The sequence below is a fragment of the Streptomyces sp. NPDC088097 genome (assembly GCF_044741845.1).
Lineage (GTDB): Bacteria > Actinomycetota > Actinomycetes > Streptomycetales > Streptomycetaceae > Streptomyces.
Genome location: NZ_JBIUTJ010000001.1, coordinates 230,129 through 456,649, shown reverse-complemented (window position 1 = coordinate 456,649; position 226,521 = coordinate 230,129). Strand labels below are relative to the sequence as shown.

The 226,521-nt window shown below is 72.6% G+C and carries 203 protein-coding genes, 2 tRNA genes, 2 pseudogenes and 1 riboswitch (2 of these 208 only partly in view); of the genes and pseudogenes, 128 read left to right on the top strand and 79 right to left on the bottom strand.

All coding sequences use genetic code 11. The features are described 5' to 3' along the window. The 20 genes from typA to ACIOD1_RS01940 all read left to right on the top strand — a co-directional run. Positions 1-178: the final stretch of a translational GTPase TypA gene (gene typA, locus ACIOD1_RS02035; RefSeq protein WP_365617760.1), read on the top strand. It extends 1,727 nt beyond the left edge of the window; the window shows 178 of its 1,905 coding nt (coding positions 1,728-1,905); its start codon lies off the left edge, out of view; its stop codon occupies positions 176-178. Positions 179-614: 436 nt separating this feature from the next. After that, positions 615-2,237, top strand: coding sequence for an ABC transporter substrate-binding protein (locus ACIOD1_RS02030; RefSeq protein WP_365617758.1), 1,623 nt, complete (start codon positions 615-617; stop codon positions 2,235-2,237). A gap of 93 nt (positions 2,238-2,330) precedes the next feature. Next, positions 2,331-3,275, top strand: coding sequence for an ABC transporter permease (locus tag ACIOD1_RS02025; protein ID WP_365617756.1), 945 nt, complete (start codon positions 2,331-2,333; stop codon positions 3,273-3,275). Then, entirely contained in the window at positions 3,268-4,230 is a 963-nt protein-coding gene (locus ACIOD1_RS02020; protein WP_365617754.1) for an ABC transporter permease, read from the top strand. Before ACIOD1_RS02025 ends, ACIOD1_RS02020 begins: the two co-directional genes overlap by 8 nt. A 13-nt stretch (positions 4,231-4,243) precedes the next feature. Continuing rightward, positions 4,244-5,299, top strand: coding sequence for an ABC transporter ATP-binding protein (locus tag ACIOD1_RS02015; protein WP_365617752.1), 1,056 nt, complete (start codon positions 4,244-4,246; stop codon positions 5,297-5,299). Next, entirely contained in the window at positions 5,292-6,338 is a 1,047-nt protein-coding gene (locus ACIOD1_RS02010; protein ID WP_365617750.1) for a dipeptide ABC transporter ATP-binding protein, read from the top strand. The genes ACIOD1_RS02015 and ACIOD1_RS02010 overlap by 8 nt, the downstream gene beginning before the upstream one ends. 151 nt (positions 6,339-6,489) lie before the next feature. Next, complete coding sequence (locus tag ACIOD1_RS02005) at positions 6,490-7,470, top strand: GNAT family N-acetyltransferase (RefSeq protein ID WP_401899615.1); 981 nt, start codon at positions 6,490-6,492, stop codon at positions 7,468-7,470. A 175-nt stretch (positions 7,471-7,645) separates the two neighbouring features. Further along, positions 7,646-9,274: an ABC transporter substrate-binding protein gene (locus tag ACIOD1_RS02000; protein ID WP_401899613.1), complete on the top strand. Its 1,629-nt coding sequence runs from the start codon at positions 7,646-7,648 to the stop codon at positions 9,272-9,274. A gap of 118 nt (positions 9,275-9,392) precedes the next feature. Further along, positions 9,393-10,316, top strand: coding sequence for an ABC transporter permease (locus tag ACIOD1_RS01995; protein ID WP_365617745.1), 924 nt, complete (start codon positions 9,393-9,395; stop codon positions 10,314-10,316). 124 nt (positions 10,317-10,440) lie between these two features. Further along, positions 10,441-11,370: an ABC transporter permease gene (locus ACIOD1_RS01990; protein WP_365618046.1), complete on the top strand. Its 930-nt coding sequence runs from the start codon at positions 10,441-10,443 to the stop codon at positions 11,368-11,370. Positions 11,371-11,385: 15 nt separating this feature from the next. After that, entirely contained in the window at positions 11,386-12,360 is a 975-nt protein-coding gene (locus ACIOD1_RS01985) for an ABC transporter ATP-binding protein (RefSeq protein ID WP_401899610.1), read from the top strand. Beyond that, positions 12,353-13,435, top strand: a complete 1,083-nt coding sequence (locus ACIOD1_RS01980; RefSeq protein ID WP_401899608.1) for an ABC transporter ATP-binding protein — start codon at positions 12,353-12,355, stop codon at positions 13,433-13,435. Before ACIOD1_RS01985 ends, ACIOD1_RS01980 begins: the two co-directional genes overlap by 8 nt. A gap of 342 nt (positions 13,436-13,777) precedes the next feature. Further along, positions 13,778-13,972, top strand: coding sequence for a hypothetical protein (locus tag ACIOD1_RS01975; RefSeq protein ID WP_365617739.1), 195 nt, complete (start codon positions 13,778-13,780; stop codon positions 13,970-13,972). Between the two features lie 22 nt (positions 13,973-13,994). Further along, entirely contained in the window at positions 13,995-14,948 is a 954-nt protein-coding gene (gene mshB, locus ACIOD1_RS01970) for an N-acetyl-1-D-myo-inositol-2-amino-2-deoxy-alpha-D-glucopyranoside deacetylase (RefSeq protein ID WP_401899605.1), read from the top strand. Continuing rightward, entirely contained in the window at positions 14,945-15,328 is a 384-nt protein-coding gene (locus ACIOD1_RS01965; protein WP_401899603.1) for a DUF6113 family protein, read from the top strand. The genes mshB and ACIOD1_RS01965 overlap by 4 nt, the downstream gene beginning before the upstream one ends. Before the next feature lie 358 nt (positions 15,329-15,686). Further along, positions 15,687-17,540 carry a hypothetical protein gene (locus ACIOD1_RS01960; RefSeq protein ID WP_401899601.1) on the top strand — a complete coding sequence of 618 codons (1,854 nt, stop codon included), beginning with the start codon at positions 15,687-15,689 and terminating at the stop codon, positions 17,538-17,540. Between the two features lie 209 nt (positions 17,541-17,749). Further along, entirely contained in the window at positions 17,750-18,697 is a 948-nt protein-coding gene (locus tag ACIOD1_RS01955; RefSeq protein WP_365617731.1) for an ABC transporter ATP-binding protein, read from the top strand. Continuing rightward, entirely contained in the window at positions 18,694-19,521 is an 828-nt protein-coding gene (locus tag ACIOD1_RS01950; RefSeq protein WP_365617729.1) for an ABC transporter permease, read from the top strand. The genes ACIOD1_RS01955 and ACIOD1_RS01950 overlap by 4 nt, the downstream gene beginning before the upstream one ends. 59 nt (positions 19,522-19,580) lie before the next feature. Further along, positions 19,581-20,717, top strand: coding sequence for a sensor histidine kinase (locus ACIOD1_RS01945; RefSeq protein ID WP_401900429.1), 1,137 nt, complete (start codon positions 19,581-19,583; stop codon positions 20,715-20,717). Further along, complete coding sequence (locus tag ACIOD1_RS01940) at positions 20,714-21,334, top strand: response regulator transcription factor (protein WP_365617728.1); 621 nt, start codon at positions 20,714-20,716, stop codon at positions 21,332-21,334. Before ACIOD1_RS01945 ends, ACIOD1_RS01940 begins: the two co-directional genes overlap by 4 nt. 155 nt (positions 21,335-21,489) lie before the next feature. Here ACIOD1_RS01940 and ACIOD1_RS01935 read toward each other — a convergent pair whose 3' ends face one another. Together ACIOD1_RS01935 and ACIOD1_RS01930 are read right to left on the bottom strand one after the other, a co-directional pair. Further along, positions 21,490-22,284 carry a transglutaminase-like domain-containing protein gene (locus ACIOD1_RS01935; RefSeq protein WP_365617727.1) on the bottom strand — a complete coding sequence of 265 codons (795 nt, stop codon included), beginning with the start codon at positions 22,282-22,284 and terminating at the stop codon, positions 21,490-21,492. Beyond that, entirely contained in the window at positions 22,281-23,267 is a 987-nt protein-coding gene (locus tag ACIOD1_RS01930) for a GNAT family N-acetyltransferase (protein WP_365617726.1), read from the bottom strand. Before ACIOD1_RS01930 ends, ACIOD1_RS01935 begins: the two co-directional genes overlap by 4 nt. A 116-nt stretch (positions 23,268-23,383) precedes the next feature. Between ACIOD1_RS01930 and fdxA the strand changes: the two genes are divergently transcribed. Together fdxA and dapC are read left to right on the top strand one after the other, a co-directional pair. After that, a complete protein-coding gene (fdxA, locus tag ACIOD1_RS01925; RefSeq protein ID WP_031146270.1) occupies positions 23,384-23,716 on the top strand; it encodes a ferredoxin in 333 nt (110 codons plus the stop codon). A 92-nt stretch (positions 23,717-23,808) separates the two neighbouring features. Continuing rightward, positions 23,809-24,903 carry a succinyldiaminopimelate transaminase gene (gene dapC / locus ACIOD1_RS01920; RefSeq protein WP_365617724.1) on the top strand — a complete coding sequence of 365 codons (1,095 nt, stop codon included), beginning with the start codon at positions 23,809-23,811 and terminating at the stop codon, positions 24,901-24,903. 114 nt (positions 24,904-25,017) lie between these two features. On the opposite strand, the gene ACIOD1_RS01915 is transcribed toward dapC, so the two are convergent. Beyond that, positions 25,018-25,404, bottom strand: coding sequence for an ATP-binding protein (locus ACIOD1_RS01915; RefSeq protein ID WP_365617722.1), 387 nt, complete (start codon positions 25,402-25,404; stop codon positions 25,018-25,020). 272 nt (positions 25,405-25,676) lie between these two features. Further along, complete coding sequence (locus ACIOD1_RS01910) at positions 25,677-26,663, bottom strand: hypothetical protein (protein WP_401900427.1); 987 nt, start codon at positions 26,661-26,663, stop codon at positions 25,677-25,679. A 76-nt stretch (positions 26,664-26,739) separates the two neighbouring features. Between ACIOD1_RS01910 and dapE the strand changes: the two genes are divergently transcribed. Beyond that, positions 26,740-27,819, top strand: coding sequence for a succinyl-diaminopimelate desuccinylase (gene dapE, locus ACIOD1_RS01905; protein WP_401899596.1), 1,080 nt, complete (start codon positions 26,740-26,742; stop codon positions 27,817-27,819). A gap of 64 nt (positions 27,820-27,883) precedes the next feature. After that, entirely contained in the window at positions 27,884-28,651 is a 768-nt protein-coding gene (locus tag ACIOD1_RS01900; protein WP_365617718.1) for a TIGR00730 family Rossman fold protein, read from the top strand. Positions 28,652-28,702: 51 nt separating this feature from the next. Here ACIOD1_RS01900 and folP read toward each other — a convergent pair whose 3' ends face one another. Continuing rightward, positions 28,703-29,563, bottom strand: a complete 861-nt coding sequence (gene folP / locus ACIOD1_RS01895) for a dihydropteroate synthase (protein WP_401899594.1) — start codon at positions 29,561-29,563, stop codon at positions 28,703-28,705. A 76-nt stretch (positions 29,564-29,639) separates the two neighbouring features. On the opposite strand from folP, the gene ACIOD1_RS01890 reads away from it, so the two are divergent. Beyond that, positions 29,640-29,993: a DivIVA domain-containing protein gene (locus ACIOD1_RS01890; RefSeq protein WP_365617714.1), complete on the top strand. Its 354-nt coding sequence runs from the start codon at positions 29,640-29,642 to the stop codon at positions 29,991-29,993. Then, positions 29,990-30,571 carry a DNA-3-methyladenine glycosylase I gene (locus ACIOD1_RS01885; RefSeq protein WP_365617712.1) on the top strand — a complete coding sequence of 194 codons (582 nt, stop codon included), beginning with the start codon at positions 29,990-29,992 and terminating at the stop codon, positions 30,569-30,571. Before ACIOD1_RS01890 ends, ACIOD1_RS01885 begins: the two co-directional genes overlap by 4 nt. Positions 30,572-30,594: 23 nt before the next feature. Here the strand turns inward: ACIOD1_RS01885 and ACIOD1_RS01880 are convergent, their stop codons facing one another. After that, a complete protein-coding gene (locus ACIOD1_RS01880) occupies positions 30,595-31,398 on the bottom strand; it encodes an enoyl-CoA hydratase-related protein (protein WP_365617711.1) in 804 nt (267 codons plus the stop codon). A 332-nt stretch (positions 31,399-31,730) separates the two neighbouring features. On the opposite strand from ACIOD1_RS01880, the gene ACIOD1_RS01875 reads away from it, so the two are divergent. Continuing rightward, positions 31,731-31,898: a DUF3117 domain-containing protein gene (locus tag ACIOD1_RS01875; protein WP_003966491.1), complete on the top strand. Its 168-nt coding sequence runs from the start codon at positions 31,731-31,733 to the stop codon at positions 31,896-31,898. Between the two features lie 137 nt (positions 31,899-32,035). On the opposite strand, the gene ACIOD1_RS01870 is transcribed toward ACIOD1_RS01875, so the two are convergent. Next, positions 32,036-32,698 (bottom strand): class I SAM-dependent methyltransferase, encoded by a 663-nt coding sequence (locus tag ACIOD1_RS01870; protein ID WP_365617709.1) that lies wholly within the window; start codon positions 32,696-32,698, stop codon positions 32,036-32,038. A 167-nt stretch (positions 32,699-32,865) separates the two neighbouring features. On the opposite strand from ACIOD1_RS01870, the gene sigE reads away from it, so the two are divergent. From sigE to ACIOD1_RS01845, 5 genes are all read left to right on the top strand, one after another. Then, positions 32,866-33,645: an RNA polymerase sigma factor SigE gene (gene sigE / locus ACIOD1_RS01865; protein WP_365617708.1), complete on the top strand. Its 780-nt coding sequence runs from the start codon at positions 32,866-32,868 to the stop codon at positions 33,643-33,645. Beyond that, on the top strand, positions 33,642-34,298 hold the full coding sequence (locus tag ACIOD1_RS01860; RefSeq protein WP_401899591.1) for a zf-HC2 domain-containing protein: 657 nt from the start codon (positions 33,642-33,644) through the stop codon (positions 34,296-34,298). The genes sigE and ACIOD1_RS01860 overlap by 4 nt, the downstream gene beginning before the upstream one ends. A gap of 112 nt (positions 34,299-34,410) precedes the next feature. Next, positions 34,411-35,784 (top strand): S1C family serine protease, encoded by a 1,374-nt coding sequence (locus ACIOD1_RS01855; RefSeq protein ID WP_401899590.1) that lies wholly within the window; start codon positions 34,411-34,413, stop codon positions 35,782-35,784. A 121-nt stretch (positions 35,785-35,905) separates the two neighbouring features. After that, positions 35,906-36,367: a sec-independent translocase gene (locus ACIOD1_RS01850; protein WP_365617705.1), complete on the top strand. Its 462-nt coding sequence runs from the start codon at positions 35,906-35,908 to the stop codon at positions 36,365-36,367. Positions 36,368-36,508: 141 nt separating this feature from the next. After that, on the top strand, positions 36,509-37,222 hold the full coding sequence (locus ACIOD1_RS01845; RefSeq protein WP_365617703.1) for a hypothetical protein: 714 nt from the start codon (positions 36,509-36,511) through the stop codon (positions 37,220-37,222). A 115-nt stretch (positions 37,223-37,337) separates the two neighbouring features. On the opposite strand, the gene ACIOD1_RS01840 is transcribed toward ACIOD1_RS01845, so the two are convergent. From ACIOD1_RS01840 to ACIOD1_RS01830, 3 genes are all read right to left on the bottom strand, one after another. Continuing rightward, complete coding sequence (locus ACIOD1_RS01840; RefSeq protein ID WP_365617701.1) at positions 37,338-38,507, bottom strand: Mrp/NBP35 family ATP-binding protein; 1,170 nt, start codon at positions 38,505-38,507, stop codon at positions 37,338-37,340. A 42-nt stretch (positions 38,508-38,549) separates the two neighbouring features. Beyond that, complete coding sequence (locus tag ACIOD1_RS01835; protein ID WP_365618042.1) at positions 38,550-39,125, bottom strand: DUF1003 domain-containing protein; 576 nt, start codon at positions 39,123-39,125, stop codon at positions 38,550-38,552. Between the two features lie 97 nt (positions 39,126-39,222). Next, positions 39,223-40,494 carry a magnesium transporter MgtE N-terminal domain-containing protein gene (locus ACIOD1_RS01830; protein ID WP_365617699.1) on the bottom strand — a complete coding sequence of 424 codons (1,272 nt, stop codon included), beginning with the start codon at positions 40,492-40,494 and terminating at the stop codon, positions 39,223-39,225. 189 nt (positions 40,495-40,683) lie between these two features. Between ACIOD1_RS01830 and ACIOD1_RS01825 the strand changes: the two are divergent. Next, a pseudogene (locus ACIOD1_RS01825) lies at positions 40,684-41,412 on the top strand (hypothetical protein); the annotation flags it as partial. Positions 41,413-41,623: 211 nt separating this feature from the next. On the opposite strand, the gene ACIOD1_RS01820 reads toward ACIOD1_RS01825, so the two are convergent. Together ACIOD1_RS01820 and ACIOD1_RS01815 are read right to left on the bottom strand one after the other, a co-directional pair. Further along, a complete protein-coding gene (locus tag ACIOD1_RS01820; protein ID WP_365617698.1) occupies positions 41,624-42,136 on the bottom strand; it encodes a hypothetical protein in 513 nt (170 codons plus the stop codon). Positions 42,137-42,221: 85 nt separating this feature from the next. Continuing rightward, positions 42,222-43,337 carry a magnesium and cobalt transport protein CorA gene (locus ACIOD1_RS01815; protein WP_365617696.1) on the bottom strand — a complete coding sequence of 372 codons (1,116 nt, stop codon included), beginning with the start codon at positions 43,335-43,337 and terminating at the stop codon, positions 42,222-42,224. A gap of 377 nt (positions 43,338-43,714) precedes the next feature. On the opposite strand from ACIOD1_RS01815, the gene ACIOD1_RS01810 reads away from it, so the two are divergent. The 4 genes from ACIOD1_RS01810 (at position 43,715) to ACIOD1_RS01795 (ending at position 46,670) form a co-directional block, all read left to right on the top strand. Beyond that, positions 43,715-44,299 (top strand): suppressor of fused domain protein, encoded by a 585-nt coding sequence (locus ACIOD1_RS01810; RefSeq protein WP_365617694.1) that lies wholly within the window; start codon positions 43,715-43,717, stop codon positions 44,297-44,299. A gap of 83 nt (positions 44,300-44,382) precedes the next feature. Next, positions 44,383-45,024: a DUF6758 family protein gene (locus ACIOD1_RS01805; RefSeq protein ID WP_365617692.1), complete on the top strand. Its 642-nt coding sequence runs from the start codon at positions 44,383-44,385 to the stop codon at positions 45,022-45,024. A gap of 118 nt (positions 45,025-45,142) precedes the next feature. After that, positions 45,143-46,009: a PHP domain-containing protein gene (locus tag ACIOD1_RS01800; protein ID WP_365618040.1), complete on the top strand. Its 867-nt coding sequence runs from the start codon at positions 45,143-45,145 to the stop codon at positions 46,007-46,009. A 55-nt stretch (positions 46,010-46,064) separates the two neighbouring features. After that, complete coding sequence (locus ACIOD1_RS01795) at positions 46,065-46,670, top strand: MarC family protein (protein WP_365617691.1); 606 nt, start codon at positions 46,065-46,067, stop codon at positions 46,668-46,670. 80 nt (positions 46,671-46,750) lie between these two features. On the opposite strand, the gene ACIOD1_RS01790 is transcribed toward ACIOD1_RS01795, so the two are convergent. The 3 genes from ACIOD1_RS01790 to ACIOD1_RS01780 all read right to left on the bottom strand — a co-directional run bounded on the left by ACIOD1_RS01790 (position 46,751) and on the right by ACIOD1_RS01780 (position 50,002). Next, positions 46,751-46,903, bottom strand: coding sequence for a hypothetical protein (locus ACIOD1_RS01790; RefSeq protein ID WP_365617689.1), 153 nt, complete (start codon positions 46,901-46,903; stop codon positions 46,751-46,753). Positions 46,904-46,999: 96 nt separating this feature from the next. Further along, positions 47,000-47,863 (bottom strand): alpha/beta fold hydrolase, encoded by an 864-nt coding sequence (locus tag ACIOD1_RS01785; protein ID WP_401899585.1) that lies wholly within the window; start codon positions 47,861-47,863, stop codon positions 47,000-47,002. A 123-nt stretch (positions 47,864-47,986) separates the two neighbouring features. Further along, positions 47,987-50,002, bottom strand: a complete 2,016-nt coding sequence (locus ACIOD1_RS01780) for a DEAD/DEAH box helicase (protein ID WP_401899584.1) — start codon at positions 50,000-50,002, stop codon at positions 47,987-47,989. A gap of 442 nt (positions 50,003-50,444) precedes the next feature. Between ACIOD1_RS01780 and ACIOD1_RS01775 the strand changes: the two genes are divergently transcribed. After that, positions 50,445-51,203: a ferritin-like fold-containing protein gene (locus tag ACIOD1_RS01775; protein WP_365617683.1), complete on the top strand. Its 759-nt coding sequence runs from the start codon at positions 50,445-50,447 to the stop codon at positions 51,201-51,203. Between the two features lie 47 nt (positions 51,204-51,250). Here ACIOD1_RS01775 and ACIOD1_RS01770 read toward each other — a convergent pair whose 3' ends face one another. The 4 genes from ACIOD1_RS01770 to ACIOD1_RS01755 form a co-directional block, all read right to left on the bottom strand. Next, positions 51,251-51,550, bottom strand: a complete 300-nt coding sequence (locus tag ACIOD1_RS01770; RefSeq protein WP_365618038.1) for a hypothetical protein — start codon at positions 51,548-51,550, stop codon at positions 51,251-51,253. 123 nt (positions 51,551-51,673) lie between these two features. Then, positions 51,674-51,901, bottom strand: coding sequence for a DUF3107 domain-containing protein (locus ACIOD1_RS01765; protein WP_365617681.1), 228 nt, complete (start codon positions 51,899-51,901; stop codon positions 51,674-51,676). A gap of 140 nt (positions 51,902-52,041) precedes the next feature. Then, on the bottom strand, positions 52,042-52,680 hold the full coding sequence (locus tag ACIOD1_RS01760) for a TetR/AcrR family transcriptional regulator (RefSeq protein WP_365617679.1): 639 nt from the start codon (positions 52,678-52,680) through the stop codon (positions 52,042-52,044). 126 nt (positions 52,681-52,806) lie between these two features. Continuing rightward, positions 52,807-53,022: a hypothetical protein gene (locus tag ACIOD1_RS01755; protein ID WP_365617677.1), complete on the bottom strand. Its 216-nt coding sequence runs from the start codon at positions 53,020-53,022 to the stop codon at positions 52,807-52,809. A 149-nt stretch (positions 53,023-53,171) separates the two neighbouring features. On the opposite strand from ACIOD1_RS01755, the gene ACIOD1_RS01750 reads away from it, so the two are divergent. From ACIOD1_RS01750 to moeZ, 12 genes are all read left to right on the top strand, one after another. Further along, on the top strand, positions 53,172-54,182 hold the full coding sequence (locus tag ACIOD1_RS01750; protein WP_365617675.1) for an alpha/beta hydrolase: 1,011 nt from the start codon (positions 53,172-53,174) through the stop codon (positions 54,180-54,182). A gap of 5 nt (positions 54,183-54,187) precedes the next feature. Next, complete coding sequence (locus tag ACIOD1_RS01745) at positions 54,188-55,606, top strand: DUF3152 domain-containing protein (RefSeq protein ID WP_365617673.1); 1,419 nt, start codon at positions 54,188-54,190, stop codon at positions 55,604-55,606. A gap of 68 nt (positions 55,607-55,674) precedes the next feature. Continuing rightward, positions 55,675-55,770: an Ms4533A family Cys-rich leader peptide gene (locus tag ACIOD1_RS01740; protein WP_365617671.1), complete on the top strand. Its 96-nt coding sequence runs from the start codon at positions 55,675-55,677 to the stop codon at positions 55,768-55,770. Between the two features lie 181 nt (positions 55,771-55,951). Continuing rightward, a complete protein-coding gene (locus ACIOD1_RS01735; RefSeq protein ID WP_365617669.1) occupies positions 55,952-57,706 on the top strand; it encodes an ABC transporter substrate-binding protein in 1,755 nt (584 codons plus the stop codon). Next, positions 57,703-58,686, top strand: coding sequence for an ABC transporter permease (locus tag ACIOD1_RS01730; protein ID WP_401899580.1), 984 nt, complete (start codon positions 57,703-57,705; stop codon positions 58,684-58,686). The genes ACIOD1_RS01735 and ACIOD1_RS01730 overlap by 4 nt, the downstream gene beginning before the upstream one ends. Then, the gene (locus ACIOD1_RS01725; protein ID WP_365617668.1) at positions 58,683-59,675 is read left to right on the top strand and encodes an ABC transporter permease; all 993 of its coding nucleotides are present in this window, start codon (positions 58,683-58,685) and stop codon (positions 59,673-59,675) included. Before ACIOD1_RS01730 ends, ACIOD1_RS01725 begins: the two co-directional genes overlap by 4 nt. Then, positions 59,672-61,333 carry a dipeptide ABC transporter ATP-binding protein gene (locus tag ACIOD1_RS01720; protein ID WP_401899578.1) on the top strand — a complete coding sequence of 554 codons (1,662 nt, stop codon included), beginning with the start codon at positions 59,672-59,674 and terminating at the stop codon, positions 61,331-61,333. The genes ACIOD1_RS01725 and ACIOD1_RS01720 overlap by 4 nt, the downstream gene beginning before the upstream one ends. Positions 61,334-61,566: 233 nt before the next feature. Beyond that, positions 61,567-63,195: a DUF3492 domain-containing protein gene (locus ACIOD1_RS01715; protein WP_365617664.1), complete on the top strand. Its 1,629-nt coding sequence runs from the start codon at positions 61,567-61,569 to the stop codon at positions 63,193-63,195. Further along, positions 63,192-64,253 (top strand): hypothetical protein, encoded by a 1,062-nt coding sequence (locus ACIOD1_RS01710; RefSeq protein ID WP_401899575.1) that lies wholly within the window; start codon positions 63,192-63,194, stop codon positions 64,251-64,253. The genes ACIOD1_RS01715 and ACIOD1_RS01710 overlap by 4 nt, the downstream gene beginning before the upstream one ends. Positions 64,254-64,341: 88 nt before the next feature. After that, on the top strand, positions 64,342-65,355 hold the full coding sequence (locus tag ACIOD1_RS01705) for an NAD-dependent epimerase/dehydratase (protein WP_365617660.1): 1,014 nt from the start codon (positions 64,342-64,344) through the stop codon (positions 65,353-65,355). After that, on the top strand, positions 65,343-66,098 hold the full coding sequence (locus tag ACIOD1_RS01700) for a spherulation-specific family 4 protein (RefSeq protein ID WP_365617659.1): 756 nt from the start codon (positions 65,343-65,345) through the stop codon (positions 66,096-66,098). The genes ACIOD1_RS01705 and ACIOD1_RS01700 overlap by 13 nt, the downstream gene beginning before the upstream one ends. A 78-nt stretch (positions 66,099-66,176) precedes the next feature. Further along, the gene (gene moeZ, locus ACIOD1_RS01695) at positions 66,177-67,355 is read left to right on the top strand and encodes an adenylyltransferase/sulfurtransferase MoeZ (RefSeq protein ID WP_365617657.1); all 1,179 of its coding nucleotides are present in this window, start codon (positions 66,177-66,179) and stop codon (positions 67,353-67,355) included. Between the two features lie 98 nt (positions 67,356-67,453). On the opposite strand, the gene ACIOD1_RS01690 is transcribed toward moeZ, so the two are convergent. From ACIOD1_RS01690 to ACIOD1_RS01660, 7 genes are all read right to left on the bottom strand, one after another. Continuing rightward, a complete protein-coding gene (locus ACIOD1_RS01690; protein WP_365617655.1) occupies positions 67,454-69,040 on the bottom strand; it encodes an alpha/beta hydrolase in 1,587 nt (528 codons plus the stop codon). 81 nt (positions 69,041-69,121) lie between these two features. Beyond that, the gene (gene hemG, locus ACIOD1_RS01685; protein ID WP_401899571.1) at positions 69,122-70,507 is read right to left on the bottom strand and encodes a protoporphyrinogen oxidase; all 1,386 of its coding nucleotides are present in this window, start codon (positions 70,505-70,507) and stop codon (positions 69,122-69,124) included. A gap of 75 nt (positions 70,508-70,582) precedes the next feature. After that, positions 70,583-71,821, bottom strand: a complete 1,239-nt coding sequence (locus ACIOD1_RS01680) for a TIGR04053 family radical SAM/SPASM domain-containing protein (protein ID WP_401899568.1) — start codon at positions 71,819-71,821, stop codon at positions 70,583-70,585. Continuing rightward, positions 71,818-72,543 carry a respiratory nitrate reductase subunit gamma gene (gene narI / locus ACIOD1_RS01675; protein WP_401899565.1) on the bottom strand — a complete coding sequence of 242 codons (726 nt, stop codon included), beginning with the start codon at positions 72,541-72,543 and terminating at the stop codon, positions 71,818-71,820. The genes ACIOD1_RS01680 and narI overlap by 4 nt, the downstream gene beginning before the upstream one ends. Then, positions 72,543-73,259: a nitrate reductase molybdenum cofactor assembly chaperone gene (gene narJ / locus ACIOD1_RS01670; protein WP_365617648.1), complete on the bottom strand. Its 717-nt coding sequence runs from the start codon at positions 73,257-73,259 to the stop codon at positions 72,543-72,545. The genes narI and narJ overlap by 1 nt, the downstream gene beginning before the upstream one ends. After that, positions 73,256-74,803, bottom strand: a complete 1,548-nt coding sequence (gene narH, locus ACIOD1_RS01665; protein ID WP_365617646.1) for a nitrate reductase subunit beta — start codon at positions 74,801-74,803, stop codon at positions 73,256-73,258. Before narH ends, narJ begins: the two co-directional genes overlap by 4 nt. A gap of 4 nt (positions 74,804-74,807) precedes the next feature. Further along, positions 74,808-78,479 carry a nitrate reductase subunit alpha gene (locus ACIOD1_RS01660; RefSeq protein WP_365617644.1) on the bottom strand — a complete coding sequence of 1,224 codons (3,672 nt, stop codon included), beginning with the start codon at positions 78,477-78,479 and terminating at the stop codon, positions 74,808-74,810. 252 nt (positions 78,480-78,731) lie between these two features. On the opposite strand from ACIOD1_RS01660, the gene ACIOD1_RS01655 reads away from it, so the two are divergent. Next, positions 78,732-79,469, top strand: coding sequence for a YwiC-like family protein (locus tag ACIOD1_RS01655; protein WP_365617642.1), 738 nt, complete (start codon positions 78,732-78,734; stop codon positions 79,467-79,469). 292 nt (positions 79,470-79,761) lie between these two features. Here ACIOD1_RS01655 and ACIOD1_RS01650 read toward each other — a convergent pair whose 3' ends face one another. Beyond that, entirely contained in the window at positions 79,762-82,608 is a 2,847-nt protein-coding gene (locus tag ACIOD1_RS01650) for a YbhN family protein (RefSeq protein ID WP_401899562.1), read from the bottom strand. A 119-nt stretch (positions 82,609-82,727) separates the two neighbouring features. Between ACIOD1_RS01650 and ACIOD1_RS01645 the strand changes: the two genes are divergently transcribed. The 5 genes from ACIOD1_RS01645 (at position 82,728) to nudC (ending at position 93,446) form a co-directional block, all read left to right on the top strand. Next, positions 82,728-83,075 carry an MGMT family protein gene (locus ACIOD1_RS01645; RefSeq protein ID WP_401899559.1) on the top strand — a complete coding sequence of 116 codons (348 nt, stop codon included), beginning with the start codon at positions 82,728-82,730 and terminating at the stop codon, positions 83,073-83,075. A gap of 390 nt (positions 83,076-83,465) precedes the next feature. Then, a complete protein-coding gene (locus tag ACIOD1_RS01640; protein ID WP_401900423.1) occupies positions 83,466-87,062 on the top strand; it encodes a UvrD-helicase domain-containing protein in 3,597 nt (1,198 codons plus the stop codon). 102 nt (positions 87,063-87,164) lie between these two features. Beyond that, positions 87,165-90,956 carry an ATP-dependent DNA helicase gene (locus ACIOD1_RS01635; protein WP_401899558.1) on the top strand — a complete coding sequence of 1,264 codons (3,792 nt, stop codon included), beginning with the start codon at positions 87,165-87,167 and terminating at the stop codon, positions 90,954-90,956. Positions 90,957-90,966: 10 nt separating this feature from the next. After that, positions 90,967-92,391, top strand: a complete 1,425-nt coding sequence (locus ACIOD1_RS01630; protein WP_365617635.1) for a dipeptidase — start codon at positions 90,967-90,969, stop codon at positions 92,389-92,391. Positions 92,392-92,510: 119 nt separating this feature from the next. Further along, positions 92,511-93,446: an NAD(+) diphosphatase gene (gene nudC, locus ACIOD1_RS01625; protein WP_365617633.1), complete on the top strand. Its 936-nt coding sequence runs from the start codon at positions 92,511-92,513 to the stop codon at positions 93,444-93,446. A gap of 91 nt (positions 93,447-93,537) precedes the next feature. Here nudC and ACIOD1_RS01620 read toward each other — a convergent pair whose 3' ends face one another. Next, positions 93,538-93,798 (bottom strand): mycoredoxin, encoded by a 261-nt coding sequence (locus ACIOD1_RS01620; protein ID WP_365617631.1) that lies wholly within the window; start codon positions 93,796-93,798, stop codon positions 93,538-93,540. 162 nt (positions 93,799-93,960) lie between these two features. Between ACIOD1_RS01620 and ACIOD1_RS01615 the strand changes: the two genes are divergently transcribed. From ACIOD1_RS01615 to ACIOD1_RS01595, 5 genes are all read left to right on the top strand, one after another. Continuing rightward, positions 93,961-96,138: an ATP-dependent DNA helicase UvrD2 gene (locus ACIOD1_RS01615; protein ID WP_401899554.1), complete on the top strand. Its 2,178-nt coding sequence runs from the start codon at positions 93,961-93,963 to the stop codon at positions 96,136-96,138. A gap of 167 nt (positions 96,139-96,305) precedes the next feature. Next, on the top strand, positions 96,306-96,635 hold the full coding sequence (locus ACIOD1_RS01610) for a hypothetical protein (RefSeq protein WP_401899552.1): 330 nt from the start codon (positions 96,306-96,308) through the stop codon (positions 96,633-96,635). 182 nt (positions 96,636-96,817) lie between these two features. Next, positions 96,818-97,189 carry a WhiB family transcriptional regulator gene (locus ACIOD1_RS01605; RefSeq protein ID WP_365617627.1) on the top strand — a complete coding sequence of 124 codons (372 nt, stop codon included), beginning with the start codon at positions 96,818-96,820 and terminating at the stop codon, positions 97,187-97,189. Beyond that, entirely contained in the window at positions 97,186-97,518 is a 333-nt protein-coding gene (locus ACIOD1_RS01600) for a hypothetical protein (RefSeq protein ID WP_365617625.1), read from the top strand. The genes ACIOD1_RS01605 and ACIOD1_RS01600 overlap by 4 nt, the downstream gene beginning before the upstream one ends. A gap of 119 nt (positions 97,519-97,637) precedes the next feature. Beyond that, a complete protein-coding gene (locus ACIOD1_RS01595) occupies positions 97,638-97,844 on the top strand; it encodes a hypothetical protein (protein WP_365617623.1) in 207 nt (68 codons plus the stop codon). A gap of 52 nt (positions 97,845-97,896) precedes the next feature. Here ACIOD1_RS01595 and ACIOD1_RS01590 read toward each other — a convergent pair whose 3' ends face one another. Together ACIOD1_RS01590 and ACIOD1_RS01585 are read right to left on the bottom strand one after the other, a co-directional pair. Next, positions 97,897-99,225: an ABC1 kinase family protein gene (locus tag ACIOD1_RS01590; RefSeq protein ID WP_401899549.1), complete on the bottom strand. Its 1,329-nt coding sequence runs from the start codon at positions 99,223-99,225 to the stop codon at positions 97,897-97,899. A 166-nt stretch (positions 99,226-99,391) separates the two neighbouring features. Then, complete coding sequence (locus tag ACIOD1_RS01585) at positions 99,392-100,501, bottom strand: ThiF family adenylyltransferase (protein WP_401899546.1); 1,110 nt, start codon at positions 100,499-100,501, stop codon at positions 99,392-99,394. A 240-nt stretch (positions 100,502-100,741) separates the two neighbouring features. Between ACIOD1_RS01585 and ACIOD1_RS01580 the strand changes: the two genes are divergently transcribed. The 4 genes from ACIOD1_RS01580 (at position 100,742) to ACIOD1_RS01565 (ending at position 104,772) form a co-directional block, all read left to right on the top strand. After that, a complete protein-coding gene (locus ACIOD1_RS01580; protein ID WP_401899543.1) occupies positions 100,742-101,341 on the top strand; it encodes a M48 family metallopeptidase in 600 nt (199 codons plus the stop codon). A gap of 244 nt (positions 101,342-101,585) precedes the next feature. Beyond that, positions 101,586-103,298: a TerD family protein gene (locus ACIOD1_RS01575; protein ID WP_401899541.1), complete on the top strand. Its 1,713-nt coding sequence runs from the start codon at positions 101,586-101,588 to the stop codon at positions 103,296-103,298. Between the two features lie 20 nt (positions 103,299-103,318). Continuing rightward, positions 103,319-103,999, top strand: a complete 681-nt coding sequence (locus ACIOD1_RS01570) for an AIM24 family protein (RefSeq protein ID WP_365618030.1) — start codon at positions 103,319-103,321, stop codon at positions 103,997-103,999. 17 nt (positions 104,000-104,016) lie between these two features. Continuing rightward, positions 104,017-104,772, top strand: coding sequence for an AIM24 family protein (locus tag ACIOD1_RS01565; RefSeq protein ID WP_365617616.1), 756 nt, complete (start codon positions 104,017-104,019; stop codon positions 104,770-104,772). A gap of 87 nt (positions 104,773-104,859) precedes the next feature. On the opposite strand, the gene ACIOD1_RS01560 is transcribed toward ACIOD1_RS01565, so the two are convergent. After that, entirely contained in the window at positions 104,860-105,402 is a 543-nt protein-coding gene (locus tag ACIOD1_RS01560) for an NUDIX hydrolase (protein ID WP_401899539.1), read from the bottom strand. Continuing rightward, entirely contained in the window at positions 105,399-106,850 is a 1,452-nt protein-coding gene (locus ACIOD1_RS01555) for a zinc-dependent metalloprotease (protein WP_365617612.1), read from the bottom strand. Before ACIOD1_RS01555 ends, ACIOD1_RS01560 begins: the two co-directional genes overlap by 4 nt. 192 nt (positions 106,851-107,042) lie before the next feature. Here ACIOD1_RS01555 and ACIOD1_RS01550 point away from each other — a divergent pair, with 192 nt between their 5' ends. The 4 genes from ACIOD1_RS01550 (at position 107,043) to ACIOD1_RS01535 (ending at position 110,570) form a co-directional block, all read left to right on the top strand. Next, on the top strand, positions 107,043-108,209 hold the full coding sequence (locus tag ACIOD1_RS01550) for an SDR family oxidoreductase (RefSeq protein WP_365617610.1): 1,167 nt from the start codon (positions 107,043-107,045) through the stop codon (positions 108,207-108,209). Positions 108,210-108,471: 262 nt separating this feature from the next. Then, entirely contained in the window at positions 108,472-108,933 is a 462-nt protein-coding gene (locus ACIOD1_RS01545; RefSeq protein WP_365617608.1) for a molybdenum cofactor biosynthesis protein MoaE, read from the top strand. A 215-nt stretch (positions 108,934-109,148) separates the two neighbouring features. Beyond that, on the top strand, positions 109,149-109,346 hold the full coding sequence (locus ACIOD1_RS01540; RefSeq protein WP_365617606.1) for a hypothetical protein: 198 nt from the start codon (positions 109,149-109,151) through the stop codon (positions 109,344-109,346). Between the two features lie 135 nt (positions 109,347-109,481). After that, the gene (locus ACIOD1_RS01535; RefSeq protein WP_401899536.1) at positions 109,482-110,570 is read left to right on the top strand and encodes a PDZ domain-containing protein; all 1,089 of its coding nucleotides are present in this window, start codon (positions 109,482-109,484) and stop codon (positions 110,568-110,570) included. Positions 110,571-110,600: 30 nt separating this feature from the next. On the opposite strand, the gene ACIOD1_RS01530 is transcribed toward ACIOD1_RS01535, so the two are convergent. Continuing rightward, on the bottom strand, positions 110,601-111,173 hold the full coding sequence (locus tag ACIOD1_RS01530) for a PPA1309 family protein (protein ID WP_365617604.1): 573 nt from the start codon (positions 111,171-111,173) through the stop codon (positions 110,601-110,603). A 136-nt stretch (positions 111,174-111,309) separates the two neighbouring features. Here ACIOD1_RS01530 and ACIOD1_RS01525 point away from each other — a divergent pair, with 136 nt between their 5' ends. The 4 genes from ACIOD1_RS01525 to ACIOD1_RS01510 all read left to right on the top strand — a co-directional run bounded on the left by ACIOD1_RS01525 (position 111,310) and on the right by ACIOD1_RS01510 (position 116,581). Next, entirely contained in the window at positions 111,310-114,219 is a 2,910-nt protein-coding gene (locus tag ACIOD1_RS01525; RefSeq protein ID WP_401899534.1) for a UPF0182 family protein, read from the top strand. A gap of 61 nt (positions 114,220-114,280) precedes the next feature. After that, a tRNA-Met gene (locus ACIOD1_RS01520) sits at positions 114,281-114,354 on the top strand. A 204-nt stretch (positions 114,355-114,558) separates the two neighbouring features. Further along, positions 114,559-116,415, top strand: a complete 1,857-nt coding sequence (locus tag ACIOD1_RS01515; protein ID WP_365617602.1) for a tetratricopeptide repeat protein — start codon at positions 114,559-114,561, stop codon at positions 116,413-116,415. Between the two features lie 92 nt (positions 116,416-116,507). Next, positions 116,508-116,581, top strand: a tRNA-Met gene (locus tag ACIOD1_RS01510). A gap of 140 nt (positions 116,582-116,721) precedes the next feature. On the opposite strand, the gene ACIOD1_RS01505 is transcribed toward ACIOD1_RS01510, so the two are convergent. Then, positions 116,722-117,138, bottom strand: a complete 417-nt coding sequence (locus tag ACIOD1_RS01505) for a Fur family transcriptional regulator (RefSeq protein WP_365617601.1) — start codon at positions 117,136-117,138, stop codon at positions 116,722-116,724. A 128-nt stretch (positions 117,139-117,266) separates the two neighbouring features. Between ACIOD1_RS01505 and ACIOD1_RS01500 the strand changes: the two genes are divergently transcribed. Next, complete coding sequence (locus tag ACIOD1_RS01500) at positions 117,267-118,739, top strand: catalase (protein WP_365617599.1); 1,473 nt, start codon at positions 117,267-117,269, stop codon at positions 118,737-118,739. 97 nt (positions 118,740-118,836) lie between these two features. On the opposite strand, the gene ACIOD1_RS01495 is transcribed toward ACIOD1_RS01500, so the two are convergent. Beyond that, positions 118,837-119,229 carry a CBS domain-containing protein gene (locus tag ACIOD1_RS01495; protein WP_365617597.1) on the bottom strand — a complete coding sequence of 131 codons (393 nt, stop codon included), beginning with the start codon at positions 119,227-119,229 and terminating at the stop codon, positions 118,837-118,839. Between the two features lie 169 nt (positions 119,230-119,398). Beyond that, a complete protein-coding gene (gene hisN, locus ACIOD1_RS01490; protein ID WP_365617595.1) occupies positions 119,399-120,202 on the bottom strand; it encodes a histidinol-phosphatase in 804 nt (267 codons plus the stop codon). A 122-nt stretch (positions 120,203-120,324) separates the two neighbouring features. On the opposite strand from hisN, the gene ACIOD1_RS01485 reads away from it, so the two are divergent. Then, entirely contained in the window at positions 120,325-120,969 is a 645-nt protein-coding gene (locus ACIOD1_RS01485) for a TetR/AcrR family transcriptional regulator (protein WP_365617593.1), read from the top strand. On the opposite strand, the gene ACIOD1_RS01480 is transcribed toward ACIOD1_RS01485, so the two are convergent. From ACIOD1_RS01480 to ACIOD1_RS01465, 4 genes are all read right to left on the bottom strand, one after another. Further along, positions 120,935-121,258, bottom strand: a complete 324-nt coding sequence (locus tag ACIOD1_RS01480; RefSeq protein ID WP_365617591.1) for a multidrug efflux SMR transporter — start codon at positions 121,256-121,258, stop codon at positions 120,935-120,937. The two genes, ACIOD1_RS01485 and ACIOD1_RS01480, sit on opposite strands and share 35 nt — an antisense overlap. A gap of 91 nt (positions 121,259-121,349) precedes the next feature. Next, entirely contained in the window at positions 121,350-122,363 is a 1,014-nt protein-coding gene (gene rsgA / locus ACIOD1_RS01475) for a ribosome small subunit-dependent GTPase A (RefSeq protein WP_365617589.1), read from the bottom strand. Between the two features lie 8 nt (positions 122,364-122,371). Then, positions 122,372-123,721, bottom strand: a complete 1,350-nt coding sequence (gene aroA, locus ACIOD1_RS01470; protein ID WP_401899529.1) for a 3-phosphoshikimate 1-carboxyvinyltransferase — start codon at positions 123,719-123,721, stop codon at positions 122,372-122,374. 51 nt (positions 123,722-123,772) lie between these two features. Then, complete coding sequence (locus ACIOD1_RS01465; RefSeq protein WP_365617586.1) at positions 123,773-124,486, bottom strand: M50 family metallopeptidase; 714 nt, start codon at positions 124,484-124,486, stop codon at positions 123,773-123,775. Positions 124,487-124,539: 53 nt separating this feature from the next. Between ACIOD1_RS01465 and ACIOD1_RS01460 the strand changes: the two genes are divergently transcribed. From ACIOD1_RS01460 to def, 8 genes are all read left to right on the top strand, one after another. Further along, on the top strand, positions 124,540-125,355 hold the full coding sequence (locus ACIOD1_RS01460) for an SOS response-associated peptidase (RefSeq protein ID WP_365617584.1): 816 nt from the start codon (positions 124,540-124,542) through the stop codon (positions 125,353-125,355). A 31-nt stretch (positions 125,356-125,386) separates the two neighbouring features. Next, positions 125,387-126,067, top strand: coding sequence for an alpha/beta family hydrolase (locus ACIOD1_RS01455; RefSeq protein ID WP_401899527.1), 681 nt, complete (start codon positions 125,387-125,389; stop codon positions 126,065-126,067). Positions 126,068-126,403: 336 nt separating this feature from the next. Continuing rightward, complete coding sequence (locus ACIOD1_RS01450; protein ID WP_266576354.1) at positions 126,404-127,048, top strand: sigma-70 family RNA polymerase sigma factor; 645 nt, start codon at positions 126,404-126,406, stop codon at positions 127,046-127,048. After that, positions 127,045-127,347 carry a mycothiol system anti-sigma-R factor gene (gene rsrA / locus ACIOD1_RS01445; protein ID WP_365617581.1) on the top strand — a complete coding sequence of 101 codons (303 nt, stop codon included), beginning with the start codon at positions 127,045-127,047 and terminating at the stop codon, positions 127,345-127,347. Before ACIOD1_RS01450 ends, rsrA begins: the two co-directional genes overlap by 4 nt. 233 nt (positions 127,348-127,580) lie before the next feature. Further along, a complete protein-coding gene (locus ACIOD1_RS01440; protein ID WP_401899525.1) occupies positions 127,581-129,050 on the top strand; it encodes an HD-GYP domain-containing protein in 1,470 nt (489 codons plus the stop codon). Between the two features lie 20 nt (positions 129,051-129,070). Further along, the gene (locus ACIOD1_RS01435; protein WP_401900420.1) at positions 129,071-130,324 is read left to right on the top strand and encodes an HD-GYP domain-containing protein; all 1,254 of its coding nucleotides are present in this window, start codon (positions 129,071-129,073) and stop codon (positions 130,322-130,324) included. A gap of 104 nt (positions 130,325-130,428) precedes the next feature. Then, positions 130,429-131,421 (top strand): hypothetical protein, encoded by a 993-nt coding sequence (locus tag ACIOD1_RS01430; protein ID WP_365617575.1) that lies wholly within the window; start codon positions 130,429-130,431, stop codon positions 131,419-131,421. A 58-nt stretch (positions 131,422-131,479) separates the two neighbouring features. Continuing rightward, positions 131,480-132,115 carry a peptide deformylase gene (def, locus tag ACIOD1_RS01425; protein ID WP_365617573.1) on the top strand — a complete coding sequence of 212 codons (636 nt, stop codon included), beginning with the start codon at positions 131,480-131,482 and terminating at the stop codon, positions 132,113-132,115. A 66-nt stretch (positions 132,116-132,181) separates the two neighbouring features. On the opposite strand, the gene ACIOD1_RS01420 is transcribed toward def, so the two are convergent. Then, a complete protein-coding gene (locus ACIOD1_RS01420; RefSeq protein ID WP_365617571.1) occupies positions 132,182-133,150 on the bottom strand; it encodes a helix-turn-helix domain-containing protein in 969 nt (322 codons plus the stop codon). A gap of 81 nt (positions 133,151-133,231) precedes the next feature. On the opposite strand from ACIOD1_RS01420, the gene ACIOD1_RS01415 reads away from it, so the two are divergent. Next, positions 133,232-133,456: a hypothetical protein gene (locus ACIOD1_RS01415; RefSeq protein ID WP_365617569.1), complete on the top strand. Its 225-nt coding sequence runs from the start codon at positions 133,232-133,234 to the stop codon at positions 133,454-133,456. Here the strand turns inward: ACIOD1_RS01415 and ACIOD1_RS01410 are convergent. The 6 genes from ACIOD1_RS01410 to ACIOD1_RS01385 all read right to left on the bottom strand — a co-directional run bounded on the left by ACIOD1_RS01410 (position 133,453) and on the right by ACIOD1_RS01385 (position 141,191). Then, a complete protein-coding gene (locus ACIOD1_RS01410) occupies positions 133,453-134,469 on the bottom strand; it encodes a ribonucleotide-diphosphate reductase subunit beta (protein ID WP_365617567.1) in 1,017 nt (338 codons plus the stop codon). The two genes, ACIOD1_RS01415 and ACIOD1_RS01410, sit on opposite strands and share 4 nt — an antisense overlap. Continuing rightward, on the bottom strand, positions 134,469-136,853 hold the full coding sequence (locus tag ACIOD1_RS01405; protein WP_365617565.1) for a ribonucleoside-diphosphate reductase subunit alpha: 2,385 nt from the start codon (positions 136,851-136,853) through the stop codon (positions 134,469-134,471). Before ACIOD1_RS01405 ends, ACIOD1_RS01410 begins: the two co-directional genes overlap by 1 nt. A gap of 145 nt (positions 136,854-136,998) precedes the next feature. Next, positions 136,999-137,133, bottom strand: a riboswitch (cobalamin riboswitch). A 54-nt stretch (positions 137,134-137,187) separates the two neighbouring features. Next, positions 137,188-137,715 (bottom strand): GNAT family N-acetyltransferase, encoded by a 528-nt coding sequence (locus ACIOD1_RS01400; protein ID WP_365617563.1) that lies wholly within the window; start codon positions 137,713-137,715, stop codon positions 137,188-137,190. Positions 137,716-137,818: 103 nt separating this feature from the next. Next, positions 137,819-138,019, bottom strand: coding sequence for a YbdD/YjiX family protein (locus tag ACIOD1_RS01395; protein WP_365618027.1), 201 nt, complete (start codon positions 138,017-138,019; stop codon positions 137,819-137,821). Between the two features lie 41 nt (positions 138,020-138,060). Further along, positions 138,061-140,298 (bottom strand): carbon starvation CstA family protein, encoded by a 2,238-nt coding sequence (locus tag ACIOD1_RS01390; protein ID WP_401900416.1) that lies wholly within the window; start codon positions 140,296-140,298, stop codon positions 138,061-138,063. 128 nt (positions 140,299-140,426) lie between these two features. Continuing rightward, positions 140,427-141,191 (bottom strand): GntR family transcriptional regulator, encoded by a 765-nt coding sequence (locus tag ACIOD1_RS01385; protein WP_365618023.1) that lies wholly within the window; start codon positions 141,189-141,191, stop codon positions 140,427-140,429. Between the two features lie 289 nt (positions 141,192-141,480). Between ACIOD1_RS01385 and ACIOD1_RS01380 the strand changes: the two genes are divergently transcribed. The 4 genes from ACIOD1_RS01380 (at position 141,481) to ACIOD1_RS01365 (ending at position 146,324) form a co-directional block, all read left to right on the top strand. Then, the gene (locus ACIOD1_RS01380; protein WP_365617561.1) at positions 141,481-142,770 is read left to right on the top strand and encodes an extracellular solute-binding protein; all 1,290 of its coding nucleotides are present in this window, start codon (positions 141,481-141,483) and stop codon (positions 142,768-142,770) included. 147 nt (positions 142,771-142,917) lie between these two features. After that, positions 142,918-143,940, top strand: coding sequence for a sugar ABC transporter permease (locus ACIOD1_RS01375; protein ID WP_365617559.1), 1,023 nt, complete (start codon positions 142,918-142,920; stop codon positions 143,938-143,940). 59 nt (positions 143,941-143,999) lie between these two features. Continuing rightward, entirely contained in the window at positions 144,000-144,836 is an 837-nt protein-coding gene (locus ACIOD1_RS01370; protein ID WP_365618022.1) for a carbohydrate ABC transporter permease, read from the top strand. A 6-nt stretch (positions 144,837-144,842) separates the two neighbouring features. Beyond that, positions 144,843-146,324, top strand: a complete 1,482-nt coding sequence (locus ACIOD1_RS01365) for a glycoside hydrolase family 3 protein (RefSeq protein ID WP_401899522.1) — start codon at positions 144,843-144,845, stop codon at positions 146,322-146,324. 101 nt (positions 146,325-146,425) lie between these two features. Here ACIOD1_RS01365 and ACIOD1_RS01360 read toward each other — a convergent pair whose 3' ends face one another. Continuing rightward, positions 146,426-148,174, bottom strand: coding sequence for a serine/threonine-protein kinase (locus tag ACIOD1_RS01360; RefSeq protein ID WP_401899519.1), 1,749 nt, complete (start codon positions 148,172-148,174; stop codon positions 146,426-146,428). Between the two features lie 125 nt (positions 148,175-148,299). Between ACIOD1_RS01360 and ACIOD1_RS01355 the strand changes: the two genes are divergently transcribed. Next, entirely contained in the window at positions 148,300-149,481 is a 1,182-nt protein-coding gene (locus ACIOD1_RS01355; protein WP_365618585.1) for an FHA domain-containing protein, read from the top strand. Positions 149,482-149,509: 28 nt separating this feature from the next. On the opposite strand, the gene nagB is transcribed toward ACIOD1_RS01355, so the two are convergent. Then, the gene (gene nagB / locus ACIOD1_RS01350) at positions 149,510-150,295 is read right to left on the bottom strand and encodes a glucosamine-6-phosphate deaminase (RefSeq protein ID WP_365618582.1); all 786 of its coding nucleotides are present in this window, start codon (positions 150,293-150,295) and stop codon (positions 149,510-149,512) included. A 149-nt stretch (positions 150,296-150,444) separates the two neighbouring features. Then, positions 150,445-151,203 (bottom strand): SDR family oxidoreductase, encoded by a 759-nt coding sequence (locus ACIOD1_RS01345; RefSeq protein ID WP_401899515.1) that lies wholly within the window; start codon positions 151,201-151,203, stop codon positions 150,445-150,447. Positions 151,204-151,288: 85 nt separating this feature from the next. On the opposite strand from ACIOD1_RS01345, the gene ACIOD1_RS01340 reads away from it, so the two are divergent. Further along, positions 151,289-151,882, top strand: a complete 594-nt coding sequence (locus tag ACIOD1_RS01340) for a TetR/AcrR family transcriptional regulator (RefSeq protein WP_365618576.1) — start codon at positions 151,289-151,291, stop codon at positions 151,880-151,882. A gap of 432 nt (positions 151,883-152,314) precedes the next feature. After that, on the top strand, positions 152,315-153,784 hold the full coding sequence (locus ACIOD1_RS01335; RefSeq protein WP_365618654.1) for a PAS domain-containing sensor histidine kinase: 1,470 nt from the start codon (positions 152,315-152,317) through the stop codon (positions 153,782-153,784). A gap of 146 nt (positions 153,785-153,930) precedes the next feature. Here ACIOD1_RS01335 and ACIOD1_RS01330 read toward each other — a convergent pair whose 3' ends face one another. Next, complete coding sequence (locus ACIOD1_RS01330) at positions 153,931-154,188, bottom strand: WhiB family transcriptional regulator (protein ID WP_004937597.1); 258 nt, start codon at positions 154,186-154,188, stop codon at positions 153,931-153,933. A gap of 320 nt (positions 154,189-154,508) precedes the next feature. Continuing rightward, a complete protein-coding gene (locus ACIOD1_RS01325; RefSeq protein ID WP_365618573.1) occupies positions 154,509-155,474 on the bottom strand; it encodes a diacylglycerol kinase family protein in 966 nt (321 codons plus the stop codon). Between the two features lie 84 nt (positions 155,475-155,558). Between ACIOD1_RS01325 and ACIOD1_RS01320 the strand changes: the two genes are divergently transcribed. Beyond that, on the top strand, positions 155,559-155,984 hold the full coding sequence (locus ACIOD1_RS01320) for a hypothetical protein (protein WP_365618570.1): 426 nt from the start codon (positions 155,559-155,561) through the stop codon (positions 155,982-155,984). 12 nt (positions 155,985-155,996) lie between these two features. Here the strand turns inward: ACIOD1_RS01320 and ACIOD1_RS01315 are convergent, their stop codons facing one another. The 3 genes from ACIOD1_RS01315 to ACIOD1_RS01305 form a co-directional block, all read right to left on the bottom strand. Continuing rightward, positions 155,997-157,061 carry an RNA polymerase sigma factor SigF gene (locus ACIOD1_RS01315; protein WP_401899512.1) on the bottom strand — a complete coding sequence of 355 codons (1,065 nt, stop codon included), beginning with the start codon at positions 157,059-157,061 and terminating at the stop codon, positions 155,997-155,999. Next, entirely contained in the window at positions 157,058-157,471 is a 414-nt protein-coding gene (locus ACIOD1_RS01310; protein WP_008741530.1) for an anti-sigma regulatory factor, read from the bottom strand. The genes ACIOD1_RS01315 and ACIOD1_RS01310 overlap by 4 nt, the downstream gene beginning before the upstream one ends. Positions 157,472-157,686: 215 nt before the next feature. After that, positions 157,687-157,947, bottom strand: coding sequence for a UBP-type zinc finger domain-containing protein (locus ACIOD1_RS01305; protein WP_365618566.1), 261 nt, complete (start codon positions 157,945-157,947; stop codon positions 157,687-157,689). 42 nt (positions 157,948-157,989) lie between these two features. On the opposite strand from ACIOD1_RS01305, the gene ACIOD1_RS01300 reads away from it, so the two are divergent. Beyond that, entirely contained in the window at positions 157,990-159,570 is a 1,581-nt protein-coding gene (locus ACIOD1_RS01300) for a Na+/H+ antiporter (RefSeq protein WP_401899509.1), read from the top strand. Positions 159,571-159,580: 10 nt separating this feature from the next. Here ACIOD1_RS01300 and ACIOD1_RS01295 read toward each other — a convergent pair whose 3' ends face one another. From ACIOD1_RS01295 to ACIOD1_RS01275, 5 genes are all read right to left on the bottom strand, one after another. Beyond that, on the bottom strand, positions 159,581-160,474 hold the full coding sequence (locus ACIOD1_RS01295; protein WP_401899506.1) for a 1-aminocyclopropane-1-carboxylate deaminase/D-cysteine desulfhydrase: 894 nt from the start codon (positions 160,472-160,474) through the stop codon (positions 159,581-159,583). Between the two features lie 89 nt (positions 160,475-160,563). Beyond that, positions 160,564-161,028, bottom strand: a complete 465-nt coding sequence (locus ACIOD1_RS01290) for a GNAT family N-acetyltransferase (protein WP_401899504.1) — start codon at positions 161,026-161,028, stop codon at positions 160,564-160,566. An 82-nt stretch (positions 161,029-161,110) separates the two neighbouring features. Beyond that, positions 161,111-161,701, bottom strand: a complete 591-nt coding sequence (locus tag ACIOD1_RS01285; RefSeq protein ID WP_401899502.1) for an N-acetylmuramoyl-L-alanine amidase — start codon at positions 161,699-161,701, stop codon at positions 161,111-161,113. 148 nt (positions 161,702-161,849) lie between these two features. Continuing rightward, complete coding sequence (locus tag ACIOD1_RS01280) at positions 161,850-163,046, bottom strand: globin domain-containing protein (RefSeq protein WP_401899500.1); 1,197 nt, start codon at positions 163,044-163,046, stop codon at positions 161,850-161,852. Between the two features lie 124 nt (positions 163,047-163,170). Then, the gene (locus ACIOD1_RS01275) at positions 163,171-163,674 is read right to left on the bottom strand and encodes an RrF2 family transcriptional regulator (RefSeq protein WP_401899498.1); all 504 of its coding nucleotides are present in this window, start codon (positions 163,672-163,674) and stop codon (positions 163,171-163,173) included. A 248-nt stretch (positions 163,675-163,922) separates the two neighbouring features. Here ACIOD1_RS01275 and ACIOD1_RS01270 point away from each other — a divergent pair, with 248 nt between their 5' ends. The 4 genes from ACIOD1_RS01270 (at position 163,923) to ACIOD1_RS01255 (ending at position 167,419) form a co-directional block, all read left to right on the top strand. Then, positions 163,923-165,329, top strand: a complete 1,407-nt coding sequence (locus ACIOD1_RS01270) for a family 2B encapsulin nanocompartment shell protein (protein ID WP_365618545.1) — start codon at positions 163,923-163,925, stop codon at positions 165,327-165,329. Next, a complete protein-coding gene (locus tag ACIOD1_RS01265; RefSeq protein WP_365618542.1) occupies positions 165,329-166,375 on the top strand; it encodes a family 2 encapsulin nanocompartment cargo protein polyprenyl transferase in 1,047 nt (348 codons plus the stop codon). Before ACIOD1_RS01270 ends, ACIOD1_RS01265 begins: the two co-directional genes overlap by 1 nt. A 128-nt stretch (positions 166,376-166,503) precedes the next feature. Next, positions 166,504-167,106, top strand: a complete 603-nt coding sequence (locus ACIOD1_RS01260; protein ID WP_401899494.1) for a GNAT family N-acetyltransferase — start codon at positions 166,504-166,506, stop codon at positions 167,104-167,106. A 79-nt stretch (positions 167,107-167,185) separates the two neighbouring features. Beyond that, complete coding sequence (locus ACIOD1_RS01255) at positions 167,186-167,419, top strand: hypothetical protein (RefSeq protein WP_401899492.1); 234 nt, start codon at positions 167,186-167,188, stop codon at positions 167,417-167,419. A gap of 18 nt (positions 167,420-167,437) precedes the next feature. Here ACIOD1_RS01255 and snpA read toward each other — a convergent pair whose 3' ends face one another. Beyond that, a complete protein-coding gene (gene snpA, locus ACIOD1_RS01250) occupies positions 167,438-168,094 on the bottom strand; it encodes a snapalysin (RefSeq protein WP_365618535.1) in 657 nt (218 codons plus the stop codon). A gap of 222 nt (positions 168,095-168,316) precedes the next feature. On the opposite strand from snpA, the gene ACIOD1_RS01245 reads away from it, so the two are divergent. The 3 genes from ACIOD1_RS01245 to ACIOD1_RS01235 all read left to right on the top strand — a co-directional run bounded on the left by ACIOD1_RS01245 (position 168,317) and on the right by ACIOD1_RS01235 (position 171,366). Beyond that, on the top strand, positions 168,317-169,249 hold the full coding sequence (locus ACIOD1_RS01245) for a LysR family transcriptional regulator (RefSeq protein WP_365618532.1): 933 nt from the start codon (positions 168,317-168,319) through the stop codon (positions 169,247-169,249). A gap of 280 nt (positions 169,250-169,529) precedes the next feature. After that, a complete protein-coding gene (locus tag ACIOD1_RS01240) occupies positions 169,530-170,456 on the top strand; it encodes a DUF4097 family beta strand repeat-containing protein (RefSeq protein ID WP_365618529.1) in 927 nt (308 codons plus the stop codon). Between the two features lies 1 nt (position 170,457). Then, the gene (locus ACIOD1_RS01235) at positions 170,458-171,366 is read left to right on the top strand and encodes a helix-turn-helix transcriptional regulator (RefSeq protein WP_401899489.1); all 909 of its coding nucleotides are present in this window, start codon (positions 170,458-170,460) and stop codon (positions 171,364-171,366) included. A gap of 21 nt (positions 171,367-171,387) precedes the next feature. Here ACIOD1_RS01235 and ACIOD1_RS01230 read toward each other — a convergent pair whose 3' ends face one another. From ACIOD1_RS01230 to ACIOD1_RS01215, 4 genes are all read right to left on the bottom strand, one after another. After that, a complete protein-coding gene (locus tag ACIOD1_RS01230; RefSeq protein WP_365618523.1) occupies positions 171,388-171,948 on the bottom strand; it encodes a Clp protease N-terminal domain-containing protein in 561 nt (186 codons plus the stop codon). Further along, entirely contained in the window at positions 171,948-172,157 is a 210-nt protein-coding gene (locus tag ACIOD1_RS01225; RefSeq protein WP_365618520.1) for a helix-turn-helix domain-containing protein, read from the bottom strand. Before ACIOD1_RS01225 ends, ACIOD1_RS01230 begins: the two co-directional genes overlap by 1 nt. Before the next feature lie 120 nt (positions 172,158-172,277). Then, the gene (locus tag ACIOD1_RS01220; RefSeq protein ID WP_365618517.1) at positions 172,278-173,240 is read right to left on the bottom strand and encodes a zinc-binding dehydrogenase; all 963 of its coding nucleotides are present in this window, start codon (positions 173,238-173,240) and stop codon (positions 172,278-172,280) included. A 350-nt stretch (positions 173,241-173,590) separates the two neighbouring features. Next, positions 173,591-174,793 carry an NADP-dependent malic enzyme gene (locus tag ACIOD1_RS01215; protein ID WP_401899485.1) on the bottom strand — a complete coding sequence of 401 codons (1,203 nt, stop codon included), beginning with the start codon at positions 174,791-174,793 and terminating at the stop codon, positions 173,591-173,593. A gap of 527 nt (positions 174,794-175,320) precedes the next feature. On the opposite strand from ACIOD1_RS01215, the gene ACIOD1_RS01210 reads away from it, so the two are divergent. Genes ACIOD1_RS01210 through ACIOD1_RS01200 form a run of 3 tightly spaced genes read left to right on the top strand, consistent with a single transcriptional unit; the run spans position 175,321 to position 178,028 of the window. Next, positions 175,321-176,280, top strand: a complete 960-nt coding sequence (locus ACIOD1_RS01210) for an ABC transporter substrate-binding protein (protein ID WP_365618515.1) — start codon at positions 175,321-175,323, stop codon at positions 176,278-176,280. A 39-nt stretch (positions 176,281-176,319) separates the two neighbouring features. Then, positions 176,320-177,261, top strand: coding sequence for an amino acid ABC transporter permease (locus tag ACIOD1_RS01205; protein ID WP_401899482.1), 942 nt, complete (start codon positions 176,320-176,322; stop codon positions 177,259-177,261). Then, the gene (locus ACIOD1_RS01200; RefSeq protein ID WP_365618512.1) at positions 177,261-178,028 is read left to right on the top strand and encodes an amino acid ABC transporter ATP-binding protein; all 768 of its coding nucleotides are present in this window, start codon (positions 177,261-177,263) and stop codon (positions 178,026-178,028) included. Before ACIOD1_RS01205 ends, ACIOD1_RS01200 begins: the two co-directional genes overlap by 1 nt. A 100-nt stretch (positions 178,029-178,128) precedes the next feature. Here the strand turns inward: ACIOD1_RS01200 and ACIOD1_RS01195 are convergent. Then, a pseudogene (locus ACIOD1_RS01195) lies at positions 178,129-178,606 on the bottom strand (SAM-dependent methyltransferase); the annotation flags it as partial. Between the two features lie 54 nt (positions 178,607-178,660). On the opposite strand from ACIOD1_RS01195, the gene ACIOD1_RS01190 reads away from it, so the two are divergent. After that, complete coding sequence (locus ACIOD1_RS01190; RefSeq protein WP_365618509.1) at positions 178,661-179,311, top strand: CGNR zinc finger domain-containing protein; 651 nt, start codon at positions 178,661-178,663, stop codon at positions 179,309-179,311. On the opposite strand, the gene sodX is transcribed toward ACIOD1_RS01190, so the two are convergent. Continuing rightward, complete coding sequence (sodX, locus tag ACIOD1_RS01185) at positions 179,194-179,637, bottom strand: nickel-type superoxide dismutase maturation protease (RefSeq protein ID WP_365618506.1); 444 nt, start codon at positions 179,635-179,637, stop codon at positions 179,194-179,196. The genes ACIOD1_RS01190 and sodX overlap by 118 nt on opposite strands. A 174-nt stretch (positions 179,638-179,811) precedes the next feature. Here sodX and sodN point away from each other — a divergent pair, with 174 nt between their 5' ends. Beyond that, complete coding sequence (gene sodN / locus ACIOD1_RS01180; protein WP_267012273.1) at positions 179,812-180,207, top strand: superoxide dismutase, Ni; 396 nt, start codon at positions 179,812-179,814, stop codon at positions 180,205-180,207. Between the two features lie 105 nt (positions 180,208-180,312). Here sodN and ACIOD1_RS01175 read toward each other — a convergent pair whose 3' ends face one another. After that, the gene (locus ACIOD1_RS01175; RefSeq protein ID WP_365618503.1) at positions 180,313-180,498 is read right to left on the bottom strand and encodes a DUF6104 family protein; all 186 of its coding nucleotides are present in this window, start codon (positions 180,496-180,498) and stop codon (positions 180,313-180,315) included. Between the two features lie 136 nt (positions 180,499-180,634). Here ACIOD1_RS01175 and ACIOD1_RS01170 point away from each other — a divergent pair, with 136 nt between their 5' ends. The 7 genes from ACIOD1_RS01170 (at position 180,635) to fxsT (ending at position 193,647) form a co-directional block, all read left to right on the top strand. After that, complete coding sequence (locus tag ACIOD1_RS01170; protein ID WP_401899478.1) at positions 180,635-182,713, top strand: trypsin-like peptidase domain-containing protein; 2,079 nt, start codon at positions 180,635-180,637, stop codon at positions 182,711-182,713. A gap of 169 nt (positions 182,714-182,882) precedes the next feature. Beyond that, entirely contained in the window at positions 182,883-183,899 is a 1,017-nt protein-coding gene (locus ACIOD1_RS01165) for a MoxR family ATPase (protein WP_365618498.1), read from the top strand. Between the two features lie 6 nt (positions 183,900-183,905). Continuing rightward, positions 183,906-187,268 carry an SAV_2336 N-terminal domain-related protein gene (locus ACIOD1_RS01160; protein ID WP_401899476.1) on the top strand — a complete coding sequence of 1,121 codons (3,363 nt, stop codon included), beginning with the start codon at positions 183,906-183,908 and terminating at the stop codon, positions 187,266-187,268. 106 nt (positions 187,269-187,374) lie between these two features. After that, positions 187,375-187,623 (top strand): FxSxx-COOH cyclophane-containing RiPP peptide, encoded by a 249-nt coding sequence (gene fxsA, locus ACIOD1_RS01155; protein ID WP_365618492.1) that lies wholly within the window; start codon positions 187,375-187,377, stop codon positions 187,621-187,623. A gap of 117 nt (positions 187,624-187,740) precedes the next feature. Then, entirely contained in the window at positions 187,741-189,024 is a 1,284-nt protein-coding gene (locus ACIOD1_RS01150) for an FxsB family cyclophane-forming radical SAM/SPASM peptide maturase (protein ID WP_365618489.1), read from the top strand. Next, positions 189,021-190,502: an aKG-HExxH-type peptide beta-hydroxylase gene (locus ACIOD1_RS01145; protein WP_401899473.1), complete on the top strand. Its 1,482-nt coding sequence runs from the start codon at positions 189,021-189,023 to the stop codon at positions 190,500-190,502. The genes ACIOD1_RS01150 and ACIOD1_RS01145 overlap by 4 nt, the downstream gene beginning before the upstream one ends. Positions 190,503-190,644: 142 nt before the next feature. Beyond that, on the top strand, positions 190,645-193,647 hold the full coding sequence (gene fxsT, locus ACIOD1_RS01140) for an FxSxx-COOH system tetratricopeptide repeat protein (protein ID WP_401899471.1): 3,003 nt from the start codon (positions 190,645-190,647) through the stop codon (positions 193,645-193,647). A gap of 78 nt (positions 193,648-193,725) precedes the next feature. Here the strand turns inward: fxsT and ACIOD1_RS01135 are convergent, their stop codons facing one another. The 4 genes from ACIOD1_RS01135 to ACIOD1_RS01120 all read right to left on the bottom strand — a co-directional run bounded on the left by ACIOD1_RS01135 (position 193,726) and on the right by ACIOD1_RS01120 (position 201,587). Continuing rightward, a complete protein-coding gene (locus tag ACIOD1_RS01135; protein WP_401899469.1) occupies positions 193,726-197,604 on the bottom strand; it encodes a multifunctional oxoglutarate decarboxylase/oxoglutarate dehydrogenase thiamine pyrophosphate-binding subunit/dihydrolipoyllysine-residue succinyltransferase subunit in 3,879 nt (1,292 codons plus the stop codon). Positions 197,605-197,862: 258 nt separating this feature from the next. Continuing rightward, entirely contained in the window at positions 197,863-198,951 is a 1,089-nt protein-coding gene (locus ACIOD1_RS01130) for a HAMP domain-containing sensor histidine kinase (RefSeq protein ID WP_365618478.1), read from the bottom strand. Further along, complete coding sequence (locus tag ACIOD1_RS01125; protein WP_365618475.1) at positions 198,948-199,688, bottom strand: response regulator transcription factor; 741 nt, start codon at positions 199,686-199,688, stop codon at positions 198,948-198,950. The genes ACIOD1_RS01130 and ACIOD1_RS01125 overlap by 4 nt, the downstream gene beginning before the upstream one ends. A 213-nt stretch (positions 199,689-199,901) precedes the next feature. Continuing rightward, the gene (locus ACIOD1_RS01120; RefSeq protein ID WP_401900413.1) at positions 199,902-201,587 is read right to left on the bottom strand and encodes a glycoside hydrolase family 3 protein; all 1,686 of its coding nucleotides are present in this window, start codon (positions 201,585-201,587) and stop codon (positions 199,902-199,904) included. Positions 201,588-201,952: 365 nt separating this feature from the next. On the opposite strand from ACIOD1_RS01120, the gene ACIOD1_RS01115 reads away from it, so the two are divergent. Beyond that, positions 201,953-202,615 carry a TetR/AcrR family transcriptional regulator gene (locus tag ACIOD1_RS01115; RefSeq protein ID WP_365618469.1) on the top strand — a complete coding sequence of 221 codons (663 nt, stop codon included), beginning with the start codon at positions 201,953-201,955 and terminating at the stop codon, positions 202,613-202,615. 103 nt (positions 202,616-202,718) lie between these two features. Here ACIOD1_RS01115 and ACIOD1_RS01110 read toward each other — a convergent pair whose 3' ends face one another. Next, positions 202,719-203,393, bottom strand: coding sequence for a hypothetical protein (locus ACIOD1_RS01110; RefSeq protein ID WP_401899464.1), 675 nt, complete (start codon positions 203,391-203,393; stop codon positions 202,719-202,721). A gap of 255 nt (positions 203,394-203,648) precedes the next feature. On the opposite strand from ACIOD1_RS01110, the gene ACIOD1_RS01105 reads away from it, so the two are divergent. The 5 genes from ACIOD1_RS01105 (at position 203,649) to ACIOD1_RS01085 (ending at position 209,960) form a co-directional block, all read left to right on the top strand. Then, positions 203,649-204,950 (top strand): hypothetical protein, encoded by a 1,302-nt coding sequence (locus ACIOD1_RS01105; protein WP_401899462.1) that lies wholly within the window; start codon positions 203,649-203,651, stop codon positions 204,948-204,950. A gap of 118 nt (positions 204,951-205,068) precedes the next feature. Further along, positions 205,069-205,935 (top strand): sulfurtransferase, encoded by an 867-nt coding sequence (locus ACIOD1_RS01100; RefSeq protein WP_401899459.1) that lies wholly within the window; start codon positions 205,069-205,071, stop codon positions 205,933-205,935. Positions 205,936-205,999: 64 nt separating this feature from the next. After that, positions 206,000-206,761: a DUF4097 family beta strand repeat-containing protein gene (locus ACIOD1_RS01095; protein ID WP_401899457.1), complete on the top strand. Its 762-nt coding sequence runs from the start codon at positions 206,000-206,002 to the stop codon at positions 206,759-206,761. Between the two features lie 173 nt (positions 206,762-206,934). After that, complete coding sequence (gene lon, locus ACIOD1_RS01090; protein WP_401899454.1) at positions 206,935-209,340, top strand: endopeptidase La; 2,406 nt, start codon at positions 206,935-206,937, stop codon at positions 209,338-209,340. A gap of 179 nt (positions 209,341-209,519) precedes the next feature. Continuing rightward, the gene (locus tag ACIOD1_RS01085) at positions 209,520-209,960 is read left to right on the top strand and encodes a MarR family transcriptional regulator (protein ID WP_365618451.1); all 441 of its coding nucleotides are present in this window, start codon (positions 209,520-209,522) and stop codon (positions 209,958-209,960) included. Positions 209,961-210,074: 114 nt separating this feature from the next. Here the strand turns inward: ACIOD1_RS01085 and ACIOD1_RS01080 are convergent, their stop codons facing one another. Next, positions 210,075-210,848 (bottom strand): hypothetical protein, encoded by a 774-nt coding sequence (locus ACIOD1_RS01080; protein WP_365618449.1) that lies wholly within the window; start codon positions 210,846-210,848, stop codon positions 210,075-210,077. 387 nt (positions 210,849-211,235) lie between these two features. Between ACIOD1_RS01080 and ACIOD1_RS01075 the strand changes: the two genes are divergently transcribed. From ACIOD1_RS01075 to ACIOD1_RS01055, 5 genes are read left to right on the top strand one after another with little or no spacing between them, the layout of a single operon-like run. Beyond that, a complete protein-coding gene (locus ACIOD1_RS01075; protein WP_401899451.1) occupies positions 211,236-214,316 on the top strand; it encodes a nitrate- and nitrite sensing domain-containing protein in 3,081 nt (1,026 codons plus the stop codon). Further along, entirely contained in the window at positions 214,313-214,786 is a 474-nt protein-coding gene (locus tag ACIOD1_RS01070; protein WP_365618443.1) for a roadblock/LC7 domain-containing protein, read from the top strand. The genes ACIOD1_RS01075 and ACIOD1_RS01070 overlap by 4 nt, the downstream gene beginning before the upstream one ends. Further along, a complete protein-coding gene (locus ACIOD1_RS01065) occupies positions 214,783-215,178 on the top strand; it encodes a DUF742 domain-containing protein (RefSeq protein WP_365618441.1) in 396 nt (131 codons plus the stop codon). The genes ACIOD1_RS01070 and ACIOD1_RS01065 overlap by 4 nt, the downstream gene beginning before the upstream one ends. Further along, positions 215,159-215,797 carry an ATP/GTP-binding protein gene (locus ACIOD1_RS01060; protein ID WP_365618439.1) on the top strand — a complete coding sequence of 213 codons (639 nt, stop codon included), beginning with the start codon at positions 215,159-215,161 and terminating at the stop codon, positions 215,795-215,797. The genes ACIOD1_RS01065 and ACIOD1_RS01060 overlap by 20 nt, the downstream gene beginning before the upstream one ends. Positions 215,798-215,833: 36 nt before the next feature. After that, positions 215,834-217,075 (top strand): styrene monooxygenase/indole monooxygenase family protein, encoded by a 1,242-nt coding sequence (locus ACIOD1_RS01055; protein WP_401899447.1) that lies wholly within the window; start codon positions 215,834-215,836, stop codon positions 217,073-217,075. On the opposite strand, the gene ACIOD1_RS01050 is transcribed toward ACIOD1_RS01055, so the two are convergent. The 3 genes from ACIOD1_RS01050 to ACIOD1_RS01040 form a co-directional block, all read right to left on the bottom strand. After that, positions 217,045-218,160 carry a C40 family peptidase gene (locus ACIOD1_RS01050; RefSeq protein ID WP_401899445.1) on the bottom strand — a complete coding sequence of 372 codons (1,116 nt, stop codon included), beginning with the start codon at positions 218,158-218,160 and terminating at the stop codon, positions 217,045-217,047. The genes ACIOD1_RS01055 and ACIOD1_RS01050 overlap by 31 nt on opposite strands. A 436-nt stretch (positions 218,161-218,596) precedes the next feature. Then, positions 218,597-218,992, bottom strand: a complete 396-nt coding sequence (locus tag ACIOD1_RS01045) for an SHOCT domain-containing protein (RefSeq protein ID WP_401899441.1) — start codon at positions 218,990-218,992, stop codon at positions 218,597-218,599. Next, positions 218,992-219,381, bottom strand: coding sequence for a DUF6325 family protein (locus ACIOD1_RS01040; protein ID WP_365618431.1), 390 nt, complete (start codon positions 219,379-219,381; stop codon positions 218,992-218,994). The genes ACIOD1_RS01045 and ACIOD1_RS01040 overlap by 1 nt, the downstream gene beginning before the upstream one ends. Before the next feature lie 96 nt (positions 219,382-219,477). On the opposite strand from ACIOD1_RS01040, the gene ACIOD1_RS01035 reads away from it, so the two are divergent. Then, on the top strand, positions 219,478-220,860 hold the full coding sequence (locus ACIOD1_RS01035) for an FtsW/RodA/SpoVE family cell cycle protein (RefSeq protein WP_401899439.1): 1,383 nt from the start codon (positions 219,478-219,480) through the stop codon (positions 220,858-220,860). After that, positions 220,857-222,317, top strand: coding sequence for a penicillin-binding transpeptidase domain-containing protein (locus ACIOD1_RS01030; protein WP_365618427.1), 1,461 nt, complete (start codon positions 220,857-220,859; stop codon positions 222,315-222,317). The genes ACIOD1_RS01035 and ACIOD1_RS01030 overlap by 4 nt, the downstream gene beginning before the upstream one ends. Positions 222,318-222,362: 45 nt before the next feature. Here ACIOD1_RS01030 and ACIOD1_RS01025 read toward each other — a convergent pair whose 3' ends face one another. Continuing rightward, positions 222,363-223,469: a ferritin-like domain-containing protein gene (locus tag ACIOD1_RS01025; protein WP_365618425.1), complete on the bottom strand. Its 1,107-nt coding sequence runs from the start codon at positions 223,467-223,469 to the stop codon at positions 222,363-222,365. A gap of 176 nt (positions 223,470-223,645) precedes the next feature. Here ACIOD1_RS01025 and ACIOD1_RS01020 point away from each other — a divergent pair, with 176 nt between their 5' ends. From ACIOD1_RS01020 to ACIOD1_RS01010, 3 genes are read left to right on the top strand one after another with little or no spacing between them, the layout of a single operon-like run. Beyond that, positions 223,646-224,575 carry a diiron oxygenase gene (locus tag ACIOD1_RS01020; RefSeq protein ID WP_365618423.1) on the top strand — a complete coding sequence of 310 codons (930 nt, stop codon included), beginning with the start codon at positions 223,646-223,648 and terminating at the stop codon, positions 224,573-224,575. Between the two features lie 23 nt (positions 224,576-224,598). After that, complete coding sequence (locus ACIOD1_RS01015; protein WP_365618421.1) at positions 224,599-225,312, top strand: helix-turn-helix domain-containing protein; 714 nt, start codon at positions 224,599-224,601, stop codon at positions 225,310-225,312. Positions 225,313-225,322: 10 nt separating this feature from the next. Continuing rightward, positions 225,323-225,589: a hypothetical protein gene (locus tag ACIOD1_RS01010; protein WP_365618420.1), complete on the top strand. Its 267-nt coding sequence runs from the start codon at positions 225,323-225,325 to the stop codon at positions 225,587-225,589. 57 nt (positions 225,590-225,646) lie between these two features. Here the strand turns inward: ACIOD1_RS01010 and ACIOD1_RS01005 are convergent, their stop codons facing one another. Next, positions 225,647-226,521, bottom strand: the 3' portion of a protein-coding gene (locus ACIOD1_RS01005; RefSeq protein ID WP_401899437.1) for an ATP-binding protein. The gene runs 352 nt beyond the window's last position; the window shows 875 of its 1,227 coding nt (coding positions 353-1,227); its start codon lies beyond the right edge, outside the window; its stop codon occupies positions 225,647-225,649.

The following is a 226,521-nucleotide window of genomic DNA, read 5'->3' as shown; positions in this document are numbered from 1 at the left end:
GGCGGACAACACCGAGAACGTGGTGCCCCCGCGCAAGCTCTCCCTGGAGCAGTCCCTGGAGTTCTGCCGCGACGACGAGTGCGTCGAGGTGACCCCGGAGGCCGTCCGCATCCGCAAGGTCGTCCTGGACCAGAAGGACCGCTCGCGCACCGCTTCGCGCGCCAAGTCCGGCAAGTAGGGCCCCTGTACCACCGCTTGACGACTGTCTGAGAGTCGTACGGCCGAAAACAGCCCCTCCCCACACCGCGCCGGTGTGGGGAGGGGCTGTTCTCGTTTGTCAAACGGATTGTGACGTTCTGATGTCCGCATAACGACCGTGACACTCCGGAAGGTGAGCTAACCGTCCGTTTCGCACGTGTCTGTCTCCTATCTGTTTGTCCGGATATCGGGTTTTCGCTATGCGGTGATGTTGTGAAAACGAGACCACTTAAGTGTGGTTTACGGTCTGGGCGTCCCCGAGGATTGGCTCCATTGAGCTCGGGTCAATGGGTCACACGCTGTGGGGAGCGTCGACTCACGAGCACACACGATGGGACCGGATCTCGCTGTCAGGGGTGTCAGCACGAACCGGGTCCTTCACGAATCGACAGTGACTCCTGAGGAGGCAAATACCCATGCGCGGAGCAACGAGCGCCAAGTGGGTCGTGGGTGCCGTCATCGTGGCGATGGCTGCCACGGCATGCAGCACCAGCAAGGACGACAACGCCGGCGCCGCCGGCGGCAACATCACCGTTGGGCTCGGTGAGCCGCAGCACGGACTGGTGGGTCAGAACACCGCCGAGTCCGAGGGTGCGCAGGTCCTCAACGCGATCTTCGTCGGTCTGGTCAAGTACGACCCGAAGACCAGCGAGCCCAAGCTCGCGGTCGCCGAGTCCATCGAGACCACGGACTCGAAGACCTGGACCATCAAGATCAAGGACGGCTACACCTTCCACAACGGCGAGAAGGTGGACGCCGCGTCGTTCGTCCGCGCCTGGAACTGGGGTGCCAACCAGGACAACGCCGCGGAGGGCCTGCCCTTCTACGCGAAGATCGAGGGCTCCGACGAGCTGGCTCCGGGTAAGGGCAAGAAGCCCACCACCAAGGAGCTCAAGGGCCTGAAGGTCGTTGACGACAAGACCTTCACCGTCACGCTGAAGGACCCGTTCTCCCAGTTCAAGACGATGCTGGGCTACAACGCCTTCTACCCGCTGCCGAAGGCGTTCGACGCCGACCCGAAGAAGTTCGGCGAGAACCCGATCGGCAACGGCCCCTTCCAGATGGACGGCGCCTGGGAGCACAACAAGCAGATCAAGATCAAGCGCTACGACAAGTTCCCGGCCGACGGCCGTGCGAAGCTCGCGGGCGTCAACTTCAAGATCTACGACAACCTCGACACGCAGTACAACGACCTGCGCGCCGACACGCTCCAGATCGTCAACAAGCTCCCCGTCTCGGCGATGGCCACCGTCTCCCAGGAGTTCGGCGACCGCTACATCTACAAGCCCGAGTCGGGCGTGGGCTACATCGGTCTGCCGATCTCCACCAACCCGGAGGCCTTCGGCAAGCCGGAGATCCGCAAGGCGATCTCCATGGCGATCGACCGGGACGCCATCGGCAAGACCATCTTCAACGGCACGCGCAAGCCGGCCGACGACTTCATCAGCCCGATCGTCCCCGGTTACCGCAAGGGCGCCCTGGGCGAGGCCGGCACGTACAACGCGGCCAAGGCCAAGGAGATCTTCACCCAGGCCGGTGGCATCCCCGGTAACAAGATCGAACTCGGCTACAACGCCGACGGCGGCCACAAGGAATGGATCGAGGCCGTCGCGAACCAGCTGAAGGCGAACCTCGGTCTCGAGGTCACCACCAAGCCGTTCGCCAAGTTCGGCGAGATGCTGGACGACCTCCAGGCGAAGAAGTACAAGGGCGCCTTCCGCATGGCGTGGCAGATGGACTACCCGGCCGCGGAGAACTACCTCCGTCCGATCTTCTCGAAGGTCGCGATCGAGAACGGCTCCAACTACGGCGGTTACGTCAACGAGGACTTCGAGAAGCTGATGGACCAGGCCGACAGGGCCCCTGACGCCGCCGCGGGTCTCAAGCTGTACCAGCAGGCCGACGACATCCTCCTCAAGGAGCTGCCGTACATCCCGGTCTACACGTACATGTCTTCTTCGGCCTACTCCAAGACCGTGAAGAACGTCGAGGTCGACGCCCAGGGTCGTATCGACCTGCCGAACGTCGAGCTCAACTAACACCCCTCTTCACTAAGGGGACATCTGGGGCGGCAGGCGGAATCAGGTTTCCGCCTGCCGGCCCTTTCCCCCTGTTCTTCCGCTGGAGGTCTGATGGGCCGCTACCTCATCCGCCGACTCATACAGGCGATCCCTGTACTGATCGGTGCCACGTTCCTGATCTATTGGCTGTCCTTCAAGCTCCCCGGTGACCCGATTCAGGCACTGGCCGGAGAGAAGAAGGCAGACCCGGTCGTCGCTGCGATGCTTCGCGAGAAGTACCACCTCGACGACTCCTTCCTGTCGCAGTACTGGAACTACATTTCCAACCTGTTCCAGGGGAACTTCGGAGAGACCCTGACCGGACGATCCGTCTGGGACAAGATCACCGAGTCCTTCCCGTACACGATGAACCTCGCCATCGTGGCCTTCCTGATCGAGGCCGTCGTCGGCGTCCTCGCGGGCATCATGGCCGCTCTGCGCCGGGGCAAGTTCCTCGACCAACTCGTCCTTCTGTCGACGCTGATGGTCATCTCCATCCCGGTCTTCGTCAGTGGCTTCATCCTCCAGCTGACGCTCGGCGTGCAGCTGAAGAACAGCTGGGGCATCGACTTCTTCCCCGTCTCCTTCAACGAGAACGACGGCATCAGGGCCTATCTCCTTCCGGCGCTCGTGCTCGCCTCGACCTCGCTGGCGTACGTGGCCCGACTGACCCGTACGAGCCTGATGGAGACGATGCGCGCGGACTACGTGCGCACCGCCACCGCCAAGGGCCTGCCGCGCCGCCGCGTCATCGGACGCCACGCGCTGCGCAACGCGCTGATCCCGATCGTCACCTTCCTCGGCGCCGACCTCGGCGGCCTGATGGGCGGCGCGGTCATCACGGAGAAGATCTTCAACATCCACGGGATCGGCGGCCTGCTGGCCGAGTCGGTCTACCGGAAGGAAGGCACCGTGATCGTGGGCGTCGTCTCGCTCCTGATCATCGTGTATCTCGTCGCCAACCTGATCGTGGACATGCTCTACGCCGTGCTCGACCCGAGGATCCGCTATGCGTGACACAACTACGGTGGGGGATGAGTTGACCGACACCCAGACCGCGGGTGCTCCCTCCGCGAGCGGCCGGGCCACCAAGGACGCCGGCAAGGCGCCTAAGGAGCGCGAGGCCAGCCTCTGGTCCGACGCTCTTGCCGACCTGCGCCGCAACCCGATCTTCCTGATCGGCGGGGGCCTGGTCCTCTTCCTGCTCCTGCTGGCCGCGGTGCCGCAGCTGTTCACCTCCAGCAGCCCCTTCGCGTCCAACGCCTGCCAGCTGGGCGACTCCCTGAAGACGCCGAGCGCCGACCACTGGTTCGGCTTCGACGTCCAGGGCTGCGACGTCTACACGCGAACCGTGTGGGCCGCCCGCAACTCGATCATCGTCGGCGTCGTGACCACCACCCTGGTCGTCGTCGTCGGTGGCGTGCTCGGCATGCTGGCCGGCTGGGCCGGTGGGCTCACGGACAGCCTCCTGTCCCGCTTCACCGAGGTCTTCTTCGCGATCCCGCTGCTCCTCGGCGGCATGCTGATCATGTCGGGCCTCGGCAAGGGCAACGCCTGGACCGTGTCCATCGTGATGGCGACCCTGGGCTGGCCGCAGATCTTCCGCATCATGCGGTCCTCGGTGCTCCAGAACAAGAACAACGACTACGTGGTGGCCGCCCGCGCCCTCGGCGCCGGCACGCTGCGCATCACGATGCGCCACATCCTGCCGAACGCGATCGCCCCCGTGATCGTGGTCGGAGCCATCAGCCTCGGTGTGTACATCGGTGCGGAGGCCGCCCTGTCCTACCTGGGCATCGGCGTCCAGCCGCCCGGCATTTCCTGGGGCCTGATGGTCAGCGACGCCTCGATCCGCTGGCTGCAGGCACCTCACGTGCTCCTCTTCCCGGCCGCCGCGCTGAGCATCACCGTGCTCGCGTTCATCATGGTCGGCGACGCGGTGCGCGACGCCCTCGACCCGAAGCTGCGCTGAGGAAGGGCGTACGTTGACCATCATCGAAAAGACCTCGAGCGTCCCCGGACCCCGGTCCGGCTCCGACGCGACCCCCCTCCTCGAAGTGCGCGACCTGCACGTCGAGTTCCACACCCGCGACGGTGTCGCCAAGGCCGTCAACGGTGTCTCGTACTCCGTCAACGCGGGCGAGACCCTCGCCGTCCTCGGCGAGTCCGGTTCGGGCAAGTCCGTGACGGCGCAGGCCATCATGGGCATCCTCGACATGCCCCCGGGCAAGATCCCGCACGGCGAGATCCTGTTCCAGGGCACGGACCTGCTGAAGCTGCCGTCCGAGGAGTTCCGCAAGATCCGCGGCCAGAAGATCGCCATGATCTTCCAGGACGCGCTGTCCTCGCTGAACCCGGTGCACACCGTCGGCGCCCAGCTCGGAGAGATGTTCCGCGTCCACCGCGGCATGTCGAAGAAGGCCTCCACGGCCAAGGCCATCGAGCTGATGGACCGGGTGAAGATCCCCGCCGCCAAGGCGCGCGTGGGTGACTACCCGCACCAGTTCTCCGGCGGCATGCGCCAGCGCATCATGATCGCCATGGCGATGGCCCTGGAGCCCGACCTGATCATCGCCGACGAGCCGACCACGGCCCTCGACGTGACGGTCCAGGCCCAGGTCATGGACCTCCTCGCGGAACTCCAGCGCGAGATGAACATGGGCCTGATCCTGATCACCCACGACCTCGGCGTCGTCGCCGACGTCGCGGACAAGATCGCGGTCATGTACGGCGGTCGGATCGTCGAGAACGCCCCGGTGCACGAGATCTACAAGCGCCCGGCGCACCCGTACACCCGCGGCCTGCTCGACTCGATCCCGCGCCTGGACCAGAAGGGCCAGGAGCTGTACGCGATCAAGGGCCTGCCGCCCAACCTGCTCAAGATCCCGTCGGGCTGCGCCTTCAACCCGCGCTGCCCCAAGGCCCAGGACGTCTGCCGCACCGACGTGCCGGTCCTGCACCAGGTGACCGAGCGGGACGGCGCCGAGCTGCCCGGCCGCAGCAGCGCGTGCCACTTCTGGAAGGAGCAGATCCATGGCTGACCTGACCGAGCCCAAGGGCGAGCCGATCCTCCAGGTGCGCAACCTGGTCAAGCACTTCCCGTTGACCCAGGGGATCCTGTTCAAGAAGCAGGTCGGAGCGGTCAAGGCCGTCGACGGCATCTCCTTCGACCTCTACCGGGGCGAGACCCTCGGCATCGTCGGCGAGTCCGGCTGTGGCAAGTCCACCGTCGCCAAGCTGCTGATGAGCCTGGAGAAGGCCACCGCCGGCGAGGTCTTCTACAAGGGCCAGGACATCACCCGGCTGTCCGGCAAGGCCCTCAAGGCCGTCCGCCGCAACATCCAGATGGTGTTCCAGGACCCGTACACCTCGCTGAACCCGCGCATGACGGTCGGCGACATCATCGGGGAGCCCTTCGAGATCCACCCCGAGGTGGCCCCGAAGGGCGACCGGCGCCGCAAGGTCCAGGAGCTCCTGGACGTGGTGGGCCTGAACCCCGAGTACATCAACCGCTACCCGCACCAGTTCTCCGGCGGCCAGCGCCAGCGCATCGGCATCGCCCGCGGCCTCGCGCTCAACCCGGAGATCATCATCTGCGACGAGCCGGTCTCCGCGCTCGACGTGTCGGTGCAGGCGCAGGTCATCAACCTGATGGAGAAGCTCCAGGACGAGTTCAACCTCTCCTACGTCTTCATCGCGCACGACCTCTCGATCGTCCGGCACATCTCGGACCGCGTGGGCGTCATGTACCTGGGCAAGATGGCCGAGATCGGCTCCGACGCGGCGATCTACGAGCACCCGACCCACCCGTACACGCAGGCCCTGCTCTCCGCCGTGCCCGTCCCGGACCCCGAGGTCCGCGAGGCCCGCGAGCGCATCATCCTCACCGGTGACGTCCCCTCCCCGGCCAACCCGCCCTCGGGTTGCCGCTTCCGCACCCGTTGCTGGAAGGCGGAGGACCGCTGCGCCACGGAGGAGCCGGTGCTGGCGATCCCGACGCGGTTCATCGGTGTCGACACCGCGGCCGCGCACGAGTCGGCCTGCCACTTCGCCGAGGAGAAGGCCATCCTGGCCGTCTGACCCTCCCCGACGTACGCGTTCCAGGGCGCCCGGGACCGGATCCGATCCGGCCCGGGCGCTCCGGCGTTCCCGGACGCCGCAGCCGCCTCTTTCGGCTGCCGGGGCCCAAAGTCCCTTGCGGTCGGCTCCCGGCCCGGCCGAGAGTGGGCCGATGCGCGACAAGCTGACCGTCCGGCCCGCCGGGCCCGGGGACGCCCCCGACATCTGCGCCCTGCTCAACGCCGTCGACGTCATCGAGATCGGCAGACCCGAAACCGACCTCGGCACCGTCGAGGCGGACCTGCGCAACCCCGCCGTCGACCTCGCCCGCGACTCCTGGCTGGCCTTCCGGGGCGGCCGGCTCGTCGCCTACGCCCTGGTGTGGGCCGACTCCGGGCCCGGCCGCGTCGACTGCGACCACTACGTCCTGCCAGGGGAGCGGGAGGCGGCCCTGCGGCTGCTGGAGCGGGCGGAGTCCCGAGCCCGTGCCCTCGCGGGCGGGCACGGGGGAGCGAGCGGGCACGGGGGAGCGGACGGGCACGGGGGAGGCGCCGGGCACGGGGGAGTGGCCCTCCACCTCCAGCTCAACGTGAAGCCCACCCTGGACCTCGACCTCCTCACCGAACGCGGCTACCGCACCGTGCGCCGCTACCAGGTGATGACCCGTTCGCTGCGCCCGGACGCCGACCCGGCGCCCCCCGCCCCGCCCGGCCTCACCCTGCGCGACTGCGCCGCCGACGAGGCCGACCGCGCGCGGGCCCACGCCCTGATCGAGGAGACCTTCGCCGCGCACTACGGCCATGTGGAGCGGGCGTACGAGCCCTGGCTCGACCACATCGACGGCCACGCGCTCGACTGGTCCCTCGTCTGGATCGCGAGCCTGCCCGAGGAGGGGGACGTGGCCGTCCTGCTCACCCGCGACGACCGGACCAGCATGGGCTGGGTCAGTCACCTCGGAGTCCGCGAGGACGCGCGCGGCCGGGGCGTCGGCGGCTTCCTGCTCCGCCACGGCTTCGCCGCCTACGCCGCACGGGGTCGCGACACCGTGGGCCTCGGGGTGGACACCGGCAACGAGACGGGCGCCCTCGCCCTCTACGAGGCCCACGGCATGACCGTGCACTACGCGGTCCACACCTGGGAACTCGCCTGGTGAGAGGGGGTGCGGCCGGATACGGCCGGTCGCCGAAGTTCACCCCACCCGCCGTCACTCGAAAGGATGGCAGCCGCGAGGCGTGAGGGTGCAATCGGTGCAACTCGCGGTGTGTGGGATCCCATAGGGGGCGAGATTGACCCCTAAGTCAGTCCTGGGATCCCATAGGAGGCACTCGATGCGCGGAGCCACCCACGCCAAGTGGGCCGCATGTGCGGTGGCCGTCGCCCTCGCGGCGACGGCCTGCGGCGGTGGAAGCGACAGTGGCGGCGGCGGGGACGCGGGGATCGTGAGTTCCTCCTGGGGTGACCCGCAGAATCCGTTGGAGCCGGCCAACACCAACGAGGTGCAGGGCGGCAAGGTGCTCGACATGCTCTTCCGGGGGCTCAAGCGCTACGACCCCAAGACCGGCGCGGCGCAGAACGTGCTCGCCGAGAAGATCGACACCACCGACAGCCAGAACTTCACGATCACGCTGAAGGACGGCTGGAAGTTCAGCAACGACGAGCCGGTCACCGCGCAGTCCTTCGTGGACGCGTGGAACTACGGCGCGGACGTGCGCAACAAGCAGAACAACTCGCCCTTCTTCTCCGACATCGTGGGCTACGACGACCTGCACCCGAAGTCCGGCGACCCCAAGACCAAAACGATGCGCGGGCTGGTCGTCAAGGACCCCAAGACCTTCACGGTGGCCCTGAAGGAGAAGTTCTCCACCTGGCCGGACACCCTCGGCTACCAGGCCTTCTCCCCGCTGCCCAAGTCGTTCTTCAGCGACCACTCCGGCTGGTTGAACAAGCCCGTCGGCAACGGCCCGTACACGGTGGACTCCTACACCAAGGGCACCGGGATGAAGCTGCGCGCGTGGGCGGCGTACCCCGGCGCGGACAAGGCGCAGAACGGCGGCGTGGACCTCAAGGTCTACACGGACAACAACACCGCCTACACCGACCTGATCTCCGGCAACCTCGACCTGGTCGACGACATCCCGGCGCAGCAGCTCAAGAACGTCAAGAACGACCTCGGCGACCGGTACATCAACCAGCCCGCCCTGATCATCCAGACCCTGACCTTCCCGCTGTACGACCCGCAGTGGAGCAAGGCGGGCATGGAGAAGGTCCGCCAGGGCATCTCACGGGCGATCAACCGCGACGAGATCACCAAGCAGATCTTCCGCGAGACCCGCACTCCCGCCAAGGACTGGACCTCCCCGGCCCTCGGGGCCAAGGGCGGCTTCTCCGCCACCGTCTGCGGCGACGCCTGCGTCTACGACCCCGCCGAGGCCAAGAAGCTCATCCAGGAGGCCGGCGGCCTTCCCGGCGGCAAGGTCACGCTGACCTCCAACGTGGACACCGGCTCGCACCGCGACTGGATGGACGCCGTCTGCAACAGCGTCAACAACGCGCTCGGCGAGGGCCCGGTCTGCACGGTGAATCCGGTCGGCACCTTCGCCGACTTCAGGAACCAGCAGAGCAGCTTCAAGCTGACCGGCCCCTTCCGCTCCGGCTGGCAGGCGGACTACCCGCTGATCCAGAACTTCCTGGAGCCGCTGTACTACACGGGCGCCTCCTCGAACTACGGCAAGTTCAGCAACCCGGACTTCGACAAGCTCGTCGACGAGGCCAACCGGGAGAGCGACACGGCCAAGGCCGTCAAGTCGTTCCAGGACGCCGAGAAGGTCCTCGCCGAGCAGATGCCCTCCATCCCGCTCTGGTACCAGAACGGCAGCGCCGGGCACTCCGAGCGGATCTCCGACGTGGCCCTGAACCAGTTCAGCGTCCCCGTCTACAACGAGATCAAGGTCAGCTGACCTTCCCGCTCTCCCGCCCCCCCGGGCCTCGCACCCTCCCCACCCGACGGACCGCCCCCGGCCCCGCGCCCCACCCGGGCGGGGGCCGGCCGAGCCCACCGACCGCATGGAGCACTCCATGGGACGTTATGTGATCCGGCGGCTGCTCCAGATGATCCCCGTGTTCATCGGCAGCACCTTCCTGATCTTCATCATGGTGTACGCGCTGGGCGACCCCGTCGCGGCCCTCTTCGGCGACAAGGCCCCCGACCCGGCCACCGCCGCGCGGATCCGCCAGGACCTCTACCTCGACCAGCCCCTGTGGAAGCAGTACCTCCACTACATGGGCCAGATCTTCCAGGGCGACTTCGGCACGGCCTTCAACGGTCAGGAGGTCACCGAGCTGATGGCCTCGGCCTTCCCGGTGACCCTGCGCCTGACGATCGTCGCCATCGTCATCGAGATCATCTTCGGCATCACCCTCGGCGTGATCAGCGGACTGCGTCGGGGCAAGTCCGTCGACACCTCGGTGCTGGTGCTCACCCTGGTGGTCATCTCGGTGCCCACCTTCGTCACCGGCTACCTGCTCCAGTACCTCTTCGGCGTCAAATGGGGCTGGGTGAGGCCCACCGTCTCCCCGGACGCCCCCTTCAGCGAGCTGATCCTGCCGGGCATCGTCCTCGCCCTGGTCTCCCTCGCCTACGTCACCCGCCTCACCCGGACCTCCATCGCCGAGAACGCCAAGGCCGACTACGTCCGCACCGCCACCGCCAAGGGCCTGCCGCGCCACCGGGTCATCACCCGCCACCTGCTGCGCAACTCCCTGATCCCGGTGGTCACCTTCATCGGCACCGACATCGGGGCCCTGATGGGCGGGGCCATCGTCACCGAGCGGATCTTCAACATCCACGGCGTCGGCTACCAGCTCTACCAGGGCATCCTGCGCAACAACTCCCCGACCGTGGTCGGCTTCGTGACCATCCTCGTCATCGTCTTCCTGCTGGCGAACCTGCTCGTCGACCTGCTCTACGCGGTCCTGGACCCGAGGATCCGTTATGCCTGAGCCCGAGCGTCCCGACAGCCCGGAGCGCCCCGCGAGCCCCGAGCACCCCGAACGCCCGAGGACCTACGATCCGGTCGGCCCGGGAGCCCACGAGGTGATCGCGCCCACCGGCCAGGGAGGAGCCATGGATCTCGCCCTGGAGGAGGCGGAGAGCATCGAGGGCGGGGGCGCCGACAAGGCGTCCGGTCCTCCCGGAGGCCCCCGGGAGAAGGCCCGCTCGCTGTGGTCCGACGCCTGGCACCAACTGCGGCGCAACCCCGTCTTCATCATCTCCTCGCTGCTGATCCTCTTCCTCGTGGTCATCGCCATCTGGCCCCAGCTCATCGCGAGCGGCGACCCCCTCCAGTGCGACCTGTCCAAATCGCAGCAGGGCTCCCAGCCCGGACACCCCTTCGGCTACGACACCCAGGGCTGCGACGTCTACACCCGTACGGTCTACGGGGCGCGCGCCTCCATCACCGTCGGCGTCTGCGCCACCCTCGGCGCGGCCCTGCTCGGGTCGGTGCTCGGCGGGCTCGCCGGATTCTTCGGCCACTGGTGGGACGCCCTGCTCTCGCGGATCGCCGACATCTTCTTCGGCATCCCGGTGGTCCTCGGCGGCCTCGTCTTCCTGTCCGTGGTCACCAGCACCACCGTCTGGCCCGTGGTCGGCTTCATCGTCCTGCTCGGCTGGCCCCAGTTGGCCCGCATCGCCCGCGGCTCGGTGATCACCGCCAAGCAGAACGACTACGTCCAGGCCGCCCGCGCGCTCGGCGCCGGCAACGGCCGGATGATGCTGAAGCACGTGGCGCCCAACGCCATCGCCCCCGTCATCGTCGTCGCCACCATCGCGCTGGGCACCTACATCGCCCTGGAGGCCACGCTGTCCTTCCTCGGCGTGGGCCTGCGCCCGCCGACGGTCTCCTGGGGCATCGACATCTCCAACGCCGCCTCGCAGATCCGCAACGCGCCGCACATGCTGCTCTACCCGGCAGGTGCGCTGAGCATCACCGTGCTCGCCTTCATCATGCTCGGCGACGCGGTGCGCGACGCCCTCGACCCCAAGCTGCGCTGAGGAGTGAGTCGGCAGATGCTGCTCGAAGTCCGCGACCTGCACGTGGAGTTCAAGACCCGCGACGGCGTCGCCAAGGCCGTCAACGGAGTCGACTATTCGGTCGACGAGGGCGAGACGCTCGCCGTGCTCGGCGAGTCCGGCTCCGGCAAGTCCGTCACCGCCCAGGCCGTGATGGGGATCCTCGACATGCCGCCCGGGCGCATCGCGGGCGGCGAGATCCTCTTCAAGGGGCGGGACCTCCTGAAGATGAAGGAGGACGAGCGCCGGAAGATCCGCGGGGCCGACATGGCCATGATCTTCCAGGACGCCCTGTCCTCCCTGAACCCCGTCCTCAGCGTGGGCGCCCAGCTCGGCGAGATGTACGAGGTCCACCGCGGGATGTCCCGCAAGGACGCCAAGGCCAAGGCCGTGGAGCTGATGGACCGGGTGAAGATCCCGGCGGCGAAGGAACGCGTGGGGGACTACCCGCACCAGTTCTCCGGCGGCATGCGCCAGCGCATCATGATCGCGATGGCGCTGGCCCTGGAGCCCTCCCTGATCATCGCCGACGAGCCCACCACCGCCCTCGACGTCACCGTCCAGGCACAGGTCATGGACCTCCTGGCGGAACTCCAGCGCGAGCTGAACATGGGCCTGATCCTGATCACCCACGACCTCGGCGTCGTCGCCGACGTCGCCGACAAGATCGCGGTGATGTACGCGGGCCGGATCGTCGAGGCGGCGCCCGTCCACCAGATCTACAAGGCGCCCGCCCATCCGTACACCCGGGGCCTGCTCGACTCGATCCCGCGCCTGGACCAGAAGGGCCAGGAGCTGTACGCGATCAAGGGCCTGCCGCCGAACCTCCTCGCGATCCCGCCCGGGTGCGCCTTCAACCCCCGCTGTCCGATGGCCCGGGACGTGTGCCGGACCGACGTCCCGCCGCTCGCGGCGGTGGCCCCGGAACGTTCCAGCGCGTGCTTCTTCTGGCAGGAGTGCCTCGATGACTGAGCCCATCCTGGAGGTCCGCGACCTCGTCAAGTACTACCCGCTCACCCAGGGCGTCCTCGTCAAGAAGCAGGTCGGCGCGGTCAAGGCCGTCGACGGGGTCTCCTTCGACCTCCGGGCGGGCGAGACCCTCGGCATCGTCGGCGAGTCCGGCTGCGGCAAGTCCACCGTCGCCAAGATGCTGGTCAACCTGGAGCGCCCGACCGCGGGCTCGATCTCGTACAAGGGCGACGACATCACCCGGCTGTCCGGCAAGGCCCTCAAGGCCGTCCGCCGCAACATCCAGATGGTGTTCCAGGACCCGTACACCTCGCTGAACCCGCGCATGACGGTCGGCGACATCGTCGGGGAGCCCTTCGAGATCCACCCCGAGGTGGCCCCCAAGGGCGACCGCCGCCGCAAGGTCCAGGACCTGCTCGACGTGGTGGGCCTGAACCCCGAGTACATCAACCGCTACCCGCACCAGTTCTCCGGCGGCCAGCGCCAGCGCATCGGCATCGCCCGCGGCCTCGCGCTGCGGCCGGAGATCATCGTCGCCGACGAGCCGGTCTCCGCGCTCGACGTGTCCGTGCAGGCCCAGGTCGTCAACCTGCTCGCCCGCCTCCAGGACGAGTTCGACCTGTCGTACGTCTTCATCGCGCACGACCTCTCGATCGTCCGGCACATCTCCGACCGGGTCGGGGTGATGTACCTGGGCCGGATCGTGGAGATCGGCTCCGACGAGGCGATCTACGACCACCCCACCCACCCGTACACCCAGGCCCTGCTCTCCGCCGTCCCCGTCCCGGACCCGGCCGCGCGAGCCGACCGGGACCGGATCATCCTGTCCGGGGACGTGCCCTCCCCGGCCAACCCGCCCTCCGGCTGCCGCTTCCGCACCCGGTGTTGGAAGGCCGAATCCCGCTGCGCGACCGAGGTGCCGCTGCTGGCCGTCCCGGCGGTCTTCCCCTCGGGCCCCGCCGCCCACCCGTCCGCCTGTCACTTCGCCGCCGAGCGGCCGGCGCCGCCGGGACCGGGGGCGACCCCGCCGCCGGCGACACCGCCGTCGCCGCCGTCCACGCCTGTGCGAAAGGAGTGAAACGAGGGCGGAACGTGGACCTCCACCGACGTTTTCCGGCCACCCCCAAAAGGCTGCCGGTGATCGCGTTTCGCTGACCTCCGTCACCGCAACGAGGCGCGGGCGGCGGCGACTTGGCCGTGCGGGCCCGAGATCAAGGGCCTGTGGTCGGACGGGTCGGCGCGGCACCCGCCCGAGCGCCGGTCGCACGCTCCGGGACGTGCGCTGCATGCGCCCCTCGTGCTGCCGGAATTCGATCGATGCGCTGGTACGGATAGTTATGATCCGTAGCGCACGGTGGGTATGACTCCGCCGAGCACGAGTCCGCGTACCGATGTCCGCTCGACCTGGAGGTGAAACGCCGTGGCACTCTCGATCTCCGCCGTGGTGCTGCTGGCGATCGTCGTCTTCCTTCTGGTCAGGAGGTCGGGGCTGAAGACGGGGCACGCGTTCGTCTGTGTGTTGCTCGGGTTCTACCTGGCCAGTTCGACGGTCGCCCCGACCCTCAGCCAGCTCACCAACAACGTGGCGAGCATGATCAGTGGCCTCAAGTTGTAGGTCCTGCTCGTAGGCTGACCCCATGAACGGTCTCCCCGCCCGTCGTCTGCTCCTCGTGCACGCGCACCCGGACGACGAGTCGATCAACAACGGCGTCACCATGGCCAAGTACGCGGCCGAGGGCGTCCACGTCGCCCTCGTGACCTGCACCCTCGGCGAGGAGGGCGAGGTCATCCCGGCCGAGCTGGCCCACCTGGCGCCCGACCGGGACGACACCCTCGGCCCCTTCCGGGTGGGCGAGCTGGCGGCCGCGATGAAGGAACTGGGGGTCACCGACCACCGCTTCCTCGGCGGCGCCGGCCGCTACCGGGACTCCGGGATGATGGGCGCCCCCCAGAACACCCGCTCCGGCGCCTTCTGGTCCGCCGACGTGGACGAGGCCGCGGACCACCTCGTCGAGGTGATCCGCGAACTGCGCCCGCAGGTCCTCGTCACCTACGACCCCGACGGCGGCTACGGCCACCCGGACCACATCCAGGCCCACCGCGTCGCCACCCGCGGCGCGGAGCTGGCCGCGCTGGCCGGCCACCGCCCGGAGCTGGGCGCCCCGCACGCCATCGCCAAGGTCTACTGGAACCGCGTCCCGCGCTCCGTGGTGGAGGAGGGCTTCGCCCGCCTGCACGCGGCCGGAGCCAAGAGGCCGAGCCCCTTCCCCGGGATCGCGAGTCCGGACGACGTCCCGGGAGTGGTCGCGGACGAACGGATCACCGCCGAGATCGGTGAGGACGGCGGGGTCGGTGAGATCGGCGGGGTCGGTGAGATCGGCGGGGCCGCCGGCCGCGGCCCGGTGGCGGCGAAGGTGGCCGCGATGCGCGCCCACGCCACCCAGATCGCGGTGGACGGCCCCGTCTTCGCCCTCTCCAACGACCTGGCCCAGCCCCTGTTCGCCCGCGAGTACTACGAGTTGGTGGCGGGCGAGCCGGGAGCCCCGGCCGGCGGGCGCGAGCACGACCTCTTCGCGGGGGTCGAGGCGTGAGCGCGACCCGGACCGCGAGGCGGATCGCCGCCCTGTTCGCCCTGCTGGTCCTCGGCACCCTGACGGGCGCGGCCGGCTGGCTCGTGGTGGACCTGTGGTTCCCGGCGGGGCTGGTCCTCGCGCTGCTCGGCCTCTTCGGCCTCTTCCTCGGCGGCCGGATCCTGATGGGCACCGGGAGCGGCGTGGGCGCGGCGGCGGCCGGCTGGTTCCTGTCGTACGTCCTGCTCGGCGCCCCGCGCCCCGAGGGGGATTTCCTGCTCGGTTCATCCGGAATCGGTACGTACACATACCTTTTGGGGGGTGCCGTGATCGCTGTGATCTGTGCCACGATGCGCGGCCCGGTGCAGGGGCGGGTTTCGGCCCCCGGGGCCCGCGGATGACGAGCCGTCGCGCTCCGCTGACCTCCGATGGGGGATGGCTTGCGGTGATTTGACGGTCCCTCGGGGCGGCCCGCGTCGCCGCTCCGGGGGAACCTCGGATTCCCCGGGGACAGTTGCCCCCGGACGGCGGCCAGTATGGTGGACGGGCCGCCGAGCTGCCCGCGCACGGTATGACGGGCGGCGGAGCCAACCGGGAGAACCTGCCTTGAGCCGTGAAACTGACAGTTCGTCCCCCGGGCCCCAAGGGCACGGTGGAGCCGCCTACCCCTCGGGTACGCCGCCGTATGGAACCGGCCGGTATCCGTCCACGACTGTGCCAACCGGGCCTGGCGCGGCGAACGCCCCGGAGGAGAACCCTGTGACGTCGAACCCGTCCACGCCCGAAAACGACGGGCCGAAGACCGAGACCACGCTGACGACCCGGATCCGGATCAACATCCCGGGTTCGCGGCCGATCCCGCCCGTGGTCGTACGCAAGCCCGTGAAGGGCGGCTCGTCGGCAGGCTCACCGGCCGCGGCCGACCCGCAGCCGCCGGCGCCCGCTCCGCACCCCGCCCAGCCCTCGGCCGGGGGCCCCGCCCCGGCCCGCGGAGACCGGCCCGGCGCGCCCGCGCCCGGCCGGGGTGCGCCCGGCCAGGGCGGACAGCCTCCCGCGCCCGGCCAGGGCGGTGGGGGCGAACCCACCGGCAACTGGTTCGCCCCGCGCAAGAACACCCCGCCCCCGGCGCCGCAGGCCCCGGCCGGCGCGAGCTACGGCTCGGCGCCCGCCCCGGCCCCCGCGCCCCCCGCCGGCCCGGGCCCCGGTTCCGGTTCCGGTTCCGGTGGAGGCTTCGCGCCGCCCGCCGGCCCGGGCGGGCAGCAGCAGCACCCGCAGCAGCAACAGCAGTCCAACGCCTCGTACGGCAACGGCGGCGGCTTCGCGCCGGCCCCCGCCGTCGGCGGCCCCGGGGTCGGCACCCCGTACGGGGCGTACGACAACGGCCCCGTCACCGAGGCCTTCCCCGCCTTCGCGGAGCCCACCGCACCCGCCGGGCCGACCGGCGGCCCCGCGATGGGCACCGTCCCGGTGCACGACGAGCCCTCGCGCTGGCCCGGTCCGGAGGCGCTGGCCGCCCCGGCCTCCGGTTACACCCCCGCGTCGGTGCCCGCCGCTGCCCCCGTCCCGGCGCCCCCGGCCCCCGGCCCGCGGCCGACCGGTCCGACGCCCGCCCCGGCGGGCAAGCCCGGCAAGCAGGCCAAGGGGTCCAAGCCCGCGGCGGGGAAGCCCGCCAAGAAGGGCCGCTCCAAGGTGGCCCTGCTCGGTGGCGCCCTCTTCGGGCTGGTCGGCCTCGCCTACGGAGCCGGGCTGCTCATGAACCACTCCGACGTGCCCAAGGGCACCACCGTCCTCGGCGAGGACATCGGCGGCACCCGGGACGAGGCCGTCACCAAGCTCGACGCGGCCTTCGGCAAGCGCGCCTCCGCCCCGCTCCAGCTCAGCGTCGGCGGCAAGCAGGTCGAGCTCAAGCCCGAGAAGGCGGGGCTCACCCTCGACAGTCAGACCACCGTCCGCAACGCGGCGGGCAGCGACTACAACCCGGTCACGGTCATCGGCTCCCTCTTCGGCGCCGAGCGGACGGCCCAGGCCGTCATGCCGGTGGACGAGGAGAAGCTGCGGGTCTCGCTCCAGGAGCTGGCCGGCGCGGCCGGTTCGGCCGGCGAGGGCACCATCACGTTCGACACGGGCAAGGCCGTCGCCGTCCCCGGCAAGGCGGGCGCCTCCGTCGACGTGGACGGCTCCGTGGAACGGGTCACCGCGGCCTTCCGCGAACTGGTCGGCACGGGCAAGGCGGCCCCCGTCGAACTCCCCACCGCCACCAAGGAACCGACGATCAACCAGGGCGAACTGGACCGGGCGATGAAGGAGTTCGCGGAGCCCGCGATGTCCGGGGTGGCCACCGTCAGGGCCGGTGCCAAGTCCATCCCCTTCGGCGCCAAGTCCCTGCCGAAGATCCTCTCCATGCAGGCCGTGGACGGACACCTCGTCGAGAAGTACGACAAGGAGGCCCTCAAGGCCACCTACGGCAACGCCTTCGACGGGGTCCTGATCACGCGCGGCAACGGCTCGAAGACCGCCGTCACGCCCGAGGACGTCGTCGGAGCCCTCCGCAAGGCCCTCGTCGGCAAGACCCCCGCGGAGCGGACCGTCACGATCGACACCAACCCGAGCTGACGGGTTCCGCACCGCCCCGGGCCCGCCCCGGCGCGAGCGGCCCACGGCCCCTTCCCGGACCCCGGGGAGGGGCCGGTCCGCGTTCCGGTCCGCGTCGCGGCCCCGGGCCCCCGTACGCGGGCGTCACGCCCGGGACATGACATCCGTCATGCGGCAGTCACGACGGCGGACACTGCCGCGCCCACCCCCGTACGGGCGAACCTTGGGCCATGACGACGACCTCGGCGCACACCGCCACCCCGCACACCGGCGCCGGCCCGGTGGTGAGCTTCCGGAACGTGACGAAGAACTACGGAGCCGTCCGAGCGGTCGACGGCCTCTCCCTCGAACTCCACCCGGGCGAGACCGTCGCACTCCTCGGACCCAACGGCGCCGGCAAGTCCTCCGCCCTCGACCTCCTCCTGGGCCTGCGCCCCGCCGACTCCGGCGAGGTCCGCCTCTTCGGCACCACCCCCCGCGAGGCCCTCGCCGCCGGCCGGGTCGGCGCGATGCTCCAGAGCGGCGGCCTGATGGAGGACGTCACCGTCCGCGAGCTGGTCTCCCTCGGCTGCGCACTGCACCCCCGCCCGCACACCGTGGACGAGGTCCTCCTGCGCGCCGGGATCGTCGACATCGCCGGCCGGATGGTCAACAAGCTCTCCGGCGGCCAGGAGCAGCGCGTCCGCTTCGCCCTGGCCACCGCCGGCCACAACGACCTCATCGTCCTCGACGAGCCGACCACCGGCATGGACGTCACCTCCCGCCAGGCCTTCTGGGCCACGATGCGCGAGCAGGCCGCCCAGGGCCGCACCGTCCTGTTCGCCACCCACTACCTGGAAGAGGCGGACGCCATCGCCGACCGGGTGCTGGTCCTCGCCAAGGGCCGCCTCCTCGCCGACGGCACCGCTGCCGAGATCAAGGCCAAGGCCGGCGCCCGCAAGGTCGCCTTCGACCTCGCCCCCGACGCGGAGGTCGACGAGTCCGCCCTGCGCGCCCTGCCCGCCCTGACCGCCTTCGAGCGCACCGGCGCCACCGTACGGCTCCAGTCGCGCGACGCCGACGCCACCGTCCACGCGCTCTACGCGCTCGGGCTGTACCCCCGCAACCTGGAGGTCGCGGGCCTCGGCCTGGAGCAGGCCTTCATCGCCCTCACCGAGGCCGAGGAGGCCACCCGATGAACACCGCCGTCGACACCGCCGCGCAGCCCGCCCCGAAGCCCGCCGCGCAGCCCGTCCCGAAGAACGCCGCCGCCACCGCGGGCACGCTCCGGCTGATCCGGCTGGAGATCTCGCGCGCGCTGCGCAACAAGAAGTACCTGTTCTTCACGGTCGCCTATCCGGCCGCCCTGTTCCTGATGCTCGGCGGCACCCTGAACGGCACCACCAAGGTCATGGGCACCCAGCTGACCATGCCCGCCTTCTACATGGTCGCCATGGCCTCCTTCGGCGCCCTCACCGCGGTCCTGATGGGCAACGGCGAGCGCATCGCCAAGGAGCGGGAGAAGGGCTGGGTCCGCCAACTGCGCCTGACGGCGCTGCCCGGACGCGGCTACGTCCTCGCCAAGACCGCCAGCGCGGGCGTCCTCTCCCTCCCCGCCATCCTCGTCGTCTTCCTCGTCGCCGCGGTGGTCAAGGACGTACGGTTCGAGGCCTGGCAATGGTTCGCCCTGACCGGCGCGATCTGGGCCGGCAGCCTGGTCTTCGCCGCCCTCGGCGTGGCCATCGGCTACCTGGCGAGCGGCGACACCGCGCGCCCCCTGACCATGCTCGTCTACTTCTCCCTGTCCATCCTGGGCGGCCTGTGGATGCCCACCGCCAACTTCCCGCAGTGGCTCCAGAACATCTGCGAGTGGCTGCCCACCCACGCCTACGCCGCTCTCGGCCAGGCCATCGAGCTGGGGGGCGCGCCGCACGCCAAGGACGTGGCCGTCCTCGCCGTCTACTTCGTACTGTTCACCGGTGCGGCCGCCTGGCTGTACCGCAAGGACTCCCTGAAGGCGTGAGACCCGTGGCGCTGACGCAGTCGCATACGCAGCCGGCGGACGACGCGAGCCGGATCGGCATGGCGCCGGAGAACACCCGCCACAAGGTGGTCAAGGGCCTGTGGATCGGCGTGTGGCTCTTCTACCTCAGCGCCCCCGTCACCGACCTCGTCAGCGGCGGACACAGCACCGGGGCGCGGGTGATCGGCGCCCTGGGCCTGGTCGCCTTCGTCGGCTGGTACCTGGCCCTGGTCTTCCGCACCGCCCGACAGATGGCCGTACGGCGGGTCCTGTTCTCCCTGACCGTCCTCGCCGCCCAGGCCACGGTCCTGTCGCTGGCCCTGGGCCGCGAGTGGCTGGTGCTCTTCGTCTACGTGGCCATCTCCTCCGGAGCCGCCCTGCCGGGGGAGATCTCCCGCTGGACGGTCCCGGGCGCGACGGCGCTGCTGGCCGTGACGGCGTACGCGGTCCCCGGCGGCACCGCCTACCTGGCCGGGCTGCTCATCCCGGCCCTGATGGGCGGCTTCGCGATGGTCGGCATCCGCGCGATGATCCGTACCACCGTCGAACTCCGCCAGGCCCGGGCCACGGTGGCGCAGCTCGCCGCCAACGAGGAACGCCTCAGGATGGCCCGCGACCTGCACGACCTGCTGGGGCACTCGTTGTCGCTGATCACCCTCAAGAGCGAGCTGGCGGGCCGGATGCTGCCGGAGCACCCCGACCGGGCCGCGCAGCAGGTGGCCGACATCGAGCGGGTCAGCAGGCAGGCGCTGGTCGACGTGCGGGAGGCCGTGAGCGGATACCGCAGGCCGACCCTGCCCGGCGAACTGGCGGGCGCCCGCACGGCCCTGACGGCGGCCGGGATCGTCGCCGACCTGCCCACGGAGGCCGCGGACGCCGTCGAGGACCTGCCGGAGGAGATCGAATCGGCCCTGGCCTGGTCGCTGCGGGAGGCCGTGACGAACGTGGTCCGGCACAGCGGTGCCCGCCGCTGCACCGTCGTCCTGGACGTCTCACAGACCCTGGCGGGGCCCGTCGCGGAGCTGTCCGTCACCGACGACGGCGCGGGCGGTGGCGCGGGTGGCGCTCCCGCCGGCAACGGGCTGACCGGCCTGACGGAACGCCTGGAGGCGGTCGGCGGCACCCTGTCGGCCGGCCCGGCGGGGAAGACCGGCTTCCGCCTGCGGGCCAGGGTCCCCCTAGGATCCCCCTCATGACCGACACCGCGCCCATCCGGATCCTGTTGGCCGAGGACCAGTCGATGGTCCGAGAGGCGCTGGCCGCGCTGTTGGGGCTGGAGCCGGACATCGAGGTGCTGGCCCAGGTGGCGCGGGGGGACGAGGTCGTGGCGGCGGCGCGGACCCACGACGTGAACGTGGCCCTCCTCGACATCGAGATGCCGGGGATGACGGGCATCGAGGCGGCGGCGGCCCTCCGGATCGCCGAACCCTCGCTCAAGATCGTCATCCTGACCACCTTCGGCCGCCCCGGCTACCTCCGCGGCGCGATGGAGGCGGGCGCCTCCGCGTTCCTGGTCAAGGACGCCCCGGCCGCGCAGCTCGCGGACGCCGTCCGCAAGGTCCTGGCGGGTGAACGCGTCATCGACCCCACCCTCGCGGCGGCGGCCCTGGCGGAGGGCGCGAACCCGCTGACGGACCGCGAGCGGGAGGTGCTCCGGGCGGCGGAGTCCGGGGCGACCAACGCCGAACTGGCGGCCCGCCTGCACCTGTCCCAGGGCACGGTCCGCAACTACCTCTCGACGGCGATCCAAAAGCTCGCGTCCCGCAACCGCGCGGAGGCCATCCGCACGGCCCGCGAAAAAGGCTGGCTCTAGGCCGTCTCTTTCGGATCACGCCGGGCCCGGATCGTCCGGCACGGCACCTCGCGAAGAGACGGCCCAGCCCTGGCCCGGGCCCGGGCCAGAGCCCGGCGCCCGCCGTCACCGCCCCGCAGCCCCCCGCCCCGCCCGGCAGGGACACCGTGGCGGGGTCAGTTCAGGAGGGCTCGGGCCGAGACGGCCTCCGCGCGGATCCGGGCCGCCTCCCCGGTGTCGACGGCGTCCATGACCTCCGCGTAGCCCTCCATCTCGGCCGCCCCTTCCTGGAACGCGCCCCGCTCCACCAGCAGCCGCGCCCGCTCGTACCGCAGCGCCGCCGGGTGCGAGGGCAGCAGCAGTGCCAGGTCGAGCGTCCACAGCGCGACCGCGGAGTGCTCCGGCCGGGCGGCGGCCCACGCCCGGATGTTGTTCAGGATCCGCAGCACGACGTCCAGCGTCCGCGCCGGCGTCCTCGGTCCGGCCGCCAGCTCCGCCGGACCGGCCCCCAGTGAGGCCCCGCCCGCGAAGGGGTCCACCGTGACCCCCTCCTCGGGGTCGCCGAAGCCCACCACGAAGTGCCCCGGCAGCCCCAGCCCGTACACGGGCGCTCCGGCCCGCCGGGCCACCTCCATCCACACCACCGACAGCAGGATCGGCAGCCCCCGTCTGCGCCGCAGCACCTCGTGCAGCAGCGAGGACGACAGCCGGTCGTAGTCCGCCGGGGTCCCGTGGAAGCCCAGCCGGCCGCCGAGCAGCTCCGTCACGGCCGAGGCCCAGGCCCGCGCGCCCCGCAGTCCGTACGGGAGCATCCCCGCGAGCCGGTCCAGCTCGATCTGGGCCCAGTCCATGACCCGTTCGTCGTCGAGCGCCGGATCCGCCTCCGCCGCCAGCAACAGGCACAGCAGGGCCAGGTCCGGCCGCTCCGAGCGGGCCTCCGCGGCGAACTGCGCCCGCGACGCCGCGCTCACGGCCGCCCCGCCCGGAAGTGGTGGTAGGCGTGGTGGGTGGCGAAGCCCATCGCGTCGTAGAGCGCCCGCGCCCCGTCGTTGTCCGTCTCCACCTGGAGCCAGGCCGCCGAGGCCCCCTCCTCCAGCGCCCGCCGGGCCAGCGCGGTCATCACCGCCGTCGCGAGCCCCCGCCGACGCCGCTGCGGGTCCACCGTCACCGCGCCGAAGCCGGCCCAGCGGCCGTCCACCACGCACCGTCCGACCGCCCGGCCGCCGTCCAGCGAGGCGAACCACACCGACGGCCCCTCGACCAGCATCCGCCGGGCCAACCCGGGATCCTGGACCTTGCCGTAGCGGCCCAGCCACTCCTCGTCGGGCTCCCGGGTCAGCCGTACGCCCGACACCTCCGCGTCGATGTCCCCGATCGGGGCCAACGCCCCGATCCGGACCTCGGCCGAGACCTCGTTGACCCAGCCGCGCCGTTCCAGCTCCGCGCAGAGCGTCTCCTGCGTCCCCGCGGCGCCCGTGGCGGCCTGGACGTAGGCCGGGAGCCCGCGTTCCGCGTACCAGGAGGTCACCCGCGCGAGTGCTTCGTCCACGGGTATGCCGGGATCGCCGGCGGGGAGCACCGAGTTCGCCCGCCGGGTGAAGCCCTCCGCGGCGCGCAGCGTCCACTCGCCCAGCGGCTCGCTCTCCAGCGGCTGCCAGGCCCGCGCGGTGACCCGCGTCAGTTCCTCGAAGGAGGCGGCGGGGCCTCGTCGCCGGGCCGGCGCGGGCGGCACCGTCTTGCCCGCGACCAGCGTCGATTCCGGGATGTGGACGGAAGACCCGTCTCTGCGTGTGATCGTCAGCACACCCTCGGTCCAGGATGTGAGAACCCCTAGAGCGTCACTGAAGGACGGCTTGTGCCCCACCCCCGCGACCACCCGTCGTACGGAGACTCGTTTACCCACGTCAGCGTGGGTGATACGGATCTCCAGCAGCCCTCCGGCAGTGAATTCCACAGCTCTGTCCGCCCCTCCTGTTCGGATCGTGCCCGGGAACGGAGATACTAGGTGCGGGCATCGACGACGCCGCGCTCCCGCGCGAATGGAAAGCCCCACCGAGGAGGAACGAGAGCGTGACCTACGTCATCGCGGAGCCTTGTGTCGACGTCAAGGACAAGGCATGCATCGAAGAGTGCCCCGTCGACTGCATCTACGAGGGCCAGCGGTCCTTGTACATCCACCCGGACGAGTGTGTCGACTGCGGCGCCTGTGAGCCGGTCTGCCCGGTCGAGGCCATCTTCTACGAAGATGACACCCCGGAGGAGTGGAAGGACTACTACAAGGCGAACGTCGAGTTCTTCGACGAGCTCGGTTCGCCCGGTGGTGCCTCCAAGCTCGGTCTGATCGAGCGCGACCACCCCTTCGTCGCCGCACTGCCCGCCGGCATCAACGGCGACGAGCACTGACCGTTCACGGCAGACGCGCACTTCGGTCCCGTACGGCACTGCCGCGCGGGACCGAGTCGTTTCCCCGCACCGAAGAGAGAGCAGAGAGCACCGTGGCCGCAGTTTCCGACCGTCTCCCCACCTTCCCCTGGGACAAGCTGGAGCCGTACAAGGCGACCGCGGCGGCCCATGCGGACGGCATCGTCGACCTCTCCGTCGGCACCCCCGTGGACCCGGTGCCCCAGCTGATCCAGCGGGCCCTGATCGAGGCGGCCGACTCCCCGGGCTACCCGACGGTCTGGGGCACGCCCGCCCTGCGCGACGCCATCACCGGCTGGCTGCGCGGCCGCCTCGGCGCGAGCGCCGCCGGCCACCACAACGTGCTGCCCGTGGTCGGCTCCAAGGAACTCGTGGCCTGGCTCCCGACCCAACTGGGCCTGGGCGCCGGCGACAAGGTCGCCTACCCCCGCCTCGCCTACCCGACGTACGAGGTCGGCGCGCGCCTGTGCGGTGCCGAGGCCGTGGTCTACGACGACCCGACCACCCTCGACCCGACCGGCGTGAAGCTGCTCTGGCTCAACTCCCCGTCCAACCCCACCGGAAAGGTCCTCGCCAAGGAGGAGCTGATCCGGATCGTGGCCTGGGCGCGCGAGCACGGGATCCTGATCTTCAGCGACGAGTGCTACCTGGAGCTGGGCTGGGAGGCCGAGCCGGTCTCCGTCCTGCACGACGACGTCTGCGGCGGTTCCTACGAGGGCCTCGTGGCCGTCCACTCGCTCTCCAAGCGCTCCAACCTGGCGGGCTACCGGGCCGCGTTCATCGCCGGCGACGCCGAAGTCCTCGGCGAACTGCTCCAGATCCGCAAGCACGGCGGCATGATGACGGCCGCCCCCGTCCAGGCCGCCGTCGTGGCCGCCCTCGGCGACCACGAGCACGTCGAGGAGCAGCGCGCCCGCTACTCCGCCCGTCGTGACGCGCTGCGCGCGGCCCTGGAGGCGCACGGCTTCCGCGTGGAGCACAGCGAGGCCAGCCTCTACCTGTGGGTGACCCGCGACGAGCCCTGCTGGGACACCGTCGCCCACCTGGCCTCCCTCGGCATCCTGGTGGCACCGGGCGACTTCTACGGCGAGGCCGGGGCGAACTTCGTTCGCGTCGCCTTCACGGCCACCGACGAGCGGGTCGAAGCGGCCGTCAAGCGCCTGGGCTGATCCGCCCGGGCGGCGCGCGGCCCGCACGGGCCGGTTCGCCCGTGCGGGCCGGGTACGACAGCCCGAAGGGGCCGGGAGTTCGCGCTCCCGGCCCCTTCGGCGTGTCCGCGGCGGTCAGCCGCCCAGCGGCAGCCCGGCCAGGGGCAGGCTGCCCACCGGGAGCTGCCCGACGGGCAGGTCCTTGACGGGCAGGTCGTTCACCGGCAGGTCCTTGACGGGCAGGTCCTTCACGGGCAGCTGACCGGCGACCGGCAGACCGCCCAGCACCTGGCCCGCGCCACCCGCGACCTCGGCGGCGGGAGCGGCGGCCGGGAGGGCCTCGCCGGCGGCGCCCGCGGCGTCACCCGCGACCGAGGTGTCCGGTGCGGTGAGCGCGCCCAGCTGCGGCACGGACTCCAGGCCCGCGGCACTGGCCACGCCGGCCGCACCGACCACGGGAGCGGCACCGGCTGCGAGGAGCAGCGCGGTACGGGCGATCCGGCGGGTCAGGGGGAGGGACATGATGCTCCTAAGCGGTAGCGGCTGAGTACGCCGTGTACAACCGCCCCCGGGGTGGCCCGAGTTGCGGACGCCATAGGTAAAGGATCGGTAACGCATCGTTTAATCGGCTTCCGCGACAAGCCCACCGGAAGCCGTCCCCGCCCGCCCCGACCTGGCCTTCTGCCGGTCCGCGACACCCGGTCCCCGGCCCCCGGGCGCGAGCGCCCCCGACCCCCTCACGGGTGACGTCCCGTACGCGCGAACGAGGCCCCTGGAGCGGTCGGCCCGCGCCCTCAGCCGCCGAGGAAGATCCGCAGCTCGTCCGGCGCCGCCGCGTGCGGGTCCGCGCCCCCGCCGGAGGCGTCGGCGGCCGGCCGCCAGCGGCCGCCGTCCTGGCCCGCGACCCAGCCCGAGGCCCCGTACGACACCCGCGAGATCCCCAACTCCTGCGACCGGGCCACCGCCCAGTGCGCCATGGCCCGCACCCGCCGGGCCTCGGCCGTACCGCCGTCCCGCTTGAACCGCAGGCTGACCTCCGCGCCGGTCTTCGCACCGGCCTTCGCGCCGCTCTTCGCACCCGCGCCGCCGACGCCCCCGGTGCTCCGGGCCGCCGGCGTCGCCTCCTTGCCGAAGGCGCGCACCAGCTCCGCCGAGACCCGCTCCGCGCTGCCGGGCGCGGGGACCGGGCCCGAGCAGGACAGCGTGGCCCGCGCCCCGACCTCGCCGAAGGACGCCGTCAGGACCGTCGCGTCCGGCTCGTGCTTCGCGTAGGCCTGCGGGAAACCGCTGAGCTGCACCCGCTGCGCCGCGACCGTCAGCGGCAGCCGGGTGTAGCCCTTGATCTCCGCCAGCCGGTCGTAGAAGATCCCCGCCGAGTACACCGGGTCCATGATCTGCTCCGGGGTGCCCCACCCCTGCGAGGGCCGCTGCTGGAACAGGCCCAGCGAGTCCCGGTCCCCGTGGTCGAGGTTGCGCAGCGCCGACTCCTGCATCGCCGTGGCCAAGGCGATCGTCACGGCCCGGTCCGGGAGTCCCTTGGAGATCCCGACCGCGGCTATCGTCGCCGCGTTCGAGGCCTGCTCCGGGGTCATCGTGTAGGTCCGGACGGCGCCGCCCGCCTCCGTGGTGCCGGCCGTGCAGGACGGGGGCCCACCGCCCGTGCTGTCCCTCTGCACCGCGAAGTACCCGATCACCGCGAGCAGGACGGCCAGCCCCAGGGCGGCGCGCAGCGGGCGGCGACGACGGGGGCGGATGCGATCGGTCTCGGACACGCGGCCCACCGTACTTGAGGCATATGACGCGTCCATCGGCCGGACGGACACGGGTGCGAACCCTCCCGGGCGTTAGGGTCGGGCCATGCCCGAATCCGAGCTGGACCTCACCATGGACGCTGCCGAGCTGACCGCCCGGCTCGTCGACATCCCTTCCGTGAGCGGCGACGAGAAGGTACTCGCCGACCTCGTGGAGAACGCGCTGCGCGGCCTCCCGCACCTCACCGTGGACCGCTTCGGCAACAACGTCGTCGCCCGCACGCACCTCGGCCGCGCCGAGCGCGTCGTGCTCGCCGGTCACCTCGACACGGTGCCGATCGCCGACAACGTCCCGTCCCGCCTGGACGAGAACGACGTCCTGTGGGGCTGCGGCACGACGGACATGAAGTCCGGCGTCGCCGTACAACTGCGCATCGCCGCCACGGTCCCCGAGCCCAACCGCGACCTCACCTTCGTCTTCTACGACCAGGAAGAGGTCGCCGCCGACCTCAACGGCCTCGGCAAGGTCGCCGAGGCCCACCCCGACTGGCTGACCGGCGACTTCGCCGTCCTCCTCGAACCCTCCAACGCCGAGGTCGAGGGCGGCTGCCAGGGCACCCTGCGCGTCCTGCTGCGCACCTCCGGCGAGCGCGCCCACTCCGCGCGCAGCTGGATGGGCTCCAACGCCATCCACACCGCCGGCCCCATCCTGGCCAAGCTGGCCGCCTACGTACCGCGCCGGCCGGTCATCGACGGCCTGGAGTTCCACGAGGGCCTCAGCGCCGTGCGCATCGAGGGCGGCGTCGCCAACAACGTCATCCCGGACGCCTGCACGGTGACCGTGAACTTCCGCTACGCCCCCGACCGCAGCCCGAACGAGGCGATCGCCCACGTGCGGGAGGTGTTCGCGGACTGCGACATCTCCGAGTTCGTGATCGACGACTCCTCGCCCGGCGCCCTGCCCGGCCTCGGCCACCCGGCGGCGGCCGCCTTCATGGAGGCCGTCGGAGGACACGCCATGCCGAAGTTCGGCTGGACGGACGTCTCGCGCTTCAGCGCGTTGGGCGTTCCGGCGGTCAACTACGGTCCGGGCGACGCGCTGCTGGCCCACAAGGTCGACGAACGCGTCGAGACGAAGGCGATCCTGCACTGCGAGGAACGACTCCGCGCCTGGCTGACCTCCTGAATTCCGCTTGTCGTCACCTTTGTGCGCCTAACCTGATCCAACGATCAGCAGGAGGGAGCACATCATGGGCAACCCCACCAACCCCCAAGGTTCCGCTCGTCGTCGGCCCGAGGAGCAGCAGCTCGGGCCGGTGCTGAGGAGGCGGGGCCAGGTGCAGGCGGGCAGTACGACGGACCAGCGGCTGCTGGACTCGGACGGCCCCTCCGAGTGGGTGCACACCGATCCCTGGCGGGTCCTGCGCATCCAGTCGGAGTTCATCGAGGGCTTCGGCACGCTCGCGGAGCTGCCGCCGGCGATCAGCGTGTTCGGCTCGGCCCGCACCCCGGTGGACTCGCCGGAGTACGAGGCCGGCGTACGGATCGGGCACGCCCTCGTGGACGCCGGCTTCGCCGTCATCACCGGCGGCGGTCCGGGCGCGATGGAGGCCGCCAACAAGGGGGCCCGCGAGGCCAACGGCATCTCGGTCGGCCTCGGCATCGAGCTGCCCTTCGAACAGGGGCTCAACCAGCACGTCGACCTCGGCCTGAACTTCCGGTACTTCTTCGTCCGCAAGACGATGTTCGTGAAGTACAGCCAGGGCTTCGTGGTGCTGCCGGGCGGTCTCGGCACGCTGGACGAGATGTTCGAGGCGCTGACCCTGGTGCAGACCCAGAAGATCACCCGCTTCCCGATCGTGCTGTTCGGCACGGAGTACTGGAGCGGCCTGATCGACTGGCTGCGCAACACGGTGATCGCCCAGGGCAAGGCCTCGGAGAAGGACCTCTACCTGTTCCACGTCACGGACGACGTGGACGAGGCCATCGCGCTGGTGACCAAGGAAGTCGGCAAGTAGCCGCCCCGGCCCGGGCCTCACGGCCCGGGCCCCGTCCGGTCGGCTCCGGGCTCAGGCGAGCCCGCGGCGGGCGACCGCCGGGGGCCGGTGCCCCTGGATCGCCCGGACCATCTCCAGGACCTGCCGGGTCTCCGCGACCTCGTGGACCCGGTAGACCTGCGCGCCGAGCCAGGCCGAGACGGCCGTGGTCGCCAGGGTGCCGAGCAGTCGCTCCTTGACCGGCTTGTCCAGGGTCTCGCCGACGAAGTCCTTGTTCGACAGCGAGACCAGCACCGGCCAGCCGGTGTCGGTCATCTCGGCCAGCCGACGGGTGGCCTCCAGGGAGTGGCGGGTGTTCTTCCCGAAGTCGTGACCCGGGTCGATCAGGATCGACTCCCGCGGCACGCCCAGGGCCGCCGCCCGCTCCGCCAACCCGACCGTGACGCGCAGGATGTCCTCCATCACGTCCTCGTACGAGGTCCGGTGCGGCCGGGTCCGCGGCTCGACGCCGCCCGCGTGGGTGCAGACGATCCCCGCCCCGTACCGCGCGGCGACCTCCGCCAGCTTGGGGTCCACCCCGCCCCAGGCGTCGTTCAGCACGTCCGCCCCGGCCTCGCAGACGGCCTCGCCGACCTCGTGCCGCCAGGTGTCCACGCTGATCACCACGTCCGGGTGGCGGCGCCGGACCTCGGCCACGAAGCCGACCGTGCGCCGGGCCTCCTCGGCGGCGTCCACGTGTTCGCCGGGGCCCGCCTTGACCCCGCCGATGTCGATGACGGCGGCGCCCTCGGCCACCGCCTGCTCCACCCGGTCCAGCGCGGGCTCGTCGCGGAAGGTCGCGCCCTGGTCGTAGAAGGAGTCCGGCGTCCGGTTCACGATGGCCATGATCACCGGCTCGTGGGTGTCGAACTCGCGCCTGCCCAGTCGCAGCATCCTGCTCTTTCCTCCTTCGGCGACCCGCTCGCCTCGTCTGCGACCTTAACCTGGTGGCCGGAGTCTCTCAGGGGAGTTGATCGTGTTCTGGTTCTTGCTGATCGCGCTGGTCGTGGTCGTGGCCGCGGTCACCCTCGCGGTGGTCGGCGGAGGCGAGCGGGCCGTGTTGCCCGAGGCCGAGCCCGACCGGGTCGCCGACGCGCTGCCGGAGAGCCGGCCGGTCGTACGGGCGGACATCGACGCCCTGCGGCTCCCGTTGGCGCCGCGCGGCTACCGGATGGCCGAGGTGGACGACGTACTGGACCGCCTCGCCGCCGAACTGGCCGAACGGGACGCGCGGATCGCGGAACTGACGGCCGCCGCCGCTCCGCGGAGCGAGGCCCACGGCGCCGGTGCCGACGCGGTCGACCTCACCAAGGAGGAGCGATGAGCGAGGGCGGGCTGCTGGCCGGTCCGGACGGCGCCCTGCGCTGTCCGTGGGGGCTGTCCACCGAGGACTACGTCGCCTACCACGACACCGAATGGGGCAGGACCGTCCACGGGGACGACGCCCTCTACGAACGGCTCTGCCTGGAGGCGTTCCAGTCGGGGCTGTCGTGGCTGACGATCCTGCGCCGGCGCGAGGGCTTCCGCACGGCCTTCGCCGGCTTCGAGATCGCGGCGGTCGCCCGCTTCGGTCCCGAGGACGTGGCGCGCCTCCTCGCCGACGAGGGGATCATCCGCAACCGGGCCAAGATCGAGGCCACCCTCGCCAACGCGAAGGAGCTGGCCGGGTGGAAGCCGGGGGAGCTGGACGCGCTGATCTGGTCCCACGCGCCCGAGGAGCCGGGGCGGGCCCCGAAGCTCACCGGGGAGGTCCCGGCCGTCACCCCGGAGTCCACGGCCCTGGCCAAGGCCCTCAAGAAGGCCGGCATCCGCTTCGTCGGCCCCACCACGGCCTACGCCCTCATGCAGGCCTGCGGCCTGGTCAACGACCACCTCGCGGGGTGCCTGTCCCGCGAGGCGTAGGCCGTCGGTCGTCTTACGGGGTCTCAGCGCCCCAGGTACTGCGGCGGGCTCTTCGCCAGGAAGGCCTTGACGGCGATGGAGTGGTCCTCGGAGGCCCCCGCGCGGGCCTGGAGGAGGTCCTCCCGCTCCAGTGCCTCGGAGAGCGTGTGGGAGGCCCCGTAGGCCAGGGACTCCTTCAGGGCCGCGTACGCGACCGTCGGGCCGGCCGCCAGGGCGCGGGCCACGGACTCCGCCTCGGCGTGCAGGGACTCCGCCGGCACCAGACGGTTGGCGATGCCCAGCTCGAACGCCTCCGCCGCCTTCACCGAACGGGGGAAGAGCAACAGGTCGGACGCGCGGGAGGCGCCGATCAGGCGGGGGAGGGTCCAGGACACGCCCGAGTCGGCGGTCAGGGCCACCCCGGCGAAGGAGGTGTTGAAGGACGCCGTCTGCGCCACCACCCGGAAGTCCGCCGCCAGCGCGAATCCGAACCCGGCCCCGGCCGCGACCCCGTTCACCCCCGCCACGACGGGCTTGGGCATCTCGGTGAGGGCCCGCACGATCGGGTTGTAGTGCTCCGCGACGGTGCTCATCGTCAGGGAGGAGCCGTGCTCCCGGTCCGCCGCCAGGTTCCCGATGTGCTCCTTGAGGTCCTGGCCCACGCAGAAGGCCCGCGTCCCGGCCGCCGTGAGCAGCACCGCCCGTACCGCGGTGTCCTCGGCCGCCGCCCGGACCGCGTCGCGCAGGGCGACCTTGGCCTCGGTGTTCATGGCGTTCATCGCGTCGGGCCGGTTGATCGTGATGGTGGCGAGTCCGTCGGTGACTTCGTAGAGCACGCTGTCGGCCATGGCGGGGGTCCCCCTTCGTCGCGGGCTTGGCTACCGGCCGGTACCGGCCGGTCCGGGTGCCAGCATGGCGGACGGGGACGGGGCCCGACATGTGATGTGCGTCAAACAATCGGGGTGCCCGGGACCGGGAGCAGCGGCGAAGTATCGCAGGCGGATCCCCGAAATGAGTGGTTTTGGTCGAGCGCGTTGCGCAAGCGTTCTCATCCGATGTTGGTCATCGGGTCCTGACATGCGGGATAATGGCCGGGAAGCAATGTGTTCGATGCCGGGTACTAGGCGCCTGAACGGGGCCGTCGGCTGACGATGAACCGGTTTCAGGAAGGGGAACGAGCATGGCGGCCATGAAGCCGCGGACGGGCGACGGCCCGCTCGAGGTCACCAAGGAGGGGCGGGGCATCGTCATGCGCGTACCGCTCGAGGGCGGCGGTCGGCTCGTCGTCGAGCTGACTCCGGACGAGGCGGACGCCTTGGGTGACGCCCTCAAGAAGGTCGTCGGCTGAAGCGTCGGCACCATCTGATCTCTGCACCGCCCCGACCGCTCCGGCAGTCGGGGCGGTGTTGTGTTTCCCGCGCCGACACGCCGCGCCGACACGCCGCGCCGGGCCCCGAGGGCCGGGCGGGACGTTGACGACATGGCCTAGCGGCGGACCGCGCAGAGGAGGCCGTCGCCGACCGGGAGCAGGGCGGCTTCCAGCGCCGGGCTCTCGCGGACGCTGCGCAGCAGCTCGCGGACCCGGATGACCTCCACCGGCTGGGCGGCGGAGTCCACCGTACGGCCGTCGGAGAAGACTCCCTCGAAGCACACCAACCCGCCCGGCCGAAGCAGGCGCAACGATTCCGCGAGGTAGTCGAGGGACTCGGCGGGGTCCCCGTCGCAGAAGACGAGGTCGTAGCCGCCGTCGGCGAGCCTCGGCAGTACGTCCAGGGCCCGGCCGGGGATGAAGCGGGCGCGGTTCCCGGCGAAGCCGGCCGCGCGGAAGGCCTGGCGGGCGAAGGCCTGCCGGTCGGCCTCGGGATCCACCGTGGTCAGGACGCCGTCGGCGCGCATCCCGTGGAGCAGGTGGATGCCGGAGACCCCGGTTCCGGTGCCGATCTCGGCGACCGCCTTGGCGTCCGCGATGGCGGCCAGGAGGCGCAGCGCGGCCCCGGTGCCGGGGGAGACGGACCGTAGTCCCGCTTCCCTGGACCGGTCGCGGGCCCATCGCAGAGCGTCGTCCTCGGCGACAAACGCGTCGGCGAACGCCCAGCTCGTCTGCCGGTTGCCGCTAATGACCCTCTCCTGTCCCCATAGTTGGCGCAACGGTGACTGTATCCGCTGACGTCGGGAACCCGCAGATGGGACCGGGCGTTGGGAGGGGTAGAGGCGGGATAGAGGGGACGGCACCGGGCAGATCGTCGGCCCGGGACCAAGGTCCCGGGCAAAGTTACTGCAAAAATGCTTATCCAGAGCTGACGGGAGGGGTGGTTATGGTAGGGGCTCCGCTGGACACCACCAGAGCCGACAGGGGAGGTGCGGCTGCGCCTGTGGATCGTGGAGGTGTGCTGAGACGCCTCTTCTGGTCGGCCGGTGAGCCGAAATCCGTGACCGACACCGCTGACCGTTTCCACACCGCCACCACCGCAACCACCGCGACCTTTGCCGCCGATGCGGGCTCGCAGGCGTGGACCCCTCCCACGTGGGAGGAGATCGTCAGCACGCACAGCGCGCGTGTCTACCGTCTCGCCTACCGTCTGACGGGCAACCAGCACGACGCCGAGGACCTGACGCAGGAAGTCTTCGTCCGTGTCTTCCGCTCGTTGTCCACGTACACGCCCGGCACCTTCGAGGGCTGGCTGCACCGCATCACCACCAACCTGTTCCTGGACATGGTCCGCCGCAAGCAGCGGATCCGCTTCGACGCGCTCGCCGACGACGCCGCCGAGCGGCTGCCGAGCCGCGAGCCGTCCCCCCAGCAGGTGCTCCACGACACCCACTTCGACGCGGACGTCCAGCAGGCGCTGGACACCCTCGCGCCCGAGTTCCGGGCCGCCGTGGTGCTGTGTGACATCGAGGGCCTGTCCTACGAGGAGATCGCCGCCACGCTGGGGGTGAAGCTCGGGACCGTCCGCAGCCGCATCCACCGCGGCCGCTCGCACCTGCGCAAGGCGCTCAAGCACCGTTCCCCCGAGGCGCGCAAGCAGCAGCGCGCGCTGGCGGGCGTGTCGGTGGGTGCCCCCGGCGCCGGGGGAGAGGGCGGAGCCGAGTGAGCGGAGTCAGTCCGTCCCCCGCCGAACAACACCTGGGCGACCGCCTCGCCGCCCTGGTGGACGGGGAGCTGAAGCACGACGCCCGCGAGCGGGTGCTGGCGCACCTGGCGACCTGCGCCAAGTGCAAGGCCGAGGCCGATGCCCAGCGGCGCCTGAAAGCCCTCTTCGTGGAGAGCGCCCCGCCCCCGCTCTCCGCAGGGCTCCTGGCCCGGCTCCAGGGCCTGCCAGGGGCCGGTCCCGAGGGCCCCTCGGGTCCCTCCGGCGGAGGTCCCGGCCGTCCGCTCGGTTCCGGGGCTCCGGGTGTCGATCCCTTCGCCTCCTTCGGCTACGCCGTCCCGGCCTCCCCGCGCGAGGGGTTCCCCATCCACGAGGTGGGCCGCCCCAGACGCCGTTTCGCCTTCGTCGCAGCCGGCGCGGTGTCCCTGGCCGCGATCGCGCTCGGCGGCTCGCTGCCGCTCGACACGATCGAGCCCAACGCCCGGGGCGACGCCCCCGCGGCCCGGCCCGGACCGTCCCTGCCGTTGTCCGACGCGGTCGTGCGCGACCGGATGCCCAGCCCGGGCGGAGTGCCCACGCTGGCTCCCGGCGGCGGCTTCCCGACGGCCGTCACCTCCGCCCCGGCCACGGCGCGGCCGGTCTCGCTGTCCCGCTGACCCCACCGGGGCCACGGGCTGGGGACCCGGGCCTCCGCGAGGCCCGGGTACCTGATTGAATTCGCGGCAGATGCGCCGCCCCGCGGCGCGACAGGCCCGCGGGGGAGCGCCGATGTCCGACAGCCAGCAGAGCGATCCGGCGCCCACCTGGTGGAGCCGCCCGGCCGATCCCGCCGCGGGCGCGGACGCGGGGCGGGCCGAACCCTCCGCCGTCACCCAGGCCCCGCCCCCGGCGATCCCCGCGCAGGGCGGCCCGAGTGACGCCCCCGCGGCGCCCGATGCCGCCGGCGCCCCCGTGACCCACGCCGCCCCCGGACCGCGCTACGACCCCTGGGCCGAGGTCCCGCTGCACGTCGCCGACCAGGGCCGGCCGGTCCGCGGCGGCCCAGGCCTCGTGAAGGTGCTGGCCTTCGCCACCGCCGTCGCCCTCCTCGCGGGCGGCATCGGCGGCTTCCTCGGGATCGTGGTCGAGCGCCGCAGCAGTACCCGCCTGGAGCTGCCGCAGGCGGCGGCGGACACCCGCGGCCGGGCCCCGGACAGCGTGGCCGGCATCGCCGCGACGGCCCTGCCCGGCGTGGTCACCCTGCACGTCAGCGGGAGCGGCGGCGGCGGCACCGGAACGGGCTTCGTGCTGGACGGCGAGGGACACATCCTCACCAACAACCACGTGGTCGCCGGGGCCAAGGACATCACGGTCACCTTCAGCACGGGCGAGAGCGTGGCGGCGACCCTCGTCGGCCGCGACGGCGGCTACGACCTGGCCGTCGTCAAGGTGGAGGGGGTCCGGGGCCTGCGCCCGCTGTCCCTGGGCAACTCCGAGAACGTCCGCGTCGGCGACCCGGTGGTGGCCATCGGGGCCCCGTTCGACCTCTCCAACACCGTCACCGCCGGCATCATCAGCGCCACCGGTCGCCCCATCACGGCGGGCGGCGACAAGGGCGACGGCAGCGACGTCAGCTACGTGGACGCGCTACAGACCGATGCCCCGATCAACCCGGGCAACTCCGGCGGCCCGCTCCTGGACGCGCAGGCCCACGTCATCGGCATCAACAGTGCGATCCGGGGCGCGGACAAGGGCGAGGACGACTCCGAGGGCGACCGCCAGAGCGGCAGCATCGGCCTGGGCTTCGCCATCCCGGTGAATCAGGGCAAGCGGGTCGCCGAGGAACTGATCCGCACCGGCCACGCCACCCACCCCGTCATCGGCGTCACCCTCGACATGCAGTACCAGGGGGACGGGGCCCGCGTGGACGCCAAGGGCGAGGCCGGCAAGCCCTCCGTGGTGTCCGGCGGCCCGGGCGCCCGCGCCGGGATCAAGCCCGACGACGTGATCACGAAGGTGGACGGGGTCCGCGTGCACGGGGGCGACGAGCTGATCATCAAGATCCGTGCGCACCGCCCCGGCGACCACCTCGCCCTGACCGTGCTCCGTGACGGAAAGGAGCGCACGCTGGACGTGGTGCTCGGTTCCGCGGACGCTTCCTGACACGAATGCGGCATGACGCCCGGGTGAATCCGCGAAAGGGTCACCACCGGCGTAGGGCAGCCCGGGCATCGCCGGGTACCGTTGGCCTGGCCCGAAGTGGAGAGAGCCGAGGAGCGGCAAGGTGTTCAACGACATAGGCGCACTCGAACTGGTCACGATCGTGGTGCTCGCCATCCTCATCTTCGGGCCGGACAAGCTGCCCAAGGTCATCCAGGACGTCAGCAACGTGATCCGCAAGATCCGGTCGTTCTCGGACAGTGCCAAGCAGGACATCCGCTCCGAACTGGGTCCGGAATTCAAGGACTTCGAGTTCGAGGACCTCAACCCGAAGACCTTCATCCGCAAGCAGCTGACGGAGAACGAGGACCTCAAGGACATCCGCAGCAGCTTCGACCTCCGCAAGGAACTGAGCGACGTCACGGACGCCGTGAACAGCAGCGAGGCCGCGGACGCCCCGGCCACCGGAGTCTCCTCCGCCACGCCCGTCGCCACGCCCGCCGCGACGGCCGGTCCCGACCTCGTGAAGAGGCCCGACGTACCGGCCCCGCAGCCCCGTGCGCCCTTCGACGCCGACGCCACCTGAGCCACGGCCTGCCCGGCGATCCCGAGCCGGATGGCTATCCTCTCCATCTGTCCGGACGCAGGACGCCCGAGGGAGGGGGTCCCCCCAGCGAGACCGAGGGGGAGTCCGTTCCGGACCCCACGGAACGAGAGGCCGCTTCACATGGAGACCACGAGCAGCAGCCGGGTAGGCGCGCAGCCGGCCGAAGCCCCCGCCGCAGCGTCCCCGCAGACCGAGCAGACCGAGCAGTCGCCCCCGGAGGGCGCCGCACCCGTCCCGGCCGCCCGCCGCGCGGCCGAGGGGTTCCTGGCCGCCGACTTCCCCTGGTACGGGCTGGACGGGGCGTTCACCGGCCCCCGACGGCTGATGCAGGTCGGCACCGGCGCCGACGGCACCGTGGAGCACGGCTCCACCGGCCACGGCGACGAGCCGTCCGTCCGGGGTGAGATCGTCACCGGGGAGAAGGAGCGCTTCGCGGTGGTGGTCACCGTCGCCGCCCACCCCAACCGTCGCAGCGGTGACGGCACCGGCGTCCTGGAGGCCACCTCGGTCTCCTCGGCGGCCTGGCTGGCGGGTTCGGGCCTGTTGGCGTACAGCTGGCCCCAGCAGATGGACCACGCGCTGCGCGACGACTGGCTCGATCAGCAGATCGAGGCCGCCTGGGAGTTGGCCGACGACCTGGCCGGCCCGGACTGGTCCACGCTGTCGCTGCCCGTGGACGGGGAGCCGACGCCCTTCCACTACCGCGAGTCGGAGTTCGGCTGGGTCCTCGCCGGCTCCACCCGGGGCGGCGTCCACCTGGGCGCGTACGGACGGGGCATGAGCGCCTACGGGCTCGGCTTCGCCGTCATCGGCGACCTCGGCACCTACGAGTAGCCCGACGCCCCCGGGTGCCCCCGGCGCCACGCCCCCCACGCGCGAAGGCACCGCCGGGATACCCGACGGTGCCTTCGCGCGTGTCCGTGCCCGCCGGCAGGGGCCGGGGGCCCGCTCAGAACTTGTTGCGCGGGGTGATCCCCAGCGACATGCCCGACAGACCGCGCGCGCGGCCGCCCAGCTTGCCCGCGATGGCGCGCAGCGCGGCGCCCGCCGGAGACTCCGGGTCGGACAGGACCACGGGCGTGCCGTCGTCGCCGCCCTCGCGCAGCCGTACGTCGATCGGAATGGTGCCGAGCACCGGCACCGAGGCGCCGACCGTCTTGGTCAGGCCGTCGGCGACGCGCTGGCCGCCGCCCGAGCCGAACACGTCCACCATCTCGTCACAGTGCGGACAGGGCAGGCCCGACATGTTCTCGACCACGCCGACGATCTTCTGGTGGGTCTGCACCGCGATCGACCCGGCCCGCTCGGCGACCTCGGCGGCCGCCTGCTGCGGGGTGGTCACCACGAGGATCTCGGCATTCGGCACCAGCTGCGCCACCGAGATCGCGATGTCACCGGTGCCCGGCGGCAGGTCGAGCAGCAGGACGTCCAGGTCGCCCCAGTACACGTCCGCCAGGAACTGCTGGAGCGCCCGGTGGAGCATCGGACCGCGCCACACCACCGGGGCGTTGCCCGGGGTGAACATGCCGATGGAGATGACCTTCACGCCGTGCGCGGACGGCGGCATGATCATGTTCTCGACCTGGGTGGGACGGCCCTCGACGCCGAGCATCCGCGGGACGCTGTGCCCGTAGATGTCCGCGTCGACCACGCCGACCTTGAGCCCGTCGGCCGCCATCGCCGCCGCCAGGTTGACTGTGACGGAGGACTTGCCGACGCCGCCCTTGCCGGAGGCGACCGCGTAGACGCGGGTCAGCGAGCCGGGCTGGGCGAAGGGCACCTCGCGTTCGGCGGTGCCGCCGCGCAGGGTCGCCGCCAGGTCCTTGCGCTGCTCGTCGCTCATCACGTCCAGGGTGACGGAGACGGAGGTGACGCCGGCGACGCCCTCCACGGCCTCGGTGACGTTCTTGGTGATCGTCTCGCGCATGGGGCATCCCGACACCGTCAGGAAGACCGTGACGGCCACGGCGCCGCCCTCGCCGATTTCCACCGATTTCACCATGCCGAGTTCGGTGATCGGGCGGTGGATCTCGGGGTCGTTCACCGTCGACAGCGCGTCCAGGATCGCGTCCTGCTCGGGCGCGGCGGCGTCGGCGGCAGAGCTTGTGTCGGTAGCCATGCCCCGATGGTACGGCTCGGTGGCTCGCCGCAGGAAAGCCCGTCAGCGGTCGCCTTCGTCACTTTCGCCGGGGAAGAGGCGCCGCTCGTCCATCTCCTTGATCAGGTCCTGGAACTCGGACCGGATCCAGTCGCGCGTGGCGACCTCGCCCAGGCCCATCCGCAGGGCCGCGATCTCCCGGGTCAGGTACTCGGTGTCCGCGATGGACCGCTCGTTCTGCTTGCGGTCCTGCTCCAGGTTGACGCGGTCCCGGTCGTCCTGCCGGTTCTGCGCGAGCAGGATCAGCGGCGCGGCGTAGGAGGCCTGGAGGGACAGCATCAGCGTCAGGAAGATGAACGGGTACTGGTCGAAGCGCAGGTGGTCCGGGGCGAAGATGTTCCACAGCACCCAGGCGATGATGACGATCGTCATCCAGACGATGAACCGGCCCGTGCCCAGGAAGCGCGCGACCTTCTCCGAGAGCCGCCCGAAGGCCTCCGGGTCGTACTCGGGCAGCAGTCGGCGCCGGGCCGGCCGCGGCTGGTCCAGCCGGACGCGCGAACGCGACGCCGCGCCCGCTCCCGAGGGCCCGCCGGGCTTCCCCCGGTCGGAGGAGCGCTCCGGCCGCTCGTTGCGCAGCCGTTCCGCCGTCTCCTCCAGCCGGTCCGAGAGCCCCTCACGGGCATGGTCGCGCCGCTCCCGGCGTCGCTCGCGCGCCGCGTCCCCGCGGCCCCGCTCAGTGGCCACGCACGGCCTCCTCGGAGTGGAAGTCCGTCTCCCGCCAGTCGTCCGGCAGCAGGTGGTCCAGTACGTCGTCGACCGTGACCGCGCCGAGCAGCGAGCCGCTCTCGTCCACGACCGGCACCGCGACCATGTTGTAGGCGGCCAGGTAGCCGGTCACCACCGGCAGCGAGGCGTCCGGCCGCAGCGGCGGCAGGTCGGTGTCCACGATCGAGCTGACCAGGGTGAAGGGGGGATCGCGCAGCAGCCGTTGGAAGTGCACCGTCCCCAGGTACTTGCCCGTGGGGGTCTCGTCCGGCGGCCGGCACACGTACACCTGCGCCGCCAGGGCCGGCGACAGGTCCGACTGGCGTACGCGGGCCAGCGCGTCGGCGACCGTGGCGTCCGGGCGGAGCACGATCGGCTCGGTGGTCATCAGACCGCCCGCGGTGTTCTCCTCGTAGGACATCAGGCGCCGCACGTCGGCCGCGTCGTCGGGCTGCATCAGCGTCAGCAGCCGTTCCTTCTCCTCCTCGGGCAGCTCGGAGAGCAGGTCGGCCGCGTCGTCCGGGTCCATCGCCTCCAGGACGTCCGCGGCGCGCTCCTCCTTGAGCTTGCCGAGGATCTCCACCTGGTCGTCCTCGGGAAGCTCCTCCAGCACGTCCGCGAGGCGGTCGTCGTCGAGGGCGTTGGCCACCTCGGCGCGCCGCTTGGGCGTCAGGTGGTGCAGGACGTTGGCGAGGTCGGCGGGGCGCATCGTCTCGAAGGTCGCCACCAGGTTCTCGGCGCCCTGCCCGTTCTCCTCCAGCGAGAAGCCGGTCACCGCCGACCACTCCACCGTCAGGGTCTCGCCGCGCCGGCGCAGCGCCCCGCCCTTGCCCTTGCGCACGAAGATCCGGTCGATCTCCCAGTCGCGGCGGGCCGGGAGCTGCTGGATGGCCACGTCGAGGACGGTGACCTCCTGGTCGTCCGTGACCAGGCGCACCCGCCGGTCCAGCAGTTCGCCGAGGATCAGCCGCTCGGTGGGCCGCTGCTCGAAGCGCCGCATGTTGACGACCCCGGTGGTGATGACCTGTCCGGACTCCACGCCCGTCACCCGGGTCATGGGCAGGAAGATCCGGCGCCGGCTGACGACCTCGACCACCAGGCCCAGCAGACGGGGCGGCCGGCCGCCGACGCGCAGCATCGCGACGAGGTCGCGGACGCGGCCGACCTGGTCGCCGTTGGGGTCGAAGACGGGCACACCCGACAGATGCGAGACGAAGATCCGCGGGGCGCCTGCAGCCATCCGAGCGCCTCCTGGAGCGTTCCTCACCGATCGTGCACACGTCGTGCACCGGTTCTGCCGAGCCTCAGGCTAGCCCGTGGCGGGGCCGAGCGTCCTGGTGGGGCCGTCCGCCCGGGGGTCCCGGAGGGGCGCCACCAGGGGCGGGTACGCTGCCTGCTGCCGCCGACCACCGACGAGAGGCCCTCGCCCGTGACCGCCTACACCCCCGCCGTACGCCTGCGCCGGGCCGCCCTGATCGCCCTGTGCGCGGGTCTCGCCGTGGCAGCGACGGGCTGCGGCGGGACCGCGGAGGACCCCGACAAGGGGACGAACGGGGTCGGCAAGCTCGCCGCGGACAAGATCGAGAGCCAGGCGAAGGCGGCGGCGGGCGCGGCGAACTCCGTGCACCTGTCCGGGACCCTGGTCACCGGCGGCAAGACCTTCACCCTCGACATGCGGCTGAAGGGGGACGGCGGCTCCGGCGAGGTGAAGTCCCAGGCCGACACCTTCCAACTGCTGCGCGTCGGCGAACAGCTCTACCTGAAGGCCGACGCGGCCTTCTGGGGCAAGTCCGACTCGGCCGGCAAGCTCGGCGACAAGTACGTGAAGGTCCCTGAGGAAGACCCCTCCTACAAGCAGTTCCGCGGGTTCACCGACATGCACGTCCTGCTCGACGGGCTGCTCGGCCTCCAGGGCAAGCTCACCAAGGGCCCCTACACGAGCGTCGGCCACACCCGGGCGGTGCCGGTTTCGGCGGACGGGGGCAAGGGCGGCAAGCTCTCGGTGGCCCTGGTCGGCACCCCGTACCCGCTGTTGATGGAACGGGCGGGCGGCGCGGGCCGGGTGGAGCTGTCGGAGTGGGGCAAGACCTTCCCGCTGGAGGCGCCCGCGCAGGACCAGACCGTCGACATGGGCTCGCAGCTCCCGACCACGGGGGGCGGCGGCACCGGAACCGGGACGGGCTCGGGCACCGGCTCGGGCAGCGGTACGGGCTCGGGTACGAGTACGGGCGGCGGTACGGGTTCCGGCGCCGGCAGGAGCACGGGCACCGGTACGGACGTCGGCCCCTCCGCGTCCCCCTCCCCGTCGGCGAGCGCCACCGCCCCGGGCGCGAGCCCGAGCCCCTCGGCCGGGGGCTGAGCCGGAAGGGTCAGCGGGCCCGCTTCTTCCGCTTGAGCAGCAGCCTCGGCAGGGCCGCCGGGGCCGGCTCGCGGGTCAGCGCCGGGGAGGGCAGGGGCGCCGCGGCCAGGGAGCCCGACGGCAGCCCGTCCGCCACCGCGACCGGCTCCAGGCGCAGCAGCCGGCACTCCCGCGCCCACCGCTCGGTCATCCGCTCCGAGTCGGGGGCGTTCAGCCGCTTGCCCTTCAGCTCGGCCACCGCGGCCTCCCACGGCTCGCTGCCGGGCACGAGCTCGCGCACCGCCGCCGTCCAGGCGACCAGTCGACCGCCCTTGTCCTTGCTCCGTACGGTCACCTCGGCCGCCGACCCGTCGGCCAGTCCCGGGAAGGGCTGCTCGCCGGGACCGTCGCCGAGGACGTGCGCGGCGCCGTCCAGCCAGGCGTGCCACAGGGCCCGGTCGGCGCCCGTGCCGCGGACCCAGATCAGGCCGGACTTCTTGGAGGCCTCCTCGACGAGGGCCAGATCGAGCGTGCTGAGAGTCATGCGCACAGGGTAGCCACCCGTCCGAGGCCCCCCTTGGCGGTGTCCGGAGCCGGGCCGGAAGGGGACAGGATCCGAGGGGGAAGGTCTAGAGCCAGCCGTGGCGGCGCAGGGCCCGGTGGATGGTGAGGCAGGTGCCGACGATCGTGACCATCACCATCGGATAGCCGTACCGCCAGTGGAGTTCGGGCATGTGCTCGAAGTTCATCCCGTACACCCCGCAGATCATCGTGGGCACCGCGATGATCGCCGCCCAGGAGGTGATCTTGCGCATGTCCTCGTTCTGCGCGACGGTCGCCTGCGCCAGATTGGCCTGGAGGATCGAGTTCAGCAGTTCGTCGAAGCCGATGACCTGCTCGTGTACGCGGGCCAGGTGGTCGGCCACGTCGCGGAAGTACTTCTGGACGGCCGGGTCCACCAGGCGCATCGGCCGCTCGCTCAGCAGCTCCATCGGCCGCAGCAACGGGGACACCGCCCGCTTGAACTCCAGCACCTCGCGCTTGAGCTGGTAGATCCGCCCCGCGTCACCGCCCCGGCTGACCCCCTTGGCGGGAGCGGCGAAGACCTCGCTCTCCACCTCGTCGATGTCGTCCTGCACGGCCGCCGCCACCGCGATGTACCCGTCGACCACGTGGTCGGCGAGCGAGTGCAGTACCGCCGAGGGGCCGCGCGAGAGCAGCTCCGGATCGTCCTGGAGGCGGTGGCGCAGTCCCTTGAGGGAGCCCTGACCGCCGTGCCGGACCGTGATCACGAAGTCGGGGCCGGTGAAGCACATCACCTCGCCGGTCTCCACCACCTCGCTGGTGGCGGTGAGTTGGGCGTGCTCCACGTAGTGGATCGTCTTGAAGACGGTGAAGAGGGTGTCGTCGTAGCGCTCCAGCTTCGGCCGCTGGTGCGCGTGCACCGCGTCCTCCACGGCCAGCGGGTGCAGCCCGAACTCGGCGGCGATCCCGGCGAACTCGGCCTCGGTGGGCTCGTGCAGCCCGATCCAGGCGAAACCGCCGTCCTCGCGGACCCGTCGCATCGATTCGCGGGGCGACAGGCACCGCGGCCCCTGCACCCGCCGGCCGTCGCGGTACACGGCGCAGTCGACCACCGCGCTGCTCGCGGACGGATCGCGGGTGGTGTCGTAGCCGGGCTGCACGGGCGTGGACCGGCGCAGCGCGGGGCGGACGGCGGCACGGAGGTAGGGCAGCATCGCCATGGCAGGCTCCTTCGCGCGCACGGCTGCGGGCCGTACGGGTGGGAGGCCCTCGATCGGACACGGGCGGGCAGACCCGGGCGCCGTGGAGGGAAACAGGACGGGAGGACGAAGTTCCGCCGTCGCTCTTCTGCTGATCAGACGATCAAAGGGGGGCGGAGTCGCCCGGCACAGAAGCGGAAGAGCGATCGGTACTGCACGATCGACTTCGATCCATGGCAGCCCCACCTCCTCCGGCCGGTCCCCCGTGGGGGACGTCCTGTCGCCGGGGCCTCGAAACATGCTTCTGCACGCGGCCCCGACCAGCTGTCAACACTATCAGCCGACGGATGGTCAAGACCCGCCCTTTACCCGCCGGATACGAGTTCTATGCTCGCTCCATGGCAGAAATTCTGGCCCTTGTCGAAGCCCGGCTGCGCACCACGTTCGGCGAACCCGACGCCCGCGCCTCCGTCACCTTCCTGGGCACCGACCGCATCGAGGTACTCCGTTTCGCCGAGGGCGACCTCGTCCGGTACGCGACCCTCGGCATGTCCGCACACCCGATGACCGACCCGACGGCCGTGGTCGCCGACCCGGTGCGCGGACCGCGCGCCGAGCTGGTCCTGACCGTACGGGCCGGCCTCGCCCCCACCGACAAACTGCTGCGCCCGCTCGCGGTGCTGGCGGCCTCCCCGATGGTCGAGGGCCTGATCGTGGCCCCCGGAGCCTCCCTCGACGTGGGTGAACCGCTGTGGGACGGGGCCGCGTTCAGCACGGTTCTGGTCGCCGAGCCCGGGGGACTGGTCGAGGACCTGGAGCTGGACGAGCCCATGGACCCGGTCCGCTTCCTGCCCCTCCTGCCGATGACGGCGAACGAGGCCGCCTGGAAGCGGGTGCACGGGGCGCCGGCCCTCCAGGAACGCTGGCTCGCGCGCGGCACCGATCTGCGCGACCCTCTGCGTACGGCCGTCGCACTGGACTGAGCGGCGCCCCCTTGGGTACGGATGGCATCCGGACGGGTGATCGTGCCTTGACGGGGCGCCGGGCTGGGAGGAGCGTGCTTCCTATGAGGGGCGAACCGAGTTGCCCGAAGTGCGGTGGCCGGGTCCGCGCGCCCGGCCTTTTCGCCGACTCCTGGCAGTGCGCGGCACACGGCGCCGTCCACCCGCTACAGCCTGTCATCCCACCCAGCGTCGAAGGCCTCGGCGTGGTGGTCGGCCGGGCGAAGGTGCCGGTCTGGATGCCGTGGCCGCTGCCCGTGGGGTGGCTGTTCACCGGGGTCGTGTCCGCCGGCGACGACCGCACCGGGGGCCGCGCCACCGCCGTGGCCTGCTCGGGCCCCGGGCCGCTGGGCGGCATCGGCGAGCTGGTGTTGATCGCCGAGGAACTCGGCGTCGGCCTGGGCTCCCGCTTCGCGGGCATCGACAGCCCCGACCCGGGCCCGTACCTGAACGTCGCCGCCCCGCCCCACACCAAGGTCGTCGCGGCGGGGCGGCCGACGCCGCTGTGGCACGTCGCCGCCGCCCCCGACGACCGGGCCGTCTTCGCCGGGGAGGCGAGGGGGCTGTGGCTGTGGGCCATCGTCTGGCCGGAGCAGTCGGGGCTCCTGATGTACGACGAACTCGTCCTGACGGACCTCCGCGACGCGGGCTCCGAGGTCGAACTCCTGCCCTGCGGGGCGCTCAGCCCCCGCATATTGGGCTCCTGACGCGCCCCGTCGCGGACCCGGGACAGGCCGTGACCACGTACGGGACACGTAAGGGCCCGGTCGGGGCGGGGGTACCCTTGAGCGTCCCCCCGTACGTCCCGAACCCTGGAGCATGGCTGTGCGCATCGACCTGCACGCCCACTCCACGGCTTCCGACGGCACCGACACTCCCGCCGAGCTGGTGCGCAACGCCGCCGCCGGTGGGCTCGACGTGGTCGCGCTGACCGACCACGACACCGTCGGGGGATACGCCGAGGCCATCGCCGCGCTGCCGGCCGGGCTCACGCTCGTGACCGGCGCCGAGCTGTCCTGCCGGCTCGACGGGATCGGTCTGCACATGCTGGCCTACCTCTTCGACCCGCAGGAGCCGGAGCTGTTCCGCGAGCGCGAGCTGGTCCGCGACGACCGCACCCCCCGCGCCAAGGCGATGATCGGCAAGCTCCGCACGCTCGGCGTGGACGTCACCTGGGAGCAGGTCGCCCGGATCGCCGGCGACGGCTCCGTCGGGCGCCCGCACATCGCCACCGCCATGGTCGACCTCGGCGTCGTGCCGACCGTGTCCGACGCCTTCACCCCGGACTGGCTCGCCGACGGCGGCCGGGCCTACGCCGAGAAGCACGAGCTGAACCCCTTCGACGCCGTCCGCCTGGTCAAGGCGGCCGGCGGGGTCACGGTCTTCGCCCACCCCGGCGCCGCCAAGCGCGGAACCTGCGTCCCCGAGTCGGCGATCGCCGAACTCGCCGCCGCCGGCCTGGACGGCATCGAGGTCGACCACATGGACCACGACCCGGCGACCCGGGAGCACCTGCGCGGCCTGGCCGCCGACCTCGGGCTGCTGACGACCGGCTCCAGCGACTACCACGGCAGCCGCAAGACCTGCCGGCTCGGCGACTACACGACCGACCCCGAGATCTACGGCGAGATCACGCGCCGCGCGACCGGCGCCTTCCCCGTGCCCGGCGCCGGCGGAGACGTCCGCGCGTAAGCGCCGCTCCGCACCGTCTTCTCTTCTCCACACCCCTCTCCCGCAAGGCATCACTGTGTTCGACTTCGCCGTTTTCGGCTCCCTCTTCCTCACCCTGTTCGTGATCATGGATCCCCCGGGAATCACCCCGATCTTCCTCGCCCTGACCTCCGGTCGCGCCGCGAAGGTCCAGCGCCGCATGGCCTGGCAGGCCGTCTGCGTGGCCTTCGGCGTCATCGCCGTCTTCGGCATCTGCGGCCAGCAGATCCTGGACTACCTGCACGTCTCCGTCCCCGCGCTGATGATCGCGGGCGGTCTGCTGCTCCTGCTGATCGCGCTGGACCTGCTCACCGGCAAGACCGACGAGCCCAAGCAGACCAAGGACGTCAACGTCGCGCTCGTCCCGCTGGGCATGCCCCTGCTGGCCGGCCCCGGCGCGATCGTGTCCGTCATCCTGGCCGTGCAGAAGGCCGACGGCTTCGATGGGCAGCTCTCCGTGTGGTCGGCGATCATCGCCATGCACGTGGTGCTGTGGATCACCATGCGCTACTCGCTGGTGATCATCCGGGTCATCAAGGACGGCGGCGTCGTGCTCGTCACCCGGCTCGCGGGCATGATGCTCTCCGCCATCGCCGTCCAGCAGATCATCAACGGCGTGCTCCAGGTCGTCCACGGCGCCTGAGCCCGCACCGCCGGAGCCCGCCGGACCCCGCACATGCGAACGCCCCCGGACCGATTCGGTGCGGGGGCGTTTCGGGATGGTCAGGAGGTCGCGGTCTCGGCCGGTCGGATCAGAATGCGCTGGCCCACGGCTGCGGCCTGCTGCACGATCCGGTTGACGGAGGCCGCGTCCACGACGGTGCTGTCCACGGCGCTTCCGTCGACATCGTCCAGGCGCAGAATCTCGAAGCGCACGGCTTCTCCCTTCGTCGGTTTCTCCTTGCACAGGGTTAACGAAGCGCAAGGGGCAAACATTCCCTACGCTAAGGAAATTTTTTCACTACCTAACGACTAGCCTGCGGAGGATCCCCAGAAGGCGGCCAGTGCATGTGCCGTGACCTGCGGATTTTCCGCATTGGGGGAGTGCTCCGCGCCCTCCACCACTACCCGCTCGGCACCCAGGCGAACCGCCATCTCGTCCAGCAGCGGCACCGGCCACGCGTAGTCGACCTCGCCGGACAGCACCAGCTTCGGCAGCGGCACCGCCGCCAGCTCCGCCACCCGGTCCGGCTCGGAGATCAACGCGCGCCCGGTGGCGATCAACTGCTCCGGCACCGTGCGCAGCCAGCGCTCGCGCAGGAACTCCGTCAGCTCGGGGGAATCGGGCGCCGCGCCCTCCTGCGGCGGGGCGTCCTGGGCCCGCATCGCCGCCCACACGGCCGGCATGTCCTCCCGCAGCGCCTCCAGCGCCGCCACCAGCAGCTTCGTACGGGCCTGCTGTTCCTCGGCGATGGCGGCGGGGCCGCTGCTCATCAGGGTGAGGGAGGCGAAGGGCGCGGGGTCGCGCAGGACGGCGGCGCGGGAGACCAGCCCGCCCAGGGAGTGCCCGACCAGGTGCAGTGGGCCACCGCCGAGCGCGGCGGCCTGCGCGAGGACGTCACGGGCCAGCTCCTCCAGGCCGTACGCGGCCTCCTCGCGCGGGCCGGGGCTCTCGTACTGTCCCCGGCCGTCCACCGCGACCACCCGGTAGCCGGCGAGGGAGAGGGGCTCCAGCAGGGCGACGAAGTCCTCCTTGCTGCCCGTGAACCCGGGGACCAACAGGGCGGTCCCGCGCACGGGCTCGCCGGCCTCGTGCACGGCGAAGGCGCCCCGGGCGGTGGCCAGGAGGCGGGCGCGGGCGGCGGGCGGCGGGGTGAGGCGCGGCGGCTTGCTCATGGCCCGAGGTTACCGGCCCGTACACCCGGGGACGAGGGATCGCGGGGAGGCGTCGCGGGGGGTACGCGAACGGCCCCGGCCCCCTCGAAAGGGGACCGGGGCCGCCGTACGGGCCTGCGGGGGCTACGCCTCCGGGGCGCTCTCCACGACCTTGCGGGCGCGGGTGCGACGCGCCTTGACCGGGGCCTCCTCGGCGACGGCAGCCGCCTCGACGGCGACCGGGGCGGCCTCGGCGACCTTGCGGGTCCGGGTGCGCTTCGGCTTCACGGGCGCCTCTTCGGCGACCGCGACCGCGATCGCGACCGGGGCCTCGACGACCGCGGCGGCGCGCGCCGGGGCGGCCTTGCGCGGGGCCCTGGTGCGGCGGGCGTTGACCGGCTCCACCAGCGGGGCCATCTGGAAGTCGGGCTCGTCCACGGCGGGCGCGACGATCCGGCGGGCGCGGCGCGGACGAACCGGGGCCTCCTCGACCACGGGAGCGGTCTCGACGACCACCGGGGCGGCCTCGGCGGCCTTGCGGGCGCGGGTGCGACGGGCCTTGACCGGAGCCTCCTCGGCCACGGCCGGAGCCGGGACCTCGACGACGACCGGAGCCACGACCGGAGCGGCGACGGCGACGGGAGCCTCGACCACGGCGGCCTCGGCCACCGCGGCGGAAGCGGCCACCCGGGTCCGGCGACGGCGCGGGCGGCGCGACTCCTCGGACTCGGTCACGGCGGGCGCGACCGGGGCCGCGAAGGCCGGAGCCTCGACGGCCGAAGCCACGACGGCGGCCACGGCCTCGGTACCCACGCCCTCGGCGTCGGACTCCGAGCCGCCGCGGGTGCGGCGACGCTGGCGCGGCGTACGGGTGCGGGCGGGACGCTCCTCGGTCACCACCGGGGCGGCGGCGGGGCCGCGGCCACCACGGCCACCACGCCCACCGGTCTCGCCCAGGTCTTCGAGGTTCTCGGCCTTCAGGCCGGCCCGGGTGCGCTCACCGCGGGGCAGGATGCCCTTGGTGCCGGCCGGGATGTTCATTTCCTCGTACAGGTGCGGAGACGTGGAGTACGTCTCGACCGGGTCGTGGAAGTCCAGCTCCAGCGCCTTGTTGATCAGCTGCCAGCGCGGGATGTCGTCCCAGTCGACCAGGGTGACGGCGATGCCCTTCTTGCCCGCGCGGCCGGTGCGGCCCACGCGGTGCAGGAAGGTCTTCTCGTCTTCCGGCGTCTGGTAGTTGATGACGTGGGTCACGCCCTCGACGTCGATGCCGCGCGCGGCGACGTCGGTGCACACCAGCACGTCGACCTTGCCGTTGCGGAAGGCGCGCAGGGCCTGCTCGCGGGCGCCCTGGCCCAGGTCGCCGTGGACGGCGCCCGAGGCGAAGCCGCGCTTCTCCAGCTGCTCGGCGATATCGGCCGCCGTGCGCTTGGTGCGGCAGAAGATCATGGCGAGGCCACGGCCCTCGGCCTGGAGGATGCGGGAGACCAGCTCCGGCTTGTCCATGTTGTGCGCACGGAAGACGTGCTGCTTGGTGTTGGCGACGGTCGCGCCCTCACCGTCCTCGGAGACGGCGCGGATGTGCGTCGGCTGCGTCATGTACCGGCGGGCGAGGCCGATGACCGCGCCCGGCATGGTCGCCGAGAACAGCATCGTCTGTCGCTTCGGCGGCAGGTAGCTCATGATCCGCTCGACGTCCGGCAGGAAGCCCAGGTCGAGCATCTCGTCGGCCTCGTCCAGGACGAGGGCGCGGACGTGCGACAGGTCGAGCTTCTTCTGGCCGGCCAGGTCGAGCAGGCGCCCCGGGGTGCCGACGATGATGTCGACGCCCTTCTTGAGCGCCTCGACCTGCGGCTCGTACGCGCGGCCGCCGTATATGGCGAGGACGCGGACGTTGCGGACCTTGCCCGCGGTGAGGAGGTCGTTGGTGACCTGGGTGCACAGCTCGCGGGTGGGAACCACCACGAGGGCCTGCGGGGCGTCCGTCAGCTGGTCGGGGCGGGCGCGGCCGGCCTCGACGTCGGCGGGGACGGTGACGCGCTCCAGCAGGGGGAGGCCGAAGCCCAGCGTCTTGCCGGTGCCGGTCTTGGCCTGGCCGATGACGTCCGTGCCGGAAAGGGCGACGGGGAGGGTCATCTCCTGGATCGGGAAGGGGGACACGATGCCGACGGCCTCAAGGGCCTCGGCCGTCTCGGGATAGATCCCGAGGTCTCGGAACGTAGTCAGGGTGCTGCCTCTTCTGTGAGACGCGGCGCGAGGCGGCGAGGGGGGTCGTACCGTGCCGGGCTTGCTGTACTGCTACGTACATACGAAGCTGCGCGGGACCACTAGCCTTCGCTCAAGCGCTTCTGCCGCTGAGGGGGCCCCTCGTGCGGAGGCGGTACGCATGGACGTACGCACCGCACCGAGGGCGGTCGGGGTGGAGCCGATCGGGCCACCGACCGGGCATCCTCATTCGGACGGCCCGCCGAGTATTCGGCAGGCGCATTACCACTGTACCCCGGAATCGCGCAGGTGTGTCGGGTGAATTCACCAGGTAGGCGCGTTTAGGTGGACTGAGCAGGTGGTTCGTGCTGCCATGGGGCGGGCTATTGTGCGGAGCATGTCGACCGTAGAAAACGCATCTCCCGCCGACGAGAACGCCCCCGTCGAGGCGCAGGGCATCGCGGCCCAGGACTGGGAAACCGCCTCGGCCTCGCCGCAGTACCGGGCCGCCGTCGTGGACCTGCTCGGAGCGCTGGCGTACGGAGAGCTCGCGGCCTTCGAGCGCCTCGCCGAGGACGCGAAGCTCGCGCCCACCCTCGGGGACAAGGCCGAACTGGCGAAGATGGCCTCCGCCGAATTCCACCACTTCGAGCGGCTGCGCGACCGGCTGTCGGCGATCGACACCGAGCCGACCGCCGCGATGGAGCCCTTCGCCAAGGGCGTGGACGACTTCCATCGTCAGACCGCTCCGTCGGACTGGCTGGAGGGCCTGGTCAAGGCGTACGTGGGCGACTCCATCGCCAGCGACTTCTACCGCGAGGTCGCCACCCACCTGGACACCGACACCCGCGAACTGGTCGTCGGCGTCCTCGACGACACCGGCCACGGCGGTTTCGCCGTGGAGAAGGTCCGGGCCGCGATCGAGGCCGACCCGCGCGTCGGCGGGCGGCTCGCGCTGTGGGCCCGCCGCCTGATGGGCGAGGCGCTGTCGCAGGCGCAGCGCGTGGTCGCCGAGCGCGACGCGCTCTCCACCATGCTGGTGGGTGGGGTGGACGGGATGGCGGCCGGCTTCGACCTGGCGGCCGTCGGCGAGATGTTCACCCGGATCACGAAGGCGCACACCAAGCGGATGGCGGCCCTGGGGCTCGCCGCGTAACGCGCGGTCGGGCGGGGTGGGGACACCCCGCCCCTCACCGTCGGGGGTCAGCCCCGGGACGGGAGCGAAAACGGAGGGCGGCGCGGGCTCCTGCCCGAGCCGTTCGCCGGCCGCAGCAGCAGCGAGAGCACCACGGCCGCCACGCCCAGCCCGCCCAACAAGGTCGCGGCGAGGGTGTTGTGGCCGGGCCCCAGCGCGGTGTGCGTCAGGTACGCGCCGAACAGGGCCCCCGAGACTCCGCTGACCAGCACCGTTCTGGTGGACGGCAGTCGCTTGGCGAGTACCCGGACCGCCGCGCCCGCCAGGGCGAGGCCCAGCAGACCGGCACCGAACGCCTCCATCAGCAGCATCAGACGACTCCCATGCGAGTGGGCAAACCGGGTCACTGCGGTCCTACCCGAAGCGGAACCAACGGAAACGGCCCGGCGGAAGCATCCGCCGGGCCGTTCCCACATGGTTCTTCCGGTGCCTCAGATTGCTCCGAAACCGACCTTGCGACCGCTCGGCTCGCCCAGGTCGACGTACGACAGGCGATCGGACGGCACCAGGACCTTGCGGCCCTTGACGTCGGTCAGGCTCAGCAGCGGCGACGTGCCGGACAGCGCGGCGGTGACGACGCTCTCCAGCTCCTCGGCGCTCAGGTCGCTCTCCAGCACGATCTCCCGGGGTGCGTGCTGCACGCCGATCTTGACCTCCACGGCTTTGTCCCTCCGACGGTCCGGTTCGCGCGATCAGCCGCGCCGTACCCGGTCCACATTAGCCCGGTGAGGGGACCGATCGGCTCGCCGCGGACATGCTGGCAGCGAACACCGGCCGGTCAGACCTCCGTCGGAGGGCGTCAGGCCTCCGAGCCGTGCAGCGGGAAACCGGCGATGCCGCGCCAGGCCAGGGAGGTCAGCAGGTCTACCGCCGTGTTCCGGGGCACCGGGCTCGAAGTGGACAGCCAGTACCGCGCCACGACCTGCGAGACCCCGCCCAGGCCCACGGCGAGCAGCATCGACTCGTCCTTCGACAGGCCGGTGTCCTCGGCGATGACGTCCGAGATCGCCTCCGCGCACTGGAGCGAGACCCGGTCGACGCGCTCGCGCACGGCGGGCTCGTTGGTCAGGTCGGATTCGAAGACCAGCCGGAAGGCGCCGCCCTCGTCCTCCACGTACGCGAAGTAGGCGTCCATCGTCGCGGCCACGCGCAGCTTGTTGTCGGTCGTCGACCCCAGCGCGGTGCGCACGGCGCTCAGCAGGGACTCGCAGTGCTGGTCCAGCAGGGCGAGGTAGAGGTCCAGCTTGCCGGGGAAGTGCTGGTAGAGCACCGGCTTGCTGACTCCGGCGCGTTCGGCGATGTCGTCCATCGCGGCGGCGTGGTAGCCCTGCGCGACGAACACTTCCTGGGCCGCGCCCAGGAGCTGGTTGCGCCGGGCCCGGCGCGGCAGTCGCGTGCCCCGCGGTCGCGCCGCTTCGGTCTGCTCGATGGCTGTCACGCCGCCTCCCACTTTCACTTAGAACACAGTGCGCCATGCGCCGCGCCGCCATCGTACTTTTCGGTAACCGGATCTGGTGGGTTCAAGCCGAGTTTTCTCGCGCTACGGACCCGCACGAGGCGCTGGTCAGCGGTAGTCCTCCTCGTCGAGGGGGACCACGCGGGCCTGGTCGGCGGCATCGGCGTCGTCGGCCTCGCCCGGCTCCAGAGTGGCGGCGGGTCCGTCCTCCTCCGGTCGGAGGTCGGTCCGTTGCTCCACGGCGTCCGCTTCCGGCGCCTCCGCGTCGAGGTCCTCCTCGATCCGGTCGCGGAAGGTTTCCGGCTCCGCTGGGTCGACCGTCATCGCGCTCCCCTCGCCTTCGCTCGTCGTGCCTGTGAGCCGTCCTGCCCTATGAGCCTAGGAGGATCGAGGGTGCGCCGCCAGACGGTCTTGTGACCGCCAACACAAGCGAAGTCCGGAGGGTCGGCGTGATCGTCTCGTAACATTGGCCCATGTCTTCGACGGAGCTGCCGGGTGTGCGGTCCACGGCCGAGCCGACCTCCCCGGTGGGAGCGGCCCGGGTGGCCGAAGGAGAGCGGCTGCGCACGGTCCGGCTGCCGGGCCTGGAGTTGAACGTACGTTTCCGGCCGGCCGCGGGGGAGGGTCTGCCGCCCGCGCTGTTCGTGCACGGGCTCGGCGGCTCCTCCCAGAACTGGTCCGCCCTGATGGAGTTGCTGGCCGACGGGGTCGACGGCGAGGCGATCGACCTGCCCGGCTTCGGCTGGTCCCTGCCGCCCGAGGACCGGGACTACTCCATCAGCGGGCTCGCCCGCGCCGTGATCCGTCACCTCGACGCCGCCGGGCGCGGCCCCGTCCACCTGTTCGGCAACTCCCTGGGCGGCGCGGTCTCCACGCGGGTCGCCGCCGTGCGGCCCGACCTCGTACGGACCCTGACGCTGGTCTCGCCCGCCCTGCCGGAGCTGCGCGTGCAGCGCTCGGCGGTGCCCACCGCGCTGCTCGCGGTACCGGGCGCGGCCGCCCTCTTCGGGCGCCTGAGCCGGGGTCTGACGGCGGAACAGCGCACCCGGGGGGTGACGGCGCTCTGCTACGGCGACCCCACACGGGTGACGCCCGAGGGATTCCTGGGAGCCGTCGAGGAGATGGAACGGCGGATGAACCTGCCGTACTTCTGGGAGGCACTGAGCCTTTCCTCCCGGGGGATCGTCGACGCCTACACCCTCGGTGGGCAGCACGGACTGTGGCGCCAGGCGCGAAGGGTGCTCGCGCCGACCCTGTTGGTCTACGGTGGCCGGGACCAATTGGTGTCGTACCGTATGGCGCGCAAGGCCGCCTCGGCCTTCGGCGGTTCGAGGCTGCTGTGTCTGCCCGAGGCGGGACACGTGGCGATGATGGAGTACCCCGAGGTGGTCGCGACCGCCTTCCGGGAACTGCTGCGCGACTGCGCGGCCGAGCGGCGCACGGAGCGTCACACCGAGCGGGACACCGAAGACGGCAAGGGCTGAGGACCGTGGGACGACATAGTCGCAAGGACCCTGCCCCGACCCGTTCGGAGCAGGGTCCGCCGCCGGGGCGGCCGCAGGCGTACGCGGGCCACGAGGACCGGGGCGACTTCGAGGCCTTCGGGGGCCCCCGACCGTACGAGGATCCGCAGGGTCGGCGCACCACCGCCGAACCCACCGTCATCCACCAGGGGTACGTCCCCCCGGTCCGCCCGGCCCCCGTCGGGGCGCGGCCCGGCGGGCACCCCGAGCAGTACGAGACCGGCGGCGCCTGGGGCGCGGGGCCGGGGCCGGCGTCCGGCCAGGTGTACGGGGACTGGCGCGGGACCCCCGGGGCGGCCTCCCTCGCGACCGCGACGCAGGCCCCGCGGGCCACGCCCCGCCGGGACACCGAGACCCCCGCCTTCGGGACCCCCGCGGTTGGTTTCCCGCAGGTCTTCGCGGCGCCCGCGCCGGAGCCCCTGACCTCCACCGGCTCCCACCGCCGGGTCCCCGCGCCGCGTCCCGCCGAGAGCGCCGAGGCCGTGGGCGCCGACGCCGCGGGCGTGGAGCCCGCCGAGCCCGAGGACGCCGACGCCGAACGGCCCGTCACCGGCCGCGGCTCGAAGTTCCGTACGTACACCGGAATGGCCGCCGCGGCCGTGACCACCGTGCTTGCCGTGGTCGTCGCCGGGCAGGTGGCCACCGAGCACGACCTGGTCGCCGGCTCGCTCTCCGCCGGGGACGACGGCGCCGACCGCTCGACGAGGGGGCGCAACGACGCCTCCCGTTCGGACGTCCGTCCCATCCCGCAGGCCCCCGAAGCCGCCGCGCCCGCGCAGCCGTTGACCTTCGAGCAGCAGATGGAGAAGCAGCTGCCGATCGACGCCAAGCTCAGCGGGCCGGGCACCTTCGACACCGTGCCCGGGGTCGCCAAGGCGCCCGGCAAGGGCAAGGTGGTGCGCTACCGCGTCGACGTGGAGCAGGGGCTCGGCATGGACCCCGCGCTGTTCGCCGAGGCCGTACAGCGCACCCTCAACGACCCGCGCAGCTGGTCCCACGGCGACGCCATGACCTTCGAGCGGGTACCGGCCGGCGAGGTCGACTTCGCCATCACCCTGGCCAGTCCCGGGACCACCGGCGTGTGGTGCGCGAAGTCCGGTCTGGACACCACCGTCGACAACGTCTCCTGCGACTCCGCCTCCACCGAGCGCGTGATGATCAACGCCTTCCGCTGGGGGCAGGGCTCGCCGACCTACGGCGCGGACCAGATGTTCGCCTACCGCCAGATGCTGATCAACCACGAGGTCGGGCACCGGCTCGGCCACGGCCACGTGAGCTGCCAGACGCCCGGCGCGCTCGCGCCGATCATGCAGCAGCAGACGAAGTCGCTCGACATCGACAACATTCACTGCCGCCCCAACCCCTGGGTGTTTCCCGGCAATTGACAGCAGCGGTCGCGAGGTGGCCGGTTCCCTCGTTGACAGGTGTCCGATCATCGGTCATTGTTCTCCGCATGTCGCACCGCCACACCACCGCCGCGAGCGCCGCCATAGAGCTGGCGCTCCTCGGTGTGGCCGCGCACAGCGTGGCCGACATCCTGTGTCGCTGACGCCTGCCTGAGCGCGCGACTCCCTCCCCTTTCGGACCGTTTCGCCGCGCCCGGGTGTTTCCTGCCCGCGGGCGCGGCCCTTTTTCTTTTCGGCGCGGATCGAACCACGTCGACCTGTGAACACCGCCCCTCGCGTGGCCCCTTCCGTATTTCCCTTCACGCCGAGAGGTCCCCCTTTCCCATGCCTTCCGCCGGTTCCGTCCGTCAGTCCCTCATATCGCGCCGCGTGGCCGCGGTCGCCGTCAGCCTCGTACTGGCCGGGGGAGCCGCGGCGTGCGGGCCCGAGGACGGCTCGGACAAGGCCTCCGCCGGCGACGGGTCGAGCGCCCCCGGCTCCGCTCCGCGGGCCGGCGGCACCCTGACCGTCCTGAACAACGAGCCGCAGAGCGACTTCGACCCCGCGCGCCTCTACACCTCGGGCGGCGGCAACGTCCCCAGCCTCGTCTTCCGCACGCTGACCACCCGCAATCGCGAGAGCGGACCCGAGGGCGCCAAGGTCGTCCCCGACCTGGCCACCGACCTCGGCAAGCCCAACGCCGACGCCACCGAGTGGACGTACACCCTCAAGGACGGGCTGAAGTACGAGGACGGCTCCCCGATCACCACCGCCGACATCAAGTACGGCATCGAGCGGTCCTTCGCCGCCGAGCTGTCGGGCGGCGCCCCCTACCTGCGGGACTGGCTGGTCGGCGGGGAGACCTACGAGGGTCCGTACAAGGACGGCGGCAAGGGGCTCGACTCCATCGTGGTCCCGGACGCGAAGACGATCGTCTTCAAGCTCCGCAAGCCCGAGGGCGAGTTCCCCTTCGTCGCCACCCAGACCCAGTTCGCTCCCGTCCCCAAGGCCAAGGACACCGGCGTCAAGTACGAGGAACACCCGGTCTCCTCCGGCCCGTACAAGGTCACCAAGAACACCGGCGACGGCGAGACCCTGCTGCTGGAGCGCAACGAGCACTGGGACCCGAAGACCGACCAGGAGCGCAAGGCCTACCCGGACCGGATCGACGTCCGCTCCGGCCTCGACGCGGCCGTCATCAACCAGCGCCTGTCCACCAGCTCCGGCCCCGACGCCGCCGCCGTCACCACCGACACCAACCTCGGCCCCGCCGAACTCGCCCAGATCGGCTCGAACAAGGAGCTGGAGGCGCGCGTGGGCACCGGCCACTTCGGTTACGTCAACTACCTGGCCTTCAACCCGAAGGTCGCCCCCTTCGACAACCCGAAGGTCCGCCAGGCCATCTCCTATGCGATCAACCGCACCAGCGTCGTCAACGCGGCCGGCGGCTCCGCCCTCGCCGAGCCGGCCACCACCTTCCTGCCCGAGCGCGAGGCCTTCGGCTTCACCGCCTACGACCACTTCCCGGCGGGCAAGACCGGCAACCCGGCCAAGGCGAAGGAACTGCTCAAGGAGGCGGGCTTCCCCGACGGCGTCACCGTCACCCTGACCCACTCCAACGCCCAGAACCGCCAGACCAGCCCCGAGATCGCCACCGCCGTGCAGCAGGCCCTCGCCGCCGCCGGGATCACCGTCAAGCTGGAGGGCCTGGAGACCAACGCCTTCAACGAGAAGCGTTGGGACACCAAGAACACCCCCGGTTTCTTCCTCTCCCGCTGGGGCGCCGACTGGCCGTCCGGCGGCCCCTTCCTCGCGCCGATCTTCGACGGCCGGCAGATCGTCACCAACGGCTCCAACTACAACCACGCCCAGCTCGACGACGCGGCCGTGAACACCGAGATCGACGAGATCGCCAAGCTCACCGACCTCGCCGCGGCGGGCAAGCGCTGGGGCGCCCTCGACAAGAAGATCGGCGAGCAGGCCCTGGACGTGCCGCTCTTCCACCCCGTCTACAAGCGTCTCGTCGGCAAGGACGTCAAGAACGTCGTCATCAGCGACTGGACCGGCGTCCTCGACATCTCGCAGGTCTCCGTCAAGTGAGCGTCCTGCTGAACGGGCCGACGCCCGCGGTCGGGGCCCCCGCCCCGACCGCGGGCGTCGGCCGCCAGGTCCTGCGACGGCTGCGCGGACGTCCGTCCGCCGTGGCCGCCGCCGGGGTCCTGGCCCTCCTCGTCCTCCTCGCCCTGACCGCACCGTTGTTCGCGCACCTCACCGGGCAGGACCCGAACGCCTACCACGACGAGTTGGTGGACTCCGCCCGCGGCGGGGTGCCGATCGGCTCCTTCGGCGGGATCTCCGCCGACCACTGGCTCGGCGTCGAACCGGGCAACGGCCGCGACCTCTTCACCCGGCTCCTGTACGGGGCGCGGATCTCGCTGCTCGTGGCCCTCGGCGCCACCGTCGTCCAGGTCCTCATCGGGATCGCCGCCGGACTCGCCGCGGCCCTCGGCAACCGCTTCGTCGGCCGTTTCGTCGGCGGGGTCACCGACGTGATGATCGCCCTGCCCATGCTGGTCCTCGCCATCGCGCTGACCGCCGTCGTCCCGCCCGACTTCCCGCGCCCGCTGCTGCTGATCCTCGTCCTCGGGCTCCTCGGCTGGGGCTCCACCGCCCGCGTGGTGCGCGCCCAGACCCTCGCCCTGCGCGGCCTGGACTTCGTCGAGGCCGCCCGGCTCGCGGGCAACGGCACGCTGCGCGTCGCCCGCCGCGAACTGCTGCCCTCGCTGGCCGCGCCCGTCATCACCTACGCCGCGATCATGGTCCCGTCCAACATCGTCGGAGAGGCCTCCCTCTCCTTCCTCGGCGTCGGCGTGAAGCCGCCCACCCCGTCCTGGGGGCAGATGCTGTCCAGCGCGCAGACCTGGTTCCGCGCCGACCCCACCTACGTCCTGCTCCCCGCCGGGCTGCTCTTCGCCACCGTGCTGGCCTTCACCGTCCTCGGCGACGCCGTCCGCACGGCCCTCGACCCGCGCGAGGGCTCGCGCCTGCGGGTCGGCACCAGAAAGGAGCGCAAGGCGTGACCCGCTTCGTGCTCAAACGCCTCGCCGGGGCGGTGCTCGTCCTGCTCGCCCTGTCCGTCGCCGTCTACGCCCTCTTCTACGTGGCGCCCGGCGACCCCGCCCGCCTCGCCTGCGGGGAGCGCTGCAACCCGGCGCAGATCGCCCAGGTCCGCGAACAGCTCGGGCTGGGCGACTCCGTGGTCGTGCAGTACCTGCGCTTCCTCCAGGGCGTCCTGGTCGGCCGCGACTACTCCGGCGGCGCCGGGCTGGTGCTGCGCTGCGACGCACCCTGCCTCGGCTTCTCCTACCAGAACGACCGCCAGGTCACCGAACTGCTCCTGGAGAGGCTGCCCGCCACCGTCTCGCTGGCGCTCGGCGCCCTGGTGATCTGGCTCGTCCTCGGCGTCGGCACCGGACTGCTGTCCGCGCTGCGCCGCGGCGGGCTCACCGAGCGGGCCCTGACCGTCGTGACCCTCGCGGCCACCGGCACCCCCGTCTTCATCCTCGGACTGCTGCTCCTCATGGCCGTCTGCGCCTACCTCCAGTGGCTGCCCTTCCCGACGTACGTGCCGTTCACCGCGGACCCCGAACAGTGGGCCTGGAACCTGCTGCTGCCCTGGGTCACGCTCGGCTTCTTCGAGAGCGCCAAGTACGCCCGGATCACCCGCAGTTCCACCCTGGAGACCCTGGCCGAGGACCACATCCGCACCTTCCGCGCCTACGGGGTGGGCGAGCGGGCGCTCGTCACCCGGCACGCGGTGCGCGGCGCCGTCGCGCCCGTGATCGCCCTCAGCGCCGTGGACTTCGGCACCATGATCGGCGGAGCCGTGCTGACCGAGTCCCTCTTCGGCATCCCCGGCCTCGGCAAGACCCTCATCGACGGGGTCCGGGTCGTGGACCTGCCCGTCGTCGTGGGCGTGGTCCTCGCCATCGGCGCCGCCGTGGTGCTCGCCGGAGCCGTCGCCGACCTGCTCTACGCCGTGGCCGACCGAAGGGTGACCCTCGCATGAGCGACCTGCTGGTGGAGGTCACCGACCTCGCGGTCGAGTTCCCGGTCGGCGCGGCGGGGGAGTACGTGCGCGCCGTGGACGGGATCTCCTTCACCCTCGTGGCCGGGCGCGCCCTCGGCCTCGTCGGCGCGTCCGGGAGCGGCAAGTCCACCGTGGCCGCCGCCCTCCTGGGGCTCCACCGGGGCACCGGCGCCCGGCTCGCCGGTTCCGTCCTGGTCGACGGCACCGACGTGGCCGCCGCCACCCCGGCCCGGCTGCGCGCACTGCGCGGCGGGACGGCCGCGATGGTCTTCCAGGACCCGCTCAGCTCCCTCGACCCGTACCTCGCCGTCGGCGACCAGATCGCCGAGGTCCACCGGATCCACACCGCCGCCTCCCGCCGGGCCGCCCGGGCCCGCGCCGTCGAGGTGCTCGACCGGGTGGGCCTCCCCGACGCGGCACGCCGCTCCCGGTCCCGACCGCACGAGTTCAGCGGCGGCATGCGCCAACGCGCCCTGATCGCGATGGCGTTGGCCTGCGAGCCGAAGCTCCTGATCGCCGACGAGCCCACCACCGCCCTCGACGTCACCGTCCAGGCGCAGATCCTCGACCTGCTGCACGGACTGCGCGAGGAGCGCGGCCTCGGGCTGCTGCTGGTCACGCACGACGTGGGCGTGGCGGCGGAGAGCGTGGACGAGCTGCTCGTCATGCGGGACGGCGCCGCCGTGGAGCGGGGCCCCGTCGCCGAGGTGCTCGCGCGCCCCTCGGCCCCCTACACCCGCGAGCTGCTCGCCGCCGTCCCCCGGCTGGACGGGCCGCGCGCGGTCCGCGTACCGGCGGCCCGGACGGTTCGGACGGTTCGGGCCGACGGGGTCGACGGGCTCCCGCCGCCGCCCGTCGTCGAGGCCTTCGCCCTGCGGAAGGGCTTCGGGCGGGGCCGGCGCCGGGTCGAGGCCGTGGACGGGGTCTCCCTCGCCGTGCGCCCCGGGGAGACCCTGGGGATCGTCGGGGAGAGCGGCAGCGGCAAGAGCACCCTCGGCCGGATGCTCGTCGGGCTGCTGGAGCCCGACTCGGGGCAGGTGCACCGGGCCGGGGTCGAGGTCGCCGGCATCCGCCCCGGCGCCCAGATGGTCTTCCAGGACCCGGTGGCCTCCCTCAACCCGCGCCGCTCCGTCGGCGAGTCCATCGCCGACCCGCTGCGCGCCGCCGGATGGCGCGACGGGGCCGCCGTACGGGCCCGGGTCGGGGAACTCCTCACCCGGGTCGGCCTGGAGGCCGGCCACTACGACCGCTATCCGCACGAGTTCAGCGGCGGCCAGCGCCAGCGCGTCGGCATCGCCCGCGCCCTGGCGCCCGAACCCCGGCTGATCGTCTGCGACGAACCGGTCTCCGCGCTCGACGTCACCACCCAGGCACAGGTCGTCGCCCTGCTGGCAGAACTCCGGCGGGAGCTGGGCCTCGCGCTCGTCTTCATCGCGCACGACCTCGCGGTGGTCCGGCAGGTCAGCGACCGGGTGGCCGTCATGCGCGGCGGCCTGATCGTCGAGCAGGGGCCCGTGGACGAGGTCTACGGCAACCCCACCCACGCCTACACCCGCCGGCTGCTGCACGCCGTCCCGGCACTGGACCCGGCGCTCGCCGCCGGCCGCCGGTCCGCCCGACGGGAGGTCTTCGCGTAGCGACCGCGCGGGCCGGTGCGCGGAGGCCGGTGGGCGGAGGCCCGGGGACGCGCGGGCGCCCCCCTTTCTAGCGTGCTCGAACGCGAACCGTACGGGAAAGTTACGACTCTTCACCCCTTCCGGTGGCGCGACGGACAACCGTCCGTCGCGCCACCGGCGCATCCGCTTGAGTTCTGTCGCGGCGGGTCGCCGGACCGACGGTGACCGCCTGAACGGGATCGGGGGTGCCACTCGTGCGGATCGGACTGGTCACTGAAGGTGGTTATCCGTATGCGGCGGGAGAGGCCAGGCTGTGGTGCGACCGGCTCGTGCGCGGTCTCCCGCAGCACGAGTTCGAGCTCTACGCGCTGAGCCGCAGCGCCGAACAGGAGGAGCGGGGCCGCGTCCCGCTCCCGCGGCACGTCACCCGGGTGCGGACCGCCCCCTTGTGGGCCCCCGCCGACGACGGACGCACGTACTCCCGGCGCGAACGGCGCCGCTTCGCCGACTGCTTCAAGGACCTCGTGAGCGGCGTCTGCGCCACCGGGGCCGAACCCTTCGCCGCCGGGCTCTACGGACTGGCCGAACTGGCCCGCGACCAGGGCGGGATGTATGCGGCCCTGCGCTCCGAGACCGCCGTGAGGGCCGTCGAGTCCGCCTGCCGCGCCCCCGGCGCGACCTCCTCCGTACGGGCCGCGCAGGTCACCGACCTGCTGCGGTTCGTCGACGAACTGGAGCGCATGCTGCGGCCGTTGTCCCTCGACTGGTACGAGGACTGTGACTCCGGCCTCGCCGCCGTCGACATCTGCCACGCCGCCGCCGGCGGGGTGGCCGCCATCCCCGGACTGCTGGCCAAACGCTTCTTCGGAGTCCCGCTGCTGGTCACCGAGTACGGGGTCCGGCTCCGCGCCCACTACCTGGACGACTCCGGCGACGACCGGCCCGCCGTACGGGCCCTGCTCGGCGCCTTCCACACCCGGCTGGCCGGCGAGATCTACGCCCGCGCCGACCTCCTCACCCCGGGCAACGCGCACGCCCGCCGCTGGCAGGAACGCTGCGGGGCGCCCAAGGACCGGATGCGCACGGTCTACCCGGGCATGGAGGCGGACCGATTCGCCGCCGTCGGCGAGGACCCGGCGTGCGGGGACCCCGACACCCTGGTCTGGGTCGGGCGGATAGAGCCCGCCAAGGACCTCGTCGCCCTGCTCCACGCCTTCGCGGAAGTCCGCCGCAGCGCCCCGCACGCCCGGCTGAGGATCTTCGCCACGGCCGTCGCGCCGGGCTACCTCGCCGACTGCCGCGCCCTGGCCGCGCAGCTCTTCCCCGACGAGGCCGCCGACGCCCACGCGGTCGGCGAGAACCCCGTCTCCTTCGAGGAGGTCGGCGGCCCCGACGCGCCGACGCCGGCCCACGCGTACGCCACCGGGCGGATCGTGGTGCTGTCCTCGGTGATCGAGGGCTTCCCCATCACCCTCGCCGAAGCCATGTTCAGCGGTCGGGCCACCGTCTCCACCGACGTGGGCGCCGTCTGCGAGGTCATCGGCGGCACCGGGCTCGTGGTCCCGCCCCGCAACCCCCGGGCCCTGGCCGACGCCTGCCTCGCCCTGCTCGGGGACCCCGAGCGGGCCCAGCGGCTCGGGGCGGCGGCGCGGGCCCGCGCGCTGGAGCTGTTCACCGTCGAGCAGAACGTGGAGGCCTTCCGCGACAGCTACCTGAGCCTGCTCGCCCGCGGCTCCGAACGGCCCGCCGGGGACGTCCCCTTCGGGCGGCCCGCCGAGGCACGGGTGCCCGGGCATTGGACCACCCCGACGTGGGCCGCTCCGGCGGACCCGGGAACCGCCGCCGGCTTCGGCGCGGCCCCGACCTCGGAGGCGGCGGTATGACCACCCTCGACCCCTACGCCCTGGACACCGCCGACCCGGCGGACACCACCACCCCGGACGCGGTGACCGGACCGCCCGGCGTCGCGACCGTCCCCCCGGGCTACCGGGTGGCCCACGCCCCCGGCGCCGGAGACGGGACGCCGTCCGGGACGGCGAGCGGGGCCAACGGGCCCGGCGGCAACGGAGCGGGCCCGCAGGGCGCGCGCCGGACCGGCGGGGACCCCGTCAAGGCCCTCCTCCACCGCCACCGGGAGCTGTGCGAGCGGGCCGTCGACCCGCTGGAGATCGCCGCCGGACTGGAAGCCCACGGCATCACCGACCGCACCGCCGCGCGCTTCCGGCACCGGGACGTCTTCTCCCTCGCCGAGGAGCTGTACGCCCGCACCCCGCGCGGCGGCGGCGCCCCCCTCGCGGCCCCCGGGACCCCGGCCGGGCCCCGCGCGGCGCGCCGACTCGGCTACGCCCTGCTGCCCGGCGCCGTCGCCCTCGGAGCGAGCTCCGTCGGCATGCCGGGAGCGGGCCCGCTCGCGGCGCTCGTCACCGTCGCCGCGCTCGTGTGGCCCGGGCGCGCCGCCGGGGGCCGCCTCGCCTCCACCGCGCACCTCCTCGCCGCCCTCGCCGTCGGCTGGGCCGTGCACCGCCACGGCCCCGCCCTCGGGGTCGCCCTCGCCCTGGCCGTCGCCCCCGGCCACCTCGCCGGGTCGCTGTTCGCGGCCCGGGCCCGGCGCCGGCTCGCCGGGAGCCGGGCGCTGGAGGACTTCGCCGCCGGGGCCCGGCCCCTGCTCGGCGGGATCCTGCTCCTCTTCGCCGCGGCCGCCACGGGGGCCGCCGCGGTGGCCGGAGCGGCCCCGGCGGTGGCCGTGCCCTTCGCCGTGCTGCTCTTCGTGGCCCGGCTGCTCCTGACCCACGGCTCCCGCCGTGCCCACCGCGTACCCGTCGCCCTGGCCCTGGCGTTCGCCCTGGTCCCGGTGGCGGCCGCGGTCCCCGTCGCGGCGGCGGGACTCCTCGTCCACGCCGTCCTCGCGCTGTCACGTGCCTCGGCACACGCGCGCCCCTGAGCGCCGCACCCCTGGCAACGCCCCCACGACCGACCCACCCAAGGAGAAACAGGATGACCGGCCAGCCAATCAACCAAGGGGCGGCGCGATGAGGGTGCTGCTGATCGGAGCCAACGGGTACCTCGGCCGCTACGTCGCGGACCGGCTGCTCGCCGACCCCGCCGTGCAACTCACCGTGCTCGGCCGCGGTGACGACGCCGACGTCCGCTTCGACCTCGCCACCGGCAGCCCCGGAGCCCTCACCCGGTTCCTCGACGCCGTCCACCCGGGCGTGGTCGTCAACTGCGCCGGAGCCACCCGCGGCGGCGCCCGCGAGCTGACCCGGCACAACACCGTCGCCGTCGCCACCATCTGCGAGTCCCTGCGCCGCAGCGGCTGCGGGGCCCGGCTCGTCCAGCTGGGCTGCGCCGCCGAGTACGGCCCCAGCCAGCCCGGATCGTCCACGGCCGAGGACGCCGTGCCCAGACCGGGTGGGCCGTACGGGGTCAGCAAGCTCGCCGCCACCGAGCTGGTGCTCGGCTCCGGCCTGGACGCCGTCGTCCTGCGGGTGTTCTCGCCCGTCGGGCCCGGCACACCGGCCGGATCCCCCCTGGGCCGCCTCGCCGAGGCCATGCGGCGCGCCATGCAGTCCGGGGACGGGGAGCTGAAGCTCAGCGGGCTCGGCGTACAGCGCGACTTCGTCGACGTGCGGGACGTGGCGCGCGCCGTGCACGCCGCCTCCCTCTCCGCCGCCCAGGGCGTCGTCAACATCGGCACCGGCCGCGCGGTCCGGCTGCGCGACGCGGCGGCCGTCCTGGCCCGGGTCGCCGGGTACGGCGGGTCCTTGCACGAGCTGGACGTCCCGCACGGCGGACCCCAGCAGGGCCACCCCGGCCACCCCGGCCGCCCGGCGGGCCTGGCCGCCATCGGCTCCCCCCGGTCCGAGGCCACGCCCGAGCAGCTCGCCGCCGCCGCGCCGCCCCCGTACCCCTACCCGGACGGTTGCGGGGCCTGGCAGCAGGCCGACGTCCGCACCGCGCGGGACCGGCTCGGCTGGCGGCCCCGGATCAACCTGGAAGAGTCCCTCGCGGACATCTGGATGGAGGCGGCGTGCCGCATCTGACCACCCCGCCGGGCACCACCAAGGAGGCCTCGACCGAGTCCGGCCGGCCGGGTCTGGGCATCCCCGGCTACGCGCACCCGTTGCTCGCCCCGGTGGAGTGGGCCGAACTGACCCGCCCGGGGACCCCGCTGCACTGGGCGGTGCTCAACGTCACGGACGGTCCGGGCGGCCGTCCCGACCCGCACTGCTCCGAGGCCACGGCGAAGCTCCGGGGGGCGGGCGGCACCGTCCTCGGCCATCTCGCCATGCGGGACGGATCGCGGTCCTTCGGGGAGCTGGTCTCCGACGCCCACCGCTTCCGCGACTGGTACGGGGTGGGCGGTTTCTACCTCGCGCAGGCCCCGGCGGACCGTACGGAGCTGGCCGCCGTGCAACGCCTCTGCGACGCCCTGCGGGGGCTCGGGGAGGGGATGCGGATCGTCCTCGGGCACGGCACCCATCCCCACGAGGGCTACCTGGAGGCCGCCGACCAGCTGGTCACCTTCTCCGGGGCCTGGGCCGACTACCGCTGGTCACAGGTGGCGGAGTGGACGGCCGACCACCCGCCCGAGCGGTTCTGCCACCTCGTCCACGGGGTGCCGCGCTCCCATCTGGAGGAGGCGGTCCGGGTCGCCCGCTGGCAGGGCGCCGGCACGGTCTGGTTCACGGACCGCAGCGGAGCCGGCCACCGGGACCCCTGGGCATCGATGCCCGCGTATTGGGACGAAATCGTCTCGCGGATCGGGACGGGTGTCTTGGAATGAAGAGGGGCGTGGCAGTGTTACGGGCAGAACAAGCTTTTAAATGCTCCCCGCACCCGCGGGGACGACCCAGGAGTCCCCGTGTCGCTGCCACCCTTGGTTGAGCCGGCTGCCGAGCTCACCGTTGACGAGGTCCGTCGGTACTCCCGCCACCTGATCATCCCCGATGTCGGGATGGACGGGCAGAAGCGCCTGAAGAACGCCAAGGTGCTCGCGGTGGGCGCCGGCGGCCTCGGCTCGCCCGCCCTCATGTACCTGGCCGCGGCCGGCGTCGGCACGCTGGGCATCGTGGAGTTCGACGAGGTCGACGAGTCGAACCTGCAGCGCCAGATCATCCACAGCCAGGCGGACATCGGCCGTTCCAAGGCGCAGTCCGCCCGGGACAGCGTGCTGGGCATCAACCCGTACGTGAACGTGGTCCTCCACGAAGAGCGGCTCGAAGCCGAGAACGTGATGGAGATCTTCGGCCAGTACGACCTCATCGTCGACGGCACGGACAACTTCGCCACGCGCTACCTGGTCAACGACGCCTGCGTGCTGCTGAACAAGCCGTACGTGTGGGGTTCGATCTACCGCTTCGACGGCCAGGCCTCGGTCTTCTGGTCCGAGCACGGCCCGTGCTACCGCTGCCTCTACCCGGAGCCGCCCCCGCCGGGCATGGTCCCGAGCTGCGCCGAGGGCGGCGTACTGGGCGTGCTCTGCGCGTCCATCGGGTCCATCCAGGTAACCGAGGCCATCAAGGTCCTCACGGGCATCGGCGACCCGCTGGTCGGCCGCCTGATGATCTACGACGCCCTGGAGATGCAGTACCGCCAGGTCAAGGTCCGCAAGGACCCCGACTGCGCGGTCTGCGGTCCGAACGCGACCGTCACCGAGCTCATCGACTACGAGGCCTTCTGCGGCGTCGTGTCGGAGGAGGCCCAGGAGGCCGCGCTCGGCTCCACGATCACTCCCAAGCAGCTCAAGGAGTGGATCGACAACGACGAGCCGATCGAGATCATCGACGTCCGCGAGATCAACGAGTACGAGATCGTCTCGATCCCCGGCGCGAAGCTGATCCCCAAGGGCGAGTTCCTGATGGGCACCGCCCTGGCGGACCTCCCGCAGGACAAGCGCATCGTCTTGCACTGCAAGACGGGTGTCCGCAGTGCGGAAGTCCTCGCGGTCCTGAAGTCCGCGGGCTTCGCGGACGCGGTGCACGTCGGCGGCGGCGTCATCGGCTGGGTCCACCAGATCGAGCCCGACAAGCCGATCTACTGAGGCCACCGGCTCCCCGAGTCGGCGAGCCACCGAGTCACAGCCCGGAGGGGCCGTCACCGCAGTCGCGGTGGCGGCCCCTCCGGCGCGTCCGGGACGGGTCAGGCGGCCGTGGGGGGCGCCGGTGAGGTCGAGGAGCCGGGGCCGGCGGTGCAGACCGTGTTCGCGGCGGGCACCTTGCCGTCCAACAGGTAGGAGTTCACGGCCTGCTGCACGCAGGTGTCGCCGCTGTTGTACGCGCCGTGCCCCTCGCCCTTGTACGTCAGCTCCACGCCCACGCCCTTGCCGAGCCGTTCCACCATCTTGCGGGCGCCCTCGTACGGGGTCGCCGGGTCGCCGGTGTTGCCGATCACCATGATCGGGGCCGAACCGGGGGCCGAGACGTCCGGGGTCTGCCAGGCGCCCGCCACCGGCCAGTCCGTGCAACTGAGCATCGCCCAGCCGAGGAAGTCCCCGAAGACGGGGGAGGCCGCCCGGAACTCCGGCAGCTTCGCCTTGGTCTGCGCCAGGGTGTAGCGCTCCTTGGAGTCGGCGCAGTTGATGGCCGTGTTGGCCGCCCCGATGTTGCTGTAACGGCCCTGCTGATCACGACCGTTGAGGGCGTCGGAGAGGGCGAGGAGCAACTGCCCCTGGCCGCCGTCCGCCTCGTCCAGGCCCTGTTCCAGCAGGGGCCACAGCTCCTTGGAGTACAGGGCCTGGGCGATGCCGTTGGTCGCGGCGGACTCGGTCAACTGCCGGTCGCCGATCCCGGGGATGGGCTTGGCGGCGAGCTGCTTCTGGAGCTTGATGACGTTCGCCTCGATCTCCTTGGCGGTGCTGCCCTGGAGCTGGCAGGCGTCGCCGCGGTTCACGCAGTCCTGGGCGAAGTTGCCGAGGGCCAGTTGGAAACCCTTCGCCTGGCCGAGGGCCCCCTCCTCGGAGGTCTTCGTCGGGTCCACGACCGCGTCGAAGACGGCCCGGCCGACGTTCTTGGGGAAGAGGTGGGCGTAGACCCCGCCCAGTTCGGTGCCGTAGGAGATGCCGAAGTAGTTGAGCTTCTCGTCGCCGAGGGCCTGGCGGATCCGGTCGAGGTCGCGGGCCGCGTTGGAGGTCCCGACGTGGGGGAGGATCTTGCCCGAGTTCGTCGAGCAGGCCTTCACGTACGCCTTGACGCCGTCGAGGTAGCTCTTCTCCTGCGCGGGGGTGGTCGGGGAGGAGTCCTGCGCGTAGTACTTGTCCAGCCGCGCGTCGTCCTCGCAGCGGACGGGGGCGCTGCGGCCCACCCCGCGCGGGTCGAAGCTGACCAGGTCGTACCGGGCGCGCAGGGCCTCGTACTCCTTGGCCGCTCCGGGCAGCGTGGTGATGCCGGAGCCGCCGGGGCCGCCGAAGTTGAAGACGAGGGAGCCCAGGCGGTTCTTCTGGTCCCGGGCCTTGGCGCGGATCAGGGCCAGCGGGATGGTCTCGCCCTCGGGCTTCGCGTAGTCGAGCGGCACGTCGAGGGTGGCGCACTGCCAGTCCTTGCCGGGGACCGATCCGCCGCCCTCGGCGGCGGTGGGGGCCTCGCACTCGCCCCAGCTGAGGGGTTTGGCCTCCCCGCCTCCGGCCTGGGTCTTCTTCCCGCCACCCCCGTCGCTCGAACAGGCGGTGGTGGTGAGCAGCGCGGCGGCGAGGGCGGCGGCAGCGGCTGTCCGCAGGGCTTTGGTGGGCATGTCCCCATCCTGTGGGCGTCCGCTCCGGTGCGCCCGGCGCCCTGGTCCATTCGGGGCCGGGCGCACCGCGTCCGGGAGGTGTCAGGCGGGGACGCCGGCGAGGACCTGGCGGGCGGCGGCGCGGCCGGTGGCCACGCACGCGGCGACGCCCACGCCCTCGTAGGCCGCGCCGCACAGGGCGAGACCGGGGAGTTCGGCGGCGGCCTCGCGGATGCGGGTGACGCGCTCGCGGTGCCCGACGCCGTATTGGGGCAGGCCGCGGTCCCAGCGGGTCACGCGGGTGGCGAGGGGCTCGCCCATGGCGCCGACCGCGCGGTGGAGTTCGGCGATGGCGGTGCGGACCAGGTGCCGGTCGGGCCGGTCCAGCAGCTCGTCCTCGCCGATGCGGCCGATGGAGGCGCGCACGACGAAGGTGGCCGGTGCCGCGTCGTGCAGCCAGCGCCACTTGTTGGACAGGAACGAGGCGGCCTTGAGGGTGTGCCCGTCGACGGGCGGTACGAGGAACCCGTTGCCCTGGGGCAGGACGTGGGCCTGGCTGCGGGAGAAGGCCATGGTGATCACGGCGGTGGAGGCGTGCGGGATCCCGGAGAGTTCCGCCTCGGCCGCCGGGGAGTGGGGGCGCAGCAGTTCGGCGGCGGCGAAGGCGGGCAGCGCCAGCACCACGGCGTCGGCCTCCATGGTCAGGGGGCCGTCGGCGGTCGTGGCGAGGACCCGCCACCGGTCGCCCGGGAGCCGCTGGAGGGAGCGGGCCGCAGTGCCGGTCAGGATGCGGGCGCCGCAGGCCTCGGCGACGGCCTGGGGGAAGCGGCCGGTGCCGCCGACCACGCCCTGGACGGCCACGGCCGCCGAGCGGGGGGCGCCGGCGGCCTTCATCCGGCGCAGTGCGGGCAGCAGCGGGCCGCCCTGTTCGGCGAGGGCCGCGATCCGGGGCATGGCCGCGCGCAGCGAGAGCCGTTCGGCGCGGCCCGCGTAGACCCCGCCGAGGAGCGGCTCGATCAGGCGGTCCACGGCCTCCTGGCCGAAGCGGCCGGCGAGGTAGCGGCTGACGGAGCAGTCCTCGGTGAGGGGGGTGGCGGGGAGGGTCTCCTCCCGGGCGACGCGGTCGATGCCCGCCGGGGACAGCAGTCCGCTGCCGACCAGGGCGGCGGGGTCGGTCGGGACGCCCATGACGTGCCCGGCCGGCAGCGGGCGCAGTCCGCCGCGGGTCCAGATGGTGGTGGGGGAGGAGGCGGGGTCGCACAGGGCGTCGCCGAGTCCGACGGCCGCCGCGAGTTCCACCGCTTCCGGGCGCAGCGCCATCAGGGATTCGGCGCCCTCGTCGACGGTGATGCCGGCGATCGTCCCGGTGCGGAGCTTGCCGCCGACCTTGGTGTGGCTCTCCAGCACGGTGACGTCCGCCTGCCCGCGCAGCTGCCACGCCGCCGCCAGACCGCTGATGCCGCCGCCGACGACGATCACTGAACGCATGTCTTCTCCTGTGACCGTTGACCATGGACCGTTGACCGAAATGTTCCCGTGTGAAACATATGTGCGGGCTGGAGCTCAGCGCATCGTGCTTTCGGTCAGAGCCCTCAGCTCCGCCCGGTGGGGGAAGGTGCCCGGCTCGTACGCGCAGTACGGATCCGCCTCCAGCACGTCCCGCGTGAACCCGTACGCCCGGGACCGTGAGCCCCCGCACACCGTCTTGAACTCGCAGGCCCCGCACTTCCCGCGCAACAGCCCGGGGTCGCGCAGCGAGACGAACAGCGGGGACTCCCGGTAGATCTCCACCAGCGGCCGCTCCCTCACGCTCCCCGCCGACAACGGCAGGAACCCGCTCGGGTGCACCTCGCCGGTGTGCGAGATGAAGACGAACCCGCGCCCCGAGGAGACGTCCATCGGCGCCCTGCGCACCGCCCTGCGCTCCCCCTCGAAGAGCCCGAGGGCCTCCGCGCGCTCGCGCAGCCGCCCGTACAGCGGGCCGAGCACCGGGCGCTCGCCGCGCGCGTCCAGGATCGTCCGCTGGAGGGCGACCCGACGGAAGTGGTGGCCCTCGGTGGTCTTGGTGGCCAGCGCCGTCCCGCAGTCGTAGAGGAAGTGCAGGACGTCCTCGACCTCGTCCGGGGTGAGCTGGTCCATCCGCTCCCCGCGTCCCGTGGGTACCAGGACGAAGCCCGACCAGAGCATCGCGCCCTCGCGCCGCACGAGCGCGGCGATGTCGGCGAGGTCCTCCAGGCTGTACCGGCTCACGGTGGTGTTGATCTGGACCTTGAGCCCGAGTGCGCGGGCGGCTCGCCAGCCGTCCAGGGTCCAGTCGTAGACGCCGGGCACACCCCGGAAGGTGTCGTGGCGTTCGGCGGTGGAGCCGTCCAGGGAGAGCGAGAGGGCCACCGCGCCCGCGTCGCGGACGGCGGTCAGGTTGGCCCGGCTGAGGGTGGGCGTGCCCGAGGGGGAGACCGCCACGCGCAGGCCCAGCGAGGTCCCGTACCGGACGAGGTCGGGGAGGTCGGCGCGCTGGAAGGGGTCCCCGCCGGTGATCACGAACAGCGGGGAGGGCCTGCCGAAGGCGGCGACCTGGTCCATCACCCGGCGGGCGTCGGCCCCGTCCAGCTCCTGCGGGTGCCGGGCGGTCTGCGCCTCGGCCCGGCAGTGCAGGCAGGCCAGCGGGCAGGCCCGGGTGGCTTCCCAGATGACGATGAAGGGGCGCTCGGCGACCGCGTGCCGGGGTCGGCGCACGACCGTGCGCGCGGGGCGCCCGGCCGGCGGGGGCGTCACGGGGCGGTCGGGGACGGGGTCGGTCACGAGACGCGCTCCCAGCCGCGCTCGGGCTGCCGGTTCGCCAGCAGCTCCGGGTCGCGCTTGCGGTAGACGACGAACGGCCGGAACAGGTACCGCAGGGGCGCCGAGAAGATGTGCACCAGACGCGAGTACGGGATCAGCGCGAACAGGGTGAAAGCGAAGAGGACGTGCAGGCGGAAGGCGAGGGGGGCGCCCGCCATCAGCTGGTGGTCGGGCTGGAGGGTGAACAGGCCGCGGAACCAGACCGAGACGCCCTCGCGGTAGTTGTAGCCGCCGGTCTGCCCGGTGGAGTTGAGGACCGTGGCCGTCAGGCCCAGCACCATCGCGCCGAGCAGGAACGTGTACATCAGGTGGTCGCTCTTGAGCGTCGCCCGGCGCACCGCGGGAACCGTGAAGCGCCGGTAGACGAGGATCGCGATGCCGACGGCCGCCGCGACGCCCGCCACCGCGCCGGTGGAGACGGCGAGGAGGTGGTAGGCGCGGTCGCTCAGCCCGAGGGCGTCCGTCCAGCTCATCGGGATCAGCAGCCCCACGACGTGGCCGACGACCACGAAGAGCATGCCGAAGTGGAAGAGCGGGGACCCGATCCGCAGCAGTCGGGACTCGTGCAGTTGTGAGGAGTGCGTGGTCCAGCCGAACTTGTCGTACCGGGCCCGCCACAGCGTGCCCGCGACCAGCAGAGCGATCGAGACGTACGGCAGTACGCCCCACAGGAGGAGGTCCATCAGGCGCTCTGCCTTTCCGTGGTGGGCCAGGGGAGGTCGGCGGTGCGGGGCAGCGGCAGGTCGCGCGGGAGGCGGGTCGGCAGGTCGCTCGGGCGGTCCTCCGGCCGGTCGATGCCGGGGCCGAAGGGCTCCAGCGGGGAGCCGGCGCCCACCAGTTCCTGCGGGGGCCCGTTCTTCGCGAGCGCCTTCGCCTGGGCCTTGGTCTCGGGCGAGGTCCCGGGCAGGGTCGCGCAGACGGCCTCCAGGACCCGGGCGTACGGGGAGTCCGCCTCGACGAGGGCGAGGCGCAGCAGCTCCAGACCGGCCCGGTGCTCCTGGAGCAGCTCGGTGCCGGCGTCCTCGCGCAGCGCGGCGAACTCCAGGGCCACGGGCAGGAAGTCGGGCAGCTCCTCGCCCGCGAACTCCAGCCCGAAGTCCCGGTAGATCCGCTTGAGCCGGACCAGGGACAGGCCGCGCCGGCGGGTGTCCCCGTCGGTCCACCAGGTCAGGTAGAGGCAGCGTCGGTTGCGGGTGTCGAAGGTGGAGGTGTACTCCTCGCACAGCGCGACGGGAGAGAGCCCCTCGACCCGGTCGAGGAAGGCGCCGAGCAGTGCGGCCGGTTCGGCGGGCGCCCCGGTGAGGGCCGCACGCAGGCGCGGGAGTTCGTCGTGGAAGCGGTCGCCGGGGTACTGGAGTACGCACCCCGCGACGAGCCGTACCAGGGCATATGGATTCACGAACTCCTCCTGGTGGGAGCGAGGTTGAGCATCGTGCGGGGCTCGGGGAGGGCCGCGACGGGGCAGTCGTCCTCCATCGGGCCGTGGGACCCGGCCAGGGCCTCGGCCTCGGCGCGGGCCGCGCTGGGCACCACGAAGCGGTCCTCGATCTTGGCGATGGCCAGCAGGCGGAACATGTCCTCCATCTCCCGGCCGGTCAGCCCGACGGCGTTGGCGAGGGACTCGTCGCGCTCCTCGCCGAGGTTGATCCGTCGCATGTAGGCGCGCATCGCGGCCATCCGGCGCAGTACGGCCTCCACCGGGAAGGTGTCGCCCGCCGTGAGGATCTCCGCGAGGTACTCGACGGGGATGCGCAGGGCGTCGATGGCGCCGAAGAGGTTGCCCGCGTCCTCGCCGTCGCTGCCGGTGGCGGCGACCGCGTCGACCACGGGGGAGAGCGGGGGCACGTACCAGACCATGGGCATGGTCCGGTACTCCGGGTGCAGGGGGAGGGCGACCTGGTAGGTGGCGATCAGGTCGTAGACGGGGGAGTCACGGGCGGCCTCCAGCCACTCCTCGGTGATCCCGGCGGCGCGTGCGGCTTCGGCCACGGCCGGGTCGCGCGGGTCGAGGAAGCAGTCCACCTGGGCGGGGTAGAGGTCGTGCTCGTCGGCCACGGCGGCGGCCTCGGCCACCTTGTCGGCGTCGTACAGCATCACGCCGAGGTAGCGCATCCGCCCCACGCAGGTCTCGGAGCAGACGGTGGGCATCCCGACCTCGATGCGCGGGAAGCAGAAGGTGCACTTCTCGGCCTTGCCGGTCTGGTGGTTGAAGTAGACCTTCTTGTACGGGCAGCCGGTCACGCACATCCGCCAACCCCGGCACCGGTCCTGGTCGACCAGGACGATGCCGTCCTCCTCGCGCTTGTACATCGCGCCGGAGGGGCAGGAGGAGACGCACGCCGGGTTCAGGCAGTGCTCGCAGATCCGGGGGAGGTAGAACATGAAGCTCTGCTCGAACTCGAAGCGGATCTTCTCGCCGACCTGGTCGCGGATCTTCTCCACGATGGGGTCCTTCGGCCCGTGCGTGGGGGCGCCGCCGAGGTTGTCGTCCCAGTTCGGACCCCATTCGACCTTGTCGATGGGCTCCCCGGTGATCTGGGAGACGGGCCGGGCGGTCGGCATGTCGTCGCCCGCCGGGGCCTCGGTGAGGTTCTTGTACTCGTAGGTCCAGGGCTGGTAGTAGTCCTCGATCTCCGGCAGGTCGGGGTTCGCGAAGATCTTCCCGAGCTTGGCGAGGCGCCCGCCCGCCTTCAGGCGCAGCCTGCCCGAGCGGGTCCGCTCCCAGCCGCCCTTCCACTTCTCCTGGTCCTCCCAGCGGCGCGGGTAGCCCTGGCCGGGGAGGGTCTCGACGTTGTTGAACCAGACGTACTCGGTGCCGCGCCGGTTGGTCCATGCCTGCTTGCAGGTGACCGAGCAGGTGTGGCAGCCGATGCACTTGTCGAGGTTCATGACCATCGCCACTTGTGCCATCACACGTCCGACGGGGGCTTCGCGACGGGGCATCTGATCAGTACTCCACGTTCTGGTCGCGGCGACGGATGACCGTCACCTCGTCGCGCTGGTTGCCCGTCGGGCCCAGGTAGTTGAAGGCCCAGGTCAGCTGGGCGTAGCCGCCGATGAGGTGGGTGGGCTTGAGCATCACCCGGGTCAGCGAGTTGTGGATGCCGCCCCGTCGACCGGTCTTCTCGGTCTTGGGGACGCCGACCGTGCGCTCCTGCGCGTGGTTCATGTAGACCGTGCCGGGCGGCATCTTGTGCGAGACGATCGCGCGGGCGGTGACCACGCCGTTGCGGTTGACCGCCTCGATCCAGTCGTTGTCCCGGACCCCGATCGCCTCGGCGTCCTGCGGGGACATCCACACGGTCTGACCGCCGCGCCCCAGCGTCATCATGTAGAGGTTGTCCTGGTACTGGCTGTGGATGGCCCACTTGTTGTGCGGGGTCAGGTACCGGACGGCGACCGTCTTGTGGTCGACGACGCCGAGTTCGGGCTCCCCGTACAGGGTGTGCATGTTCAGCGGCGGCTTGTAGACGGGGAGGGACTCCCCGACCTCGTGCAGCCAGTCGTGGTCGATGAAGAAGTGCTGGCGGCCGGTGAGGGTGTGCCAGGGCTTGAGGTGTTCGGTGTTGACGGTGAAGGCCGTGTAGCGGCGCCCGCCGGCCTCCGAGCCCGACCACTCGGGCGAGGTGATCACCGGGACCGGTCGGGCCTGGGTGTCGGCGAAGGTGATCCGCTTGCCCTCGGCCTCGGCGGCCAGGTGGGCCATGGGCTTGCCGACCTTCTTCTCCAGGGTCTCGAAACCCTGGGTGGCGAGGCGGCCGTTGGAGGTGCCGGAGAGCGAGAGGATGGCCTCGCAGGCCTGCTGGGCCGTCTCCAGGCGCGGGCGGCCGTCGGCGACGCCGCCGCGGACCGTGCCGTTCTTCGCGCCGAGGTAGGCCACCTCCTCGCCGACGTCGAAGGTGATGGCCTTCGTGGTCACGCCGAGGGAGTCGACCAGCGGGCCGAGCGCGGCGAACTTCTCGCCGACCGCCCCGTAGTCCCGCTCGACCACGGTCAGGTTGTACATGGTGCGCCCCGGTACGGGCTCGCACTCGCCCTTCGACCAGTCCAGGGCCACGCCGCCCGGCTGGGCCATCTCGCCGCCCGGGGTGTCGTGCTGGAGGGCGGTCGCCACCAGGTCCTTGCGGACCCCGAGGTGGGTGGCGGCCAGCTCGCCGAAGCGGCGGGCGATGCCGAGGAAGGCGTCGTAGTCGGAGCGGGCCTGCCAGGGCGGGTCCACGGCCGGGGTGAAGGCGTGCAGGAAGGGGTGCATGTCCGTGGAGGACAGGTCGTGCTTCTCGTACCAGGTGGCCGCCGGGAGCACCACGTCCGACAGGAGCGTCGTCGAGGTCATCCGGAAGTCCATGCTCATCAGCAGGTCGAGCTTGCCCTCGACGTCCGCCTCCCGGTACGTGACGTCCTTCGGCGTGCAGCGCGGTCCGGCCTCGGGGAGGTTGGAGTGGGTGCCGAGCAGGTGCTTGAGGAAGTACTCGTTGCCCTTGGAGCTGGATCCGAGCAGGTTGGCGCGCCACACGTTCAGCACGCGCGGCCAGTTGCGGGGGGCGTCCGGGTCCTCGCCCGCGAAGCCCAGCTCGCCGCTCTTCAGTCGGCGCACCGTTTCGGCGACCGGGTCCAGGCCCTCGGCGAGTTCGAGGGGGTTGCGGTCGAAGGTGGGGTACGAGGGCATCCAGCCCATCCGGGTGCTCGCGGCCAGGCAGTCCGCGCCGGTCATGCCGTCGAAGGCGCCGGTGGCCAGGGGGGAGGCCAGGGCCTCGGCCGGGAGGGTGTCGTAGCGCCACTGGTCGGTGTGCAGGTAGAACCAGGCCGCGCCGATCATCTGGCGCGGCGGGCGCGACCAGTCGGAGGCGGCGGCGAGCGTGGCCCAACCGGTGACCGGCCGGCACTTCTCCTGGCCGACGTAGTGGCCCCAGCCGCCGCCGTTGCGGCCCTGGCAGCCGGTGAGGGTGAGCAGCGCGAGGAAGGAGCGGTAGATGGTCTCGGAGTGGAACCAGTGGTTGGTGCCCGCGCCCATCAGGATCATGCAGCGACCCCGGGAGTCCTCGGCGGTCCGCGCGAACTCCCGGGCCACGCGCGCCGCCTGGGCGGCCGGGACCGAGGTCAGCGACTCCTGCCAGCCGGGAGTGCCGGGCTGCGAGGCGTCCTCGTAGCCCGTCGGCCACTCGCCGGGCAGGCCCTCGCGGGCCACCCCGTACTGGGCCAGCATCAGGTCGAAGACCGTGGTGACCAGACGGTCGCCCAGACGCCGTACGGGAACCCCGCGCCGGACGGTCCCGCCCCGCTCGTCGTCCTCGAAGCGGGGCAGCACGATCTCCCTGGCCTCCCCCTCGCCGAGCAGCGACAGCCGGGGCACCGTGTCGCCCAGGTCGAGGTTCCACTCCGGGGTCTCGTTCGTGCCCCAGCGGTGGCCGAGGGTGCCGTTCGGGACCACCGGCTCGCCCGTGGCGTCGTCGACCAGGACCGTCTTCCACCGGGCGTTCTCGGTGTCGGCGGCGGCCCCGCCCAGGTCGGCGGCGGTGACGAACTTGCCCGGCACCAGGCCCTGTTCGGTCTCCGTCAGGGAGACCAGGAAGGGCAGGTCCGTGTAGGTGCGGACGTAGTCCGTGAAGAAGGGGGTCTGCCGGTCGACGAAGAATTCCTTCAGGATGACGTGGCCCATCGCCAGGGCCAGGGCGCCGTCCGTACCGGGGTGCGGGTGCATCCACTCGTCGGCGAACTTGGTGTTGTCGGCGTAGTCGGGGGAGACGGCGACGACCTTCTGGCCCCGGTAGCGGGCCTCCGTCATCCAGTGCGCGTCCGGGGTCCGGGTGACGGGGACGTTCGAGCCCCACATCATCAGGTAGGCCGCGTCCCACCAGTCGCCCGACTCGGGCACGTCCGTCTGGTCGCCGAACACCTGCGGCGAGGCCACGGGGAGGTCGGCGTACCAGTCGTAGAACGACAGCATCGGCGCGCCGATCAGCGAGTGGAAGCGGGCGCCCGCCGCGTGCGAGGCCATCGACATCGCCGGGATCGGGGAGAAGCCCGCCACCCGGTCCGGGCCGTGCTCCTTGATGGTGTGCACGTGCGCCGCCGCGACGATCTCCGTCGCCTCCTGCCAAGTGGCCCGTACGAGACCGCCCTTGCCGCGCGCCCGCTGGTAGGCGCGGCGCCGCTCCGGATCGCCCTGGATGTCGGCCCACGCCTCCACCGGGTCGCCCAGCCGGGACCTCGCCTCGCGGTACATCTCCAGGAGGGTGCCGCGCACCAGCGGGTAGCGCACGCGGGTGGGGGAGTAGGAGTACCAGGAGAACGAGGCCCCGCGCGGGCAGCCCCGCGGCTCGTACTCCGGTCGGTCCGGGCCCACCGACGGGTAGTCGGTCGCCTGGGTCTCCCAGGTGATGATCCCGTCCTTGACGTACACCTTCCACCGGCACGAACCGGTGCAGTTCACGCCGTGCGTGGAGTGGACCACCTTGTCGTGGCTCCACCGGTCCCGGTAGAAGGCCTCGGCGGCCCGACCACCGGTCCGGTGCACCGAGCGCAGGTCGTCCGACACCTCGGAGCGGGTGAAGAAACTGCCCGCCCTGAGGAGCGCGTCGGCGGCGGCCTGGTGCGTCCGAGTGTCCTGACGCTCGTCCAAAGCGGTCCTCCAGGCAGGAAAGGGGGTGGCGGCACAGGCGTGCCAATCCGGGCGAAAGAGCCCGGAATCGACGCTACGCCCGGCGCGGGGACGAACCCGGTGACAAAGGTCCCGTGTGGGCGTGACCTCCTTCCGGTCTTTCGCGGGACCGCCGGTGCGAGGCTGGAGGAGGCCCGACCGCACGGAACGGGCGTCACACCAGGCGTCACATCACGCGAGGGGACGCCGCATTCGGGAAGGCGGACCGCACCGGTGGCGCGCAGGCGGTACACGTGGCTCCCCGACCAGCACGGCGCCTGGGCGATGCTCGTCGTGCCCTTCCTCGCCGGCGCCCTCCTCGCCCCGCACCCCGGCCCGCGGCACGTGCTGCTGCTCGCCGCCTGGCTGCTCGGGTACGTCGCCGTCTTCCACGCCCAGCAGTGGCTGCGGCTGCGCGCGCGGGGGCTGCGCTCGGCCCGCCGCCACGGCCGGCCGGCGCTGGTCTTCGGCGCCGCCCTCGCGGTGTGCGGGATCCCCCTCGCCCTCCTGCACCCCTGGCTGGCGCTCGCCGCCGCGGCGGCGGCGCCGTTCGTCGCGGTCAACACCCACTACGCCCGGACCGGCCGCGAGCGGGCCCTCGTCAACGGCCTCGCGGCGGTGGTCCCGGCCTGCGGGATGCTGCTGGTCGCCGCCCGCCTGGGGGGCCTCGGCCCGGACCGGGCCTGGCCGGCGGCGCTGGCCTGCCTGCTGTACTTCGCGGGGACGGTCCCCTACGTCAAGACGATGATCCGCGAGCGCGGCTCACGGGCGTACCGGCGCGGCTCGGTGGCCTACCACGCGGTGGCCCTGGCCGTGGCGGGCGCCCTCTCCCCCTGGCTGGCCCTCCCCTTCGCGGCCTGCCTGACCCGCGCCGCCGCCCTCCCGGGCCGCGCCCTGCGCCCGGCGGCGATCGGCGCCCTGGAACTCGCCCTCTCGGCCGCACTCCTGACGACCCTGCTCACCGTCTTCTGACACCACCCCGCGCGCGCCGTTACCCTGCCCGGATGCCCCTGCCCGACGCACTGTCACGCGCCCTGGAATCCGACGCCGCCCCGGGCCTGCGGCCCCTGCCGCCGGGGACCTCCTGGTCGGTCGGCTGAGCGAGGCCACGGGGAGGCCCCCGTGGGAGGAGTACCTCGCCCTCGACACACTGCTCGAACGGATCGGCGAGGGCGCCGGCCCGCGGCTCGCCTTCCAGGCGGCCTTCCCCGTGCGGCCCTGAACCAGGCCCGCGCCGGGCCCGGCAGGATCCGAACGAGACGGCCTAGATCGCTCCCTTGCGGGTCAGGAAGTTGAACGAGATCCAGCCCGGCAGGACCGGCAGCCAGAAGGTCATGACGCGGAACAGCAGCACCGCCGAGAAGGCGACGTCGCCCTGCATGCCGGCCGCGACCAGGCCCAGCGTCAGGGTGCCCTCCACCGCGCCGATGCCGCCGGGGGTCGGCGCCGCCGAGCCCAGCGCGTTGCCGGCCAGGAAGACCACCGCGATGCTCGCGTAGCTGATGTTCTCCCCGCCCCCGAAGGCGCGGATCGAGGCGTCCAGGCACATCACGAAGCAGCCGGTCAGCAGCAGCATGCCGCCGATGCCGGTCAGCAGCTTCTGCGGGCGCTGGAGGACGTCGAGCATGCGCGGCACGACGCCCGCGAACAGCGCTCGTACCCGGGTCACCACGAACTTCCGCAGGAACGGCACCGCCGTCACGACCAGCACCAGCACCGCGACCGTCAGCAGACCCGCGATGACCGTCCGGGACGGCGTCATCTCCGGGGTCTTCTCGGTGCCCGTCAGGTAGCCGAAGGACAGCAGCAGCAGGATGTGGCTCGCCAGTCCGAACAACTGCGAGGCGCCCACACTGGCGACCGCCAGACCCGGCCGGACCCCCGAACGCTGGAGGAAGCGGGTGTTCAGCGCGACCCCGCCGACCGCCGCCGGAGCGACGAGCTTCACGAAGGAGCCCGCCACCTGCGCGACCACCGTCCGCAGAAACGACACCCGTTCGGGTACGAAGCCCAGCAGGCTCATCGCCGCCGCGAGGTAGCTGAGGGCCGAGAAGCCGAGGGCCGCTCCGACCCAGCCCCACTGGGCGTCCGCGATGAGGGTCCCGAAATCCACGTCGGCCACCTGCGTGAGCAGGTAGTACGCGGCGAAGGCACCCGCGATGAAGGACACCAGCGTGCGCGGACGGATCCGTTCCAGCCGGGCCGGCTCCACCGGCGCCTGCGGGCGGATGAGCAGCACCTGCCGGCGGATCTGGCTGAGGAGGTCCTCCTCCCGCGCCTCTTCCAGGGCGTCGTCCAGGGCCCGCTTCTCCGCCTTGCGTTCGGCCGCCGGACTGGCCGCGGCCGGCTCCGCGCCGGCCATGCGGGCCGCCTTCGCCGCCCGCGAGGACTCCAGTACGGCCTCGCGCTCCCGGTCCGCCCGCTCCCGCGCGAGCCTGCGCAGCGTCGCGCGGGTGGAGCGGCTCAGCGCGATCGGCTGGAGCAGCGGCAGACAGTCCGCCACGGCGTCGGGCCCGAGCACGGACACCGCCGAGGCCACCGACCGCTCCGCCCCGACCCGCAGGCCGAGCGTGGTCAGCAGCTGGGCGATGTCCATCCGGAGCACCAGGTCGCCGGCCGCGATCTCGCCGCCCCGCAGGTCGGTCAGGATGACCTTGCCGGAACGATCCACCACCAGGGCGTCCCCGGTGAGCCGGCGGTGCGCGATCCGGCGCGACTGGAGGGCCCGGACCTGCTCCCACGCGTTGCGGGTCAGCTCGTCGGTGATCTCCTCGTCGGGGAGCGCGTCCAGGCTCCGCCCGCCCAGGTGCTCGTAGACGAGCATCACGGCGTCGGGACCCAGCTCGGAGGTGGCGATCAGCTTCGGCGCGTTCGCCCCGGCCGCGATGGCCGCGTACGACAGGAGGGCCTCCTGCTCCAGGGCCTGGCGCAGGGACTGGAGGCTGCGGCGGGTGGTGATCCCGCGCAGGGTCAGGCGCCGCCACACCCGGTAGAAGAAGCCCTGGGCCTGCTGTTCGCGGTCCACGACCGTGACGTCCAGCGCGGGGCCTTCCTCCAGGGTGACGTGGTAGCGCCGGCCCCGGTCGCTGACCTCGGAGGTGTCGCCGTCGGGGGCCTCCGCGCGCATCGCGCTGACCGGCTGGAAGCCGACCCGGCGCAGGCCGGCGAGGAGGTTCTGCCCGGTGGGCCGGACGTTCGGCGAGCCGACCGCGTACAGGGTCCCGTACGCGACGCTCCAGCCGATGAGCACCGTCAGGATGATCGAGAAGGGGGTGGTGTAGCCGCTGACCAGCATCGCGAAGGCGTCCAGCAGCAGGACCACCCACAGGGCGACCCGCCAGCGCGGCCGCCGGGTCATCCCGACGGCCGTCATGTACGCGATCACGGGCGCGAGGTAGCCGTGCACCGGATCGGTGAGGGCCCCGGCGACCCCGGTCGGGCGGGTCAGGGCGTCCTGGATGGTTCCGGGGGCGGCCTGCGAGACCCACAGGTCGGTGGCGAGGGTGACCCCGTGCGCGAGGACGGCGGCGAGGACGCCGTCGGCGATGCGCAGCCCGTCGCGTTTGATCAGCCGCTCGATGGCGAACGCCACCGGGACCAGGAGCACCGCGATGGACGACACCAGCCCCGCGACCTTGATCAGCAGGTCGGGCGCCTGGCCGGTGCCCTTGGTGATGTCCTGCTCCAGCCCCGCCGTGGTGCCGTGGGCGAAGGCGGCGATGGCCAGCACGACGGCGATGCCGAGGACGCCGGCGAGGAGCCGTACGAGGTCGGAGGGCCGGTGCACGCGGGCGGCGAGCAGCGGCTCGTCTACCTCGACCCGGTCCGCCGACGTCGGGGTGTGGCCCGGAGGGTCGTCGGGGTGGGAGTAGTCGGCCGGACGCGTGCCGTCCTCGGCCGGGGGCGCGGCGGCGGCGCGGGCGGGCGGGGGCGCGTCGGCGCCCGGGGCGGAGGCGGGGCCTGTGCCCGCTTCCCCACCGTCGCCGGCACGGTCGCCGACACCGTCGCTCTCGCGCGCGCGCCCGCTGCCGTCGCCCCGCGTACTGCCGTCCGGAGGGCTCACACCCTGCTCCTTCGCCGTCACATCCGTCTCTTCTTGATCACGTATCACCAGTCACCGCCCGGAAGATGGTGGCACGGACCGACGGTCGGTCGGGGCATCAGGGTGCGCGCCGGTACGGAACCGACGCTTCCGTCCGGATGTCGGTGGCATCCGGCAGCATGGGTCGAATGAGCGAAGAGCTGCCCGCGTACGCGGAGCGGGTGCTGGAGGTGGCCGAGCGGATTCCGCCCGGCCGGGTGATGACGTACGGGGACGTCGCGGAGTGGCTCGGGGAGGGCGGACCGCGCCAAGTCGGGCGCGTCATGGCGCTGTACGGGGGAGCCGTGCCCTGGTGGCGGGTGGTGCGGGCGGACGGGCGCCCCCTCCCCGGCAGCGAGCGGCGGGCCCTGGAGCACTACCGCGTCGAGGGCACCCCGCTGCGCGAGGCCGCGTCCGGCGAGCCCCGGCTGGCGATGCGGCGGGCCCGCTGGGACGGCGGGGAGGAGGGTGACGGAGGCGACGAGGCTCACACCTGACAGCTTCCGCCATGCGGGGTCGGGGCGGGCGGTCGAAGGCCCGTACGGAGGACGACATCGCGGGCCCCCGGGGCGACGTCGCGGCCCGCCGGGACGGACTGCGGGAGCCGGCGCGGTTGGCGTAGCGTGGCCCCTTCGGCGTACGCGACGGCCCGGGCTGTCGCGGACCCCGCCGCGCTCGCGCAGGCGACCGCGGTCATCGAAGCCACAGCTGTCACGACTGTCATCGCTGTCACGGCAGCACGCGCTGTCACCGCAGCGCCCGCTGTCACCGCAGCATCCGCAGTTACGGCAGCACCCGCAGACCCACCAGGACCGGCACCTCACGTGATCACCTCTTCCTCCGGCCGCGCAGAGCGGCGTACGCGGACCCCCGACGCGTACCGCCTGGTGCGCACCGGGCCGGAACAGGTGGATCCTCCTGTGCTGGACGCAGCGCAGCGCGCGGTGGTTGACCACGCACGCGGCCCCCTCCTGGTCCTGGCCGGTCCGGGCACCGGCAAGACCACCACCCTGATCGAGACGGCCGCCGCCCGCGTCGAGGCGGGGGTGGACCCCGCCCGGATCCTGATCCTCACCTTCAGCCGCAAGGCCGCCGTGGAGCTGCGCGACCGCGCCGCCCTGCGGCTCGGCGGCGCCCGCGCCCCACAGGCCACCACCTTCCACTCCTTCTGTTACGGCCTGGTCCGCGCCCACCAGGACCACGATCTGTTCGCGGACCCGCTGCGGCTGCTGTCCGGCCCCGAACAGGACGTCATGGTCCGCACCCTGCTCGAAGGACAGCGCCGGATCCGCTCCATCCGCTGGCCCGACGACCTGCGGGCCGCGCTCACCACGCGCGGGTTCGCCGACGAGGTCCGCGCCGTCCTCGCGCGCGCCCGTGAACTGGGCCTGGGGCCGCGCGCCCTGTCCGCCTTCGCCGACCGCATCGGCCGCCCCGACTGGAAGGCGGCCGCCGCCTTCCTGTCCGAGTACCTCGACGTCCTCGACATGCAGGGCACCCTCGACTACGCGGAACTCCTGCACCGGGCCGTCCTGCTGGCCGAGCGCACCCCGGCCCTGTCCGGGTCCTACGACGTGATCCTCGTCGACGAGTACCAGGACACCGACGCCTCGCAGCTGCGGCTGCTGCGCGCGCTGAACGGACCCGGCGGCACGCTGATCGCCTTCGGCGACCCCGACCAGTCGATCTACGCCTTCCGGGGCGCCGACATCAACAACGTCCTCGACTTCGAGTCGGCCTTCCCCGGCGCGGCCGTCCGGGCCCTGACCGTGGGCCGCCGCTCGGGCTCGGCGCTGCTGGCCGCGACCCGGCTGCTGACCACGCGCATGCCGGTGCCGCGCCTGCCGTCCGCCGCCGTCCGCGCCCACCGGGCGCTGGAGCCCGTACGGGAGGGCGGCCGGGTGGAGGTGTACACGTACCCGACGGCCGGGGCGGAGCTCGACAACATCGCCGACATCCTGCGCCGGGCCCACCTGGAGGACGGCGTGCCGTGGGGGGACATGGCCGTCCTGGTCCGCTCGGGCGGGCGCACCATCCCGGCGATGCGACGCGCCCTGATCACGGCGGGGGTCCCGGCGGAGACCGACGGCGGCGACACTCCGCTGCGCCACGAACCGGCGGTGGCCCCCCTCCTGACGGCCCTCCGCCTCACGGCAACCGCCTCCCTCCCCACCCCCGCACCGGAGTCCGAGCCCGCGCCGGGTTCCGAGCCTGCGCTCGCAGCCGACCCCGCGCCGGGTTCCGAGCCGGTGCCGGTGTCCTTCCCGGCCCCCGCCGATCCGGGCCCGCCCGGCGTCGATCCGACGCGGCCCACCCCCGTGCCCACCCAGGCGGGGGCCCCCGCGCCGGTCGCCGCCCCCGCGCCGGGGTCCGAGCCGGCGCCGGTCGACCCCGAAGGGGTGACGGACGGGCCGACGCTGCCCGCCCCGCGCTCCGTACCCGCCGGGCAGCCCGCGTCGGGCGCCGCTCCGACCGGCGCCGAGCCGGAGCCGGAGCCGGAGCCGGAGCCCGAGCCGGAGCCGGAGCCGGAGCCCGAGCACGTACCCGAGCCCCAGCCCGACCCCGTGTCCGGCCCGGCCGAGTCGGCCGACGGCGGGGCCGGGATCGCCGTCGAGGATGCCGTCGCGTTGCTCTCCTCGCCCCTCGGCGGGATGGACGCCGCCGACCTGCGCCGGCTCGGCCGGGCCCTGCGCGACGAGGAGCGGGCCGCCGGGGTCATCGCCCCCGCGCCCTCCGACGTCCTGCTGGCCCGCGCCCTCGCCGAGCCCGAGCGGCTCACCGTCCACGACCCCGCCTACGCCCGCGGAGCGCAACGCCTCGGCCTGCTCCTGCGCAAGGCCCGCGAGCTGCTCCAGGGCGGCGGCACCGCCGAAGAGGCCCTGTGGACCCTGTGGGACGGCACCCCCTGGCCGCAGCGCCTGGAGCGCCGGGCCCGCCGCGGCGGCGCCGCCGGCCGCAACGCCGACCGGGACCTCGACGCCGTCTGCGCCCTCTTCGACAACGCCGCGCGCGCGGAGGAACGTACGGGCGGACGCGGCGCCCTCAACTTCCTCGAACAGCTCGAAGCCGAGGACATCGCCGCCGACACCCTCACCACCCGCGCCGTCCGCACCGACGCCGTCCGCCTCATGACCGCACACCGCTCCAAGGGCCTGGAGTGGGGCCTCGTCGTCGTCGCCGGGGTCCAGGAAGGCCTCTGGCCCGACCTGCGCCGCCGCGGCTCCCTGCTGGAAGCCGACCGCATCGGCCGGGACGGCCTCGCCGAACCCCTCACCCCCGGCGCGCTGCTCGCCGAGGAACGCCGGCTCTTCTACGTGGCCGCCACCCGCGCCCGCCACCGCCTCGTCGTCACCGCCGTCAAGGCCCCCGCCGAGGACGGCGACCAGCCCTCCCGCTTCCTCACCGAACTCGGTGTCACCCCCAAGGACGTCAGCGGCCGGCCCCGCCGCCCCCTCGCCGTCCCCGCGCTCGTCGCGGAACTCCGCGCCACCACCGTCGACCCCGACGCCTCGCCCGCGCTGCGCGACGCCGCCGCCCGCCGCCTGGCCCGACTCGCCGCGCTCACCGACGACGAGGACCGCCCGCTGGTCCCCGCCGCGCACCCGCAGCGCTGGTGGGGCCTGTACGAGCCCACCGCCTCCACCGTCCCGCTGCGCGACCGCGACCGGCCCGTCACCCTGTCCGGCAGCGCCCTGGACCAACTCGCCAACACCTGCTCCCTCCAGTGGTTCCTGGGCCGCGAGGTCAAGGCTGACGCCCCCTCCACCGCCGCCCAGGGCTTCGGCAACGTCGTCCACGTCCTCGCCGACGAGGTCGCCTCCGGCCGCACCCCCGCCGACCTCGCCGTCCTGATGGAACGCCTCGACTCCGTCTGGGACGGCCTCGCCTTCGACGCCCCCTGGAAGTCCCGCCAGGAGAAGGACAACGCCCGCGCCGCGCTGGAACGCTTCCTGCGCTGGCACACCACCGACCGCGGCGGCCGTGCCTCCGTCGCCACCGAGCACGACTTCGACGTCACCCTCGACGCCGGCGAGTACGCCGTCCGCGTCCGCGGCTCCATGGACCGCGTCGAAGCCGACCCGCAGGGCCGCGCGTACGTCGTCGACTTCAAGACCGGCAAGGGCGCCCCCACCCGTGACGAGGTCGCCCGCCACCCCCAGCTCGCCGTCTACCAGCTCGCCGTCCGCGAGGGCGCCGTCGACGCGGTCTTCGACGGCCGCCGCCCCGAGACCGGCGGCGCCGAACTCGTCCAGCTGCGCCAGGGCGCCCCCAAGAAGGACGGCGGCGACGAGGTCCCCAAGATCCAGGCCCAGCCGCCGCTCGACGGCGGTGCCTCCGGCGAGTGGGTCGGCGACCTCCTCGCCACCGCCGCCGGACGGGTCCTGGACGAACGGTTCGCCCCCGCCACCGGCGAACACTGCAAGCGCTGCTCCTTCCGCAGCGCGTGCAGCGCCCTGCCCGAGGGCCGCCAGACCGTGGAGTGAGCCCGGCGGATCCCCCGGTCCGCGGCGGTCGCGGTGCCCGTGGAGCGGGACGGCCGTTCCCGCCGGTCGGGGACTGTCGGTGCGGGCGGCTAGCCTTTCGAGGTGACCGCGTACGAGTCCGGGCGCGCCCCCGCCGCCCCCGTCCTCTCCGATCCCGAACAGCTCAAGGAGCTCCTCGGGATCCCGTTCACGCCCGAACAGCTGGAGTGCGTCACCGCCCCGGCCGCCCCCCAGGTCATCGTCGCCGGCGCCGGCTCCGGCAAGACCACCGTCATGGCCGCCCGCGTGGTCTGGCTCGTCGGCACCGGCGCCGTCGCCCCCGAACAGGTCCTCGGCCTCACCTTCACCAACAAGGCCGCCGGAGAGCTCGCCGAGCGCGTCCGCAAGGCCCTCGCCCGCGCCGGGATCACCGATCCGGACCCCTCCCCGGCCGAGGCCGAGACCGCCGGCGGCGAGCCCCGGATCTCCACCTACCACGCCTTCGCCGGGCAGCTCCTGAAGGACCACGGCCTGCGCATCGGCCTGGAGCCCAGCGCCCGCCTCCTCGCCGACGCCACCCGCTTCCAGCTCGCCGCGAAGGTGCTCCGCGAGGCCCCCGGCCCCTACCCCTCCCTGACCAAGTCCGTTCCCGACCTGGTCAGCGACCTCCTCGCGCTCGACGGGGAACTCTCCGAGCACCTGATCGAACCGGACGGCCTGCGCGCGTACGACACCGCCCTGCTGGCGGAGCTGGCCGACGCCAAGCTCACCAACGACGACCTGCGCAAGGTCCCCGAGGCCGTCCGGGGCCGCCTCGAACTGCTGGAACTCGTCTCCCGCTACCGCCTCGCCAAACGCTCACGCGACCTCTTCGACTTCGGCGACCAGATAGCCCTCTCGGCGCGGCTCGCCACCACCCGCCCCGAGGTCGGGGTCCTGCTGCGCCAGGAGTTCCGCGTCGTCCTCCTCGACGAGTACCAGGACACCTCCGTCGCCCAGCGGCTGCTGCTGTCCGGACTCTTCGGCGGGGGCACGGGCCACGCCGTGACCGCCGTCGGAGACCCCTGCCAGGCCATCTACGGCTGGCGCGGAGCCTCCGTCGCCAACCTCGACGACTTCCCCGAGCACTTCCCGCACACCGACGGCACCCCCGCCACCCGCCTCTCCCTCAGCGAGAACCGGCGCAGCGGCGGGCGCCTCCTCGAACTGGCCAACGGCCTCGCCGCCCCGCTGCGCGCCCTGCACGAAGGGGTCGAGGCCCTGCGCCCTGCGCCCGGCGCCGAGCGGGACGGGATCGTCCGCTGCGCGCTGCTGGAGACCCACGCCGAGGAGCTGGAGTGGCTCGGTGACTCCGTCGCGCACCTGGTCCGCACCGGCAAGGAGCCCGGGGACATCGCCGTGCTGTGCCGCTCCGCCGCCGACTTCGCCCGGATCCAGGCGGTGCTGGTGGCCCGGGACGTGCCGGTCGAGGTCGTCGGCCTGTCCGGGCTCCTGCACCTGCCCGAGGTCGCCGACCTGGTCTCGGTGTGCGAGGTGCTCCAGGACCCGGGGGCCAACGCCGCCCTGGTCCGGCTCCTCATCGGCCCGCGCTGGCGCATCGGCGCCCGGGACCTGGCACTGCTCGGCCGCCGGGCCCGGCAGCTCGTGGCCCGCGACCGCGCCGACGCCGGGCCCGACGGACGCCTCGCGGCGGCCGTCGAGGGCGTGGACCCGGCCGAGGTCATCTCCCTCGCCGACGCCCTGGAGACCTTCCTCGACGGCGCGGGCCGGGCCCCCGACGAACTCCCCTTCTCGGCCGCCGCCCGGGTCCGCTTCGCGCACCTCGCCCAGGAGCTGCGGGACCTGAGGCGTTCCCTCGCCGACCCGCTGATGGACGTACTGCACCGGGTGCTGGCCGCGACCGGGCTGGACGTGGAGCTGTCCGCCTCCCCGCACGCCCTCGCCGCCCGCCGCCGCGAGACCCTGTCGAACTTCATGGACGTCGCCGCCGGCTTCGCCGCCCTGGACGGGGAGGCGTCCCTGCTCGCCTTCCTCGGCTTCCTGCGCACCGCCGCCCAATACGAGAAGGGCCTCGACCACGCCCTGCCGGGCGGGGAGAACACCGTGAAGGTGCTCACCGCCCACAAGTCCAAGGGCCTGGAGTGGGACGTGGTGGTCGTCCCCGACCTGTGCGCGGGCGCCTTCCCCAAGGAGAAGGCCCCGGAGGCCTGGACCTCGTACGCCAAGGTGCTCCCGTACGCCCTGCGCGGGGACGCCGAGACCCTGCCGGCCGGTCCCGCGTGGACGGCGGCGGGCCTGAAGTCCTTCAAGGCCGCCCTCAAGGAGCACAAGGCCGTCGAGGAACTCCGCCTCGGGTACGTCACCTTCACGCGCCCCCGCTCCCTGCTGCTGGCCTCCGGCCACTGGTGGGGCCCGACCCAGAAGCGCCGCCGGGGTCCGTCGGAGTTCCTCACCGCCCTGCACGACCACTGCGCCGCCGGGTTCGGGGAGGTCGAGGTCTGGGCCGAAGCCCCCGCCCCCGACGCCGAGAACCCGGCCCTGGCCGACGACTCCACCCCGGACCACTCCTGGCCCCTCCCGCTCGACCGGGACTCCCTGGCCCTGCGCCGGCACGCCGCCGCGCTCGTCGAAGCCCACCTGCTCGACGCCCTCCGGGGCGACGCCGTCCGGGCCGAATCCCCCTGGGGCGACCCCTCCCGGGGCGACTCCCGCCCGGGTGCCCCGCTCCCGGCCGCCGTCGACCCCGAGGAGCCGTACCTCTGGCCCCCGCACTGCGAGGAGCCGGACGACGCGGACGCCCCCTGGCCCGAGGAGGCCCCGCTCCCGTACGCCGAGGAACCGGGCACCACCGGCGGCCCCCGGCCCGAGCACCCGCACGGCGGCCCCCGGGCCGAAGCCCCGCCCGCGCCCGCCCCGGGCCCCGCAGCCGACCCCTACCCCGGGCCCGCAGCCGACCCCGACCCCGGCCCCACCGCGTCCGGAGGCCCGGATGACGACCTCTGGGCGGGCGAAGCCACCGTGCCCGCCCCCCGCCGGGCCGGAGCCCCGGCCGCCCCCGGAGCCGCCCGTCCGGAAGCCGCCGAGGACGACCTGTGGGCCGGCGAGGCCGTCCACCCGGCCCCGGGCTTCGGCGCCCCGGAGCCGATCCGACCCGGCGGGGCGACCGGTGCCCCGGAGCGCGCCCCCGGCGCCGCCCCGGAGGAGGCCCGCACCATCGCCTCCTGGGACCGCGACCTCGACGCCCTGGAGGGCGAGCTCCGCCGTGCCCGCGCCGCCGTACGGGACGTGGAGTTGCCCTCCGCCCTGTCCGCGAGCCAGCTCCTTCGCCTCGCCGCCGACGAGGAGGGCTTCACCCGCGACCTCGCCCGCCCCATGCCCAAGCCCCCGCAGCCCGCCGCCCGGCAGGGCACCCGCTTCCACGCCTGGGTCGAGTCCCGCTTCGACGAGTTGCCCCTGCCCCTCCTCGACGGGCTCCTCGACCCCGCCCGCGAGCTGCCCGGCTCCGACCAGGAGATCGCCGACGAGGCCGACCTCGACTTCCTCAAGGCCGCCTTCGAGCGCAGCGAGTACGCCGAGCGCACCCCGTACCGCATGGAGGCCCCCGTCCAACTCACCCTCGCGGGGCGGGTCGTCCGGGGCCGGATCGACGCCGTCTACGAGAACCCCGACGGCTCGTACGAGGTGGTCGACTGGAAGACCGGCCGCACCACCCAGGCCGACCCCCTCCAGCTCGCCGTCTACCGGCTGGCCTGGGCCGAGGCCACCGGCACGCCCCTCGACCGGGTCACGGCCGCCTTCCTGCACGTCCGCAGCGGCCGCGTGATACGCCCCCGCGACCTCCCCGACCGCGCCCGCCTTGAGCGGATCCTCCAAGGCCGAACGGGCACGGACGGTGACGGCGAGGCGGAAGGTTAGGCTCGTGGGCATGAGCCAAACCCCGCCGGACAGCGTCGTCCGCACGTACGTCGACACCCACCGCGCCGCCTTCCTCGACGACCTCGCCGAGTGGCTGCGCATCCCCTCGGTCTCGGCGCAGCCCGAACACGCGGGCGACGTACGCCGCAGCGCGGAATGGCTCGCCGCGAAGCTGAAGGAGACCGGCTTCCCGACCACCGCGATCTGGGAGACCGGCACCCCGGACGGGACCGGAGCCCCCGCCGTCTTCGCCCACTGGCCCGCCGCCGACCCGGCCGCCCCCACCGTGCTCGTCTACGGCCACCACGACGTGCAGCCCGCCGCCCTCGCCGACGGCTGGCACACCGAGCCCTTCGAGCCGGTGGTCAAGGACGGCCGGATGTACGGGCGCGGCGCCGCCGACGACAAGGGCCAGGTCCTCTTCCACACCCTGGGCGTCCGCGCGCATCTCGCCGCCACCGGCTCCGCCGCCCCCGCCGTGCACCTCAAGCTGCTCATCGAGGGCGAGGAGGAGTCCGGCTCCCCGCACTTCCGCGCGCTCGTCGAGGCCCGCGCCGCCGAACTCGCCGCCGATGTCGTGATCGTCTCCGACACCGGCATGTGGTCCGAGACCACCCCGACCGTCTGCACCGGCATGCGCGGCGTCGCCGACTGCGAGATCGACTTCCACGGGCCCGACCAGGACATCCACTCCGGCGCCTTCGGCGGGGCCGTGCCCAACCCGGCCACCGCCGCCGCCCGCCTCGTCGCCGCCCTGCACGACGAGGACGGCCGGGTCACGATCCCCGGCTTCTACGACCACGTCACCGAGCTGTCCGACGCCGAGCGCGCCCTGATCGCCGAGCTGCCCTTCGACGAGGCCGAGTGGCTCCGTACGGCCAAGTCCCACGCGGCGGCCGGCGAGGCCGGGTACTCCACCCTGGAGCGCGTCTGGGCCCGCCCGACCGCCGAGGTCAACGGCATCGGCGGCGGCTACCAGGGCCCCGGCGGCAAGACCATCGTGCCCGCCTCCGCGCACCTGAAGCTGTCGTTCCGCCTGGTGTCGGGCCAGGACCCGTACGTGGTCGAGGCGGCCGTCCGGGAGTGGGTCGCCGCCCGCGTCCCCGCCGGGATCCGCCACGCGATCACCTTCGGCGCGCCCACCCGGCCCTGCCTGACGCCCCTGGACCACCCCGCGCTCCGGTCCGTCGTACGGGCCATGGGCCGCGCCTTCGGTCAGCCGGTCCTCTTCACCCGCGAGGGCGGCTCCGGACCGGCCGCCGACCTCCAGGACGTGCTGGACGCGGCCGTCCTCTTCCTGGGGATCTCCGTACCCTCCGACGGCTGGCACTCGCCCAACGAGAAGGTCGAGCTGGACCTCCTCCTCAAGGGCGTGGAGACCGCCGCCTACCTGTGGGGCGACCTGGCCGAGCACTGGAAGCCCGCCCCCGCCTGACCACCCGCACCACCCGCACCGCCCGCATCACCGACAACACCGACACCTTCCGTGTCACCGTCACCACCGCTGCCCGAGCCGCCTGCCTGTCCCACCCACCGGGGGAGTTGGAAGTACCTGTGAGCACCCATACCGAGCCCGAGCGCCCTCTCTCGCTCGCCGCGCCCAGCGGTGTCGACCGCGCCGCGCACCACCGCCTCGACGAGGCCTGGCTCGCCGCCGCCTGGAGCCACCCGGCGACCCGCGTCTTCGTGGTCTCCGGCGGGCAGGTCCTGATCGACGACACCCCCGAAGGCGACACCGGGATCGTGATGACCCCCGCCTTCGAGGCCCCCCTCACCGAGACCCACCGCTACTTCCTGGGCACGGACGAGGACGGCGTACGGTACTTCGCGCTCCAGAAGGACTCCCTGCCGGGCCGCATGGACCAGTCGGCCCGACCGGCCGGACTGCGCGAGGCCGGGCTGCTGCTGTCCGCGCGCGACGCCGGACTGATGGTGCACGCGGTGGCGCTGGAGAACTGGCAGCGCCTGCACCGCTTCTGCTCCCGCTGCGGCGAGCGCACCGTGGTCGCGGCGGCCGGACACATCCGCCGCTGCCCCGGCTGCGGCGCCGAGCACTACCCGCGCACCGACCCGGCCGTGATCATGCTCGTCACCGACGATCAGGACCGCGCGCTGCTGGGCCGCCAGGTGCACTGGCCGGAGGGCCGCTTCTCCACGCTGGCCGGGTTCGTCGAGCCGGGCGAGTCCATCGAGCAGTCGGTGATCCGCGAGGTGTGGGAGGAGGCGGGCATCAAGGTCGGCACGGTCGAGTACGTCGCCAGCCAGCCCTGGCCGTTCCCGTACAGCCTGATGCTGGGCTTCACCGCCCGGGCCGTCACCTCGGAGATCACGGTCGACGGCGAGGAGATCCAGGAGGCCCGTTGGTTCTCCCGCGAGGACCTGCGCGCCGCGTTCGAGTCCGGCGAGGTGCTGCCTCCGTCGGGGATCTCCATCGCGGCCCGACTGCTGGAACTCTGGTACGGCCGGCCGCTCCCCAAGGCCCTTGCGTGACGTTCGTCGCCGCGTAACGTTCGTCACAGCGGAAGGCCCCCGCCTCGGCGGGGGCCTTTCTGTCGGAAACCGTCGTGCCGCCCGGCCCGGATCAGACCGCGAGGGCCTGCTTGACCTGCGCGAGCGAGGGGTTCGTCATGACCGACTCGTTGCCGGCGGAGGACTTCACGAGGACGGTCGGCACGGTCTGGTTGCCGCCGTTCGCCTTCTCCACGAACGCCGCGGACTCGGGGTCGAGCTCGATGTTGATCTCGTTGTACGCGATGCCTTCCCGGTCCATCTGGGACTTCAGCCGACGGCAGTAGCCGCACCAGGTCGTGCTGTACATCGTGACGGTGCCCGTGTCCTGCATGCTGCGTTCTCCTTCGTGGGGGCGCGGTGGTCCGAGTGCCGGTCCGAGTACTCGAACGTACGGGAACGCCCCGCCATTCCCTCCGAGCCGCCGGTATGACCGCGGCCCCCGCCCTGTGGACGGGTTTCCCGCCCGACCCACGCGACCTGGCAGCATGGCGGGGTGACATCAGCAACGCACTCCTCATCCCTCACGGCCGGCGCGGGCACGGACGCGCCCGAGGCGGACGCCGTGCTCCTGGGCCTCGACCCGGAGCAGCGCGAGGTCGCCACGACCCTGCGGGGTCCGGTGTGCGTGCTGGCGGGCGCCGGCACCGGCAAGACCCGCGCGATCACCCACCGCATCGCCTACGGGGTCCGGTCCGGGCAGCTCATGCCCGCGAGCGTGCTGGCCGTCACCTTCACCAACCGGGCCGCCGGAGAGATGCGCGGCCGCCTGCGCAACCTCGGCGCGGGCGGGGTCCAGGCCCGAACCTTCCATTCGGCCGCCCTGCGTCAGCTCCAGTACTTCTGGCCCCGCGCGATCGGCGGCGAGGTGCCCCGGCTGCTGGAGCGGAAGATCCAGTTCGTGGCGGAGGCCGGTTCCCGCTGCCGCATCCGCCTCGACCGGGGCGAGCTGCGCGACGTCACCGGCGAGATCGAGTGGGCCAAGGTCACCCAGACCGTCCCCGCCGACTACCCGGCCGCCGCCCTCAAGGCGGGCCGCGAGGCCCCCCGGGACATGGCCGAGATCGCCCAGATCTACGGGGTGTACGAGCAGCTCAAGCGCGACCGCGGCATGATCGACTTCGAGGACGTGCTGCTGCTGACCGTCGCCATCCTCCAGGATCGCCACGACATCGCCGAGCAGATCCGCACCCAGTACCAGCACTTCGTGGTGGACGAGTACCAGGACGTCAGCCCGCTCCAGCAGCGGCTGCTCGACCTGTGGCTGGGCGAGCGCGACAGCCTCTGCGTGGTCGGCGACGCCAGCCAGACCATCTACTCCTTCACCGGCGCCACCCCCGACCACCTGCTGAACTTCCGCACCCGCTTCCCGCAGGCCACCGTGGTCAAGCTGGTCCGCGACTACCGCTCCACCCCCCAGGTGGTCCACCTGGCGAACGGCCTGCTGAACCAGGCCAAGGGCCGGGCCGCCGAACACCGGCTCGAACTGGTCTCGCAGCGCGAGGCCGGCCCCGACCCGGTCTACGCCGAGTACCCCGACGAGCCCGCCGAGGCCGAGGGCGTCGCCCACCGCATCCGCGACCTGATCGCCGCCGGGGTCCAGGCCGGCGAGATCGCCGTGCTCTACCGGATCAACGCCCAGTCCGAGGTGTACGAGCAGGCCCTGGCCGACGCCGGGGTCCCGTACCAGCTGCGCGGGGCCGAGCGGTTCTTCGAGCGCGCCGAGGTCCAGAAGGCGGTCCTCTCCCTGCGCGGAGCCTCCCGCTCCGCGGGCAACGACCCCCTGCTCGAAGACGTCGTCGAGCTGGGGTCCCAGGTGCGGGCCGTCCTCAGCTCCACCGGCTGGACCGCCGAGCCGCCCGTCGGCTCCGGCGCCGTCCGCGACCAGTGGGAATCGCTGGCCGCCCTGGTCCGTCTCGCCGAGGACTTCGCGCGCGCCCGCCCCGGCGCCACCCTGGCCGACCTCACCGTGGAGCTGGAGGAACGCAAGGCCGCCCAGCACGCCCCGACCGTCCAGGGCGTCACCCTCGCCTCGCTGCACGCCGCCAAGGGCCTGGAGTGGGACGCCGTGTTCCTCGTCGGCCTCACCGACGGCATGGTGCCGATCACGTACGCGAAGACCGACGAGCAGGTCGAGGAGGAACGCCGACTGCTCTACGTCGGGGTCACCCGGGCGCGGCTGCACCTGACGCTCTCCTGGGGCCTCTCGCGGGCTCCGGGCGGCCGGGCCTCCCGTCGGCCCAGCCGCTTCCTGAACGGCCTGCGACCGGGCTCCGCCGTCCCCGGAAGCCGGGCGGGGACCCCGGTCGAGCCCGGCACCCGCAAGCGCGGCCGGCGCGGGCCGGTGCTCTGCCGGGTCTGCGGCAAGACCCTGACCGAGGCCGGCGACATCAAACTGATGCGCTGCGAGGAGTGCCCGTCCGACATGGACGAAGGGCTCTACGAACGCCTGCGCGAGTGGCGTGCCGGTCAGGCGAAGACCCAGGGACTGCCCCCCTACTGCGTCTTCACGGACAAGACCCTGATGGCGATCGCGGAGACCGGCCCGGCCGAGGCGGGAGCGCTCTCGATGATCTCCGGAGTCGGCGGCCGCAAGCTCGACCGGTACGGAGCGGATGTGCTCGCCATCTGCGCAGGCCAGGAGCCTGCCGGCGCGGATCCTGACGACGCGTAGAAACTCGTCGGAAAAATAGTTTGCACATGCCCAACGAATCCCCATAGGTTCTTAGCAACGGAAACGGTGGCTTCTCCGGAGCCCTGGATCCGTGCTGTACTTATCCGAATACGCATGGGACAGGCCTCCGGGCCGAGTCCCCGAGACGCCGAGAGGAGGCGAGACCAGTGACCAGCTTCATGACCTTCACCAAAATGACCGATCGCTCGGTCGACGCTTCCTGCCTGCTCGGTTCCGTCTCGATCCTGGGTACCGGTCTGTCCGCGATTTCCGCCGGCAGCCCTGCCCTGCTCGCGGCCCTTCCGGTCAGCGAGCGCAATGAGCGACCGATCCAGGCACCGGTGGCAGTACTGGAAGCCCAGGCACATGGCGCCTATGGCTTCGCGGCCGCAGCCGGTGCCGGATCCCAGGTCAAGCAGTCGACGCAGACGAAGAAGCACCAGCACCACCTGATGTGGGCCTTCCGCGGGCTCGAACCCTGGAGTGATCCAGCCTGATCGCATGATCAGGCCGGCGCCTTCAGGGCCGCGGAACCCCACCCGGGATCCGCGGCCCTTCTGTTTGTCCCCGAACGGGGACGACGGAGCGAAGGGGCCTCGGGACTGGCAAGACCAGGTACCAGCCGCGACCGGCCGACCGGCCGGAACGACTAACCGAACCAGACGAGGAAGAAACCACCGTGCAACTCGAAGCGCACGCCCCGTCCGTACCGCAGACCCGAACGATCACCCCGCCCGCAGTCCCGGAGGCCACCACCTTGACCCCGCTCACCGCGCTCACCGCGCTCGACGACGCCATCGAGAACCTCGGCGTACCCGTTCCCTGTCGCACCTTCGACCCCGAGGTCTTCTTCGCCGAGTCCCCGGCGGACGTCGAGTACGCCAAGGCCCTCTGCGGCACCTGCCCGCTGGTCGAGGCCTGCCTCGCCGGTGCGCAGGAGCGCCGCGAGCCCTGGGGCGTCTGGGGCGGCGAGCTCTTCGTCCAGGGCGTGGTCGTGGCCCGCAAGCGGCCCCGCGGCCGCCCGCGCAAGAACCCGGTCGCAGCCGCATGACCGCCACCGGAACCATCGACCGCCCCCTGACGCGCGACCCCCTGAAGCAGGCCCTCATGTCCCCCCACGCCACCACGAGCGAGCAGCCGCACGGCTCCGCCACAGCAGACTTCATCACCGCCGGCGCGATGACCTCGCGTCAGAACAGGACCCGCGAAATGCAACTCATCCCAGAAGCCCTGGCTCGTGCCCATATGGACGACCGCATGCGTGAGGCGGACGCCGAGCGTCACGCCCTGCGCCTGGTCGCCGCCCGGCGCATGCAGCGCAAGGCCGAGCGCGTCTCCTTGCGCGCCCGGCGCGCGCTCGCCATGGCCGTCATGCACTGACACACCGATCGGGGCCGAACTCGGCCGTGAACGGCGCCACCGGGGGGACCGGTCCGAAGGGACCGGTCCCCCCGGTGCGTTGCGCGGCCCGCTCGGCCCCTCGGGGATATCGTCTGGAGGTGGACCAGCCGACCCCCCGCCCGGCTCCGCCGGGTACCGAGGCCCAGCCCGTCGTCTGCGCGCGCTGCGGCGCCCGCTCACCGGACGGCGCGCCGCCCACCTGGACCTGCTCGGTCGAGAACGGCGCCAGACAGTACTTCTGCGTCGACTGCGCGCGCGCCAACCTCCGGGCCATCGAGGGCAGACTCGACTCCGCCTGGTGGTGAGCCCGACTCCGTGCCCCCGCCGCCCCACCGCCGCGCGGTGGCGCCGGTCCGGTCAGTCCTCGGGCAGGAACCCGGGCAGCCAGGCCTCCAGTTCGTCGCGCAGCCGCACCGTCGCCCCCAGCTGACACAGCACCCCGATGGTGCTCAGCGTCACCCGGTGGATCAACAGGTACGACGGCGGCAGGTTGATCTGCCGCCCCAACTGGTGCGCGGGGGACCGGGGATCGGCGATCCGGGCCGCCTGCCCGCGCAGCCACGGTCGGGCGAAGGTGAAGGCGTCGACCTCGGTCGGCTCGATGATCGGCTTCAGGTAGGCGAGCAGCGCGTCCGGATCCAGATCGACGGACTCCTTCACGAAGCCCTCCGCGCGCAGGTGTCCGTAGACCCCCTCGGCGTCCCCGTCCAGGGTCATCCGCAGCGACCGGCCGATGGGCTTGGGCCAGCCGCCCGGGAGCCGGTCGACGGTGCCGAAGTCCAGCACGCCCAGGCGCATCCGGCCGTCCGCCCCCGGCAGCAGCCGGAAGTTCCCCGGATGCGGATCGGCGTGCAGCAGCCCGGTGCGTGCCGGACCGGAGAAGAGGAACCGGGCCAGCAACTGCCCGGCGCGGTCACGCTCCTCCTGGGTGCCGTCCGCGATCACCTCCGAGAGCGGGACGCCCTCCATCCACTCCGTCACCAGCACTTCGTCGCCTTGGTGGACGACGTCCGGGACGACCACGTCCTCGTCCCCGTCGAAGGCGTCCGCGTGGGTGCGCTGGGCCTCGGCCTCCAGCTCGTAGTCCAGCTCCTCCGAGACCCGGTCGCGCAGCTCGGTGATCAGCGGCTTGATGTCCATGCCCGGGATCAGCGGCCCCAACAGCCCGGCGAAGCGCCCCAACTGCTTGAGGTCCGAAAGGAGCGCCTCCCCCGCGCCCGGGTACTGGACCTTGACGGCGACCTGCCGGCCGTCGTGCCACACCGCCCGGTGCACCTGCCCGATCGACGCGGCGGCGGCCGGCTTGTCCTCGAACTCCTCGAACAACTCGCGCCAGTCCTCGCCGAGTCGCTGCGCCAGCACCTCGTGCACCCGCGCGGCGGGCAGCGGCGGGGCGGCCTCCTGAAGCTTGGTCAGCGCCGCCCGGTAGGGCCCGGCCACCTCCTCCGGGAGCGCCGACTCGAACACCGAGAGGGCCTGCCCGAACTTCATGGCGCCCCCCTTCAACTCGCCCAACGTGCGGAAGAGCTGTTCGGCGGTGCGCTGCTGGAGTTCTCTGGTCACGATCTCGGCGGACTTGCCGCCGATCCGCTTGCCCAGCCCCCACGTCGCGCGGCCGGCGATGCCCAGCGGCAGCGCGGCCAGCTTGACGGTGCGGGTGACCGCCTTCCGGGGAAGATCAGACATTGAAGCCCCTCCAGTTCCCAGACAGCCGTGCCGCGAGCGGTGCTTCGGGGGTACGACCGGCCCCCCGAAGCATCCTGCCATGCGGTCCCGGACACCCGGAGCCGGGCACCCTCCCCGACCGGTGGGCCCGCCCCACCCTCGACCGGAGGGCCCGGTCCCGCCGCCCTCACGAGGGCACCGCCACCGATTCCCGGGCGGGGACGGCCGCCTCGCACGGGCACTCCGGGTGCGGGCTCAGCTCCGAGCGCTCCCAGTGCAGGCCCGGCAGGGCGGCCTCCCAGCGGGCCGCCGTCGAAGCGGGCAGTTCTCCGTCGAGGAAGGACAGGGCGTGGGCGGCGGCCAGACCGGCCACGGCCGTGGACAGCCCCACGTCGCAGGCGCCGGCGGCCCGACGGCGGTGCGCCGAACGCCACTGCACCAGCATCCTCGGCCAGGCCGGATCCCGGTCGACGCGGTCGCGCTCCATGCACCCGGCGCAGGCCGTGGCCCCGGGCAGGACCAGCGGGCCGACCAGCCCCGTCCCCTCCAGCACCCCCGTGTACAGGTGCGGGGTGCCGGTGGCCACCCACCCGGCCGCCGGTCCGGGATCGGGGGCCCACGCCTGGAGGCCGTCCCGCGGAGCCACCACCACCAGGGCCAGCCCCCGCTCCGGCTCCTCCGCCCCGAGGGCCCGCCCGCCCCGCCCCGGGGCGGCGGCCCGTACGAGCCCGGAGGCCGCCTCGGCCCTGAGCCGGCCCACGGCCGCCGGATCCACCCCGCCGGGGGCCACATCGGCCGTCTCCGCCCGGCCCCCGTCCAGCACCTCGACCCGGCCCACTCCGGCCGCCGCCAGGACGGAGGCGATCACCGCCCCCACCCGACCGCTCCCGCGCACCTGGACCCGTAGGGCGCCGCGCGCGGCGAGGGCCCGTAAGTCCCCACCCGGCTCCCGGCGCACCAGCGACAACGAGCCCAGGTCGGGCCCCAGCCGTTCCAGGAACGCGGGGTGGTCCCGCAAGGACTGGGCGCGTGGCCCGCCCGCGGTGGCGTCGTCGAGCAGCCCGGCCCCCGCGAGCCTTCGGACCAGCTCGTCCACCTGCCCCGGCCGCAGTCCGAGGGCCGCGCCCTCGGACCGCAGCAACTCCATGCCGCGGGTCCCGTCGATCCGGTCGATGAGGGATCCGGTGGCCGTGTCCACCGGGCCGAGCACCACCGCGTGCGCGGGGGTCACCCCGAACTGGACCGTCTGCCGATCGCGCCAGGCCCGTGCCAGTGCCTGCTTCACCTTCGGATACATCGCGCCGCCCCCTCGTTCGCTTCCGCTTCCGCTTGCGTTGTTCGTTTCCCGGTTTCGTCTTCCGCCACGATGCCCGGGTTTCGCGGACTCTGCGGAAAGTTGTCCACAGGCAGGGCGTATCAGTCATATGAGAGGAAGAGTGAAAGGCGGGGAAGGGCGTTGGGGCGGCGGCGAACGGGCGGTTCCGGCCCGGCCGAAGAATCGATCCTGTTCGAACCGCGGAGGCGCGGGACTTCCGCCATGACGAGCGGGTACGGTCGTGGCGTGTCCGCCGACCCACCGCAGCGCGCCGTCGAAGTACGCCGGAGCGCGCGCCGCCGCAGGACCGTATCCGCCTACCGCGAGGGCGAGCGGACGGTCGTCCTGATCCCTGCCCGGATGTCCGAGGCGGAGGAGAAGCGCTGGGTGGGCGTCATGCTCGACAAGCTCGCGGCGCAGGAGAGCAAACGGACCCTCGGGGACGCGGAACTCGCCGAGCGCGCCGAGCGTCTTTCAGGGCAGTACTTCGCCGGCCGGGCCCGCCCCCGGTCGGTGCGCTGGGTCACCAACCAGAACACCCGCTGGGGCTCCTGCACCCCGGCCGAGGCCAGCATCCGGCTTTCCCACCGGCTCCAGGGGATGCCGGAGTACGTCGTCGACTACGTGCTCCTGCACGAGCTGGCACACCTGTTGGTGCCCGGCCACGGCCCCCGCTTCTGGGAGTTGTTGGAGGCGTACCCGAAGACGGAACGGGCGCGCGGGTACCTGGAGGGGATCGTCGCGGCGGAACGCCTGCCCCGGATCCCGGACCCGGGCGAGGACTCCGCCGAGATCCCGCCCGAGGATTCCCGCGAGCGGTGACCTTCCGCGACGAGCTGCCGGCTCGACCTGCCGCCACGACCTCCACCGCGCAACGGTGGAGCGGGGTGGCGGCGAGCGGCCGGCGGCACCGGGCGGTCACGAAGCGTGATGTGTACCGGGTCGGTACCGGGTGGGCACCGGCTTGTCCGGATGTCGGCGGGAGCCGTTAGCCTGAGCGGCACGCATTCGGCAGGCCGCACTCAGCGGCACGCGGGCACAGTGGGGATGGGGGACGGTCGGACGTATGGCCAGGGAATTCCAACGCGGCCACAAGGCCAAGGTCAGCGATCTCACAGCGGGCACGGATCTGTACGTGGGCGTCCAGATCGCCGGCCCCGGACTCGCCTTCGACATCAGCTGCTTCGGGCTCGACGCGAACGAGCAGCTCTCGGACGACCGCTACTTCGTGTTCTTCAACCAGCCGAAGTCGCCCGAGGAGTCCATCCAGCAGCTCGGCGCGCAGTCCGGTGACACGGAATCCTTCCGGGTGACGCTCGACCGCGTCCCGGCCGCGATCCACAAGCTGTCCTTCACCGCGACCCTCGACGGCCCCGGCCAGATGTCGCAGATCGGCCCGGGCTACATCCGGATCGTGGCCGGCGGCGAGGAAGTCGTCCGGTACTCCTTCACGGGCGCGGAGTTCAGCACCGAACGCGCGCTGATGATCGGGGACTTCTACCTCAAGGACGTCTGGCGCTTCGCCGCCGTCGGCCAGGGCTTCGACGGCGGACTCGCCGCGCTCCTCCAGAACTTCGGCGGCGAGGTCGCCGAGGAGGAGGAACAGCCGCAGCAGCAGGTCCCGGCCCAGGCGCAGTCCCCGGCCGCGGCCCCCGGGTTCGCCCCGCCGCCGCAGGCCGCCGCGCCCGCGCCCTCCTTCGGCGCCCCGGCCCAGCAGCAGCCGCCCGCCCCCGCGCCGTACGCCCCGCCGCCGCAGCAAAACCACCAGCAGCAACACCAGCCGCAGCCGCCCCAGCACCACAAGCCCGCCCCGGCCGCGGTGCACACCGCCCCGACCATGGTCGGCCCGCTGGTACCGCCCGCCGCGCAGGCCCCGTACGGCGGGCCGCCGCACCCCCCGCAGCAGCCCGGCCCGCCCGGGTACGGGCACCAGCAGCCGGCGCAGCCCTCGTACGGCGGCCAAGTGCCGCCCCCCGGGCCCGTGCCCGCCCCCTACGGCCAACAGCCGCAGCCCTCGTACGGCCAGGTCCCGGGCCAACAGCCCCCGTACGGTCAGCAGCCCGGCTACGGTCAGCAGGCCCCGGCCCCCTACGGGCAGCCGGCGCAGGCCGCCGCCGCCCCGGGTCTCGCCGCCGCGCTCCAGCCGTACAAGGAGGCCCCCACGGGCGCCCGCTGGACCCCGCAGAACCAGCAGCTCATGCGCGTCGACCTGTCGATGGGCGGCCAGGCCGTCCTCGCCCGCCAGGGCAGCATGGTGTTGTACCAGGGCAAGGTGGACTTCAGCTACAAGGGCGCGGGCTTCGCCGGCCGCGTCGTCGGCAACGCCACCGGCCAGGAGATGCAGCTGATGCGCTGCTCCGGCCGGGGGCAGGTCTTCCTCGCCGAGACCGGAGCGCACCTGCACGCCATCGAGCTCCAGGGCGACGGGATCTGCGTCTCCGCGGAGAACGTCCTCGCCTTCGACGAGTCCCTCCAGCACGAGGTCCGTCGCATCGAGGGTCACGGCATCCCCGGCGGCGCCCTGTTCACCATGCTCTTCCAGGGCTCCGGCACGGTGATCGTCAAGACCCACGGCGTGCCCGTGGTCCTGCCCGTCACCCCGACCACCTTCGCGGACAGCAACGCCATCGTCGCGTGGTCGGCCGCCTCCCAGGTGATCATCTCCAGCCAGGTCCGGCTGCGGCGCAACGCCTATCCCGGACACAGCGGGGAGACCGTGAACCTCCAGTTCCGCGGCGCCCCCGGGAACTTCATCGTCGTCCAGCCGTACGAGGTCTGAGGGAGCCCGTCATGAACGCAATGAACCAGCAGCTCGCGGGCTACGCCCCCACCCCCGTCACGGCCCGCATGGAGAACCACGGCCGGGCCATGCTCAAGGTCGCCATGCAGAGCGGCCAGGACCTCTTCGCGCGCACCGGCTCGATGGTCGCGTACGAGGGCTTCGTCCAGTACGAGCCCAATCCGCCGGCCGTGCGCCAGATGGCCTCGCAGTGGCTGACCGGCGAGGGCGCCCCGCTGATGAAGTGCACCGGAGACGGTCTGCTCTACCTGGCGGACTACGGCGCCGACGTGGTCGTGATCAACCTCAACAACGACGCCCTGTCCGTCAACGGCACCAACCTCCTCGCCTTCGACGCCCACCTCCAGTGGGGCGTCGAGCGGGTCAAGGGCATGGCGAAGTTCGCCGGCCAGGGACTGTTCAACGTCCAGGTCTCGGGTACCGGCTGGGTCGCCATCACCTCCCGCGGAACCCCGATCGTGGTCGACTGCGGCCGGGGCGAGGACGAGACCTACGTGGACCCCGACGCGCTCGTCGCCTGGTCCCCGAACCTGAAGATCAAGGGCAAGCGCAGCTTCAAGGCCTCGTCGATGATCGGCCGGGGCAGCGGGGAGGCCTACCAGATGGCCTTCTCCGGCCAGGGAATCGTCGTCGTACAGCCCAGCGAGGACAGCACCGACCGGCTCCGGGCCCGGGGCTGAGGGGGAGCGGACACATCATGCAGAGCTCACTTTTCGGCTACGCCGAAGCGCAGTCCCAGGACCGGTACACCGTCCAGAACCCCCAGCTCCTGCGGGTCTCCCTGACGGGCACCGACGACGTCCTCGCCCGCAAGGGCGCGATGGTCGCCTACCAGGGCATCATCGACTTCGACGGGGAGTACCAGAGCACGGGCCAGCGCAACGCCCGCGCCCGCACCGGCGAGGGCCTGGACCTCATGCGCTGCTCCGGGCAGGGCACGGTCTACCTGGCCAACCTGGCCCAGTACGTCCACGTCGTGGACGTGGACCAGGAGGGCCTCACCGTCGACAGCAGCTACGTCCTCGCCCTGGACTCCACCCTGCACACCGAGGCCATCGCGGTGGACAGCCAGTACGGCATCTCCGGCTCGGGCAAGTACCAGCTCAACATCACCGGCCGGGGCAAGGTGGCCCTGATGACCTCCGGGCAGCCGCTGATGATGCAGGTCACCCCCGACAAGTACGTCAACGCCGACGCCGACGCGATCGTCGCCTGGTCCACCTCGCTGCGCGTGCAGATGCAGGCCCAGACGCACTCCACCGGGGTCTGGCGTCGGCGCGGCAACACGGGCGAGGGCTGGGAGCTCAGCTTCCTCGGCACCGGATTCGCGCTGGTGCAGCCCAGCGAGGCGCTGCCGCCGCAGAACGCCCAGCTCGGGCAGGGCATGGCCGCCCAGTACGGCATGGGCCAGCAGGGCGCGCACGCCCAGAACCAGAACAACGCCTGGAACTGACCGGACGTACGGAAGGGGGCGGGCCCGCACCACGGGCCCGCCCCCTTCCGCGTCCGGCCGTCCCGGTGCGCCGCGGCGCCCTCGGGACTACGCGCCCAGGCGCGCCAGGGTCTCCTCCAGCAGCCGCACCACCGAGGTGTCGGCCACCTCCGCGACCTGCTCGTACGAGAACCAGCGCAGGTCCAGGGACTCCTCGCTGATCTCCGCGACCGCCCCGGCCGGGGCCAGCGCCACGTACTGGACGTCCAGGTGCCAGTTGCAGGGCGCCGGGATCGGATGGCGGTCCAGGCGCACCGGGCCGCCGTCCAGCAGGGTCAGCCCGGAGGCGATCCCCGACTCCTCGACGGCCTCGCGCAGGGCGGCCGCCGCCAGGGTGGCGTCGTCCGGCTCGCAGTGCCCGCCCATCTGCAACCACTTGCCGAGCTTCTTGTGCAGGGTCAGCAGGACCCGCCCGCGCGCCGGGTCGATCACCAGCGCGCTGCCGGTGACGTGCCCCGCCCGGCAGGGCTTGTAGACCCCGTCCGGGTGCGCGGCCAAGTGCTCCAGGTAGACGTCGCGCAGCTCGCGCTGCTGGTCGTCCCTACCCGCGTACGCCTTCAGGACCAGGGTGGCGTCCTCGTGCAGGCTCACTTCCGGCCGTCGCCCTCGTCGCCCGGCGTCCCGTCCCCGGGCTGCCCGTCGGGCTTGTCGCCGGGCTTGTCGCCGGGCTTCTCGTCACGCGTGCGGGCGGCCTCGCCGAGCATCTTGTCGATCTCGGAGAAGTCCGGCTGCTCGCGGTGCACGAACCCGTCCGGGTCGTCCAGGTCGGAGGCGGTCGGCAGCATGTCCGGGTGCTCCCAGAGGCCGTCCCGGCCGTCCACCCCGCGGGCGTCGGTGAGCGAGGCCCACAGCCGCGAGGCGTCGCGCAGCCGCCGGGGCCGCAGCTCCAGGCCGATCAGCGTCGCGAAGGTCTGCTCCGCCGGACCGCCGGAGGCACGGCGCCGGCGCATGGTCTCGCGCATGGCGTCCGCCGAGGTCAGTCGGGGCGAGGCCGCCTCGTGCACGACCGCGTCCACCCAGCCCTCGACCAGCGCGAGCGCCGTCTCCAGGCGGGCCAGGGCGGCCTTCTGCTCCGGGGTGTCCTGCGGCTGGAACATGCCGCCCTGGAGCGCCTCCTGCAGCTGCTCGGGGTTGGACGGGTCGAGCTGGCCGACCACGTCCTCCAGCTTCGAGGTGTCGACCGTGATGCCGCGCGCGTAGCCCTCGACCGCGCCGAACAGGTGCGAGCGCAGCCACGGCACGTGCGCGAAGAGACGGGCGTGGGCCGCCTCGCGCAGGGCCAGGTACAGCCGCACCTCGTCGGAGGGGACGCTCAGGTCCTTGCCGAAGCCCGCGATGTTCAGCGGCAGCAGCGCCGCCCGGCCGACCGGGCCCAGCGGCAGGCCGATGTCGGAGGAGCCCACGACCTCGCCCGCGAGGGTGCCCACGGCCTGGCCGATCTGCTGGCCGAACATGGCGCCGCCCATCGAGCGCATCATCCCGAGCAGCGGGCCCGCCATGGCCTGCATCTCCTCGGGCAGCACGCTGCCCATGGCCGCGCCGACCCGCTCCGCGACGGGGTCCACGAGCTCCTTCCACACCGGGAGGGTCTCCTCGACCCACTCGGCGCGGCTCCACGCGACGGCCGTGTTGGCGCCCGAGGGCAGCGAGGTGACCCCGTCCAGCCACAGGTCGGCCAGGCGCACGGCCTCCTGGACCGCCGACTTCTCGGCGACGCCGACGCTGGCGTCCTTCACGCCGTCCGCAGTGCCCTGCGCGACGGTCTGGCGGGCGATGTCCTTGGCCATGTCCCAGTTCACGGGACCGCCCTCGTAGCTCAGCATCTGGCCGATCTGCTGGAAGGCGGCGCCGATGTCATTCGGGTTCATCGAGCCGAACATCGCGGCGAACGGATTGTCCGCACCGCCCGGCAGGCCCGCGGGGCCGAACCCGAACGGATTGTCGGGGCCCCCCTGACCGCCCTGGCCGCCCTTCTTGCCCTCGTCGCCGTTCTCCGGCTCCTCCGGCGGAAGGCCGAATCCGAATGGGGTGTCGCTCACGGGTTTCCTCGGCTCGTAGGGCCGCCGGCGGGAGCCGACGGGCAATGGTCCGACAACACCACCCAGCGTAGACACCTGTCCCGCTTCCGGGCTCGGTGCTCCGCCGACTCCTGGGCTGCGGCAGGATGGACATCACCTGGTGGGTACGCGTCACAGCGCGGCCCCACTGAAGACAACCGCTGGAGACGCCCGGTGAGTTCCCCAGATCCGCAGGCTCGCGCGCCGCACGACGCCGAAAACCGCCCTGAGCACGGCGACAGCGCCCCCGGCGTTCGCCAGCCGCGAAATGAGGACGGCCCCCGACGACGCAGCCCCGTGATCGCGGTGACGGGGGCCGCCTCCGGAGTCGGCGCGGCCCTGGTCAGCCGCCTCGCCGCATCCGACGAGGTCAAACAGGTCGTCGCCATCGACGAACGGCGCGGCGAATGCGCCGCCGCCCAGTGGCACATCCTCGACGTGCGCGACCCCGCCATCGCCGAGAAGCTGCGCGGCGCGGACGTGGTCGTCCACCTCGCGCTCGACCTCGACCTGGAGACCGACCCGGCGGCCCGTACCGCGTACAACGTGCGCGGCACCCAGACCGTCCTGACGGCCGCCGCCGCGGCGGGCGTGCACCGGGTGGTGCTCTGCACCTCCGCGATGGTCTACGGGGCGCTCCCGGACAACGACATCCCGCTCTCGGAGGACTCCGAGCTGCGGGCGACCGCCGAGGCCACCGGCGTCGGCGACCTCCTGGAGATCGAGCGCCTGGGCCGCCGGGCACCCCGGGCGCACCCCGGGCTGAACGTGACGGTGGTCCGACCGGCGGTCCTCGTCGGCGGCACCGACACGGCCCTGACCCGGTACTTCGAGTCCCCGCGCCTGCTCGTCGTCACGGGCTCCCGGCCCACCTGGCAGTTCTGCCACGTCGACGACCTGGTCAGCGCCCTGGAGTACGCGGCGCTGGAGAAGGTCGAGGGCGAGCTGGCGGTGGGCTGCGAGGGCTGGCTGGAACAGGAGGAGGTCGAGGAGCTGAGCGGCATCCGCCGCATGGAGCTGCCCTCGGCGGTCGCCCTCGGCGCGGCGGCCCGACTGCACCGGATCGGCCTGACCCCGTCCCCGGCGGGCGACCTCGCGTACACGATGCACCCGTGGGTGGTCAGCGTCAGCGGGCTGCACGCGGCCGGCTGGCGGCCCCGCTGGACCAACGAGGAGGTGCTGGCCGAGCTCCTCCAGGAGGTCGCGGGTCGGCACACCGTCGCGGGCCGCCGGCTGGGCCGCAAGGACGCTGCCACGGCCGCGGGCGCGGCGGGCGCGACGGTGGCCCTGCTGGGCGCCGCGGCGGCGGTCCGCCGCGCCCGCAAGCGCCGGGGCATCTGACCGACCCGAGGCCCGCGCCCGAGGCCGCGCCCGAAGCGGTGCCCGAAGCCGATCCGAAGCCACGTCCCCACCGATCCCGAGCCGCGCCCGAGGCCGGTCCGGAGCGGGCCGCGGTCGGGGCCGGACCCGCGTGGGGCCCAGGCCGGGGCCCCAGCCCGGGCCCGTGTGCACCGGGCTCCTGTAGGAGGCTCCCAACCGCGCGGACCCGCCCCGGGCGAATCGGCTATTCCGCCACGTCAGCCGCTAGGGCACGATGGATGACATGGCACCGCACTTCGACCACCCCGGCGAGCAGGCCGCTTCGGACCCGATCCGCCTGCTTGAGATCCGCGAGACCCCGCTCTCCATCGACGAGGTCTTCACGGCCGTCGGCGACGACTCCACAGGCGGCACGACCCTCTTCGTCGGCACGGTGCGCAACCACGACAGCGGCGCCGACGTGGAGTCCCTCGGCTACTCCTGCCACCCCTCGGCGGAGGCCGAGATGCGCCGCGTCGCCGAGCGCGTCGTGGAGAAGTACCCGGTCCGCGCCCTCGCCGCCGTCCACCGCGTCGGGGACCTGGCCGTCGGGGACCTGGCCGTCGTCGTCGCCGTCTCCTGCCCGCACCGGGGCGAGGCCTTCGAGGCCGCCCGGATGCTGATCGACGACCTCAAGCACGAGGTCCCGATCTGGAAGCACCAGACGTTCGCGGACGGCACGGAGGAGTGGGTCGGCGCCTGCTGACCCCCGGCCCCCGGCCACCACCCGGCCCCGCGTCCGCGCGGACGCCCGGTACCCCTGACGCGCTCTGATGCCCCCCGGCCGGGTTCCGTCCCCGGCAGGGGGTAACGTCGCACCCGTTCGGCCGCGCAACACGCCCTCGATTTGCGTAACCCCTTTCCGGGCACGAGCGTTGAAGCCACCAACGACACGTACTTTCGGGGCAGGGAGGCACGTCCATGGCGTCACTGGCGTGGTTGCTGATTCCGCTGTTCGCCGCGATCGGAGCGGCGATATGGGGCAGCTGGGCGGCTCGCGACCGCACTCAAGGCGACATATCCGAACTCGCGGGCTACGCGAGATTCCGCGAGGCCATGGGCAAGGCCGATCAGGCCGCCGCCAAGGAGAAGGCACACTCCGGTTCCGACGCCGTCTGAGGCGTCCCGAGAGCGGACCCTCCGCGAGCCGCCCGCCCGGAATCCCCTGAGAAACGTCTGAGAGTTCGACGCACGGCCCCCGTACGGACCGGCCCCAGGGGCCGCCCACCCAGGCCGTCCCGTACTGTCGGATCCATGCCACGCCGCACCGCGACGATGCTCGCCTCCACCCTCGTGTTGTTCGCGCTTCTCTGCGCAGGGGTGTTCATCAAGGTCCCGTACTCCGAGATGAGCCCTGGCCCCACCGTGAACACGCTCGGCGAGTCGCGGGGGGAGCAGGTCCTCAGCATCTCGGGCCACAAGACGTACCCGACCACCGGTCACCTCAACATGACCACGGTCCGGGTCACGGGCGCCGACTTCAACATGAACCTGCTCGAAGCGGTCTACGGCTGGCTGTCCGACGAGAACATCGTCGTACCGCACGAGAACCTCTACCCGGACGGCAAGACCGAGAAGCAGTCGACGCAGGAGAACGCCGAGGAGTTCAGCCAGTCGCAGGAGAGCGCCAAGGTGGCCGCCCTCAAGCAGATCGGCATCCCGGTCTCCGCCCGCGTCATCGTCTCCACCGTCGTCAAGGGCAGCCCCTCCGAGGGCACGCTGCACGCCGGGGACGTGATCAAGGACGTGGACGGCGCCGCCGTCACCGAGCCGGGCGACGTGGCCAAGCTCGTCACGAAGCACAAGCCGGGCGAGCCGGTCGTCTTCACCGTCGTGCCCGCCGCCGAGGCGGCCGAGGCCGAGAAGGCGAACCGCGAGCCCACCGCCACCACCAAGGTCACCGTCACCGCGGGCAAGGCCCCGGACGACAACCGGGCCATCGTCGGGATCAGGGCGGGTACGGACCACACCTTCCCGTTCCCCATCGACATCAAGCTCGCCGACGTCGGCGGCCCCAGCGCGGGCCTGATGTTCGCCCTCGGCATCGTCGACAAGCTCAGCCCGGAGAACCTCACGGGCGGCAAGTTCATCGCGGGCACCGGCACGATCGACGACGCGGGCAAGGTCGGCCCGATCGGCGGCATCCAGATGAAGATCATCGGAGCCCGTCAGGCCGGCGCCGAGTACTTCCTCACCCCGGCCGAGAACTGCGCCTCCGCCGCAACGCACCGGCCCGACGGGCTGACCCTGGTGAAGGTCTCCACCATCGACGACGCCGCCAAGGCCCTGGCGAAGATCGGCAAGGGGGACACGGCGGCCCTGCCGCTGTGCGCGAAGTCCTGACCAGGACCGCCCCGCCCCCTCGTACCGCCCTCAGCTCAGGAAGGTCGCGGCCAACGCGTCGGCCAGGCCCGGGACCAGGCTCGCCCCGGTCAGCACCTCGGTGGAGGAGTCCTTCTCGCGCAGCCGTACGGCCGACTCGCGCGAGCCGTCGCGCAGGACGCCCACGGTCAGCCGGACCTCCTGCCGGTCCGGGTGCGACGCGACCCACTTCGCCAGCTGCTTGTCGTTGAGGCCCTCCGGTACGGAGGCCTCCGCGGACGGCGGCAGCATCAGCCGCTCCACCGTCAGGGCGCAGCCCACGATCGTGTCCGGCCAGGCCAGGGTGCCCAGGAACTTGTCGAGCGGCGTCCCGCGCGGCACTTCGTCCTGCTCGATCGGAGTGAGCTGGCTCTTGCCGGAGTCGTCCTGGTCCAGGCCGAGCTGACCGGCGAGCCGCGGCTCCTGCCGGCGCAGCCGGGCGGTGTCGACCAGGGCGAAGAGCCGGGCGGGCCTGTCCCAGCCGAGGGTGGAGGCGTACTCGTCGATTTCGAGGACGGCGCGGGTCAGCGGGCTGGCCGCCATCGGGGTGCCGGGGGAGGGCGAAAGGTTGGACATGGACAACATCCTGCCTCCTTTCTCCCGGATACCGGGAACTGACTAAAGCCTCAGTAAGTTGCATGAGTGGGCCCTACGATCGGTGGCCCAGCTTTGGAAACTTTTTCAGTACGCCAGAGACAGACCAGACACAGCGACTTTCGAGGTGCGCACCTTGGCTTTCCAGATGCCGGACCGCGGCGGAGGCCCCTCCGGGCCACGGATGAGAGTCGGCCGCCCCTCCCGGCGTGCCCGGACCCTCCTCATGACCCTGGGCGTCCTGGCCGTCCTGGCCATGGCGTTCATCATGTTCGCCGGGTTCTGGACGGACTGGCTCTGGTTCCGATCCGTCGAGTACTCCACCGTCTTCACCACCACCCTGTGGACCAAGATCGGCCTCTTCGCCGTCTTCGGCCTGCTGATGGCCGGAGCCGTCGGGCTGAACATCTGGCTGGCGTACCGGCTGCGGCCGCCGCTCAGCGCGATGTCGTTGGAGCAGCAGAGCCTCGACCGCTACCGGATGAGCGTCGCCCCGTACAAGAAGTGGCTGCTCCTGGGCATCGCCGCCATCGTCGGGCTGATCGCGGGCGCCTCGGCGGCCGGCCAGTGGAAGACCTGGTTGCTGTACGTGAACGGGACGCCGTTCGGGCAGAAGGACCCCCAGTTCCACCTGGACGTGTCGTTCTACACCTTCGACCTGCCCTGGTACCGCTTCCTGCTCGGATTCGGCTTCGCGGCCGTCGTGCTCTCGGTGATCGCCGCCGTCGTCGTGCACTACCTGTACGGCGGACTGCGCGTGACCAGCCCGGGCGCCCGGGCCACCGCCGCGGCCACCGGGCACCTGTCGGTGCTGCTCGGACTCTTCGTCACCTTCAAGGCGATCGCGTACTGGCTCGACCGGTACGGCCTCGCCGTGAAGTCCAGTGACTTCAAGGCCGCGGACAACTGGACGGGCCTGCGCTACGTCGATGCCAACGCCTACCTCCCGGCGAAGACGATCCTCGTCGCCATCGCCGCGATCTGCGCGGTGCTGTTCTTCGCCACCCTGTGGCGGCGCACCTGGCAGCTCCCGGTCATCGGCTTCGGCCTGATGGTCCTCTCGGCGATCCTGATCGGCGGGCTCTACCCGGCGATCGTGCAGAAGTTCCAGGTCCAGCCGAACGAGCAGGCCAAGGAATCCCCGTACGTCGAGAAGAACATCAAGGCCACGCGCGAGGCCTACGGGATCGGCGGGGCCGAGGTCAAGGACTACGCCGGCGTGCCCAACCCGGGCACCAAGAAGGAGCAGCTGCGCAAGACGGCGGACACCACCGCCAGCATCCGCCTCCTCGACCCGAACATCGTCTCCCCGGCCTTCCAGCAGCTCCAGCAGGTCAAGGGCTACTACGGCTTCCCGTCCACGCTCGCCGTGGACCGCTACAGCGGCCAGGACACGGTCATCGGGCTCCGCGAGCTGAACATCGGCGGCATCCCGAAGAACAACTGGATCAACGACCACTTCAAGTACACCCACGGCTACGGCGTCGTCGCGGCCAAGGGCACCACGGTCGGCGACCAGGGCGCTCCCGACTTCACCCAGTCCGACCTGCCCTCCAAGGGCATGTTCGGCAAGGACTTCGAGCAGCGCATCTACTACGGCGAGCAGACGAAGCAGTACTCGATCGTCGGCGGTCCGCAGAAGGAGCTCGACTACTCGGACGACAAGGGCGAGAAGGAGACCAGCTACAAGGGGAACTCCGGGGTCAACCTGGACAACCCGGTCAACCGTGCCGCGTACGCGCTCGCCTTCAGCGAGCCGCAGATCCTGTACTCGGGCGCCATCGGCGAGGGCTCGCGGATCCTGTACAACCGCACGCCCAAGGAGCGCGTCGAGGCCGTCGCGCCCTGGCTGACGATCGACGGGGCCCCGTACCCGGCGGTGGTCGAGGGCCGGGTCAAGTGGATCGTGGACGCCTACACCACGACGAACGGCTACCCCTACGCCTCGCGCACCACGCTGGGCGACAGCACGGCCGACTCGCTGACCAACAGCCAGCGCGCGGTCGTAGCCCAGGAGAACCGGGTCAACTACATCCGCAACTCGGTGAAGGCCACGGTCGACGCCTACGACGGCACGATCGACCTGTACCAGTGGGACACCCAGGACCCGGTCCTCAAGACCTGGATGAAGGCCTTCCCGGGCACGGTGAAGCCCAAGAGCGAGATCTCCAAGCCGCTCATGGACCACCTGCGCTACCCGCAGGACCTCTTCAAGGTCCAGCGCGAGCTGCTGACCCGCTACCACGTCACGGACCCGCAGACCTTCCTCAGCGGCAGTGAGGCCTGGGCCGTCCCGGACGACCCGACCACCAAGGCCGGTACGGCCGTTCCGCCGTACTACCTGTCGATGAAGATGCCGAACCAGACGGAGAAGGACCAGGTCTTCTCGCTCACCACGACGTTCACGCCGAACGAGCGGGACAACCTGAGCGCCTACATGGCGGTCAACGCCGATCCGGGCACCCCGGACTACGGCAAGATCAGACTCCTGAAGCTGCCGACGAGCAAGCCGGTCGACGGCCCCAAGCAGGTCCAGAGCAAGTTCCAGTCCGAACCGAAGATCGCCGAGTCGATCCGTCTGCTCCGCGGTGGCGACTCCGAGGTCGAGTACGGCAACCTGCTCGCGGTGCCGATGGACGGCGGCATGCTCTACGTGGAGCCGGTGTACGTCCGCAGCTCCGGGCTCAAGTACCCGCTGTTGCGCAAGGTGCTCGTGACCTACGGCGGCCAGACGGCCTTCGAGGACACCCTGGAGAAGGCGCTGAACGTGGTCTTCGGAGCCGAGGCGCCGACGATCCCGACCACGCCGGAGAAGCCGCCGGGCGAGGGCACGACCACTCCGCCCACCGCCCAGGACCCGACGGTCAAGGCCGCCCTCGACGACGCCAAGAAGGCCATCGACGCCGCCGAGAAGGCCCGTCAGGGCGGCGACTGGACGGCCTTCGGCAAGGCGCAGGACGACATCAAGGCGGCGCTGCAACGGGCCATCGAGGCCGAGGCGAAGCTGACCAACCCGACACCCCCGTCAGGCGGCTAGCCACCCGACGGAACGAGCGGTAATGGCTCCACCCCGCGTCGTGATACTGTGGTTTCACCGACGCGGGGTGGAGCAGCTCGGTAGCTCGCTGGGCTCATAACCCAGAGGTCGCAGGTTCAAATCCTGTCCCCGCTACTGCAGACGAAGGCCCGGATCCCTTTGGGATCCGGGCCTTCGTCGTGTCCGGCTGGGGAAGCGCGCGACACGGGGTCACTGGGGCGGGTGAGTTGGGGTGTGAGCGTGTTTGACTTGTCGCTCTGTGGGCATGTCGACAAAACGGTGTAGTGACCTCACTGGCTGCGACATACCAGGTGTACGCGGGTAGCAGGTGATGCGACGATGGGATTTATGGGGGACAGGTCAACTCTGCTGGAGACAGGGCGGTTTGTGAGGGCGGAGGTCGAGTCGGGTACGGGAGCCGGTGAGGCCGTCAAGGTCGTCCCCGCACAGGCCGCGCTGACCGAAGCGGCGTTCGCGGAGGAGGCTTTCGGCGAGGCCGAGGGAGCCACCGACGCCGAGCTGGAGGCCCGTCACCGGGTGGCCGCCGACAAGGGCGACCCCGGTGCCATGAGCGTGCTCGGCGCCCTGCTGCTGCGCCGCGGCGACCTCGCCGGAGCCGAACCCTACCTGCGGGGAGCCACCGCGGCGGGCGACCGCGCCGCCGCGAACAACCTCGGAGTCCTCCTCCACCAGCGCGGCTACCCCGACGACGCCGCCGGCTGGTGGCGGGTCGCCGCCGTCGCCGGATCCGCCCCGGCCGCGCACGCCCTGGGCCGTCACTACCGCGAGCGCGGCGACGAGCCCGCCGCCGAGTACTGGCTGCGCCAGGCGGCGGAGTCCGGCCACGCCCTGGGCGCGTACGGACTGGCCGACCTGCTGGAGCACCGCGGGGACAAGGGGGTCGAGCGGTGGTTCCGCGCCGCCGCCGAGCAGGGCCACCGCGAAGCCGCGTACCGACTGGCCCGGCACCTGCGCAAGGGTGACCCCGCCGAGGCCGAGCAGTGGTACCGCCAGGCCGCCGCGCGCGGCCACCGGCGCGCCGGACTGCACCTGGGCGCCCTGCTGGAGGCCCGCGGGGAGCTGAAGGAGGCCGGGCGCTGGTACCTCAGCTCGGCCAAGCAGGGGGAGGCGCGGGCGGCGTGCGCCCTCGGCTTCCTGCTGCGCGACGCCGGCGACGAGGAGAGCGCCGCCTCCTGGTGGCACCGCGCCGCCCAGGACGGGGACGGCAACGCCGCCAACGCCCTGGGGGCCCTGCACGCCGCGCGCGGCGAGACCCAGACGGCCGAGAAGTGGTACCGCGCCGCGATGGACGCGGGCGACCAGAACGGGGCCTACAACCTGGCCCTGCTCTGCGCCGCGCAGGAGCGGACCGCCCAGGCCGAGCAGTGGTACCGGCGGGCGGCCTACGCGGGCCACCGCGAGGCGGCCAACGCCCTGGCGATCCTGCTCCTCCAGGGCGGGGACGCCGCCGGCGCCGAGCCGTGGTTCTCCAAGGCGGCCGAGGCCGGCAGCGTGGACGCCGCCTTCAACCTCGGGATCCTCTTCGCGAGCCGGGACGAGGACCGCACCGCCCTCAAGTGGTACGAGCGGGCCGCCGCGGCCGGACACACCGACGCGGCGCTCCAGGTCGGCATCGCCCTCGTGCGCGACGGAGCGGACCGGGCCGCCGAGCGGCACCTGCGCTGCGCCGCGGGCGGCGGCAGCGCGGAGGCGGCCTTCCGGCTGGCCTCCCTGCTGGAGTCGCTGGCCCCGCCGCCGGAGCCGGTGGCGCTGGGCGAGCCGGCGGCCGGGGTCGCCCGCACCGAGAGCGAGGAGTGGTACGAGCGCGCCGCCGAGCAGGGGCACCGCCGGGCCCAGGTCCGGGTCGGGATGCTCGCCGCCGCCCGGGGCGACCTCCCGGTGGCCGCCCGGTGGTACCGGGAGGCGGCGGAGGCCGGCTCGCGCAACGGAGCCTTCAACCTCGGGCTGCTGCTGGCCCGCGAGGGCAACGAGCCCGAAGCGGCCCTGTGGTGGACCCGGGCCGCGGTGTCGGGCCACGGGCGGGCCGCCCTGCGGCTCGGGCTGCTCGCCGCCCGGCACGGGGACCTCGCGGAGGGCCAGAAGTGGTGCGTACGGGCCATGGAGCTGGGACCGGCGGAGGTCTCCGCCCGCGCGGCCCGGCTGCGCGAGGCGCTCGCGGAGGAACTGTCGGCCTGAGCCCCTCGCAGCCCCCGCCCGGGGGCGACGAGGGGAAGCCGTTGACTGATTTGCATCTGCCGGGTGGGCTCCCGTACAGTCAGGTTTACCGACGCGGGGTGGAGCAGCTCGGTAGCTCGCTGGGCTCATAACCCAGAGGTCGCAGGTTCAAATCCTGTCCCCGCTACTGAAGGCCCGAGGCCCGGATCCCATGGATCCGGGCCTTGAGTCGTTTCCGGACCGTTCCCGGACGCCAAGACAGCAAAAGGGCCGGGAGCCACATGGCTCCCGGCCTTCTTCGTCGGATGGGGATCCGGCGGGGGTGCGTCAGGCCGCCGCGCAGTTCGGGCAGACCCCGCGATAGGTCACCTCGACCGCCGAGACCACGAAGCCGAAGCGCTCGCCGGTGGGCAGGTCGGCCAGCGGGTCGCCGCCCGGGTGGACGTCGCGGATCGCGCCGCACTGGGCGCACACCAGGTGCTGGTGGGGCCGGTGGGCGTTCGGGTCGTAGCGCTTGGCGCGCCGGTCCGTCGACACCTCCAGCACCTCGCCGAGGGTCACGAGCTCGCCCAGGGTGTTGTAGACCGTGGCCCGGGAGATCTCCGGAAGCCTGGTCACGGCGCGGGCGTGCACCTCGTCGGCCGTCAGGTGCACGTGGTCACCGTCCAGCACTTCGGCCACGACGCGTCGCTGCGCCGTCATGCGCCAGCCGCGTCCGCGAAGTCGTTCGAGCAGGTCACTCATACACGCCAGCCTAACAGTGGGGATTCGGTGCAGATCCCGAACCGGTGTGGAATTGGATGCTTGCTTGACTTAGACAATGTCCATTGTAGGATCGGTCACGGCAAACGCCAAGGACAGGACATGCAGGAATGACGCAGGAGGCGCACGTGACGCAGCAGGGACCGCTCACCACGGAGGCCGGGGCTCCGGTCGCCGACAACCAGAACAGCGAGACCGCTGGCGTCGGCGGGCCCGTTCTCGTCCAGGACCAGCTCCTCCTGGAGAAGCTCGCCCACTTCAACCGCGAGCGCATCCCGGAGCGCGTGGTGCACGCCCGCGGCGCCGGCGCCTACGGCACCTTCACGCTGACCCGTGACGTCTCGCAGTGGACCCGCGCCGCGTTCCTCTCCGAGGTCGGCAAGGAGACCGAGACCTTCCTGCGCTTCTCCACCGTCGCAGGCAACCTCGGCAGCGCCGACGCGGTGCGCGACCCCCGCGGCTGGGCGCTGAAGTTCTACACCGAAGAGGGCAACTACGACCTCGTCGGCAACAACACCCCGGTGTTCTTCATCAAGGACGCCATCAAGTTCCCGGACTTCATCCACACGCAGAAGCGCGACCCCTACACGGGATCGCAGGAAGCGGACAACGTCTGGGACTTCTGGGGCCTGTCGCCCGAGTCCACGCACCAGGTGACCTGGCTGTTCGGCGACCGCGGCATCCCGGCGTCCTACCGCCACATGAACGGCTTCGGCTCGCACACGTTCCAGTGGAACAACGAGGCCGGCGAGGTCTTCTGGGTCAAGTACCACTTCAAGACCGACCAGGGCATCAAGAACCTCACCCAGGCCGAGGCCAACTCCCTCGCCGGTGAGGACCCCGACTCGCACCAGCGCGACCTGCGCGAGTCGATCGAGCGCGGCGACTTCCCGTCCTGGACCGTGCAGGTCCAGGTCATGCCGGCGGCCGAGGCGGCCGAGTACCGCTTCAACCCGTTCGACCTCACCAAGGTGTGGCCGCACGCGGACTACCCGCTGATCGAGATCGGCAAGCTGGAGCTCAACCGCAACCCGGAGAACGTCTTCGCCGAGGTCGAGCAGTCGATCTTCAGCCCGGCGCACTTCGTCCCCGGCATCGGTCCCTCCCCGGACAAGATGCTCCAGGGCCGTCTCTTCGGCTACGGCGACGCCCACCGCTACCGCGTCGGCATCAACGCCGACCACCTGCCGGTGAACCGTCCGCACGCCACCGAGGCGCGCACCAACTCCCGCGACGGCCACCTGTACGACGGCCGCCACAAGGGCGCCAAGAACTACGAGCCGAACAGCTTCGGCGGCCCGCACCAGACGGACCGCCCGCTGTGGCAGCCCGTCCCGCTGACCGGCGGCACGGGCAACCACCCCGCCGCTGTCCACAGCGAGGACAACGACTTCGTCCAGGCGGGCAACCTCTACCGCCTGTACTCGGAGGACGAGAAGTCCCGCCTGATCGAGAACCTCTCCGGCTTCATCGCCAAGGTCTCCCGTGACGACATCGTCGACCGCGCGATCAACAACTTCCGCCAGGCGGACGGCGACTTCGGCAAGCGGCTGGAGGCCGCGGTCCAGGCCCTTCGCGGCTAGTTCCGGGCGCTTGTCGTAGCAGGACGACGGGTCCGAATCCTCTCCGAGGGTTCGGGCCCGTCGTCGTGCGCGGGCGTGGGGGTGGAGGCGGAGGTCGCTACGCGGCCACGCGGCGCAGCTCGGGAGTCCAGCAGCGGATGACGTCGCGGACGGAGACGATGCCGACCGGGCCGCCGTCCTCCAGCACGACCAGGTGCCGGAACCCGCCGCGGACCATGGCCTCCGCGGCGTCCTGGAGGGTGGCGTCGGGGGTGCAGAAGACGACGTTGTTGGTGGTGTGCGCGCCGACGGACTCGCGGTCCGGGTCGTGGCCCGCGCCGATCGAGTTGAGGATGTCGCGCTCGGTGAGGATGCCGACGCCGCTGTGGTCGGGGTCGAGGACCACGGCCGCGCCGACGCGCCGCCCGGACATCAGGCCGGCCGCCTGACGCAGGGTGTGGGCGGGTCCGAGGGTGAGGATCAGTGTGCTCATGGCGTCACGGACGAGCATGAAGAGAGCCACCTCCTGGGTGAGTCCCCCCGCCGGGTGGGTACGCGAGCGGAGCCCCGGTTAGAGAAGGGTTTCACAAGCGCACAAGCAAGGGGACTCTCAGATTCCCACGCTCACCGTGAGCCAGCAAGGAGGCACGCGAGGGGGCGCGCTCATCACGCCCCGCGCATCAGGCGCGCGGCCGGAGCAGGTCGAGCATGCCTTCGTGCAGAAGCCCGTTCGAGGCGGCGGCGTTCCCGCCGTGCACACCGTCCGTGCCGTCCAGGGCGGTGAACCGGCCACCCGCCTCCTGGACCACGATGGCGAGGGCCGCCATGTCCCACAGGTTCAGCTCGGGCTCGGCGCACAGGTCGATCGAGCCCTCCGCGACCATCACGTACGGCCAGAAGTCCCCGTAGCCCCGCGTACGCCAGCACGCCCGCGTCAGTTCCATGAAGCCGGGCAGGCGCCCCTGCTCCTCCCAGCCGTGCAGCGAGGAGAAGGCGAGGGAGGCGTCGGAGAGGGCCGCGACCTTGGACACCCCGATGGGGGTCGCCTCGGCGAGCGCGCCGCCCGAGAAGGCGCCCCCGCCCTGCGAGGCCCACCAGCGGCGGCCCAGCGCCGGGGCCGAGACCACGCCGACGACCGGGCGGAACACCCCGTCGTCGCCCTCGGCCATGAGGGAGATCAGCGTCGCCCAGACGGGCACCCCACGCACGTAGTTCTTCGTGCCGTCGATCGGGTCCACGACCCAGCGGCGCGGGCCCTCGCCCTGGAGGCCGTACTCCTCGCCCAGGATCGCGTCCGCCGGACGGGCGGCGTGGATCCCGGCCCGGACGATCTCCTCGGCGGCCTTGTCCGCCTCGCTGACCGGGGTCATGTCCGGCTTCGTCTCGACCTGGAGGTCGAGGGCGCGGAACCGCTGCATGGTGGCGGCGTCCGCGGCGTCGGCGAGTTCGAGGGCAAGGCGCAGGTCATCGTCATACTCGGGCATGCCCGAACAGTATCGAGACTCCCGCGACCGGGCGAACGGCGTCCACGGTGCGGCCCGAGGCGCCCTTGACAGGATCTGTCGGTCCGTCAACTCTGGCGGTTGACCCAGTGGGGGAGGCGATCATGCCGGGGGCCCGGGAGTCCTTGCTGCGCGCGGCCGACGCGGCCCTGTCCGCGCGCCCCTGGCCGGCCGTGCGGATGATCGAGACGGCGGCCACCGCCGGGGTGTCCCGGCAGACCCTCTACAACGAGTTCGGCGACAAGGAGGGCCTCGGTCGGGCCCTGGTGCGCCGGGCCGCCGAGGGGTACCTCGACGGGGTGGACCGGGTGCTGGCCCCGGCCGGCGCCGGCGGGCCCGACCCCGGACCCGGGGAGGTCGCCGGACGGCTGGCGGGGCTCGCGCTGTGGACCGTGGGCGCGGCCCGCGCGCGGCCCCTCGTACGAGCCCTGCTGACGGGTTGCTGGGACGCGGACCTGCCCGTGCCGCCCCCGCCCGGGAGCCGGCAGGCGCTCGGTCCCGGCGAGCTGGCCCGGGCGGTACGGGACCGGGCCGCCGCCGCGCTGGCCTCCGAGCCGCCCTGGCGCTGCGAGCTGGCCGTGCGCCTCGCGCTGTCCTACGTGAGCGCCCCGGAGGAGGAGCAGGGCACGGGGGAGCTGCTGCGGCTGCTGGGAGAGGGCCTGGGACTCGGAGTGGGACTCGGCCCCGCTGCCGGGGGAGGCGGCGGGGCGGGGCTCAGTGCGACGAGCCGGACAGCTGGAGCCCGATGACCCCGAGGATCACCAGCGAGATCGAGACGAGTTTCAGGGTGGAGACCAGGTCGCCGAGGAAGATCATCCCGTAGATCGCCGTCCCGGCGGCCCCGATGCCCGTCCACACCGCGTAGGCGGGCCCCACGTCCAGCTTCTTCAGGGCCAGGGTCAGCAGCCCGAAGCTGCCGAGGGCGAAGCAGGCGAACGCGATCGTGGGCCAGAGCCGGGTGAACCCGTGGGACAGCTTGAGGCACACCGCGAAACCGGTCTCCAGGATTCCGGCGACCACGACCAGCAGCCACGCCATGGCGTATGCCTCCCCGCGTCACGTGACCTCGCGCCACTTGGTGGGCCTATCCATTCACCGGGCACCGGGCCTGGCAAACCCCGGCGGCCGGTCAGTCGCCCTCGCGACGTTCCCGCGTCTGGAGCAGGCGGCGCAGCGAGTACAGCCGGGCGGGGTCCGCGTGGCCGTCCTCCACCCACTTGTCGAGCGCGCAGTCCGGCTCGTCGTGGCTGCACGCGCGCGGGCACTCCTCCGTCCCCGGCACCAGCTCCGGGAAGGCCAGGATCACCCGGGACGGGTCCACGTGGTGCAGGCCGAAGGAGCGCACGCCCGGGGTGTCGATGACCCAGCCGTCCCCGGAGGGCAGCGGCAGGGCCAGCGCGGAGGTGGTGGTGTGCCGGCCCCGTCCGGTGACCGCGTTGACGTGCCCGACGGCCCGCTGGCGGCCCTCGGCGACCAGGGAGTTCACCAGGGTGGTCTTGCCGACGCCCGAGTGGCCGACGAAGGCGGTGATCCGGCCGTTGAGGCGCTCGCGCACCCGGTCGGCGGCGTCGCCCGTGGCCAGCTCCTCGCGGTTGGTGACCACGTAGTTCAGCCCGAAGGTCGAGTAGATCTCCAGGATCTTGTCGGCGGAGGTCAGGTCGGACTTGGTGAGCACGAGCAGGGGCTCCAGGCCGGCGTCGTACGCGGCCACCAGGCAGCGGTCGATCATCCGGGGCCGGGGCTCCGGGTCGGCCAGCGCCGTCACGATGGCCAGCTGGTCGGCGTTGGCGACGACCACCCGCTCGTACGGGTCGTCGTCGTCGGCGGTGCGCCGCAGGACGGACTTGCGCTCCTCGATCCGCACGATCCGGGCCAGGGTGTCCTTCCTGCCCGTCAGGTCCCCCACGATCCAGACCCGGTCGCCGACCACCGCGGCCTTGCGGCCGAGCTCGCGCGACTTCATCGCGTGCACCGTGGTGCGCCCGTCGATCAGGCAGGTCAGCCTGCCCCGGTCCACGGTCAGGACGAAGCCCTCCGAGGCGTCCTCGTGCTTGGGTCGGATGTTGGTCCGCGGCCGGTTGCCCTTGGGGTTGGGGCGCTGGCGGATGTCGTCCTCGTCGGTGTTCTTGCCGTACCTGCGCATGACGTTCCCTACGCTCCCGCACCCGCCGGCGCCCCGGCGAGCATGTCGGCCCACATCCGCGGGAAGTCCGGCAGCGTCTTCGCGGTCGTCGCCACGTTCTCGATCTCCACACCCTTCACCACCAGGCCGATCACCGCGCCGGCGGTGGCCATCCGGTGGTCGTCGTAGGTGTGGAAGACCCCGCCGTGCAGCGGGCGCGGGCGGATGTGGAGCCCGTCGGCGGTCTCGGTGACGTCGCCGCCGAGGCCGTTGATCTCCGCGGTGAGGGCCGCGAGGCGGTCCGTCTCGTGCAGTCGCAGGTGCTGGACCCCGCGCAGGATCGACTCGGAGTCGGCCAGGGCGGCGACCGCCGCGATGCCCGGGGTCAGCTCGCCGACGTCGCCCAGGTCCACGTCGATGCCGTGGATCCTGCCGGTGCCGGTGAAGACCAGGCCCGCGTCGGTCAGCTCGCAGGAGCCGCCCATCGCGGTGAAGATCTCGCGCAGCGCGTCACCGGGCTGGGTCGTGTGGTGCGGCCAGTCCGGGATGGTCACCGTGCCGCCGGTGAGCAGGGCCGCGGCCATGAACGGCTGGGCGTTGGAGAGGTCCGGCTCCACCACCATGTCCCGGCCCAGCAGCGCGCTCGGGGAGACCCGCCAGACGTTCTTCTCGCCCCCGGACTCGGGGGTGTCGACCTGGGCGCCCGCCGCGCGCAGCATCTCCACCGTCATCCGGATGTGCGGCATCGACGGCAGGGTCGCGCCGGTGTGGCGGACCTCCACGCCCTGGTTGAAGCGCGGCGCGGACAGCAGCAGCGCCGAGAGGAACTGGGAGGAGTTGGAGGCGTCGATCTCGACCGTGCCTCCCTCCAGGGCCCCGCCGCCCTGGACGGTCAGCGGCAGCGCCCCGCGGCCGTTGTCGTCGATCCGGGCGCCGAGGACGCGCAGGGCGGTGATGACCTCGCCCAGGGGGCGCTCGTAGGAGCGCGGGTCGCCGTCGAAGCGGATGTCGCCGGAGGCGAGGGTGGCGACGGGGGGCAGGAAGCGCATGACCGTGCCCGCGTTGCCCACGTCGACCGTGGCAGGGCCGCGCAGGACGGCCGGGATGATCCGCCAGGCCTCGCCGCTGGCGCCGTCGGCGGAGCTGGAGGAGACGGTCTCCTCGATGCCCACGCCGAGCGCGCGCAGGGCGTCGGACATCAGCTGGGAGTCGCGCGAACGCAGCGGGCGGCGCACCCAGCCGGGCTCGGCCGCGAGGGCGGCGAGGACCAGGGCGCGGTTGGTGACCGATTTGGAGCCCGGCACGGTGACGGTGGCGTGGACGGCCCCGTCCGCGAGCGGAGCGGGCCAGAGGGAGTGGAGCGCGGGGGTCTCGGTCATGCCCCTCACTTTAATGGCTCCCCCCGAGCCCGGATCTTGATCACGGCCGGGTCAGAGGCCGAGCAGCCAGCGCCCGCCGCCGATCAGGGAACACAGCGCGACCGCGTGGAAGAGCAGCAGCCAGGCGATCGGGTGCACGTGCGTGAGCCGGCCGAGCTGGTCGGCGTCCGAATCCGGCGCACCGCCCCGACGCCGCTTGACCTGCAGCTCGAACACCGGCCGCACCCCGCCGAGCAGCAGGAACCACACCACCGCGTACGCGAACAGCGCCTGCACCTGCGCCGGGGTCAGCCAGGACACCAGCAGGAAGGTTCCGCCGGTCAGCACCACCGTGAGCAGCCCGTACGCGTTCCTGATCATCACCAGCAGCGCCAGCAGCAGGGCGGTCGCCGCCCACAGCAGCAGGGTGATGCGGTGGGCCGACAGCAGGGCCGCTCCGCCCAGGCCCAGCAGGGAGGGGGCCGTGTAGCCGGCGGCGGCGGTCAGGATCATCCCGACGCCGGAGGGCTTGCCCCGGCTGACGGTGACCCCGCTGGTGTCGGAGTGCAGCCGGATCCCGTCGAGGCGCCGCCCGGTCAGCAGGGCGAGCAGCCCGTGGCCGCCCTCGTGCGCGATGGTGATCGCGTTGCGCGACACCCGCCAGAGCGGCGTGGGCGCGACGAGGGCCAGCGCGGCCACGCCCGTCAGGGCCACCAACCACCAGTCGGGCTCGGCCTGTATGCCGGTGAGCCGGTCCCAGAGGCCGGCGGTCGTGACGCTGTCCATGGAGTGGCGGACTCCTTGCGGTGGTGGGCGGGTGCCATGGCAGTGTGTCAGCCATGTGCGGAAGGTTTGCGGCGAGTCGTACGCCCCAGGAGCTGGCGGGGATATTCGGGGTCGAGCGGTGGGAGCCGCTGGAGACCCTGGCCCCCGATTGGAACGTGGCCCCGACGAAAGAGGTCCACGTCGTCCTCGACCGTCCCCTGAAGGACGCGCGGGACCCGCGTCCGGTTCGCCAGCTGCGCGTGCTGAGGTGGGGCCTGGTCCCGTCCTGGGCGAAGAGCCCCGAGGGAGCCGCCCGGATGATCAACGCGCGCTCCGAGACCCTCCACGAGAAGCCCTCCTTCCGACGCCCCTTCGCGCAGCGCCGCTGCATCGTCCCCGCCGACGGCTACTACGAGTGGGTCACCGCCCACGACGAACGGCAGCTGGAGGTGGAGGGCAAGAAGAAGCGGGCCCGCAAGCAGCCCTACTTCGTCCGGCCCGCCGACGGCTCCGTCCTCGCCATGGCGGGGATCTACGAGTTCTGGCGAGACCCGACCCTGCCCGCCGACCACGCCCTGGCCTGGTGGGCGACCTGCTCGGTGATCACCGCCGAGGCCGAGACCGAGCCGCTGGGCGTCGCCCCCGACGAGGGGCCGCGCTCACTGGCCGACATCCACCCCCGGATGCCGCTGATGCTGACCCCGGACCGCTGGGACCCCTGGCTGGACCCCGCCCGGACCGACGGGGACGAGCTGCGCGACCTGCTCGCGCCCCCGCCCGGCGGGCTGATGCGGGCCCACCCGGTGTCCAGCGCCGTGAGCAACGTGCGCAACAACGGGCCCGAGCTGCTCGGTGAACTGGCCGCGCCCGAGGAGGCCACGCTCTTCTGACCCGGGCTCCGGCCCGGGCAGGATGGGGGGCATGAGCCTGAGCGCCACCCGCACCGAGACCGTCGACACCCCGGCCGGCCCGGCCCGGATCACCTGGCACACCGCCCGCGCGGCGAAGCTCGTCCTCGCCCTGGGCCACGGCGCGGGCGGCGGGATCGAAGCCAGGGACCTGGTGGCCCTGGCCGCCGCCCTGCCGGCCCGGGGCGTCACCGTCGCCCTGGTGGAGCAGCCCTGGCGGGTCGCCGGCAAGAAGGTCGCCGCCGCCCCCAAGGTCCTGGACGAGGGCTGGCGCGCCCTGTGGCCCGCCCTGGCCCGGCCGGCCCTGCCCGTGGTGGCCGGCGGGCGCAGCGCCGGGGCGCGGGTGGCCTGTCGGACCGCCGCCGAGCTGGGCGCGGTCGGGGTGCTCGCCCTGGCCTTCCCGCTGCACCCGCCGGGCCGGCCCGAGAAGTCCCGCGCCGAGGAGCTGCTGGGCGCCGGCGTGCCGACCCTGGTGCTCCAGGGCGGGCGGGACCCCTTCGGGAGGCCCGGGGAGTTCCCCGAGCCGGCCGCGGGGGACCCGTACGCCCTGGTCGAGGTGGCGGGCGGCGACCACGGCTTCGCGGTGCCCAAGAAGGCGGACCTCACCCAGGAGGAGGCCCTCGCGGTGATCACCGGCGCGGTGGGCCCGTGGCTCGACCGGCTCATCGGCCGCCCCCGGACCGGACGGACCTGACGGATCGCGGCGTGATCCCGCTCACGCCGCCGCCGGAGCGCCGCGCGGAGCGTTCCCGCCCCGGCCCCCGCCCCCCGAAAGCCCTTGGCACGCCCGGGAATGCGCCGCCCCGGCGGCCTGTTGTGCGGAGTGTCGGTACACACGGAAAAGACGTCGGAGGAGAGGGAGCGCATGACCCAGGTCATCAGCCAGAATCGTCCGCAGGCCGCTGACCTGGACTGGACGGTCCTGCCGGGTCCCAAGCGCAGCTCGCTTCGAGCGGCGGAGGGCCGGGATGGTCGACTATTCTCCGATTCGAGCGGATCCGCTTTCGGAGCCGCCACGCTGTCGGAGGAGGTGGGTCCTGTCGCTGGGACCGACGAAGGCCAGGCGCAGGAGACAACTCCGGAGCGCAACGCGCGCTTCGAGCGGGACGCCCTCGGCTACCTCGACCAGATGTACTCGGCCGCGCTGCGAATGACGCGCAATCCGGCCGACGCCGAGGACCTGGTCCAGGAGACGTACGCGAAGGCGTACGCGTCCTTCCACCAGTTCCGCGAGGGCACCAACCTCAAGGCGTGGCTGTACCGCATCCTCACCAACACCTTCATCAACTCCTACCGCAAGAAGCAGCGCGAGCCCCAGCGCAGTGCGGCGGAGGAGATCGAGGACTGGCAGTTGGCGCGCGCCGAGTCGCACATGTCGACAGGGCTGCGTTCCGCCGAATCGCAGGCACTCGACCACCTGCCCGATTCCGATGTGAAGGAAGCGCTGCAGGCGATTCCGGAGGAATTCCGCATCGCGGTCTATCTTGCCGACGTAGAAGGCTTTGCGTACAAGGAGATCGCGGACATCATGGGTACACCCATCGGTACGGTCATGTCGCGACTGCACCGTGGACGCCGTCAACTCCGCGGAATGCTGGAGGACTACGCCCGCGAGCGCGGGCTGGTCCCCGCCGGCGCTGGAGAGTCGAACGACCTGAAAGGCTCGGGCTCATGAGCTGCGGAGAGCCGCACGAGACGGACTGCTCTGAGGTCCTGGACCATCTCTACGAGTTCCTGGACCACGAGATGCCCGACACGGACTGCACGAAGTTCGAGACGCACTTCGGCGAGTGCAATCCCTGTCTGGAGAAGTACGGCCTGGAGCAGGCCGTGAAGAAGCTGGTGAAGCGCTGCTGCGGTTCGGACGACGTGCCGAGCGACCTGCGCTCCAAGGTGATGGGCCGGATCGAGCTGATCCGTTCCGGTCAGGCCGTGCCCGAACACGACGTCACGGCCGGACCCGCGCCGGGCTGATCTCCCGGCCCCGGTGATCGCTCCGGCCGGCTGAACTCCGCCGCCCGTCGAACGAGCCGAACAACCGCCCCCGGAAGGCCACTTCGTTCACCCGAAGGTGCTAATCCGGGGGCGTCCGTACAGCCCAATGCGGAAATGGGCCCTGCTTTCCCCGGGGGCCGACCTATTCTCCCCTTTCGGTGCCGGTGTGATGCGGCGGCCGAACGTGCGCGGCACAGGGGGAGGAGAGCGCCATGCGGGCACTTCCTCCGGTGGCGCGCGCCTACGTGCTGGCCGCCGTCCTCGTGGCCGTCGCGTGTGTCGCCCCCACCCTCGTGGACCCCACCACCCCCTGGCCCACCGTGGCCGTCCTGGCCGTGCTCTACCTCGGCTGCGAGCTGGTCAAGGTGTGCCCGCTGCTCGGCCACCGGGTGCCCGAGGGCATCGGCTCCTTCTTCCCCGTGGTGCTGGCCGCCGTCTTCCTGTTGCCGCCCGGGGCGGCCGCCCTCGTCGCCGTGCCCGGCGGGCTCGCCCAGAGCGTGGTCCAGCGCCCGGCCGGCGTGCGCCGCGTCTGGCACGCCGCCCAGCAGGCCATGGCCGCCTGGGTCGCGGGTCGCGCGTACGGTCTCCTCGGCGCCGACGCGGACCCGTCCGCAGGGGTGGCCGACTTCCCGTACGCGATGTTTCCGGCGGCCGTGGCCGCCGTCGCCTTCTGCCTGGTGCTCACCGCCCTCGACGGCGGCGTCCTGGCCGCCGCCGAACGCCGCCCGGCGCGCGCCGCCTGGAAAGGGCTCGCGACCCGCTCCCTGGCCCCGTACTGCGTCCACGGCCTGGCCGGACTGATGATGGCCGTCATGTGGCGCAGCCCCTACGGGCTCCCGGCCGCACTCCTGGTCCTGCTGCCGATGTACATCTCCTGCTGGGTCTTCGCCCAGTACCACCGCGAGCGCGCCGCCCACCGAGCCACGATCCGCGCCCTCGTCCAGGCCGTCGACATCAAGGACCGCTACACGCGCGGGCACAGCGAGCGGGTCGGTCAGGCCTCCGCGATGATCGCCCGCGAGCTGGGCATGGCCGACGACCGGCTGGAGGTCGTCCGGATCGCGGGGATCCTGCACGACGTCGGCAAGCTCGGCGTACCGACCCGACTGCTCCGCAAGGACGGCCCGCTGACGCCCGAGGAGCGCCGCGTCATCGAGCTGCACCCCGAGTACGGGCACGAGATGGTGCGGGGGATCGGCTTCCTCGGAGAGGCCCGGTCCGCGATCCTGCACCACCACGAGCGGATCGACGGCACGGGCTACCCCTACGGGCTGACCGGTGAGCAGATCCCGGTGCTGGCCCGGGTGGTGGCGGTGGCCGACTCCTTCGACGCGATGACCTCCACCCGCTCCTACAGCCGGGCCCGGCCCGTGGAGACCGCCCTGGCGGAGCTGGAGCGCTGCGCCGGGACCCAGTTCGACCCGCCCGTGGTGCGGGCCCTCGTCGCCGCGATCGGCCGGCAGGGCTGGCACCCCGTGGTCACCTCCGACGAGGACCTCCAGGTCATCACCGCCGCCCGCGCCCGGGAGCCCGCCGCCGAGGCGCCGGCGGCCGGGGGCGCCGGCGAGGGCGGGCCGGCGGAGCCTCCGCCCGGCCTGGTGGGCCGCCAGCGGGACTCCGTCGCCGGGGACGACAGCGGCGCCGAGGACGTGGCGCCGGGGTCCGGGCGGGGCACGCGGTGAGGGGCCGGGCCGTGTGGGCGGTGCGCGGGGCCGCCGCCGCGCTCACCGCGCTCGCCTTGGGCCACACCCTGTGGGGCGGGATCGGCGAGCCCCTCACCGCCCTCGCCTTCGGCACGCTGATCGCCGTCGGGGAGCTGGCCCGCCGCGACCACCGGGACGCCGCCGGGCACCTGCCCGCCGAGGACCGTCAGCCCGCCCCGCTCGGCTCCGCCGGAGCCCTCGCCTACGCCCTGCTCGGCCAGAACGCCGGGCACTCCACCCACCACGGGGTCCTCCAGACCGTCGCCGTCGTCGTCGCGGCCGCGCTCGTCGGGATCGTCCCGCACGTGGCCCGCGGCCGGGGCCCCGCCCTGGACCACCTGGCCCGCCGCGTCCTCACCGTCGCCTTCGCCGCCGTCTGTTTCCAGCCCCTCTACAACTCCGGACGACTGGAGCACAGCGTCGGCCAAGGCCCCTACCTCGTCCTGTTCCTGCTGTTCCTGCTCGGCCTCACCGCCCTGTGCGACGCCGTCCTCGCCGCCGCGACGGCCGGGGCGCGCACCGGGTGGCCGTACGGCCCGCTGCTGCGCGACGAGCTGCGCGCGCAGCTCGGCGTCGGCGCCGCGATCTGCGCCACCGGGGTGGTCATGGCCCTCGGGGTGGCCGTGGCGGGCCTGTGGGCCCTGCCCGTCTTCAGCGTGCCGCTCCTGCTGACCCAGATGTCCTTCCACCGGATCGCCGCCATCCGCACCACCTACCGCCAGACCATCACCTCCCTCGCCCGCGCCACCGAGATCGCCGGCTACACCCCGCCGGGGCACTCCCGCCGGGTCGCCGCCCTGAGCTGCGCCGTCGGCCGGGACCTGGGCCTGTCGGAGCGGGAGCTCACGGTGCTGGAGTACGCCGCGCTGATGCACGACATCGGGCAGCTCTCCCTGGTGGACCCGGTCCCGGCGGGGGCCACCGCGGAGCTGCCCGCGGCCGAGGCCCGCCGGATCGCCGAGCTGGGCGGGGAGGTGGCCCGCCAGACCGGGGTGCCGGCCGAGGTCGCGGTGATCGTCGAACGGCAGGCGGACCCGTACCGGGAGCAGCCCGTGGCCGCGCGCATCGTGCGTGCGGTCAACGCGTACGACGACCTGGCGGGCGGCGGTCGTCACCCGGGCGGCTCACTGGCCGCCCTGGAGCGGCTGCGCCTGGGCACCGGCCGGGACTACGAGCCGGAGGTCGTGGAGTCCCTGGCGAGGGTTCTGGCCAGGGGCGGACGTGGCAGAGTCGTACCCGCCCCGCCTGGGTAACCCATGGGTAATGAGCGGCCGTCCGAGCGGGCATGGTTGGATGCAGTAGGAGTGTCCGTGAGGGTGTCCGCAAGGCTGCACCGTTGGACCGGCAGGCGGGAATCGTGAGGATCTTCGGGAAGGTACGGCATCGGCCCTCCGCTTCGTGGCGGCAGGCCACCGACCGCGCGTTCACGCTGATCGGAGACGGTCGGTACGAGGACGCGGGTGCGCTCCTGACCAGAGCCGCGGACCTGGAGCCCTGGCTCTCGGAGTCCTGGTTCAATCTGGCGCTGTTGCACAAGTTCCGCCACGACTGGGAGCAGGCGCGGGCCGCCGGGCTGCGCGCCGTGGCCCTGCTGGACCGCGAGGGCGGCGCCCCGGACTGGTGGAACGTCGGCATCGCGGCCACCGCGCTACAGGACTGGCCGCTGGCCCGGCGGGCCTGGCAGGCGTACGGGCTGAAGGTGCCCGGTGACCCGCACAGCAGCGCGGGCACGGGCGAACCGGTGGGCATGGAGCTGGGCAGCGCCGCCGTCCGGCTGTCCCCCGAGGGGGAGGCCGAGGTCGTGTGGGGCCGCAGGCTGGACCCGGCCCGCATGGAGGTCCTGTCGATCCCGCTGCCCTCCTCGGGGCGGCGCTGGGGCGAGGTCGTGCTGCACGACGGGGTCCCGCACGGCGAGCGGATCACCGCGGCCGGCCCCTCGTACCCGGTCTTCGACGAGATCGAGCTGTGGGCGCCCTCCCCGGTGCCGACCTGGGTGGTGCTGCTGGAGGCGGCCACCGAGGCCGACCGCAACGCCCTGGAGCAGCTGGCCTCCGACGCGGGCTTCGCCGCCGAGGACTGGTCGTCCTCGGTGCGGCTGCTGTGCCGGACCTGCTCGGAGAGCCCCATGCCGAGCGGCGAGGGCGAGGACCACCTCGACCCGCACGACCACAGCGAGCCGGGTCACCCCGGGCCGCTGGGCCACCGTACGAACGGCTCCGGGCCCCTGTGGGTGCCCGAGCGGGAGTGCGGGATCGCGGCGCCGGCCGGTCTGGTGCGCGGACTGCTCGACGGATGGGTCGCGGACAGCCCGGACAGCAGGGAGTGGCGGGATCTGGAGGAAGTCTGCTGAGCCCGGGCCGTAGGCTGTACCGGCACATCGGTGGACTTACGGAAGGCGTACGGCGGACATGGCGCAGCAGGAGAACCAGGTGGTCCCGGTCGACGACGAGGGTTACGTCGTGGACACCGAGGGCTGTGAGGCGCGCGAGCTCGCCCACCGCGAGCGCGGCACGTCCCGCCCGATCACGGTCGTCGGCAACCCGGTGCTGCATCGGGAGTGCAAGGACGTCACGGAGTTCGGCGCGGAGCTCGCGCAGCTGATCGACGACATGTTCGCCAGCCAGAAGACCGCCGAGGGCGTCGGCCTGGCCGCGAACCAGATCGGCGTGGACGCCAAGGTCTTCGTCTACGACTGCCCGGACGACGACGGCAACCGCCACACCGGTGTGGTGATCAACCCCAAGCTCGTCGAGCAGCCCGCCGGCTCGCGGCTGCTGGACGAGTCCAACGAGGGCTGCCTGTCGGTCCCGACCGCCTACGCCGCGCTGGCCCGCCCCGACTTCGCCGAGGTGACCGGCCAGGACGCGCAGGGCAACCCGATCAAGGTCCGGGGCACCGGCTACTTCGCGCGCTGCCTCCAGCACGAGACGGACCACCTGTACGGGTACCTGTACATCGACCGCCTCTCCAAGCGCGACCGCAAGGACGCGCTGCGGCAGATGGAGGAGAACACCCCGCGCTACGAGATCGTCCCCAACGACTGATCCCGCCCGCCCCCCCGCACCAGACGAGGGCCCCGCTCCGGAATACGGAGCGGGGCCCTCGTGCGTTCAGGCCGCAGCCCTGGGGCCGCGGAAGGTGCGGCGGAAGGTGTTCGGGGTGGTGTCGAGGGTGCGCAGGAAGTGGTGGCGCAGGGCGGCCGCGGTTCCGAAGCCGCTCTGGCCGGCGATGGCGTCCACGGTGTCATCGGTGGTCTCCAGCAACTCCTGCGCGAGCAGCACGCGTTGGCGCAGCAGCCACTGGTACGGGGTGGTGCCGGTCTCCTGCTGGAAGCGGCGGGCGAAGGTGCGCGGGGACATGTGCGCGCGCTCCGCGAGCTGCTCGACGGTGATCTCCTGCGCGAGGTGGCGCGCCATCCAGCCGATCACCCCGCCGACCGTGTCGCAGGCGGTGCGGGGCAGCGGCCGCCGCACGAACTGCGCCTGGCCCCCGTCGCGGTGGGGCGGTACGACCATCCGCCGCGCGATGGTGTTGGCCACCTCGGCCCCGTGCTCCCGGCGGACCACGTGCAGGCAGGCGTCGATGCCGGAGGCGGTGCCGGCCGAGGTGACCACCTGGCCCTCGTCGACGTAGAGCACGTCCGGGTCGACCAGCGCCTCGGGGTAGCGGCGGGCGAGGGCCGGGGCGTGCATCCAGTGGGTGGTGCAGCGCCGCCCGTCCAGCAGTCCGGCGGCGCCCAGGATGAAGGCCCCGCTGCACACGCTGAGCACCCCGGCGCCCCGGTCCACCGCACGGCGCAGGGCGTCGAGGAAGGGCTCGGGGTACTCCCGTACGGGCGCCTGACGGTCGGCGGGCAGGCAGATCAGGTCGGCCTCTTCGAGGCGCTCCAGGCCGTGCGCGGGCGCGAGGGCGAGGCCCACGTCGGCCATGGTGATCGGGCCTTCCTCGACCGCGCACACGGCGAAGTCGTACACCGGCAGTCCCTGTTCGCCGCGGTCGAGCCCGAAGACCTCGCAGAAGATCCCGAACTCGAAGGGCGCCACTCCGTCGACGAGGGCCACGGCCACGTTCTTCAGCATGGAGCCAGTGTGGCAGTAATTCGCTCTTTCATGACAGTCCTGCCACTGTTCGATCTTCGCCGCCGGCGCGATCGTGGACACATGAGCACATTCCTCGACTACCTCACCGTCCTCGCCCTCGCCGCGCTCCTGCTCGCCCCCGCCCTGTACGGAGCCCTCCGGGAGCGCCGGATCGACCGGCAGCTGCGCGCCGCCGCGCCCCGGGCGCCGCGTCCGCGCACGGCGGAGCGCCCCCGCCCGGAGCCTCGGTCACCCAAGGCGTTCCCCCGTGGGCGGGGGCGCTCCCGTTCCGCGATCGGGACCTAGAAGTCCTCGTCCAGGTCGACCGTGCCCTCGACCGCGACCTGGTAGGCCGACGGGCGACGCTCGAAGAAGTTCGTCAGCTCCTGGACGCCCTGGAGCTCCATGAACGAGAACGGGTTCTGCGAACCGTAGACGGGCGGGAACCCGAGGCGGACCAGACGCTGGTCGGCGACGCACTCCAGGTACTCGCGCATCGACTCGGTGTTCATGCCCGGCAGGCCCTCGCCGCACAGGTCGCGACCGAACTGCAGCTCCGCCTCCACGGCTTCCTTCAGCATGTCGACCACCTGCCGGTGAAGCTCGTCGTCGAAGAGCTCCGGCTCCTCCTTGCGGACGGTGTCCACGACCTCGAAGGCGAAGTTCATGTGCATCGTCTCGTCGCGGAACACCCAGTTGGTGCCCGTCGCCAGGCCGTGCAGCAGGCCGCGGGAGCGGAACCAGTACACGTACGCGAAGGCGCCGTAGAAGAACAGGCCCTCGATGCAGGCCGCGAAGCAGATCAGGTTCAGCAGGAAGCGACGGCGGTCCGCCTGCGTCTCCAACCGGTCCAGCTTCTCGACCTCGTTGATCCACTTGAAGCAGAACTGGGCCTTCTCGCGGATCGAGGGGATCTCCTCGACCGCGTCGAAGGCGGACGCGCGGTCGGCCGGATCGGGCAGGTAGGTGTCGAGCAGCGTCAGATAGAACTGGACGTGCACGGCCTCCTCGAACAGCTGGCGCGACAGGTACAGGCGCGCCTCCGGGGAGTTGATGTGCTTGTAGAGCGTCAGCACCAGGTTGTTCGAGACGATCGAGTCGCCCGTCGCGAAGAACGCGACCAGCCGGCCGATCATGTGCTGCTCGCCGGGGGTGAGCTTGGCGAGGTCGGCGACGTCCGAGTGGAGGTCGACCTCCTCGACGGTCCAGGTGTTCTTGATCGCGTCCCGGTAGCGCTCGTAGAAGTCCGGGTAGCGCATCGGACGCAGGGTCAGCTCGAAGCCCGGGTCCAGCAGGTTCTTGGTGTGGTCGGAACTCATTACTGGCAGGCCTCGCAGGACTCGGGGTTTTCGAGGGAGCAGGCCAGCGCGTCGGCGTCGACGGCCTGCGGGAGGGGAGCGGCGGTCGCCGGGACGGCGCTGCCGGAGGCGGCGCGGGCGATCTTCGTCGCCGGGCGGGACCGCAGGTAGTACGTGGTCTTCAGACCCTGCTTCCAGGCGTACGCGTACATCGAGGAGAGCTTCCCGATGGTCGGCGTCTCCAGGAACAGGTTGAGCGACTGCGACTGGTCGAGGAACGGCGTACGGGCCGCCGCCATGTCGATCAGGCCGCGCTGCGGGAGCTCCCACGCCGTGCGGTACAGCTCGCGCACCTCCGCCGGGATCCAGCCGAAGCCCTGGACCGAGCCGCTGGCCTCGCGCAGCGCCTCGCGGGTCTGCGCGTCCCACACGCCCAGGCGCTTGAGCTCCTGCACCAGGTAGCCGTTGACCTGGAGGAACTCCCCGCTCAGGGTCTCGCGCTTGAAGAGGTTGGAGACCTGCGGCTCGATGCACTCGTACACGCCCGCGATGGAGGCGATGGTCGCCGTCGGGGCGATGGCGAGGAGCAGCGAGTTGCGCATGCCGCTCCGGGCGACGCGGGCGCGCAGCGCGTCCCAGCGCTCCGGCCAGTTCAGCTCGACGTCGTAGTGGTCGGGGTGCAGGACGCCGCGCGCGGTGCGGGTCTGCTCCCACGCGGGGAGCGGGCCGCTGCGCTCGGCCAGGTCGCACGAGGCCTCGTACGCCGCGAGCATGATGCGCTCGGAGAGCTTCGTCGAAAGGGCCTTCGCCTCGGCGGAGTCGAAGGGCAGCTTCAGCTGGAAGAAGACGTCCTGCAGACCCATCGCGCCCAGGCCCACCGGACGCCAACGGGCGTTGGAGCGGCCCGCCTGCTCGGTCGGGTAGAAGTTGATGTCCACGACGCGGTCGAGGAAGGTCACGGCGGTGCGGACGGTCTCGTCCAGCCGCTCCCAGTCGATCTCCCCGTTCAGGACGAAGGCGCCGAGGTTGACCGAGCCGAGGTTGCAGACGGCCGTCTCGCCGTCGTTGGTGACCTCGATGATCTCGGTGCAGAGGTTGGAGGAGTGCACGACCGTGCCCGGCTCGGCGGTCTGGTTCGCCGTGCGGTTGGAGGCGTCCTTGAAGGTCATCCAGCCCTGGCCGGTCTGCGCGAGGGTGCGCATCATCCGGCCGTACAGGTCGCGGGCGGGCATGGTCTTGCGGGCCAGGCCGCCGGCCTCGGCCTTGCGGTAGGCGGCGTCGAACTCGTCGCCCCACAGGTCGACCAGCTCGGGGACGTCGGCCGGGGAGAACAGGGACCACTGGCCGTCGGCGTTCACGCGGCGCATGAACTCGTCGGGCACCCAGTGGGCGAGGTTCAGGTTGTGCGTGCGGCGCTGGTCCTCGCCGGTGTTGTCGCGCAGCTCCAGGAACTCCTCGATGTCCGCGTGCCAGGTCTCCAGGTAGACGGCGGCGGCGCCCTTGCGACGGCCGCCCTGGTTCACGGCGGCGACGGAGGCGTCGAGGGTCTTCAGGAACGGCACGATGCCGTTGGAGTGGCCGTTGGTGCCGCGGATCAGCGAACCGCGGGCGCGGATGCGGGAGTACGACAGGCCGATGCCGCCGGCGTGCTTGGACAGGCGCGCGACCTGGTGGTAGCGGTCGTAGATCGAGTCCAGCTCGTCCAGCGGGGAGTCCAGCAGGTAGCAGGAGGACATCTGCGGGTGGCGGGTGCCGGAGTTGAAGAGCGTGGGGGAGGACGGCAGGTAGTCGAGGCGGCTCATCAGCCGGTAGAGCGAGGCCACTTCCTCGACGGCCTGGACCGTCTCGTTCTCGGCGAGGCCGCAGGCCACGCGCAGCATGAAGTACTGCGGGGTCTCGATCACCTGGCGGGTGAGGGGGTGGCGCAGCAGGTAGCGGCTGTGCAGGGTGCGCAGGCCGAAGAAGCCGAAGCGGTCGTCGGCGCCCTCGGCGAGCGCGTGCTCGACCAGGGCGTTCAGCCGGTTGGCGTGCAGGGCGACGAACGCGGCGGTGCGGTCGGCGATCAGGCCCTCGCGGTGGCCGACGGCGACCGACTCGGCGAAGGAGGTCGAACCCTGGCCCGCGGCCTCGTCGGCCACGGCCAGCGTGAGCAGGCGGGCGGCGAGGCGGGAGTACGCCGGGTCCTCGGAGATCAGCCCCGCGGCGGCCTCGGTGGCGAGCCCCCGCAGTTCGGCCTCGTCCGCGACGGCACTGCGACCGCGCAGGGCGGAGGCGGCGACCCGACCCGGGTCGGTGTCGGGGAGGTCGGCCGTCAGCTCGGTGAGGGTGCGCAGGAGCGCGGCCCCGGGACCTTCAGCTGTGGGCTGGTCGGACTCGGCGCGCGGTGCGGCAGGCGCGATGGTCACGGGGGGAGCTCTCCCTCACTCGGCCCGGTCATCGGCGGGGCGGGGCGCGAGCGGGCGCATGCGGGCGTGGCAGGTACGCGTACACCACCGCATGGCGTCCACCGGCCCAACCGCGAGGCCCGGACGTGTCGGCACCCGGTTCGGTCGAGCCGGGCGCGCTGTCGGCAGGCCTTCGGACTTGGGGGTACGGCAAAAGCCGTACTCCATACCGTTGCGGGACAGTTCCGGATTCGCACCGGATTCCCCTGCGGCGACAGCAGCCTTGAGCATACATGTGGGGGCGCCCTTGCGTGGTAGCCCCCACATGTAGTGTCGGCCCTCGCTCAGCGTGTCCTCACAGCTCCATGCGGTACGTGAGCAGGGTCAGGCCCGGGACGGGCGCCCAGTCCCGTTCCGGGGTGCGGACGAAGCCGAGTCTCTCGTAGATCCGCTGGGCTCCGGTCATGCCGCGCTGGGTCGAGAGGACCAGGTGCGTGACCCCCTCCAGACCCCGCGCGCGGGCCGCGCAGGCGCGCACCAGGGCCTCGCCGGCGCCGCGCCCACGGGCCTCGCGGGCGACGGCCAGCATCCGGAACTCGGCTTCTCCGGGGCCCGCGATGTCGGCCAAAGGGCTACCGGGCGGGGCGAAGGTCACACCGCCCAGCAGGGCGTCGGAGTCGGCGTCGGTGTGGGAGTCGGTGTCGGAGGGGGCGACGGCCACCAGCACCTCGCCGTCGGCCGCGCGGGCGGCCACGTCGCGCAGGACGCCCGCGTAGAACGCCGCGTCGGAGTCCAGCAGTCCGTCGCCCACGTACGCCTGTGCGGTGATCTCGCCCAGCTCTTCGTATTCGGCCGGCCGTGCCGCCCTGATCGCGATGTCCATGGCCCGAGTGTGCAACAGGGCCCCGCCGGAGTGCGGCGGGGCCCTGTACGGGCGGTTCAGCGGGCTGTCGGCGGGTGGTTCGCAGGCCGCCGGGGCCGGTCGATCAGCAGCAGCGGAAGCCCTCGCGGGGGTCCGCCTCGCGGGCGTCGGTGCGGGCCCGTTCGAAGGCGCGCCGGGTCGGAACCTCGGCCCCGGGGTCGTGCGCGCGGGTGTGCGCGACGTGGCGGTCGTACGCCGCCTCGCCCGAGAACTCCCGTACGAAGTACCGCGCCTTCGCCAGCGCCGCGCGCACCCGGCGCGGAATGCCCGCCGAGGCCGACGCGGATGCGGATGCCCCGCCCCCGCTCACGCGACGGGTTCCTTCACCCGGCCGCCGCCCGCGTCCAGGCCGGCCGCGGTGAGCTCGGCCTTCTCCTCGGCGGTCGCGACCAGTCCGGCCGGGGCGATGATCCGGGACTCGCTCCACGGGACCTCGGAGAGCTTCACCGAGGCGGGGTCGGAGATCGCCTTGAAGCAGGTCCGGGCCGCGTCCAGGAGCACGATCACGATCAGGACGGCGAACAGCACCGACAGGGCCCCGTCCACGGTGGCGTTGGTGACCACGGTGTGCATCTCGTCCAGGTTCTTGGCGGGCGGCAGCACCTTCCCGGCGTCGATGCCGGTCTGGTACTTGTCGCGCTGCGCGAAGAAGCCGACCTTCACGTCCTCGGAGAAGATCTTCTGGTAGCTGGCGGTCAGGGTGACGGCCACGTCCCAGGCGAGCGGAACACCCGTGATCCAGGCCCACTTCAGGCGCCCCGACTTGACCAGCAGGGTGGTGCAGACGGCCAGGGCCACCGCCGCGAGCAGCTGGTTCGCGATGCCGAACAGCGGGAAGAGCTGGTTGATGCCGCCCAGCGGGTCCTTCACGCCGACCCACAGGAAGTAGCCCCAGCCGCCGACGACGACCGCGCTGGCGAGCCAGACGCCCGGCTTCCAGCTGATGTCCTTGAAGGACTTGTGGACGTTGCCGAGCGTGTCCTGGAGCATGAACCGCCCCACACGGGTGCCCGCGTCCACGGTGGTCAGGATGAACAGGGCCTCGAACATGATGGCGAAGTGGTACCAGAACGCCTTCATGCCGGCGCCGCCGATCACGGAGGAGAAGATCTCCGACATCCCGAGCGCGAAGGTCGGCGCACCACCCGTACGGGAGAGCAGGCTCGCCTCCTCCACGTCCTTCGCGGCCTGGGCGAGGGCCTCCGGGCTGATGGCGAAGCCGAAGTGGCCGACCGCGGCGGAGGCGGTCTGCACGGTGGTGCCGACGACCCCGGCGGGGGAGTTCACGGCGAAGTACAGGCCGGGCTCGATGATGCTCGCCGCTATCACGGCCATGACGGCGACGAAGGACTCGGTGAGCATCGCGCCGTAGCCGATGACCTTCACCTGGGTCTCCTTCTGGATCATCTTCGGGGTGGTGCCCGAGGAGACCAGGGAATGGAAGCCGGACAGCGCCCCGCAGGCGATGGTGATGAAGACGAACGGGAACATCGAGCCGGCGAAGACCGGGCCGTCCCCGCGCGCGGCGAAGTCCGTGACGGCGGGCATCTTGAGGGTCGGCATCGCGATGACCACGCCGACCGCCATGAGCGCGATCGTGCCGACCTTCATGAAGGTGGACAGGTAGTCGCGCGGCGCGAGCAGCAGCCAGACCGGCAGCACCGAGGCGATGAACCCGTACGCGATCATCCAGACGACCAGCGTCTCCTTCTCCAGGGTGAAGGTGTCGGCCCAGGAGGACTCCGCGACCCAGCCGCCCGCGACGATGGCGAGCAGCAGCAGCGCGACGCCGATGACGGAGACCTCGGTGACCCGGCCCGGCCGCAGCACGCGCAGGTACACGCCCATGAAGAGGGCGATCGGGATGGTCATGCCGATGGAGAAAACGCCCCAGGGCGAGTGGGCCAGGGCGTTGACGATGACGAGTGCCAGCACCGCCAGCAAGATGATCATGATGGCGAACACGGCGACGAGTGCGGCGGCTCCCCCGACGGGGCCGATCTCGTCACGGGCCATCTGCCCCAGGGAGCGTCCGTCGCGCCGCGTGGAGAAGAACAGCGTGACCATGTCCTGGACGGCGCCGGCGAAGATGACGCCCGCGACGATCCAGATGGTGCCCGGCAGGTAGCCCATCTGCGCGGCGAGCACGGGGCCGACGAGCGGGCCGGCGCCGGCGACGGCGGCGAAGTGGTGGCCGAAGAGCACGCGTCGGTCGGTGGGGTGGAAGTCGACACCGTTGTCGAGGCGTTCGGCGGGGGTGGCGCGGGTCTTGTCCAGCTTGAGCACGCGGTTCGCGATGAGACGCGCGTAGAAGCGGTAGCCGATGGCGTACGAGCCCAGCGCGGCGGCGAGCAGCCAGGCGGCGGAGATCTCCTCGCCCCGGGAGAGCGCGATGACGCCCCAGCCGATCGCCCCGACGAGGGCGACACCCACCCATATGACGGCGGAGCGAGCCGCGATGCCGCCCGACGGGGAGGGCGAGTCCGGCGTGACGCCTGGACTCGCCGTGTCCCTTTCTGTCCGTGTTGCTTCCGGTTCCGGCATCATCGTCGTCCCCTCGTTGATCAGCTGCGGGCGCAGGGAATCTACGGGGGCACGACCGGTGGACGTAAGCCCCCGTCCGTATAGCGGTACGAGGGTCCAACGCCGGCCGAAGCGGAGTCAACCGTTCTCTACGGAGCGGGTCGTTGGAGCCTGGCCACGAACTTGTAACGGTCGCCGCGGTACACCGAACGCACCCATTCGACCGGTTCGCCGTCCGCGTCCAGCGAGTGGCGCGAAAGCATCAGCATCGGCAGGCCGACGTCCGTGCCGAGCAGTCCGGCCTCGCGCGGGGTGGCCAGGGAGGTCTCGATGGTCTCCTCGGCCTCCGCGAGCCGTACGTCGTACACCTCGGCGAGGGCGGTGTAGAGGGAGGTGTACTTGACCAGCGAACGGCGCAGCGCGGGGAAGCGCTTGGCCGAAAGGTGCGTGGTCTCGATGGCCATGGGTTCACCGCTGGCCAGGCGCAGTCGCTCGATGCGCAGGACCCGCCCACCGGTGGTGATCTTGAGCAGTCCGGCGAGGGTGTCGTCGGCCGTCACGTAGCCGATGTCCAGGAGCTGGGAGGTCGGCTCCAGCCCCTGCGCCCTCATGTCCTCCGTGTACGAGGAGAGTTGGAGTGGCTGGGAAACCTTCGGCTTGGCGACGAAGGTGCCCTTGCCCTGGATGCGTTCCAGCCGGCCTTCGACGACCAGCTCCTGAAGAGCCTGCCGGACCGTGGTCCGGGAGGTGTCGAATTCGGCCGCGAGCGTGCGCTCCGGCGGCACCGGGGTGCCGGGGGGGAGCGTTTCGGTCATATCGAGCAAGTGCCGCTTGAGTCGGTAGTACTTGGGCACGCGCGCCGTGCGAGTGACCGCCCCGCCTTCCGGCTCCGTGGTCGCCCCTTCGGTGGCCATCGCCGCCCGCCTTCCCGACTCCAGTTTCGCTGCCGTCACCGGCTCCTCCGATATGTGCGGTCACATCGTGACACGGGCGGGAGGACAGGCCTCCTCCCTCCCCCAGGTGTCGGTCCGATAACGGACCGATCACCCGCTCATTAGACCCTTGACACCCCTAAAGGTCTAGGCCAAGCTCCGGGTACTGGTCTAAACCAATATGGATCGGATCCCGGCCCCACGGGCAGTACTTGGTACGTCACCGCGGTGGGCGAGGGAAGTTGCAGGCAGCATCCCTGAGGAGGGTGGCGTGAAGCGCAAGCTCATCGCGGCGGTCGGAGTCGCGGGCATGGTTATCGGCCTCGCGGCGTGTGGCGGCAGCTCTGACGACAAGGGCAAGTCCGAGTCGTCGGGCACCGCGGCCAAGGAGATCACCGTCTGGGTGATGGACGGTTCCGCGCCGAAGGCCTGGATCGACGAAGTCAACAAGGAGTTCTCGGCCAAGCACCCCGGTGTCACGGTCAAGGTCGAAGAGCAGAAGTGGACCGGCATCCAGGAGAAGGTCACCACGGCCCTCTCCGAGAACACCCCGCCGGACGTCCTTGAGCTCGGCAACACCCAGACGGTCGGTTACGCGGTCACCGGCGGTCTCGCCGACCTGTCGGGCGACAAGGCGACGCTCGGCGCGGACGCCTGGTCCAAGGGCATGACCTCCTCCGCCCAGGTCGACGGCAAGCTCTACGCCGCCCCCTGGTACGCCGCCAACCGCGTCGTCATCTACGACAAGAAGGCCTACGAGAAGGCCGGCATCACCGCGCCGAAGACCCGCGACGAGTGGGTGGCCGGCCTGGAGAAGCTGAAGGCCTCCGACCCGGCCTCGCAGCCGATCTACCTGCCCGGCCAGAGCTGGTACATCCTCGCCGGCTTCGTCTGGGACGAGGGCGGCGACCTCGCCGTCAAGGACGGCGCCAAGTGGAAGGGCCAGCTGGCCACTCCGCAGGCCGCCTCGGCGATCGACTTCTACAAGAAGCTCCAGTCGTTCTCCACGGCCCCCAAGGACAAGGACGAGGCCACCCCGCAGCAGTCCACCGACATCGTTCCCAAGGGCGGCGTCTCGTCCTGGATCGGTCTCGGCTGGGAGGCCCAGGGCGCGCTGAAGGCCCTGAAGGACGCGGGCAAGGAAGGCGACTTCGGTTACTTCCCGATCCCGGGCAAGACCGCCGACAAGCCGGGCTCCGTCTTCCTCGGTGGCTCGAACCTCGCCGTGGCCGAGCGTTCCAAGAACAAGGACCTCGCCAAGGAGTGGCTGGCCCTCGCCGCCGGCAAGGACCAAATGACCAAGTACGCCGCCGCCACCGAGGGCGCGCTGCTCCCGAACCAGGCCGCGTCGAACTTCGCCGCCGCCCCGGGCTCCTTCGCCGAGGCCATGGCCAAGGCCTCCGTCTCCGGCAAGATCACCCCGGTCACCGCGGGTTGGGCGAACGTCGAGACCGAGCCGAACCCCATCAAGGAGTTCATGACCAAGGTCCTGAAGGGTGAGGACGCCGCCAAGGCGGGCGCGGACGCGGACAAGGAAATCGCGAACCGCATCAACAAGTAGTCCCACCCCGCGGCAACCGCCGCACCCGCAGCACCCGCAGGATCCAGCAGTGTGAACGCACCGGGGGGTGCGGCAGGCGCCCCGCAGCGCCCGCCGCGCCCCCGGTCGCGCATTTGACTCCACAGTCAACCGCGAGGAAGCCCAGACATGACCGTGCACTCCCAGGGAGCGGCGACGAGCGCTCCACAGGACGCACCACTGAAGTCCGCCGGACGGCCGAAGGCGCCCACCCCCCAGACGGATCCCGGTCATCCGTCTCCTCGCGGCCGCAGGAAGGCGCTCCTCCCCTCGGGGTGGGCGCCGTACCTGCTGACAGCCCCCGCGGTGCTCAGCCTCCTGACCCTGCTGCTGTACCCGCTGATCAAGAACGTGATCCTGTCCTTCCAGGACATCAACCGGATCGAGTTCGTCCAGCGGAAGTACCCGTTCGCGGGACTGGACAACTACACCCAGCTGATCGGCGACACCAAGTTCTGGACCGTCGTCGTCCGCAGCTTCGGCTTCACCCTCGCCAACGTCGCGCTGATCATGGTGATCGGCAGCCTCATCGGCATCCTGCTCAACCGTCTCGGCAAGTGGATGCGCCTGGTCCTGTCGATGGCACTCGTCATGGCCTGGGCCATGCCGATCGTCGCCTCCGTCCAGGTCTTCCAGTGGCTGTTCGACGAGCAGTTCGGCGTGATGAACTGGATCATGCGGTGCGCCGGCTTCTCCGGCTACGACCAGCACAACTGGTTCGAGACCGGCTTCTCCACCCTGGTGATCATCACGATCCTGGTGGTCTGGGGCTCCATCCCCTTCGTCGCCCTCAACATGTACGCGGGCCTGACCACGGTCGGCGCCGAACTGTACGAGGCCGCCCGGATGGACGGCGCCAACGGCTGGCAGACCTTCTGGAAGATCGTCTTCCCGCAGCTGAAGCCCTTCTTCCTCATCACCACGTTCCTTGAGGTGATCTGGGTCTTCAAGGCCTTCACCCAGGTCTACGCGATGAACAAGGGCGGCCCCGACCGCGCCTCCGAGATCCTCCCGGTCTTCGCCTACGTCGAGGGCCAGAGCCAGTTCCACTACGGCCTGGCCGCCGCGATCTCCGTCCTGACGATCCTGATCCTCGTCGTCGTCATGTCCTTCTACTTCCGTCTGATCCTGAAGCAGGAGGACGAGCAGTGAGCACCACCACCGCCCCGAAGCCGGCGCAGTCGGCACCGCCGCAGAAGCCCGCCCAGCGGCTGCGCACCCGCCGGCCGCTGCGCCCGGGAGTCGTCGCCAAGAACGTGGGCGCCCTCCTGCTGGCCCTCGTCTTCGTCTTCCCCGTCTACTGGATGTTCTCCTCGGCGCTCAAGCCCGCCGGCGAGATCCTCACCAAGGACCCGGTCTTCTTCTTCACGCCGACGCTGAAGAACTTCGACAAGGCCACCGGGGTCGACAACTTCTGGACCTACGTCACCAACAGCCTCGTCGTCACCATCGCGGCCGTCCTGCTGGCCCTGCTCGTCGCCCTCGCCGCGAGCTTCGCCATCGCCCGCATGAAGTTCAAGGGCCGCAAGGGTCTCGTCCTCGCCGTGATGATGGCCCAGATGGCCCCCTGGGAGGTCATGGTCATCGCGATGTACATGATCGTCCGCGACGCTGAGATGCTGAACAACCTCGCCGTCCTGACCGCGATCTACTTCGTGATGGTCCTCCCCTTCACCATCTGGACCCTGCGCGGCTTCATCGCCGCCGTCCCGGTGACCCTGGAGGAGGCCGCCCAGATCGACGGCTGCACCCGCGGCCAGGCCTTCCGCAAGGTGATCTTCCCCCTGCTGGCGCCCGGCCTGATGTCCACCTCGCTCTTCGGGTTCATCACCGCCTGGAACGAGTTCGCGATGGTCCTGATCCTGAGCAAGGAGAAGACCGCGCAGACCCTCCCGCTCTGGCTCACCCAGTTCAAGACCGCCTTCGGCAACGACTGGGGCGCCACCATGGCCGCTTCCTCGCTCTTCGCGGTCCCGGTGCTCCTGATCTTCATCTTCCTCCAGCGCAAGGCCGTCGGAGGCATGACCTCCGGCGCCGTGAAGGGATAACGGCCCATGACTGTCCTTGCGCACCGAACGGACACCGTCACCCGCGACGCGCTCGCGGTCCTCCAGCCCGGCTTCGAGGGCACCACCGCCCCCGCCTGGGTGCTGCGCCTGATGGGCGAAGGCCTCGCCTCGGTCGGCCTCTTCGGCCGCAACATCGTCTCCGCCGAGCAGCTCTCCGCGCTCACCGCCGAACTGCGCCGCGAACGGGACGACGTACTCGTCGCCATCGACGAGGAGGGCGGCGACGTCACCCGCCTGGAGGTGCGCGACGGTTCCTCCTTCCCCGGCAACCTCGCGCTGGGCGCCGTCGACGACACCGGCCTCACCCGCGACGTGGCCCGCGAGCTGGGCCGCCGCCTCGCCGAGTGCGGGGTCAACCTCAACTGGGCGCCGTCCGCCGACGTTAACTCCAACCCGGACAACCCCGTCATCGGGGTGCGCTCCTTCGGCGCCGACACCCACCTCGCCGCCCGGCACACGGCCGCGTACGTCGAGGGCCTCCAGTCCTCCGGCGTCGCCGCCTGCACCAAGCACTTCCCGGGCCACGGCGACACCAACGTCGACTCGCACCACGCGATGCCCCGCATCGACGTGGACCTGGACGTCCTCCAGGCCCGCGAGTTGATCCCCTTCAAGGCGGCCATCGAGGCCGGCACCAAGGCCGTCATGAGCGCCCACATCCTGGTGCCCGCCCTCGACCCGACCCGCCCGGCCACCCTCAGCCCGCAGATCCTGACCGGCCTGCTGCGCAAGGAACTGGGCTACGAGGGACTCATCGTCACCGACGGCATGGAGATGAACGCCATCGCCGGGACGTACGGCATCGAGCGCGGCTCGGTGTTGGCCATCGCGGCCGGCGCCGACGCCATCTGCGTGGGCGGGGGACTGGCCGACGAGGCCACCGTGCTCAGCCTGCGCGACGCCCTGGTGGCCGCCGTCCGCGAGGGCACCCTCCCGCAGGAGCGGCTCGCCGACGCCGCCGCCCGGGTCCGCGCCCTCGCCGAGTGGACCCGCCGGACCCGCACCGACGCGCGGCAGGAGGGGAGCGGCGCGTCGGGCATCGGCCTGACCGCCGCCCGCCGCGCGCTGGTCATCTCGGGGACGGCGGCCCCGGTCGCGGCGCCCTACGTGGCCACGCTCGCCCCCGTCGCGAACATCGCGGTCGGCGACGAGACCCCGTGGGGCGTCGCCGCCGAGCTGGCCGAACTGGTGGAGGGGACCGCGTCGGGCGTCTACCCGCAGGGCTCCACCGCCGGTGACGTCCTGGCGGCCGCGGGGGAGCGGACCGTCGTCGCCGTGGTCCGCGACGAGCACCGCCACCCGTGGATGACCGAGGTCCTGGACGCGCTGGTCGCGGCCCGCCCGGACACGGTGGTCGTGGAGATGGGCCTCCCGCGCGGCACCCCGCGCGGGGCCCTGTACGTGGCCACGCACGGCGCCGCCCGCGTCTGCGGCCGCGCCGCCGCCGAGGTCATCGCGGGGCGCTAGGCCGACGGGGCCTTGGCACACGGGAGCGGACAGGCTCCCGTGCGCGGCGCAAGGGCCGGACCCCCGAGGAGGGGGGTCCGGCCCTTGCGCCGCGCGGTCCGTCAGGGCAGTTCCCACAGGGTGAGCCGGGTGAGGAAGTCGGGCCTGCCGTCATTGGCGTCGACCTGGACGATCCGCATCATCGCGAGCTTGCCCTCCTTGGTGACGGTGCACAGGATCGTGCCCGGCACGATCTGCTTGGCCACCTGGGCGGCTTCGATCTTGGCGGAGAGCGCGTTGGCCCCGGCCGAGGTCTTGCAGTGTGCGGGGTCGGCGTCCTCGCTGACGCCCGTGGGGGTCTCGAAGTGCAACTCGTAGTTGTCCCTGACCCCGCCGACCTGGGCGTACGACATCTCCATCCGCGAGGAGTCCGCCCCGGACGGGACGGCCTGCGGGGCGTCCAGGTCGAACTTGGTGTATCCCGTGGAGGGCCAGCGCAGCGCGAACGACTGGTCCTGGAAGACGACCTTGTAGGTGCCCGCCTTGGGTGAGGCACCGCCGGCGGGCGCCGTCGCCCCGCCCTGGGGCGTCCCCGACGCGGCCGGCCGGTCGGTCCCGGTCGCGGCCCCGTCCTTGGCCGCGTCGCCCTCGGTGTCGTCCCGGGCGTACGTCCACCCCGCGAAGACCAGGGCCGCGACCGCCACCGCCGCGGCGCCCACCGTCAGCGGGCTCACCCGTCGCCCGGGTGGGCCCGGGGCCGTCACCGCCCCGGGCGGACCCTGTGGGTGTGGCGGCACGGCACCGGCCACCGGTGGCCGGCCCGGGCCCCGACTGTCCGTGGCCGCCGACCCGCCGCCCGTACCCGCACCCGCACCCGCACCCGCACCCGCACCCGCACCCGTACCCGCAGCCGCCGGCGCGGGCGGGCGCGTGGTGCCGCCCCCGTACGGGGTTCCCGCCGTCGGGGCCGCGAGGCCCGAGTGCGCCGCCCGTTCGCGCCCGGCGATGTCCGCCGCCAGCGGGCCGGGCAGCCACTCGCGGAAGTCCCGCAGGTCCCGCCCGGCGAGCGCCTGGCACAGCCCGGCCAGCTCCGACGGCGAGGGCCGGTCCTGCGGATCGGCGGCCAGGCACCGCTCCAGCAGGCCCCGCAGCGGCTCCGGATAGCCGGCGAGGTCCGGCGGGCGCACCGCCGTGTTGGCGATCTGAGTGGCCACCGTGATGGCCCCGGCGTCCCCGTACGGGTGGCGGCCGGTCGCGCAGACGGCGGCGATCAGGCCGAGCGAGAAGACGTCCGTCGCCGGGGTGAGGGGCAGGCCGTTCGCGTGTTCTGGCGACATGTACTGCGGGGTGCCGATGAAGCCGCCGCTGCGCGTGAGCTGGGTGGCGTCGGCCGCCCGGGCGATGCCGAAGTCGATCACCCACGGACCGTCCGAGCCGATGAGCACGTTGCTCGGTTTCAGGTCCCGGTGGATCACCCCCGCCTTGTGCACCGCGTGCAGGGCCTCCGCGGCGCACCCCGTGAGCTGGAGGGCCGCGGCCTGCGGCAGCGGACCGTACAGGGCCAGTACGTCGTCCAGCGCGAGCCCGGGCACGTAGGCGGTGGCCAGCCACGGCACGGCGCCGGCGGTGTCGTGGTCGAGGACGGGGACGACGTGGTAGCCCCGCACCTGCCGGGCCGCCCGGGCCTCCTGCTCGAAGCGCCGCCGGAACTCCGGGTCCCGCGCGTATTCCCGGCGGATCACCTTGAGCGCCACGGGCTGGTTGCCCCGGGTCCGGGACAGGTACACCGAACCCATGCCGCCCTCGCCGATCCGGGCGAGCAGCGGATAACCGGCGATCTCCTGCGGATCGTCGGGCCCCGGAGGCTCCAACTGAGGCCCGGTACCAGTGGTGTTGATGCGATCATCCTCCCCGGTGAGGACTGCGATGCTATATCTGGCGGTACTGCCGACGGCGGAGAACCGGAGAACCGCCGCACCGTCGTCCGGGGGGACGCGTGGAACACCATCTGACGGCGTCGGCCGAGAGCGCCGACCACCTGGTCGAACTGTCCAACGTGGTGCGCCAGACCAACATCGGGCCCCGCGGCCCGCGCTCCCTGCTCCGCTTCGGCCTCGTGCTGCGGGCCCTGCGGGAACTGACGGGAGATCCGGGCGTACGGGTGTACGTGGTCGCCGACACCAGCCTGCTCGGCGGACACCGGGAGTTCGCGGACCCCACGGAGGTCCGCCTGCTGCGCCGCTGGGTGGCCGACGGGCTGGTCGAGGAGGTCGGTGACGCCGACGAGCGGATCCTGGAACTGGCCCGGGTGACCGGCACCCGGGTCGTCACGGGCGACAAGTACGTGGACCACCGCCTCGAACACCCCTGGATCCAGGGCAACACCTGGCAGTTCCTGCGGCCCGAGCCGCGCGGCGGCGGCGCGGTGACCCTCGTCCCGATGGACATGGGGGTCAGCTCGGCGGCCGAGATCTCCCGGCGGATGGAGCTGTCCGCCCTGAAGAAGCAGGGCCTCCTCGGCCCCTCGCGCACCCCGCTCATCGAGGTCGTCACACGGTCCTGGCGCTGCCCGGAGCCCCGCTGCACCCTCTACGACCGGCGCAAGGGCGACCGCGTCCTGTTGCCCCGCATGCGCGGCGGCGCCCCGACCTGCGAGCTGCACGGGCTGCGGCTGGTGGACGACGGACCGCGCCGGGGGACCACCCAGCTGAAGGCCGTCGTCGACGGTGTCTGCGTGGCCCGGTACACCCTCGACGAGGGGGCGCGGGCGCTGGTGGGGCGGCTGCCGGGGCCGGAGGGCATCGCCCTGCACAGCCTCCTGTCGCCCGAGGTCGCCGCCCAGGTCAGCCGCACGCACGTGAGCGTCTCCGCGCACGGGGGCGCGGTCACGGTCCGGGACGTCAGCAGCTACGGCACGCGGATGCGGGTCGCCGGCGGGCGGGGCGGGTTCGGCCCCTGGGAGCCGCTGCCCCCGGACGCCGAGCGGCCGTTCCGCCCGGGCGACGAGGTCGAGCTGGCGACCGGGGTGGTCCTGACCCGCAGCGGACGCCGGTTCCCCGCCGAACTGGCCGACGCGTGGCGCGCGGGGGCCGCGCGGGGCCCCGTACCGCCGAAGGCCGCCGACTCCACCCGCCGGGCCGGGCGGCCCTGGGACGCGGAAGGGCCGGGCGCCCGCTGACGGGGGCCCGGCCCGGTGCGGCGTGTGGCTACAGGCCCTGCCAGGCGGGCTTGTTGGCGAAGGTGTCGCGGAAGTAGTCGGCCAGCTTCAGCTTCGAGGCGGCGGCCTCGTCCACGACGACGGTCGCGTGGCGGTGCAGCTGTAGCGCGGACGCCGGGACCAGCGCGGAGAGCGGGCCCTCGACGGTCTGTGCGACGGCCTCGGCCTTGCCCTCGCCGGTGGCGAGGAGGACCAGGTGGCGGGCGTCGAGGATGGTGCCGATGCCCTGGGTGATGACGTGGTGCGGCACCTGGTCGATGTCGTTGTCGAAGAAGCGCGCGTTGTCCACGCGGGTCTGCTTCGTCAGCGTCTTGATGCGGGTGCGGGAGGCGAGGGAGGAGCAGGGCTCGTTGAAGCCGATGTGCCCGTCCGTGCCGATGCCCAGCAGCTGGAGGTCCACCCCGCCGGCGGCGGCGAGGGCCTGGTCGTAGGCCTCGCACGCGCCCACGATGTCCTCGGCTGAACCGTCCGGGCCCATGAATGAGGCCTCGGACAGCCCGAGCGGCTCCACGACCTCGCGGAGCACCACGGCCCGGTAGGACTCGGGGTGCCCGGCCGGCAGGCCCACGTACTCGTCGAGCTGGCAGATCCGCGCCTTCGAGGCGTCGACCCGGCCGGCCTTCACCTGGGCGGCGAGGGCCTCGTAGATGGGCAGCGGGGTAGAGCCGGTCGCCACGCCGAGCAGGGCCTCGGGCTTGCGGCGGACCAGGGCGGCCATGGCCTCCGCGATGAGTTCGCCGCCTGCCTTGGCGTCCGGGACGATGACAACTTCCACGCGGGGCCTGCCGATCTGAGAGGGGTGCGGACACTTGTGGTATAGACCAATCTAGCAGAGCGCGGCCCCGGAAGGCCGTCCTCCGCCCGTATCCATCGTGATCCCCTTCCCGCCCCCGCGCCCGCCCGGGCGGGTGGGCCGGGCGCGCCTCAGAAGGCCAGCTGGAGGCCGCCCGTGGCGTTCAGGTGCTGGCCCGTGATCCAGCGGGCGTCCGCCGAGGCCAGGAAGGCCACCACGTCGGCCACCTCCTGCGCCGTGCCCACCCGGTCGAAGACGGACCGGGAGGCCGCGTGGGCCCGTGCGCCCGGGTCGGCGAGCCAGGCGGCGTTCAGGTCGGTCTCCGTGATGCCGGGGCCCACCGAGTTCACCGTGATCCCGCGCGGCGCGAGCGCGGCGGCCAGGGAGACGGTGAGCGCGTTCACCGCGCCCTTGGCCATGATCGTGGCCAGGATCGCGGGGAGCGCGATGTCCGGGGTGCCCGTCACGTTCACGATCCGGCCCCCGTCGCGCAGCCGCTCCAGCCCGTGCTTGATCGCGAAGAACGGGGCCCGGGCGTTGAGCGCCTGCACCCGCTCGAAGGTCTCCTCGTCGGTCTCCTCGATGCCCGCGAAGGTCGCCGCCCCGGCGTTGTTCACCAGGACGTCCACCCCCTCCGTCGCCAGCGGATGGGCCCCGTACGCCGCCCAGAGGGCCCGTGCGTCGCCGGGAACCCCCAGCTCCACCCCGATCGCGAAGGCCCGGCCCCCGGCCTCCTCGATGGACCCGACGGTCTCCTTCGCGGCCGACTCGTTGCTGCCGTAGTGCACCGCGACCAGGGCCCCGTCCCGTGCCAGGCGTTCGGCCACGGCCCGGCCGATCCCCCTGCTGCCGCCCGTGACCAGTGCCGTCTTCCCCTTGAGCACGCCCATGACGCGCCCCCCTTCGTCAATGACTAGCGGTCGCTACAGAAAGGGACCGTACCAGATTCCCTAGCGCCCGCTATAGAATCTGCCCATGGTGACCGGACAGCGCGGCAGGCCCCGCTCCTTCGACCGCGACGCCGCCCTCGACCAGGCGATGTACGTCTTCTGGGAGAACGGCTACGAGGCGACGTCCATCGCCGACCTGACCCGGACCCTGGGGATCGGCGCGCCCAGTCTCTACGCCGCCTTCGGCGACAAGCGCAGGCTCTTCGACGAGGTGGTGGTGGTCTACGGCGACCGCTACGCCGACTTCGCGGCCGTGGCACTGGCCGAGGAGCCCACCGCGCGCGCGGCCGTCGGCCGGGTCCTGCGCGAGGCCGCCGACATCTACACGGACCCCGCCCACCCCCCGGGCTGCATGGTGATCAGCGCGGCCGTCAACACCACCTCGCAGGAGGTGGCCGAGGCCCTGCGGGAGCGGCGCGACGCCAACCTGGCGGCGTTCGAGAGCCGGATCCGCGCGGACCTCGCGGCGGGGCTGCTGCCCGCCGGCACGGACCCGCGGGCGCTGGCGCGGTACGCGGGGGCCGTGCTCCAGGGCATGTCGCTCCAGTCCCGCGACGGGGCGGGGCGCGCGGAGCTGGAGGCGGTCGCGGAGCTGGCGATGCTCGCCTGGCCGGAGTGATCACGGATGCGGGCGGGTCCTGCGGTGGGCCGGGAAGGTCGCCGGCGGGAAAAGGGGCCGAGGGGCCCTGACGTTCCTCTGGGCCACACGTTCCTCTGGGCCACGGTGCCAGGACGGGACCCTCAGCCCGCCCGGCACCGTAGCCCGGAGTACTTACGGCCGGCGGGTGTGCGGTTCCCGCGGGCCGGGGAGGTGCCTGCGCGGTCAGGGCAGAGCGCGCGGTTACCTCGTCTCCGTCCTCCTGTGCGGGGAGGGCGGAAGTCTTGGGTCAATTGTGGACTAGACCATTCTGTTCTGTCCATCCAATGACGGTGCACGAAATCCCGTCGGTTCCTCCAACCCTACGCGGGCGGGGCCCCTTCTGGATACTCCTGGGTATTCCCGTGGGGAAAGTCATGGACGTACCCGGGGTACGCTCGCCACGTGCCCTCCATGAACGACCTCGTACGCCAGCACACCGCTCTCAGTGAAACCGACCTGGAGTGGCTCCACCTGCTGGTCTCGGAGTGGCAGCTGCTCTCCGACCTGTCCTTCGCCGACCTCGTGCTGTGGGTTCCGACCCTCGACGGCAGTCGGTACGTGTCCGTCGCGCAGATGCGCCCGAACACCGGTCCGACCTCCTACCAGGACGACATGGTCGGCCACCTGGTGCCCCGCGGTCGCCGGCCGCTCCTGGACGCCGCGCTCGACGAGGGCCGGATCGTGCGCGAGGGCGATCCGGAGTGGCGCGAGGAGGTCCCGGTCCGCGTCGAGTCGATCCCCGTCCGCCGCGAGGGTCGGGTGCTCGGCGTGATCGCCCGCAACACCAACCTGCTCACCGTGCGTACACCGAGCCGGCTGGAGCTGACGTACCTCCAGTCCGCCTCCGACCTCGCCCAGATGATCGCCGCGGGCTCCTTCCCCTTCCCCGGCCAGCAGGTCGACATGGACGCCTCCCCGCGCGTCGGCGACGGCCTGATGCGCCTGGACGCCGACGGCGTCGTGACGTACGCGTCCCCGAACGCGCTCTCCGCCTACCACCGCCTCGGCCTCGCCTCGGACCTGGTCGGCCAGCACCTGGGCACCGCGACCACCGAACTCGCCCCCTCCCGCGGCCCGGTGGACGAGGCGCTCGTCAAGCTGGCCAGTGGCTGGGCCCCGCGCGAGACCGAGGTCGAGGGCAGCGGCGGGGTCATCCAGCTGCGTGCGATCCCGCTCAAGCCCAAGGGGACGCGCATCGGTTCCCTCGTGCTCTGCCGCGACGTCACCGAACTGCGCCGTCGCGAACGTGAACTGATCACGAAGGACGCCACCATCCGGGAGATCCACCACCGGGTGAAGAACAACCTCCAGACGGTGGCCGCCCTCTTGAGGCTCCAGGCCCGGCGGATGGATTCGGAGAACGGCCGGGAGGCGCTGAACGAGGCGGTGCGGCGCGTCGGTTCGATCGCGATCGTGCACGAGACCCTCTCCCAGAACCTCGACGAGCGCGTCGAGTTCGACGAGATCGCCGACCGGGTGATCGCGATGGTCGCCGAGATCTCGCCCGGAAAGGTGCAGTGCCGGCGCACCGGCCGGTTCGGGATCCTGGACGCGGAGGTCGCCACCCCGCTGTCCATGGTGCTGACCGAGATCCTCCAGAACGCCCTGGAGCACGCCTTCGTCCAGGGGGAGGGCGGCACCGTGGAGGTGTCCGCGAGCCGCTCGGGCACCGGCCGCGAAGACGCCCGACTGTTGATCACGGTGCTGGACGACGGGTGCGGACTGCCCGAGGGCTTCGACCCGCAGCGCGCCGGCAACCTCGGGCTGCAGATCGTACGGACCCTCGTGGAGGGGGAACTCGGCGGCACCTTCGACATGCTCCGCGTCGAGCCGCGCGGCACGAAGGTCGTCCTCGACGTGCCGGCGAGCCCGCAGAAGTAGCTCGGGCCCCCGCCGTCCCGGTCACCGAGCGTGACGCGGAAAGCACTGAGCCCCGGACCGAATGGTGTTCGGTCCGGGGCTCAAGAGCACGTTGCTGAGCGCTTCTACGGTTCTACGCGCTGCGGCTCGAGGCTCGAAAGTCGATGTCAGGCGGTGGCGTTGCGCGCCCGATTGCGAGCGGCGCGGCGCTTCATCGCGCGGCGCTCGTCCTCGCTGAGACCGCCCCAGACGCCGGAGTCCTGACCGGACTCGAGCGCCCACTGCAGGCACTGCTCCATGACGGGGCAGCGGCGGCAGACGGCCTTGGCTTCCTCGATCTGCAGCAGCGCAGGACCGGTGTTGCCGATGGGGAAGAAGAGTTCCGGGTCTTCCTCACGACAAACGGCGTTGTGACGCCAGTCCATGGCTGCTCCATCTCCTTGTATTGCGGGCAGGTTGCTTGTGAATGTGAACGCTTTCACGAATCCCCCCGTGAGGGAAGGGCCGACCCCCAGTTGCCTGGTGGGGTCCGAAGATTCGTGGAGGGGTTCTGGCGGTCTGTATGGGTGCCGGGTTCTGCGGGCTGTCCCGATCGCCATGTAGAGATTCGCAAACCTCGGACGGGGATACAACCCCTTCCGGAAAGTTTTTTTGGATTCGTCGGTGTCTACTAGGTCACAGCCCTAGTTCATGTGGGTGGACCGGCGTGTAAACGTTCGAGTGAAAGGACTTTTGGCCCTTCCACTCACACAATCACACGCAGTGCCCGACGAACGCCTGTGAACCGAACGCTGGTGCGCAGTCCGAGGTGGTCCCCGTCCATCTGGAAGGGGAGCGGAACCTTGGAATGCAAGGTGAAGTCGGTCAGATCGTGCAGAGACAACGCGTGCTTGCCGTGCGGGCCTCGTTCAGGAGTCGAGGTCAGCAGCTGTGTGGCGTACCGGGCGACGGCCGGAGTTGACAAACGGTCCAGCGCCAATACGTCAAGTGCGGTATCGAACGAGGCTTCGGGTGAGGCGTAGAGGGGCCGATTGCCCAGGTATGTCCACGGTGAGGTGTTGCACACTATCGACAGCACCAGATCGGTCACCGGATCCGCGCCGGGCTGTTCCAGCGTGATCGTGCCGCGCCGCCGGTTCGGTTCCTCCCAGAACTGACGCATGAGCTGTCGTACATAGAGGGAGTGCGTCGAACGTTTGCCGCGTTCGCGCTGCTGCTCGACCCGCCCCACCACGCCGGCGTCGAAGCCGAACCCCGCGCAGAAGGTGAACCAGCGCGCCGGAACGGATTCGTCCTCGGTCCCCGGGCTGCCGGCGGCCAGGCCCAGCCCGACCGTCCGCTCCCGCTCCTCGCGCAGCGCGTCCAGCAGGGCGCCGGTGGCCTCGACCGCGTCGTTCGGGAGTCCCAGCGCGCGGGCGAACACGTTGGTGGAACCGCCCGGCACCACCGCGAGCCGGGGCAGCCGCTCCGGATCGGGACCGTCGTGCAGGAGTCCGTTGACCACCTCGTTGACGGTGCCGTCACCGCCCAGCGCCACCACCAGGTCGAGTCCCTCGTGCGCGGCCTTGCGGCCCAGGTCACGGGCGTGGCCCCGGTACTCGGTGGTCACCGCCTCCAGCTTCATTTCGCTGGCCAGGGCATGGGTCAGGACGTCGCGCGTGCGCGCACTGGTGGTCGTCGCTGCTGGATTGGCCACGAGAAGTGCACGCATGAGCGCCAGACTACCCACCCCGTCGCGGGTGACCTCGACCGACCGTCCCGTCGTGACCCGGCCGTACGCGGCTACCCTGCTGGGGTGAGTACGAAGCCGACCCCCCGCACCCCCGCCGCCGCCGAGGAACCCGTGGCGCTGCCCGGCCGGCTCACCGCCGCCGCCGCGCTCACCGCCCTCCAAGGGCTGGCCCTGGCCGGACTCGGCCTCTACATGCTGTACGTCGGCATCGCCGGGCACCCCGACTCCCCGCAGCAGGCCGAGACCGGGGGTGTGACCCTGCTGGCCCTGGCCGCGCTCCCGCTCCTCGCGGCGCGCGGGCTGCGCCTGGGCCGCCGCTGGAGTCGCGGCCCGGCACTGATCACCCAGCTGATGGCCCTGCCCGTGGCGTGGACCCTGTGGACCGCCGGCGGTGCGATGGCCGTGGGCGCGGTGGCCCTGGGGCTGACCGCGGTGGCCGTCGGGGCCCTGCTCGTGAACCCGACGGCCACCGAGGCGCTCGGCATCTGACCAGGGCGCCGGCTACTCCTCGACGAGGAGCTTCTCCCGCAGTTGGGCCAGGGTGCGGGCCAGCAGGCGGGAGACGTGCATCTGGGAGATGCCGACCTCCTGCGCGATCTGGGACTGGGTCATGTTGCCGAAGAAGCGGAGCAACAGAATCCGCTTCTCTCTCGGCGGAAGCCCCTCCAGGAGCGGCTTGAGGGACTCGCGGTACTCGACGCCTTCCAGCGCCTCGTCCTCGGATCCCAGCGTGTCCGCCACCGCCGGCGACTCGTCGTCGGTGTCCGGCACGTCCAGGGAGAGCGTGCTGTAGGCATTGGCCGATTCCAGCCCCTCCAGCACCTCCTCCTCGGAGATCCCGAGCCGCTCCGCCAACTCGTGGACCGTGGGGGAGCGACCGTGCTGCTGGGACAGTTCCGCCGTCGCGGTGGTCAGCGAGAGCCGCAGCTCCTGCAACCGCCTGGGGACCCGTACCGCCCAGCCCTTGTCGCGGAAGTGCCGCTTGATCTCGCCGACCACGGTGGGCGTGGCGTAGGTGGAGAACTCGACCCCGCGGTCCGGGTCGAAGCGGTCCACCGACTTGATCAGCCCGATGGTGGCGACCTGCGTCAGGTCGTCGAGCGGCTCGCCGCGGTTGCGGAAGCGCCGCGCCAGGTGCTCGACCAACGGCAGGTGCATCCGCACGAGGCGGTTGCGCAGCTCCGCCCGCTCCAGCGATCCCTCGGGCAACTCGCGCAGCTCGAAGAACAGGGCCCGCGCGCCACTGCGGTCGCGCGGATCCGGCAACGCCGGGGGCGCGACCGGCGCCTGAAGGACCGGCGCCTCCGGAGCCGGTACCGCCGGAGCCTGAGCTTCCGGAGCCGGCGCCTCCGGGGCCGTGGCAGCGGCCTCCGGTGGCTCGGTCTGGTCGTGCTGGTTCTCGCTCACAGGGCCCGCCCGTCGCTCCGCCGAGTCCGAAAAGCCGTTGTCCGCATCCGAGTCGGCGGGGTGCGGCCGGGCGTGGTGCTGCTCCGGGATGCCGCCGTCGACCTCGTGCCGTACCCGGGGCCGATCCCCGCCCCGCACCGGGATCTCCCCGCCGCTCACGCCGGGCCTGGCCCCGCGCCGCGCTGTTTGTAGAGACTGATGCTCACCGTCCGGTTCTCCTCGACCGTGGCCTCGACCTTGCCGGCCAGCGCCGACAGGACCGTCCACGCGAACGTGTCGCGCTCCGGCGCGCGCCCGTCGGTGGTGGGCGCGGAAACGGTCACCTCCAGCGAATCGTCCACCAAACGGAAGACGCAGCTGAGGACGGAGCCCGGCACGGCCTGCTGGAGCAGGATCGCGCAGGCCTCGTCCACCGCGATGCGGAGGTCCTCGATCTCGTCGAGGGTGAAGTCCAAACGTGCCGCGAGTCCGGCCGTGGCCGTTCGCAGCACCGACAGGTAGGCACCCGCAGCCGGCAGCCGGACTTCCACGAAGTCCTGGGTCCCGGGCTCGCCTGCGATCTGGGACACCCTCACCTCCAAGGTGGTACGAGCTCTGTTCGCCGGTGACGCTATCGCGATCCGGGCGATCGTGTCGCGGCACCCCTCATGACGCCCGTTGTCAGAGCCCCCGGGCCGACCATGCCTGCGCCCGGTGACTGATGGTAAGCCCAGGGGTACACACAGTGGCTAGGGGTCTGCGGGCCCAATTCAGGGGAACCGGCGGAGGGTTGACCTACCCCGCCTCAGACGATCGAACCGTGGACAAAACACCACCGCCAGGTCTCGCCGGGTTCGAAGCTCCGCATCACCGGGTGGTCGGTGTCCTTGTGGTGCGCGGTGGCGTGCCGGTACGGAGAGGAGTCGCAGCATGCCACGTACCCGCAGCCAAGGCACATCCGGAGTTGCACCGGATGGCTCCCGAGGACCTGACATTCGGTGCATGTCAGGGCGAGGGGGACGGGCTCGGGGCGCGGCAATTCGGCTACGTGGGTGCACTCGCTCATGATGGCCAGCGTACGGGCGACGGACGACGGAGGACGGACATCATGGAGGTACTGCCGCTGGTGGCGCTGGTCGCCGGGAGCGCCGCGGTGGCCGGACTGGCCCGCCGCACACCGGTACCGGCGCCGCTGATGCTGGTCGCCGTCGGTCTGATCGCGGCCTACGTCCCGGGCGTGCCCTCCTACGCCCTCGACCCGCACATCGTGCTCCCGCTGCTGCTCCCGCCGCTGCTGCACACCGCCGCTGTGGACAGCTCGTACCTGGACCTGCGGGCCAACATCCGGCCCGTGGCCCTGCTCTCGGTGGGGTACGTGCTCTTCGCGACCGTCGCCGTCGGCTACGCGGCGTACCTGCTGGTGCCGGGGCTCTCGCTGCCGGTGGCGCTGGTGCTGGGCGCGGTGATCGCGCCGCCCGACGCGGTCGCGGCCACCGCGATCGCCCGCAAGCTCGGGCTGCCGAACCGGATGACGACGATCCTCCAGGGGGAGTCCCTGGTCAACGACGCGACCGCGATCACCGCCTACAAGGTGGCCCTGGCCGCGGCGGTCGGGGTGGGCGCCGGCTGGGCGGGCGGCATCGCGGAGTTCCTGCTGGCCTCCGTCGGCGGGGTGGGCGTCGGCCTGCTGCTGATGGTGCCGATCCACCACCTGCGCACGCACCTGAAGGAGCCGCTGCTCCAGAACACCCTCTCGTTGCTGATCCCCTTCGTGGCCTACGCGGCGGCCGAACGGGTGCACGCCTCCGGGGTGCTGGCCGTCGTCGTCGTGGCCCTGTACCTGGGCCACCGCAACTGGCAGGTGGACTTCGCGACCCGGCTCCAGGAGGAGGCGGTGTGGAAGGTGGTCGCCTTCCTGCTGGAGTCCGTCGTCTTCGCGCTGATCGGGCTCCAGCTCCCGGTGGTCCTCAAGGGCCTGGGGGAGTACGAGGGTTCGGCCGCGGCCCGCTACGCCGTCGTGGTGTTCCTCGCGGTGGTCGTGGCGCGGTACCTGTGGGTGTTCCCGGCGACCTTCCTGCCGCGGTGGATCTCGGACCGGGTCCGCCGGCGGGAGCCCGAGACCGACTGGAAGGCCCCGGTGATCGTCGGATGGGCGGGGATGCGCGGCGTGGTCTCGCTGGCCATCGCCTTCTCCGTGCCGAACGAGGTGCCGCACCGCAACCTGATCCTCTTCCTCACCTTCACGACGGTCATCGCCACCCTGGTGGTGCAGGGCCTGACGCTGCCTCCGCTGATCCGGCTGCTCAAACTGCCGCCGAAGGACGTCCAGGCCGAGACGCTCGCCGAGGCCCAGGCCCAGAGCGAGGCCTCGCGGGCGGCGGACGAACGCCTGGACGAACTCCTGGAGGACCCGGCCAACAGCACCCTGCCGCCCCCTCTCGTGGACCGGCTGCGCACGGTGATGGAACGCCGCCGCAACTCGGTCTGGGAGCGGCTGGGCGAGGTCAACCCGGTGACGGGGGAGTCCGCCGACGACGTCTACCGCCGGTTGTCCCGGGAGATGATCGGCGCCGAACGGGAGGTCTTCGTGACCCTGCGGGACCACCGACGCATCGACGACGAGATGCTCCGGGCCCTGCTGCGACGCCTGGATCTGGAGGAGGCCGCGGCCTACCGCGAGGAGGGCTGATCGGGGGCGGTCAGGGTGAGCCCGTGATCACGGCGGTCAGGGTCGTGCCCCGGGGGAACGCCGCGGCGCCGGTCAGGGCCGTCAGGGCCCACAGGAGCTTCGCCACGTAGATCCGCTCCACCGGGAGCCCGTGGCGGGACTCGAAGTCGGCGGCGAAGGCGTCGAGCACCGCCGGGACCTTGGCGTAGCCCCCGTGGTCGAAGCCCTCGGCCAGGCTCCAGTCGCCCGCCGGGCCGCCGAAGGCCCGGGTCTGGAGGGAACGTATCTCCGCCCCGAGGAAGCCCCCCGCCAGGACGGGCACGCCCAGCGCCCGCTGCTCCGGGTCGAGTCCGGACGCCAGCCCGGCCAGGGTGCCCCCCGTACCGCAGGCCACCGCCACCAGTTCGCCGGAGCCGCGCAGTTCGCGGCCGAGTTCCGCGCAGCCCTCCAGCGCGAGGGGGTTGCTGCCGCCCTCGGGGACGACGTACGCGCCCTCGGCCCCGGCGGCGGTCAGGAGCGCCGCCAGGGGGGCGGGGTCGGCCTTGGCGCGGTAGGCCGCGCGGGTCACGAAGTGCAGCCGCATGCCGTCCGCCGCGCAGCGGGTGAGGGAGTCGTTGAGGGGGAGCCCGGCGAGTTCGTCCCCGCGGACGATCCCGACCGTCTCCAGGCCGAGCAGCCGCCCGGCCTTCGCGGTGGCCCTCAGGTGGTTGGAGTAGGCCCCGCCGAAGGTGACGAGCCGGTCGTGCCCCGCCTCCAGCGCCGCCCGGAGGTTCGGCGCGAGCTTGCGCCACTTGTTGCCGGGCAGCGAGGGGTGCACCAGGTCGTCCCGCTTGAGCAGCAGCCGTACGCCGTGCGCCGCGAAGCGCTCGTCTCGGACCTCCTGCACCGGGGAGGGGGGCCGGGGGAGCAGTTCGGGGTGGGTCACCCCGCCATTGTGGGCCGCAGGCCCCTGAAGACGTCGCACTCGGCCCCCCTGCCCAGGGCGCGGGGGGATATCCGCCGGTCGGCCGCCGGTCATGCGTCCGTCAGGCGCAGGGTGACGTAGGCGACGTCGGCGCCGGGGAGGAGGTAGCGGTCCGTCTCGGTGAAGCCGTGGGCCAGGGCGAAGCGGAGGCCGTCCCCGTTGGACGCGAGCACGATGGTCTCGACCGCCGCGGGCGCCAGGGCGCGGGCCCGTCGCAGGCCGTGGGCGTAGAGCGCGGCGCCGTGGCCGCGGCGTCGGTGTGCGGGTAGGACGCGGGCGATCACGGTGGCCACGGAGTCGTTGGCCGGGGTGGGCGGGCGCACGGTCGAGCAGCCGACGGGGGTGTCGCCGAGGCGGGCGACGTACAGGCGATTGCGCCCGGAGCGTTCGCGCACCTCGGCGGGGGTGAGGGGATCGGGTGGGATGACGAGGTTGTGGACGTCGTGCCACTGGAGCAGGGCCGTCTCGTCGTCGGCCCGGACCCGTGTGACGCGCAGGACGTGTGTATCGGACATCCGGTCAGACAATCGGCCCGGACCGGGCCCGTCAAGGCGGATTCCCGGTCGAGGCGGGGTCCGGTTCGTGGTGGCGGTTTCCCTACTTCAGACGTTCGGCGATGCGCGCTCTCATCGAATCCATCGTGAACCCCTTGGGATCGATCTTGCCGGGCTGCCATTCGAGGTGGCCGATGACCGAGCGGGCGCCCCAGCCGTGGACCCGGCACAGGGCGGCGGCCGCGCGGGCGATGGCGTCGAGCTGGACCGCCGGCCACGGGTCCTCGCCGTCGCCGAGGTTCTCGCACTCGAAGCCGTAGAAGGCGCGGTTGCCGTCGGTGTCGGCGTGGTGGTCGGCGGGGAGCCGCTTCTCGGCGATCACCGCCGCGAGGACGTCGGAGTCCCCGGCGCCCGCGTGGTTGGCGCGGCCGTAGCCCACGAGGTGGACCCGGCCGTCCTTGGTGATGACCCCGTGGCACAGCGGTCCGGGCAGGGCGCTGTCCCCGTCGCGGCAGAGCTGCACGGTGTAGGCGGTTCCGTGCGTGACGGTGTGGTGGACCATCACCCCGTGGACGGGGCCCCAGGGCCCCTTGTGGTTGCGGTTGTGGGTGCGCCATTGCCCCACCTCGACGACGATGAGGCCTTCGGCGCGCAGAGCCTGGACGAAGCGGTCTGCGGACATGGGTGCGGACACGGCCGCCTCCTTCGTGGTGCGTGACGTGCGCACACTCCGTGTGCGTTCCGTCACGTTCCGGTGTAGTGGAGGCGGCCCTTCCGCGGCTAGGGCGTTCGTACGGCGTGCGATCGGATCCGGCCACGCGGCCGATCACGCGGCGGGGCCGTCAGGAGGAGGCCAACCACAGGTCCGGCCCGAAGACCTCGTAGTGGACGTCGGCCGGGGCCACGCCCTTGGCGATCAACTGCGCACGCACCCCCCGCATGAAGGGGAGGGGGCCACACAGGTAGGCCGAGGTGCCCGGGGCGACCGGGACGGCGCCCAGGTCCATGTGGCCGACGCCGTCGCCCGCCTCGCCGGACTCCTCGTACCAGAAGTGGGCCCGGGCGTCGGAGAGCTTGTGGGTCAGGGCACGGTGGTCGGCGCGCAGAGCGTGGTCGGCGGGGCTCCGGTCGGCGTGCAGGACGGTGACGGGGGCGCCGTGGCCGGTGTCGGCCAGGTGCTCCAGCATCGACAGCATCGGGGTGCAGCCGATGCCCGCCGAGGCCAGCAGCACCGGCGCGCCGGAGTCGCGCAGGACCAGGTCCCCGTACGGGGCGGACACGCGCAGGGTGCCGCCGGCGCGGACGTGGGCGTGGAGGTGGTGGGAGACCTCGCCGGCGGGGCCGCCCGTCGCCGGGCCGCCGGCGCGCTTGACGGTGAGGGCGCGGACCGGGGAGCCGGGCGCGCAGGAGAGGCTGTACTGCCGGATCTGGCGGGCTCCGTCGGGGAGTTCGACCTGGACGGAGACGTACTGGCCGGGCTTGGCCGCGGGCGGCCGGCCGCCGTCGGCCGGGAGGAGGTGGAAGGTGGCGCAGTCCGCCGTCTCCTCGATCCGGGCCACTACGGTCCACTCCCGCCAGACGTCGCCGGCGACGACCCGCTGCTCGGCGTAGAGGCGTTCCTCGGCGGCGGCGAGGGCATTGGCCATCAGCCAGTAGACCTCGTCCCAGGCCCGGGCCACCTCCGGGGTGACGGCCTCGCCGAGGACCTCGGCGATGGCGGCGAAGAGGTGCTCGTGGACGACCGGGTACTGCTCGCGGGTGACACCGAGGGAGGCGTGCTTGTGGGCTATCCGGTTCAGCATCACGTCGGGGCGGGTGTCCGGGCGCTCCACCAGGTGGCCGGCGAAGGCGGCGATGGAGCCGGCGAGGGCCTGCTTCTGGAGACCGGTGTTCTGGTTGCCGCGGTTGAACAGGTCCCGGAGCAGGGCCGGGTGGGCCGCGAACAGCTTCGCGTAGAACAGCTCCGCGATGTCGCCGATGGCCGCGCCGACGGCGGGCAGGGTGGCGCGGACGGTCGCGGTCGACTTCTCGGACAGCATGCGGTGCTCCTCGTTTAATTGGTATCGCACATTCATATTTTGGGGTGCGACGCGACTCCGTGGCAGTACGGAATTTTGTTCGAGAGTGTCCCCGGAGGTTGCCCGGGCGGGCCGGTCTGCGTCCCTAACCGGCCATCGGGCCGGGCTCGGAAGCCCTCTCGGCCCCGGCGGTCCTCTCGACCCTCGGTCCGGATCCCGCGCGGCCCGAGATGCCGAGAAGCAGCGGACCCGTGGGGGCCGCCACCAGGTCGTTCACCGTGAGCGGGTCCAGGGCCGCGAAGAAGGCCTCCTGGGCCCGGTGCAGCGCACCGCGCAGGAGGCAGGCCCCGCGCAGCGGGCAGGGGGTGGTCCCGTCGCAGTCCACGACGTCGCCCGCGCCCTCCAGTTCCCGGACCACGCCGCCCACCGAGGCGGACCGTCCGGCGGGGGTGAGGGTGAGCCCGCCGCCGCGCCCGCGCCGCGCCTCGACCAGGCCGAGGTGCTGGAGCCGGGCGACCACCTTGGCCGTGTGGGTGTACGGAACCTCCATGGTCGCCGCCACGTCGCGCGTGGTGGGGAGGTCCGTTTCCGTGACGGCCAGGCGCATCAGCACGCGCAGCGCGAGGTCGGTGAATCGGGTCAGCCGCATGCCCCTGAGAGTAGAAAACTGGCATCGCAGATGCAAGTTAAAGGGTGCGGGTAAAGGTGGGGCGTGTGGGGTGGCTGAAACCCGTGGGGTCCGCGGTCGGGTCGGCGGGGAAGAACGAAGAGTTCGACCCTTCACAGTGCCCACCCCCCGTACGGAGTAGTCCCACCCTTTTGTGTAATGGTCCCACCACACTGAGTACTGGAAGGCTTCCGTCCCGCAGATCCATGGAGTGATCGAAAGGGAAAGACATGTCGGTCCAGGCAGGTTCCGAATCCGAAGCCCAGACACCGCAGCGCAGTCTCGGCACCTCGGCCGCGCGGAACTTGGCAACCACGACCAAGTCCGCGCCGCAGATGCAGGAGATCACCTCGCGGTGGCTGCTGAAGATGCTCCCCTGGGTCTCGGTGCAGGGCGGGGCGTACCGCGTCAACCGCCGGCTGAGCTACTCGGTCGGCAACGGCATCGTCGAGTTCATCAAGACCGGGACGCAGGTCCAGGTCATCCCGGCGGAGCTGGGGGAGCTCCCGCTGCTGCGCGACTACGAGGACGAGGAGGTCCTCACCGAACTCGCCGCCCGCTGCCGCCAGATCGACTTCGAGGCCGGCCAGGAGCTCACCGCCTTCGGTAGCCCCGCCGACCAGGTGTTCCTGCTCGCCCACGGCCGTATCGACCACATCGGCCCGGGCCCCTACGGCGAGGACGCCGTGCTGCGGACCGTCGCCGACGGAGCCTTCTTCGGGGACGACGCCCTCGTCGACGAGGAGGCGATCTGGGAGTACACCGCCCGCACCGCCACCGCCGGCACCGCGCTCGTCCTGTCCCGCCAGGACTTCCAACTGCTCGCCGACCGCGTGGACTCCCTGCGCGAGCACGTGGAGGACGTACGGACCGCTCCCGCCCGGAGCACCAACAAGTACGGCGAGGCGGCGATCGACCTGTCCGCCGGCCACCAGGGCGAGGCCGTCCTGCCCGGCACCTTCGTGGACTACGAGGCCAAGCCCCGCGAGTACGAACTCTCCATCGCGCAAACGGTCCTGCGCGTGCACACCCGTGTCGCCGACCTCTACAACCAGCCGATGAACCAGACCGAGCAGCAGTTGCGGCTCACGGTCGAGGCGCTGCGCGAGCGCCAGGAGCACGAGATGCTCAACAACCGCGAGTTCGGCCTCCTCCACAACGCCGACTACGACCAGCGCATCCAGCCCCACGACGGCGCCCCCACCCCCGACGACATGGACCAGCTGCTCAGCATGCGGCGCGGCTCCAAGCTGTTCCTGGCCCACCCCAAGGCCATCGCCGCCTTCGGCCGCGAATGCAACAAGCGCGGCCTGTACCCGGAGTCGGTGGACATCGGCGGCAACCGGGTGCCCGCCTGGCGCGGGGTGCCGATCTTCCCGTCGAACAAGATCCCGATCAGCGACGCCCGGACGACCTCCATCCTGTGCATGCGCACCGGCGAGGAGGAGCAGGGCGTGATCGGCCTCCACCAGCCCGGGATCCCGGACGAGATCGAGCCCAGCCTGTCGGTGCGCTTCATGGGCATCAGCGAGCAGGCGATCATCTCGTACCTGGTCACGGCCTACTTCTCGGCCGCCGTCCTGGTCCCGGACGCGCTCGGCGTCCTGGAGAACGTCGAGATCGGCCGCTGGCGCTGATGACCGCGAACGCCCTCGCCACGGGGGAGGGGCAGGAGGCGGCGGCTCTCCTGGAGCGCACCAGGGAAACGGTCAACCCGGTCCTGCGCCGGACCGTCGAGAGCCTGCCCGGTGACATGCGGCGGGTGGCGATGTACCACTTCGGGTGGGAGCACGAGGACGGCACCCCGGCGGCGGGCAGCACGGGCAAGGCCATCCGGCCGGCGCTCGTGATGGCCTCCGCACGGGCCCTGGGAGGCTCGGCGGACCGGGCCGAGGACGCCGTCCGGGCGGCCGTCGCCGTGGAGCTGGCGCACAACTTCACGCTGTTGCACGACGACGTGATCGACAAGGACGTCCGGCGCCGCGGGCGGTCCACGGCCTGGACGGTCTTCGGGATACCGGACGCGATCATCACCGGCGACGCCATGATGGCGCTCGCGCTGAAGGTGCTCGCCGAGGACCCGCACCCGGCCTCCTCGCCGGCCGCGGCCCGGCTCTCGGCCTGTGTCATCGAGCTGTGCGCGGGACAGCAGGCCGACTGCGCCTTCGAGCAGCGGCCGAACGTCTCGCTCGACGAGTGCCTGACCATGGCCACGGCCAAGACCGGCGCCCTCCTGGGCTGCGCGTGCGCCCTGGGCGCCCTCTACGCCGGGGCGGGGCCGGACGAGGTCGACGCGATGGACGCCTTCGGGCGGGAGGCCGGCCTGGCCTTCCAGCTCATCGACGACCTGATCGGCATCTGGGGGGATCCGGGGCACACCGGCAAGCCCGCCGGGGCCGATCTGATCGCCCGCAAGAAGTCCCTCCCGGTCGTGGCCGCCCTCACCTCGGGCACCGAGGCGGGAGAGGAGCTGGCGGCCCTGTACGCGGGGCCCATGACCGGTGACGACGTGCACCGGGCTGCCCGGGCGGTGGAGCGGGCCGGCGGACGCGACTGGGCCCAGGGCCACGCGGCCGACCGGATGGGCCGGGCGGTGCAGGAGCTGTCCCGGGCCGTACCGGACCTCGCGGCGGCGGGAGGGCTCCTGGCGCTGGCCGAGTTCGTCACGCGCCGTACGAAGTGACCGCGCGGGAGCCGCGCGCGGTGAGGCCTGTTCCGGTGCCGGGAGGCGCCGGAACGGGCCTTTTTGCGTGCCCCGGCCAACTCTAGGATCACCCACAGCAGTTGGCATGCGAGTGAAGGGTGATACCTGTGGTGCTGGAGATACGTCAGGCGGATCAGTCGGACCGGGACGCCGTGGCCCGGCTGCTCGACGAGGCCTTCCGCGAGGACCCGGTGAGCAGCTGGGTCTTCCCCGATCCGGCGCACCGGGCGGCCGTGCACGGGCGCTTCCTCGGGGTCTTCGTCGACGTGGCGCTCGCCGAGGGCCGGATCGACTATGCGGCGGACGGCTCGGCCGCCGCCCTGTGGCTGCGGATTCCGGCCGCCGATCCACTGGCCCCGCACGTGGAGGACGAGGTCCCGGCGAAGATGCGCGCGGTGGCCGACCCGGACAACGAGCGCTGCGAGCTGGTCGGCCGGTTGACGGGGGAGGCGCACCCCGTGGCCGAGGAGCACGAGTACCTGCTGATGATCGCGGTCGCCCCGGGCCGGCAGGGGGAGGGGCTCGGGACCGAACTGATCCGGCCCGTGCTGGAGCGCTGCGACCGCGAGGGGGTCCCGGCGTACCTGGAGGCGAGCAGCGAGCGGAGCAAGGAGCTCTACGAGCGGCTCGGCTGGGAGTTCACGGGGCGGGCGGTGCGTCTGCCGGACGGCCCGCTCATGTGGCCGATGTGGCGCAAGCCGCAGGGGTGAGCGGGGGCCGGGGAGGCGGGCGAGGGGCGCCCCGTCCGCAGATCCGGCCGTACCCCCCGAACCGGCCTACCGTGGAGGTATGGCCGGTCGAGAGCAGCAGCGCGAGCACGGGACGGTCGCCCCGCGAGCCGGGCACGAGCAGCACACGTGCCCGGCCTGCGGGAGCGCCGTCGACACCGTCGTCAGACGGCGCAAATCCCTGGGGATCTTCGTACCGCAGTGGGATCCGGGCCCCTGCCGGGACCCGGACTGCCCCCGCTCCGAGATCCCGGAGGGGCGAGAGGGAGACGGCCGGGGCCGCCCCCTCTCCTGAGGCCTGAGCCCTGAGGCCTTAGCCCTTCGTGCCCAGGCCCGAGGCCACCAGGCCGTTGGCCCACAGCTGGTTGACGCGCGAGCGCTCGGCGCTGTTCGGGTTGGGGTTCGTGCAGGAGGTGCCCGGACCGCCGCCCGACATCAGCTCGCTGCACGGACCCGAGTAGTGGTCCGGCAGGCCCAGCACGTGGCCCGTCTCGTGGGCCGTCACGCGGGTGGAGTTGTACTGCTGGTTCTGCTGGTAGTCGAGGAAGATGTAGCCCCGACCGTGCCCGTCGGTGCTCGCGTACGAGCCCCGCGAGTCGTTGCCCTCGTAGTAGGAGAAGTTCCCGCCCGAGGACACCTCCTGCAGCTTGACGTTGGAGACCGAGCCGTTCCAGATCCGGGTGGAGTTGCCTATCTGGGTACGGAACGACGGCGCGTTGCGGGTGTTGTACGTGACGGTGACGAGCTGGATGCCCGGGTTCGCGGCCTTCTGCTCGGCGACCGAGCGCTGCACGGCCTCGAAGAACGCCTTGTTGGCGGTCTGGTTCTCCTGCGAACGCTCGTACGTGGCATAGCTCGCCTGGCTGCCCGTCGGGGTCGCGGCGACGGCGGTGGGGATCACTCCGCCGAGGGCGGCGGCGAAGCCGAGTCCGATGGCGGCGGCCAGCATGGGCTTGCGTGAGGGGCGCATGTGGGGGTGCTCCTACTCGTCCGGTGCGGTGGGGGGTGGGTCGTTCGGTACCGGAGTCTGCGGGAGCCGATGGGGCTCGCGGATGATGTCAGCGGCAGATAACTCCGTCCTATCGGGCGGATTTCGGCGAGATGGACGGGGGGCGACTCCCGTGAGAATGGCGTGATTCGGGGGGCTATCGGCGGCTGGTGCGGCCTGCCGACCGCGCCCTACCCTCGGGGCATGGAGCTTGAGGTGAGGCACCTGCGCGCGCTCTGCGCCATCGCTGACGCCGGCAGCCTGCACAAGGCGGCCCGGGAGCTCGGCGTGAGCCAGCCCTCGCTGACCACCCAACTGCGCCGGATCGAACGCGCCCTGGACGGCGAGCTGTTCCTGCGCGAACGCACCGGCTGTAGACCGACGCCCTTCGGGTGGACGGTGCTCCTACGGGCGAGACCCCTGCTGGAGGAGATGGCCGCGCTGGTCGCCGAGGCCCGGGCGGCGGCGCACGGACCCAGGCTGCGGATCGGGTCGACGGCGAGCCGGGCCCTGCCGGGCTGGCTGCGCAGGATCCACCGGCGCGCCCCGGAGACCGAGACCTCCCTGCGGGTCGACGTGTCGGCGAACGCGCTGCTGCGGATGGTGGCCGCCGGGCAGTTGGACGTGGCGTTCGTCCACGAGGTCGAGGGCAGCCCGTTACGGGTGCCGGCCGGGCTGGAGCTGCGGGTGCTGATGGAGCGCGAGCCCCAGTTCGTGTCCATGTCCCGGGACCATCCGGCGGCGCGTTCGTCCGTGGTGGCCCTGGAGGACCTCGCGGGGGACCGCTGGACGGTGGACCCGGCGGTGGACGGCGAATGGGACGGCCTGCGCCGGGTGTTCGCGGACGCCGGGGTCGATCCGCCTGTCCTGCACACCGATTACCACACGGCGGCCTCGCTGATCGTCTCCGGCGAGGCGGTGGCCCCGTGCCAGCCGACGTCCGGACCCCGCGAGGACATGGCGATCCGCCCGCTGTCCGGTGACCCCCTCGCGGTGCGGCTGCTGCTGGCGACCCGGCCGGGGGCCGCGGCCGAACTGTACGGGGACCTCCGCGACGCCTACCGCGAGGCGGCCCTGAACACCCCGCCGTACCGCGCCTGGCTGAGCCGCGCCGGCAGCTCCCTCCTGGCGGCCTAAGCACCGTTCCGGCCGTGCCCGCCGTTCCGGCCGTGCCCGCCGTTCCGGCCGTGCCCGCCGTTCCGGCCGTGCCCGCCGTTCCGGCCGTGCCCGCCGTTCCGGCCGTGCCGCACGCCTTCCGCGCCTTCGGCGGCCCGCGCCTTCGGCGGCCCGCGCTGCCGTCCGGGCGTACCCGCATGCCGTCGTGCCGGGTTGCTTGACTTCCTCCGATCGCGATATATCGTATTCCACACAAGACGCGATATGTTGCGTGCGTCAGCCCACGAGGAGGAGCAGCACCATGGCCGAGCAGATGACGTGGTCCGTCGCCGCACCCCAGAAGCTCACCTTCGAGCAGCCGGTGACCGACCTGCGCGTCCGTGTCGTCGGTGGCACGGTGAACGTGGTCGCGGCCGAGGAGGGACCGGTCCGTCTGGAGGTCTCCGAGGTCGTGGGCCCCCCGCTGCACGTGGTCCAGGAGGGCGGCTCCCTCACCCTGTCCTACGAGGACCTGCCCTGGAACGGCTCCCAGGGCTTCAAGAAGTGGGTCGAGAGCAAGCCCTGGAAGGCCTGGTCCGGCTCCGCCGAGGACGGCCGCAAGGCCTGGGAGCGCAGCGTCACCGTCACCCTCGCCGTCCCCGCCGGCACCCGGGTCCAGCTGGCCGCGGTCAGCGCCGCCGCCTTCGTCTCCGGGATCTCCGGCGGCACCGACGTCAACGGGGTCTCGGGCGACGCGACCCTCGTCGGGCTCTCCGGTCGGGTCAAGGCCCACACCGTCTCCGGCAGCGTCGAGGCCCAGTCCGTCACCGGTGAGTTCGGCTTCCACTCGATCTCCGGCGGCCTGACGGTCGTCGACGGCTCGGGCGCCAACGTACGGGCCGACTCGGTCAGCGGCGACATGCTCATCGACCTGGCCCCCGACCCGGCCGACCCCACGCCCGTGGACATCTTCCTCAACTCCGTCTCGGGGCAGGTCGCCATCCGCCTGCCGCACCCCGCCGACGCCAAGGTGGAGGCCAACACCGCCACCGGCGGCGTCTCGAACGCCTTCGAGGACCTCCGGGTCACCGGCCAGATGGGCGCCAAGCGGATCACCGGCACCCTCGGCACGGGCGCCGGCACCCTGCGCGCCACCACGATCTCGGGATCCATCGCCCTCCTGCGCCGCCCGCCGGCCGACGCCGACGCCCCCGCCGCCCCCCTCCGGCTCGACAAGAAGGTGCTCTGACATGCCGCCCGTCTTCGCCCACGGCCGCCTCCGCCTCTACCTCCTCAAGCTCCTGGACGAGGCCCCGCGCCACGGGTACGAGGTGATCCGCCTGCTGGAGGAGCGCTTCCAGGGCCTGTACGCACCCTCCGCGGGCACCGTGTACCCGCGCCTGGCCAAGCTGGAGGCCGAGGGGCTCGTCACGCACGCCACCGAGGGCGGCCGCAAGGTGTACTCCATCACCGAGGGAGGTCGCGCCGAGCTGGCCGACCGCGGCGGTGAGCTGGCCGACCTGGAGCTGGAGATCCGCGATTCGGTCTCCGAACTGGCCGCCGAGATCCGTGACGACGTACGGGGCGCCGCGGGCGACCTGCGGCGCGAGATGCTGGCCGCCGCCTCCGCGTCGAGCACCCGGGTCGAGGACGAGTCCTGGAAGGTGGCCAAGGAGGAGCTCCGCAAGGCCCGGCACGAGTGGAAGGAGCAGGCGCGGCGGGCCAAGGACGAGAGCCGCCGGGCCCGCGAGGAGGCCCAGCAGGCCCGCCGGCAGGCCAAGGAGGCCCAGGAGCGGGCCCGCGAGGAGGTCCAGCGCATCGCGGCCCAGCTCCAGGAGCAGTTCTCCAAGTCGGGCGGGGTGTTGGGCAGCCTCGCCGGTGCCTGGCTCGGCGGCGGATCCCTCGCGGGGGCCGAGAGCGGCGCCGACAAGGGCTCCGCGCCGAGCGCGCCCGGGCCGGCCGGATCGGGATGGGCCGACGACCTCGCCCCCGGCACCGATCCGGCGCGGGACCTGGACCGACTGCTGGACCGCTTCCGCGACGACGTGCGCGACGCGGCCCGCGACCACGGGGTCACCCCCGCCCAACTGGCCGAGGCGCGCGCCCATCTGGCGGCGGCAGCCGCCCGGATCGAAGCGGGCCTGCGCCCCGGGTCGTAGCGCTCGCCCGACGGCGGGGCCTCAGGCCGCCAGGCGGTTCTCGGCGGTCGCGTACGTGACGCCGTGGTCCGCGAGGACCTCGGCGACCGTGCCCGGGCGGGACAGCAGGGCCAGCAACAGGTGCAGGGTGCCGATGTGCCGGTCCTTGCGGCCCAGCGCGATCCGCAGGGACTGCTCCAGCGCCTTCTTCGAACCCTGGGTGAAGGGGACGTGCCGCTGACCGGGTTCGGGGCGGCCGAGGGCTGACCGGAGCGAGGTGGCGAGGGTCCGTCGCCGCGGGGTCGGTGAGGAGAGGGCGCCGACGCCGTGGGTCTCCTCGAAGCGGGAGACGATCGCGCCGAGGTCGATGCCCAACCCGGCCAGGGCCTCCTCGTCGGCCCTCGACATCCCGCCGCGCCGCCGGGCCTCGGCGAGGGCGGCGGCCACCGCCTCCCGGTCCACGCCCAGCGGATCGAGGGCGCCGAGGGACATCAGCGAGAGCAACAGGTGTTCCTCGGCCACGGTGGAGGAGCCGGCGCGGCGGGCCTCGGCCACGGCGCCGGTGACCGCGTCGCGGGCGTCATGGGTGAAGCGTTCGAACATCAGAGCCTCCCGTACTTCTTGTGCACGGCCTGCCGGCTGACGCCCAGCTCGGCCGCGATCTCCTGCCAGGACCATCCCTGTGCGCGGGCGCTGCGTACCTGTACGGCCTCCAACTGCTCCAGCAGTCTGCGGAGGGCGGCCACGGAACGCAGGCCCACGCGCGGGTCCTGGTCTCCGGCCCGTGCGGCGAGATCGGTGGCTTCCGTCATGACTGTCAATCTAGGTTGACACGAAAGGGTTGTCAACCCGAATTGACAGACGGAAGCCCGGGCCGCCGGGACCCGGGCTTCCGTCTCGTTACACCGTCAGACCGTCAGACCGTCAGACCGTCAGACCGTCAGGACGACCTTGCCGAAGAGGTCGCCGGACTGGAGCTTCTCGAAGCCCTCGCGCGCCCGGTCCAGCGGCAGCACCTCGTCGATCACGGGGCGGACCCCGGTCGCCGCGCAGAACGCGAGGAGGTCCTCCAGCTCGTCCTTGGTGCCCATGGTCGAGCCGACCACCTTGAGCTCCAGGAAGAAGATCCGGGTCAACTCCGCGTGCGCGGGCCGGTCGCCGCTCGTGGCGCCGGAGATGACCAGGGTGCCGCCCGGGCGCAGCGACTTCACCGAGTGGGACCAGGTGGCCGCGCCGACCGTTTCGATGACGGCGTCCACCCGCGCCGGCAGCCGCGCGCCCGGCTCGTACGCCTCGACCGCGCCCAGCTCCACGGCGCGCCTGCGCTTGGCCTCGTCCCGGCTGGTGGCGAACACGCGCAGGCCGGCCGCCTTGCCGAGGACGATCGCGGCGGTGGCCACCCCGCCGCCCGCGCCCTGGACGAGCACGGAGTCGCCGGGGCGGACCCCGGCGTTGGTGAACAGCATCCGGTAGGCGGTCAGCCAGGCCGTGGGCAGGCAGGCGGCCTCCTCGAAGGACAGCTCGGCCGGCTTGCGCAGCACGTTCCAGGCGGGGACGGTCACCTGCTCGGCGAAGGTTCCCTGGTAGCGCTCGGTCAGGATCGAGCGCGGCTCGTCCGGGCCGACCCCGTGGCCGCTCTGGCCGATCACGGAGTGCAGGACGACCTCGTTGCCGTCCTGGTCGGTCCCGGCGGCGTCGCAGCCGAGGATCATGGGCAGTTTGTCCTCGCCGAGACCGACCCCGCGCAGCGACCACAGGTCGTGGTGGTTGAGCGAGGCGGCTCGTACGTTGACGGTCACCCAGCCGGGTCGGGCCTGCGGTGCGGGGCGGTCCCCCAGCACCAGGCCGTTCAGCGGCTGGTCTCGGTCGATTCGGGCGGCGTAGGCAGCGAACATGGCGCGGAGGCTACCGGTCGGTAGACCGCCCTGACCAGTGGCCGGAGATCGTCCATACGGGCGAGTGGAAGCATTTGTTCGAACCTCAACAGCCCTCCGTACCAGCCGGTTTGTAGCCCGGATGGGCCTAAACGGAACGTCGAGAGGGGTCCTCGGGTGGGGGTAATATTCAAGCCACAGGGCAAGCTCGTCATGAGCCTGTCAAGTTGCCGTGCGCGCCGCACCCGCGCGACGCGGCGACCCCTCCCGGCTCGGGGGCGGGGAGGGTGCGCTCGCGTGTAGGCGGTACGCGAAGGGGCCCGGCCGGAACGTTCCGGCCGGGCCCCTTCGCGTACCGCTCCGTCCCGGCCTCAGGCCAGGCGGGCCACCCCTTCGGCCCTCGCGGCGGCGGCGACGGCGGCCGTGACGGCCTCCGCGACGCGCGCGTCGAAGGGGGAGGGGATCACGTAGTCGGCGGCCAGCTCGTCACCCACGACGCCCGCGATGGCGTCGGCGGCGGCGATCTTCATGCCCTCGGTGATCCGGGTCGCGCGCACCTTGAGGGCGCCCGCGAAGATGCCCGGGAAGGCCAGCACGTTGTTGATCTGGTTCGGGAAGTCCGAGCGGCCGGTCGCCACGACGGCCGCGTACTTGTGCGCGACGTCGGGGTGGACCTCCGGGTTCGGGTTGGCCATGGCGAAGACGAACGCGTCCTTCGCCATCGAGGCCACGGCCTCCTCGGGGACCGTGCCGCCGGAGACGCCGATGAAGACGTCCGCGCCGGCGAGGGCCTCCTCCAGGGAGCCGTTCAGGCCCGTCTTGTTGGTCAGGCCCGCGATCTCCGCCTTGACGTCCGTCAGGTCGGAGCGGTCCGCCGAGACGACGCCCTTGCGGTCGGTGACGCAGACGTCGCCGATGCCCGCGTCCACCAGGATCTTGGCGATGGCGATGCCCGCCGCGCCGGCGCCCGAGATGACCGCGCGCAGGTCGGCCAGGGTGCGGCCGGTGAGCTTCGCGGCGTTGCGCAGGGCGGCCAGCGTCACGATGGCGGTGCCGTGCTGGTCGTCGTGGAAGATCGGGATGTCGAGGGCCTCCTGCAGGCGGCGCTCGATCTCGAAGCAGCGGGGGGCGGAGATGTCCTCCAGGTTCACCCCGCCGAAGGACGGCGCGAGACGGATGACCGTCTCGATGATCTCGTCCGTGTCCTTGGTGGCGAGGGCGATCGGAACCGCGTCCACGCCGCCGAACTGCTTGAAGAGGATGGCCTTGCCCTCCATCACGGGGAGGGAGGCCTCGGGACCGATGTCACCGAGTCCGAGCACGGCCGTACCGTCGGTGACGACGGCGACCACGTTCGACTTCCAGGTGTACTCGTTCACGAGGTCCGGCTGCTCGGCGATGGCGGTGCACACCTTCGCCACGCCGGGCGTGTAAGCGAGGGACAGGTCGTCCTTGTCGTTGACCGGAACCGTGGCCTGGATGGCCATCTTTCCGCCGCGGTGCAGTGCGAACACCGCATCGGGGTTGTTGTCCGTCTCGCTGTCACTGCGAGGGTTGACGATCTCCGCTGCCACTGTGTGTGACCCCTTAGGTCCTTTGAATCATTGAGGGTGACCACTCCTGGTTAAGGGGTGGGCGGGCACCGCGTCCGTACTCCGCATCGGCGGTTGGCCCGCCTCCGCGGAGGGGAGGTTCGTACGCGCGGGCGCGCCGCACGCGCGCCCTGAGCCCCGGATGAGGGGTGTAAGGATCTGTTCTACCGGAAGAACGCTCGCCCAGACGAGTCGATTCCCGCTCAACTGTAGGTCGCTTGTCCCGTTTTTGGCTAAAAGTCCAAACCTCGCTGTCCGATAGATGAGACGCACCGCAAATAGTGAGCGAAAAAGGGCTGGTCACGGCGATTTGTGCGGCCTTGAAGGCCCTTGCCCGTAGTCCTGTTGGGTAGTCGGGGGCGCCCGTTATCTGATTTTGACCTGATGGGCAGCCTGAATGCGTCAGTCCGAATGGCAAGATGCCGTAATCACACAAGGTCGCGACACTCGATGGTGCGTGCACGACCGTTTTCGGATGCTTTCCGTCTGCCTGTCGGAGGAACCAGCTCATGACCGCTAGCACCACCCGCCGTACGACCGCCGCCCGGTCCCGGATCGCCGCGGTCGGCGCGATCGCGGTCACCGGAGCCTTGATCCTCACCGGTTGTGGCGACCAGACCGACTCCGGCTCCTCGACCCCCTCGGCGAAGACCGACAACAGCGCCCCGCTGTTCTCGAAGCTCCCGAAGAAGATCCAGGACGCGGGCGTCATCAAGGTCGGCACGGACGCGACCTACGCCCCGATGGAGTTCACCCAGAGCGGCAAGATCGTCGGTGTGGACCCCGGCATCGCCGAGGCCCTGGGCAAGCAGCTCGGCGTGCAGTTCAAGTTCGAGTCCGGCACCTTCGACACCCTGATCGGCAGCATGCAGACGGGTCGCAGCGACCTGGTCATGTCCTCGCTCACCGACACCAAGGCCCGCCAGGAGGGCCTGGACGACAAGGGCGCCAAGACCGGCGCGGGTGTCGACTTCGTCGACTACTTCTCCGCGTCGACCGGCATCCTGGTCAAGAAGGGCAACCCGGAGGGCATCAAGACCCTCGACGACCTGTGTGGCAAGAAGGTCGCCGTCCAGCGCGGCACGACCTATGAGCAGTCCGCCAAGGACCAGTCCGAGAAGTGCAAGAAGGACGGCAAGGGCGAAGTCGCCGTCGAGGCCTTCCCGACCGACGCCGAGGCCCAGACCCGAGTGAAGGCCGGCGGCGCCGTCGCCGACCTGAACGACTCCCCGGTCGCCGCGTACATCGCGCAGACCGCCGGTGGCGGCAACGACTTCGAGGCCGTCGCCAACCCGACCGACGCCGGCCTCTTCGGCATCGCGGTGGACAAGAAGAACGCCCAGCTGCGCGACGCGCTCAAGGAAGCCCTCGACGCGGCCATCAAGGACGGCTCGTACAAGGCCGCCCTGGACAAGTGGAACGCGGGCTCCGGCGCCGTGACCGAGGCCAAGATCAACGCAGGCTCCTGATCTCCGCGCACCACCGCAGCACACTGAAGGGCAGTCACTGTGACTGACAAGCTCGACAAGGTCCCGGGCCCGGCGGACACCCCGCCGGCCGGGGCCGTCCCCCCCGAGGCGATCAAGGCCATTCCGGTCCGTCATTACGGCCGCTGGATCAGCGCCGTGGTCGTCATCGGCCTGGTCGTGGCGCTCGCGATCGCCTTCTCGCAGGGCAACGTTCGCTGGGCGACCGTGCCGGAGAAGCTGTTCGACCCGACCATCATCCGCGGCGTCGGCAACACCATCTGGATCAGCGTCGCCTCGATGGCCCTCGGTCTGGTGCTCGGTGTTCTCTTCGCCGTCATGCGGCTCTCGAAGAACCCGGTGACCAGCACCATCGCCTGGTTCTACATCTGGCTCTTCCGCGGCACCCCGGTGTACGTGCAGCTCCTCATCTGGTTCAACCTCGCCCTGATCTTCCCGATCCTGAACCTCGGGTTCTACAAGGACGAGATGACCCAGGTCATGACGCCGTTCCTGGCGGCGCTGTTGGGGCTCGGCCTCAACGAGGGCGCGTACATGGCCGAGATCGTCCGGGCCGGCATCCAGTCGGTCGACGAGGGCCAGACCGAGGCCTCGCACGCGCTCGGCATGACCCGTACCCAGACCATGCGTCGGATCGTGCTGCCCCAGGCCATGCGGGTCATCGTGCCCCCGTCGGGCAACGAGTTCATCAACATGCTCAAGACCTCGTCGCTCGTCGTCGCCGTGCAGTACTTCGACCTGTTGCGCGCGGCCCAGGACATCGCCTCCACCTCGTTCGCGGTCATGGAGATGTTCTTCGTCGCGTCGATCTGGTACCTCGCCCTGACCAGTGTGTTCAGCGTCGGCCAGTACTACCTGGAGCGCCGCTACGCCCGCGGTGCGCTGCGTTCCCTGCCGCTCACGCCGATGCAGAAGATCAAGGCGAAACTGTCCAGCTTCTCGAACCGCAAGGCGGTGGCCTGATGACTTCGACTGCCATGGTGAAGGCCGAAGGCGTCCACAAGTCCTACGGCGCGGCCCACATCCTCAAGGGCATCGACCTGGAAGTCGCCCCGCGTGAGGTCTTCTGCCTGGTCGGCCCGTCCGGCTCGGGCAAGTCGACCTTCCTGCGGTGCATCAACCACCTGGAGCAGGTCAACGCCGGACGGCTGTACGTCGACGGGAAGCTCGTCGGCTACCGCGAGAAGGGCGACAAGCTCTACGAGCTGAAGGACAGCGAGGTCGCGGCCCAGCGCCGGGACATCGGCATGGTCTTCCAGCGCTTCAACCTCTTCCCGCACATGACGGCCATAGAGAACGTCATGGAAGCCCCGGTCATGGTCAAGGGCGAGTCCAAGGCGGTGGCCCGCGAGCGCGCGGCCAAGCTCCTGGACCGGGTCGGTCTCGGCGACAAGGGCGGGAACTATCCCACCCAGCTCTCCGGCGGCCAGCAGCAGCGCGTGGCCATCGCCCGCGCGCTGGCCATGGAGCCGAAGCTGATGCTCTTCGACGAGCCCACTTCCGCGCTCGACCCCGAGCTGGTCGGCGACGTCCTCGACGTCATGCGGGACCTGGCCGAGTCGGGCATGACCATGATCGTGGTGACCCACGAGATGGGCTTCGCCCGCGAGGTCGGCGACAACCTCGTCTTCATGGACGGCGGCGTCGTGGTCGAGTCCGGCCACCCGCGCGAGGTCCTCGGCAACCCGCAGCACGACCGGACGAAGGCGTTCCTGTCCAAGGTGCTGTAACCCCGCCGCGCGACGGGGGAGGGGCGGTACGGATGGTTCCGTACCGCCCCTCCCGCGTTCCGGGCGGAAGTTGCGCCTTCAGCCCTAGGACCAGCGCGCTGCCGTCGGCGTGCTCCCCGTGGACCGCCCACCATGCGCGCCAGTCCGGGACCCCGGAGCCCGCGCGCGCCCGCTCCATGCCGGCGTGCCGGTGGGCGTGCTCGGCGGCGTCGATGCGCGGGGTGCTCGGATCCGGCATGTGGTCGGCGTTCATGAAGAGCCCGCCGGACCGCACCAGGGGCGCGAGCCGCCCGTACAGCGCGGCCAGGTCCTCGCTCGGGAGCGGCCCGCGGGAACCGTTCGAGGAGCCGGTCCGTGATACTTCCCGTACCGCACGCCAGGTCCAGCACCCGGGGAGCGGGGCCCACCAGGGCCTCGACCATGTCCGACATCACCCGGAAGCGTTCCTCGCCGTCGGGCATGTACCACTCCTGTTGGCGGTCCCGGCTGTCCTGCCAGGCTCGCCAGTCCGCCCCGATCGGGCCGGTCACCGCGTGAGTCGTCCCGGAACCCTCCCTACGTAATACCCTCGAAGACATCTCGGCCGTTACGTGGACACCGCCGACCCCCATCCGCAGCCGTAAGGACTACAAGTGGAATTGGCCCATTACTCGGACTACGCGGTGCGCCTGGTCAACACCGAGGAGCCGGCCCGCGGCAAGGACTCGCTGACCTCGGTGAACGACGTCCGCGCCCTCTTCGGGGCGAGCGTGCAGATGGCGCGCAGGGTCACCGACACCGACGTGACCCGCTTCCGCAACGTGCGCGGTCGGCTGCGCACCGTCTTCGAGGCGGCCGACGGCGGGGACCACGTCCTCGCCGTGGACCTGCTCAACTCCCTGCTCATGGAGTTCCCGGTCAGCCCACAGGTCTCCGGCCACCAGCTCGTCGGCCCCGACGGCCGCCCCGACTGGCACATCCACCTCGCCGACCACCCCTCGAACGCCTCCGCCGGCTACGCCGCCATCGCGTCCATGGGACTGGCCTTCCACCTCACCGAGCACGGCCCCGACCGCCTGGGCCTGTGCCAGGCCCCGCCCTGCCGCAACGCCTACCTCGACACCTCCACCAACCGCTCCCGGCGCTACTGCTCCGACCGGTGCGCCACGCGCGCCAACGTCGCCGCCTACCGCGCCCGCAAGCGACTGGAGGCCGAGACGTCCGCGAGCACCGGCCGCACCGCCGACAAGGCCCAGGACAGCCGCGCCCTCAGCGAGGCCCGATCCGCCGGGCGCGGCCGGTAGCGCAGCACGACCGTCGCCAGTACGAGCTCCTCGGGCACCGCCCCGAAGTCGGTGCTGTCGCCGCTCTCGTTGAACGGGTTGTCGCCGAGCACCCACCAGCCGCCCGGCCGCCGCTCGACCGCCCGTTTCACCACGAGGAGGTCCTGCTGGAGGGGGTGGAGCAGCACCACCACGTGCCCCGGTCGGACCAACGCCCCGTGACGGACCACGAGCCGGTCCCCGTTCTCCAGGGTCGGCACCATCGACGGACCGTCCACCTCGGCGAGCCCCCAGAGTCTCTTGGGGCGTCCGTCCCGCACCGTCACCCGCGCCGCCTTCTTCACCATGTCCGGCCTCCTCGTTCCACCCCGCATGCTGCCGCAGAGTCCCGTACGTTCGCTCACCGCGCCCCGGTGCGGGCTGGACTTTTGTCCTAAGCCCACGGGGCCGCCCGCGAATTCCGCCCCGTCAGCGAGTAATCTCCCCTCTTGAGAAGACGATCACGAGGAGGACCCACTCCAATGCTTTCCCGCTTCTTCGCCCCCAAGGTGAAGGTCTCCGCCCACTGCGACCTGCCCTGCGGCGTGTACGACCCCGCCCAGGCCCGTATCGAGGCCGAGTCGGTCAAGGCCGTCCAGGAGAAGTACCAGGCCAACGACGACGCGGACTTCCGCGCGCGCGCCATCACCATCAAGGAGCAGCGCGCCGAGCTCGCGAAGCACCACGTGTCGGTGCTCTGGAGCGACTACTTCAAGCCCCCGCACTTCGAGAAGTACCCCCAGCTCCACACCCTGGTCAACGACACCCTGAAGGCCCTCTCGGCCGCCAAGGCGTCCAACGACCCGGCCACCGGCGCCAAGGCGCTGGAGCTCATCGCCGAGATCGACCGGATCTTCTGGGAGACCAAGGCCGCCTGATCCAGGCCTTGCCCGTGGTGACGACGGAGGGGCCCGACCGTTCGCGGTCGGGCCCCTCCGTCGTGCCGTCGGCCGCCGGGGCGCGCGCCCCCGCGGACGTGCGGCCTACTCCTCGTCCTCGTCCTCGTCGTCGAGGCGGGCCAGCCAGGTCGCCAGGCGTTCCACCGGGACCTCGAAGTCGGGGTTGAGGTCGACGAAGGTGCGCAGCTGCTCGGCGAGCCACTCGAAGGTGACCTCTTCCTGGCCGCGCCGCTTCTCCAGCTCCTCGATGCCGCGATCGGTGAAGTACAAGTCGGGCTCCGTGCCGTGTCGTGGTGGGGGTGTTTCCCGCCAGGATAATCCGGGTCCCGGAGACACCTCCCACCCTCCCGGCCCCGCGACTAGCCTGGAACGCCTGACGGGGCCATCGGGGGACGGGGGACGGCGGATGCGTGACGGGCGCGCGGAAGGCTCCGGGCGCGCCTTCGAGCTCCTGGAACCCCTCGTCCGGGCGGCCACCGTACGCGTCCACGCGCCTTCCGAGGGGTATGAGAGCCCCGGCGGCAATCTGTCCGGACCCACCTGGGGCAGCGGCTTCTTCGTCGCCCCCGGCTGGGTCCTCACGTGCGCGCACGTGGTCGGCGAAGGAGGTCCTGCGGTGCGCCTGGCGGGACGTTTGGTGGGCATCACCTTCCAGGCCGGGGCCGACGGCTCCAGCGGGACGGCCACCGGGCGCGTGGAGTGCGTGCTGCCCGAGCGCCTCGACGAGCAGCGACCCGGCCGACGCGCCCTGTGGGACCTGCCCGACCTGGCGCTGGTGCGGGTGCTCTCGCCGATCTCGCACGCCTGCGTGTGGCTCACCGACCGGGCCGGACCCCGGCTGGAGGAGGCCGCCTACTTCGGCTGCACCGAGGAACTGGGCCTGTCCGAGATCACCGGCCGCACCACCCGGTTGCGCGGCACCGCGGCGGGCGGCGCCGCGATCCGCCTCGGCGACGAGGACGAGATCGAGGCCGGCATGTCCGGCGGCCCCGTGGTGGACCTCGTACGCGGAGAGGTCATCGGCGTGGTCAAGGCCCGCCGGCACGGGACCGGCGGCGGGGTCGCCGTGTCCGTCGCCCAACTGCGGACCCTGCCGATGACGGCGACCGGTCAGACCGGCCTCTACCGGCGGGTCATGCAGGCCCACGACCTCTACCACTACGACCGGCACCTGAGCGACTACGACAGCCGCCGCACCTGGACCGACGTGCACGGCGAACTCGCCGACCTCCACGGGGACCGGTACGGGGCGCGCGAACGCCTCGACCCGACCGAGCGGACCATCCTGTGCGGGCTGCTCGCCGAACTGCCCGCGCCCGGCTCCTCCGAGGCCGTCCGCGCCCTCGTCGAACAGGCCCGCGGCGAGGATTCCGCCGCCACCACGCCCGCCCCCCTCGCCTGGCGCGACGGCCTGGGGCTGCTGCACGATCCGCCGGGCGCCGACGGGGAATCCGCGGCCATGCTCCGCTACGCCACCGGCGTGAGCGTGGCCCAGCACCGCGAGCCGCCCTCACCGGGCGCCGACGAGGAACTCTGGGACTGGATCCGGGGCACCGCGGTCCGGCTCGGCCGCCCGCTGCGGCGGGAGCTGGCCGAGCGCCGCGACCGGGGCCTGGTCGAACGCGAGCGGCGCCGCCGCGCCCTGGCGGGGCAGGGGGCCCACGGCCCGGCCCGGCGCGCCGGAGGACTGCCGACGGGGCCCTCGGTGCTGCTCCAGGTGTGGCGGCACGGCTGGGAGCCCGGCTACGACTGGCGGGTCTCGACCCTGGCCGGACCGGCCCGGCCCGAGTGGGTCGACCCGGTGGGCGCCGGGGTCGCGGACAGCCTGGACCACCTGCCGAGGCTGCCGGAGCCCCTGCGGGCCGCCCTCGCGGAGGGGTTTCGCCGGTGCGACACCCACGAGGCGGCCGCGCTGCTCGAAGTCGCCGTGGAGCCGGAGCTGTTCGGGCTGGCGGTGGACGGCTGGACGGTCTCGGGCGGGGTCCCCGTCGGGGTGCAGCGGCCGGTGGTGTTCCGTCATCCGTACGGGGACACGGGCCCGGTGGCCGCCCGGCGGTGGGAGCGGGTGCGGTTCGGGCCGCCGCTGGACCAGCGGGCCGATTGCGCCGGGGGCCGGCCGCGCAGCCCCTCGCCCGAGTGGCTGGAGGCACTGGCCGACCACACCGTGCCCGTGCTGTGCCGGGCGCCCGACCGCGAACCGACCCTGGGAGCCCTGCACTTCGCACGGGGCGCCGGCTACGGGGTGGCGTTCTGCCGCACGCCCCCCGGCGACCCGGGGGAGTCCTGCGCGCCGTTCCACCGGGGTCTGCGGGAGGAACTGGCCGAGGCGGGCCGGGGCGCCGTGCTGCCGGTGCGCCTCCAGGCTTTGCGGGCGCGGACGCACGGGGGCGACCCCGACGCCTACTGGGCGGTCGGGACCGCCCTGGTGTGGGACGACCCGGGACGACCGCTGCCCGAGGACGAGCCGCTCCAGGGGGACCTGTGAGCGGGCCGGGCGGGCGGCGCGGGGACTTCGGGGCGGTCACCCGCCCCGGTGGATGCGGGCGTTCCGGTGGACGGGAGCGCTCCGGGGGACAAGGGCGCTCCGGGGGCGGTGGGCGCTCCGGGGGAAGCGGGCGGGGCACGTGGTGCGGGCTTCTTGGGAGGGAACGGCCGTGAACGAGGAATGGCTCATCTACCGGGGCGTGGGCGAGCCCCACGACGGCATCGGGGCACTCCCCGACCCGCCCCCCTGGCGGGACTTCGACGGCGGCCCCGTCGTGGAGCCCGCGGGCGCGGCGGCCGTCCCCGACGGGAACGTGGCGCGCCGGCTCGGCGCCCACCGGCAGGCCGCCGAACTCCACCGGCCCGAACCGGAGGAACTGGAGGCCATCAACGCCGCCCTGTACCTGCGCAGGCCGCTGCTGGTCACCGGCTACCCGGGAACGGGCAAGTCCACGTTGGCCCACGCGGTGGCCCACGAGCTGAAGCTCGGCCGGGTGCTGCGCTGGCCGGTGGTCTCGCGCACCGTGCTCCAGGAGGGCCTCTACCGCTACGACGCCCTCGCCCGGCTCCAGGACGTACAGCTCTCCGCCCAGGGCGGCCAGGTGGCGGGGGGCACCCCGCCCGGGATCGGCAAGTACATCCGGCTCGGCCCGCTGGGGACGGCGCTGCTGCCCACGGCGCGGCCCCGGGTGCTCCTCGTCGACGAGCTGGACAAGAGCGACATCGACCTGCCGAACGACCTCCTCAACGTGCTGGAGGAGGGCGAGTTCACCCTGCCCGAGCTGGAGCGGGTCGCCGACTCCGAGCCCGAGGTGCAGGTGCTCACCGACGACGGGGCGAAGGTCGCCGTCCGCGACGGCCGGGTGCGCTGCCGGGCCTTCCCCTTCATCATCCTGACCAGCAACGGCGAACGGGACTTCCCCGCCGCCCTGTTGCGCCGGTGCGTCCAACTCAAGCTGGGACAGCCCGGCGAGAAGCGGCTCGCCACCATGGTCACCGCCCACCTGGGGGAGGAGGCCGCCCGGCTCGGGGCCGACCTGATCCGCGAGTTCCTCAGCCGCTCCCGCTCCGAGCTGGTCGCCGCCGACCAACTGCTCAACGCCATCTACCTCACGCACTACGCCTCCCCACCCACCCGGGAGGACCTCGCGGACCTGCTCATCCAACGCCTCGACCGACCGAGGTGAGCGCCCGTGCCCGCTGACCCGGCGATCCGCGACCTGGCCGGTCTGCTCAGGGCCGCCGGGCTCGACCCCTCCTCCGAGGAACTCGCCGACGCCCTCTGGCTGGCCGGCCACACCCGCGCCGCCGCGCGCACCGCCGCCGCCGAGGGCCCGCGGTCGGCCGGCGCCGACGCCCCGGGAGCCGACGGGGATGGGGCGCGGTCGCCACGGGGCGGGCCGGACGGGTCGCGGGACGCCGAGCCGCGGCCCGGCCCCGACCCGGCGCGGGCGGAGGTCGACGACCCCGTCCGGCTCTACGCGCCCCGACCGGGTGGGGAGCCCGGAACCGACGCGGGGACCGAGGTCCCGGTCGAGGGCGGGGTGCCCGTACGGGTGCCCGGGGCCGCCGCGCTGCCCCGGATCCTCGACATCCAGCGGGCCCTGCGCGCCCTCCAGCGCCACCGGCCGCCCGGCCCGCCCGTACGGACCGCGCTCGACGAGAGCGCCACCGCCGACGCCAGTGCCCGGGCCCTCGGCCTGGTCATGCCCGTCTTCCGGGCGGAGAGCCGGCGCGAGGCGACCGTACGCCTGGTCATGGACGCCTCCCCGTCCATGGCGGTGTGGCAGGAGATGTTCGAGGAGCTGCGGGCCGTGTGCGAACGGCTCGGCGCCTTCCGGGACGTCCAGGTGCACTACCTGCACCGGCTCCCGGAGGGGACGGCCGCCGTCGGACGCGGCCCCGCGCCCGGCTCCGCGCGCGGCTCGGCCGACCAACTGCGCGATCCCGCCGGACGGACCCTGACCATGCTGGTCTCCGACTGCGCCGGACCGCTGTGGCGGGAGGGCGAGGCGCAGCGGCTCCTGTACCGGTGGGCCGAGTGCGCCCCGTGCGTGGTCGTCCAGCCGCTGCCGCAACGGCTGTGGAACCGCAGCTGGCTGCCGACCGAGCGCGGGGCCCTGGAACGCACCGAGGGCGGCGCCGGCAGGCTGCGGTTCCGCCCGGACCGGGACGCGCGGCCCGGACAGCGCCCCGGCGGCCTCCCCGTGCCCGTGCTGCCGCCGAACGCCACCGCGCTCGGGGCCTGGGCCCGGCTCGTCGCGGGCCTGGGCACCGGACCGGTACCGGCCGAGGTGGGCCGCGTCCACGCGCACCACCCCGCCGCCGCCCTCCCGCCGCCCCGGGCCGCCCGGCCCCCGCGCGAACTGGTGCGCCGCTTCCGCTCCTCCGCCGCGCCCGGCGCCGTACAGCTCGCCGTGTACCTGTCGGCCGCCCCGCTGACCCTGCCCGTGATGCGGCTCGTGCAGCGCACGATGCTGCCCGACTCGGAGCCCTCCGACCTCGCGGAGGTACTGCTCGGCGGGCTGCTCCGGCGCAGTGGGGACGCCCCCGGCCAGTGGTACGAGTTCGTACCCGGAGTCCAGGACGTGCTGCTGGGGCCGCTGGGGCGGGACGAGGCCGCGCTGGTGCTCAAGCACTGCTCGGAGTACGTCCGCGCGCACTTCGGCCGGGGCGTGCGCAACTTCCCCGCGCTCGCCGTCTCCCAGCTGACCGGCGCCCCCGCCCCCGACACCGCCGAGGAGGCCGGCCCGGTGCCCGCGGGGCGGCTCCCGCAGGCCTTCGCCGAGGTCTCGGCCAAGGTCGTGCGCCGCTATCTGCCCGGCCCCGCCACGGGCGAGGACGACGAACCCGCCGACCCGCCGCCGCAGGGCCCCGACCGGGCCTGGTGGCTGCGGGCCGCCCGGGAGCGCCTCGCCGACGGGGAGGCCCGCGCCCTGTACGAGGCCGCCGCCCTGCTGCGGCGTGCCGTCGCCGCCCCGCCCGCGCCCGAGGATCCCCCGGAGGAGGCCGAGACCGAGCTGGCCGGGACCCTGCTGCGGCTGTGGGCCCTCCAACGGGACCCCGAGCTGCTCGCCGAAGCCGGCCGTACGGTGGCCGGCCCGCGCACCCCGCCCGCCCGCGCCGCGCTGGCCCGGGTGCTCCACGAACGGGCCCTGGCCGGCCCGCCCGACCCGGCGTTGCTGGCCGAGGCCGACCGGGAGTTCGCCGTGGCGGGCGCCGAAGCCGCCGATCCGGAGCTGCGCCGGGACTGCGCGGTGCGGCGCGCCCGGACCCTGGTCGTGCTGAGCGGGCTGCGGGACGACCCCGGGCCGCTGGGCGAGGCGCGGGCCGCCCTGGAGGCCCTGGCCCTCCCGGAGGGCGACTCCGCCCACCCCGAACTGCGCCTGGCCCTGGGCCGGGTGCTGCTCGCCCTGCTCCCGCGCACGGGGGACCCGGCCGAACGCACCGCCCTGGCCGAAGGGGCGGCCGCCCACCTCTCGGCGGCGCTGGCCCGGCTCCTGCGCCCCGAGCCCCGGGACCCGGCGGGCGCGGCCCCGGAGGCGGGATCCGGCCGGGAGCCGGGAGCGCCGGCGACGACCCCGGCGGGGAGCGGCGGCGCGGCCCCGCCCCCGGACCCCGGGCCGGCGCGCCCCGCCACCCCCGCCGAGCGGTCCCGGCGGGCCCGGGTGCGGGTGGAGCTGGCCGGGGCCCTCAGGTACCTGCCCGGGCGGCTGGAGGAGGCCGCCGCGCAGCTCGCCCAGGCCCTGGAGGAGGCGGGGGCGGAGGCCGGACCGCGGCTGGCCGGGCTGCTGGAGCTGGCCCGGGTGCACCGCGCCCGGTACGCGCGGGACGCCGACCCGGTGGCCCTGGAGGACGCGGCCGAGGCGTACGGCCGGGCCCGCCGGCTGATCCCCCGGGACGGGGACGCCTTCGCCGAGTTGCTGCCCGAGTGGGGCGACGTACTCCTGGAGCGGGCCGGGGCGGCCGACGGGCGGCCCTTCGCCTCCACCGCCGTACGGGTGCTGCGCGACAGCCGCTCGGCGGTCCCGCAGTCCGCGCCCGGAGCGGCGTACCGGCTGCTGCGGCTGGCCTCCGGGCTGCGCCTGCGGCACGGCTACGAGGGGGACCTGGTCGACCTCCGCGAGGCGGAGTACCTGCTGGAGCTGGCCGCCCGACAGGGCCGCGGCGCCCTGGAGCGGGCCCGCGCCTGGCGCGACCACGGGGACGTCCAGCAGGAGATCCACGCGCACACCCGCGCCGTGGACCGCCTGGACCGGGCCGCCGACTCCTACCGGCGGGCCTGGCGGGCCGCCCTGGAAGCCGAGAGGGACGAACGTCTGGCCGACGCCACCGCCCTCCAACTCGCGGCCCGCGTGCAGGAACTGCGCGGCGAGGTCCTGGAACGGCTCGCGCGCCCCCGCGCCGCCGCGGACGCCTACCGGGCGGCGCTGGAACTGTGGCAGGGCCTCGCCCCGCAGCGGGGGGCCGACGACCCGGGGCCCGAACGGGTCCGGGCCCTCCAGGCCCGGATCCACGCCCTGGAGGACGGCCTGTCGGCCCCGCGCGCCCCGTGAACCGCTTCCGTGCGCCGTTTCCCCCGACCGGGCGACGGGAAAGGGCTGGGGACGACCACACGCGATTTCCGGGGACGACCGCATACGACAGGGGGACGGGCAGCCCATGGTGACCGGACGTCAGGAAGTGGCACGACCGACGGCGCGGACGTCGCCCCCGGTGGACCCGGCGGCCTCGGTCGACCCCTCGGGGGCCCGCCCGTGTCCCGGGCGGCTCCCGGACCTCTCCGGGCTCGACCTGGCCGCCCTGCGCGGCATCGACCACCCGGTGCTCGCCGAGATCATCGCGGGCATGGTGGAACGGGTCACCCACCCCGCCGAGATCCTCAACGCCTTCGACTCCGGGGTCGCCTGACCGCCGGCGCGGGGGAGTTGACCACTTTCCGCCGTTAGCCGGCCCGGTCCGCAGGGCAGGGATGGACCGTCCGCGGGGGGCACCTCCCGGCGATCACCGGGGGCGGGAGGTACAGCGATGGGCCAGGCGATCACGAGCGGTCCCCCGCTGCCCGCCCGACGGACCCCGCCCGCGCCCTCGGTCGACGACCGGCACGCCCGCCACGCCCCCTGGCCGCACACCCGCCTCGACGTGCCCGCCCTGCGGGCCGCCGGCCACCGCCCGCAGCCCATCCGGCAGTTCGTGCTCAAGACCCACAGCCGCTGCAACCTCGCCTGCACCTACTGCTACGTCTACGAGATGGCCGACCAGGGCTGGCGGGACCGCCCCGCCGTGATGGACCGGGACACCGCCCTGCGCGCCGCCGAGCGGATCGCCGAGCACGCCGCCACCCACGCCCTGCCCCGCGTGGACCTCGTCCTGCACGGCGGTGAACCCCTCCTGGCCGCCCCCGCCGCCCTCGCCGCCCCCGTGGAGGCCGTACGGGCCGCCCTGGCGCGGCGCGCCCCCGGCACCCGGACCACCGCGAGCGTCCAGACCAACGGCACCCTCCTGACCCGGGGCCGGCTCGCCGCCCTGACCGACGCCGGGATCCGGGTCGGCGTCAGCCTCGACGGGGGCCTGCCCGCGCACAACGCCCGCCGCGTGGACCATGCCGGACGACCCGGCTTCGGCGCGGCCGTCCGGGGGCTGCGGCTGCTCGCCCGCCACCCCGAGAGCTACGCCGGCGTGCTGTGCGTGGTGGACCTCGACCAGGACCCCGTGGAGACGTACGAGTCCCTCCTGTCCTTCGCCCCGCCCTCCATCGCCCTGCTGCTGCCCCTGGCCAACTGGAGCGCCCCGCCGCCCGGCCGCGGCGGGCACGCGACCCCGTACGGGGACTGGCTCCTCGCCGTCTTCGAACGTTGGTGGCACGACGGGGTGCGGCGCACCCGGATCCGCCTCTTCGAGGAGGTCATCGCGCTGCTGCTGGGGCTGCCCGCCGCGACCGAGACCCTGGGCCTGGCCCCCGCCACCACCGCCGTCGTCGAAACCGACGGCAGCATCGAACAGACCGATTCGCTGAAGTCCGCGTACGAGGGGGCGGCCGCCACCGGGATGACCCTCGACACCCACAGCTTCGACGAACTGCTCGACCACCCCGGGTTCGTCGCGCGCCAGCTCGGCCGGGAGGCCCTCGCCGAGGGCTGCCGGGCCTGCGAGCTGGTCGAGGTGTGCGGCGGCGGCCACTACCCGCACCGCTACCGCGCCGGGGAGGGCTTCCGCCAGCCGTCCGTGTACTGCGCCGACCTCCAGGCCGTCATCCGGCACATCGCCCGCGCGCTGCACACGGCCGCCACGACAGGACAGACCGCGTCATGAACCACCGCACCGAAGCCGAAGCCGAAGCGCACGCGCAATCCGGAGGGGCCGGAGGGGCCGGAGGGGTCGCAGCGGGAGCCGCGGCCCGGACCGAGCGCGCCCGCGACGCCGACGCCGACCCCGGCCCGCGGGCCACCCCCGCCGCGCCCGCCCGCGCCGCCGCGCCCCGGCCCGCCGGCCCCGCCGTTCCCGCCCAACCGGGCGGCCCCGACGGCCGGGACGCGCGCTTGGCCCCGCCCCCGGACCTGGCCCCCTTCGCCGTCGACTCCCGCACCCTGCGCGCCCTCGCCTCCACGGAACCCTCCGCCGACGGCACCCGCCTCGTGCGGGCCGTCCGCCGCTCCAAGCGGCTCGTCCTGTTGCGCGCCGTCCTCGACGCCGCCCCCGGCGGGGAGGCCGCCGAGCGGTGGGCCCTGCTGGAGGAGGCCGAACGCCAGGACCCCGAGGCCGTGCACGACGTCCTGCACTACCCCGCCACCGGGGTCTGGGCCGAGGAGACCCTGCGTCGTCTGCACGCCCCGCACGGGCCCGCGCCCGACCTCGGCCACCTCGGCGCCCTCGCCGTGGCCGCCGCCCTGCGCGCCGGGATCACCTTCAAGACCACCCTGCGCCCCGTACACGGCCGCCTCGTGCTGCCCACCCTCGGACTGCTGCGCCCCGACCGGCTCGGCGCCCTCGCGCTGACCGAACGCTCCTGGGAGGCCGCCGCCGACGCGGTCCCGCTGCACGTCCTGCCCGGCGGGCACACCGCCCTCGACGACCTCGACCCGTACCGCGCCCCGGTCGGCGGGCACCCCGTCTCCGCGCGCCCCGCCCGGCGGCTCACCCCCAAGGGCCACAAGCGCTGGGACACCCAGTGGGCCGGCGCCCTGACCCTGCTCGAACGCTACGACTCCACCCGCGCCGAGGAGACCGCCCTGCTGCTGCGCTCCGTGGTCCCCCTGGGCGGCGGCGCCCGCTCCAGCGGCGCCACCCTGCCCGCCGCCGCCGGCGCGGTCCTGGCCCGCGCGCAGGCCCCGCCGGCGCTCGCCGCGACCCTGGTCCACGAGGTGCAGCACGGCAAGCTGACCGCCCTCGCCGACGTCCTCACCCTGCACACCGCCGACCGGGTCCCGCGCCACTGGGCGCCCTGGCGGGCCGCCCCCCGACCGCTCGACGGGCTGCTGCACGGGGCCTACGCCCACCTGGCCCTGGCCGGGTACTGGCAGCGGGCCGCCCTGTACGGGGCGCGCGGCGCCTGGGCGCAGCACGCCCGGGTCCGCGCGCAGGTCGCCGCCGTCCTGCCCGTCCTGCGGGCGCACCCCCGACTGACCGTCGCCGGAGGGGAGTTCGTCGACGCGATGGCCGCCGCCGAACGGGCCATGGACGAACTCCCGCCGCCCGGGGACCAGTACGCCACGGCCCGCCGCACCCTGGACCGCGAGCGCCGCGCCTGGTGCGAGAGCCACCCCGAACTCGCCCCGTTCGCGGGGGGTTGAGACGGCGTCGTACGGGCCGGCGGCGCCGTCCGCGCGGTACCTTTCAACCCCGCCCCACCGCACGGCCGCTCCGCACCACCGCACCGCCGCTTCGCACCGCCTCACATCCCGTCCACCGCCCGGATCCCAGGGAGACGGCCGCATGACCGGTACCGGTACGCGCCACGACCGCGACGGAGCCGCCCCGCCGCAGCGCTTCGTCATCAGCTTCGCGGGCTTCAACCGCCCCTGGGCGGTGTGGATCGCCCACCGCCTGGAGGAACACGGCCACCGGGTCGCGCTCCAGCGCTGGGACCCGCAGAGCAGCCCCGACCTGACCGACGCCCTCGACGACCTGACCCGGGCCGGCGGTCGGGTCCTGCTCGTGCTCAGCGAGCGCTACTTCTCCGCCGGCACCCACACCGACGAGGAGTGGAACACGGCCCTGCGCGCCGTCACCGAGGCCCACCCCGACCGCCTCGCCGCCGTCTGCCTCACCGACGCCCCGCTGCCCAGCGCGGTCGCCGCGCTGGAGAAGACCGACCTGTGGGGCCTGGACGCGTACGAGGCCGAATACCGGGTGCTGCGCCGGCTGGAGCTGCCCACCGACCGGATCGGCACCGAGAGCGGTCGCCGCGGACCCCGCTTCCCCAACGACCCGCCCGAGATCTGGGGCCGCGTCCCGCGCCGCAACCCGCGCTTCACCGGCCGCAACGACGTCATCGGGAAACTGCGCGAGGCCCTCACCGAGGCCCCGCCCGGAGCGACCACCGTCACCCTCCTGGGCCTGTCGGGGGTAGGCAAGACCCAGGTGGCCACCGAGTACGCCTACCGGTTCGCCTCCGAGTACGACGTGGTGTGGTGGGTCCCCGCCGAGGACCGGCCCACCCTGCGCGAACGCCTGGCCGACCTGGCCCCCGCGCTCGGCCTGCCGCGCGGCGCGGGCAGCTACGGCGAGCAGATCCGAGCCGTGCTGGAGGCCCTGCGGCGCGGCGCCCCGTACCACCGCTGGCTGATGGTGTTCGACGGCTGCGACAACCCCGACGACCTCTTCGACCTGCTGCCCGCCGGCGCGGGCGACGTCATCATCACCTCCCGCAACCGGGAGTGGGCAGCCCGCCACACCAACCTCGTCGAAGTCCCCCTCTACGCCCGCCCCGAGTCGATCACCTTCATCCGCCGCCGGGCCGGCCGGCTCACCGGCGAGGAGGCCGACCAACTCGCCGAGGCCCTGGAGGACTACCCGCTGGCCCTGGACCAGACCGCGGGCTGGCTGGCCGACTCCCCGATGCGCGTGGGCGAGTACCTCGAACTCCTTCAGCACCGGCTGGACTCCCACGAGGCCGTCACCCTCTCCGACGACTACCCGCTGCCCTTCCCGACCGCCCTGGCCATACTCCTCAACAACGTCCGGGAGAACTTCCCCGACGCCCTCGCCCTGCTGCGGCTGTTCGTGTTCTTCGCCCCCGGCCGGGTCCCGCTGCGCCTCCTGCGCGAGTTCCCCGCCGACGACGTCCCCGAACACCTCGCCGGGATCGTCAACGACCAGATCCGCTGGAACGCCGCCCTCAACAAGCTCGTCCAGTTCTCCGTGGTCCGCCTGGAGTACTCCGACCTCTCCGTGGAGGAGGGCGGCGGCCTGGAAACCGTCCAGCTCCACCGCATGGTCCACAACATCGTCCGCGAGAACCTCGCCGAGGACGAGGCCGACCAGCTCTCCCGCTCCGTCCGCCAGGTCCTCGCCGCCGCCGACCCGGGCCGCCCCACCGACTCCCGGCTCTGGCCCCGCTACGCCGAACTGATCCCGCACCTGGTCCCCGCCGGGGTGCTGACCAGCAGCAACCCGCGCATCCAGAACTTCCTGCTGCACTGCCTGCGCTACCTGATCCTCGCCGGCGAGTACCGCACCTGCCTGCGCCTGTCCGAACAGACCGACGAGGTCTGGCGCTCCCTGCTCGGCGACGACCACGACCAGGTCCGCGAACTCAGCTACCACTACAGCGGCGCCCTGCGCATGCTCGGCCACTTCCGCCGCGCCGAGACCCTCGCCCGCTCCCGCGCGGACCTCCTCCTCGCCGAACGCGGCGACCGCGACCTGGAGACCCTGCGCGCGACCAGCACGTACGCCGGCGTCCTGCTCAGCACCGCCCGCTTCGACCAGGCCCGCGAACTGCTGGAACACTCCTTCGCCACCTACCGCGAACTCCTCGGCGAGGACGACTCCACCACCCTCAACGCCCAGAACAACGTCGCCGTCGTGCTCCGCCTCCTCGGCCGCTACCAGGAGGCCTACGACATCGACCTGGACACCCTGCGCCGCCGCGAGCGGGTGCTGCGGGTCCGGCACATCGCCACCCTCTCCTCCGGCATCGGCTGCGCCATGGGGCTGCGCCTGATGGGCCGCTACCGCGAGGCGCTCGCCCGCCAGGAACAGGGCCTCAAGATCCACGTCCAGGTGCTCGGAGCCAACCACCCGCAGACCCTGCGCGCCGAACACAACCTCGGCCTGTGCCTGCGCCGTTCCGGCGACATCCTGGGCGCCGGCGCCCGGCTGCGCAGCGTCCTGGAACGCTCCACCCGGGTCTTCGGCGCCGAGTTCCCCTGGACCCTGATGGTCGCCTCCGACTACGCCACCTACCTGCGCGAGTACGGGGACGTCGAGGAGGCCCGCCGGATCTCCGAGGAGGTCGTGCGCGGCTACCAGACGCAGCTCGGCCTCGCCCACCCGTACAGCATCGGCACCGTCGGCAACCTGGCCCTCGTACTGCGCGCCCAGGGCGAGCGCACCGAGGCCCTCAACCTCGCCGAACAGGCCCTCGTCGGCATGCGCGGCGCCCTCGGGGACCGCCACCCCTGGACCCTGGGCTGCGCCCTCAACGCCGGTGGGCACCGCAACATCACCGGCCACGCCGAGGACGCCCTCGACCTGGGCCGCGAGACCCTGCGCGGCGCCGAGCGGGTCCTGGGCCCCGACCACCCCATGACGCTGAGCGCCCAGATCGCCCTCGCCGCCGACCTGCGCTCCGTACGCGAGGACGCGGAGGCCTCCAAGCACGAGGAGGCGGGCATCCGCGCCCTGACCCGCACCCTGGGCCCCCAGCACGTCCACACCGTCTCCGCCCGCCAGCAGACCCGCCCGTACTGGGACTTCGAACCCCAGCCGTAGAACGGTCCCCCCGTACGCCGCGAGGCCCGACCCCCGTGAAGGGGCCGGGCCTCGCGGCGTACGGGTCGAGCGCGGCGACTACGCCTCGAAGACCTCGTTCAGCAGGAGCTGCTGCTCCGCCTGGTGGCGCTTCGCGGAGCCCACCGCCGGGGACGAGCCGTGCGGACGCGAGATGCGACGCAGACGCTCACCGGCCGGGACCTCTGCGCCGACCGCCAGGTCGAGGTGGTCGATCAGGTTCAGCGCGATGAACGGCCACGCGCCCTGGTTCGCCGGCTCCTCCTGCGCCCAGATGTACTTGGCCGCGTTCGGGAACTTGGCGATCTCCGCCTGGAGTTCGGCGCCGGCCAGCGGGTACAGCCGCTCGATGCGGATGATCGCCGTGTCGGTGATGCCGCGCTTCTCCCGCTCGGCCTCCAGGTCGTAGTAGACCTTGCCCGCGCAGAAGACGACCTTGCGCACCGCGTTCGGGTCCACCGTGCTGTCGCCGATGACGGGACGGAAGGAGCCGTTCGTGAACTCCTCCGCCTTCGACGCCGCCGCCTTCAGACGCAGCATCGACTTCGGGGTGAAGACGATGAGCGGCTTGTGGTGCGGGTTGTGGACCTGCCAGCGCAGCAGGTGGAAGTAGTTCGACGGCAGGGTCGGCATCGCGACCGTCATGTTGTCCTGCGCGCACATCTGGAGGAAGCGCTCGGGACGCGCGGACGAGTGGTCCGGGCCCTGGCCCTCGTAGCCGTGCGGCAGCAGCAGCGTGACGCCGGACGTCTGGCCCCACTTCTGCTCGGCCGAGGAGATGAACTCGTCCACGACGGTCTGCGCGCCGTTGACGAAGTCACCGAACTGGGCCTCCCAGAGGACCAGCGCGTCCGGACGGGCCAGCGAGTAGCCGTACTCGAAGCCCATGGCCGCGTACTCGGAGAGCAGCGAGTCGTAGACGTTGTAGCGGGCCTGCTCGTCCGAGAGGTACTGCAGCGGGGTGTAGTCCTCGCCCGTCTCCCGGTCGATGAGGACCGCGTGACGCTGGCCGAAGGTGCCGCGACGGGAGTCCTGACCCGACAGGCGGACCGGAGTGCCCTCCATCAGCAGCGAACCGAAGGCCAGGGTCTCGCCCATGCCCCAGTCGATCGTGCCCTCGTCGATCATCGCCGCGCGACGCTGCAACTGCGGCAGCAGACGCGGGTGGACGGTGACGTTGTCGGGGACGTTGACCTGGGACTCGGCGATCCGCTTGACGACCTCCTGCGAGATCGCGGTGTTCACCGGGACCGGGAACTCCATCGCGGTCTGTGCGGGGGTCACCACGGTGCCGGCGGCCGGAGCCGTGGCGGCCTCGCGGACCTCCGCGAAGACCTTCTCCAGCTGGCCCTGGAAGTCCTGGAGCGCCTGCTCGGCCTCTTCCAGGGTGATGTCGCCGCGACCGATGAGGGACTCGGTGTAGAGCTTGCGCACCGAGCGCTTCTTGTCGATCAGGTCGTACATCAGGGGCTGGGTGAAGGCCGGGTTGTCCGACTCGTTGTGGCCGCGACGGCGGTAGCAGATGAGGTCGATGACCACGTCCTTGTTGAACGCCTGACGGAACTCGAAGGCCAGGCGCGCGATGCGGACCACGGCCTCCGGGTCGTCGCCGTTCACGTGGAAGATCGGCGCCTCGATCATGCGGGCCACGTCGGTCGCGTACATGGACGAACGCGAGGACTCCGGGGCGGCGGTGAAGCCGACCTGGTTGTTGATGACCACGTGCACGGTGCCGCCGGTGCGGTAACCGCGCAGCTGCGACATGTTCAGCGTCTCGGCGACCACACCCTGGCCCGCGAAGGCCGCGTCGCCGTGCAGGGCGACGGGCAGGACCGTGAAGTCCGTGCCGCCCTTGTTGATGATGTCCTGCTTGGCGCGGACCACGCCCTCCAGGACCGGGTCCACCGCCTCCAGGTGCGAGGGGTTCGCGACGAGCGAGACCTTGATCTGCTCCCCATCCAGGCCCGTGAAGGTGCCGTTGGCGCCCAGGTGGTACTTGACGTCGCCGGAGCCGTGCATGGACTTCGGGTCGAGGTTGCCCTCGAACTCGCGGAAGATCTGCGCGTACGACTTGCCCACGATGTTCGCGAGGACGTTCAGCCGGCCGCGGTGGGCCATGCCGATCGCGACCTCTTCGAGGCGGGCCTCGGCGGCCGAGTCGATGACGGCGTCGAGCAGCGGGATGACGGACTCGCCGCCCTCCAGGGAGAACCGCTTCTGGCCGACGTACTTGGTCTGCAGGAAGGTCTCGAAGGCCTCCGCCGCGTTCAGTCGGCGCAGGATCCGCAGCTGCTCCTCGCGCTCCGGCTTGGAGTGCGGGCGCTCGATGCGGTCCTGGATCCAGCGGCGCTGCTTGGGGTCCTGGATGTGCATGAACTCGACGCCGGTGGTGCGGCAGTACGAGTCGCGCAGCACGCCGAGGATGTCGCGGAGCTTCATCATCGACTTGCCGGAGAAGCCGCCGACCGCGAACTCGCGCTCCAGGTCCCACAGGGTGAGGCCGTGCTCGGTGATGTCCAGGTCGGGGTGCTTGCGCTGCTTGTACTCCAGCGGGTCGGTGTCGGCCATGACGTGGCCGCGGACCCGGTAGGAGTGGATCAGCTCGAAGACGCGGGCGGCCTTCGTGACGTCGTCGTCGTGCGAGGCGTCGATGTCCCGGAGCCAGCGGACCGGCTCGTACGGGATGCGCAGCGCCTCGAAGACGTCGTCGTAGAAGCCGCTCTCGCCGAGCAGCATGTTCGCGACGACGCGCAGGAACTCGCCCGAGGCCGCGCCCTGGATGGTGCGGTGGTCGTAGGTCGAGGTCAGCGTCATGACCTTGGAGATGCCCAGCTTGTTCAGGGTGTCCTGAGAGGTGCCCTGGAACTCGGCGGGGTAGTCCATGGAGCCGACGCCCATGATGACCGACTGTCCGGGCATCAGGCGGGGCACGGAGTGGACGGTGCCCAGGCCGCCGGGGTTGGTCAGCGAGACGGTGACGCCGGTGAAGTCGTCCATCGTCAGCTTGCCGACGCGGGCCCGGCGGACGATGTCCTCGTAGGCCTGCCAGAACTCGAAGAAGTTGAGGGTCTCGGCCTTCTTGATGCCGGCGACGACGAGCTGGCGGTCGCCGTTGGGCTTCACCAGGTCGATCGCGAGGCCGAAGTTGATGTGCTCCGGCTTGACCAGGGTCGGCTTGCCGTCCTTCTCCGCGAAGGAGTGGTTCATCGACGGCATGGCCTTGATGGCCTGGACCATCGCGTACCCGATGAGGTGGGTGAAGGAGATCTTCCCACCGCGGGCGCGCTTGAGGTGGTTGTTGATGACGATGCGGTTGTCGAACAGAAGCTTCACCGGGACGGCGCGCACGGACGTGGCCGTCGGCACTTCCAGGGAGGCGTTCATGTTCTTGACGACGGCAGCCGCCGGGCCGCGGAGCGTCACCAGTTCGGGGCCCGTGGGGGCCTCGGTGGCGGGCGCGGCCTTCTGGGGGGCTACGGGAGCGGCGGTCGGAGCCGGTGCCTGAGGGGCGGGAGCGGCGGCCGGAGTCTGGGAGGTGACAGTCACAGCAGGGGCACCAGAGGGGGTGGCAGGAGCAGGGGCAGGAGCTGACGCGGGCGTGGGCGCGGCAGCCGGTGCGGGCACGGCGCGAGCCGCCCCCGTGGCGGCCGCGACGGGGGCCTGCGGGACTGCGGCGGAGGTGGCGGCCTGTGCGGAGGCGCCATCCGTCGTCGAGGACTTCTCGGGACCGTCGGCCTTCACAGGGGCTACGACGCCCCCGGCCTTGTAGTCGGCGAAGAAGTCCCACCAGGCCCGGTCGACCGAGTTCGGGTCCTGGAGGTACTGCTGATAGATCTCGTCGACGAGCCACTCATTCGCGCCGAAGCCTGAGGCAGGGGTCTTCCCGCCCTCTGCTGCTTCGGTCGTGGTGGTCGAGTTACTGGGGGACTGTGGCGACACGGCGGCAACCGCCCTCTTCCGCTTCACAAGGTATGGACAGCGGGAATAAAGGCTACGCCTCCCGGGCCGTGTGATGCAGGCCGGGCGGGACTTCCGTCATGCAGGTCACACCGAACGGCGGGTTTCGTCACCTGGAATGGCGGGAAACAAGCGTGGTTCGGGTAGGGCGCAACCAGGTTGCGGCCTCAGTGGCTTCGCACCCTTGACGACCCCGGGCACATGTGGCCGAGATCATGTCCTTCCCGTAGGAAGCGTACGTCAAGACGATGCCCGCGAGCTGCCCGGAAGGGTGACGAGGATTCGGCAGCCCCGTGACGATTCGGCCACGCCGATGTTCCCGCCGTGCAGGCCCACGGCCCATCTGGCGATGGCCAGCCCCAGCCCCGTGCCCCCGTCGCCGCCCCCGGCGGCGCCCCGGTTGAACCGCTCGAACACCCGGTGGCGCTCGGCCTCCGGTATGCCCGGACCCTCGTCGACCACTTCCAGGACCAGGCCCCCGGGCGCGTCGCCGGCCCGCGCCCGGACGGTGACCCGACCGTGCGGCGGGCTGTGCTTGACCGCGTTGTCGATCAGGTTCGCCACGACCTGGTGCAGCCGCTCCGCGTCCGCGTACGCCGCCAGCTCGGACGGGAACACGTCCAGGTGGAGGTGGACGTCGTTGCGGGTGTGCCCGCCCGAGCCCGAGGCCAGCCCCGGCCGGCCGGCCGCCGCGAGCCCCGACTCCTTCAGCACCCCCGACAGGTAAGGCCACACCTCGAAGCGGCGCGCCCGCAACGGCACCACCCCGTTGTCCACCCGGGACAGGTCCAGCAGGGTCTCCACCAGTCGCCCGAGCCGCTCGGTCTGCTTCAGCGCCGTCCGCATCGTCTCCGGATCGGCCGCCGAGACCCCGTCCACCACGTTCTCCAGCACCGCCCGCAGCGCCGCGATGGGCGTGCGCAGCTCGTGCGAGACGTTCGCGACCAGCTCCTTGCGGTGCCGGTCCTCGGCCTCCAGGTCGTCGGCCATCAGATTGATGGTGGAGGCCAGGTCGCCCAACTCGTCGCGGCGACCCGCGCCGCGCACCCGCCGGGTGTAGTCCCCGTGGGATATCGCCCGGGCCACCGTCGTCATCTCGTCCAGCGGGGCCGTCAGGCTGTGCGCCACGAACTGGGTGATCAGCATCGAGGCGATCACCGAGAAGACGGTGATGAAACGCACTTCCGTGGCCGTGCGCAGGGCCACCATCAACAGCCCCGTGGTGATGAACACCGAGACCACGACGAGCGTGCCCAGCTTCGTCTTGATCGAGAACGGCGAGTACGGCCGCGGGGGCTGCGGGCCGACGCCCGGTTCCCGCCGGCTCACGGCTGGGCCGGGGTCTCCAGGGCGTACCCGACGCCGTGGACCGTACGGATCCGCTCCGCCCCGATCTTCCGGCGCAGGGCCTTGATGTGGCTGTCGACCGTACGGGTCCCCGACGCGTCCGCCCAGTCCCACACCTCGGCGAGCAGCTGCTCCCGCGAGAGCACCGCCCGCGGGGTCCCGGCCAGGCAGACCAGCAGGTCGAACTCGGTCGGCGTCAGGTGCACGTCCTCCGCCTGTACGCGGACCCGGCGCTGCGCGTGGTCGATCTCCAGGTCGCCCAGGCGCAGCGTGGCCCCGCGCGGGGCGTGCGCGGCCAGCGTGGCCCGCTCCACCCGGCGCAGCAGCACGTGGACCCGCGCGGCAAGCTCCCGCATCGAGAACGGCTTCGTCATGTAGTCGTCCGCCCCGACCCCGAGGCCGACGAGCATGTCGGTCTCGTCGTCGCGGGCGGTGAGCATCAGCACCGGTACCGGCCGGTGCGCCTGGACCCGCCGGCACACCTCCAGCCCGTCGAACCCGGGCAGCATGACGTCGAGCACCAGCAGCTCGGGCAGCCAGCTCTCGGCGGCGGCGACGGCGGCCGGGCCGTCGTACGCGGTCTGCACCTGGAAGCCCTCGGCCCGCAGTCGGGCCGCGATGGCGTCGGCGATGGTGTGGTCGTCCTCGACCACGAGAACGCGCCGCTGGGCGCCCGGGGTGGCCGCGGCGCCGTTGTGGGTGGTGTGTGTCTGTTCCATGTCCCGCCCCTGAAGATCCCGCGTGATGTCGTGCAGCGTAGAGGAGCCGCCGGCCCACGGCCATGGAGGGTTCGGACAGGCCGGGACGGGTGGACTCTGAAGCGTTGCGGTGCGGGCGGGGTACGGAAACGGGCTGAATCGGTGGGAACCGGATGCGGGGGAGCCCGGCGGCCCTCCCCCCACGGAAGGGCCGCCGGGCGGTGCGGGGGACGGTCAGAGGGCGAGGCCGTGGCCGTGCGGGAAGACCGGGTCCGCGGTGTCGTTGGGGACGTCGGGGCGCGAGGCGGCGACGGCCGCCATGGACCGGGGCAGCTCGAAGGGCAGCCGCCCCTCGGCGAAGGCCCGGCCGAAGGCCACGTCGAGCAGGGCGGCGTCGCCGGCCCCGTAGTCGGCGATCAGGGCGGCGGCGCGCTCGGCGATCTCGGGGATGACGGCGGCCCGCTCCAGATTGATGCAGACCACGGTGGGGACCGCGTCGAGCAGCGCGAGGATCGTCGCGAGCCGCGCCTCGGGGAAGGCCAGCGACCCCGAGTGGAAGAAGGACTCGAAGAGGTTCTCGCGGGGCTCGTGGGGGGTGCGCAGGCGCAGCACCGCGAGGTCGGCGGCGGCCGGGTCGGCGACGACCTCCCCGTAGATGCCGGCGGTGGCCTCGTCCACGCCCCGGACGAAGAGCTTCGGCCGGCCCGTCACGGGCAGGGTCGCGTCCCGGTTGGTCAGGACGGTCAGGGAGCGCCGCTGGGCGGCGGCGCCCAGGGCGGTGAAGTCGGCCCGGCCCACCGTCTCGGCGGCCGCGTCCGGGTCGACGTAGGGGTTCTCGAAGAGGCCGAGGCGGAACTTCTCGCGCAGCAGCCGGCTCACCGACCCGTCGATCCGGGACTCGGGGATCCGGCCCGAGCGGACCAGCTCCACGATCACCTCGGGGCACTGTTCGCCCCCGAACTGGTCGCAACCCGCCTCCAGGGAGCGGGCGGCGCGCTCGGCCACGTCCAGGTGCTCCAGGCCCCAGGCGCGGGCCGGGTGGTGCTGGCCGAAGATCGAGGAGTCCGTCAGCAGGCCCCAGTCGGTGCAGACGATCCCGTCGAAGCCCAACTCCTCGCGGAGCAGCCCGCTGACGACGCCCTGGTTGAAGCCGAAGCCGACCTCTTCCCAGTCCGTGCCGATCGGCTGGCCGTAGTAGGGCATCATCTGCGCGCAGCCGGCCTCGATGGCGGCCTTGAAGGGCTCCAGGTGCAGGTCGCGCATCCCGCCCGGGTAGACCTGCTCCTTGCCGTGCGCGAAGTGCGGGTCCTCGCCGTCCTTCTGGGGGCCGCCGCCGGGGAAGTGCTTGACCATCGCGGAGACGGAGTCCGGGCCGAGTTCCTCGCCCTGGAGGCCGCGCACGTACGCCCGTACGAGTTCGCCCGTGAGCTTCGCGTCGGAGCCGAAGGTGCCGGTCTGGCGTGACCAGCGGGGCTCGGAGGCCAGGTCGATCTGGGGGTGCAGGGCGACGCGGAAGCCGACGGCCAGGTACTCGCGCCGGACCGTGTCGGCGAAGGAGAACACCAGCTCGGGGTCCCCGATCGCGGCGAGGCCGAGGGCCTCGGGCCAGGCGGAGAAGGCGCCTGAGTTGAAGGAGGCGCCGACGTTGTCGGTGAAGGCGTGCCGGGGGTCGGTGGAGAGGGTGACGGGTATCCCGAGGCGGGTGGCCGCCGCCATCTCCTGGACGGCGTTCTGCCACAGGGCCATCTCGCGGGCCCCGTAGGTGCCCAGGAGGTTGAAGTGGGTCAGCAGGCGGCCTTCGATCAGCTCGGGGGTCGTCAGCGGGAGCATCGAGCCGTCGGTCTCGGTGACCGGGGTGCCGTCCGGATTCATCATCAGCATCGAGTGGAAGAGCTGGCCGGCCTTCTCCTCCAGGGTCATCCGGGAGAGCAGGTCCTCCACGCGCCGCTCGATCGGGAGCGAGGCGTCCTTGTAGGCGGGGGAGCCTGCGGGGGCGGGGGCGGAGGCGGGGGTGCGGGGCGGGGTGGTCACGGTCGGGGCTCCTGGGGTGGGTGGGGCGCGCGGGAGGCGGGCTCTGCCCGGGGCCGACGACCGCCGGCCCGACGGCGGCGGGCATCCCGCGCCCACGAGTCGGGAGCGTCGGCGCGGCCGGACGCGTCGTCGACCTGGCGATCCCAACGTAGACGCGAAAACCATGCACTCACTAGGTTTTCGGAAAGTGACCTGGGTCACTGGGGTGCGTGGCCGGAAAAAAGCGGTCGAAGCTCACCGTTTAGGGTGGCCGCATGGCACAGGACGCGGGCCGGACGCCCCCCCGATCGACCCCGAAGGCCACGGTCAGGGGCAGCTACGCCGTGGGCGACGCCCGCCGGCAGAAGATCCTCGACACCGCCGTCGAACACTTCGCACGCTGGGGGTTCCACGCCTCCTCCCTCGCCCGGATCGCCCACGACTGCGGCATCACCCAGGGCGGTCTGCTCCACCACTTCCGGGGCAAGGAGGACCTCCTGCTGTCGGTCCTCGCGCAGAGCGAACAGCACGACGTCGACCGCCTCTTCGCGGGCCCGCACGGTACGACGGCCGACCACTTCGACGCGGTCGTGGCCCTCGCCGCCGACAACGTCCGCCGCCCCGGCCTCGTCCGGATGTTCACCACCCTCGTCGGCGAGTCCGGCAACCCCGGCCACCCCGCGCACGCGTACTTCCGCGACCGCTACGCCCGGGTCCTCGGACACACCGTGGAGATCCTGGAACGGGGTGTCGCCGGAGGCGAAATCCGCCCGGACACCGACTGCGAGGGCGTCGGTCGGGAACTCCTCGCCGTGATGGACGGCCTCCAGATCCAATGGATCCTGGAGCCGGAGGCCGTGGACATGACGGCGCGGCTGCGGACGTACCTGGACCGCAGACTGCGCGAGATCTCCGCGGGTGGCCCTGCCACCGGCTGAGCGGTGGGTGGTGCGGTGGTCGTTGGGGGTGGCCGGTGGCCGGTGGCCGGTGGCCGGTGGCCGGTGGCTGTGGTCGGTGGGGCGGCCGGTGGGGTCCGGGCCGTCAGCGGTCCGGGGTGAAGGCCGGCAGGGATTCCAGGACCGCCCGCAGACCCGGGGTCAGTGCCGGCTCGTCGCGGGTTACCTCGACGCCGTCCTGGGCGAAGACGTAGCCGAAGGCGTCGAAGACCTTCGGGTCACCCGTCGCGACCCGGGGCAGGTGGGCGAGGTCCGCCCCGCGCAGCGCCCCGCGCAGCGACTCCAGGGAGGCGGCGTCCAGCCGTCCCGTGCCCTCCGGGCGGGCCTCGCGGTCGAGCCGGGTCCACGAGCCGTCGCCCCGGACCACGAGCGTGTGGGTCGCGCCGGCGTAACCGCCGCTGCGGGAGACCCGGATCAGGGTCGCGGAGGAGTCCGGGGGCGGCGACGCCGTGGCCCCGTCCGTGGGGCCGTCCGTGGGGCCGGTGGGACGCGCTGACGAGACCCCGGGCGTCGGCGCCGTTCCGGTTCCCGTCGAGGGAGTCGCGGTGGACCCGGGGGACGAGGGCGCGGCCGTCCGCGCCGGGGCGCCGCCCGGGCCGCACCCGGCCAGTACCGCGCCGCCCAGCAGCGCCGCCGCCACGACCCCGGCCACCCGGGGTGCCCGCCGCCGCACGCGGACCCCGCGCGTCCCGCGCGGTTCCGCAGCCCCGCGCGGGCCTTCCGGGGCGCCGAGCCCCGGCTCCCGTAGGGCGTCGAACACCGTCGGTCCCGCGCACGGGCCCGAGGGCTCCGGCGTACCTCGTGAGCCCGCCCGTTCCCGTTCTCCCGACACCTCGCGCACACCCGCCTCCCGAGTCCCCGTACCGAACCCCGAGTATGGAGTCCCCGTCCCGCCACGGAAAGCACCCCGGAGGCCGTCATCCGCCGCATCGCAGCCCCTTGGCGCGGGCTGCCCCCGCTGCTCGCCCTCCTCCTCGGCCTGCTGGGTACGGAGCGCGGCCCCGGCGGCGGCAGCATGTGGCGCGACGAGTCCACCACCTGGCAGGTCGCCCACCGCCCCCTCCCCGACCTGGGCGAACTCCTCGGGCGGGTCGACGCCGTCCACGGCCTGTACTACCTGCTGATGCACGGGGTCTTCGCCCTGGTGGGGGACGGCGACGACCCCGCCGGCGGAGGGCTGTGGGCGCTGCGGATGCCGTCCGTCGCCGCGACCGCGCTCGCCGCCGCCGGGGTCGCCGCCGTCGCGCACCGCCTCATCGGGGCGCGGGCCGCCCTCATCGCCGGCTGCGCCTACGCCCTGTTGCCGCCCGTGCAGATGTACGCGCAGGAGGGCCGTTCGTACGCGTTCGTCGCCGCCGCCGTCGTCTGGGCCACGTACCTGATGCTGTGCGCACGCTGGACCGCCTACGCCGTCGTCCTGCTGCTCGGCTGCTGGCTGCACGAGTTCGCCGCCTTGGCGCTGCTCGCGCACGCCCCCACCGCCGGCCGCGCGCGCGGTTGGCGGTGGAGCGCCGGGGCCGTCGTGGTCGGGCTGGCGCCGCTGGCCCTGATCAGCGCCCGCCAGGCACAGGCCCAGCTGGGCTGGCTCGGCCGGCCGAGCTGGCAGGACTGGGTGGCGTACGGGGTCCTCGCGGGCGCCGTGGCCCTGCTCGCGCGGGGCGCCGACCGGCGGCTCGCGCGGGTCGCCGTACCGCTCGCGCTGCTGCCGCCCGGGCTGCTGCTCGCCGTCTCCCTGGTCCACCCCTGGTACGTGGACCGGTACGTCCTCTACTCCCTGGCCGGGCTCGCCATGCTCGTCGGGGCCCGGCTCGCGGAGGTGCGCGCCTGGTGGCCCTGGCTGCTGGCGGCGGCCCTGCTGGCTCCGTTGGCCTGGTGGTCGGCCTGGCTGCGGACCCCGGACAGCCGCAAGGACGACGTCCTCGCCGTGACCGCCGCCGTCCGGGAACGGGCCCGGCCCGGGGACGCGGTGCTCTTCATGCCGTCCCGGCGGCGCGAGTGGCTGCTGTCCTCCCCCGAGCTGTACGGGACCCTGCGCGACGTGGCCCTGGACCGCACCCCGGCCGCCTCGCGCAGCCTCCAGGGCACCGAACTCCCGCCCGAGCGGATCCGGGAGGCCCTGCGCGCGTCCCCCCGGGTCCTGGCCCTGCTGGACCCCGCCGGGCAGCCGCTGGACCCCTTCCCGGCGGAGGCCGCCAAGCGGGACACCCTGGCCGCCTCCTTCGAACGCTGCTCCGTGACCGAGGTCCGGGGCGCCCGCATCGCCCTCTACGCCCATCCGGGCGCCTGCGCCCGAGACCCCCGGGGCGCCCGTCCGTGACGGAGGTCCCCGCGCCCGCCCGAACCCCGCTCGACGGGGCGGGAGTTGCGGGGACCGGGGGTGGGTGAGGATGGGGGCGGGGCGGGCGCCGCCCCACCGTGACCCGGAGGTGCCGCGCATGAACCCGCAGGAGATCCCGCCCCTGGAGCCGCCCGGCCCGCTCGTCGGGGTCGACTGGACGGCCGCCCGACTCGGAGCCCCCGGGCTGGTCCTCTTCGACGCCTCCGTCGGAGCCCACCGGGGCGCCCCCGCCCGCATCCCCGGCGCCCGCCCCTTCGACCTCGACGGCGCCCTCAGCGACCACGACGCCGCCGCCCCGCACACCGTGCCCGGGCCGGGGGAGTTCACGGCCGAGCTGCGCGCCCTCGGGCTCCACGACACCGACACGGCGGTCGTGTACGACGCCGCCGGGATCTACTCCGGCGCCCGAGCCTGGTGGATGCTCCGCGCGATGGGCTTCGACCGCGTGGCCGTCCTCGACGGGGGCCTGCCCGCCTGGACCGAGGCCGGACTGCCCGTAGAGACCCTCCCGGCGGCGTACGGAGGCCCGCACGGCTCCTTCACCGCCCGGCCGCGCCCGGGGCGCCTGGTGGGCTCCGCCGAGGTCTCCGCCGCCCTGGCCGACCCGGACGCCGCCGTCCTCGACGCCCGGACCCGGGAGCGCTTCGCCGGCGCCGCCCCCGAGCCCCGACCGGGCCTGCGCGGTGGGCACATGCCGGGCGCGGTGAACCTCCCCTTCGCCGAACTATTGCGGCCCGACGGCCTGATGCGCCCGCGCGCGGAGCTTCGTACCGCCCTCGCCGACGCGGCCGGCGACCGGGAGCGCCTCTACTTCAGCTGCGGCTCCGGCGTCACGGCCTGCGTCCTCGCGCTCGGCGCCGCCGTGGCCGGCTACGGGGAGGAGGCCCTGGCGGTGTACGACGGCTCCTGGAGCGAATGGGGCCTGCCCTCGGCCTCGCGCCCGGTCGCCACGGGCGGGGGATAGCCCCACCCCGGGTCCGGGTACGCACCCCAGGGCGCGGGGCGCGGGCCCGCCACAGACTGGGGGCATGTCACCTCACGCCCCCTCAGCCCGCCTCACCCGTACGGTCGTCGGCACCACCGCCGCCGTGACCCTCCTGCTCCTGGCCGGCTGCGGAGCGCTGCCGGGCCGGGCCATGAAGACCTCCACCTCCGAGGCCACGGTCACCGAGGCGGTGACGGCGGTGGAGATCACGGACGCCCGCCGGGGCTCCGTCGAGGTGACCCCGGGCAGCGGCGCCGGGGTGAGCGTGCACCGCACCGTCCACTACCAGGGCAACACGACGCCCGAGCCCGGCCGGCGGGTGTCGGACGGCACGCTGAGCTTCACGAACGGCTGCGGGAACGACTGCTGGGTCGACTACCGGCTGGTGGTTCCCGCCACGGTCAAGGTCAAGATCGACGGGAGCAGTGGGGACGTCTCGGTGACGGGCGTGGCCCGGGCCGAGGTGGACACCGACTCCGGCGACGTCCGCGTCGAGCGCATCGCGGGCCCGCTGAAGGTCCGCACCTCCTCGGGGGAGATCCGGGCCGGCGCCCTGAGCGACGCGGGCGCGGACATCCGTACGGACTCGGGCGACACCACCCTGGACTTCGCGCAGGTCCCGCGCTCGGTCTCCGTCATCAGCACCGCCGGCGACGTCGACGTCACGGTCCCGCGGGCGCCGTACGAGGTGACGGCCTCCACCACCTCGGGCACCCGCCGGATCGCCGTCCCCACGACCCCCGCGGCACCCTCCCGCCTCGCCCTCAAAACCACCTCGGGCGACGTCCACGTCGCGACGACCTGAGCCCCCTGGTCGATGGCCTGAGCCCACCCCGGCACGAGACGAAGCCACCCGTGCGGGGGCCGCCGCCGACGCCCCGAGAGCTGTTCGCCCCCGGCGAACGGGGGTTGGGGAACATCTTCGGGCTCAGGTGCATTGAGTCGGCATAGCTCAACTTCACTGCCGGAGGGAAGATCATGGCTTCGACGTCCGTATCGCTCACTCTGCCCGTACTGCCGCTCGACGACGAGGTCGTCCTGCCCGGGATGGTCGTCCCGCTCGACCTGTCCGACGCCGAGGTGCGCGGGGCCGTCGAGGCCGCGCAGGCGGCGGCTGGGAGCGGGAAGCCCCGGGTGCTGCTCGTACCGCGGGTCGACGGTACGTACACCGGGACCGGGGTGCTGGGGACCGTCGAGCAGGTGGGACGGCTCTCCGACGGGGACCCCGGGGCGCTCATCCGCGGCCGCGGCCGGGTCCGCATCGGCGCCGGGACCACCGGACCCGGGGCGGCGCTCTGGGTCGAGGGGCAGACCGTCGACGAGCACGTGCCCGACCCGCTGCCGGGGGCCGTCGCCGAGCTGGTCAAGGAGTACAAGGCGCTCGCCACCAGCTGGCTCAGGAAGCGCGGGGCCTGGCAGGTCGTGGACCGCGTCCAGCAGATCGACGGGGTCTCCGCCCTCGCCGACAACTCCGGCTACTCGCCCTTCCTGACGGTGGCCCAGAAGGTGGAACTCCTGGAGACCGCCGACCCCGTCGCCCGCCTCAGGCTCGCGATCAAGGCGCTCGGCGACCACCTCGCCGAACAGGACGTCGCCGAGTCCATCGCCAAGGACGTCCAGGACGGCGTCGACAAGCAGCAGCGCGAGTTCCTGCTCCGCCGCCAGCTCGAAGCGGTCCGCAAGGAACTGCGCGAGCTGAACGGCGACAAGGCCGGCGCGGACGGCGAGGAGTCCGACGATTACCGCGCCCGCGTGGAGGCCGCCGACCTGCCCGAGAAGGTGCGCGAGGCCGCCCTCAAGGAGGTCGAGAAGCTGGAGCGCTCCAGCGACCAGAGCCCCGAGGGCTCCTGGATCCGCACCTGGCTCGACACCGTCCTCGAACTGCCCTGGAACGAGCGCACCGAGGACCGGTACGACATCCAGGGCGCCCGGGCCGTCCTCGACGCCGAGCACGCGGGGCTCGGCGACGTGAAGGACCGCATCACCGAGTACCTGGCCGTCCGCAAGCGCCGCGGCGAACGCGGCATGGGCGTCATCGGAGGCCGCCGGGGTGGCGCCGTGCTCGCCCTCGTCGGCCCGCCCGGTGTCGGCAAGACCTCCCTCGGGGAGTCCGTCGCGCACGCCATGGGCCGCAAGTTCGTCCGCGTCGCCCTCGGCGGAGTCCGCGACGAGGCCGAGATCCGCGGCCACCGGCGCACGTACGTCGGCGCGCTGCCCGGACGCATCGTCCGCGCCATCAAGGAGGCCGGGTCCATGAACCCGGTGGTCCTGCTCGACGAGATCGACAAGGTCGGCTCCGACTTCCGCGGCGACCCGGCCGCGGCCCTGCTCGAAGTCCTCGACCCCGCCCAGAACCACACCTTCCGCGACCACTATCTGGAGGTGGAACTCGACCTCAGCGACGTGGTCTTCCTCGCCACCGCCAACGTCCTGGAGGCCATCCCCGAAGCCCTCGCCGACCGCATGGAGCTGGTCCGGCTCGACGGCTACACCGAGGACGAGAAGGTCGTCATCGCCCGCGACCACCTGCTGCCCCGCCAACTGGAGCGCGCCGGACTCGGCGCCGACGAGGTGGTCCTGGAGGACGAGGCCCTGCGGAGGCTGGCCGGCGAGTACACCCGCGAGGCGGGCGTGCGCACCCTGGAGCGGTCCATCGCGCGGCTGCTGCGCAAGGTGACCTCCCAGCACGAGCTGGGCGAGCGCGAGCTGCCCTTCACCATCGGGGCCGGCGAGCTGCGCGGCCTGATCGGGCGCCCGCACCACGTCCCGGAGTCCGCGCAGGACCCGGCGCAGCGGCGCACGGCCGTGCCCGGCGTGGCCACCGGCCTCGCCGTGACCGGCGCCGGCGGCGACGTGCTGTTCGTCGAGGCCTCCCTCGCCGACCCGGAGACGGGCGCGGCCGGGCTCACCCTCACCGGCCAGCTAGGCGACGTCATGAAGGAGTCGGCGCAGATCGCGCTGAGCTTCCTGCGCTCCCACGGGGCCGAACTCGAACTCCCCGTCACCGGGCTCAAGGACCGGGGCGTCCACATCCACTTCCCGGCGGGCGCGGTCCCCAAGGACGGACCGAGCGCGGGCATCACGATGACCACCGCGCTGGCCTCCCTGCTGTCGGGGCGCCAGGTCCGCACCGACGTGGCCATGACCGGCGAGGTCTCGCTGACCGGGCGGGTCCTCCCGATCGGCGGCGTCAAGCAGAAGCTGCTCGCCGCGCACCGGGCCGGACTGACCACCGTGATCATCCCCAAGCGGAACGAGGCCGACCTCGACGACGTCCCCGCCGAGGTCCTGGAGGGGCTGGAGGTGCACCCCGTGACGGACGTCCGGCAGGTGCTGGAGCTGGCCCTCGCGCCCGCGGTGGTCTCCTTCACCAAGGCCGCCTGACGGGGCCGGCCACCTGCCGGGCCGTCCACCCGCCCACCCGCCCACCCGTCCGACCGCCCGTCCGGCCCACGGTCCGGGACCCGCTTCGGCGGGGCCCCGGGCCGTCGGCGCGCGCCCTGCGAAATACTGGGCGCGTCCGGGGCCCGTACGGGTGCCCCACGCGTCGACAGGAGTGGTACGTGTACGGGAGCGAAGACCAGGAGTTCCTTGCGTTGGAGCGGGAGCTGTCCGTCTTCCTCCGACGGGCCCGCGCCTCCTCCGGGGAGATGGCCAGGGCCCTGCACCCCGAGCTGGAACCGGCCGCGTACGGGCTGCTCGTCCGCCTGGAGGCCGCCGGCCGCCAGCGGGCCACCGAGCTGGCCGGCTACTTCGGCGTCGGCAAGGCCACCATGAGCCGCCAGCTGCGCGCCCTTGAGGTGCTCGGGCTCGTCGCCCGCGAGCCGGACCCCGCCGACGGCCGGGCCTTCCTCGTCGGCCTCACCGAAGAGGGCCGGGACCGCTTCCTGCGCGTACGGGGGGCACGGCGCGAGCAGTACATGCGCAAGCTGGCCGACTGGGACCGGGGCGAGGTGGCCGAACTGGCCCGACTGCTGCGCCAGCTCAACTCGGGCGAGGAGTAGGCCCACCGGGGGCGCGCGCGTCTTCCGGGGTGACGGCCCGTGCGTCCTCCGGCGGGGCGCGCGCGTCTTCCGGGGTGACGCCCGCGCCTCCTCACGGGGTGACGGCCCGGGCCCCTACAGCTCCGCGTACACCGCCGAGGCGTCGTCGTGCCGCTTGTGCCGGGCCGACGGACGCAGCGGGTCGGACTCGACGGCCCGCACCCGCTCGATCAGCCCCCGCGCCCCCTCCACCCGGAGCACCTCCAGGCAGGCCGCCCAGTCGCCCTCCCCGAAGGTGTCCGTCCACCGGCTCGCCCCGTCGGTCAGCGCGGCCACCGCCGCGACCTCCCCGCGCGGGGTGCTCCCCGTGACCGCCCGGGCCGCCACCGCCGGATCCGCCGCGGCCGTGTGGAATCCCCCCTCGGCGTTGCGCAGCGCGTCGGTCGCCGCCTCCGAGCGCAGCACCTCGCGCGGGAGCCGGTCCAGGCGGTCGTCGAGGACGGCCGTCACCTTCCCGCCGGGCGCCCGGAGCAGCAGGACGGAGTCCGACAGCACCAGGTGCTCCACGACGGACCCGTCCCAGCGCACCATCACGACGGTCGCCTGGGGGGTCCGCACGTGAGAAAGGTCACAGGTGTCCCGGTGTGCGTCGGCGGTCTCCCCGATGGCCCGCGCCAGGATCCGGTCGAGCGGCATGTCCCGCCGCGATCCGGACAGTTCGGTCAATCGGCCGCCGAGCAGCGTCGAGAACCAGGGCACTCCGTGCACGCACCCGTCCTCGCCGCGCGGCGGCGTGACCCCGTCCAGGACCACCAGCACACCGCCGCCCGCCGCGGGTGCCGTCGCCGACACCCAGTCCTCATTGGGGCGTTCCGGGTCGCCGGGGGCCGAGGCAAGGTCGATGCGCATACCGACATTCTGCCCGCCGGGGCCCGCCCGGGAGCCCCCCGGCAGGGTCAAGTCCGTACCAATGCGGCGGCGTGCGCGGAGCACCGTCGAGTCCCCGGCCGGGGCGCCCGCGCGGATGTGGGCGGGCATACTGCCAAAGCCCGGCTCGATCTTTCAACCACCCGTCCACGGACGGCGCCTGACACGGGGTGCCCGAGTTGGTCGGCCACTCCTCCGTGATGTTCACTCCTTCGAGTGGCCGGGTGGGCGATGTGCGGCTCTCCTCCCAACACACTGCAAAGGTCTGAGGCGGTACGAGGGGGCAGGGGGCGTTTACTTGTTGACCGGCCGTTACCTCGGCCACACGAGTAGACGAGCACGAGCACACGTACAGGATTGCGAGCACCGGTGCAGAAGAAGCGGTCTCGGAAGAACGGCACCGCCAGCGCCGACGGACCCGCCACGGCAGGACGGCGCGTCCGCGTCCGCCGCAGGCTTGTGATCGGCGTAGCAGTCGCCGGACTCACCGTCCTCGCGGCAGGAACCCCCGCCGTCGTCTCCGCCACGAGAGAACTCGACGACTCCCAGCGCCTGGTCACCCTCGCGCAGCAGTCGCAACACACCCTCACCCTCACCCACCTCCTCGGCGACGAGCGCGACGCCGTCGTCGAGTACGCCGCCAAGGGGCGGCCGGGCAACGCCAAACCACCCATAGACGAGCGCACCGCGCGCACCGACCGGGCGGTCGTCGAACTCCGGACGGAGGCCGACGAGAACCTCGCCCGCTCCCTCGGCCGGATCCGGGCCGTCCGCGCCGAGGCCGTCGGCGGCAAGGGCGCCCCCCTCGCCGCCCAACAGGCGTACGCGGCCGTCATCGCCGAACTCCTCGCGCCCGGCGACCGGCTGTCCGAACTCACCCCGCCGCGCGCCGACGCCGCCCTGGCCGTCACCCGGCCACTCGAACCGCTCGGCCAGGCCGTCGAACAGGCCTCGGCCACCCGGGGCCTGCTCCTCGCCGCCCTGGCCGTCCCCCGCGCCGAGCAGGCCCCCAACGCGGCCGTCGCCGACGAACTCACCACCGCCGCGCAGCGAGCCCGCGTACGGGAACAGGCCGCCCTGGACGACTTCGCCCGGGCCGCGCGCCCCGACGTCCGCCAGACCCTCGCCGCCACCGTCACCGGCCCCGAGGTCAAGTCCGCCGAGGACTTCCTCAAGCGGCTCACCGACCGGCCGACCCTGACCTCCGCCGACCGCAAGGTCGACGCGGGCGCCGTGGGCACCGCCCTCACCTCCCGCATCGACCGGATGCGCTCCGTGGAGGCCACCCTCGCCGGACAGCGGGCCACCGCCCTCGAAACCCTGCGCGACGACGACGTGACCCGCCTGGAAATGCTGGTCGCCGGACTCGGCTTCCTCTTCCTCTTCGTCATCGGCTCCTCCACCGCGGTCGCCCGCTCCCTCACCCGCCCCCTGTCGGTGCTGCGCCGCGGCGCGGAGCGACTCACCACCCCCGAGGGCTCGACGGAACCGGTCCGCTTCACCGGCCGCAACGACGAGTTCGCCGAGGTCGTCCGCCACCTGAACTCCGTACGCGACCAGACGGTCGCCCTGCACACCCGGATCGCCGGGCTCGACGCCGACCGCCGGCGGCTCATCGGCCGCAACGAGGCCCTGGTCTCCGGCCGCGAGGCCCGGGAGACGGAGTTGGCGCAACTGCGCGCCGGACTCGAAGAGCACCGCCGCATCATGTCGACCACCTCGGTCTCGCTGTCGCTGCGCACCCTCGGCCTGGTCGAGCGCCAACTCGCGGTGATCGAGGAGTTGGAGTCCAAGGAAGGCGACCCCGACCGCCTCGCCACCTTCTTCAAGCTCGACCACCTCGCGACGGTCATGCGCCGCCACAACGAGAACCTCCTCGTTCTGGCCGGCCAGGAACACGGCCACGGACAGAGCCTGCCCGTGCCGCTGATCGACGTCATGCGCGCCGCGGTCAGCGAGATCGAGCGCTACGAGCGGGTCGACCTCGCCGCCCTGCCCTCCTACACGCAGGTCGCCGGGCACGCCGCCGACGACATCTCGCACGTCATCGCCGAACTGCTGGAGAACGCCACCACCTTCTCCCCGCCGGACGCCAAGGTGAAGGTCTCCGGACGGCTCCTGGACTCCGGTGAAGTCGTCGTCTCCGTCGTCGACGAGGGCATCGGGGTCACCGAGGACCGCCTGGCCGCCCTGAACTCCCGCCTCTCCACGCCCGAGGCCTACGACGAGGAGCCGGAGTCCGAACACGGCCTGGGACTCGGCCTGTACGTCGCCGGCCGGCTGGCCGCGCGCCACGGCGTCACCGCCGAGCTGCGCGCCCGCCGCGACGGTGGGACCGAGGCCCTGGTCGTCGTCCCCGCCTCCCTGCTGCCGACCACCCCGGCGGTCTCCTCGGTCCACGACCTGGCCACGCAGGGCGCGAGCGCGCTCCGACTGCCCGGGGCGATCGCCGAGGCCAACGAGAACACCCTCCACCCGCGCCCGCGGGTGGAGGAGACGGAGCCGTCGGCCGACACCGCGGCCGGTGCGCACGCGGCCGTCGACGCCGAAGACGGCGTGGCCGGGACCGCCCCCGAGCCGGAGGCTCCGGCGCGCGTGGTCACCCTGGCCGAGGCCTTCGACGCGGAAGCACCGACCGAGGCCGAGGCGGAGACCGAGACCGAGACCGAAGGGGAGATCCAGACCGACGCCGACGCGCCGGCGGACGACCTCGCCGACGACTTCGCCGAGGCCTTCGCGGCACAGGCGTCGCTCGACGCGGTCCCCGCCGGACGCGTCCCCCGGGTCGAGGCCTTCGACACCGGCGAGCTTCCCACGGCCGAGCAGGTCTTCACCGCCGGCGCCCCCGAGACCGCCGAGGAGGCGCCCGCCCGGGTCGTCCCCCTCGCCGAAGCCTTCGAGCCGGAGCCCGTCGAGGCGCAGACCCCCTGGCCCGGTCCCGAGGAGGAACTCCTCGCGCGCGTCACCGCCGACGCCGATCCGGAGGCCTTCGCGGTGGCCGACCCCGCACCCGGGGACCCCGCCGGCGCGCCGGACCCCGCGCCCGGGTCCCACGTACACCAGGACGGGCTGGGGCTGCTCGCGCAGGACCGCACCGTCCCCGCCGCCCCCGACGCCGACGAGAGCGCCCACCGGCGCGCCCCCGACGCCGAGGACGGCTTCGTCCCCCGCCAGGGCAGCCACCCCGGCCACGAGGCGCCCGCCGAGGTCGTCACCGACAAGGGCCTGCCCAAGCGCACCCCGCGCGCCGTCCCGGGCCCCGCGACCGCCGACCCCGCCCCCGCCCGACCCGCCCCGCGCCGGGTCGACGCCGAGGAACTGCGCCGCCGACTCGGCGGCTTCTACCAGGGCGCCCAGGACGGGCGGCGCGTCGCCGCCGCCGAGATCGAGCAGGACCAGGGGCTGGGGAACACCGACCAGGGGGACACCGCACAGGAGGCACGCACATGACCGCGCCCAGTACGTACGGACTGAGCACCCAGGCCCGCAACCTTCAGTGGCTGCTGACCGACCTGGTCGAGGAGGTGCCCGGCGTCAACTCCGTGGCCGTCATCTCCTCGGACGGGCTCCTGCTGCTCACTTCCGAACCGGCGGGGGAGACCCCGCAGGACCGCCCCAAGGGCCCGCGCGGAGCCTCGGCCGACCTCGCCACCATCGTGTCCGGCCTCGGCAGCCTCACCACCGGCGCCGCCGCCCTCATGGAGTTCGGCGCCGTCAAGCAGACCATGGTGGCGATGGAGAACGGCTCCGTCTTCGTCATGTCCATCAGCGACGGCTCCCTCCTCGGCGTGCACGCCACGCCCGACTGCGACATGGGCGTCGTCGCCTACCACATGGCGCTGTTCGTCGGCCGGGCCGGCCACGTCCTGACCCCCGAAGTCCGCAGTGAGCTGCGCCAGTCGATGGAGAAGACCCCGTGAGGAGAACGGCCTCCGACCGGCTGCCGATACGCGGGGCCGACCGCCGCCCCGCCCGCGTCCGCCCGTACTCCCTCACGGGCGGTCGCACCCGCTTCACCCAGGTCCTCCTGGTGGAGACCTTCGTCGCCGCCCTCGACACCGGCCCCGAATCCGGTCCGGCCGCCACGCCCGACCGGATGCCCGAGATGCGGGCCATAGTCGAGGTGTGCCGTCGCATGCGCACCGTCGCGGAGATATCCGCGCTGCTCAAACTGCCGCTCGGCGTCGTCCGCGTCCTCGTCAGCGACCTCGCCGACCAGGGCCGGATCCGCGTCTACGGAACGGGCCACGGCACCGGCCGTCCCGAGCGCGCTCTGCTCGAAAGGGTGCTCGGTGGCCTTCGCCGTCTCTGATCCGACCCGTCCGGACCCTCTGGCCGACCTGGACGACGAACCCGTCCAGCCCTGGCAGTACGACCGCTCGCGCGCTCCCCACGCCGTCAAGGTGCTGGTCGCGGGCGGCTTCGGCGTCGGCAAGACCACCTTCGTGTCCTCCGTCTCCGAGATCGCCCCGCTGCGCACCGAGGCGGTGATGACCCAGGCGAGCGTCCCCACCGACGACCTGTCCGGCACCCCGGACAAGCACACGACGACCGTGGCGATGGACTTCGGCCGCATCACCCTCGACGACGACCTCGTCCTGTACGTGTACGGCACCCCCGGCCAGGAGCGGTTCTGGTTCATGTGGGACGACCTGGTGCGCGGCGCCATCGGCGGCCTGGTCCTCGCCGACACCCGCCGGCTGCGCGACTGCTTCCCCGCCCTCGACTACTTCGAGAGCTGCGGACTCCCGTACGCGGTCGCCGTCAACCACTTCGAGGGCTCGCGCTCCTACGAGCCGGAGGACGTGCGGGAGGCGCTCACCATCCCGCCGCACGTACCCGTCGTGATCATGGACGCGCGCCGCCGCGCCACCGTCGTCGAGTCCCTGCTGACCCTCGTCGGCCACGCCCTGGACGCCACCCCCGAATGACCGCACCGCAACCGACACCCGGATCGAGATTCTGAGATGCGCAAGATACTTGTCGTCGGGGCCGGTCAGTCCGGCCTCCAGCTCGCCCTCGGCCTCCAGTCGAAGGGGTACGAGGTCACCCTCATGTCCAACCGGACCGCGGACGAGATCCGCACCGGACGGGTCATGTCCACGCAGTGCATGTTCGACACGGCGCTCCGGCACGAGCGGGACCTCCAGGTGAACTTCTGGGAGCAGCAGGCCCCGAAGATCGAGGGCCTCGGCGTCTCCGTCGCCGCCCCCGACTCCTCGCGCGCCATCGACTGGCTCGGCCGCCTCAAGGGGTACGCGCAGTCCGTCGACCAGCGCGTCAAGATGGCCGGCTGGCTCGACACCTTCGCGCAGCGCGGCGGCCAGGTCGTCATCCACGGAGCGTCCGTCTCCGACCTGGACTTCTTCGCCCGCACCTACGACCTGGTGCTCGTCGCCGCCGGCAAGGGCGAACTCGTCTCGATGTTCGAGCGGAACGCGGCCCGTTCCCCCTACGACGCCCCGCAGCGCGCCCTCGCGGTCAGCTACGTGCACGGGCTCGGGCCGCGCCCCGAGCACCCCGAGACCGAGGCCGTGCGCTGCAACCTGGTCCCGGGCGTCGGCGAACTCTTCGTCATGCCCACCCTCACCACCTCCGGCCGCGCCGACATCCTCTTCTGGGAGGGCGTCCCCGGCGGTCCGCTGGACGCGTTCAAGGGCGTCAACGACCCCGCCGAGCACCTCGAACTCACGCTGGACCTCATGGAGAAGTTCACGCCGTGGGAGTACGCCCGGGCCACGAACGTGGAGCTGACCGACTCCGGCGCCACCCTCGCCGGGCGCTACGCCCCGGTCGTGCGCAACCCGATCGGCCGGCTCCCCGGAGGCGGACTCGTCCTCGGCGTCGCGGACGTGGTCGTGGCCAACGACCCGATCACCGGCCAGGGCTCGAACACGGCCGCCAAGTGCGCGGCCTCGTACCTCTCCTCGATCCTCATGCACGGCGACAAGCCGTTCGACGAGTCGTGGATGAAGGCCACCTTCGACAAGTTCTGGTTCACCACCGGCAAGCCGGTCACCCAGTGGACCAACGCCATGCTGGGGGTCCCGCCGGAGCACGTGCTGAACCTGATCGGCGCGGCCGGGCAGATCCAGCCCGTGGCGGACCGCTTCGCCAACGGGTTCGACAACCCGGCCGACTTCGACTCCTACTTCTACGACCCCGAGGACGCCGCCGACTACCTGTCGGGCTTCTCCTCGGCCGAGTAGCCGGTGTCCTCCCCCGCCGTCGCGCCCTCGGGCAGCATCGGCGGGGTGAACTCCGCCAGCGGGGCCCCCTCCGGATCCGGCCGCACCGCCCCCAGGAGCGGGTTCGCGGCGACGGGGGACACCTTCACGGTGGCCCCCGGACGGGGGGCCTGGATCACCTTGCCGTCCCCGATGTACAGGGCCACGTGCGTGGCCTTGGGGAAGTAGAGCACCAGGTCACCGGGGCGCAGCCGGTCCAACGGCACCCGGGGGAGCTTCTCCCACTGCTCCTGGCTGGTACGGGGGATCGAGCGTCCGGCGTGCTCCCAGGCCTGCGAGGTCAACCCGGAGCAGTCGAAGGAGGCCGGCCCCTCGGCGCCCCACACGTACGGCTTCCCGATCTGCTCCGTCGCGTAGCGCAGGGCCGCCCCGCCCGCGGCCGTCGGAGTGCCGGTGGCCGCGGGCAGCCGGCCCGAGTCGACGAGGTCCCGCTGCGCGCCGGCCGTCACGGCCTCCTCGCGCGCGTCCAGCCGGGCCAGCTCCGCGGGGGTGAGCGCCGCGAGCAGCCGCTCCACGTCCTTGAGCCGGGTGGTGACCTCCTCCTGCTGCTTCTTGCGGTCGGTGGAGAGGGCCTTCTGCGCGTCGAGCGCCTTCCGGGAGGCCGCGGCCAGTACGTCGGCCTGCCGCTCGCCCCGCTCCAGCCGCGCCACGACCCCGGCCGCGCGGGCCCCTTCCCGGGCGGCGATGTGCCGCTGGTCGACGGCCTGTTGCGGGTCGCCGGCGAGCAGCATCCGCAGGGAGGGGGAGAGCCCGCCCCGGACGCCCTGGTACTGCTCCCGGGCCAACCGCCCGACGACCGCCTTCTCGACGCCGAGGGCGGTGCGCGCCCGCCCCAACTCGGTGGTGAGTCGGCGCTCCTCGTCCTGGCGGGCCTTGAGGGCGACCTCGGTGGCGTTGTAGGCCTCGGCGGCCTCCTCGGCCTTCTGGTAGAGGCCCTGGAGTCGGGTGAGCAACTCACCGACCGGCTCGGCGTGAGCGCTGGGCGGCGGCCCGACGGTGGCGAGGACCGCGGCGAGCCAGGCCAAACGAATCAGTCGTTTTGTCATGTAATCACCTCCAGAAGCCCCGATGCTCCCACGCCCACCCCAAGCACCCCCCACCCCACCGACACAACCCCGGCGGGGCCACCCGGTTGGGGGTAGGGGGGCGGGGCGGGGGCTGCGGGGGGAACCTCGACGGTGCACCGTTGACCGGGCTCTCGGATGGTGTGGGGGTTTCCCGCCAGTCCACTGTCCTTCCGTGCCGGTCCGGTCCCTCAAGGGCGCTCACTGCGTTCGCGTCGCTACGCGATTTCGCTGCGCTCCACCCTTGACCGACCGGCCCGTCCCGGAATGCCAAAGACTGTCGGGAAGCCCCCAAAAGAACGGGCTGGTCTGAAGTGAGGGACTGGCGGGAAACCCCCAAACGTTCCGAGAGGCCGCCCCACACGCATGCCGCCGAGGTTCCCCCCGAAGCCCCCGCCCCGCCTCCCCGCCCCCGCCCTCACTTCTCCAGGAGCCTCGCCTTCGCCGCCGTGAACTCCTCCGGGGTCAGCACGCCCCGGCTCGCCAGGGCGGCCAGTTGGGTCAGCTCCGCCACCAGGCCGCCCGGCAGGGGGGACTCCCCCTCCGTCGGCTCCGGCTCCGGGGTCCCGGGTTCGTCCGCCCGCCCGGCCTCCCGGCCGTCCGCCCGCCCCGCCTCCCAGCCGTCCGCCCGGCCCGCCTCCCAGTCCGCCCCTCGGCCCGCCTCCCAGTCGGCCTCCCGCCCGACTCCGTGTGGGGCCGGGCCCAGGGGAGGTCGGTCCGGGGGTGTCGCCTGGCGCAGGAGGCCTCGTAGGAGGGGGGTGCCCGGCGGGCGGTCGGAGGGGGTTGCCGTCTGTCCTACCGGTCGGATGAACATCAGGCCACCCCCACCCGCTCCGCCGGGATCCTGACCGAGCCCACGATCCGGCCCCCCGCGGCCCGTACGGCCACTGCCGCGTCCTCGGCCCACACGTGCTCGACGACCAGCAGCAGCGCGCAGTTGCCCCGATCCAGCAGCTCGGCCGCCTCCTGGACGTCCTCCGGCCCGATCAGCCGGGCGACGTCCCGCCCCGCCAGCAGGCCCCGCAGCTCCACGTATTCGTCGAACTCCGCCGCCAGCACCTCGCCCGCCGCCGTCTTCGTCGCCACGAGCCCGTCGATCAGCCGCACCACCCCGGCCTTGCGCAGCCCCATGACCGCCTCCACCGCCGGTACCCGCAGCTGCTCCTCCGGGAAGGCGAGGACGATGAATTCCACAGGTCCCATGCGCCTGGGCTCCCTACTCCTGACCGTTTCTGACGACTCTTCGGCACACTATGACATAAACGGACATACCCGCCCCGCCCTTGCTACGTTTCCCGTATGACCGCTCTGACGGCGAAGGTGACGGAGCCCGCTCCGCCCCCGCCCCCCGACGCCCGCACCCCCAAGGGCCGGGGCGTCGAGCTGACGCTCCTCGTCGGCGCGGTCCTGATCTCGGTCCTGGGCAACCTCTACGTCGGCCTCGCCGCCACCGGTCAGGTGTCCCGCCCGGCCGCCCACTACGCCGCCGGACTCGGCGTCGCCGCGCTGCTCGCGCACCTGGCCGTACGGCTCGGGGCCCCGTACGCCGATCCGTTGCTGCTCCCGATCGCGGTCCTGCTCAACGGGCTCGGCCTGGTCCTGATCCAGCGCCTCGACCTCGCCACCCCCGGCGAGGCCGGCGCGGGGGACCAACTGCGCTGGTCGGGGCTCGGGGTGGGGCTGTTCGTCCTCGTCGTCGCCGGGCTGCGCGACCACCGGGCGCTCCAGCGGTACGCCTACCTCTCCGTCACCGCCGCCCTGGCCCTGATGCTCGTCCCCGTCTTCTTCCCGGCCGTCAACGGCGCGCACATCTGGATCCGGTTCGCGGGGCTGTCGTTCCAGCCGGGGGAGTTCGCCAAGATCCTGCTCGCGGTCTTCTTCGCCGCCTACCTCGCCCGCAACCGCACCGCCCTCGCGCTCACCGGCCGCCGGCTCTTCTGGAAGCTGCGGTTGTTGCCCGGCCGCGTCCTCGGGCCGATCCTGGCGATCTGGCTGCTCAGCGTCGGGGTGCTGGTCCTGGAGCGGGACCTCGGCACCTCGCTGCTCTTCTTCGGGCTCTTCGTCATCATGCTGTTCACCGCCACCGGACGGATCGGCTGGATCGCCATCGGGCTGATCCTGGCGGGGGTGGGCGCGTACGCGGTCGGCACCCTGGAGCCGCACGTGCACGGTCGCGTGGACGACTGGCTGAATCCTTTCGCCTCCATCGAGCGCGGCGAGGGACCCGGTCAGCTCGCGCAGTCCCTCTTCGCCTTCGGCGCCGGCGGCCTGCTCGGCGCCGGCCTCGGGCACGGGCAGTCCTTCCTCATCGGCTTCGCCGCCAAATCGGACTTCGTGCTCGCCACCGCCGGGGAGGAACTCGGCCTCGTCGGCCTGACCGCGATCCTGATCCTCTACGGGCTCCTGGTCTCCCGGGGCTTCCGCGCCGGCCTCGCCCTGCGCGACCCCTTCGGGCGGCTCCTGGCCACCGGCCTCGCCTCGATCATCGCCCTCCAGGTGTTCGTGATCGCGGGCGGTGTCACCGGCCTGATCCCGCTCACCGGCATGGCCATGCCCTTCCTCGCGCAGGGCGGCTCCTCCGTGGTCACCAACTGGATCATCGTCGCGCTGCTGGTCCGCCTCAGCGACAGCGCCCGCAGGCCCGACCCCGTCCCCCGCCCCGCCGAGGAGGGCGCCGCGTGATCCGCTACATCCGCTGGTGCGCGTACTTCTGCGCCCTGTTGCTCGTGGCCCTGTTGGTCAACGTGGCCCGGGTGCAGGTGTGGGAGTCCGCGGCCTACGGGGCGAACCCGGCCAACAAGCGGCCCGTCATCGAGCGCTACGCCGAACCGCGCGGGGACATCCTCGTCGACGGCCGGCCCGTCACCGGCTCCCGCGACAGCGGCCAACTGCTGCGCTACGAGCGGACCTACACCAACGGCCCCCTCTACGCCCCCGTCACCGGCTTCTCCTCCCAGACCTACGGCACCAGCTTCGTCGAGCGCGCCGAGGACCCGCTCCTGGCCGGCACCGATCCCGGGCTCTCCGCCTTCCCGCTCTGGTACGACCTCTCGCGCGGCCGCCCCGGTGGCGGCAACGCCGCCACCACCCTGCGGGCGGCCGTGCAGCAGGCCGCGTACCGGGGGCTCGGCGGCAAGCGCGGGGCGGTGGCCGCCGTGGAGCCGGCGACGGGGCGGATCCTGGCCCTGGTCACCAGCCCCTCCTACGACCCGGGCGTCCTGTCCGGCACGGGCGCCAAGGTGAAGGCGGCCTGGCGGCGGCTCAACGCGGACCCCGCCAAGCCCATGCTCAACCGGGCGCTGCGCGAGACGTACCCGCCCGGCTCCACCTTCAAGATCGTGACGGCGGCCGCGGCCCTCGACGCGGGCGTGGTCACCGACGTGGACGCGCCCACCCAGACCCCGGACCCGTACCCCCTGCCGGGCACCACCACCCTGTTGCCGAACGCGGGCACGGGCTGCCAGGACGCCTCGATGGCGGAGGCGGTGCAGTTCTCCTGCAACACGGTGATGGCGAAGATCGGGGTGCAGGTGGGGCTGCGCCGGATGGTGGAGGCCGCGAACCGCTTCGGCTTCAACGACGACGGGCTCCGGGTGCCCTCGTGGGTGTCGCGGTCGAACTTCGACACCGACATGAGCCCCGACCAGCTCGCGCTGTCCTCGATCGGGCAGTTCAACACCAAGGCCACCCCGTTGCAGATGGCGATGGTCGCGGCGGCCGTCGCCAACGGCGGCGAGGTGCGGACCCCGTACCTGGTGGACCGCACCACCCAGGACGACGGCTCGCAGGTCAGCCGCACCGACCAGCGCACCCTGGGCCGGGCCATGGCACCGGCCACCGCGCTGCGGATGCAGGAGCTGATGGTCAAGGTCGTGGAGAACGGCACCGGGCGCAACGCGGCGATCCCCGGCGCGGTCGTCGGCGGCAAGACCGGCACGGCCCAGCACGGGGTGGGCAACGCGGGCACCCCGTACGCCTGGTTCATCTCCTGGGCCCGCGCCCAGGACGCCCCGCAGCCGGCGGTGGCCGTCGCCGTGGTCGTCGAGGACGCCTCGGCGGTCCGCGGGGACATCAGCGGCAACGGCGCGGCGGCGCCGATCGCCCGCGCGGTGATGGAGGCGGCGCTGGCCAAGCGCTGAGGCGCCGGAGGGGGCGGCGCCGGCCCACGAGCTGGGCGGCCGGCGTCAGTCGGCCGCGCCCTCGCGGACGGTGGCCTCGACCTCGGCCACCCGCTCGCGTTCCTCCGCCGCGAACCGCTCGCGGTCGAGGGCCTCGGCGATCTCCTCGTCCTGGGTCATGAGCAGGTCCAGGTTGGAGTTGCCCATGTCGAAGACGCCCATGTCCAGGTACGCCTTCTGCAGCCGCTCGCCCCACAGGCCGATGTCCTTGACGCACGGCACGATCCGGCTGAACAGGAGCTTGCGGAACAGGTGCAGGAACTCCGACTGCTCGCTGAACTCCTCCGCCTCCCGCTTCGGGATCCCGAAGTTCTCCAGCACCTCCACCCCGCGCAGCCGGTCGCGCATCAGGTAGCAGCCCTCGATCACGAACTCCTCGCGCTCGCGCAGTTCGGCGTCGGTCAGCTGCTTGTAGTAGTCCCGCAGGGCCATCCGCCCGAAGGCCACGTGGCGGGCCTCGTCCTGCATCACGTAGGCGAGGATCTGCTTGGGCAGCGGCTTGTCCGTCGTATCGCGGATCATCCCGAAGGCGGCGAGTGCCAGCCCCTCGATGAGCACCTGCATGCCGAGGTAGGGCATGTCCCAGCGGGAGTCTCGCAGGGTGTCGCCGAGCAGCCCCTGGAGGCTGTCGTTGATCGGGTAGAGCATCCCGACCTTCTCGTGCAGGAAGCGCCCGAAGACCTCCGCGTGCCGGGCCTCGTCCATGGTCTGGGTGGCCGAGTAGAACTTGGCGTCCAGGTCCGGTACGGATTCCACGATGCGCGCCGCGCAGACCATCGCACCCTGTTCGCCGTGCAGGAACTGGCTGAAGTTCCAGGCGCTGTAGTGCCGGCGCAGCTCGCCCTTGTCCCGTTCGGTCATCTTCGCCCAGTGGCGGGTGCCGTAGAGGGTGAGGACCTCGTCGGGGGTGCCGAGCGGATCGTAGGGGTCCACCTCGATGTCCCAGTCGATGCGCTTGGCGCCGTCCCACTGCTTGTCCTTGCCCTTCTGGTAGAGCGCGAGGAGGCGTTCGCGGCCTCCGTCGTACTCCCAGCTGAAGCGGGCCGCGCCGGAGGCGGGGATCGGCCAGACGCCCTCGCCCGGGGCCGTGGTGTAGAGCTCGTGCGTCGACACTGACGCCTCCTCGTCTCACGTACTGCCGTACTTCCGTACAGGACTGGACAGTTGGCAGCGTCACACGTTGGTAGACGCGGGGTCAACAAGTCGTGCGCGGGGGATTGACGACCTTGCTGACAAGCAGTCTCATAAGAGGTGACCGCAGGTAACCCGACCACGAGGTGCCCCGAGCCATGACGACCGTGACCGAACGGGCCGAGCTGAGGGATGCCCTCGGCCTGCTCAAGGACCGCGAACAAATAGCCGAGCGGCTGCTCGAATCCTCGGCCAAGCACTCCTTCGACCCCGACAAGGAACTCGACTGGGGAGCCCCGCCGATCGAGGGCAAGTACTACTGGCCGCCCGAGCTGCTCTCCCTCTACGACACCCCGCTCTGGAAGAAGATGGGGGAGGAGCAGCGCATCGACCTCTCCCGCCACGAGGCCGCCGCCCTCGGCTCCCTGGGCATCTGGTTCGAGATCATCCTCATGCAGCTGCTGGTCCGCCACATCTACGACAAGTCGCTGACCAGCAACCACGTCCGCTACGCCCTCACCGAGATCGCCGACGAGTGCCGGCACTCGATGATGTTCGCCCGGATGATCCGCGAGAGCGGAACCCCCGAATACCCCGTCTCCCGCGCCAACCACAACCTCGCGCGGATCCTCAAGACGGTCTCCACCACCCCCGGTTCCTTCGCCTGCACCCTCCTCGGCGAGGAGATCCTCGACTGGATGCAGCGCCTCACCTTCCCCGACGAGCGCGTCCAACCGCTCGTGCGCGGAGTGACCCGCATCCACGTCATCGAGGAGGCCCGGCACGTCCGTTACGCCCGCGAGGAACTGCGCCGCCAGATGCTCACCGCCCCGCGCTGGGAGCAGGAACTCACCCGCGTCAGCTGTGGGGAGGCCGCCCGCGTCTTCTCCCTGGCCTTCGTGAACCCGACGGTCTACGACAACATCGGCCTCGACCGCCACGAGGCCGTCGCCCAGGTCAAGGCGAGCGGGCACCGGCGCGAGGTCATGCAGACCGGAGCCAAGCGACTGACCGACTTCCTCGACGACATCGGCGTGATGCGCGGGGTCGGCCGCCGGCTGTGGAAGAGCTCGGGCCTCCTCGCGTAGGGAGCGTCGTCTACCCTGCGGTCATGACCGTACGGGCCTACCGCAGACTGGGCGTCGAGGAGCGGCGAGCCCAGCTCCTCGACGCGGCGCTGTCGCTGTTCGCGCAGCGGGCCCCGGAGGAGGTCTCCCTCGACGACGTCGCGGAGGCCGCCGGGGTCTCGCGCCCGCTCGTGTACCGGTACTTTCCGGGCGGCAAGCAACAGCTCTACGAGGCCGCCCTGCGCTCGGCGGCCGAGGTCCTCCACCTCTGCTTCGCCGAGCCCCAGGCCGGCCCCCTCACCCGGCGGCTGTCCCGGGCCCTCGACCGCTACCTGGCCTTCGTCGACGAACACGACGCGGGCTTCTCCGCCCTCCTCCAGGGCGGCAGCGTCGTCGAGACCTCCCGCACCACGGCCACCGTCGACGGGATCCGCCGCGCCGCCGCCGAGGCGATCCTCCTCCACCTCGGGGTGCCCGCCCCGGGGCCCCGGCTGCGGATGATGGTCCGCACCTGGATCACCGCCGTGGAGGCGGCCTCCCTGATCTGGATCGACGAGGGCAAGCAGCCGGAGGTCGCCTCCCTGCGGGACTGGCTGCTGGACCAGTTCGTCGCCCTGCTGACCGCGACCGCCGCCACCGACCCCGAGACGGCCGCCGCCGCGAGGGCCGCGCTCGCCCTGGAATCGGCGGACGGCCCGGTGGGGGTCCTCGCCCGGCGCGTGATCCCGGTGGTCTCCGAGGCGGCGCACCTGCTGTGACACTGGTGGGGTGAGAAGCGAACCGACCCCCTTCGAGGGCGGCCCGATGGACGGCCGGGTCCTCCCGATCCTGCTCGGCCCGACCGGCCACCCGCCGAAGTGGTACGAGATCCCGGTCCCGGCCCCGGACGGCGGCCCCCCGACGCTGCTGCTCTACGAGCGGGTCCCGTCGGGCTACTCGAAGCGGCTGCGGCTCCAGAAGGGCTGGAAGTACGCCTTCTCGCCCACGGGAGTCAAACCGCGCCCCCGCTGGCCGTGGACCAAACCCAAGCCGTAACCCGCGGTTGGGGCCACGGGCGGACCGGCGGACGGGCGGACCGGCGGGCCGGTCGCGTCACGGGAGGGTCAGCCTCGCCTCCGCCCCGCCGCCCTCCGCCTCGCGGAACTCCAGCCTCGCCCCGATCACCCGGGCCTGGCCCACCGCGATCGTCAGCCCCAGCCCGTGGCCCTTGCCCCCGCTGCGGAACCGCTGCGGTCCGCCGGCGAGGAGGTAGTCCGGGTAGCCGTCCCCGTGGTCCCGGACCGTGACCACCGGCCCGTCCACCGTGACGACCACCGGCTGCCGCCCGTGCTTGTGCGCGTTCGCGACGAGGTTGCCGAGCACCCGCTCCAGCCGCCGCCGGTCCGTCTCCACGTGCGCGTCCCGGACGACGACCACCTCCGTGTCCGTCCCCGACGCCCGCACGACCCTCCGTACCAGCCGTTCCAGCTGGTGCAGGTCCGTCTCCACCGCCTCGCTGCGCGAGTCCAGCCGGGAGATCTCCAACAGGTCCTCGGTCAGCTGCCGCATCGTGCGGACCCGCTCGCGCACCAGCTCCGTCGGCCGCCCCTCCGGCAACAGTTCCGACGCCGCCTGCAAGCCGGTCAGCGGGGTGCGCAGCTCGTGCGCCACGTCCGCCGTGAACCGTTGCTCGCTCACCAGCTTTTCCTGGAGGGTGCCGGCCATCGTGTCCAGCGCCCCCGCCACCGTCGACACCTCGTCCTGGTGCCGCGAGGGGTCCTTCGTGCGGGGGTCGCCGACCCGCGCGTCCAGGTCGCCCTGGGTGATCCGCCGCGCGACCGTCGCCGTCTGGTGCAGCCGCCGCGTCACCCGGGTCACGGCGAAGGCCCCGACCAGCAGGGTTCCGCCGAGGGCCAGCACCGAGGAGCCGATGATCGCGTGGTCGACGCCCCGGATCGTGCGCGCGCTCTGCCCGTAGTCGACGGCGG

Excerpts from the sequence above, each read along its gene's own strand:
- ACIOD1_RS01805 (WP_365617692.1), top strand. The coding sequence starts at position 44,383 with ATGAGGGGCGAACCGAGTTGCCCGAAGTGCGGTGGCCGGGTCCGCGCG.
- ACIOD1_RS01755 (WP_365617677.1), bottom strand. The coding sequence starts at position 53,022 with ATGACGGTCGACCCAGCGGAGCCGGAAACCTTCCGCGACCGGATCGAG.
- hisN (WP_365617595.1), bottom strand. The coding sequence starts at position 120,202 with ATGCCCGAGTATGACGATGACCTGCGCCTTGCCCTCGAACTCGCCGAC.
- ACIOD1_RS01945 (WP_401900429.1), top strand. The coding sequence starts at position 19,581 with ATGGCGCCGGAGAACACCCGCCACAAGGTGGTCAAGGGCCTGTGGATC.
- ACIOD1_RS01830 (WP_365617699.1), bottom strand. The coding sequence starts at position 40,494 with ATGGCTGCAGGCGCCCCGCGGATCTTCGTCTCGCATCTGTCGGGTGTG.
- ACIOD1_RS01200 (WP_365618512.1), top strand. The coding sequence starts at position 177,261 with ATGACTTCGACTGCCATGGTGAAGGCCGAAGGCGTCCACAAGTCCTAC.
- ACIOD1_RS01855 (WP_401899590.1), top strand. The coding sequence starts at position 34,411 with ATGTCCGACAGCCAGCAGAGCGATCCGGCGCCCACCTGGTGGAGCCGC.
- ACIOD1_RS01580 (WP_401899543.1), top strand. The coding sequence starts at position 100,742 with ATGACGAGCGGGTACGGTCGTGGCGTGTCCGCCGACCCACCGCAGCGC.
- ACIOD1_RS01240 (WP_365618529.1), top strand. The coding sequence starts at position 169,530 with ATGGCCGAGCAGATGACGTGGTCCGTCGCCGCACCCCAGAAGCTCACC.
- ACIOD1_RS01220 (WP_365618517.1), bottom strand. The coding sequence starts at position 173,240 with ATGTTCGCTGCCTACGCCGCCCGAATCGACCGAGACCAGCCGCTGAAC.
- sodX (WP_365618506.1), bottom strand. The coding sequence starts at position 179,637 with ATGGTGAAGAAGGCGGCGCGGGTGACGGTGCGGGACGGACGCCCCAAG.
- ACIOD1_RS01300 (WP_401899509.1), top strand. The coding sequence starts at position 157,990 with ATGGAGGTACTGCCGCTGGTGGCGCTGGTCGCCGGGAGCGCCGCGGTG.
- ACIOD1_RS01115 (WP_365618469.1), top strand. The coding sequence starts at position 201,953 with ATGGCACAGGACGCGGGCCGGACGCCCCCCCGATCGACCCCGAAGGCC.
- ACIOD1_RS01810 (WP_365617694.1), top strand. The coding sequence starts at position 43,715 with ATGGCAGAAATTCTGGCCCTTGTCGAAGCCCGGCTGCGCACCACGTTC.
- ACIOD1_RS01735 (WP_365617669.1), top strand. The coding sequence starts at position 55,952 with ATGCCTTCCGCCGGTTCCGTCCGTCAGTCCCTCATATCGCGCCGCGTG.
- ACIOD1_RS01590 (WP_401899549.1), bottom strand. The coding sequence starts at position 99,225 with ATGTCTGATCTTCCCCGGAAGGCGGTCACCCGCACCGTCAAGCTGGCC.
- ACIOD1_RS01600 (WP_365617625.1), top strand. The coding sequence starts at position 97,186 with ATGACCGCCACCGGAACCATCGACCGCCCCCTGACGCGCGACCCCCTG.
- ACIOD1_RS01290 (WP_401899504.1), bottom strand. The coding sequence starts at position 161,028 with ATGTCCGATACACACGTCCTGCGCGTCACACGGGTCCGGGCCGACGAC.
- sigE (WP_365617708.1), top strand. The coding sequence starts at position 32,866 with ATGGTAGGGGCTCCGCTGGACACCACCAGAGCCGACAGGGGAGGTGCG.
- ACIOD1_RS01575 (WP_401899541.1), top strand. The coding sequence starts at position 101,586 with ATGGCCAGGGAATTCCAACGCGGCCACAAGGCCAAGGTCAGCGATCTC.
- ACIOD1_RS01305 (WP_365618566.1), bottom strand. The coding sequence starts at position 157,947 with ATGAGCGAGTGCACCCACGTAGCCGAATTGCCGCGCCCCGAGCCCGTC.
- ACIOD1_RS01270 (WP_365618545.1), top strand. The coding sequence starts at position 163,923 with ATGTCGGTCCAGGCAGGTTCCGAATCCGAAGCCCAGACACCGCAGCGC.
- ACIOD1_RS01055 (WP_401899447.1), top strand. The coding sequence starts at position 215,834 with ATGCGCAAGATACTTGTCGTCGGGGCCGGTCAGTCCGGCCTCCAGCTC.
- ACIOD1_RS01145 (WP_401899473.1), top strand. The coding sequence starts at position 189,021 with ATGAACCACCGCACCGAAGCCGAAGCCGAAGCGCACGCGCAATCCGGA.
- sodN (WP_267012273.1), top strand. The coding sequence starts at position 179,812 with ATGCTTTCCCGCTTCTTCGCCCCCAAGGTGAAGGTCTCCGCCCACTGC.
- ACIOD1_RS01375 (WP_365617559.1), top strand. The coding sequence starts at position 142,918 with ATGACCGTGCACTCCCAGGGAGCGGCGACGAGCGCTCCACAGGACGCA.
- ACIOD1_RS01570 (WP_365618030.1), top strand. The coding sequence starts at position 103,319 with ATGAACCAGCAGCTCGCGGGCTACGCCCCCACCCCCGTCACGGCCCGC.
- ACIOD1_RS01455 (WP_401899527.1), top strand. The coding sequence starts at position 125,387 with ATGAGCCTGAGCGCCACCCGCACCGAGACCGTCGACACCCCGGCCGGC.
- ACIOD1_RS02025 (WP_365617756.1), top strand. The coding sequence starts at position 2,331 with ATGGGCCGCTACCTCATCCGCCGACTCATACAGGCGATCCCTGTACTG.
- ACIOD1_RS01875 (WP_003966491.1), top strand. The coding sequence starts at position 31,731 with ATGGCGGCCATGAAGCCGCGGACGGGCGACGGCCCGCTCGAGGTCACC.
- ACIOD1_RS01230 (WP_365618523.1), bottom strand. The coding sequence starts at position 171,948 with ATGTTCGAACGCTTCACCCATGACGCCCGCGACGCGGTCACCGGCGCC.
- ACIOD1_RS01815 (WP_365617696.1), bottom strand. The coding sequence starts at position 43,337 with ATGGCGATGCTGCCCTACCTCCGTGCCGCCGTCCGCCCCGCGCTGCGC.
- ACIOD1_RS01885 (WP_365617712.1), top strand. The coding sequence starts at position 29,990 with ATGAGCGAGGGCGGGCTGCTGGCCGGTCCGGACGGCGCCCTGCGCTGT.
- ACIOD1_RS01505 (WP_365617601.1), bottom strand. The coding sequence starts at position 117,138 with ATGAGTGACCTGCTCGAACGACTTCGCGGACGCGGCTGGCGCATGACG.
- fxsA (WP_365618492.1), top strand. The coding sequence starts at position 187,375 with ATGGTGACCGGACGTCAGGAAGTGGCACGACCGACGGCGCGGACGTCG.
- ACIOD1_RS01980 (WP_401899608.1), top strand. The coding sequence starts at position 12,353 with ATGACTGAGCCCATCCTGGAGGTCCGCGACCTCGTCAAGTACTACCCG.
- ACIOD1_RS01125 (WP_365618475.1), bottom strand. The coding sequence starts at position 199,688 with ATGGAACAGACACACACCACCCACAACGGCGCCGCGGCCACCCCGGGC.
- ACIOD1_RS01255 (WP_401899492.1), top strand. The coding sequence starts at position 167,186 with ATGGCCGGTCGAGAGCAGCAGCGCGAGCACGGGACGGTCGCCCCGCGA.
- ACIOD1_RS01995 (WP_365617745.1), top strand. The coding sequence starts at position 9,393 with ATGGGACGTTATGTGATCCGGCGGCTGCTCCAGATGATCCCCGTGTTC.
- ACIOD1_RS01265 (WP_365618542.1), top strand. The coding sequence starts at position 165,329 with ATGACCGCGAACGCCCTCGCCACGGGGGAGGGGCAGGAGGCGGCGGCT.
- rsgA (WP_365617589.1), bottom strand. The coding sequence starts at position 122,363 with ATGCGCAGGTACGGCAAGAACACCGACGAGGACGACATCCGCCAGCGC.
- ACIOD1_RS01940 (WP_365617728.1), top strand. The coding sequence starts at position 20,714 with ATGACCGACACCGCGCCCATCCGGATCCTGTTGGCCGAGGACCAGTCG.
- folP (WP_401899594.1), bottom strand. The coding sequence starts at position 29,563 with ATGCTGCGACTGGGCAGGCGCGAGTTCGACACCCACGAGCCGGTGATC.
- ACIOD1_RS01915 (WP_365617722.1), bottom strand. The coding sequence starts at position 25,404 with ATGTCCCTCCCCCTGACCCGCCGGATCGCCCGTACCGCGCTGCTCCTC.
- ACIOD1_RS01210 (WP_365618515.1), top strand. The coding sequence starts at position 175,321 with ATGACCGCTAGCACCACCCGCCGTACGACCGCCGCCCGGTCCCGGATC.
- ACIOD1_RS01495 (WP_365617597.1), bottom strand. The coding sequence starts at position 119,229 with ATGCTCGTCCGTGACGCCATGAGCACACTGATCCTCACCCTCGGACCC.
- ACIOD1_RS01390 (WP_401900416.1), bottom strand. The coding sequence starts at position 140,298 with ATGCCGGAACCGGAAGCAACACGGACAGAAAGGGACACGGCGAGTCCA.
- ACIOD1_RS01690 (WP_365617655.1), bottom strand. The coding sequence starts at position 69,040 with ATGCCCACCAAAGCCCTGCGGACAGCCGCTGCCGCCGCCCTCGCCGCC.
- fxsT (WP_401899471.1), top strand. The coding sequence starts at position 190,645 with ATGACCGGTACCGGTACGCGCCACGACCGCGACGGAGCCGCCCCGCCG.
- ACIOD1_RS01335 (WP_365618654.1), top strand. The coding sequence starts at position 152,315 with ATGAACGACCTCGTACGCCAGCACACCGCTCTCAGTGAAACCGACCTG.
- lon (WP_401899454.1), top strand. The coding sequence starts at position 206,935 with ATGGCTTCGACGTCCGTATCGCTCACTCTGCCCGTACTGCCGCTCGAC.
- ACIOD1_RS01415 (WP_365617569.1), top strand. The coding sequence starts at position 133,232 with ATGAGCACATTCCTCGACTACCTCACCGTCCTCGCCCTCGCCGCGCTC.
- ACIOD1_RS02010 (WP_365617750.1), top strand. The coding sequence starts at position 5,292 with ATGGCTGACCTGACCGAGCCCAAGGGCGAGCCGATCCTCCAGGTGCGC.
- hemG (WP_401899571.1), bottom strand. The coding sequence starts at position 70,507 with ATGCGTTCAGTGATCGTCGTCGGCGGCGGCATCAGCGGTCTGGCGGCG.
- ACIOD1_RS01955 (WP_365617731.1), top strand. The coding sequence starts at position 17,750 with ATGACGACGACCTCGGCGCACACCGCCACCCCGCACACCGGCGCCGGC.
- narH (WP_365617646.1), bottom strand. The coding sequence starts at position 74,803 with ATGCCCCGTCGCGAAGCCCCCGTCGGACGTGTGATGGCACAAGTGGCG.
- ACIOD1_RS01545 (WP_365617608.1), top strand. The coding sequence starts at position 108,472 with ATGGCACCGCACTTCGACCACCCCGGCGAGCAGGCCGCTTCGGACCCG.
- ACIOD1_RS01050 (WP_401899445.1), bottom strand. The coding sequence starts at position 218,160 with ATGACAAAACGACTGATTCGTTTGGCCTGGCTCGCCGCGGTCCTCGCC.
- ACIOD1_RS01705 (WP_365617660.1), top strand. The coding sequence starts at position 64,342 with ATGAGGGTGCTGCTGATCGGAGCCAACGGGTACCTCGGCCGCTACGTC.
- ACIOD1_RS01235 (WP_401899489.1), top strand. The coding sequence starts at position 170,458 with ATGCCGCCCGTCTTCGCCCACGGCCGCCTCCGCCTCTACCTCCTCAAG.
- ACIOD1_RS01985 (WP_401899610.1), top strand. The coding sequence starts at position 11,386 with ATGCTGCTCGAAGTCCGCGACCTGCACGTGGAGTTCAAGACCCGCGAC.
- ACIOD1_RS01515 (WP_365617602.1), top strand. The coding sequence starts at position 114,559 with ATGGGATTTATGGGGGACAGGTCAACTCTGCTGGAGACAGGGCGGTTT.
- ACIOD1_RS01440 (WP_401899525.1), top strand. The coding sequence starts at position 127,581 with ATGCGGGCACTTCCTCCGGTGGCGCGCGCCTACGTGCTGGCCGCCGTC.
- ACIOD1_RS01245 (WP_365618532.1), top strand. The coding sequence starts at position 168,317 with ATGGAGCTTGAGGTGAGGCACCTGCGCGCGCTCTGCGCCATCGCTGAC.
- ACIOD1_RS01040 (WP_365618431.1), bottom strand. The coding sequence starts at position 219,381 with ATGGGACCTGTGGAATTCATCGTCCTCGCCTTCCCGGAGGAGCAGCTG.
- ACIOD1_RS01035 (WP_401899439.1), top strand. The coding sequence starts at position 219,478 with ATGACCGCTCTGACGGCGAAGGTGACGGAGCCCGCTCCGCCCCCGCCC.
- ACIOD1_RS01385 (WP_365618023.1), bottom strand. The coding sequence starts at position 141,191 with ATGGCCACCGAAGGGGCGACCACGGAGCCGGAAGGCGGGGCGGTCACT.
- ACIOD1_RS01100 (WP_401899459.1), top strand. The coding sequence starts at position 205,069 with ATGAACCCGCAGGAGATCCCGCCCCTGGAGCCGCCCGGCCCGCTCGTC.
- ACIOD1_RS01460 (WP_365617584.1), top strand. The coding sequence starts at position 124,540 with ATGTGCGGAAGGTTTGCGGCGAGTCGTACGCCCCAGGAGCTGGCGGGG.
- ACIOD1_RS01170 (WP_401899478.1), top strand. The coding sequence starts at position 180,635 with ATGCGTGACGGGCGCGCGGAAGGCTCCGGGCGCGCCTTCGAGCTCCTG.
- narI (WP_401899565.1), bottom strand. The coding sequence starts at position 72,543 with ATGGACCTCCTCCTGTGGGGCGTACTGCCGTACGTCTCGATCGCTCTG.
- ACIOD1_RS01565 (WP_365617616.1), top strand. The coding sequence starts at position 104,017 with ATGCAGAGCTCACTTTTCGGCTACGCCGAAGCGCAGTCCCAGGACCGG.
- ACIOD1_RS02030 (WP_365617758.1), top strand. The coding sequence starts at position 615 with ATGCGCGGAGCAACGAGCGCCAAGTGGGTCGTGGGTGCCGTCATCGTG.
- ACIOD1_RS01720 (WP_401899578.1), top strand. The coding sequence starts at position 59,672 with ATGAGCGACCTGCTGGTGGAGGTCACCGACCTCGCGGTCGAGTTCCCG.
- ACIOD1_RS01840 (WP_365617701.1), bottom strand. The coding sequence starts at position 38,507 with ATGGCTACCGACACAAGCTCTGCCGCCGACGCCGCCGCGCCCGAGCAG.
- ACIOD1_RS01540 (WP_365617606.1), top strand. The coding sequence starts at position 109,149 with ATGGCGTCACTGGCGTGGTTGCTGATTCCGCTGTTCGCCGCGATCGGA.
- ACIOD1_RS01070 (WP_365618443.1), top strand. The coding sequence starts at position 214,313 with ATGACCGCGCCCAGTACGTACGGACTGAGCACCCAGGCCCGCAACCTT.
- ACIOD1_RS01420 (WP_365617571.1), bottom strand. The coding sequence starts at position 133,150 with ATGCTGAAGAACGTGGCCGTGGCCCTCGTCGACGGAGTGGCGCCCTTC.
- snpA (WP_365618535.1), bottom strand. The coding sequence starts at position 168,094 with ATGCGCCCCTCACGCAAGCCCATGCTGGCCGCCGCCATCGGACTCGGC.
- ACIOD1_RS01820 (WP_365617698.1), bottom strand. The coding sequence starts at position 42,136 with ATGACTCTCAGCACGCTCGATCTGGCCCTCGTCGAGGAGGCCTCCAAG.
- ACIOD1_RS01020 (WP_365618423.1), top strand. The coding sequence starts at position 223,646 with ATGACGACCGTGACCGAACGGGCCGAGCTGAGGGATGCCCTCGGCCTG.
- ACIOD1_RS01845 (WP_365617703.1), top strand. The coding sequence starts at position 36,509 with ATGGAGACCACGAGCAGCAGCCGGGTAGGCGCGCAGCCGGCCGAAGCC.
- dapE (WP_401899596.1), top strand. The coding sequence starts at position 26,740 with ATGCCCGAATCCGAGCTGGACCTCACCATGGACGCTGCCGAGCTGACC.
- ACIOD1_RS01645 (WP_401899559.1), top strand. The coding sequence starts at position 82,728 with ATGAGCGAAGAGCTGCCCGCGTACGCGGAGCGGGTGCTGGAGGTGGCC.
- ACIOD1_RS01410 (WP_365617567.1), bottom strand. The coding sequence starts at position 134,469 with ATGAGTTCCGACCACACCAAGAACCTGCTGGACCCGGGCTTCGAGCTG.
- ACIOD1_RS01095 (WP_401899457.1), top strand. The coding sequence starts at position 206,000 with ATGTCACCTCACGCCCCCTCAGCCCGCCTCACCCGTACGGTCGTCGGC.
- ACIOD1_RS01485 (WP_365617593.1), top strand. The coding sequence starts at position 120,325 with ATGCCGGGGGCCCGGGAGTCCTTGCTGCGCGCGGCCGACGCGGCCCTG.
- ACIOD1_RS01225 (WP_365618520.1), bottom strand. The coding sequence starts at position 172,157 with ATGACGGAAGCCACCGATCTCGCCGCACGGGCCGGAGACCAGGACCCG.
- ACIOD1_RS01900 (WP_365617718.1), top strand. The coding sequence starts at position 27,884 with ATGGGCAACCCCACCAACCCCCAAGGTTCCGCTCGTCGTCGGCCCGAG.
- ACIOD1_RS01340 (WP_365618576.1), top strand. The coding sequence starts at position 151,289 with ATGGTGACCGGACAGCGCGGCAGGCCCCGCTCCTTCGACCGCGACGCC.
- ACIOD1_RS01530 (WP_365617604.1), bottom strand. The coding sequence starts at position 111,173 with ATGTTGTCCATGTCCAACCTTTCGCCCTCCCCCGGCACCCCGATGGCG.
- ACIOD1_RS01785 (WP_401899585.1), bottom strand. The coding sequence starts at position 47,863 with ATGAGCAAGCCGCCGCGCCTCACCCCGCCGCCCGCCGCCCGCGCCCGC.
- ACIOD1_RS01150 (WP_365618489.1), top strand. The coding sequence starts at position 187,741 with ATGGGCCAGGCGATCACGAGCGGTCCCCCGCTGCCCGCCCGACGGACC.
- ACIOD1_RS01275 (WP_401899498.1), bottom strand. The coding sequence starts at position 163,674 with ATGCGGCTGACCCGATTCACCGACCTCGCGCTGCGCGTGCTGATGCGC.
- ACIOD1_RS01015 (WP_365618421.1), top strand. The coding sequence starts at position 224,599 with ATGACCGTACGGGCCTACCGCAGACTGGGCGTCGAGGAGCGGCGAGCC.
- ACIOD1_RS01950 (WP_365617729.1), top strand. The coding sequence starts at position 18,694 with ATGAACACCGCCGTCGACACCGCCGCGCAGCCCGCCCCGAAGCCCGCC.
- ACIOD1_RS01120 (WP_401900413.1), bottom strand. The coding sequence starts at position 201,587 with ATGACCCTGGAGGAGAAGGCCGGCCAGCTCTTCCACTCGATGCTGATG.
- ACIOD1_RS01710 (WP_401899575.1), top strand. The coding sequence starts at position 63,192 with ATGACCACCCTCGACCCCTACGCCCTGGACACCGCCGACCCGGCGGAC.
- ACIOD1_RS01535 (WP_401899536.1), top strand. The coding sequence starts at position 109,482 with ATGCCACGCCGCACCGCGACGATGCTCGCCTCCACCCTCGTGTTGTTC.
- mshB (WP_401899605.1), top strand. The coding sequence starts at position 13,995 with ATGAACGGTCTCCCCGCCCGTCGTCTGCTCCTCGTGCACGCGCACCCG.
- ACIOD1_RS01080 (WP_365618449.1), bottom strand. The coding sequence starts at position 210,848 with ATGCGCATCGACCTTGCCTCGGCCCCCGGCGACCCGGAACGCCCCAAT.
- ACIOD1_RS01750 (WP_365617675.1), top strand. The coding sequence starts at position 53,172 with ATGTCTTCGACGGAGCTGCCGGGTGTGCGGTCCACGGCCGAGCCGACC.
- ACIOD1_RS01105 (WP_401899462.1), top strand. The coding sequence starts at position 203,649 with ATGTGGCGCGACGAGTCCACCACCTGGCAGGTCGCCCACCGCCCCCTC.
- aroA (WP_401899529.1), bottom strand. The coding sequence starts at position 123,721 with ATGACCGAGACCCCCGCGCTCCACTCCCTCTGGCCCGCTCCGCTCGCG.
- ACIOD1_RS01045 (WP_401899441.1), bottom strand. The coding sequence starts at position 218,992 with ATGTTCATCCGACCGGTAGGACAGACGGCAACCCCCTCCGACCGCCCG.
- ACIOD1_RS01345 (WP_401899515.1), bottom strand. The coding sequence starts at position 151,203 with ATGGGCGTGCTCAAGGGGAAGACGGCACTGGTCACGGGCGGCAGCAGG.
- ACIOD1_RS01480 (WP_365617591.1), bottom strand. The coding sequence starts at position 121,258 with ATGGCGTGGCTGCTGGTCGTGGTCGCCGGAATCCTGGAGACCGGTTTC.
- ACIOD1_RS01990 (WP_365618046.1), top strand. The coding sequence starts at position 10,441 with ATGGATCTCGCCCTGGAGGAGGCGGAGAGCATCGAGGGCGGGGGCGCC.
- ACIOD1_RS01465 (WP_365617586.1), bottom strand. The coding sequence starts at position 124,486 with ATGGACAGCGTCACGACCGCCGGCCTCTGGGACCGGCTCACCGGCATA.
- ACIOD1_RS01325 (WP_365618573.1), bottom strand. The coding sequence starts at position 155,474 with ATGCGTGCACTTCTCGTGGCCAATCCAGCAGCGACGACCACCAGTGCG.
- ACIOD1_RS01740 (WP_365617671.1), top strand. The coding sequence starts at position 55,675 with ATGTCGCACCGCCACACCACCGCCGCGAGCGCCGCCATAGAGCTGGCG.
- ACIOD1_RS01280 (WP_401899500.1), bottom strand. The coding sequence starts at position 163,046 with ATGCTGTCCGAGAAGTCGACCGCGACCGTCCGCGCCACCCTGCCCGCC.
- ACIOD1_RS02000 (WP_401899613.1), top strand. The coding sequence starts at position 7,646 with ATGCGCGGAGCCACCCACGCCAAGTGGGCCGCATGTGCGGTGGCCGTC.
- ACIOD1_RS02005 (WP_401899615.1), top strand. The coding sequence starts at position 6,490 with ATGCGCGACAAGCTGACCGTCCGGCCCGCCGGGCCCGGGGACGCCCCC.
- ACIOD1_RS01880 (WP_365617711.1), bottom strand. The coding sequence starts at position 31,398 with ATGGCCGACAGCGTGCTCTACGAAGTCACCGACGGACTCGCCACCATC.
- ACIOD1_RS01775 (WP_365617683.1), top strand. The coding sequence starts at position 50,445 with ATGTCGACCGTAGAAAACGCATCTCCCGCCGACGAGAACGCCCCCGTC.
- ACIOD1_RS01400 (WP_365617563.1), bottom strand. The coding sequence starts at position 137,715 with ATGGACATCGCGATCAGGGCGGCACGGCCGGCCGAATACGAAGAGCTG.
- ACIOD1_RS01620 (WP_365617631.1), bottom strand. The coding sequence starts at position 93,798 with ATGCAGGACACGGGCACCGTCACGATGTACAGCACGACCTGGTGCGGC.
- rsrA (WP_365617581.1), top strand. The coding sequence starts at position 127,045 with ATGAGCTGCGGAGAGCCGCACGAGACGGACTGCTCTGAGGTCCTGGAC.
- def (WP_365617573.1), top strand. The coding sequence starts at position 131,480 with ATGGCGCAGCAGGAGAACCAGGTGGTCCCGGTCGACGACGAGGGTTAC.
- ACIOD1_RS01500 (WP_365617599.1), top strand. The coding sequence starts at position 117,267 with ATGACGCAGGAGGCGCACGTGACGCAGCAGGGACCGCTCACCACGGAG.
- ACIOD1_RS02020 (WP_365617754.1), top strand. The coding sequence starts at position 3,268 with ATGCGTGACACAACTACGGTGGGGGATGAGTTGACCGACACCCAGACC.
- ACIOD1_RS01585 (WP_401899546.1), bottom strand. The coding sequence starts at position 100,501 with ATGTATCCGAAGGTGAAGCAGGCACTGGCACGGGCCTGGCGCGATCGG.
- ACIOD1_RS01330 (WP_004937597.1), bottom strand. The coding sequence starts at position 154,188 with ATGGACTGGCGTCACAACGCCGTTTGTCGTGAGGAAGACCCGGAACTC.
- ACIOD1_RS01365 (WP_401899522.1), top strand. The coding sequence starts at position 144,843 with ATGACTGTCCTTGCGCACCGAACGGACACCGTCACCCGCGACGCGCTC.
- ACIOD1_RS01630 (WP_365617635.1), top strand. The coding sequence starts at position 90,967 with ATGAGCCAAACCCCGCCGGACAGCGTCGTCCGCACGTACGTCGACACC.